The sequence below is a fragment of the Pseudomonas sp. Y24-6 genome (genome assembly GCF_020295325.1).
Lineage (GTDB): Bacteria > Pseudomonadota > Gammaproteobacteria > Pseudomonadales > Pseudomonadaceae > Aquipseudomonas > Aquipseudomonas gregormendelii.
The window spans coordinates 1-227,202 of sequence record NZ_JACBXG010000009.1 but is presented as its reverse complement, the minus strand read 5'-3'; the positions used below and the strand labels follow the sequence as shown (position 1 = coordinate 227,202).

Sequence of the window (227,202 nt, the reverse complement as noted above, 5' to 3'; positions counted from 1 at the left end):
CGTCGTAGATCTTGTTCCAGAACCAGCTCAGCACCACTTCGAGGAAACGGATCGCGGTATAGGTGTAGTCCGAGGCGATCTCGTTGCCATAGCGCAGGGCCTGGGCCTTGGCTTTTTCCGGGGAGATGTTCTCGCGCTCGGCCTCCTCGAGGATCGCCTGCTTGACCAGCGGCTGGTTGAGCAAGCCCTTGACCAGGTTGCGCCGGTGGGAAATGTCCGGCCCGATCACGGCGGCTTTCAGGTTGCGAAAGTGCACCCGCAGGATGCGCTGGGCCATGCGCACTGTGCGCTCATGGCCCTTGTTGTGATCGATGAGCTCACGCAGGTGGATCGGCGCGGAAAACTGTACCCGGGTCTTGCGGCCCAGGACGATGATGCTCAGCAACCGGCGCAAGCGGCCGGTGACCGCCCAGCTGTCGGCGAACAGCAGCTTCCACGGGCTCGATTCGCTGTCTGGCGACTGGCCCCAGAACACGCTGACGGGAATGATCTGCGCATCTTCGGCGGCATTCTGGCTCAGGGCACTGACCAGCCGGGTCAGGGTCGGCGGCGCGCCACGCTTGTCCTGGCGGCCGAGCCAGTCGGGGTCGGGTGTCAGGTAGAAAAACGCCGCTGGCTCCAGCAGGTTGCCCACCGACACCGGCAGGACCGGGCGCGGCAGGCCGGCCTTGGTGCATTCGGTATCGACCACGGCAAGGTCGGTCAGCGAAGGATTTTGCAGGACGTAGAACACCGGCCGGCTGCGGTCGAGGTTGAGGGTGAACGACGACTGGTTGATCGTCTCCGAGCGAACCCAGAGGTACAGCAGTCGGCGCAAGGTGCCAAACACTAGACGGCGGAACGGGGAGCGGGTCATACGGCTTCTGCGTGAGTGAATGAGACCGAGCATTTGCTCGGGCGGTCGATAGTGTGCCGGATTCATCGAAAATCGGCAAAAAAGCGGCTAAGTAAAGTTCAGTTGAGAGTTTTTCGGGCTGTCCTATACTCGCGCCTCAAAAATAAAAAGAAGAGGTGCGATTTATGGCAACGCGCGAGACCGGCAATGTGAAGTGGTTCAACGACGCCAAGGGATATGGCTTCATTCAGCGCGAGGACGGGGTGGACGTGTTCGTGCACTACCGCGCGATCCGCGGCGAGGGGCATCGTTCGCTGGCGGAAGGGCAGCAGGTCGAATACGCCGTGGTGACGGGCGAGAAGGGATTGCAGGCTGAGGATGTGGTGGGGTTGTAAATTTTAAGATCAAAAGATCGTCCGAACGCGGCCCGAGCCTTCGGACGATCTATTCGCTTTTACGCGGTCTTCCAGGTGATCTCTTCTTCACCATCAGCGCTGATGCGCATCCAGCGATCCGCGGTCTCTTCACCTTCTTCCTCGACCCACGTACCTGGCGCGCAGCGTACTTCGACGTTCAGTGCGGCAAATGCAGCGCGGGCGCAGGCGATGTCGTCTTCCCACGGGGTCTGGTCACTTTCCAGGTACAGGCTGTTCCATTTCCCTACAGCCTTCGGCAACCAGGTCACCGGGACATTGCCGGCCTTGCACTTGTAGGTCTGGCCCTTCTGGACCCAGTCGGTGCACGGCCCCAGGGCTTCGCCGAGCCAGGTGGCGACCGCCTTGTAGTCGACGTCAGCGTCTTTCAGGTAAATCTCGATATCGGGTTGGCGCATGGATGTCCTCACTGCGGGTCTGAAAAATCCATTCGCGGATTTAGCGGGCCTCAAGTTGTTAACTCGAGACCAAAATTATTGAAGTACGAAGTAATCGTAACGCATTGAAACGGTGACCTCGAACGGTTCAACTTGCTCGATCACCTCAGCCCGGCGTTCGGCACTGGCGCGCCAGCCATGGGGCGTCATGGCCAACAGGTTGGCACGGTCCAGGCCGCTTGCCAGGCTCAGGCGAAACTCCAGGGTTTCACTGTGCGCCAGCACCATGCCCTGCGGTACCAGGGCCAGATGCTTGTCGTCGGTGTATTCACGGACTTCATCGTACAGGCGCTCGCGTAATTCCATCAGGTGGCCGCTGGTCGGTCCGACCTTCATCAGGCCACCACCGGGGCTGAGCAGGCGCTTGGCTTCTTCCCAGTCCAGGGGACTGAACACGCTCGCCAGAAACTGGCAACTGCCAGAAGCCAGCGGCACCCGCGCCATACTGGCGATCAGCCAGGTCAGTTGCGGGTTGCGCTTGCAGGCGCGTTTGACCGCTTCCCGGGAAATATCCAGCGCGTAGCCGTCGGTATCGGGCAGTGCCTGGGCGATTTGTGCCGTGTAATAGCCTTCACCACAACCGATGTCCAGCCAGCGTTGCGGCGCGTACTGCGCCGCCAGTTCGGCCAGGCGCCGGGCCACCGGGGCATAATGCCCGGTGTTGAGGAAGTCACGGCGAGCCTCGACCATCGCCAGGTTATCCCCAGGGTCGCGACTGTTCTTGTGCTGTACCGGCAGCAGGTTGAGGTAACCCTGGCGTGCGCGGTCGAACCGGTGTCCCGCGGGGCAGGCCACGCCGTTGTCCACGTCGTTCAGCGGTTCGCTGCAGATCGGGCAGGCGAGCATCAGGCGAGCAACTTGATCAGGGTCTGGTAGTAGATTTCGGTCAGCACGTCGAGATCGGCGGCCAGCACTCGCTCGTTGACCTGGTGGATGGTCGCGTTGACCGGCCCCAGTTCGACGACCTGGGTGCCCATGGTGGCGATGAAACGTCCGTCAGAGGTGCCACCGCTGGTGGACGCCTTGGTGTCGCGACCGGTGATGTCCTTGATGCTCGATGCAACAGCATCCAGCAAAGCGCCTGGCTCGGTCAGGAACGGCAGGCCGGACAAAGCCCAGTCGATGTGCCAGTCCAGGCCATGCCGGTCGAGGATGTCGGCAACGCGTTTCTGCAGGCCTTCAACCGTGGACTCAGTAGAGAAACGGAAGTTGAACACCGCCACCAGGTCGCCCGGAATCACGTTGGTTGCGCCGGTGCCGGAATTCACGTTGGAAATCTGGAAGCTGGTAGGCGGGAAGAAGTCGTTGCCGTTGTCCCAATGCTCGGCGGCCAGTTCGGCCAGCGCCGGGGCAGCCAGGTGGATCGGGTTCTTGGCAAGGTGCGGGTAAGCAACGTGACCTTGCACGCCGCGCACGGTCAATTTGGCACCCAGGGAGCCACGGCGACCGTTCTTCACCACATCGCCCACCAGTGTGGTGCTCGACGGTTCGCCGACGATGCACCAGTCCAGGCGCTCCTTGCGTGCAGCCAGACGCTCGACCACGGCCTTGGTCCCGTGATGGGCGGGGCCTTCTTCGTCGCTGGTGATCAGGAATGCGACCTTGCCCTTGTGGTTCGGGTAGTCGGTGACGAAGCGCTCGGCGGCCACGGTCATCGACGCCAGGCTGCCTTTCATGTCCGCCGCGCCACGGCCGCAGAGCATGCCGTGTTCATCGATCAACGCGTTGAACGGGTCGATTTGCCAGGCGGCCACCGGGCCGGTTGGCACGACGTCGGTGTGGCCGGCGAAACACAGTACCGGGCCCGCGTCCTGGCCGTGGGTGGCCCAGAAGTTATCCACATCCTCGATGCGCATCGGTTCCAGCGTGAAACCGGCATCGCCCAGGCGCTGCATCATCTGCTTCTGGCAATCGGCGTCCAGCGGCGTCACGGATGGACGGCGGATGAGGTCGATGGCGAGTTGAAGGGTCGGCGAAAGGTCGGCGTGGGCCGTCATGTAGAAGCTCCGAGGTGCGCACGGTAAACCTGTGCAAAAGGGCGATCATTCTAAAGCAAAACGGCGACCCGAAGGCCGCCGTTTGACGTTATCCAATAACGGACTATGCGGTTGCCGGTTCGGTTTCCAACGAAGGTTTGGGCAACGAGGACAGGAAGGCCATGATCAATGCCGCCAGGTACGGCAGCGATTGCACCAGCAACATGGTGACCCAGAAGCGCATGTCATTGCTTGGCAAGCCGTTCACCAGGAAGATCCCCAATGCCGCGCCCCACAACAGCAGCATGATGAACACTTCTTCCCGCGCTTCCGAAATTGCCACCCAGAAGCCGTGGTTGTCGGCATTTTTCGGCGTACGGAAGAACGGAATGCTGCTGGTGAAGAACCCGTACAGCACCGCTTTGGCGATGGTGTGGGACAACGCCAGCCCTGCCAGTGCCGCGCAGAAGGCATCCTTGAGGTTCACCCCGACCGCACGGCGGTACAGGAAGATGATCTTGCCGACCTTGAACACGAACAGTGCCAGGGGCGGAATCGCGAAAATCAACAGCGGTGGATCGACCCGCTGCGGCACGATGATCATCGCCGCCGACCACAACAGGGCGCCGACCGTGAAGAAGATATTCATGCCGTCCGCCACCCACGGCAGCCAGCCCGCGAGGAAGTGGTAACGCTGGCCGCGGGTCAGTTCAGTGTCCTTGCCGCGCAACAGGCTTGCTGTGTGCCGCTTGATAATCTGTATCGCCCCATAGGCCCAGCGGAACCGCTGCTTCTTGAAGTCGATAAAGGTATCGGGCATCAGGCCCTTGCCGTAGCTGGTGTGGTAGTACGCAGCCGACAGGCCTTTTTCGAACACCCGTAGGCCCAGCTCGGCGTCTTCGCAGATGCACCAGTCAGCCCAGCCCAACTCCTCGAGCACCGAGCGACGGGTCATGGTCATGGTGCCGTGCTGGATGATCGCGTCACGGTCGTTGCGGGTCACCATGCCGATGTGGAAGAAGCCTTTGTATTCCGCATAGCAGAGCTTCTTGAAGGTGCTTTCGTTCTGGTCGCGATAATCCTGCGGCGACTGCACCACGGCGATTTTCGGGTCGGCGAAGTGCGGCACCATGTGCTTGAGCCAGTTCGGGTCAACGCAGTAGTCGGAGTCGATCACTGCAATGACTTCGGCATCCTTGGCGGTATGTGGGATCAGGTAGTTCAGCGCACCGCCCTTGAAGCCGGCCAGGGGGGCGACGTGGAAGAACTTGAAGCGTGGCCCCAGGGTTTCGCAGTACGCCTGCACCGGTTCCCAGACGGCCGGGTCTTTGGTGTTGTTGTCGATGATCAGGACTTCGAAGTCCGGATAGTCGAGGTTGGCGAGGGCGTTGAGGGTCTGTTTGACCATCTCCGGTGGCTCGTTATAGCAAGGCACGTGGATCGAGACTTTTGGCCGGTAGTTCGAGTCGCCCACCACCGGCAGGAATTCGCGCCGACGTTTGTGGGTCCATACCGCTTCGGCCAGTTCATGGGCCTCGGTCAGCAGCACGATGAACACGCCGAACGCACCGAGGGCGAGCAGGATGCCTACTGTCAGGCTGAACCAGGTGCTGTATTGCAGGCTGTAGTCATAGCCGATCCACACCAGCACCGAACCACAAAGGAATGCGATAAAGGTCAGGAAGGTACGACCACGCTGGCGCAGCGCCGAGCCGTCGATCATCAGCAGCGTCAGGGACAGCAGCGCCAGTACCACCGAGCCGACCGCCAGCACGCGCCACTGCGGGATTGCGACTACCGGGCCTTCAAAGTTGAATTTCTGCTGGCGTGCGGCATTGAATACACCCCAATAAGCACCCACCGAACCTTCGTCACTGGCCTTCCACGGCTGGTCGAAGGCTTCGATCACGAAGTAGTTGAAGCCCTGGCGGTTGAGCTTGTTGACCAGCGTGCGCAAATAGATCGCCTGATCTGCCGGCGATGCATCGGCGCCACCGCGCATGCGGCCGTTGCTCGGCCAGCCAACCTCCGAGAGCAGCAGGGGTTTCTTGGGGAACATTTTCTTCAGGTCACGGGCGCGGTCCAGGACAAATTGCCCGGCCTTGTCCACCGGGATGAACTCCCAGTAGGGCAATACGTGAGCGGCGATCAGGTCGACGTGCTTGGCCAGCTCCGGGTGTTCTTCCCAGACGTGCCATTGTTCGGACGTGGTCACGGGCACTTTCACCGCCGCGCGCACGCGATCGAGGATCATGCCCAGCTCCGCAGCGGTAATTTCCTTACGGAAAATTGCCTCGTTTCCTACAACCACCCGCACCACGCTGCGCGAGGTGTTGGCGATTTCAATGGCGCGCAGAATTTCCCGCTCATTGCGCTCCTCGTCCGGGCTGATCCAGATGCCCAGCGTCACACGCAAGCCGAACTCTTCCGCGAGCTTGGGAATATCTCCCAGCGTGCCGTCGACCGAGTAAGTGCGGATGTTGTCCGTCAGCTTGCTCATGATCTCCAGGTCACGGCGCATTTCATCGTCGTTTGGATATTGATCTTTTTGCGGGTACTGGCCTTGCTGGAACGGCGAATAGGAGAAGCCGGAGATCTGTTCAGGCCAGTTGGGAGCGGTGACAGGGCGATTGATCAGCGCCCAGAAGCCGGTAAACAAGGCTGCGATGGCGAGCACCACGACCAGGTTGAGTCCAAATTTACGCGATGACATAGCTTTTTCGGGTTCCAAAGGCTGTGGAACGAAGGAGCGGTTGGCGACTGACTGCCAGGGGCAGGGGCGCGCATCCTACACTGGAGGTTCTATGACCGTACAGCTAACAGGGAAATGTCTGACATTAGGCACTCCGGTTTCACATAAGTTCTTACACTTGTCGCCGAAGCTTAAAACTTGTCGCCCGATGGCCCTATAATGCGCGCCGGTTTTTGGGGTAATGGTCATGAGTACAGAAGATCCACGGTTTGCCGGCATCGCCCGCTTGTATGGCATCGAGGGCCTTGAGCGCCTGCGCGCGGCGCATGTGGCAATCGTCGGCGTCGGTGGCGTCGGTTCCTGGGCGGCTGAAGCGATCGCCCGTTGCGGCGTAGGCGAGATTTCGCTGTTCGACCTGGATGACGTCTGCGTCAGCAACGCCAACCGCCAGTTGCATGCGCTGGACAGCACCGTGGGCAAGCCCAAGGTCGAGGTGATGGCCGAGCGCTTGCGCGGGATCAACCCGGCTTGCACCGTGCACGCGGTAGCGGATTTCGTCACCCGCGAGACCATGGCCGACTACATCACGCCGAATATCGACTGCGTGATCGATTGCATCGACAGCGTCAACGCCAAGGCGGCACTGATTGCCTGGTGCAAACGCCGCAAGATCCAGATCATCACCACCGGCGGCGCGGGCGGGCAGATTGATCCGACGCTGATTCAGGTCTGTGACCTGAACCGTACGTTCAACGACCCGCTGGCTTCGAAAGTGCGTTCCACGCTACGCCGCGATTACAACTTCTCGCGCACCGTGACCCGGCATTACAGCGTGCCTTGCGTGTTCTCCACCGAACAACTGCGTTACCCGAAACCCGATGGCAGCATTTGCCTGCAGAAGAGTTTCGTGGGCGACGGGGTGAAGCTGGACTGCGCCGGCGGGTTTGGCGCGGTGATGATGGTGACGGCGACGTTCGGCATGGTCGCGGCGACCAAGGCTGTGGACAAGATTGTGGCGGGCGTGCGGCGCCCGGCGGATCGCATCAAACCCGAGGCATAGACACTTGTAGGAGCTGCCGAAGGCTGCGATCTTTTGATCTTTAGTGTCGAAGTGGGCGCCGAAGATCAAAAAATCGCAGCCTTCGGCAGCTCCTACCGGGCGAGTTCTTGCATGCGCTGCAGGACTGCATTGAGGCCATTGCTGCGCGAGGGGGAGAGCTGCCGGCTCAGGCCCAGTTGATTGAACCAGTGCGGCAAATCAACCTGCTTCAATTCGCTGGCCGACAGGCCATTGACCCGCGCCAGCAGCAACGCCACCAACCCGCGAATCAACCGCGCATCACTGCTCGCGGCAAACTGCCAGTGGCCGTCCTGCAGCGAGCCGACCAACCACACCTGGCTTTCACAGCCATGCACGCGGTTGGCGTCGACTTTGTCCTCATCACTGAGTGAAGGCAGGCGGTCGCCCCACTGCATCAACAGCCGCGCGCGTTGTTCCCAGCCTGCAGCTTCCTTGAAGGTGGCCAGCGCCGTGACGGCGTCCGCTGGCAGGGTCATCGCAGCAACTCCAGGGCCTGGTCCAGGGCTTCAAAGAAGCGCTCCAGATCATCGGAGTCGTTGTACAGCGCCAACGACACCCGGATCGCGCCGGCCAGTTCAAGATTCTTCAGCAACGGCATGGCGCAGTGATGACCCGCGCGCACGGCAATCCCCTGTTCGGTCAGCAGGTGCGCCAGATCCGAGTTATGCACACCCTCGACCACAAAGCTGGCCAGGGCCAGTTGCGGTTTGCCCAGCAGGCGAATGCCGTTGCGGGCTTGCAGGCCCTTGAGCAAATAATCGTGCAGGGCGGCTTCATGAGCCGACACGGCGTCCTGATCCAGCCCTGCCAGATAATCCAGGGTGGCGCCGAGCCCGATGACGCTGGCGATCGGCGGTGTGCCGGCTTCGAAACCCAGGGGTGCGGGACGAAAACGAGCGTCGTGATAATTGGCATCGAGCACCATCTCGCCGCCGTATTGCCAATGGCGCAGATGTAACAGTGCTTCATGCCGGCCAAACAGCACACCGAGGCCATCCGGACCGTACAGCTTGTGGCTGGAAAACACATAAAAGTCGCAACCCAGGGCCTGCACATCGTGGCGACCGTGAACGATCCCCTGAGCGCCATCGACTACGGTGATGGCGCCGTGGCTCCGTGCCAGGGCCAACAGGGCGGGTAACGGTTGCCAGGCGCCCAGCACGTTGGACAGCTGGCTGACGGCCAGCAGGCGAGTGCTCGGGCCGATAAGCAGGGCGGCGGCGTCCAGGTCGATGAGGCCGTCGTTGTCGAGTGGCAGGATCACCAGCTTCAGCTTGTGGCGATGGGCCAGTTGCTGCCATGGCAGCAGGTTAGCGTGATGCTCCAGGGCGCTGATAACGATTTCGTCGCCCGGCTGGAATGAGTGCTCCAGGCCATAGGCCAGGAGATTCAAAGCGGAGGTGGCGCCGTGGGTGAAGATGATCTGCCCGCTATCGCCGGCATTCAGCCATTGTCCGGCTTTGCGGCGGCTGTCCTCGAATGCCTGGGTCGCGTGGGCGCCGGGCAGGTGTTGTGCCCGATGCACGTTGGCGGCGCCGTTGGCGTAGTAGTGCGCCAGCGCATCCAGCAGGGCTTGGGGTTTTTGCGTGGTGGCGGCGTTGTCCAGATAGGTCTGGTCCTGCCGTTGCAGTGCGGCGATGGCCGGGAAGTCGGCGCGCCACGGGGAGGGGATCATCATGCAAATGGGCCCTGCAAAACATGGGCGGGAAAATGCCAAACCCGTTGTAGGAGCGAGCTTGCTCGCGATGGACGTCAACGATAACTCGGGCTACCTGAATAGCCGCGTTGCCCTAGCGTTGTTCGCGAGCGAGCTCGCTCCTGCAGAATTGACTGTGCACCTGTAGGAGCGAGCTTTCTCGCGATGGACGTCAACGATAACTCTGGCTACCTGAATAGCCGCGCTGTCCTAGCGTTGTTCGCGAGCGAGCTCGCTCCTACAGGTTAATGGCGCAGCTTAGTTGTGAGCGTGCAGCGCTTCGTTCAGTTCGATGGCCGATTTGTGGGTCTTGCATTCCACGGCACCGGTTTCCGAGTTGCGACGGAACAGCAGGTCGGATTGACCGGCCAGTTCACGGGCCTTGACCACTTTTACCAGCTGGTTTTTCTCGTCCAGCAGCGCAACCTTGGTGCCAGCGGTCACGTACAAGCCAGACTCGACGGTGTTGCGATCGCCCAGTGGAATGCCGATACCGGCGTTGGCGCCGATCAGGCAGCCCTCGCCTACCTTGATCACGATGTTGCCGCCGCCCGACAGGGTGCCCATGGTGGAGCAGCCGCCGCCCAGGTCCGAGCCCTTGCCAACGAATACGCCTGCCGAGACACGACCTTCGATCATGCCCGGGCCTTCGGTGCCGGCGTTGAAGTTGACAAAACCTTCGTGCATCACAGTGGTGCCTTCACCGACATAAGCGCCCAGGCGCAGACGGGCCGCATCGGCGATACGCACGCCAGCCGGTACGACGTAGTCGGTCATCTTCGGGAATTTGTCTACCGAGAACACTTCCAGCAGCTCGCCGCGCAGACGGGCTTCGAGTTGCAGCTCGGCCAGTTCACTCAGGTCGATTGCGCCCTGGCTGGTCCAGGCTACGTTCGGCAGCAGCGGGAAGATCCCGGCCAGATTCAGGCCATGGGGCTTGACCAGACGATGGGACAACAGGTGCAGCTTGAGGTACGCCTCTGGGGTAGAAGTCAGTTGCGCGTCTTCGGCCAGCAGGGTGGCGACCAGCGGCTTGTGGCTTTCGGCCAGGCGAGTCAGCAGCTTGCCTTGTACCGGGTCGATGCCCTTCACGGCTTCAGCCAGTTGCGCAGCCTGCGCGGTGGTGAAGGTGATGGCCTGGTTGCCTTCGCTGTAAGCGAGAATTGGCGCGACGGCAGCCACCAGTTCGGCCGACGGATTCAACAGCGGCTGAGGGTAAAACACTTCCAGCCATGCGCCTTGACGATTCTGGGTGCCGACGCCGAAAGCGATGCTGAACAGGGAATTGGACATGTAAATACCTCTAACAAAATTGAACGGGCTGGCTTACTTGAGCGCTGCCGCGTAAATATCTGGCTTGAAGCCAATCAGGGTTCGGTCACCGAGATCGAGCACAGGGCGCTTGATCATCGAGGGTTGCGCGAGCATCAATTCGATGGCTTTCGATTGGTCGAGATCGGCTTTGCGTTCGTCTTCGAGTTTGCGAAAGGTCGTGCCTGCGCGGTTCAACACCACTTGCCAGCCGTGCTCGTCACACCACTGGGTCAGGTGTTCACGGTCGATTCCGGCCGTTTTGTAATCGTGGAAGTCGTAGCTGACAGCGTGTTCATCAAGCCAGGTGCGCGCCTTTTTCATGGTGTCGCAAGCTTTGATGCCGAAAAGGTGCAAGGTTTTACTTGAAACGGTCAAGGAATTGCCCCCTTTACAGGTGCTGGAAAAAAAAGGTGAAGGATTATGCCATGACCTTACGGTTAGCGCGTAAACCTGTGGGGTGAGCCTGCTCGCGATGGCGTTGGGTCAGTCAGTCTTCATGTCGAATGTTACGCCGCGATCGCGAGCGGGGTCGCTCCCGCAGGATGTCAGGCATGCTGATGCCCGCGATGCGACATAGGTGTAACGGCCAGCCCGCAGTCTAAACCGCTAATATGGCACTTCAATGCTGTCGATTGCCTGGGAAAACGCTTTATGCAAACCGCCTACACCGTCCTGATCCTGCTCATGCTGGTCAGTGTCTCTCGTCTGGTGGGGCGGGTTATCCCGCTGCCATTGCCGCTGGTGCAAATTTGCGCCGGAGCCCTGCTGGCCTGGCCGACGCTGGGGTTGCATGTGGCACTGGACCCTGAATTGTTTCTATTTTTGTTTTTGCCGCCTTTGTTGTTTTCCGATGGCTGGCGGATGCCCAAGCGCGAGCTATGGCGCCTGCGGGGGCCGATCCTGACGCTGGCAGTGGGCCTGGTGTTGTTCACCGTGGTGGGCGCCGGTTATTTCATTCATTGGCTATTGCCAAGCATTCCCTTGCCGGTGGCGTTCGCGCTGGCGGCAGTCTTGTCGCCGACGGATGCCGTGGCAGTGTCGGCGATTTCGCAGAACAGGCTGCCGACGCCATTGATGCACATGTTGCAGGGCGAGGCACTGATGAACGACGCCTCAGGCCTGGTGACGTTCAAATTTGCCTTGGCTGCCGCCGTCACCGGCGTGTTCTCCCTGGCCAATGCGAGCCTGACATTCGTCCTGGTGGCGGTCGGCGGGCTGGCGGTCGGGGTTGCGCTGAGCTGGCTGGTCGGGCGCCTGCGCTCCTGGATGATCGCGCGCGGCTGGGATGACCCCGCGACCCACGTGGTGTTTATGCTGTTGCTGCCCTTCGCCGCCTACGTACTGGCCGAGCGCCTGGGAGCATCGGGCATCCTGTCGGCGGTGGCGGCAGGGATGATGCAGAGCTGGCTCGACCTGCTGCCGCGCCAGACCAGTACCCGGCTGCTCAATCGCAGCGTCTGGTCGCTGCTGGAGTTCGCTTTCAACGGTTTGATTTTCCTGCTGCTGGGCTTGCAGTTGCCGGACATCATCAAGGCAGTTGCCAGTCATGAAACCTCGTTGTGGCCGACCTTGCTCTACCGCTGCCTGGATGTGCTGGCAATCTTTCTGGTGCTGTTGGTGTTGCGCTTCGTGTGGGTGCAAAGCATCTGGCGCTTGTCGGGCCTGCTGCGCCGCTGGCGCGGCAAGGGTGAAATGACGCAGGTTCCGACTGCGCGCTCGTGCTGGTTACTGACCGTTGGCGGCGTACGTGGGGCGGTGACGCTGGCGGGTGTGTTGTCGGTGCCGATGCTGATGGGGGGCGTGGCATTCCCGGAACGTGACTTGCTGATATTCATCGCGGCCGGGGTGATCCTGCTGTCACTGATTGCGGCGTGTATTGCGCTGCCGTTGCTCCTGCGTGGCATCGAAAAAAGCCCCGACGACAAGCGGCGCAATGAAGTGCGTGAGGCCTGGCGCAAGACGGCCGAGGCGGCGATTCATGCGCTCGAAGCCGAAGAAGCCGAAGAAGCCAAGCCGCATGACGCGGCGCAGGCAGCACTCGCCGCCGAACTCAAGGCGCGGATCATGTCCGAATACCGGCATCAGCTGGAGGTGTTCAACGATTCGGCGGAAGCCCAGGCACTGGCGTTCCAGATGGACTTGCTGGAGCGGCGGATGCGCTTGAAAGCATTGCGGGCGCAGCGACTGGAACTGTACAGCCTCAGCCGTCAGCACCAGATTGGCGATGACGTACTGCGTGAGGTGTTGGCGGAGCTGGATTTGAGCGAGGCCAATTTGGGGCAGGTGAAGTAATGGTGACCCGCCCGGTAGGAGCTGCCGAAGGCTGCGATCCTGTGACTATCAGCGTCCTTGAAGACGCCAAAAGATCGCAGCTTTCGGCAGCTCCACCGGGGGGGGCGGCGCTTAGCGGCGGCTTTGGATGAACGCGCGGATACGTTCAGCGGCCTCGACGCACTCGGCCAGCGGCGCAACCAGTGCCAGGCGCACGCGGCCAGCACCAGGGTTGAACCCGTCCACTTCGCGGGACAGGTAGGAGCCCGGCACCACCGTCACATGTTCTTCCGCGTACAGGTCGCGGCAAAACGCCTCGTCATCACCTTCAACGTTCGGCCACAGGTAGAAACCGCCGTCCGGACGCTGCACGTCCAGCACCGGGCTGAGGATTGCCAGCACGGCGTCGTATTTCTCGCGGTACAGGTCGCGGTTGGCGCGCACGTGCACTTCGTCATTCCATGCGGCTACGCTGGCCAGCTGAGTCTGCACAGGCATCGCACAGCCGTGGTAGGTGCGATACAGCAAAAAGCCCTTGAGGATGTCGGCGTCACCGGCCACGAAGCCCGAGCGCAGGCCTGGCAGGTTGGAACGCTTGGACAGGCTGTGAAACACCACGCAGCGCTTGAAGTCCTGGCGACCCAGTTCCACGCAGGCGCTGAGCAAACCGGCGGGTGGGGTCTGTTCGTTGAAGTACAGCTCGCTGTAGCACTCGTCGGCGGCGATCACGAAGTCGTACTCGTCGGCCAGGGCGATCAGCTTTTTCAAGGTTTCGACTGGAATCAGTGCGCCAGTGGGGTTGCCAGGCGAGCACAGGAACAGGATCTGGCAGCGTTTCCAGATATCCGGCGAAACTGCGTCGAAGTCCGGATTGAAGCCGTTGGCATCCAGGCACGGCAGGTAGTGCGGCTTGGCGCCCGCCAGGAACGCCGCACCTTCGTAGATCTGGTAGAACGGGTTCGGGCTGACCACCAGCGCGTCATCGGCACGATTGACCACTGTCTGGGTGAAAGCGAACAGCGCTTCTCGAGTGCCGTTGACCGGCAGCACGTTGCGCGCCGGGTCGAGCCAGCCGTTCGGAACGCTGAAGCGTCGTTCGCACCAGGCAGCGATGGCTTCGCGCAATGCGGCAATGCCGAGGGTGGTCGGGTACACGGCCATCTGATCCAGATTGCTTGCCAGTGCTTCAGCAACAAAAGCGGGCGAGCGGTGTTTGGGCTCGCCGATGGACAGGGCGATAGCGCGCTTGTCCGGGTTTGGCGTGACGCTGCCGAGCAGGGCGCGGAGCTTCTCGAACGGGTAGGGCTGCAACTGGGTCAGGGCGTTGTTCATGGGGGCCTCATTCAATGTAGGAGTGAGCCTGCTCGCGATGGCGTTGTGTCAGTCATTGGCGATGTTGAATGGACGGACGCCATCGCGAGCAGGCTCGCTCCCACAGGGGGGATAATTCAGATAGTGAGTCGCGACAGTTTGATTTCGGATTCCTGGTTGACGGTCAGTTGCTCGACGATCGCATCCTGCAAGCGGCTGCACAGCAACGGGTCGGACAAAGGCTGATTGTTCGCATCGGTGATGAAGAACACGTCTTCCACGCGCTCGCCCAGGGTGGCGATTTTCGCGTTCTGCAATGACAGGTCGAACTCGAGGAAGATTGTCCCGATCCGTGCCAGCAGGCCCGGGCGGTCCGGGGCGCTGAGTTCCAGTACGGTCACCGGGCGCTGGGCGTCGTTGTGGATCGTCACCTGGGGCGCGAACGCGAAATGCTTGAGCTGGCGCGGTACCCGGCGCTGAATGATGGTCGGGTAGTCGTCCGGGTTGCGCAGCGCCTCGGTCAGGCCTTCGCGGATCTGCTTGACCCGGGTCGGGTTGTCGCCAATCGAGTCGCCATCTGTATCGAGCACAATGTAGGTGTCGAGGGTGAACTGGCTGCTCGAAGTGATGACCCTTGCGTCGTGGATGTTCAGGTTGAGCTGGTCCATTGCCGCCACGGTCACGGCAAAAAAGTCGTGCTGGTCGGGGGCATAGATGAAGATCTGGGTACCGCCCTCGAACTCGCGCTGTGTGGTTTCCTTAATCAGCACCAGGGGCCCGCCGTCAGCCGGCTGCTGGAGGATTGCGTCGCTGTGCCAGGCCACGTCGCCAGCGGTGTGGCGCAGGAAGTAGTCATCCCCCAGTTGCGCCCATAGCTGCTCGACGTCGTCCGGATCGGTCCCGCCGCGCACCAGGATGTCCAGGGCAGCACTTTGGGTCTGGCGAATCTGCTCCTCGCGGTCCACCGGGTTTTCCAGGCCGCGGCGCAGGGCCCGCTTGGTCTCGGTGTACAGCTGGCGCAGCAGGCTGGCGCGCCAGGAGTTCCAAAGCGTCGGGTTGGTGGCGTTGATGTCCGCCACGGTCAGTACGTATAGATAGTCGAGATGGGTTTCGTCACCGATGATCTGCGCGAAGTCATGGATCACTTGCGGGTCCGACAGGTCCTTGCGCTGGGCGGTGGTCGACATCACCAGGTGATTCTGCACCAGCCAGACGATCAGGCGGCTGTCCCACACCGGCAACTGGTGACGCTGGCAGAATGCCTCGGCGTCGACTGCGCCGATTTCCGAGTGGTCGCCGTGCCGGCCTTTGCCAATATCGTGATACAGGCCGGCCAGGTAGATCAATTCGGGTTTGGGCAGCTTGGCCATGAGCTTGCTGGCCAGCGGGAATTTTTCCGACACCTGGGTGTACTGCAGCTTACGCAGGTGCTTGATCAAATTCAGGGTATGGGCGTCGACCGTATAGATGTGGAACAGGTCGTGCTGCATTTGCCCGACGATAAAGCCGAACTCAGGCAGGTAGCGCCCGAGGATGCCGTATCGGTTCATTCGGCGCAGGTTGCGATGGATACCGATCTTGCACTTGAACAGCTCGATGAACAGGCTGGTGTTGCGAATGTCGTTGCGAAACTCATCGTCAATCAGGTGACGGTGTTCGCGCAGCAGGCGAATGGTATCGGCGCGCACGCCCTTGATTTCCGGCTGCTGGGCCATCAAAACAAAAATTTCCAGCATGGCGAACGGGGTGCGGCGGAACACGTTGTCGTTGCGCGCCTCGATGTAGCCGTCGTGCAGCTGGAACCGCGAGTTGATCGGCTGTGGCGGCGCTTCGTCTTCCGGGGCGAGGATGACTTCCTCGAAATGCTGGATGATCAGGTCGCTGAGCTGGGCGATGCTCATGACCACCCGGTAGTACTGCTGCATGAAGTTTTCGATGGCTTGCTTGGCGTCATCGCCTTCGAAACCCAGCAGCCCGGCAATCGAGCGCTGATGATCGAACAGCAGGCGGTCTTCGGAGCGGCCGGCGAGCATGTGCAGGGCGTAGCGCACCTTCCACAGGAACTCCTGGGACGAGGCCAGCAAGGCATTTTCGCTTTCAACCAGGAAGCCTTCGCCAGCCAGCGCCCGCAGGTTCAAGGTGCCGTACTCGCGCCGGGCCACCCACAGAATCGTCTGGATGTCCCGCAGGCCGCCGGGCGAGCCTTTGACGTTGGGTTCCAGGTTGTATTCGGTGTCGTTGTACTTGTGGTGGCGGGCCTTCTGTTCAGCTCGCTTGGCCAGGAAGAAGTCCTTGCTGGGCCACATGTGCGCGGTGCTGGTGACGTCGAGCATGCGCTGGCGAAGACGCTCGGGGCCACTGATGGTGCGGCTTTCCATCAGATTGGTGACAACCGTCAGATCGGCGCGGGCTTCAATGGCGCATTCGTCCACCGAGCGAACGCTTTGGCCAACTTCCAGGCCAATGTCCCACAGGAGCGTCAGAAAGCGCTCGATGGAATCGCGGAAAACTTCGTGATCGGCGTTGTCCAGCAGGATCAGCAGGTCGATGTCGGAATATGGGTGCAACTCGCCGCGACCGTAGCCGCCGACCGCCACCAGTGCGATGTCGGCGTCTTCGCTCCAGTCGAATTGTTCCCAGGCCTTTTGCAGGATGTTATCGACGAACCAGGCGCGATCCTCGATCAGGCGCCGAATGTCGCGGCCGCTGCGAAAACGCCCGTCGAGCACCTCGCGGGCCTGGCGGATGGCCTTCTTGAAGGCGGCAATGGGGCTTGCCTTCAGGGCCAGTTCAGCCTGGAACTGGCCGCGGTCGAAGAGTTCTGGATCCACCTGCGGCATCGATTGGCTTTCCTTTCTATGGGCGGGAAGTTGCGCGGGTTGAATCAGGCCGAAACGCGAGGGATGGTGTCATCGCTGCGCAGGGTGAAAATCTCGTAGCCAGTCTCGGTCACGACCAGGGTATGTTCCCATTGGGCGGAGAGCTTGCGGTCCTTGGTAATGGCAGTCCAGCCGTCGCCCAGCACCTTGGTGTCGGCCTTGCCCTGGTTGATCATCGGCTCAATGGTAAAGGTCATGCCCGCCTTGAGTTCCATGCCGGTGCCGGCACGGCCGTAGTGCAGGATCTGCGGCTCTTCGTGAAACACTTTGCCAATGCCGTGGCCGCAAAACTCGCGAACCACCGAGAAGCCGTTCTTTTCAGCGTGCTTCTGGATCACTTCGCCGATGTCGCCCAGGCGGCAGCCCGGCTTGACGATTTCAATAGCCTTGTACATGCATTCCTGGGTGACCTGGGACAAACGCTCGGCCCAGACCGGTACGGTGCCGACGTGGAACATGCGGCTGGTGTCGCCGTGGTAGCCGTCCTTGATCACGGTCACGTCGATGTTCAACGTGTCGCCATTCTTCAATGGTTTCTCGTTGGGAATGCCATGGCAGACCACGTGGTTGATCGAGGTGCAGATCGACTTCGGGTAGCCTTTGTAATTCAGCGGCGCAGGAATGGCCTGTTGCACATTGACGATGTAGTCATGGCAAATGCGGTCCAGTTCTTCGGTGGTGACGCCCGGTTTGACATGTTCTGCAATCATTTCCAGCACATCGGCGGCCAGTTTGCCGGCGACACGCATTTTTGCGATGTCCTCTGGTGTCTTGAGGTTGACGGTCATACAGGCTCTCTCTGCGCTCGATGGCGCTTCACTAAGTCAAAATGGGCGGTGCGCAAACAATCTTCGCCGCCCTGAAAAACGCGATTCTACCAGACGATCAGGGCAAACCTGAGGCTCTGTGCATCGCTTCTTCATCTAGATGGGCGCACTCCAGGGGGATTCCAAGGGCGCGGATAAAGGCGTGCGTCAGGAATTGAGAATCCGGGTTCCGTTTTTGCGAGTCTTATGGTATAAAATGCGCCGCTTTCCGGGGATACCCCGAAAGGCTTAAATCCACACACGTGTCGACACGATGACCTGGGTGCCTTCAGCTGATGCTGCTGGTTGGTCATTGGGATACGTGGAGGCCAAACCCGACTTATTAAGGAACTATCATGTCCCAAGTCAACATGCGCGATATGCTGAAGGCCGGTGTGCACTTCGGTCACCAGACCCGTTACTGGAACCCGAAAATGGGTAAGTACATTTTCGGCGCGCGTAACAAGATTCACATTATCAACCTTGAAAAAACCCTGCCAATGTTCAACGAAGCTCTGACTTTCGTAGAGCGCCTGGCCCAGGGCAAAAACAAGATTCTGTTCGTCGGCACCAAGCGTTCCGCTGGCAAGATCGTTGCTGAAGAAGCAGCACGTTGCGGTTCGCCGTACGTCGATCACCGCTGGTTGGGCGGCATGCTGACCAACTTCAAAACCATCCGTGCTTCCATCAAGCGTCTGCGTGACCTTGAAGTGCAAGCCGAAGACGGTACTTTCGCCAAGCTGACCAAGAAAGAAGCGCTGATGCGCACTCGCGATCTTGAGAAGCTCGATCGTTCCCTGGGTGGTATCAAGGACATGGGCGGTCTGCCAGACGCTCTGTTCGTTATCGACGTTGATCACGAGCGCATCGCGATCACCGAAGCCAACAAGCTGGGTATCCCGGTTATCGGCGTAGTCGATACCAACAGCAGCCCGGAAGGCGTTGACTACATCATCCCAGGCAACGATGACGCAATCCGCGCTATCCAGCTGTACATGGGTTCGATGGCTGACGCTGTAATCCGTGGCCGCAACCACGTTGCTGGTGGCACCGAGCAGTTCGTTGAAGAAGCTCCGGTAGCTGCAGCTGAGTAATTGACGCCTTGGCGTTGACTCAGTAAGCAAAAAGGGGGCTTGGCCCCCTTTTTGCCACCTCGAAAACCATTTGTGTGCAGCGCAGTTGCAGCCTTGTAATGTGCAGCCGCTATCAAATAAGGCTTCGGGAAGAATTGAACGCCCGTTTGCTCGGGTGGAATGGTTGAAAACCTATCCAAGAGGATTTTGAAATGGCAGAGATTACTGCAGCGTTGGTCAAAGAACTGCGCGAGCGCACCGGCGAAGGCATGATGGATTGCAAAAAGGCCTTGACCAAGGCCGGCGGCGACATCGAAAAAGCCATTGATGACATGCGTGCTTCGGGCGCCATCAAGGCTGCCAAGAAAGCAGGCAACGTAGCTGCTGAAGGCGCTATCGCTCTGAAAGAAGACGGTAAGTCCGCCGTTCTGCTGGAAGTGAACTCGCAGACCGACTTCCTGGCTCTGCAGGACGACTTCAAGGCATTTGTCGCATCCAGCGTTGAAAAAGCGTTCGCTGACAAACTGACTGACGTTGCTCCGCTGATCGAAGCTCAAGAAGCTGATCGCCTGGTACTGGTCGGCAAGGTTGGCGAAAACGTCAACATCCGTCGCCTGGCTCGCGTTGAAGGTGATGTTGTTGGTGGCTACCTGCACGGCAACAAAATCGGTGTTGCGGTTGTTCTGAAAGGCGGCGACGTTGAGCTGGCTAAAGACATCGCGATGCACGTAGCTGCGACCAACCCTGAATTCCTGCTGCCATCGGAAGTTTCCGCTGAAGCGGTAGAGCGTGAGAAGGGCGTGTTCCTGACCCTGAACGCTGACAAGATCGCCGGCAAGCCGGAGAACATTGTTGAAAACATGGTCAAAGGCCGTATCAGCAAGTTCCTGGCTGAAGCGAGCCTGGTTGAGCAGGCGTTCGTCAAGAACCCTGAAATCAAGGTTGGCGAACTGGCCAAGAAAGCCGGTGCTGAAATCGTTTCTTTCACCTACTTCAAAGTAGGCGAAGGCATCGAGAAGCCGGTCGACAACTTCGCTGAAGAAGTTGCTGCCCAGCTGGCCGCCGCCAAGCAATAAGACAGTTTTCAACTGTCGCCCTGAAGAGGCTGCCCGCTCACGCGCGCAGCCTCTTTTCAGATGGGGGGCCAAATTTTTAATTGGTTTCCCTTTGGAACTGGCTTACAAAGCCATGTTCCGATGGCGCTGAAGCAGCGCCAAGCTAGAGTGAACGCCAGCTGTAAACAGCTCGCAAAGAATTTTTAAAATACGCCGCAGGAGAGATTCGCAATGGCTCAGCAGGGCAGTGGTTATCAGGCTCGCTATAAACGCATTCTACTCAAGCTTAGCGGCGAGGCCCTGATGGGCTCGGAAGAGTTCGGGATCGATCCGAAAGTTCTGGATCGCATGGCACTGGAAGTCGGCCAGCTGGTTGGCATCGGTGTGCAGGTCGGTCTGGTGATCGGCGGTGGCAACCTGTTCCGCGGTGCAGCGCTGAGCGCAGCCGGCATGGACCGGGTAACGGGCGACCACATGGGCATGCTGGCCACTGTGATGAACGCCTTGGCCATGCGCGACGCGCTGGAACGTGCCAATATCTCGGCCATCGTGATGTCGGCTATTTCCATGGTAGGTGTGACTGATCATTACGATCGTCGCAAGGCCATGCGCCACCTGAACGCCAAGGAAGTGGTGATTTTCGCGGCCGGTACCGGCAATCCGTTCTTCACCACGGATTCGGCGGCATGCTTGCGTGCTATCGAAATCGATGCCGATGTCGTGCTCAAGGCGACCAAGGTCGATGGCGTCTACACTGCCGACCCATTCAAAGACCCGCATGCCGAGAAGTTCGATCATCTGACTTACGATGAAGTGCTGGATCGCAAGCTGGGTGTAATGGATCTGACGGCCATTTGCCTGTGCCGCGACCACAAGATGCCATTGCGCGTCTTTAACATGAACAAGCCCGGCGCCCTGCTGAATATCGTGCATGGTGGCGCTGAAGGGACCCTGATCGAGGAAGGCCAACAATGATCAACGAAATCAAGAAAGACGCTCAAGCGCGCATGCAGAAATCCCTGGAGTCTCTGTCCCACGCGTTTGGACAGATTCGTACCGGCAAGGCTCACCCGAGCATTCTGGGCAGCGTGATGGTGCCTTACTACGGTACCGACACCCCGTTGAGCGGCGTCGCCAACGTGACCGTCAAAGACTCCCGTACCCTGCAGGTCGTGGCGTTCGAGCGCAACATGCTCGCCGCAGTCGACAAGGCTATCCAGAGCGCCGGTTTGAACCTCAATCCGACCAACCTGGGCGAGCTGCTGCTGATCTCCATGCCGGCACTGACCGAGGAAACCCGCAAGGGCTTCACCAAGCAGGCTCGCAGTGCTGCGGAAGACGCTCGTGTTGCCGTGCGCAACATTCGTCGCGATGCGCTTGGCGACCTGAAAAAGCTGGTGAAGGACAAGGAAATCAGCGAAGACGAAGAGCGTCGTGCCGCTGCCGATATCCAGAAGCTCACCGACAAGGCTGAGGCGGATATCGACGCTGCGACCAAGCAGAAAGAAGCGGACCTGATGGCCGTATAAGGGTCGCGTTTTCATGGAAAAGACTAAGCAGACTGCGCCCTTCGCGGTGCCGCGCCATGTCGCGATTATCATGGATGGTAACAACCGCTGGGCGAAAAAGCGCTTTTTGCCCGGTGTCGCCGGTCATAAGGCCGGCGTCGATGCGGTGCGTGCAGTGATTGAGGTGTGTGCCGAGGCCGGGGTCGAGGTATTGACCCTGTTCGCGTTCTCCAGCGAAAACTGGCAGCGCCCGGCCGATGAGGTCAGTGCCTTGATGGAGTTGTTCTTCAAGGCGCTGCGTCGCGAGGCCAAGCGCCTGAACGACAACAACATCAGTTTGCGCATCATAGGCGACCGTTCGCGCTTCCATCCCGAACTCCAGGCCGCCATGCGCGAGGCTGAAGCCATGACGGTGGGCGCCAATCGCCTGGTCTTGCAGATCGCCGCCAATTACGGTGGTCAGTGGGACATCGCTCAAGCCGCGCAACGCCTGGCTCGTGAAGTCCAGGCCGGGCATCTGCGTCCGGAGGACATCACGCCGGAGCTGCTGCAGACGTGTCTGTCGACGGGCGACCTGCCTCTGCCGGACCTGTGCATCCGCACCGGTGGCGAGCACCGCATCAGCAACTTCCTGCTGTGGCAGCTGGCTTACGCCGAGTTGTACTTCTCCGACCTGTTCTGGCCGGACTTCAAACACGACGCCATGCGCAAAGCGCTGGCCGATTTCGCTTCGCGCCAGCGCCGCTTCGGTAAAACGAGCGAGCAGGTCGAAGCTGGAGCCCGGGCTTAATGCTTAAACAACGAATCATCACTGCACTGATCCTGCTGCCGATCGCCCTTTGCGGCTTTTTCCTGCTGGAAGGCTCCGGCTTTGCGCTGTTCATTGGCCTGGTCGTAACCCTGGGCGCATGGGAGTGGGCTCGCCTGGCGGGCTTTACCGCCCAGCCAGTTCGGGTCGGCTACGCGCTGGCCGTCGCGGTGATGCTGTTTTTCATGCATATATTGCCCGGGCTCGCGCCTTGGGTGCTGGGCGCTGCGGTACTGTGGTGGGGCGTTGCAACCTATCTGGTGCTGACGTACCCGCGTTCGAGCGGTCATTGGTCGAGCGCCGCCTGCAAGCTGGTGATCGGCCTGCTGGTGCTGCTTCCGGCGTGGCAAGGCCTGATCCTGATCAAGCAGGAGCCTCTGGGCAACTGGCTGATCATGGCGGTGATGGTGCTGGTGTGGGGCGCGGATATCGGGGCTTATTTCTCCGGTCGAGCCTTTGGCAAGCGCAAGTTGGCGCCGCAGGTCAGTCCTGGCAAGAGCTGGGAAGGGGTCTACGGCGGCCTGGCGCTGGCGCTGGTCATTACGTTTTTCGTCGGGCTGGTTCGCGACTGGACCGTTGCAGAACTGCTCAAGGGGTTGATCGGTGCGGCGGTGATCGTATTCATCTCGGTGGTGGGCGACCTCACTGAGAGCATGTTCAAGCGCCAGTCCGGGATCAAGGACAGCAGTAACCTGCTGCCAGGTCACGGTGGAGTGCTGGATCGGATCGACAGCCTGACCGCGGCCATCCCCGTGTTTGCAGTACTGTTGTGGATGGCGGCACCGTGAGTCGCCCACAGCAGATTACCGTGCTGGGGGCTACGGGCTCGATTGGCCTGAGCACCCTTGACGTCATTGCCCGGCACCCGGATCGCTTCCAGGTGTTTGCCCTCAGCGGGTTCACGCGTCTGAGCGAGCTGCTGGCCTTGTGTGTGCGCCATGCCCCACGGTTTGCCGTGGTGCCTGAAGTCAACGCCGGCCGACGCCTGCAGGAAGAGTTGCGCGCGGCCGGCCTGTCGACGCAGGTATTGGTGGGCGAAGAGGGCTTGTGCCAGGTCGCGGCCGATCCGCAAGTGGATGCAGTGATGGCGGCCATCGTCGGAGCGGCAGGCTTGCGCCCGACCCTGGCGGCGGTCGAGGCCGGTAAAAAGATCCTGCTGGCCAACAAGGAAGCGCTGGTAATGTCCGGCGCCTTGTTCATGCAGGCGGTGCGCAAGAGCGGCTCGGTACTGTTGCCAATCGACAGTGAGCACAATGCGATCTTCCAGTGCATGCCGCGGGATTTCGCCCAGGGCCTGGGTTCGGTCGGGGTTCGTCGTATTTTGCTCACGGCCTCCGGTGGCCCGTTCCGCCAGACGCCGCTGGCCGAGCTTCAACACGTGACGCCAGAGCAGGCCTGCGCTCATCCTAACTGGTCCATGGGGCGCAAGATTTCGGTCGATTCGGCCAGCATGATGAACAAGGGGCTTGAGCTGATCGAAGCCTGCTGGCTGTTCGACGCCAGGCCGTCCCAGGTCGAGGTGGTGATCCACTCGCAAAGTGTCATACATTCCCTGGTCGATTACATAGACGGTTCGGTGTTGGCGCAGTTGGGCAATCCCGATATGCGTACGCCGATCGCCAACGCCCTGGCCTGGCCGGAGCGCATTGACTCGGGTGTGGCGCCGCTGGACCTGTTCGCGATCGCTCGCCTGGACTTCCAGGCGCCTGACGAGGAGCGTTTCCCCTGCCTGCGCCTGGCGCGTCAGGCGGCCGAGGCCGGCAACAGTGCACCGGCCATGCTCAATGCAGCAAATGAGGTGGCGGTAGCCGCGTTTCTCGACGGAAGGATTCGTTATCTGGAAATCGCGAGTATTATCGAACAAGTGTTGAATCTTGAGCCGGTGGTAGCGGTGGAGGATCTCGATGCCGTATTTACGGCAGACGCCAAGGCTCGTGAACTGGCCGGGCAATGGCTGAGTCGCCACGGGCGCTGACACGTGTTGCAATGCGCAAGCCCATGCAGCACTGGATAGGATTGCGGAGAGAATAGATGAGCGCGCTTTACATGATTGTCGGCACCCTGATTGCGTTGGGCGTGCTGGTCACCTTCCACGAGTTCGGCCATTTCTGGGTCGCGCGTCGCTGTGGGGTTAAAGTGCTGCGTTTCTCCGTAGGCTTCGGCATGCCGTTGCTGCGTTGGCACGACAAGCAGGGTACCGAGTTCGTGGTCGCCGCCATTCCGTTGGGCGGCTACGTGAAGATGCTGGACGAGCGCGAAGGCGAAGTGCCGGTCGATCAGCTCGATCAGTCTTTCAATCGCAAGTCCGTGCGCCAGCGTATCGCCATCGTGTCCGCGGGCCCGATCGCCAACTTCCTGCTGGCGATGTTTTTCTTCTGGGTGCTCGCCATGCTGGGCAGCGACCAGGTGCGCCCGGTCATCGGTGGTGTCGAACCCGCCAGCATCGCGGCCAAGGCCGGGCTGACGGCGGGCCAGGAAATTGTTGCAATAGATGGCGAGCCGACTTCCGGCTGGGCCGCGGTTAACCTGCAGCTGGTTCGCAGATTGGGCGAAAGCGGAGCGTTGCAGCTGGTCGTACGGGATCCGGGTTCCACCAGCGATACCCCGCGCGAGCTGGTGCTGGATAAGTGGCTCAAAGGCGCAGATGAGCCCGATCCGATCCGTTCGCTGGGCATTCGGCCGTGGCGCCCGGCTCTGCCGCCGGTGTTGGCCGAACTCGACCCGAAGGGCCCGGCACAGGCTGCCGGCCTGAAGACGGGCGACCGTTTGCTGGCCCTCGATGGCAAGGCCCTCGACGACTGGCAACAAGTGGTGGATACGGTTCGCCTGCGACCTGACAGCAAGATCGTGTTGCGGGTCGAGCGTGATGGGGCTCAAATCGACGTTCCAGTGACCCTGGCAGCTCGCGGCGAGAGCAAGGCGCCCAGCGGATACCTGGGGGCCGGGGTAAAAGCAGTCGATTGGCCACCAGAGATGATTCGCGAGATCAGTTACGGTCCGGTCGCGGCAATCGGGGAAGGGGCTCGACGTACCTGGACCATGAGCATTCTGACCCTCGATTCGCTCAAGAAAATGTTGTTCGGCGAGCTCTCGGTAAAAAACTTGAGTGGACCGATAACCATTGCTAAAGTGGCGGGCGCTTCTGCCCAGTCGGGTGTCGCTGATTTCCTGAATTTCCTTGCTTATCTGAGTATTAGCCTGGGCGTTCTGAATTTGTTGCCCATTCCAGTACTGGATGGGGGGCATTTGTTGTTTTATCTGATCGAGTGGGTGCGTGGTCGCCCCTTGTCGGATCGGGTGCAGGGTTGGGGGATACAGATCGGTATCAGTTTGGTGGTCGGGGTGATGTTGCTTGCCCTGGTCAATGATTTGGGCCGTCTGTAACACTTCGCTGAATTGCGAATCTGCCGCATTTTGCGGCAGTTTGTTTATTGACAGTTGGAATAAGAAAGGACTTCATGAAACGTCTGCTGCTAACTGCGGTTCTCACCGTATTGATGATCGCCGAAGTTCACGCCGAGTCCTTCACTATCTCTGATATTCGCGTCAATGGCCTCCAGCGGGTCTCCGCGGGTAGTGTCTTTGGTGCCTTGCCGTTGAACGTCGGCGAGCAGGCTGACGATCGTCGCCTGGTGGAATCCACTCGTGCGTTGTTCAAAACCGGTTTCTTTCAAGATATCCAGCTGGGCCGCGATGGCAACGTCCTGGTCATCACGGTAGTCGAGCGTCCGTCGGTCGCCAGTATCGAAATCGAAGGTAACAAGGCGATTTCCACTGAAGACCTGATGAAGGGCCTTAAACAGTCCGGTCTGGCCGAAGGTGAAATCTTCCAGCGCGCCACCCTTGAGGGTGTCCGTAACGAACTGCAGCGCCAGTACGTCGCTCAGGGTCGCTACTCCGCAACCGTCGACACCGAAGTGGTGTCGCAGCCGCGCAACCGCGTCGCGCTGAAGGTCAACATCAACGAGGGCACCGTTGCCGCTATCCAGCACATCAACGTGGTGGGTAACACCGTCTTCCCTGACGAAGACCTGATCGACCTGTTCGAACTCAAGACCACCAACTGGTTGTCGTTCTTCAAGAACGATGACAAGTACGCCCGTGAAAAGCTGTCCGGTGACCTGGAGCGTCTGCGTTCCTACTACCTTGACCGTGGCTACATCAACATGGACATCGCTTCGACCCAGGTGTCGATCACCCCGGACAAGAAGCACGTCTACATCACCGTCAACGTCAACGAAGGCGAGAAATACACCGTTCGTGACGTCAAGCTGAGCGGCGACCTGAAAGTCCCTGAAGACCAGGTCAAATCCCTGCTGCTGGTGCAGAAAGGCCAGGTGTTCTCGCGCAAGCTGATGACCACTACGTCGGAACTGATCACTCGCCGCCTGGGTAACGAAGGCTACACATTCGCCAACGTCAACGGTGTTCCGCAGCCGCACGATGACGACCACACGGTCGACATCACCTTCGCCGTAGACCCGGGCAAGCGCGCCTATGTCAACCGCATCAACTTCCGTGGCAACACCAAGTCCGAAGACGAAGTGCTGCGTCGTGAAATGCGCCAGATGGAAGGTGGCTGGGCTTCGACCTACCTGATCGACCAGTCCAAGACCCGTCTTGAACGCCTGGGCTTCTTCAAGGAAGTCAACGTTGAAACGCCAGCAGTCCCGGGCGTCGACGATCAGGTGGACGTGAACTACAGCGTCGAAGAGCAGGCCTCCGGTTCCATCACCGCCAGTGTCGGTTTCGCCCAGAGTGCCGGTTTGATCCTCGGTGGCTCGATCACCCAGAACAACTTCCTGGGTACCGGCAACAAGGTCAGCATCGGCCTGACCCGCAGTGAATACCAGAGCCGCTATAACTTCGGTTATGTCGACCCGTACTGGACTGCTGATGGTGTGAGCCTGGGTTACAACGCTTTCTACCGCACCACCGACTATGACGATCTCGAAACTGACATCGCCAGCTATGCGGTAGACAGCCTGGGTGCCGGCGTGAGCGTGGGTTACCCGATCAGCGAGACGTCTCGCCTGACCTTCGGCCTGACCGCACAGCAGGACACGATCAAGACCGGTGTCTACACCGTTGATGAAATCTTCGACTTCGTGAACAAGGAAGGCGACAAGTACCTGAACTTCAAGGCGTCGGCCGGCTGGTCCGAGTCGACCCTGAACAAGGGCGTGCTGGCTACCCGTGGTCGTTCCCAGAGCCTGACCCTGGAAACCACTACGCCGGGCAGCGACCTGTCGTTCTTCAAGCTCGACTACCGTGGCCAGTTGTTCCAGCCGCTGAGCGAGAACTACACCATGCGCCTGCACACCGAATTGGGTTATGGCGACGGTTACGGTTCGACCGATGGCTTGCCATTCTATGAAAACTACTATGCTGGTGGTTTCAACTCGGTTCGTGGCTTCAAGGACAGCACCCTGGGTCCTCGCAGTACACCGAGTCGTGGTCGCAACCCCGGTACCGCGGAAGATCCGGACCAGGATCCACTGCCGTTCGGTGGTAACGTCCTGATCCAGGGCGGCGTGGAACTGCTGTTTCCGCTGCCGTTCGTCAAGGATCAGCGTTCCCTGCGGACTTCGGTCTTCTGGGACGTGGGTAACGTGTTCGACTCGCAGTGCAAGGACACCACCAATGCTGATGGCTCGCCGTCCAGCACCAAGTGCAACGACATCAGCCTGAGCAACATGGCCAGTTCCGTCGGTGTCGGTGTGACCTGGGTCACCGCACTGGGTCCGTTGAGCTTCGCCCTGGCCATGCCAGTGAAGAAACCGGATGACGCTGAGACTCAAGTGTTCCAATTCTCCCTCGGCCAGACGTTCTAAGCGTCTGACCCAAGATAACGACAATGGATTTTGTAGGAGTGCATCGTGCGTAAGTTGACTCAATTGGTTCTCCTGGCAACCGTACTGGTAGCAGGTCCGGCTTTTGCCGACATGAAAATCGCGGTCCTGAACTATCAGATGGCCTTGCTCGAATCCGACGCGGCCAAGAAGTACGCCGTGGATGCCGAGAAGAAGTTCGGTCCTCAGCTGTCCAAGCTCAAGACACTGGAAAGCAGTGCCAAGGGCATCCAGGACCGCCTGATGGCCGGTGGCGACAAGATGCAGCAAGGGGAGCGTGAGCGCCTGGAGCTTGAATTCAAGCAAAAGGCCCGTGATTTCCAGTTCCAGTCCAAGGAGCTGAACGAAGCCAAAGCCGTTGCTGACCGTGAAATGCTGAAGCAGCTCAAGCCAAAACTGGACAGCGCTGTGGAAGAAGTCATCAAGAAAGGTGCTTTTGACCTGGTCTTCGAGCGTGGCGCAGTGATCGATGTCAAACCTCAGTACGACATCACTCGCCAGGTTATCGAGCGCATGAATCAGCTGAAGTAATCCATGACAGCGACTATGAAGCTCGGCCAATTGGCCGAGTTCCTCGGCGCCACCCTGCGTGGCGACCCGGAGAAAGAAATTACTGGGCTAGCCACTTTGCAAGAGGCTGGCCCAGCTCAGTTGAGCTTTCTGGCAAACCCTCAGTATCGCAAGTACCTGGCTGATTGCCGGGCTGCAGCGTTGTTGCTCAAAGCCGCAGACGCGGACGGGTTTGCCGGTAACGTACTGGTGGTGCCGGATCCGTACCTGGCCTATGCGCGGATTTCCCATCTGTTCGATCCCAAGCCGAAGGCGCCTGCCGGCATTCATCCGACCGCCGTCATCGCTGCCGATGCAGTGGTTGATCCGGCAGCGAGCATCGGTGCATTCGCGGTGATCGAAAGTGCGGCGCGTATTGCCGCCGGCGTAACGGTTGGCGCACATTGCTTCATCGGCGCGCGCAGCGAAATCGGCGAAGGTGGCTGGTTGGCACCGCGAGTGACGCTGTACCACGACGTTCGCATTGGCAAACGGGTCGTGATTCAGTCGGGCGCTGTGCTGGGCGGCGAAGGTTTTGGTTTCGCCAACGAGAAAGGCGTTTGGCAGAAGATCGCCCAGATCGGCGGTGTGCTGGTCGGTGACGACGTCGAGATCGGGGTCAATACCGCGATCGACCGTGGTGCGCTCGCCGATACAGTACTTGGCAATGGCGTGAAGCTCGACAACCAGATTCAGATCGCCCACAACGTCCAGATTGGCGATCACACCGCCATGGCGGCATGCGTGGGGATCTCCGGCAGCACCAAGATCGGCAAGCATTGCATGCTCGCCGGTGGCGTGGGGCTGGTGGGGCATATCGAAATTTGCGACAACGTTTTCATCACCGGGATGACCATGGTGACCCATTCGATTACCGAAAAGGGTGCCTATTCTTCCGGTACGGCGATGCAGCCGGCAGCCGAGTGGCGCAAAAGCGCGGCACGCATCCGTCAGCTCGATGACATCGCGCGGCGTTTGCGTCAGCTGGAAAAGCGTGCAGGGGAAGTGACCCCTGACGGTAATGCTTCATCAGATGGCTGATACCATTTCCATATCAAGTGTGCACAGCCGCTAGACTGCCTCCTTGATTTGCTAGAGGGGTGCGCTTTTAGTCGCGCGCTCCCAATCTTTACATAGGCTTCCCCCCGAAATGATGGACATCAACGAGATTCGCGAATACCTGCCTCACCGTTACCCGTTCCTGCTGGTGGACCGGGTCGTGGATCTGGATGTGGAAGGCAAGCGCATTCGCGCCTACAAGAATGTCAGCATCAACGAACCGTTCTTCAACGGTCACTTCCCGGCGCACCCAATCATGCCGGGCGTACTGATCATTGAAGCAATGGCTCAGGCTGCCGGGATCCTTGGTTTCAAAATGCTCGACGTGAAACCAGCCGACGGCACCCTCTACTACTTCGTCGGTTCGGATAAACTGCGCTTCCGCCAGCCGGTGCTGCCGGGCGACCAGTTGATCCTTGAGGCCAAGTTCCTGAGCTGCAAGCGTCAGATCTGGAAGTTCGAGTGCCAGGCTTCGGTGGACGGTAAGCCAGTGTGCTCCGCTGAAATCATCTGCGCGGAACGCAAACTATGAGTTTGATTGACCCTCGCGCAATCATCGATCCGACGGCCGTACTGGCCGACGACGTCGAGGTCGGCCCTTGGTCGATCGTCGGCGCTGGTGTGGAAATCGGCGAGGGGACAGTGATCGGGCCGCATGTGATTCTCAAGGGCCCGACACGTATTGGTAAACACAATCGCATCTACCAGTTTTCCTCGGTAGGCGAAGACACGCCGGACCTGAAATACAAGGGCGAAGAAACTCGCCTGGTGATCGGCGACCACAACGTCATTCGCGAAGGCGTGACGATTCACCGTGGGACTGTTCAGGACCGTTCGGAAACGACCCTGGGTGATCACAACCTGATCATGGCCTATGCCCATATCGGCCACGACAGTGTCATCGGCAACCACTGCATCCTGGTCAACAACACCGCGCTGGCGGGGCATGTGCATGTGGAGGACTGGGCGATCCTGTCCGGCTTCACCCTGGTGCATCAGTATTGCCATATCGGCGCCCACAGCTTTTCCGGCATGGGCACCGCCATTGGCAAGGATGTCCCGGCGTACGTCACGGTGTTCGGCAACCCGGCCGAAGCCCGCAGCATGAACTTCGAAGGCATGCGCCGCCGCGGTTTCAGTGAAGAAGCCATTCATGCCCTGCGTCGCGCCTACAAGGTCGTGTACCGCCAGGGCCTGACGGTCGAGCAGGCACTGACCGAACTGGGCGAGGCCTCGGCGCAGTTCCCGGAAGTCGCAGTGTTCCGTGACTCGATCCAGTCTTCGACCCGCGGCATCACCCGTTAATCATGGCTAACTTGCGTATTGCGCTGGTAGCGGGTGAGGCTTCCGGTGACATTCTGGGCGCGGGTCTCATGCGCGCGCTCAAGGTTCAGCACCCGGCGGTAGAGTTCATTGGCGTCGGCGGGCCGTTGATGGAGGCCGAGGGCCTCGTTTCCTACTTCCCCATGGAACGCCTGTCGGTCATGGGCCTGGTGGAAGTGCTGGGCCGTCTGCGTGAGCTGCTGGCCCGGCGCAAGAAGCTGGTCGGCGATCTCATCGCCGAGAAACCGGATGTGTTCATCGGCATCGATGCCCCGGATTTCAACCTCAATATCGAACTCAAGCTGCGTCAGGCCGGGATCAAGACCGTGCACTACGTCAGCCCTTCGGTCTGGGCCTGGCGTCAGAAGCGCGTGCTGAAGATTCGCGAAGGCTGTGACCTGATGCTCACGCTGTTCCCGTTCGAAGCCAAATTCTATGAAGAGAAGGGCGTGCCGGTGCGTTTTGTCGGGCACTCCCTGGCCGATGCGATTCCGCTTGAGGCCGATCGCGCCGCCGCGCGGGCCGAGCTCGGCTTGCCGGACGGCCCTCTGGTTGCGCTGATGCCGGGCAGTCGTGGCGGTGAAGTCGGGCGTCTTGGCGAGCTGTTCCTCGATACTGCCCAGCGCCTGCGCGCCATGCGTCCGGGTGTGCGATTTGTCATGCCGTGCGCCAGCCCGCAGCGTCGGGCCCAGCTGGAAGCGATGCTGGCCGGGCGGGATCTGCCCCTGACGCTGCTCGATGGTCAATCCCATCTTGCACTGGCCGCCTGCAACGCGGTGTTGATCGCGTCCGGAACGGCTACGCTCGAAGCGTTGTTGTACAAACGGCCCATGGTGGTGGCCTATCGCCTGGCACCGCTGACGTTCTGGATTCTCAAGCGTATGGTCAAAAGCCCCTATGTGTCTTTGCCGAACTTGCTGGCCCAGCGCCTGCTGGTGCCGGAATTGCTCCAGGATGATGCGACGGTCGAAGCCCTGGCCCAGACCTTGTCCCCCCTGATCGAAGGCGGGGAAGAGCAAACCCGCGGCTTCGACGAAATCCACCGGACCTTGCGTCTGGACGCCTCCAACCAGGCGGCAGACGCCGTGCTGAAACTGATTGGCCACGTACAATGAGCAAGACAAGCATGCAGATGGGACTGGATTTCACCTTGGTCGCAGAAGTCGAAGAACTGGTTGCCGGCGTCGATGAAGTCGGTCGCGGGCCGCTCTGCGGCGCCGTGGTGACGGCTGCGGTAATCCTCGATCCGAACCGTCCGATCCTCGGCCTTAACGACTCGAAGAAGCTCACCGAGGCCCGTCGCGAAAAACTCTACGATGAAATCTGCGAAAAGGCCCTGAGCTGGTGCATTGCCCGGGCCGAAGTCGAGGAAATCGACGAGCTGAACATTCTTCACGCCACCATGCTGGCCATGCAGCGCGCCATCGAGGGCCTGCACATCCAGCCCAAGCTGGCGATGATCGATGGCAATCGCTGCCCGAAATTGTCCATGCGCGCCGAAGCAGTGGTGCAGGGCGACGGCAAGGTGCCTGCGATTGCAGCGGCATCGATCCTGGCCAAGGTCAGCCGCGACCGTGAAATGGCTGCTTTCGAATTGATTTACCCGGGTTACGGCATTGGCGGCCACAAAGGCTACCCGACCCCCGTTCATCTGGAAGCCCTGGCCCGCCTGGGACCCACGCCGATTCACCGGCGCTCGTTCGCCCCGGTACGCCTGGCGTATGAGGCTCGTGAGAGCCTGATCGAGAGTTAGTCGCAAGGCTGATGTTTTCGCCAAGGCCCGGTACAATCCGGGCCTTGTTGTTTTCGAGCTCACAGACAGGATCACCATGCCGGCTTCATTCGTTCATCTACGCCTGCACACTGAATACTCCCTGGTCGACGGTCTGGTGCGGATCAAACCGCTGGTCAAGACCCTGGTCGGCATGAACATGCCTGCCGTGGCGGTCACCGACCAGAACAACATGTGCTCTCTGGTCAAATTCTATAAAGCAGCCATGGGTGCAGGCATCAAGCCGATCTGCGGCGCCGACTTGTGGCTGTCCAACAAGGACCCGGACAATGCATTGAGCAGGATCAGCCTGCTGGCGATGAACGCCGTGGGTTATCGCAACCTGACTGAACTGATCTCCCGGGGCTTCATCGACGGCCAGCGCAATGGTTCGATCATCATCGAGCGCGAGTGGGTGGCCGAGGCCAGCGAAGGCCTGATTATGTTGTCGGCGGCCAAGGAAGGCGAAATCGGCCTGGCCATGCTCAGTGGCAATCCGGCGGAAGCGGAAACCCTGGCACGGGAATGGATGGCGGTGTTCCCGGACCGCTTCTATCTGGAAATCCAGCGCACCAACCGTCCCAACGACGAAGAGCAACTGCACGGCGCCGTCGCCCTGGCCGAGAAAATCGGTGCACCGCTGGTGGCGACCAACGATGTGCGGTTCATCAAGCAGGAAGATTTTGCCGCCCACGAAACCCGGGTCTGCATCGGTGAGGGCCGGGCCCTCGACGATCCCCGGCGCTCGAAGAACTACAGCGACCAGCAGTACCTCAAAAGTGCCGAGGAAATGGCCGAGCTGTTCAGCGACATTCCCGAAGCGCTGGAAAACACCGTCGAGATCGCCCGGCGTTGCAACATCGAAGTGAAGCTGGGCAAGCACTTCCTGCCCAACTTCCCGATTCCCGATGGCATGACCATCGACGAATATTTCCGCAAGGTGTCCTTTGACGGCCTGGAAGACCGCCTCACCGTCCTGCTGCCCAGGGATACCACCGAGGACTACGAAGCCAAGCGCCAGGTGTATGTCGACCGGTTGAATTTCGAGCTGGATATCATTATCCAGATGGGTTTTCCCGGTTACTTCCTGATCGTGATGGACTTCATCCAGTGGGCCAAGAGCAACGGTGTGCCGGTAGGTCCCGGCCGGGGCTCGGGTGCCGGCTCGCTGGTGGCCTATGTGCAGAAGATCACCGACCTTGATCCTCTGGAATACGACCTGCTGTTCGAACGTTTCCTCAACCCGGAACGGGTATCCATGCCCGACTTCGACGTCGACTTCTGCATGGACGGTCGTGACCGGGTCATCGAGTACGTGGCCGAGAAGTACGGACGTAACGCGGTAAGCCAGATCATCACCTTCGGCTCCATGGCCGCCAAGGCTGTGGTCCGGGACGTGGCGCGGGTGCAGGGCAAGTCCTACGGCCTGGCGGATCGTCTGTCGAAGATGATTCCGTTCGAAGTCGGCATGACCCTGGAAAAAGCCTACGAACAGGAAGAAATCCTGCGCGACTTCATCAAGGTCGATGAAGAAGCCGCAGAAATCTGGGAGATGGCGCGCAAGCTTGAAGGCGTGGTGCGTAACGTCGGCAAGCACGCCGGTGGTGTGGTTATCGCCCCGACCAAGCTCACTGACTTCTCGCCCATTTATTGCGACGAAGCCGGCGATGGCCTGGTCACTCAGTTCGACAAGGACGACGTCGAGGCCGCTGGCCTGGTGAAGTTCGACTTCCTGGGGCTACGGACCCTGACGGTCATCGACTGGGCGCTGAAAACCATCAACCGCGACCGTGCCAAGGTCGATGAAGCGCCCCTGGACATCGCCTTCATTCCGCTGGATGACAAACCGACCTACCAGTTGCTGCAAAAAGCCGAAACCACAGCGGTGTTCCAGCTTGAGTCGCGCGGCATGAAGGAGCTGATCAAGAAGCTCAAGCCCGACTGCCTCGAAGACTTGATCGCACTGGTGGCCCTGTTCCGTCCGGGGCCTTTGCAGTCAGGCATGGTTGACGACTTTATCAACCGTAAGCACGGTCGCGCGGAACTGGCGTACCCGCACTCGGACTACCAGTACGAGGGCCTCAAGCCGGTATTGGCACCGACTTACGGCATCATCCTGTATCAGGAACAGGTGATGCAGATTGCCCAAGTCATGGCTGGTTACACTTTGGGCGGGGCGGACATGCTCCGGCGCGCCATGGGCAAGAAAAAGCCCGAGGAAATGGCCAAGCAGCGCGGCGGTTTCATCGAAGGTTGCGCGACCAACAATATCGATGCTGACCTTGCGGGTAACATCTTCGACCTGGTGGAGAAATTCGCCGGTTACGGCTTCAACAAGTCTCACTCCGCAGCCTATGGCCTGGTGTCGTACCAGACCGCATGGCTGAAGACACATTACCCGGCGCCGTTCATGGCTGCGGTACTGTCGGCGGACATGCACAACACCGACAAGGTCGTGACCTTGATCGAAGAAATTCGCACCATGAAGCTGCGTCTCGACGCGCCGGATGTGAATACTTCGGAGTTCAAGTTCACGGTGAACGAAGAAGGCCGGATTATTTACGGCCTTGGTGCGATCAAGGGCGTGGGTGAGGGGCCGGTGGAAGCCATCACCGAGGCGCGCCAGGATGGGCCGTTCAAGGACCTGTTCGATTTCTGCGCTCGGGTCGATCTCAAGCGCATCAACAAACGTACCCTGGACGGTTTGATCCGCAGCGGTGCGCTGGATCGCCTGGGACCGTATTTCCACGACGAGCCCAAAGCCTATCAAGCGAGCATCGACCAGAATCGTGCCGTGTTGCTCAATGCGATGGAAGGGGCTATCAAGGCGGCGGAACAGACCGCGCGCACCCACGACAGTGGCCACGCCGACCTGTTTGGTGGCCTGTTCGTCGAAGAGGATGCGGATGTTTACGCCAACCATCGCAAGGCCAAGGAACTGACCCTCAAGGAACGCCTCAAGGGCGAGAAAGATACCTTGGGCCTGTACCTCACCGGCCACCCGATCGACGAGTACGAAGGCGAGATCCGCCGTTTCGCCCGCCAGCGCATTATTGACCTGAAGCCGGCACGCGATACCCAGACCGTGGCCGGTATGATCATTGCGCTGCGGGTGATGAAAAACAAAAAGGGCGACAAGATGGGGTTCATTACCCTGGACGACCGCTCCGGCCGCATTGAAGCCTCATTGTTTGCCGAGGCGTTCCATTCCGCGCAATCGTTGTTGCAGACCGACGCGATGGTGGTGGTCGAAGGCGAGGTCAGCAACGATGATTTTTCCGGCGGCCTGCGCCTGCGGGTCAAGCGGGTGATGAGCATGGAAGATGCGCGCACCAACCTGGCTGAAAGCCTGCGCCTGAAGTTGCAGACCAAGGACTTGAAGGGCGATCAGCTACGCTGGCTGGGTGAATTGTTCAAGCGCCATCGCGGCGCGTGTCCTATTACCATGGAATACACGAGCCCCGATGCCAAGGCCTTGCTGCAGTTTGGCGAGACCTGGCGAATCGACCCGGCGGATGCGTTGATTCAAGCCTTGCGTGACCAGTTCGGGCGAGACAACGTCTTCCTCCAATACCGTTGACGGCCAGGTGCCGCTCTTGCACAAGAGAGCAGCCCTGATCTCGACCCAATTTTTAATCTCGACCTGAACGCGCCTGTCCCTTATGGTAGGGCGCGAATAGACAACCGGCCGGCCCAAGCTCACTTGGACGTCGACCCAAGACGGACGCCTATGAACCCGAATTTTCTAGATTTCGAACAGCCGATCGCCGACCTTCAAGCCAAGATCGAAGAGTTGCGCTTGGTCGGTAATGACAATTCGCTGAATATCGGCGATGAGATCTCCCGCCTTCAGGACAAGAGCAGCACCTTGACCGAGGACATCTTCGGCAAGCTGACCAGTTGGCAGATTGCACGTCTGGCGCGTCACCCGAAACGTCCATACACCCTCGATTACATCGAGCACATCTTCACCGAGTTCGACGAACTGCACGGCGACCGTCACTTTTCCGACGACGCGGCCATCGTGGGCGGCATTGCCCGTCTGGACGACCAGCCGGTGATGATCATCGGTCACCAGAAAGGCCGTGAAGTGCGCGAGAAGGTTCGCCGCAACTTCGGCATGCCGCGCCCTGAGGGCTACCGCAAGGCGTGCCGCCTGATGGAAATGGCTGAACGCTTCAAGATGCCAATCCTGACGTTCATCGATACGCCAGGCGCTTACCCGGGCATCGATGCTGAAGAGCGCAACCAGAGCGAAGCGATTGCCTGGAACCTGCGAGTCATGGCACGCCTGAAAACCCCAATCATCGCCACCGTGATCGGTGAAGGTGGTTCCGGTGGTGCACTGGCGATCGGTGTTTGCGACCAGTTGAACATGCTGCAGTACTCGACCTATGCAGTGATTTCGCCGGAAGGCTGCGCGTCGATCCTGTGGAAAACCGCCGAAAAGGCGCCGGATGCTGCTGAAGCCATGGGCATCACCGCCGAGCGCCTCAAAGGCCTGGGTATCGTCGACAAGGTGATCGGCGAGCCTCTGGGTGGCGCTCACCGCGACCCGGCCGCAGCGGCCGCGTCCATCCGTGCAGAGCTGAGCTCGCAACTGGCGATGCTGAAGAAGTTCGATAACGAAGCGCTGCTGGCCCGTCGTTACGAGCGTCTGATGAGCTACGGTCTCTAACGACCACGCAGTGTCCCATGTGGGAGCGGGCTTGCCCGCGAAGGCGGTGTACCAGTCAACGTTGATGTTGAATGTGACGGCCTCTTCGCGGGCAAGCCCGCTCCCACAGTTGATTTGTGTGGTTTGAACGATATGAGTCAGCCCATGACTGATCTGCCTGCAAGGTTGCTCCTGAACCTTACGCCCTGGCGCAATGCCGCTCGTTGGCACATCGCCTTCTCCGGCGGACTCGACTCCACCGTCCTGCTGCACCTGCTCGCCCATCTCGCAAAAAAACACTCCCTGCCGGCGCTGAGCGCCATCCATGTCCATCACGGCCTCCAGGCTGCGGCTGACGCGTGGCCGCAGCATTGCCGGACAGTCTGCAACGAGCTGAGTGTGCCCCTGCAGGTCGTTCGCGTGCAGGTGGAGCCCGGCGCCAGCCTCGAGCGCGCCGCCCGGGAAGCTCGCTATAGGGCGTTCGTGGCGGCGACTGGGGCCGGCGAGTTACTGCTGACTGCGCAGCACCGCGACGATCAGGCCGAAACCCTGTTGTTTCGGTTGATGCGCGGGTCCGGGGTGCGCGGCCTGGCGGGAATGCCTTCACAGCGAACCCTGGGGCGCGGCCATCTGTTGCGTCCGTTGCTCGATGTCACTCGCGGCGAGCTCGAGTTCTACGCGGCCGAGCATCAGTTGCGCTGGATCGATGACCCTTCGAACCAGGACCGGCAGTTCTCGCGCAACTACCTGCGTCATCAGGTTTTGCCGGTCATGATCGAGCGCTGGCCGCAAGCGGTGACCACCATGGCCCGCAGCGCGGCACACCTGCGGGAAGCGCAGGACTTGCTTGATGAGCTGGCGCACATGGATCTGGCCAGCGCCCGCACGGCCAGTGATTTCGACTGGTTGGGCGTGCCCTCGCTGGAGTTGGCAGCGCTTGCGGGACTTTCCGCCGCGCGCCAGCGCAATGCGCTGAGTGGCTGGCTTGCGGCACTCACCCAGCTGCCCGACAGCGACCATTGGTCGGGTTGGGAGAACCTGCGCGATGCCGCCCCCGATGCCCGGCCGATCTGGCGCCTGGCCCAGGGCGAATTGCATCGCACGGGCGGGCGGATCTGGTGGTTGGCCGGCAGCTGGCTACGTCCGGCAACCGACGCCGTAGCCTGGAATGATCCCTCCCAGCCACTGGTGCTGACGGATAACGGCGTGCTCAATTTCAACGGCCGGATTCCCGATGGTCCGTTGCAAATCCGCTATCGTCAGGGGGGGGAGGTCATGGCTGTGGCCGACCGAGGTCATCGCGATCTCAAGCGCCTGCTCAACGAAAGGCATGTCCCGGGGTTTGTGCGTGGCAGATTGCCGCTGCTCTACCGAGGCGAGCAATTGCTTGGGGTGGCCAACTTGCGGGACTTGAGTGGCTGCGCGCGGGACGGCTGGCATTTGCATTGGGCTCCACTAAGCGAAGATCAAGGTTTGAGCTGAAAGGGGCTTTCCGGTAGACTACGCTCCCTTCTTGATACAACTTCTGTGGATTCGCCTGAATCGCAGGAGTTGCCGATTACCAAGCAGTCTTTGCTGGGCGATTCCAAAAAATGTGTAGCGAGCAACCTACCGGTGTTTCATCTACCGGTCTGTCCCAACGCGGCGGTTTTTTTGAAAGGTGCACTGTGATTAATGCAGGTGATCGGGGGCTTCGGCCTTCCTTCGCTTTCCCCGGCGGCTCGGACCGCTTTAACGCAGACTTCTAGGGTTTTTCATGACGCGCTACATATTCGTCACGGGCGGTGTTGTTTCTTCATTGGGGAAAGGCATTGCATCGGCTTCATTGGCGGCGATCCTGGAGGCGCGGGGACTTAAGGTCACCATGCTGAAGCTGGACCCGTACATCAACGTCGACCCGGGCACCATGAGCCCGTTCCAGCACGGTGAAGTGTTCGTCACCCACGACGGCGCCGAGACCGACCTGGACCTGGGCCACTACGAGCGGTTCATCCGCACGACCATGACCCAGAACAACAACTTCACGACCGGCCGTGTGTACGAGCACGTGCTGCGCAAAGAGCGTCGTGGTGACTACCTGGGTGCAACCATCCAGGTGATCCCGCACATCACCGACGAAATCAAGCGCCGCATCATCAAGGGCGCCGGCGATGCCGACGTGGCCATGGTCGAGATCGGTGGCACCGTGGGTGACATCGAGTCGCAACCGTTCCTCGAAGCCATCCGTCAATTGCGTTTCGAAGTCGGCGCCAAGCGCGCGATGCTGATGCACCTGACGCTGGTGCCCTACATCGCCACTGCTGGCGAGACCAAGACCAAGCCAACCCAGCATTCGGTCAAGGAGCTGCGCTCCATCGGCCTGCAGCCAGACGTGCTGGTATGCCGCTCCGATCACCCGATCGACATCTCGTCGCGTCGCAAGATCGCCCAGTTCACCAACGTTGAAGAACGTGCGGTGATCGCGCTGGAAGACGCCGACACCATCTACAAGATCCCGGGCATCCTGCATTCGCAAGGCCTGGATGATTTTGTCGTCGAGCGTTTCGGCCTGCAATGTGGCGGTGCCGACCTGTCCGAGTGGGAAGCCGTGGTCGACGCCAAGCTCAATCCTGAGCATGAAGTTACCATCGCCATGGTCGGCAAGTACATGGAACTGCTGGACGCCTACAAGTCGCTGATCGAAGCGATGAGTCACGCCGGCATCAGCAACCGCACCAAGGTCAACCTGCGCTACATCGATTCCGAAGACATCGAGAACCAGGGGACTGCACTGCTGGAAGGCGTCGATGCGATCCTCGTACCTGGCGGCTTCGGCCTGCGGGGCGTGGAAGGCAAGATTACTGCCGTTCAATTCGCTCGCGAAAACAAGGTTCCGTACCTGGGTATCTGCCTGGGCATGCAAGTGGCCGTGATCGAGTTCGCTCGTAACGTGCTGGGCTGGAAAGATGCCAACTCCACCGAGTTCGATCGTGCCAGCGGCCACCCGGTCGTGGGTCTGATCACCGAGTGGGAAGATGCCACCGGCGCCGTCGAAACCCGTACCGAAACCTCCGACCTGGGCGGCACCATGCGTCTTGGTGCGCAGGATTGCCTGCTTGAGCCGGGTTCCCTGGTGCACGATTGCTACGCCAAGGACGTGATCGTAGAGCGTCACCGTCATCGCTACGAAGTGAACAACAACCTGCTGCCGCAAATCATGGAAGCCGGTCTGAAAATCTCCGGTCGCTCCGGTGATGGCGCGTTGGTCGAAGTGGTCGAAGCTCCGGATCATCCATGGTTCGTCGCTTGCCAGTTCCACCCTGAGTTCACCTCGACGCCGCGCGACGGTCACCCGTTGTTCAGCGGTTTTGTCAAAGCTGCTTTGGCTCAACACCAGAAGAAGGCGTAAACCTGATGGCGCAGAAGATCATCCGCGTAGGCGATATCGAGATTGCCAACGACAAGCCAATGGTGCTGTTCGGTGGCATGAACGTGCTGGAAAGCCGCGACATGGCGATGCAGGTCTGCGAAGAATACGTAAAGGTTACCGAGAAACTCGGTATCCCTTACGTGTTCAAGGCCAGCTTCGACAAGGCCAACCGGTCTTCTGTGACCTCTTACCGTGGTCCGGGCCTGGAAGAGGGCATGCGCATCTTCCAGGACATCAAGCAAGCCTTTGGCGTGCCGATCATCACCGACGTCCACGAGCCTGATCAGGCTGCGGTCGTCGCTGAAGTCTGCGACATCATTCAGCTGCCGGCCTTCCTGTCGCGCCAGACCGATCTGGTCGTCGCGATGGCCAAGACCAATGCAGTGATCAACATCAAGAAAGCCCAGTTTCTCGCGCCTCAGGAAATGAAACACATCCTGAACAAGTGCGTGGAAGCGGGTAACGATCAACTGATCCTCTGCGAGCGTGGTTCGAGCTTCGGCTACAACAACCTCGTGGTCGACATGCTCGGCTTCGGCATCATGAAGCAGTTCGAATACCCGGTATTTTTCGACGTGACCCACGCGTTGCAAATGCCCGGTGGTCGTGCCGATTCCGCCGGCGGCCGCCGTGCACAGGTTCTGGATCTGGCCAAGGCGGGCATGAGCCAGTCGCTGGCGGGTCTGTTCCTCGAAGCTCACCCGGACCCGGACAACGCCAAGTGCGACGGCCCTTGCGCCTTGCGCCTGGACAAACTGGAGCCATTCCTGGCCCAGCTCAAAGCTTTGGACGAACTGGTGAAGAGTTTTCCGACGGTAGAAACCGCGTAATCCTCATTTCTCCGGTAAAGTACCGCACGATTTGTTGCTCAGGCCCTCGGGCCTGAGCCTTATCGTCCGCAAGTCTGCCCGCTGTACACCACTTGCCGACGGTAAAAGATTTCCTCTAGCTGCGTCGTTTTCGTCAACTTTGGAGTGTTTACAACAATGGCAAAAATCGTCGACATCAAAGGTCGTGAAGTTCTCGACTCCCGTGGCAATCCCACCGTGGAAGCGGATGTGCTTCTCGATAACGGCATCATCGGTAGCGCGTGCGCGCCGTCCGGTGCTTCCACTGGCTCGCGCGAAGCGCTCGAGCTGCGTGATGGCGACAAGAGCCGTTACCTGGGCAAAGGCGTTCTGAAAGCCGTCGCCAACATCAACGGTCCGATCCGCGACCTGTTGAAAGGTACAGACCCAAGCGACCAGAAAGCGCTGGATCACGCGATGATCAAGCTTGATGGCACTGAAAACAAAGGCTCCCTGGGCGCCAACGCGATCCTCGCCGTTTCCCTGGCAGCCGCCAAGGCCGCCGCACAGGACCAGGACCTGCCGCTGTACGCTCACATCGCCAACCTGAACGGTACCCCGGGTGTTTACTCCATGCCGGTTCCGATGATGAACATCATCAACGGCGGCGAGCACGCGGATAACAACGTCGACATCCAGGAATTCATGGTTCAGCCGGTCGGCGCCAAGTCTTTCTCGGAAGGCCTGCGCATGGGCACCGAAATCTTCCATCACCTCAAAGCTGTCCTGAAGGCCCGTGGCCTGAGCACTGCAGTGGGTGACGAAGGTGGTTTCGCACCGAACCTGGCTTCCAACGAAGACGCTTTGAAAGTGATCTCCGAGGCCGTGGCCAACGCCGGTTACACGTTGGGCACCGACGTGACCCTGGCTCTGGACTGCGCCGCCAGCGAGTTCTACGAAGATGGCAAGTACAACCTGTCCGGCGAAGGCCAGGTGTTCACCGCCGAAGGTTTTGCCGACTACCTCAAGGGCCTGACCGAGCGTTACCCGATCATCTCGATCGAAGACGGCCTGGACGAGTCCGACTGGGCTGGCTGGAAAATCCTCACCGACAAAATCGGCGAGAAGACCCAGCTGGTAGGTGACGACCTGTTCGTGACCAATACCAAGATCCTGAAAGAAGGCATCGATAAGAAGATTGCCAACTCGATCCTGATCAAGTTCAACCAGATCGGCACCCTGACCGAAACCCTGGAAGCCATCCAGATGGCCAAGGCCGCTGGTTACACTGCCGTGATCTCGCACCGCTCCGGCGAAACCGAAGATTCGACCATTGCCGACCTGGCCGTGGGCACTGCAGCGGGCCAGATCAAGACCGGCTCCCTGTGCCGTTCGGATCGGGTATCCAAGTACAACCAACTGCTGCGTATCGAAGAGCAGTTGAACGGCAAGGCCAAGTACAACGGTCGCAGCGAATTCCGCGGTTGATCATCTACTGATGTAAAGTCAGCGGATTGTGGTGAAAAAATCGCAACGGCGATGGATTTGCCACTAATCTGATGCCTTATCAGCACAAGCCTGGGTCTTCCAGGCTTCGTGCTATCAGATGCTTCAAGTTTTGGCATGGCTGTCTTTTTCACTGGAAACCCGATATTCGATGCGCAGTCCCAATTGGTTGTTTCTCGTCTTGCTCCTGTTGCTGGCTGGCCTGCAGTACCGCCTTTGGGTGGGTAATGGCAGCCTGGCGCAAGTGGCCGAGCTGACTCAGCAGATCGCCGATCAGCACGCTGAGAACGAAGGCTTGCTGGAACGCAATCGTGTCATGGACGCAGAAGTCAGTGAGTTGAAAAAAGGCATGGAGACCGTTGAAGAGCGGGCTCGCCATGAGTTGGGCATGGTCAAGGACGGTGAAACCCTTTACCAGTTGGCTCAATGAATTCCTCGGTACCGGCCTTCTGGGCCGTGATTCCTGCCGCGGGCGTCGGTGCCCGTATGGCTGCGGACCGTCCCAAGCAATACTTGCAACTGGGCGGGCGCACTATTCTCGAACACAGCCTTGGCTGTTTCCTTGACCATCCTGGCCTTAAGGGGTTGGTGGTCAGTATTGCTGTTGATGATCCTTATTGGCCAAACCTGGCGTGCGCATCTGACCCGCGAATTCAGCGCGTGGCCGGTGGTGGCGAACGCTCCGGCTCAGTGCTCAATGCCTTGCTGCATCTGCATGCATTGGGTGCTGATGATGAAGACTGGGTGTTGGTGCACGACGCCGCTCGACCGAACCTGGCCCGTGATGATCTCGATAAGTTGCTGAGTGAACTGGCGGATGATCCGGTCGGTGGGCTGCTGGCGGTGCCGGCGCGCGATACGTTGAAACGGGTCGACAAGCAGGGGCGTGTGGTTGAAACCGTAGATCGCAGTGTGATCTGGCAGGCGTATACGCCGCAGATGTTTCGCCTGGGTGCACTGCATCGTGCGCTGGCTGACAGCCTGGTGGCAGATGCAGTTATCACCGACGAAGCGTCGGCGATGGAGTGGGCGGGGTTGGCACCGCGTCTGATTGAAGGTCGCTCCGACAATCTAAAGGTTACCCGCCCCGAAGATTTGGAGTGGTTGCGTCAGCGTTGGGCTCACCGGCGCTAAAAGATCGTCTGAACGCGGCCCGAGCCTTCGGACGATCTTTGATCTTCAAACCATCAACCCCGATACTCCGGCCGCTTGGCCAACCCCTCCTTCAAATAATCCACCAGCTTGCGCACCTTCGGCGACAGATGACGCTGCTGCGGATAAAGCGCCCACACCGCCGTGTTCGGCGGCTGATGTGCATCCAGCAGGGAAATCAGCTCGCCGTTTTTCAAATGCTCCAGCACGTAATAATCCGGCAGCTGACACAACCCGACCCCCTGTAATGCTGCGTCCAGCACCGCTTGCCCACTGTTGCAGCGCCAGTTGCCCTGCACCCGCTGGGAAAACTCTCGCCCGTTCTGCTCCAGTTGCCACAGGTCGGAACTGCCGATCAGGCAATTATGCCGGCTCAGTTCAGACAGGCTGTGTGGGCGACCGTAGCGTTCGACGTAGGACGGGGAGGCGCACAGGTACATGCGCCGTGGCGCCAGGCGTGCCGCGACCAGCCGCGAATCCTGTAGACGGCCAAGACGAATGGCCAGGTCGAGGCCTTCATGCACCAAATCGAGTTGGCGGTTGCTCAGTTCGATATCAATGCGCAGTTGCGGGTAGAGCGCCATGAATCGTGTCACCAGCGGCACGATAAACCGTTCGCCGTAGGCCACCGCGCACGTCATGCGCAGCATGCCCTTGGGCTCGCTGGTCAGGTCGCCGACTGCACGCAGTGCTTCTTCGCGCCCATCCTGCAGGCGCTGGCAATGTTGCAGGAACGTCTGCCCGGCTTCAGTTAACGTTACCCGCCGGGTGCTGCGGTATAGCAGGCGGGTCTGCAGACGCTCTTCGAGGCGGACGATTTGTCGGCTGACGTGCGACGAAGAAACGCCAAGGCGTTCCGCAGCCGCTGTGAACTGACTGCATTCCGCCACAGCCACAAACTCGTCAATGCCTTCCCAGCGATTTTCCGACATGGATGATTATCCCTGTGTAGCAATAATGTTTTGCTTTTGTCCTGATTATTCACCGTAAATCGATGTATTACACTCCTTGTCTCGTTTATTCACTGGAGTATCTATCCCCATGATCAAGTCACGCGCCGCCGTTGCCTTCGAGGCCAGGAAACCTCTTGAGATCGTTGAAGTCGACGTCGCCATGCCCAAGGCCGGTGAAGTCCTGCTGCGCGTCGTGGCCTCCGGGGTTTGTCATACCGATGCCTACACGCTGTCCGGTGCAGACCCGGAAGGCATCTTTCCATCGATCCTGGGACACGAAGGTGGCGCAGTGGTTGAAGCCATCGGCGAAGGCGTGACGTCGGTCGCTGTCGGCGATCATGTGATTCCGCTGTATACCCCGGAATGCCGCCAGTGCAAGTTCTGCCTGTCGGGCAAAACCAACCTGTGCCAGGCCATTCGCGCCACCCAGGGCAAAGGCCTGATGCCCGACGGCACCACGCGCTTTTCCTACAAGGGCCAGGAAATTTTCCACTACATGGGGACTTCGACTTTTTCCGAGTACACCGTGCTGCCGGAAATCTCCGTCGCCAAGATCGCCAAGGAAGCGCCGCTGGAGAAAGTCTGCCTGCTGGGTTGCGGGGTCACCACCGGCATTGGTGCCGTGCTCAACACCGCCAAGGTAAAACCAGGCGATACCGTCGCTATCTTCGGCCTCGGCGGGATCGGTCTGTCTGCGATCATCGGTGCGGTCAAAGCCAAGGCCGGCCGGATCATTGCCATCGATATCAACCCGGCCAAGTTTGAAATCGCCAAGCAGCTGGGCGCCACGGACTGCGTCAATCCGAAAGACTTTGACCGTCCGATCCAGGAAGTCATCGTCGACATGACCGATGGCGGCGTCGACTTTTCCTTCGAATGCATCGGCAACGTGCAACTGATGCGCGCCGCGCTTGAGTGCTGCCACAAGGGCTGGGGCGAGTCGGTGATCATCGGCGTCGCCGGTGCAGGCCAGGAAATCGCCACCCGTCCATTCCAGCTGGTGACCGGTCGAGTCTGGCGCGGGTCGGCTTTCGGTGGGGTGCGTGGTCGTACCGAGCTGCCAAGCTACGTCGAAATGGCTGAAACCGGTGAAATCCCGCTGGATACTTTCATCACCCACACCATGGGCCTGGAAGATATCAACAAGGCCTTTGACCTGATGCACGAAGGCAAGAGCATCCGTAGCGTCATCCATTTCTGAGGTCGCTCATGAGCCTGGAAAATATCTCCTGCCAGAAAAGCTTCGGCGGCTGGCACAAACGCTACCGGCATCGTTCCGATGTGCTCGGCTGCGACATGGTGTTCGCCGTGTACCTGCCGCCGCAAGCGGAGCAGGGCGGCAAGCTGCCTGTGCTGTACTGGCTGTCCGGCCTGACCTGCACCGATGAGAACTTTATGCAAAAGGCCGGTGCCATGCGCGTGGCTGCGGAACTGGGGTTGATCATCGTCGCCCCGGACACCAGCCCTCGCGGTCCCGATGTGCCGGCCGATCCGGACGGCGCCTGGGATTTTGGCCTGGGTGCGGGTTTTTATCTGAATGCTACCCAGGCACCCTGGTCACGGCATTACCGGATGCATGACTATGTGGTGAAGGAACTGCCGGCGTTGGTCGAGGCGCATTTCCCGGCGTCGGACAAACGCGGCATCAGCGGTCACTCCATGGGCGGTCATGGTGCGCTGGTTTGCGCTTTGCGCAACCCGGGCCGCTATCAATCGGTGTCGGCGTTTTCACCGATCAACAATCCGATGGATTGCCCGTGGGGCCAAAAAGCCTTCTCCCGTTACCTGGGAGAGGATCGGTCTAAGTGGCGCGAGTGGGATGCCTGTGCACTGATTGCCGAGGCTGACGAAAAGCTGCCACTGCTGGTCGACCAAGGTGATCGCGACGACTTCCTCGCCACCCAGCTCAAGCCTGAAGCCCTGCAGCAGGCGGCCAAACTGGCCGGTCATCCGCTGACGTTGCGCTTGCAACCGGGCTACGACCACAGCTATTTCTTCATCGCCAGTTTCATTGATGACCACTTGCAGCATCACGGGCGTGCTCTAAACGCCTAATGTGCTGCAAAGCAGGTAGAATCACGCCCTGACAAAATTCGGGGCGTTTTTTTTATGCGTATTGGCCACGGCTATGATGTGCACCGTTTCGCTGAAGGCGATTTCATTACTCTGGGCGGCGTGCGTATTGCACACGGCTTCGGGCTGCTCGCTCACTCCGACGGTGACGTCCTGCTGCACGCCTTGAGCGATGCCTTGCTTGGCGCTGCTGCGCTGGGCGATATCGGCAAGCACTTTCCCGACACGGACCCTACATTCAAGGGCGCGGACAGCCGTGTGCTGTTGCGTCACGTCGTCGGCCTGATCCACGCCAAGGGGTGGAAAGTCGGCAACGTCGACAACACCATCGTCGCCCAGGCACCGAAAATGGCCCCGCATATCGAATCGATGCGCGCGCTTATTGCCGCCGATCTTCAAGTTGAGCCGGACCAGGTGAACGTAAAAGCCACCACTACCGAAAAGCTTGGCTTTGTAGGACGCGAAGAGGGTATCGCCGTGCATTCCGTTGCCTTGTTGTTGCGCGCATGAACGAACTGCAACTGCTTGGGCCGCGGGCCTATGGTGAGGCGCTTGGCACTGCGGTACTCAAAGCCACTGCCGAAGATTTTCAGGTCGATGAAGTGCTCGACATCCCCCTCAGTGGCGAGGGTGAACATTTATGGATCTGGGTCGAGAAGCGCGGCCTGAACACCGAGGAAGCGGCACGGCGAATCGCCAAGGCTGCGGGCGTTTCGTTACGTACCGTCAGTTACGCGGGGCTCAAGGACCGTCAGGCGCTGACTCGCCAATGGTTCAGCGTGCAATTGCCGGGCAAGGCCGATCCTGATTTGTCGGCAGCCGAAAACGACACGTTGAAAATCCTCAAGACCGGTCGCCACAAACGCAAGCTGCAACGCGGTGCTCATTCGGCCAATGGCTTCACCTTGCGCCTGACCCAGTTCTCTGGCGACAAGGCGGCGATCGAACAGCGGCTGCAGTTGATCGGCAAACAAGGTGTCCCCAATTATTTTGGTACCCAGCGTTTCGGCTTCGATGGCGGCAATGTGGTCGATGCCCGTGCCTGGGCTGCGCGCAAGGCTTTGCCGGAGCAGCGCAACGTGCGCTCGCGCCTGCTCTCAACCGCCCGCAGTTTCCTGTTCAACCAGGTGTTGGCGGCTCGAGTGGCCGACGGTACCTGGCAGCGTGCCCAGGTCGGCGACCTGCTGGCTTTCACTGACAGCCGCAGCTTCTTTCCGGCTGGCGAAGCTGAATGCAGCGACCCGCGCCTGGCGATTCTTGACCTGCATCCCACAGGTCCGCAGTGGGGTGAAGGTGACTCACCGGCCGCTGGGGTTGTCCATGAACTGGAGCAGGCAATCGCCACTCGCGAAGCAGACTTGCGCGATTGGCTGGTTAACGCCGGAATGAGCCACGAACGTCGCATCCTGCGACTGCCCATTGGTGGGTTGACGTGGCATTATCCCGAGCCTGACATTCTGCAACTGGAATTCGTCCTGCCGGCCGGATGCTTCGCCACTGTATTGGTGCGCGAACTTGTCGATCTGGTGCCGGTGGGGCAGACGGACAGCCCATGCGTATTCTGATTTCTAACGACGATGGGGTAACTGCGCCCGGACTCGCCGCGCTTTATGCTGCGCTGGCCGATTACACCGAGTGCGTGGTTATCGCCCCCGACCAGGACAAAAGCGGCGCCAGCAGCTCGCTGACGCTCGACCGTCCGTTGCACCCGCAAACCCTGGCCAATGGTTTTATCAGCCTCAACGGCACGCCTACCGATTGCGTGCACCTGGGCCTCAACGGCCTGCTGGAGCGCCAGCCGGACATGGTGGTTTCGGGGATCAACCTGGGCGCCAATCTTGGGGACGACGTGCTGTATTCCGGAACGGTTGCTGCGGCTCTGGAAGGACGATTCCTGGAGCGTCCTTCCTTCGCGTTCTCCCTGGTCTCACGGCAGACGGAGAACCTTCCCACAGCGGCTTACTTTGCGCGCAAACTGGTAGAAGCCCACGCTGACCTCGACCTGCCCCCGCGCACGGTGCTGAACGTGAACATTCCGAATTTGCCCCTCGATCACATTCGCGGCATTCAGCTGACCCGCCTCGGCCATCGCGCCCGGGCTGCGGCACCGCTGAAAGTGGTCGACCCGCGTGGCAAGTCCGGTTACTGGATTGCAGCTGCCGGGGACGCCGAAGACGGTGGCCCGGGTACGGATTTCCACGCAGTGGTGCAAGGCTATGTCTCGATCACTCCACTGCAACTGGACCGAACCTTCAATGACGCCTTCAGAAATCTTGATGGCTGGCTGGAGGGCCTGCGCTAATGGCTCGTGAGCACGACGACATTCTGCGGCGCGGCATCGGCATGACTTCCCAGCGTACCCGCGAGCGCCTGATCCAGCGTCTGTACGACGAGGGCCTCTCCAACGCCAAGGTGCTGGAGGTGATTCGCCGTACACCGCGTCATCTGTTTGTCGATGAAGCACTGGCTCACCGCGCTTATGAAGACACGGCGTTGCCGATCGGCCATAACCAGACCATCTCCCAGCCTTACATGGTCGCGCGCATGAGCGAGCTTCTGCTGGAAGCGGGGCCGCTGGACAAGGTCCTCGAGATTGGCACGGGTTCGGGTTATCAGACGGCGGTGCTGTCGCAGCTGGTCGAGCGAGTGTTCTCAGTGGAACGCATCAAGGTCCTGCAGGACCGGGCCAAGGAGCGCCTGGTCGAATTGAACCTGCGCAATGTGGTGTTTCGCTGGGGGGACGGCTGGGAAGGCTGGCCGGCGCTGGCGCCCTACAACGGAATAATCGTCACGGCGGTCGCGACAGATGTTCCCCAGGCGTTGCTCGACCAGTTGGCGCCGGGTGGACGCCTGGTGATCCCGGTCGGCTCGGGGGAGGTCCAGCAATTGATGCTGATCGTCCGCGAGGAACAGGGTTTTTCCAGGCATGTACTGGGTGCTGTCCGGTTCGTGCCGTTGTTGAACGGGCCGCTTGCCTGAGCATTTGTTTAAACGCGCTGAATTCTATTCGATTGCTCATGTCTTACAGCGGCAACATCGGGTTAAACAGATTCATCGTCAGTGAGCAAACGTGTGCGGTAGTTCACTAAGGTAAAGCCGGCACGGCCCGTTATACTTGCGTCATTTCCTGCCGATACTTGGCAATTCAAATTTTCAGCCACCACAAAGGGAGCGGCGGGTGAGTCTCAAAGTCATTGCGCAGCGAATCGGTATCACGAGCTTTCAGCGCCTGGTGACTGGCCTTGTCTTGAGCACCTTGCTGGTCGGATGCTCCAGCAACAAATCGAGCGACGTACGCGTCGTCGATCGCAACAACACCGTGGCTCAACGGCCGGCAGTCACGACGGGCCAGTACGTCGTACGACCCAAGGACACCCTGTTCTCCATCGCCTTCCGCTACGGCTGGGACTACAAGGCCCTGGCTGCGCGTAACAACATTCCGGCGCCATATACCATCCGTCCGGGTCAGACGATTCGCTTCGATGGGCGCACCGGTTCAACGGCTTCAACAGTTTCCAGTTCTTCGAGTTCAACGCCCTCATCGTCGAGTAAAACGACGGTTTTCAAGCGCCCGGTAAATGGCTCTGGGCCAACGACTGCAGTGGTTGTACCGTCCGTCGCGAATAAACCGGCAGCCGTCCCACTGCCTCCGGCAGGCCCAGCCCCGACCGGCTGGGGATGGCCATCTAATGGCATTCTTATTGGAAAATTCTCTTCAAACGGGAGTTTGAATAAAGGAATTGATATCGCCGGAGATTTGGGACAGCCTGTTTTAGCTGCGTCTGATGGGACGGTGGTATACGCCGGGAGTGGCTTAAGGGGCTACGGCGAATTAGTCATCATCAAACACAGCGATACCTACGTCAGTGCCTACGGACATAACCGCAGGCTGTTGGTTCGGGAGGGGCAGCAGGTCAAGGTCGGACAGACAATTGCCGAAATGGGGTCAACGGGTACAGACCGGGTGAAACTGCATTTTGAGATTCGCCGCCAAGGTAAACCTGTAGATCCGCTGCAGTTCCTGCCACGTCGTTGATTTGTTTCCAGCCTGTTCCGTCACGTAGAGGGAACAGGCTCCAGCGTTGCCAAGGATAAAGGCGTCGCTTGAGCTTGAGGTCGAACTCACCAAAGGACTATAACAATGGCTCTCAGTAAAGAAGTGCCGGAGTTTGACATCGACGATGAGGTTCTCCTGATGGAGACCGACGTCGTTGCGGATGCGATGTCGAATGATGAAGGGGCGGCTACACCTTCCGTTCGGACAAAATCCAAACACTCCACGTCGTTGAAGCAACACAAGTACATTGACTACACGCGTGCACTCGATGCCACGCAGCTGTACCTCAATGAAATCGGCTTTTCCCCTCTGTTATCCCCCGAAGAAGAAGTACATTTTGCGAGATTGTCGCAAAGTGGGGATCCGGCTGGGCGCAAGCGCATGATTGAGAGCAACCTGCGGCTGGTGGTGAAAATCGCCCGACGCTACGTCAATCGTGGCTTGTCACTGCTGGACCTGATCGAAGAGGGCAACCTCGGACTCATTCGGGCGGTAGAGAAGTTCGACCCTGAACGCGGCTTCCGCTTTTCGACCTACGCCACCTGGTGGATTCGTCAGACCATCGAACGCGCGATAATGAACCAGACCCGGACCATCCGGTTGCCGATTCATGTGGTCAAGGAGCTGAATGTTTACTTGCGGGCAGCCCGGGAACTGACTCAAAAACTTGATCATGAACCTTCACCCGAAGAAATCGCCAACCTGCTGGAAAAACCGGTGGGCGAGGTCAAGCGCATGCTGGGCTTGAACGAGCGGGTTTCTTCGGTCGACGTCTCGCTGGGTCCGGATTCGGATAAAACCCTGCTGGACACGCTTACCGATGACCGTCCAACCGATCCCTGTGAACTGCTGCAGGACGACGACCTTTCCCAGAGCATTGATCAGTGGCTGTCTGAGCTGACCGACAAGCAACGCGAGGTGGTGATTCGCCGCTTCGGCCTGCGCGGTCACGAGAGCAGCACGCTGGAAGATGTGGGCCTGGAAATTGGTCTCACCCGTGAGCGGGTCAGGCAGATACAGGTTGAAGGTCTCAAGCGTCTTCGGGAGATCCTGGAGAAGAACGGTTTGTCGAGCGAGTCGCTGTTCCAATAAGCGTGTTGCAGGCAGGCAGCGAAAAGCCCCGACTGGTTCGGGGTTTTTTGTTGGCTGGGATTTGAGTCGGCGGGGGCTCGGTTTTGCAGTCAGCGGGCGTAAGTATTTGCTTACTCTGTTGTAAGTGTTCGTTATTTTTACAAGTAGACAGTTGGCTGTGTTCAACCAATATTTTAACTAAGCCTTTGATTTTAGAGGAATAATTTTCATATTCAAAGCTGGCTATTTATCCGATTTGGCATTTTAGAGGCGTTGCCCGTGGCCGGGGAAAGTCTAGTATCGGGGTTGTGTCGACGGATAGACACGCCCCTCAGGATGAGGGGAAGGACATCGCAGGATGCGATTCATCAGGATGATGAAAAGGAAAACAGGGACTAGGGAAAAAATGTGGGCGGGTCAAACCGCCCCTTTTTTTTGCCTGTAGAAAAGCTGGATCTTTTGATCTAAAAAAAAGGCCCGTAACGGGCCTTTTCGGGAACGCGATCAGATCAGCGTTCGAGGTGTTCGAGCTTGCCTGTCTTGCCATCCCATGCCGCAGAATCCGGTAGTGGATCCTTGCGTTCGGTGATGTTTGGCCATACTTCGGCCAGCTCCATGTTCAGCTGGATGAAGTTTTCCATGCCGGCCGGGACTTCATCTTCGGAGAAGATGGCCACAGCAGGGCATTCTGGTTCACACAGCGCGCAGTCGATGCACTCATCCGGGTGAATCACCAGGAAGTTCGGGCCTTCGTAAAAGCAGTCCACCGGACAGACTTCTACGCAGTCGGTGTACTTGCACTTGATGCAGTTGTCGGTGACGACGAAGGTCATTTCTAATTTTCTCCTCAGGCGGCGGCAGCGGAGCCCCTTCACGTTGGGGTCGCCAGGTTTGGGAGCGATAGTCTGCAGGCCTGGCTGTAGCCTGCAGCATCCCAAACCGCGCGAGATTCTAACAGCTTGCAAGCAAGTGCGTTAGATCCGTGTCTTCAGTGCATAGAGCATTTCGAGCGCCTTGCGTGGCGTGAGGTCATCCAGGTCGAGTTTAGCCAGTTCATCCAGCACCGGGTGAGGGAGACTGGCGAACATGTCGCTCTGCTGCGGCGCGCGGTTTTTACCTTTGACCGGCTTGGGCGCCTCGTGCGGCAAGGCGGTGGCCTCCAGTCGGCCAAGGTGCTCGCGGGCACGCAGAATCACCTCGCCAGGTACGCCGGCCAACTGTGCCACGGCCAGGCCATAACTCTGGCTGGCAGGCCCCGGCAGGACGTGGTGCAGGAACACGATGCGTTCGTTATGTTCGGTGGCGTTGAGGTGCACGTTGGCGACCAGGGGCTGTGCCTCGGGCAATACCGTCAGTTCGAAGTAGTGTGTAGCGAACAGGGTGTAGGCGCGCAGGAACGCCAGGCGCTCCGCCGCTGCCCAGGCCAGGGACAAGCCATCGAACGTACTGGTGCCGCGTCCGACTTCGTCCATCAGTACCAGGCTGCGCTCGGTGGCGTTGTGCAGGATATTCGCCGTTTCGCTCATTTCAACCATGAAGGTCGAACGCCCGCCAGCCAAGTCATCGCTGGAGCCGATCCGCGTGAAGATGCGGTCGACCAGCGACAGCTCACAACTGGCTGCCGGAACAAAACTGCCAATATGCGCCAGCAGCACGATCAAGGCGGTCTGGCGCATGTAGGTGGATTTACCGCCCATGTTCGGACCGGTGATCACCAGCATGCGGGTGTTGTCGTCCAGGCTCAGGTCGTTGGCCACAAACGGGGTGGTCAGCACTTGCTCGACCACTGGATGGCGACCCTGGCTGATGCGCATGCACGGCTCTTCGACGAAGCGCGGGCAGTTCAGGTCCAGGTTCAGCGCACGTTCGGCGAGGTTACTCAGCACGTCCAGTTCGGCCAACGCCGCAGCGGTGTCCTGCAGTGGCGGCAGCTTTGATATCAGGTCTTCGAGCAATGCTTCGTACAGCATCTTCTCGCGGGCCAGCGCGCGGCTCTTGGCCGACAGCGCCTTGTCTTCGAAAGCCTTGAGTTCCGGAGTGATGAAGCGCTCGGCACCCTTGAGGGTCTGGCGCCGAATGTAATCCGCTGGCGCCGACTCAGCCTGCTTGCTCGGCAGTTCGATGAAATACCCATGAATGCGGTTGTAACCCACTTTCAAGTGCGACAGGCCGGTACGGGCTTTTTCCCGCGCTTCCAGATCGATCAGGAATTGCCCGGCGTTCTCGCTCAGGGATTGCAGGTCATCAAGTTCGCTGTCATAGCCGGTTTTCAACACGCCGCCGTCACGGATAACCGCCGGCGGGTTGTCGATGATGGCCTTTTCCAGCAACGCGGCCAGTTCCGGGTAGGTGCTGGTGGTCGCGGCCAGTTGAATGAGGTGTGGCGCTTCCAGTTCAGCCATCGCCACCTGCAGTTGCGGCAGCGCACCGAGCGCGTCACGCAGCCGGGCGAGGTCGCGGGGGCGGGCGTTGCGCAGGCCGATCCGCGCCAGAATCCGCTCGATGTCGCCAATCTCCTTGAGCTGCGGTTGCAGCTGTTCGAATCGATAGGCATCTAGCAGGCAGGTGATGGACATCTGGCGTGCCAACAGCACCTTGAGATCGCGAAGCGGACGGTTTAGCCAGCGCGTTAGCAGACGGCTGCCCATGGCGGTCTGGCAGCGGTCAACCACCGATTGCAGGGTATTGTCGCGGCCACCGGCAAGGTTGGTGTCCAGTTCCAGGTTGCGTCGGCTTGCACCATCCAGCACAACCGTGTCGTCGAGGCGCTCGTGTCGCAGGCTGCGCAAGTGCGGCAGGGCGGTGCGCTGGGTTTCCTTGGCGTAGCTCAACAGGCAGCCGGCAGCGCCGATCGCCAGGGTCAGGTTTTCGCAACCGAACCCTTTCAGGTCCTGGGTGGAGAACTGCTGGCACAGGCTTTTAAACGCCGAATCACGCTCGAAATCCCACGGCGCGCGACGACGAACCCCGCGGCGCTTCTCTGCGGGCAGGTCCTTTGGCCAGTCGTCCGGGATCATCAGCTCCACCGGATTGACGCGCTCCAGCTCCGCCAGCAGGTTTTCCCAGCCCTTGATTTCCAGCACGGTGAAGTTGCCGCTGGTGATATCCAGCACGGCCAGGCCAAACAGGCGCTCGTCTCCCAGCACCGCGGCAATCAGGTTGTCGCGGCGCTCATCCAGCAACGCTTCGTCGCTGACCGTACCCGGCGTGATGATCCGCACCACCTGGCGATCCACGGGCCCTTTGCTGGTGGCCGGGTCGCCGACCTGCTCACAGATCACCACCGACTCGCCAAGTTTTACCAGTTTCGCCAGGTAACCTTCCGCCGCGTGGTAAGGAATCCCGCACATGGGGATCGCTTGTCCTGCAGACTGCCCGCGCGCGGTCAGGGTGATGTCCAGCAACTTGGCGGCTTTCTTCGCATCTTCATAGAAGATCTCGTAGAAGTCGCCCATGCGGTAGAACATCAGCTGGTCGGGGTGCTGGTTTTTCAGGCGCCAGTACTGCTGCATCATTGGCGTGTGGGAGGACAGATCGGAAATTGCTTTATTCATCAGTTGGTTAGGTGCTATCTGTAAAATGGCTGGGGCAAAAATGGGGCTTTTGCAAAGCGCTCAAGCTCTCATTGGTTGCTGAGCAAATTTGTAGGTTGAGGGTAACATGGCCAGTGGTTTTCTGTTTAGCCCGGCCATAGGCTAGGATGGGCGAATTCTTATGTGGCACGCTCGCTAGGCATTCCGATGTAATTGATGGAGCAATTCATGAAGACGTTGTTTCCAAACCATTTTGCAAATGAACCGGAAAAAATCACAAAGCTATGGTCTGAATGTATTTTTGTTTTCGATACGAATGTTTTAACAGGATTGTATAAGTATTCGGATGAAACAAGAGATGCCCTTTATAGGGTGATTGAGTCTTTAGAGGATAGTCTTTGGATTCCGTATCAGGTTATGTTTGAATACTTGGATAATCGTGCAAAAATTGTTCATGATCAATCTAAGTTGTATGACTCTGCTATATCGAAGCTCGAAGACTTGAAGTCTGAAATAGATATTCCAAATCGAGCGCCATTTGTTTCGAAAGAAATTTATGAGGGGTTTTGTCAGTCGACGGAGCTTGTGCTCGCTGATTTGCGAGTTCGCCGTGATCTACATGTTGGCAGGATTACTGATGATGATGTCAAACGGCGACTTTCTGAATTGCTAGACGGTAAGGTTGGTCCCCCATACACGGCTTCTGAGTTGGCTGCACTGGCGATAGAAGGTGAGGTGAGGTACTCGCAAAAAATACCTCCTGGATTTGAGGACCGAGATAAGCACAAAGGTTCACAGTTACTAAGAGAGATCAATAAACGTTATGGTGATTTGATTTTCTGGAAACAGATCTTGGATAAAGCTAAGGACGCATCCTCATCTGTTATTTTGGTAACGGGAGAGAGAAAAGAGGACTGGTGGTCAGTCTGTGGTGGTAAGACCATTGGGCCTTTGCCTGAGTTGATGGAAGAGTTTTCATCGGTTACGGGTAAGGATTTTTATATTTACTCGACTCACAGCTTTCTTAAATTTGCTAATGACTATCGCCATCAAAATACATCGCCCGCGGCTGTAGATGAAGTTCGAGATGCTTTCGTAAACGAAGGGGAGCTTGCTGCAAGGGAGGCTGCGCAAGAAACATCATTGTTGGGTGATGTCACTGAGGATGGCGATATCGAACTCCCATCGTCGCGGCGTTATGATATTAAATATTATCAGCGTATAGAAGAATCTATTGATGCTACGATTCAGCAGCTAGATTCGATGATCTTGAATGTCCGCAAGAAGGTGGCGGAGGCGGAGGTGGTTTCATCTCCTGCCGTGGTAGAAGTACAGAAGGGGCATTTGGCGAATTTAAATTCCAGGCGGAAAACTTTGCGTATGAAGCAGCGCTATTGTTCCCGAAAAATATCTCAGATGCTGAATGACTCATTGATTTAGCAGTGCAGGGCGATGATCTCGCCCTGAGTGTTTGTTCAACTGTTATGTCGGGACATTATATTTTGCCAGATGTTGTTAAGTTCTGCCGGTGACTCGTCGTCCATCCACTTGGCATAGACTTCTACCAGCATTGAGAAGTCTTTATGGCCCATCTGTTTTGCAATGAACGCAAGGTTTCCACGAGCGGTCAGGCACCAGCAGGCGTAAGTGTGTCGGGTTTGGTATGGCCTGCGCGTACGAATACCCGAGCGTTTCTGGATAGCTGCCCATTTTGTGTTCCAAGCGGTGGGGACATACCAGAAGTTGATTATTTTCTTGCGTGCCTGAGTTGCCGGAGAGAGCAGTGGCGTGACGTTATTCTGCCTGCTTTCGTGCCTGTTTTGGAAAATTTCAATAGCCCTCTTGGGGTGACCTTCAACCAGTGATATTAGAACCCGGCAGGCTTCGACTGCAGGGGGCATTAAAAGCACTGAGCGCGGCTTCCCTGTCTTAGGGACCTTGAACGTTCCGTTAGCGGTTATGGCGCGGGTGATGTTGATCTGCCCTGCGTCCAGATCGATGTCTTCAACAGCCAGCGCACATAGCTCACCTGGTCGAAGCCCGGTATACACGGCCAAAGTAATCGCAGCAGAGTCCTGGGGGTGAAGGCATCCTTTATCGACCAGCAGCTTAAACTCATCACGAGTAAGCGGATCCGGCTCTTGACCTTGCATTGCGAACCGGTTGCACGCTTCTGATAATCCCTTGCGGCAGTATCCATTGGTCTCGCACCAGCCAAGGAAACCGGCGAACGTTGCCAGGTAATGATTGACGGTCGACGGCGCTCGATCTGCAATCAGCAACGTCCTCAGCAACTGAATGTCTTCGGGCAACAAAACTCCGGCGAGACGATCAATTCCAACCAAGGCAGTGCAGATGTCCAAGGCATAGCCGTACTTCTCCTCGGTCATCGGCGTGATGTCGACAGCCTTCAACGGCTTGTACCGCTCCAGCAATGCCCCAAGCCTTTCGTCCTTGGCACTGCTGTAATTGGTCGCGTGCTTTGAGTTAGGAAAGTGCCGCCCATACTCAAAGTTACCGGTTTTGATCTCGTGAAGAATTGCCGCCCTTAAGAGGGCGGCGTGTTTGATATTGGCTTTGGAGATCGGAAGGCCGAGGGATTCGCGGCAGCGCATACGCCGCCACATGAAGACGACGAGCAGGTTGCCGCCGTGTATCTCAATCCCCTTGTGCTTTGCCAGTTCGGTTTCTAGGCAGCTTCCTGAGGTGCGCTCTCGGCCCACTTGTCATACTCCGTCATGTTGATTGCAATGCGGCCGTCCGGCGTCTTGCGCCAGATGCGGCCTTGGGCCCAGGTGCCGTTTTTCACTTTGTGGCGAATGGCGTCTTCGCTGTAACCAGTAAGTTCTGAGGCGCGGCTGATCATTACCCAGCGAGGTAGGCTCATGCTGCTTCTCCCATAAGTTCGCGCTCATCTACGTCGTTGTTGGCACTGATCAGCGCCATCATCGGCCACGGCGACACCGAGTTACCCACCATAAGCACCTGCGTCTTATTGCTGAATTTCCGGCCATCATGTCCACGATCAATCACGTAGTTGTCGGGGAAGCCCTGGGCGCGGTACAGCTCGCGTGGAGTGAGCATCCGCATGCCGATATCGACGATCACGAAGGGCGTGCCCTGGATCGTCACAGTGACAAGGGCCAGGCGAACCCGTGTTGTGATGGTTGCGGCTGGGTCGCGCAGGTCGTAAGTGTTGTCGCTGCCGTAGTAGCCCATCAGGAATGCCGCAACACGCATGGCGCCGGCCTCGACCTCTGGCGCGAGCTTGTACTCGACCAGAGCATGGTGTTCAGCGCCGGCCGTAATGGTCGGTACCAGTTCGTCCATGGCCCGGCCGATGCAGTTCCTGCGAAGCGTCGACAGGTGCGCAGTGACGATCTGCTGCTGGCTGCCAGTGGTGGTGATCGCAGTAAGCGGTTTAACCGGGTGATGCCCAGGCGTCACGTTGTATCCGCCGTTGTACTGCGCGACATAGGCCACGGCCAAAGCGTAGTGCCCACCCTTAACGCCACTGCAGATGGTGCGTAGAGGATCATCCCCTGGCATGTTGCGCTGGCTGCTGCCGTTGGCGTGTTCGGTGATGAAGGGCGCGAGTTGCGGCGTGACAAGGGCGAACCCCTGCGCACCGATTATGGTCTTCGCCGGATCTTCCACGGACTGGCATCGCGCCAGGTCGTTGCCGGTGTGGTTGACGCTGACAATGAACGGGTTCTTGTGTTCGAGGACATAGCGCTTGGCACCCTTGCGCAGGCGCTCCATGGTGTTGCTCACCAGTGGTCGTTTCACACCTGCAGCGCGGCCTTCTTCCTTGGTGAGGAAAATGCTCGGGCATGGAAGAGACCAATCGATACAGCTGGCGGCGGTGCGATAGGCTGACTGTCCCTTGGCTGGACTTTTGAAGTGCGTCGGTTCCGGCCAGCGCAGTGGCTGACCGTCACGGCGAGCAATCAGGAACAAGCGCTGGCGGGTCGTGGCGGCGCCAAAGTCACAGGCTTTGAGTTTGCCGTACATCAGGTCGTAGCCCATGGACCGCAGGTTGTTTTCGAAGCGGCGCCAGGTTCGTCCTTTCCGTTTTGGATCGGGCACCAGGTACTGTTCTTGTACCGGTATCCGTCGCGCTTCCGAGCGCGCACTGGCATAGTGACATCGGTAACTCTTTCCGCTTGCCAGCGATGATATGGAAATGACATGACATTCACTGAGCTTTTGTCCTCCGCCGTAGTGTCGGCGATGGTGGCCGCCCTCGTGACCTTACGGTCTTCGGAAAGAAAGATTGAGATAGAGAACGTCACCCAAGAGCGGGCAAAGTGGCGGGACAAGATTCGACTCAATGCGCTAGAGGTACACAGGGCATCAGTAGCTAACAACGCTCCAAAGCTTTCCGAACTGCACCTAACGTTTGAACACATGCTCAATCCGCTCGACTCTGAAGATAATGGCATTCTTGCCAGTATTTGCAGACTGAATGGCCTTGCAGAGTCAAAGACTGAGCTTGCCGAGTTTTCAAAGCGTATTGCTTTGCTACTTAAGCATGACTGGGATCGAGCGAAGCTGGAAGCCAGTCCTTGGCCATGGCCCTTCAATAAGGCGAAGCGAACGAAGTACTCCTAATGAGTTTTGGGGAAAATACCCCGCTGCACTCAAGCCCGGCCCTGAAAAAACCGGGGCTGAGGACGTAGATACGCGCCTATTTCGCTCCCGCACAACCAAGGTAAGAAAATGACAATCAGTCCTGTAATCCCCGTATTTCAGTGCCCTCGCGATATCGCCTTGAAGCTATTCCGAGAAGCTGGCCGAGCCTGGAATGCAAGCACCTTGGAAGAGATGGGAGATCACCTTTTCAATTTCTGTGTAACCAATTCCTCGTTACGGGACTGGATCTTGCAATCGAAGGGCGAAAAAGGTGATGTGGCTTTTCATAGTGCTTGGAGGGCAAAGGCTGATGGTCTGTTTGGTGAATGTGCCGATATCGCTAACGCCTCGAAGCACCTGGTGGTGAAGTCAGTTTCGGTCGGTGTTGGCAATCAGAAATTGTCCGCGCTAGGTCCAAATGGTGTAATCAAAGGGCTAGAAAAAGAACGGCAAGCTTTTAGCATCGTACGTTCAAGCGGCGAGGACATCGACCTGCTCATGTTTTTCTTCAAGATTTGCCGGGCCTGGGAAGAGCTTTTCGAAAATGATCCAACCCTCGAGTCGCTCCCTTTCCATGGTGAGTTTTTACTCACAACTGCTTAAGAAATTCAGGCCAGCCTTTCGGGGCTGCACGGGAAAGCGTTCATTGCCCAATCAAGCTGGTCGGGGACTTATGAACGCTTTACCAATGCAGCAACGAGTCCGAGGAAAAAACTCCGCACGTCATCCATGCGAAGTCGTCGTGAAACGTCTAGAACTGTAGCAATGGTTCGATCTTCGTGGGATATGCAGAGGTTGAGATGAGAGGATTTCGAGTCTTCGGGGCCTTGGCCCCCCTAGGGTTTACATGCGCAGCATTTTCGGCCTTCGCCAACCCCGTCAGTGGATTCGATTGGTCCACAGGGCAAGGGCTTTTGGATACGTGTTCCGGAATCAACATCCCCCAGGAGAAAGCCACTGAAGGCGATCTCGCGCTTATGCTGATGTGCATAGTCCAGTTCAAAACCTGGCGTGACTCTTGGGGCTATATGGATGCCTACAAAACGCTGAGGACTGATAAGAATGGTCCAATCTGCATACCACATATGGTCACGCACAAAGCCGTGATAACGAGATTCCTCGACTGGTCGAAAACGAATATGGCCCGAGAGCTCAAAGCTCAACCGAGCACGCTTAGTGTTTTTAAGTTCATGCTCACCGCTTATCCGTGCCCAGTGGAGCCGGAAAAACAAAGATCCCTTGAGCGCGAAAGTTAAGCTTCCACTCAGTCCCGCAGCTTGGGTGTTGCCGCTTTGAGCACCACTAGCAGTCAAGTTTAGGGCTCCCGGGCAGCACTCGCATAATAGCTTGCCAAAGGTCACGGAAAAGTTAGTGAGAGGCTTATGAATACCATCCCGCTTACAGATACGATCGTCCATGCGTTGGCTCAGCTCATAGACGACTCTGGAAATAATGGCAATTATCGGGAGCCATCTCATGCCGATATCGAGTTTCAAGTGAACACCGCTGGTCTTTCTATGCATGATCCAAAGCAGCAAGGGCAGACCATTGGCAAAGCGAAGCGAGTTCGAGCGGTGCTCTACAGTGCGATGGAACTACATCCTGAGGCGGGTTCTCGCTTAGTTGGTGGGCTCCTAGCTAAAGTCCGGGCTTGTGGCGGTTTCCGCGAAACTTCTACGAACTACGTGGGCCGTGAGGCCGTCGATAACGCCAAGGACGCTTTCAACGCAGAGGGCTTCAATCTAGCGGATGATGGGACGGTATCTCCCCAAGTCTTGAGTGCGCTTGCCGGAGCGGAATTGACCGATGCTTTGTGGGCCTATACCCGTCGAGCCCAGAGAGGCGCTGAGGATGCGGCGCTCATAGCGGGTACTGGAAAAGATTTGTTAGAGGCCACCGCAGCCCACGTACTTATTACTCTTAAAGGAAGTTACCCAGAAAAAGCGAACTTTCAGGGCCTTTTGGGAATGGCCTTCATAGCACTTCAGTTAGCCGTGCCAGAGATTCCGGAGCAGCCTGGTGAACCTGCGATTAAGTCGATGGAGCGCGGCCTGTTCACCGCAGCTCTCGGCGTCAACCGAGTTCGCAACAAGCAGGGTTCGGGCCATGGGAGGCCTTGGGTGCCCACTCTTTCATCAGAGGAAGCTAAAGCCGCTATCGAGATCGTGGGAACTATCTCGGCGTATTTGCTCGGGAAGCTGTCGAAGCGTGAGCGTCGACTGGCTTAGCTGCCAAACGCAGGACTCCCCATGATCGAGGAAATGACATTATGAGAATTGCAGATCCAATGGATGCGTTGGTCAGCCTTCAACGAGAAGAGCGCCGAGGTATGCCGACCAACCCCACGGAATTGTGATCACGGATGGTACACGCAATGCATTCCGACGATATAGCCGAGCTCAACGCCAAACGCATCTGCCATGAATGTATTGGAGAAGCGTATTTATCCAATGTAGTAGCGACCAGCGGAATCTCGGGGAAATGCGACTACTGTGAGCAGACGGACGCCACTTGGACGCTTGAGCAATTGGCAGAAAGGATTGAGGACGTTTTCAACGATCACTTCACTGCAACCCCCAATCAGCCAGATTTTTTTCAAGAACACATGATGGCTGATCGGGAGTCCGACTATTGGTGGGAACGTGAGGGACTGCCCACTGTAGAAGCTTTTCAAGACGCGGCGGACATCGACGTAGAAATAGCAGAAAATCTACAGACAATACTGGACGACAAATATGCAGACCCTGATTCATTCGATAGTGACGGCGAGACTGAATTCTCAGCTGGTTGCCATTACGAAGAGAAAGGCGCTACGGATGAAGCGTGGCAAGAAGACTGGCGCAATTTTGAGCGTGCAATCCAGAACGAGGCGCGATTCTTCAGCCGAAATGCCGCTGCTCATCTCAGGGAAGTATTCGGCAATATCGACTCGCTTAAGACGTTTGAGAACCTGCCGCTTGTCGTCGATGCCGGTCCAATGTTCCCCCTAGATCATCTATATCGTGCTCGTGTCTTTCAGGCAGAGGCCCCGCTTCTGAATGCACTCTGCAAACCAGACCAAGAACTTGGGCCGCCACCCACGCGTATAGCTATGGCTGGGCGGATGAATGCCCTGGGAATTTCGGTGTTCTACGGTGCGACAAGCATAGAGGCGGCCATCGCCGAAGTTCGCCCACCTGTAGGAAGCCGTGTAGCGGTCGCTAAATTCAATTTGATTCGGCCCCTGCGTCTTCTGGATCTGACCAAACTTGAGCATGTGCACGACACGGGAAGCATTTTTGACCTTACTTTTAAAGGCAAACTAGAACGGGTTGCGTTTTTGCGCACCATTGGGAAGCGAATGACCCGAGCGGTTATGCCTGATGATCAAGCTTTGGATTATCTCGCTACTCAAGCAATTGCTGACTTCCTTGCCACAGAAAATGAGCCTGCCCTAGACGGTATTATTTTCCAATCTGCTCAGGCAGAGGAAGGGCGTAATGTCGTGCTATTCCACAAAGCATCAAAAGTCGAAAAACTTAAAATCACCGAAGGTGCCAAGATTTCAGCGGTGTCCGGATTCGACTGTGAAGAAGGGTTTGAATACGACTACACAGTTTTCGAGCAGACGGCGAACGAAGCGGAAGATAATTTAGCCCGTGATCATCACTTGGGGGGGTATATGGCGAATTCTGAGAGCTTTGGGCCTAGGGAAAATACTCTTCGCGTAGATGTTATGACTGTGCAGGTTCATTTAGTGGAATGGGTCAAAGTCAAATGTACGACTTTTTCAGTTTCTCGCTATGAGCCCACATCCGCCGAAGAATTCTAGGAAATTGTCCGTGGCGAACACTCCGAAAATTCATGCGCTCCGCAATGAGGTTTGCAACGGTACGTCGATAGCTGATGCTGAATCGCACCGTGCGCAAGCGCGACGTGGTTCACCGTGCCTCCGGCATGTGCGAGGTGTGCGTACAACCCGCACCCTTCACCAGAAAATCAAACGGCACGCCTTACCTGGAGGTCCACCACAGAGTTCGGCTGGCCGATGGCGGACTTGATACCGTGGAAAACGCTATTGCCCTATGCCCCAACTGTCATAGGGAATCTCATTACGGGTAGCTGAAAAGGCCAAGCTGGCAGAATCTGGATCGCCAAATACCACCAGGGTAGGGTGGTTTTTCAGCCGATTCAGCATTAAGCGAGACGACCACACTGATAGGTAGGAAAAAAGGAGCGAACCTTGGTAAGGACAGTCAAGTTAATAGCGATATCCATTTCATTGGCGTCTGCTGCGGGGTGTGGTAGCTCCCAGTCCCACAGCTACTCGAGAAAGTAAGTATCGAATAATTTAAGAAGCTATTGGGTCTGGCAAAAAAACAATTAAAAACTTAAACGATAGAGGTTGGTATGACTAACATGGCTTGGAGCGACGATCTTCTCGATCGTAAAGGACGTGCAGAGTTTCTATCAAACTACTTGGATCAGGACATCTGCCGAGTACTTAACATTGACTCTCCGTGGGGGTCTGGTAAAACGTATTTTTTGAAAAATTGGCGATTTCAGCTTCTGCAAGAGAATAGCCGACCTGTAGTGTACTTTAACGCGTGGGAAAATGATTTTTTAGGCGATCCCCTCCTATCGCTGGTGTCTGTAATTCGCGAACAGCTCGCAGAAAATCGAGGAGTCCAGCCACTAGTGGAGGAAAAAGTTAGAGAATTTACTAAGCGTGCAGGAGAGTTAGCTTTAGCTATTGCTCCGTCGATGATGAAAGCGGCAGCAAAAAAATATCTAGGAGAGGATTTTCTAGGTGTTCTAGATGGTGAAGCGACAGCTGAAACAGCAGAAAAATTTGTAGAAAAAATACTGGGGAAAAATCAGGAGGCATTAAGCGCCGTTGATCAGTTCCAAAAATCCTTGGCAGAGTTATTTAAAATTGTGAGTAGCAAAAATGGTGGAAAGCCAGTTTATATTTTTATCGATGAGTTAGACCGTTGTCGCCCAACATATGCAATAGAGCTTCTTGAGCGAGTGAAGCATTTTTTTGCAATCGAAGGTTGCAGATTTGTAATTGCGACTGATACAGAACAGCTCGCACACGCAATTTGTGCTGTTTACGGTTCAGGTTTCGCATCTAGACGCTACCTTAAAAGGTTTTTTGATTCAACGTTCAGGCTCGACAATACACAGTTGGATAACTGGATAATTACTCATCTTAAAGATGAAATATGTCCTGCATTTGGCGACTATAAAGTTCTCACAAAGCACATTGATAGCAGGTTTTCATTCGCATTCGATGATCAAGTTGAGCCAGCATTGACATCAATTTTCAGTGAAAAACTGAACGCGCATCAGATTATCTTCAAAGCACTGTCATTGGCTTTTAAATATCAGATACGAGATTTAGAAGCAATTCTTAAGAGGGTTTGCACATTCAACTCGTATTTCACGAATAATACATGGGATTTTTTCTTCTGTACGTATTTGGTATTCCTAGCTCACTCAGACATCGAATTTAATCAAGCATTTGAATCTTACTATGATAACTCGGAGTTCTGGAGTGAAATAAATCTGAAATATCCCGTGGGTCACACTTTATACACTGGACTTGCAAATATATCAGTTCACGACTTGGCGAAAATATATTTCAGAGCACTGTCTCTGAATCAAAGACAGCTCATGGACATGGCAAACGCAGGGGGAAGTGATGCTCCCGTTGCCCTTGGGGTGATGACTAAACGCAATAATTATATTCGCTCTGCAGAAATCGCTAGACTTTCAGCCCAGCTAACCTAAATGACAGGCCCCAAAAACAGACAGGCTCCTTCTGGCCGATTGGATTCAGTCCGGAGTCATCAAGACCGCAAGCGTCATCTTGATGAACTTTTCGTTTTTATCAATGGTGTGCAGGGCGCCGCGGAGATTACCGGCGACGTCTGCTGAGCAGCGCTGCTCAACCAATAGCGTCAGCTCCATGATGGATGCTTCCAGGGCGAGCTGGTTCTCGTTGATTTTATATTGAAGGGAAGGGAGCAGGTCTGAGTTTGGCAATCGCGAATCCTCCGTGAAGAGTTCAGCGTAGCTGTCGAATGATGAGTGGGTGACGTGCCGCAGGATCTTCCCGAGCAAGGGCGACGCTCTACGTGTAGTGGTCTAATGAGACCGGTAGTGCCCATGACAGGCCTGTCTTACCGCCTGCTTAAAAGTTGCTACAAGAAGGAGCGATAAACCGGGAAGGCCTAGGCGCGCCGGGGCTGAACTCGATGGCTACGCCCAATCCATCATCGGACTCGTCATCCTAGCCAACCTTGCGCGCTGCAGGACCAAGTGCATGCTTAGGATTAGGGCAAAATTAGGGCAGATATAGGACCGGTATAGACCGCGACAAGCCACCAGATGGCGACGCCCACCCCCCGCACGTTTGCGGGCCTATGGCGGCCTACGAACACGCAAGAAAGGGTTCGAATCCCTATCCTTCATGATGTTCACGATAGAAGCAGAACTGGCCAGCAACCCTGTGTAGAATCGGATTTCTACATAGGGAGTTGTACCATGCCTACCATATTTTTGAGCCACAACTATCAAGACAAACCGGTTGTGGAACCCGTCGCTGTTGAACTGATGAAGATTTTTGGCCAGGATTCGGTTTTTTATGATGATTGGTCTATTCAGCCAGGGGACAGCATCATCGGCAAAATGAATGATGGCCTTACATCCCCAGACTTCTTTTTATTTTTCATCACCGAAAACAGCCTGAAAAGCGGAATGGTCAATTTGGAATGGCAGAGTGCTCTATACCAGGCTGCTAAAGGCAATGTTACTTTCATCCCTGTACGAGTGGATGGCGTTGCGTTGCCAGCAATCGTGATGCACAAAGCCTATGTCGACATGCATAGGAACGGTATTGAAGCCACTATCCAGCAGATCAAAGACAGGATCGAAGGCAAAGCCGAATTCACACCTAAACATACCGCCTTCTCAAATCTGACTTATACAGTGACAGGAGATCCAGAAACGGAGCTAAAAATTACTGTCAAAGCGTCGCTCCTCCAGGAATCAAATCCAAAATTCATGTTTCTGGTAAGAAATGGACTTGACGAGGTATTTGCTTGGATAGAGGGGGCCCCTGGAATTCAAGCGTTACCACAGCAATCTCACGAAATAGGGGGCGTAGGTAAGTTTGTGAGGATCGTCATACATCCATTGAGCGGGAATATCAGACCTAATTTCCCAATGACATTCACCCTTAAACCACAATACAGCTGCAAGGCTGTGGAGCTAATCGAAGTACTCCACGAAACGAAGGCCAACTGGTTCGAGCCTATTCCCGGTGTGATTGGTATTTAATAAATAATCTCCGTCTGCGTCGAATTTAGTGAAGAGCCAGGGCTAGATGGCTGATCGGGTAACGTAAACATTCCTGGCGTGGTGGTGCATAAGTGGTACGCAGAAAATACGTTGGTTCTGCAAGCCTTTACTTGCCTGCTGTTCGCAGTTTGTATGTCCAATCCATGGTTAAGATACACGTTTTTTATAAAATACCCATTTTCAGCTGAGTGCGAACTGTTCTAAGCCAATCCTCGCTGAAATGGTGCTGTAGGTTTTGAAGTTGCCTGACTCCTACTCCAGCTGTATCGGCTAGGAGCTGAAGGGAGACTACTCGATCCACCAATTTGAGCACATGAGTTGCACGAACCGCTGCTCGATCTGCAGTCGAAATTGCACTGATTACTGCCTCAGCCGGATTTGCGTGCAGCCATGCCATCATGTGCAGTTCGCCTGCATCAATTGCAGGCAAATCGGGCTGCTCTATGGCAAGAGAGATAAGCATAATGTCGTCTACACTGTGCACCTTTGACAAACCTGCCAATAGTTCCTGTTGTGGTATAGGAACGCGACCAGGCTGCAGTGGGTCCCCAGCAGCACACTCATCAATGCAGCACTGTACAGTTTCGACTTCATAGTATTGACACAGAGCTTTCCAACAATTAATTCGGAATGCCTCAATGATAATACATGTATCGACGAGTACCCGCTGCTTAGCCATCGCTTAGCCTAAGGTCGCAAACGGAACGGACTTATCGTATTCACGCATTAGCGATGCTAGTTGTTCTAGCGTCATAGACAATGCTTTTGCCGCTTTGCGAGCAGACACATGGCCGCGAGCTATCCCATCATGTAGAAGCGTTACAAAAGTTTCAGAGAGCAGTTTTGGCTGTTCATTCTGAAATTTTGGAAGCTTTAGATTTCGCAATTTTTCGCAGGTAGGTTTATCAATCATTTTTGCATTGAAGAGGCGGAATGCCAGAGCTCCTGTCGAGACCTGCATCTTATGAGCTATCTCAACCAAATATTCTGCATCACCAAAGCGCGCAGGGTCGATAAGCTTCGTAAGACTCGATGTTGGCATCAGAACTGCCGCAGCGAAGTTGTCAGCTAGTTTCTCGATTCGTTTGTGACTGCGTGCTTTAGGATCGGAATTTGGGTCCTCCCTGTGCTCAGGAGGCAATGCATCCCAAGTTAATGCGTGAAACAACTCATGGGCAACATCAAAATGGCGCCGCCAGAGCGTTTCGCGGCGGTTGATTACGATTACGCCTAAATCGGGTAATCGACACATCGCGCCGGAAATACCTTCTGGGCTTGAGCCAATTTCATCGTCGATGAAGAGGATAGGTAAATCAAGTTTGCTTTCTATGTGCTCGACAAGATTCTGAGAAGGGATAAGCCCCAACTCAAGCTCCTGCGCTATAGCCTCACCCCAGTCCCACGCGTCTTCAAATGTCGGGTTGGCCGGCATTCGTAGGACCTTAGAGAGAGCTTTCGACGGACCTCGGACAGCCACCTTTAAAAATCGCAGAAGCCCAACAATCTGCCCAATACGCGATTCAAAATCGTTAAGAGACTCGTTTGAAACGGTTGGCGATACTCTCCACGAGAAGCTGGCTGCACCGGCAACAACAAAGGGATCGATGAACCAATCAACTGGTTTTTTGAGCTCTTGGCTGATGCGCACGAGCTCAGATGGTTGGACGCGACGCTCACCGGTCTCAATAGTCGAAAGAGTTTGTCGGTCTGCAAATCCGACTGAACTGGATAATTGCTTTTGCGTCAAGCACAGGGCTTCACGGGCGGCACGAATGCGTTCGCCAATTGCACGGGCGCTTGAGGAGGTCTGATCGAGTGATTTCATGGGCAAATTTTAATCTTGCAATTGCGCAAATGCAAGACAATGGGAAGGAATGTCTGATCCTAAATCGTTTTCCAGTGGTGGGGTGCTGATTTTTGTTTGGTACGTATGTGGTACGGATAAATGCCAAATGCGCTGAAAGAGCCGTGCTGCGTGACCCGTAGCATCAGTCGTTCGAATCTATCATCGGAGGACCCCCCTTCAACTAGGACTAAACCCCACCGAGGCTTCTTGGTCAAGGCGGTGCTAGGGCAACTCCGAGACCGCCACAGGCCGCGTCTCACCATAGATGAGAACGAAAAGCGATCTGGAGCGGTCCTCAGAAGTGCTAGAAGGGGGCGTATTCCTATCCACGTACCGAGCGAGCGGAGGGTGCGAATTGAAGTGCTGTGGGGCAAATATGGGGCAAATCGTTCGCCAACCAATGCCATTGAATGCCTAATGACCAATTAGCTTGAGAAGTCAAAAAAGCCCTACAGCCCCTTATACTAGGGGCTGTAGAGCATTCTATCGCTAGTACTCCAACACAATTGGCGTGTGGGAGGACAGATCGGTCAGCGCTTTATTCATCGGATATCAGGCAAATTCGTTGAAAGGTGTAGGGCAAAGGAGGGACGTCGGCCCGGCTTTTCCGCGATGGGCGCAAGATTAACATGGGCAGTCCGCCCGCCGCAGGAGTGAAAGTCCTGCGATGCATTTGCAGCCCCGCCCACACCGCGCATTTCCTCACATTTTTGATGGGGGGCGCGCCTTGCAAGCGTAATTGGCTCGTGTACGGTAGTGCTTATCCCGCCCGACAAGGAGATGACCGTGAAAGAAATCACCCAGCTCGCCGCTGAACTTGGCAGACGCCTGCAGGTGCTCAATGCTCATGTCACGACCGCCGAGTCGTGCACCGGCGGCGGGATCGCCGAGGCAATTACCCGGATTCCCGGTAGTTCGGCATGGTTCGAAGCCGGTTACGTGACTTACTCCAACCGGCAGAAAACCGAACAGCTGAATGTGCCTGGCGAGTTGTTCTCCACCGTAGGCGCGGTCAGTCGCGAGGTGGTCGAGGCCATGGTCAGGGGCGCCCAGGAGAAAAGTCGCGCGACTTTTGCCGTGGCGGTCAGCGGTGTCGCCGGGCCGGATGGCGGATCAGCGAGCAAGCCGGTTGGTACGGTCTGGCTGGCCTGGGGCGTCGGTGAGCAGCTGTTCAGCGAGGTCCAGCACTTCCCGGGCAATCGCGACGAGGTCCGCCGACAAACGGTGAAGGCCGCGCTAGAGGGGCTGCTACGGCATGCCGCTTCAGAAATCTCAAATCAGGGGTAGGCGATCCTGAAGCGCTGTGGAATAATACTGTCTACTTATACAGGTGTTGGCCGTCAGGCCTTATTGATTACGTGAGGACTTTAATGGACGACAACAAGAAGAAAGCCTTGGCTGCGGCCCTGGGTCAGATCGAACGTCAATTCGGCAAGGGTGCCGTAATGCGTATGGGCGATCAAGACCGTCAGGCGATCCCGGCTATCTCTACTGGCTCTCTGGGTCTGGACATCGCGCTCGGCATTGGCGGTCTGCCAAAAGGCCGTATCGTTGAAATCTACGGTCCTGAATCCTCAGGTAAAACCACTTTGACGCTGTCGGTCATCGCCCAGGCGCAAAAAGCCGGTGCCACCTGCGCATTCGTCGACGCCGAGCACGCACTCGACCCGGAGTACGCTGGCAAGTTGGGCGTCAATGTCGACGACCTGCTGGTTTCCCAGCCGGACACGGGCGAACAAGCCCTGGAAATCACCGACATGCTGGTGCGTTCCAACGCGGTTGACGTGATCATCGTCGACTCCGTGGCTGCATTGGTTCCAAAGGCCGAGATCGAAGGCGAAATGGGTGACATGCACGTTGGCCTGCAAGCCCGTCTGATGTCCCAGGCCCTGCGTAAAATCACCGGTAACATCAAGAACGCCAACTGCCTGGTTATCTTCATTAACCAGATCCGGATGAAAATCGGCGTCATGTTCGGCAGCCCGGAAACCACCACCGGTGGTAACGCGCTGAAGTTCTACGCTTCGGTTCGCCTGGACATCCGCCGTACTGGCGCGGTGAAAGAAGGTGATGAAGTCGTTGGTAGCGAAACCCGCGTCAAGGTTGTGAAGAACAAGGTGGCTTCGCCGTTCCGTCAGGCTGAATTCCAGATCCTTTACGGCAAGGGCATCTATCTCAACGGCGAGATGATCGAACTGGGCGTACTGCATGGTTTTGTCGAGAAGTCCGGTGCCTGGTATGCCTATGAAGGCACCAAGATCGGTCAGGGCAAGGCCAACTCGGCCAAGTTCCTGGCAGACAACCCGGAAATCGCGGCGAAACTTGAGAAGCAGCTGCGCGACAAGCTGCTGAGTCCGGCACCAGACGTTAAAGCGTTGGCCGATCGGGTGAAAGCAGATGACCTGGTTGATGTAGATGTTTGATTGATCCGATGACCGCCGTACTCGATACACTCGTCGCAGTGCGGCGAACCGCAATGGACCTGCTCGCGAGACGCGAGCATGGTCGAGTCGAGCTGACGCGTAAGCTGCGTCAGCGCGGCGCTCTCCCTGAAATGATCGACACTGCACTCGACCGTCTGACGGAAGAGGGTTTGTTGTCCGAATCCCGTTACCTTGAAAGCTTCGTGTCCTATCGTGCCCGCTCGGGTTACGGCCCGCTGCGTATCCGTGAAGAACTGAGCCAGCGTGGCCTGCAGCGTGCCGATATCGAGCTCGCTCTGCGTGAGAGCGGGATCAGTTGGCACGATCAGCTGGAAGAAACCTGGCGGCGCAAGTTTGCCGGGCATCTACCCATCGATGCCAGGGAGCGCGCCAAGCAGGGGCGTTTCCTGAGTTATCGCGGCTATTCGATGGAAATGATCAGTCGGCTGTTCAGCGGTCGAGGGATGGACGATTAAATGAAAAAGGCCCGCTAGTGATAGCGGGCCTTTTTTATTCGCTTCACGTCACCTTTGAAGGTTCCCGCGTGCGCTGTTGAGCCTGGGGTTTGGACTGTGCCCAGTTTTCCGGCAGGTTGATGTAATCCACCAGTTCGCGCAGGCGTCCGTGATCCCGCGCATTGAAGGTGAACGCCAGTCGTGCCAGGTGGCTGAACTGTTCGTCGTCGTGTTCTTCGCCGCTATAGGCGTGTTGATGGAAATGGTCGCTCAGGCACAGATCGGCGAACGCTTGCTGCATATGGTCGAGTGCCTGGTCGCTCAGCCTGTGGTTCATGCGAATGATGAACTGGTGCTTGAGCCAGCGACTGGAGTGGAAGTTGCTGTAGAACTGATTGATCTGCTCCACCGCTTCTTCGGCGCTGTAGACCAGGCTGACGAGCTTCATGTCGGTGGGCAGTATGTAGCGATTTTCTGCGAGCTGATGGTGGATGAAGTCCAGCGCGCCCTGCCAGAAAGTACCGCCTGGCGCATCCAGCAGTATCACCGGCACCAGAGGGCTCTTGCCGGTCTGGATCAATGTCAGTACTTCCAGCGCTTCATCCAGGGTGCCGAAACCTCCGGGGCAGAGCACCAGCGCATTGGCTTCCTTGACGAAGAACAGCTTGCGCGTGAAGAAGAAGTGAAATGACAGCAGGTTGGTCGTGCCCCGGACGGTCGGGTTGGCGTGCTGCTCGAAGGGCAGTGTGATATTGAAGCCAAGGCTGTGTTCAAGGCCGGCGCCTTCGTGGGCTGCCGCCATTATCCCGCCACCGGCGCCCGTGATCACCATCAGGTCTGAACGCGCCAGCGCAGCGCCCAGCTCGCGAGCCATTGCGTACAAGGGGTTTTCCACCGGTGTACGCGCAGAGCCGTAAACCGTGACTTTGCGTCGCCCCTTGAACTGTTCCAGCACACGAAAGGCGTGTTCCAGTTCGCGCAGGGCCTGCAGGGTGATCTTGGCATTCCAGCGATTGTGGTCTTCCTGCGCCATGCGTAGCACGGTGAGGATCATGTCTCGGTAGATCGGGGAGTTCGGGCTGGCAGGTGAAACCAGGTTAAGGAGTTCTTCGACCTTGCTGGTGAGGTCGTGGCCGCTTTCTGCAAAATGACGGCTAAGGAGGTCATTCGGTTGGTAAGGCATTAACTTCTCCTTGCGTGCGGGCTCTGGTTTTTTTCGGTGAATGAAAAAAACGTTCGCAACTTCAAAAATCCATGACGGGCGGCTCCTTCCCGGCCCAAAGATGTAGTGGTGATTACTCTAAATCTAGTCTCTGGCGAGGATTCGCGCTGACTTGATCATTGCGCCGCAACGTCTTTCCTGGCAATCGCTTATTAGCGATTCGAGAAGTGATTTCACCACTCGTCTGAACCTGATCCGAGAGTTCAGCGCTCTGATTTACTTACTTACAGGCGTGACGCGACCGTTTTGCGCAAGGGCAAGACGCACGGTACAGGTAACTCAAAGGATTTATCGCGCAGTTGGGGCGAAAGGGCAGGGAGGCGGGAACTATGACCAAGGTCATTCTGGAAATCGATACGCAGCTGTATCGATTGCTCAAGGTATCAGCCGAGACCAACCATTTGAGTCTTGAGGAAGAGTGCTGCCGGCGTCTTGCAGGTGGCGAGCGTCGCTCGCGTTACTTGCAGGCACTTGTAGCGGAATTGCGCGCCGATGACGAACAGCGACGCGCTAATTCCCGATGATCACTTTTTCTTTTGATTTACTTTCGGGCAATCCGATTCCTGGAAGCGCTCGCTGGCGACCGGACGGTTGGTCTTAACCTCGGTGAATTCGTAACGCATGATCGCGCCTTTGGCCATCAGCTTGCGAAAGCCCGGGTTGTTGCAGACGGTGGAGCCCAGCTGGAAATAAACAGCCTTCGGATCGGCGCGCATCTTGTCGGCGTGAGTGCTCTGCACGCTCAGGTGGTTGATCAGCTCTTTGCCTTCAACGGTGTAACCCTGATCGAGAATGTCTTCATTGATTGCCCGCGGAGTGCCGACGCTGCTTTGAGCGGCAACGTTTTGCAGCATTTTGCTCAGTTCCATGTCTTTCAAGGAAGCAGCCTGGGCGTTGAAGGACGACGCCAGCAAAATGGCAGCGGTAGGAACGATAAAGCGCAGCATGAAACTCTCCTGGTTCAGTGACTGGTGGTTCGACCCGTCACATGACTGTGCGTTCAGTGGCGGCGAATTATAGGGGACGAGGCCTGGACGGTACAGGCTTGCGCGGGCTGCTCTGATAAACTGCCACTACTTTATGCCCAGCCGAGTGTTGTTCGTGTCGATAATCCCTTCTGTCCCTCTCTTTGCGGCGAATGCCGTTGCCCTTTTGCGCGATCAGCGTGAGGAAGAGGGCATCAAGCCGATACAGGCCCGGGGTTGGAGGGCCACTCGCTGCCGCGCCTGTCGCGTGATCGAAAGCCATTGCCTGTGTGCCTGGCGCCCGCAGGTCGATGCGCGCTCCGGCGTGTGCCTGATCATGACCAATAAGGAAGTCTTCAAGCCCAGCAACACCGGGTGGCTGATTGCCGACGTGGTGCGCGACAACCATGCATTCATCTGGTCACGTACTGAAACCGACCCTAAGTTGCTGTCCTTGCTGCGCGACCCGCAATGGCAACCGTATCTGGTGTTTCCGGGCGAGTATGTCGAGCGTGAGCGGGTGACGAACACCGTCGAAGTCGATAGTGCCAAGCGCCCACTGTTCATTCTATTGGACGCGACCTGGACCGAGGCGCGGAAGATCTTCCGCAAAAGCCCGTACTTTGATGCGCTCCCGATCCTCAGCCTGCTGCCCGAGAAACTGTCACGCTATCGCCTGCGCCGGTCGACGCGTAGCGAGCACTTGTGTACGGCCGAAGTGGCGGCGCTGTGTCTGGATCTGGCCGGCGATGTGGCGGCCGCGTCGGCACTGGACGCTTATTTCGACGTGTTCAGCCAGCACTACCTCGATGCCAAGCACCAGCTGGACATGAATGTTTCTACCCCCGCGCATGCCGAGCTGATGCCCTTCGTGCACAGCGGTTATGCTGCCTTGGGCTGATTGTCGCCCATACTGTAAAGATCTGTACTGGCCATGCACCTTGACCACCCCGGTTCCGCTGGGCATGCTTGGCGCCGATTGGGGCGCGGCCAAGGTTTGAGACGCCGTTTTAGCTTGTGATTGGCGTTGAACGTGCCCTGTTGGTGCAGCTCCGTGGCTGTACCTCGAGTTGTTTGAAAAACAGGATCATTTAAAAAATGGCCACATACGAAATCCTGATTGCCGATGACCACCCACTGTTCCGTAGCGCATTGCATCAGGCGTTGACCCTGGGCCTGGGCCCCGAAGTCCGGCTGGTGGAGGTGGCGAGTATTGCCGAACTGGAGACCCGCCTGGACGAGAAGTCCGACTGGGACCTGGTTCTGCTCGACTTGAACATGCCAGGCGCTTACGGATTTTCCGGCCTGGTGCTGTTGCGCGGGCAATACCCGCAGATTCCGGTGGTGATGGTGTCGGCCCAGGAAGAGGCCTCGATCATGGTCAAGTCTCGCGAGTTCGGGGCCAGCGGCTTCATTCCCAAGTCCAGCGACCTGAGTGTTATTCAAAAGGCCGTCAGGGCGGTATTGGACGGCGATGTGTTCTGGCCCCCGCAGGCCTTTGAGGCGGTCAGTGTCTCCGCCGAAGCCAAGGCGGCAAGCGAAGGCCTGGCCAGCCTCACGCCCCAGCAGTTCCGGGTGTTGACCATGGTGTGTGAAGGTTTGCTGAACAAACAGATCGCTTATGAACTGAGCGTCTCGGAAGCCACCATCAAGGCCCATGTCACCGCCATCTTCCGCAAGCTGAACGTGCGCACTCGCACCCAGGCGGCGTTGCTCTTGCAACAACTTGAGTCAATTTCGAGCCATTGAACCCGGCTCGTTCACGCTTTTTTGACTTTCACTGGTCTAGCTTTCCCACTCCTTTTTGGTGCAGTTGCTTACTCTATGTCTCCTTTCAAAGGCCAGACCGGCCTCAAACGCATCCTCAACGCTTCGGGTTATTCACTGGATGGGCTGCGCGCGGCCTTCACCGGTGAGGCGGCATTCCGCCAGTTGGTGCTGCTTAACGTCATTCTGATACCGCTGTCGTTCTTTTTGAATGTCAGCCGGGTGGAACAGGCGTTGTTGATCGCCGTTTGCCTGCTGGCGCTGATCGTCGAACTGCTCAATTCCGCCGTGGAAGCGGCCATTGACCGCATCTCGCTTGAATTGCACCCGCTGTCCAAGAATGCCAAGGACATGGGCAGCGCCGCGCAGTTCGTGGCACTGACCATGATCGCGCTGGTCTGGGCAGTCATCCTGCTTTAAGCAATGGTGGGCAGGACGATCTCGTCGCTGCGCTGGACTCCGGCGGTGAAGGCGCGGCACAAGTCGAGGAACTCACGCATCGCCGAGGTCTGGTACTTCTGTTTGTGCCAGATGAAATAGAACTGTCGCGCCAGGTCCAGATCCGGGGTTTCCACCGCTACCAGGCTGCCGCGCCGGAATGCATCACGCAGTGCCAGCCTCGAGATGCAGCCAATTCCCAGGCCTGACTCGACCGCGCGCTTGATCGCTTCGGTGTGTTCCAGTTCCAGGCGGATATTCAGCGCACTGCGATGATGTCGCATGGCCTGGTCAAACGTCAGGCGCGTGCCGGAGCCCTGTTCCCGCAGGATCCAGGCCTCTTGCGACAGCTCGGCCATGCTCGCCGTACCGCGTATGGCCAAAGGATGCTGGGGCGCACAGAACACCACCAATTCATCCTCGACCCAGCTCTGCACTTCGATGTCCGGGTGGCTGCAGTCGCCTTCGATTAGACCCAGATCAATTTCATAGTGCGCGACCTGTTGCACGATGTTGGCAGTGTTCTGCACATGCAGCTTCACCTGGCTTTCTGGATGACGCTGCATGAAGCTGCCGATCAGCAGGGTGGCCAGGTAATTGCCGATGGTCAGGGTGGCGCCGACTGCCAGGGAGCCGAAACCCGACTTGCCGTTGAGCAGGTCTTCGATTTCCTTGGCCTGGTCGAGCAGGGCCACGGCCTGGGGCAACAGCTGTTTGCCCAGGGCGTTGAGGCTCAGCCGTTTACCCGCGCGGTCGAACAGCTGGCAGCTGGACTGGCGCTCCAGTTCGGTGATCGAAGTGCTTGCCGCCGATTGTGAGAGGTTGAGCAGTCCCGCAGCACGGGATACGCTTTCCTGCTGGGCGACAGCGACGAAGACTTGCAGTTGACGGAGAGTAAATCGCATATCTATATAACCGATAACCCTTATCTTAATAATCCATTTAACAGATATTGTCGCTGCCATTAGAATGCGATGCAATTGCGCACATCACCGGCGCAGGCAAAATCTCCAGGAGTCCCACGTACATGAGCAACATGAACCACGAGCGTGTCCTCAGTGTTCATCACTGGAACGACACTCTGTTCAGCTTCAAGTGCACCCGTGACCCGGGTCTGCGCTTCGAGAACGGTCAGTTCGTGATGATCGGCCTGCAACAGCCCAACGGCCGGCCGCTCATGCGCGCTTACTCGATCGCCAGCCCGAACTGGGAAGAGCATCTCGAGTTCTTCAGCATCAAGGTGCCTGATGGTCCGCTGACCTCCCAGTTGCAGCACCTGAAGGAAGGCGACGAGATCATCATCAGCAAGAAGCCTACCGGCACGCTGGTACTGGATGATCTGAAGCCGGGCAAGCACCTTTACCTGCTCAGCACCGGTACCGGTCTGGCGCCATTCATGAGCGTCATCCAGGACCCGGAAACCTACGAGCGTTTCGAGAAAGTGATCCTGTGCCACGGCGTACGTTACGTCAACGAAGTCGCTTACCGCGAATTCATCACCGAGCATTTGCCGCAGAACGAGTTCTTCGGCGATGCCCTGCGTGACAAGTTGATTTACTACCCGACCGTGACCCGCGAGCCATTCGAAAATGAAGGTCGCCTGACCGACTTGATGCGCAGCGGCAAGTTGTTCAGCGATATCGGCCTGCCGCCGATCAACCCGCAGGACGACCGCGCCATGCTGTGCGGCAGCCCGAGCATGCTCGACGAGACCAGCGAAGTGTTGAACAGCTTCGGCCTGAAGGTTTCGCCGCGGATGCGCGAGCCGGGTGATTACCTGATCGAGCGTGCGTTCGTCGAGAAGTAAGCCATTCGCATCACTAAAATGCCCCCATAGCCTGCTCAGGCAATGGGGGCATTTTTATGTCCGACAATTCCAGGTAGGAGCTGCCGAAGGCTGCGATCTTTTGCTCTTGAAATTCGGGAAAGAAGATCAAGGTCAAAAGATCGCAGCCTTCGGCAGCTCCTACAAGTTGGATGCGGGTATGACTTCGAGCACGCTGATCACGCCCGCCTCGGGGTAATGCCACCGCACATCCACATCCCAGAACTGCGCGCCATATTCCCTCTGTGGTGCAGGTGTCTGGTAAGCCGGGCGCGGGTCCTGTGCCAGACACTGTTCAATAAGCTCGACCAGGGGCTCCTCAAGCCGCTGAGCGTGGCCATGGGCCTGCTGCAGCGCCGAATCCATCCACTGCACGGCAATCAACGGCGGCGCAGCGCTGGCGATGCTGTTGGAGGCCGTGTCGATGATGTCGGCGTAAGGCACGTAAGGTTTTATGTCGAGAATCGGCGTGCCATCGAGCAAATCGATGCCGGATATCCACAGGCGATTGGCTTCGACCTTGTCCAGCTTGACCACTGACTGGCCAATGCCATTGGGTCGATGCGTCGCGCGCGTGGCGAAAACACCCATGGATTTGTTGCCGCCCAGACGAGGCGGGCGGACTTTCAGCCGTGGCTTGTCTTCCAGCGCCTGGTGGAACAGGAAAAGCAGCCACACGTGGCTCACCTGCTCCAGCCCCTGCACGGCTTCACCCTGATCGAATGGCGCCACCAACTCCAGTACGCCGCGTGCGGCAGGAGCCAGTTGCGGTTGGCGCGGGATGGCGAACTTCTCCTTGAAGCAGGAGCGCACGAAACCGATAGGGGAAACGCTGTAGGTCATGGGTTGGGGTCGAGGCGGGAATGGGTGGGCATGATAACCCGATCAACCGTTTAACCGGTGGCGCCTGGCAGTTCGTCATCGCGTGCAAGCCTTGCCCCCACAGAACCTGTGGGAGCGGGCAGGCAAGCTTTGCTCCCGCCTTGCAATTATTGCGGGCGCACGCGCAGGGTCAGGCCCTTGAGGAAGTTGCGCAGCAGCTGGTCGCCGCACGGGCGGTAGTTGGTGTGGCCGAACTTGCGGAACAGTGCGCTCAGCTCAGGCTTGGACACCGGGAACTCGGCAGCCTTGAGGATGGCGTGCATGTCATCTTCTTTCAGTTCGAAGGCCACGCGCAGTTTCTTCAGGATGATGTTGTTGGTGACCGGCGTTTCGATCGGCTGTGGCGGACGGCTTTCGTCTTTACCGCGCTTGAAAATCACCAGGCCATCGAGAAAATGCGCCATGACTTCATCCGGGCAACGAACGAAGCCTTCTTCGTCTTCCTCTTTCTTGTCCAGATAAGTCAGCAGATCTTCCAGGCTCACGTCCATGCCGCCGAGCTTGATGATCTCGATGACTTTTTTGTCGCTGATGTCGAGCATGTAGCGCACGCTGCGCAGTACGTCGTTGTGGATCATGGTGTGCAGTCCTGATATTCAGCAGTGGGCGCCGCTCAAATCGCGGCGCCGAAATGTAGGGCGGCGTGAAAAGCCTAGAACTTCTCTTTGCCGGACAGGTAGCGCCATTGCCCCAATGGCACTTTGCCAATGGACACTCCGCCGATGCGGATGCGACGGACGGCAACGACCTTCAGGCCAACGGCCTGGCAGAACAGGGCGATCACGCCTGGTTGTGGATTTTTCATCGCAAACCGCAGGCGATTCTCGTTCTGCCAGCTGGCCTTCACCGGCGGCAGCTCCTTACCTTTGTAGGTCAGGCCGTGGTTGAGGCGGTTAAGGCCGTGAGCAACCATGTCACCTTCAACCTCGACCACATACTCTTGCTCGATCTTGGCGGAGTCGGCCGTCAGCTTGCGCAGGATTTTCCAGTCCTGGGTGAACACCAGCAGGCCGCTGGCATTGGCCTGCAGGTCGGTGCTGGCGGTCAGGCGCAGGAAGTGGCCCTTGAGCGGGCGTTTGCTGAAGCGGTGTTCTTCGCTCAGGGTCTCGGCGCTGATGGTGCCCATGGCCGTTTCCGCGTCCATACCCGCCGGGACGTTGAACAGAATGGTCACCGGCTCCGGCGCAGTGGCCTGGGCTTGCGGGTCGAGCTCGACTTTCTGGGTGTCGACCTTGAATTGCGGCTCGTCGATGACTTCACCGTCCACGGTGACCCAGCCGCCCTCGATGAACAGCTCAGCCTCCCGACGGGAGCAGCCGACGAGTTCGATGAGGCGTTTGGAGAGACGAATCGGGTCAGTCATGACAGGGCCGTAACAAAAAAGGGGTGGGCATTGTACCTGCTGGGCGCCGGTTAATCGCGGGTCCATTTCAATACGGTTGAATTTCCCGTGGGAGCTGGCTTGTCAGCGATTGCATCACCTCGGTCCATCTGACAAATCGCAGCGCCTGCATCGCTGGCAAGCCAGCTCCCACAGGGATTTTATGGCGTCAGGCATGTTGTGAGCGTTGCTGGTCTTGGCGCAAGCGCATATGCAGTAGCGGGTAAGGCTGCCCCATCCCGTCATGCTCGGTGCGGCCGATGACCTCGAAGCCCTGCTTGAGATAGAACCCCAGCGCCTGCGGATTCTGTTCGTTGACGTCCAGTTCACAGGCGTTCAGGTGTTCCATGGCATAACGCAACAACTGCTTGCCCAGGCCCTGGCCGCGGTGAGCCGGGTCGATGAAGAGCATTTCGATCTTGCCTGCGGCGACCCCTGCAAACCCGGTGATGCGTTGCTGGGCGTCCTTGGTGCAGATCAGCATGACTGCATCCAGGTAGCGGGTCAGCACCAGGTTCTTCAGCAGTTCGATGTAACTTTGCGGCAGAAAGTCATGGGTGGCGCGCACCGAGTCTTCCCAGACCTTTGTGAGTTCTGTGTAGTCACTGAGTTTCGGTGTATGAATGACCGAATGATGGCGCATGGCCTGTTGCCTCTTGCGGAGTAGACGTAACGAATCCTTTCATCACAAACGATAGACGTAAAAAAGCCCCGCATCTCGGCACAAGAGCAGGGCTTTTACGTTTTTCGCTTTAGATCTGTTCAGCCCACAGGTCGTATTCGTCGGCGTCGGTCACTTTGCACCAGACCTTGTCGCCCGGCTTCAGGTTGCTGCCGTTGTCGATGAATACGTTGCCGTCGATTTCCGGGGCATCGAAGAAACAGCGACCGACGGCGCCTTGCTCGTCGACTTCATCGACCAGCACTTCGATTTCGCGGCCGACGCGCATTTGCAGGCGAGCCGAGCTGATGGCTTGCTGATGCGCCATGAAGCGGTCCCAACGATCCTGCTTGATGTCGTCAGGCACGATCTCCAGGTCCATGTCGTTGGCCGGGGCGCCGTCGACCGGGGAGTACTGGAAGCAGCCAACGCGATCGAGCTGGGCTTCTGTCAGCCAGTTCAGCAGGTACTGGAAGTCTTCTTCGGTTTCGCCAGGGAAGCCGACGATGAAGGTCGAGCGGATGATCAGGTCCGGGCAGATCTCGCGCCAGTTCTTGATACGCGCCAGGGTCTTGTCTTCGAAGGCCGGGCGTTTCATCGACTTCAGGACTTTCGGGCTGGCGTGCTGGAAGGGGATGTCCAGGTACGGCAGGATTTTCCCGGCGGCCATCAGCGGAATCAGCTCGTCGACGTGCGGGTACGGGTAAACGTAGTGCAGGCGGACCCACACGCCCATGGAGCCGAGGGCTTCGCACAGTTCGGTCATGCGGGTCTTGACCGGGGCGCCGTTCCAGAAACCGGTGCGGTACTTCACGTCGACGCCGTAGGCGCTGGTGTCTTGCGAGATCACCAGCAGCTCCTTGACGCCGGCCTTGACCAGCCGCTGGGCTTCGTCGAGCACATCACCTATGGGACGGCTGACCAGCTTGCCGCGCATCGACGGGATGATGCAGAAGCTGCAGCTGTGATTGCAGCCTTCGGAAATCTTCAGGTAGGCGTAGTGGCGCGGGGTCAGTTTGATCCCTTGTGGCGGCACCAGGTCGATCAGCGGGTTGTGGTCCTGGCGCGGCGGCACGGCGTCGTGCACGGCGTTGACCACTTGTTCGTACTGCTGTGGACCGGTCACCGACAGCACGCTTGGGTGAATACTGCGAATGTTGCCTTCTTCGACGCCCATGCAGCCGGTCACGATGACCTTGCCGTTTTCCTTGATGGCTTCGCCAATCACTTCCAGGGATTCGGCCTTGGCCGAGTCAATGAAGCCGCAGGTGTTGACCACCACCACGTCGGCGTCCTGATAAGTGGACACCACGTCATAACCTTCCATGCGCAGCTGGGTAAGGATGCGCTCGGAGTCGACCAATGCTTTGGGGCAACCCAGGGATACGAAGCCAACTTTTGGATTGGCCGGCGCAGGAGTGGTGGACATGTCTAACCTCGGTATTTGTGACGACTGCGCCCGGTAGGGCGAGGCGGCTGACGGACGCTTTGTGGCGTCTCTGATCAAAAAGTGCGCAATTCTAGCGATGGGACGCGCGCTTGACCAGCTTTATGCAGGGAAATGCGACGAGTGCTGCGCTATGCTTCGCGCCTTGATGCTTTACCGATTACTTACAGTCAAGAAAACGTCTGTAACGTGAAGTAAAACAGCGCATGCTCAGGGCAGAGCATAGTGCTTCTTATCAGTAGTCCAGGTCTGAGTAGCAGGAGTTTTGGATGGGGCAGGCAAGTAGTCAGGCGGCGGACGCTGAGCATTCGGCAGCAAAGCCGATCGGCATGCTGGTCGCGGCGGTCGGTGTGGTTTACGGCGATATCGGCACGAGTCCGCTGTACACCCTCAAAGAAGTGTTCTCCGGTGGCTATGGGGTGCCGGTCAACCACGATGGGGTGTTGGGCATTCTGGCGTTGATTTTCTGGTCGCTGATCTGGGTGGTCTCGATCAAATACATGATGTTCGTGCTGCGCGCCGACAACCAGGGCGAGGGCGGGATCATGGCGCTGACGGCCCTGGCCCGGCGCGCCGCAGCCGGGCATGCCAGGTTGCGCAGCCTGTTGGTGGTCTGTGGCCTGATCGGCGCGGCGCTGTTCTACGGCGACAGCATGATCACCCCGGCGATTTCCGTGCTGTCGGCGATCGAAGGCCTTGGGCTGGCTTTCGATGGCATCGACCATTGGGTGGTACCGCTGTCATTGGTGGTGCTGGTGGCGTTGTTCCTGATTCAGCGGCACGGTACGGCGCGCATCGGCATTCTGTTCGGGCCGATCATGGTCACCTGGTTCCTGGTGCTCGGCGCCCTGGGTGTCCACGGCATCTTGCAGCACCCCGAAGTGCTGCAGGCAATGAACCCGGTGTGGGGCGTGCGCTTCTTTATCGTGCATCCGGGCATGGGCGTGGCGATCCTCGGTGCCGTGGTACTGGCCTTGACCGGTGCCGAAGCCTTGTACGCCGACATGGGGCATTTTGGTCGCAAGCCTATCGCCCGCGCCTGGTTCATCCTGGTGTTGCCGGCTTTGGTGCTGAACTACTTCGGCCAGGGTGCCTTGCTGCTTGGCGATCCTGAAGCCGCTCGCAACCCTTTCTATCTGCTGGCGCCAAGCTGGGCGTTGATCCCGTTAGTGGGCTTGTCGACCCTGGCCACCGTGATCGCTTCCCAGGCAGTTATTTCCGGCGCGTTCTCCCTGACCCGCCAGGCGATCCAGCTGGGTTACATCCCGCGCATGCACATCCAGCACACCTCCAGCGCGGAACAGGGCCAGATCTACATCGGCGCGGTGAACTGGTCGTTGATGGTCGGCGTGATCCTGCTGGTGCTTGGCTTTGAATCCTCTGGTGCGCTCGCCTCGGCGTATGGTGTGGCCGTAACCGGCACCATGTTGATGACGACCATTCTGGTGGCGGCGGTGATTCTGCTGCTGTGGAAATGGCCGCCGGTGCTCGCCGTGCCGCTGTTGTTTGGCTTCCTCCTGGTGGATGGCCTGTACTTCGCGGCCAACGTGCCGAAGATCGTCCAGGGCGGGGCGTTCCCGGTCATTGCCGGTATCGCCCTGTTCGTGCTGATGACCACCTGGAAGCGCGGCAAGCAGTTGCTGGTGGAGCGCCTGGACGAGGGCGGCCTGCCGCTGCCGATCTTTATCAGCAGCATCAGCGTGCAGCCACCGCACCGGGTCCAGGGCACGGCCGTGTTCCTGACGGCCCGCCCGGACGCCGTACCCCATGCGCTGTTGCACAACCTGCTGCACAACCAGGTGCTGCATGAGCAAGTGGTGCTGCTGACCGTGGTCTACGAGGATATCCCGCGGGTGCCGCCGAGCAGACGCTTTGAGGTGGAATCCCACGGTGAGGGGTTCTTCCGGGTCATCCTGCACTTTGGCTTCGTCGACGAGCCGGACGTGCCACAAGCGCTGAAGCTGTGCCATCTCGATGACCTCGACTTCAGCCCGATGCGTACCACTTACTTCCTCAGCCGCGAGACGGTGATCGCCTCCAAACTCGAAGGCATGGCCCGCTGGCGCGAGGCGCTGTTCGCATTCATGTTGCAGAACGCCAATGGCAATTTGCGGTTTTTCAATCTGCCGCTGAATCGGGTGATTGAGTTGGGGACGCAGGTGGAGATGTAAGGGGCTGACAAGAATACTGTGGGATTGGGTGCAAATAAAAAAGCCCCCGCTACTGTGAAGTGGCGGGGGCTTTTTGTGGGGGAGAGGATTACTCCTCAGTCACCTTGTCCTTGCTCTGGCGCTTCTCGATCACGTCCACCAGCTGCTGAGCCAGTTTCGGATAGTTCTCGTCAAAGTGATGCCCGCCCGGCAATTTCAGCGCCTCACCCACGGCCGTCTTGTCGGTGCAGCCGCTTTCATCGGCCTCCTCTTCACCGTAGATGCAGACCACTTTCTGCGCTGGCAACCTAGCCATCTCCGGGCCCGTGGCGGCTTCCTTGCCGGCGTTGCCCAGCCACCCCTCGACTTCGATCTCGAAGCTACCGGTGCGGGCGAAGGCCAGCAGGATGATTGCGTCGACGCGTTGCTGCTCGGCGGGCTCCAGGCGGTTGTAGATCGCAGGCAGCACATCGGCGCCAAATGAGTAGCCGGTCAGGACGAAGCGCTTGGTGCCCCATTTCTGCCGGTAGTGCTGCATCAGCTCAGCCAGGTCCAGCGCGCTTTGCTCGGGGCTTTTGTGCTGCCAGTAGTAGCGCAGGGTGTCGATACCGACCACCGGGTAACCGATTTTTGCCATCTCGCCCGCAACGTCGCGGTCCAGGTCACGCCAGCCGCCATCACCGGAAAGGAACAGGGTGACGGTGTCGTTGGCCTGTCCTGCCGGCACTTCAACGACCGGTATCTGCAGGCCGCCGGCGGCCTTGTCGCCGCCGACCAGGATCTTGCGCAGCTCGTTGTTCAGGACTTGCGGCAGGTTGATGTCATAGTCGCTGATGCTGGTCTCGGCATTCGGCTGGTCACGTACGAAGCCGGCGCTGGTGTCGTCCGGGTTATCGTTCCAGGCTGCCAGCCAGCGACCGTGCGCTGCGCTTTTTGGCAGCAGGTGGGTGCAGCCGGGTTTTTCCAGGGCAAGGTCCACGGAGACGGCCTGCGCCTTGTCGTCTTTCTGTTCGGACAACCAGCGCCAGGCCAGCACCGCGCCGGGACCGATGCCGCTGACCAGCGTTGCCGGACCGTGGAGCTCGCGCAGGCCCGATTGCAACGCGCGGCTTTGCAGCAGGCAGTCTTTAGGCAGGATCACCTGGACGATCTGCGCCGAGCCGGTACGGCTCAGGGTCAGCAATTGCTTGTCACTGAGCTTTTGGTCCTCGTTCACTGCGACCAGCACCTGGGCGCGGGGCGTGGTGCCGGGAGTGACCCGGGTCATCGCCGTGCCGTCGGCGGGCTTGAACAATTCGAGGGTCGGTTCCGGGGCCGGGCGCTTGAGGTACCAGTAACCGCCACCGAGAATCAGGGCCAGCACTACCAGTGTGGCCAGTACATACCGCAGGGAGCGTTGAATCATCAGCGTTTCACCAATCCAGTCAAGCCGCCCGCAATCAGGGCGGCAGTGTCGGCCAGGGCTACCAGCGGATCGAGTCCGGCGGGCACGGCCATATAACGGGGTTCCCAGTCAGGCTGGAACTTGTCTTTGAAGCGGCGCAAGCCTTGGAAGTTGTAGAGCTGCTCACCACGGCGGAAAACCATCGAGCCCAGGCGCTGGGTCAGTGGTGCGCCGCGACGGGGTTGCAGCCCCGACAGCGGCACCATGCCCAGGCTGAAACGCGCGTATCCGTGACTTTTATAATGTTGAATCAGGCCGATCATCATGAATTCCATGGTCAGCTTTGGCGCTTCCGGGTGCGCGCGCATCAGGTCAAGGCTGGCCAGGTCGTGGCCGAATGTCTCGAGCAGATTGGCGAATGCCACCGGGCGGCCTTCGAAGCGGATCACCGCGATGCGGAAATGCTTGAGGTAGTCCTCGCTGAAACGGCCGAGGGAGAAGCCTTTCTCGCGAACGTTCTTGCCGGTCAGCCAGGCATCGGAGATCACCTTGAGCTCATCCATCGGCGCCTGTCCGGGTTCGAAGATCTCCAGCGACAGGCCGTCGCGGGTGCCGCGGTTCCAGGTGTAGCGCAGGTCCTTCATCTCCTTGCCCTTGGCTTCCAGGTCGAAGCGCTGCAGATCGACCCGGGCTTCCTCGCCCAGCTTGATCGCGGTCAGGCCGATGTCCATGTAATACGGCAGGTTCTCGGCGCGTACCTGATAGAACACAGGGCGGGCGTGGTGAATGTCGCACAGGTCGCGGAACTGCCAGATCATTTCGGCCCGTTGCTGAGGCGGTCCGATAGGGTCATACAAGGCCACCAGGCTGCGGCCACGGCGGGCGTACATCAAGAACGCCTGCTCGTCGGGGTGGAACAGCAGCGCCTTGTCACCCGTCAGGGCGAGGCCACCGTCCGGTTGAGCGGAAGCCATGAGGATCTTCACCGCCCGGTCCAGCTCGCCAGGCGTCGGCAGGTGGATCACCGGGCGTGCGGTGCGCAGCAGCCAGGTGAGCGACACCACCACCAGCAGTACGGCGGCGCCGAGCAGCGAGCGCAGGCCCCGGGGAGCGTCGGCATCGAGGGTGAACTGCCACCAGAGTTGATGGCTGTAAGGCACATCCTGGTAGGCAAACAGCAGCAGCCAGATGGATGCTCCCAGCACGCACAGGCTCGACACCAGGTACAGCGGCGAGAACGGCAGCTCGGTCAGGCGGCTCGGCCGGTAGAACGAGCGACGGAATACGCCCAGCAGGCTGGCGGTCAGGATCAACAGGCAGGCTTCTTCCCAGTCAAAACCCTTGAGCAGGGAGAGCAGGGCGCCTACCAGCAACAGAATGGTGGTCAGCATCCAGGCGGCCGAGAGGCGCCGGCGCAGGCCCTGGGCGAGCAGCAGGCAGAGCACGCCGATCAGGCTGGCGCCAAAGTGCGAAGCGTCGACCAGGCGATGGGGGATCAGAAAGCCGATGTGCTCAAGGCGGGTGTCGATTTCCGGCGTCACACCGGAAAACAGCAGTACCACGCCGGACAGGAACACCAGCACCGCCAGGATCGGCGCAGCCAGGCCGGACGCTGCGCGCAGGGACTGACGGGATTGAAACAGGCGCTGTCCTTCGTTGATCAGCAGGAACACGCAAGCCACCAGTAATGGCAGCACCACATAAATCAGCCGATACAGCAGCAGTGCGGCCGCCAGCGGTGCAGCGCCAAGTTTGTCGGCGAAGGCGGCCAGCAGGATTGCTTCGAATACGCCGACCCCGCCGGGCACATGGCTGAGCACCCCGGCAGCGAGTGCCAGCAGGTAGACCAACAGGAAGGCGCCGAAGGGTGGCGCTTCTGGCAACAGCAGGTACAGCACGGTAGCGGCTGCGGCCACATCCAGTGCGGTGATGATCAATTGCAGGAACGTCAGGCGCCGCCCCGGCAGACGCAAGGTGCGTCGCCCGGCCTTGACCAGCAGGTTGTCCGCATAAGGTTGTTCCGGCAGGCGGCGGCGGTAAATGCCGATGGCCAGGACGCTGAACAGCAGCAACACTGCCACGGACGCCGCGCCCAGCAAAGTCTCGGACAAGCCCAGGGCGGTCGAGGCAGCGGGCAGGTCGCTGAGGGTTGCCAGGGCCGCAAGGGGAGGCAGGGCGCAGCCCAGCGAGAGGCTGGCGAACAGGGTCATGCGCGCCACTTCCGTGGCACCGAGGCCATGCCGTGCATATAGACGGTAGCGCACCGAGCCGCCAGAGAGCATCGACAGGCCGATGGCATTGCCGATCGCAAATGCGGTGAAGCCACCCAGGGCGAGAATTCGCGGTGCCAGCGTCACGCCGGCATAACGGCTGGCCGACCATTCATAGCCCAACAGAATGATGAAGCCGACCACTGTCGCCGCCAGTGCACCCAGCAAGGCAGGTTTTGGTACTTGGAGAATCGAGTCGTGCAGAGCGTCCAGATCCAGTTCGCTCAACAGATGACGACAGGCAATCAGCGCGATGGCGAACAGCAACAAGGTCACTGCCAGGCCGATTGGCTGGCGGTACTTGCTGATCAGGTCCAGCAGGCGCAAACGCCCGGGCTTGATCGGTTGTGTCGCTGTGACGGAGTCTTGTGGATCAGACGAATTGGCGCGCATCAATCACCTCTTGGATTGTGCGCGACAGGATGGGGGTATCCAGCCAAGTTACCAATCCCTGTAGAAAAAAATAATCACAAATATTAATGCCACTCACCCTCAACGGGTGACGGCACGCCATGGGCCGGTGCGGTAAACGCCTCGGACCAGCATAGACCGAACTCAAGGCTGGAGTGATACCCATCGGCCTGCCACATGGTGGCAGATCATTGTTGCGAAAGGACTTTTTCGACAGATACAAAAAAGGCCACTCTTTCGAGTAGCCTTTTTTGATGTTTGGTTGCGGGAGCCGGATTTGAACCGACGACCTTCGGGTTATGAGCCCGACGAGCTACCAGACTGCTCCATCCCGCGTCTGTGTGTCGGCATTCTACAGAGGATGGCGGGGCTGTCAACCGCCACTTACGAAGAAAACTCTTCCTGTTCAATCGCTTAGCGCAAAACCTCGGCGGCTGGAATGGCTGCAGCGCAGGCGTGGCAAGGGTTGCAGCTCTATTGGTAGGAGGTTTTCGATTGAAAAAACAAATTCAACTTTTTTCCTACCCTTGAAAAAGAACATGCCTACTACTGGTGCTATATACAGGTGTCGATGAGATACTGTTGATCTGACTCGCTAAAATCCTTATTCGCACAGTGAACGTCGCTTCTCTATGACCCAGCGAAAGATCATCCACGTCGATTGTGACTGCTTCTACGCCGCCATCGAGATGCGTGACGACCCGCGCCTGGCCGGTAAACCTCTTGCCGTGGGCGGCTCAGCGGATCGGCGAGGGGTGATTGCGACCTGCAACTATGAGGCGCGCGCCTACGGTGTGCGCTCGGCCATGTCCTCGGGGCACGCGCTTAAGCTGTGCCCGGACCTGACGATCGTCAAGCCGCGCATGGACGCCTATAGAGAAGCCTCGAAGGAAATTCACACGATCTTTCGCGACTACACCGACCTGATCGAGCCATTGTCCCTGGATGAGGCCTATCTGGATGTGTCGGACAGCTCGCATTTTGGTGGTAGCGCGACCCGGGTCGCCCAGGAAATCCGCCGGCGGGTCTCCAACCAGCTGCACATCACGGTGTCGGCCGGCGTGGCGCCCAACAAGTTCCTGGCCAAGATCGCCAGTGACTGGAAGAAACCCAACGGGCTGTTTGTCATCACTCCGGATCAGGTCGAAGACTTTGTCAGTGGCTTGCCGGTAAGCAAATTGCACGGGGTCGGCAAGGTGACTGCGGACAAGCTGGGGCGACTTGGGATTGTCGATTGCTCGCATTTACGTGAGTGGGACAAGTTGGCGCTGGTCCGCGAATTCGGCAGTTTTGGTGAGCGATTGTGGACCCTGGCCCGTGGGATCGATGATCGCCTGGTGCACAACGACAGTCGGCGTCAGTCGATCAGTGTCGAAAACACCTACGACGTGGACTTGCCGGACCTGCTGAGCTGCCTCGACAAGCTCCCCGAATTGCTGGAGACCCTGGCCGGGCGCATGGCGCGGATCGACAGCAGCTACCGGCCGGGCAAGCCGTTCGTCAAAGTGAAATTCCACGATTTCACCCAGACCACGCTGGAGCAGGCCGGGGCAGGGCGGGATCTGGGGAGTTATCAGCTGCTGCTGACCCAGGCGTTCAATCGTGGTGGCAAGCCGGTACGGTTGTTGGGGGTCGGGGTGCGGCTTGAGGATTTGCGGGGTGGGTTTGAGCAGATGGAGTTGTTTGAGCGGTAGTTTTTCAAAGTCAAAAGATCGCAGCCTTCGGCAGCTCCTGCAGGAAGCGCGCCGCCCTGGTAGGAGCTGCCGAAGGCTGCGATCTTTGAAGAGACTTTAATTCGAATTCGGCCCCGGATCCGCCACCAGCCGCCCGGCATCCTTGGTCAAGGACTTGAGGAATTCGGTCTGTAGCTCCGGATCATTGCGAGTCAGTTCGATCAGGCTCTGTTCCAGTTCAGTGGCTTCTTCCTCCAGCCCCAGCTCCGACAGGCGCTTGACCCGGTGCACCCACTGGCTTACTTCGTCGTCTTCGAGGTCGTCGTAGATCAGTCCGTGAGCTTCGAGCAGTTTGCCGCGCAGTGAACTGCTGACGGCCAGGGACGTATTGACGTGTACCTCGTCCTGGCCGTCCGCGACGCTGATCAGCAAGCGGGTCAGATGATTGATGTCATGTTCAGCGAACGGGCTGTCCAGCAGGTTCAGGCGTAGCACGCCATTCTTGTCGGTAGTCAGCTCGAACGTCTCCTTGCCGGCCTTGACCTGCACCGGGCGCTCGCTCCATGGCAGGCTCGAGTACTCGGTGCGCTTGTCGAGCTGGACCTCGTCGATACCCGCCAGGTTCTGCTGAGCGCGACCATGGGATTGCACGTTCATGAACGGATTGAGCCCGGCGAAACCGTAGCTCAGCCAGTCCTGGGTCACGCTGTCCGGCAGATTGCCCAGGGCGAACACATTGACCACGTTCGCGCCGACGCCGGCCACCACAGCCACGGCGCCCAGCGGAATCTCGTAAGCCTCCCGCCAGGGTTGGTAGGGCGTGTAGCGGTCGTAATGGCGAGTGACCTCGAACTCGGTGACTTCGAAGGTCTTCTGCTCGTGGATTTTCACCCGGCGTTGCGGCAGCTCAAGCACCTTGGGCTCGCCGACATCGACCTGCAGGCTATGATCGAGCAATTTGCGCTCGACACGTTCCTCGTGCTCGCTGCGTTGCGACATTTGATTGGCACAGCCGCTGACCAGCAGGGTGCCGCACAGGGCGGCACCACCGAGGCCTAAGGTGTTTCGCTTGAACATGACTTCTCTATCTGGTGTCAGCGGCGGATACGGGCCTGGAGGAAGGACAGCACGTCAGCGACCGGCAATGCCTGCGCTTCAGGTTCGGTGCGGCTCTTGTATTCCAGGTTGCCATCGGCGAGGCCACGGTCGCTGACCACGATCCGGTGAGGAATACCGATCAGCTCCATGTCTGCAAACTTGATGCCCGGGCTGGTTTTCTTGTCGCGGTCGTCCAGCAACACTTCGAAACCGGCCGCCGTCAATTCTGCGTACAGCTTGTCGGTGGCTTCGCGGACCTGTTCGTTATCGTAGCGCAGCGGTACCAGCGCGATCTGGAATGGAGCGAGTGTGTCACTCCAGATGATCCCGTTGGCGTCGTTGTTCTGTTCGATGGCCGCAGCCACCACGCGGGACACGCCAATGCCGTAGCAGCCCATTTCCAGGGTGACCGGCTTGCCGTTCTCGCCCAGTACTTCGCACTTCATGGCTTTGCTGTACTTGTTGCCCAGCTGGAAGATGTGCCCGACTTCGATGCCGCGCTTGATTTCCAGGGTGCCTTTGCCGTCCGGGCTTGGGTCGCCGGTGACTACATTCCGCAGGTCGGCAACCGTCGGAACCGGCAAGTCGCGTTCCCAGTTCACGCCGAAGTAGTGCTTGTCGTCGATGTTGGCGCCAATGCCGAAGTCGCTCATCAGCTCCACCGAGCGGTCGATGATGATCGGCAGCGGCAGGTTCAGCGGGCCCAGCGAACCAGCGCCGGCGCCAATGGCGTCGCGCAGTTCGGAGTCGGTAGCCATGACCAACGGGCTTGCCACGCCAGGTTGCTGGGCAGCCTTGATCTCGTTGAGTTCGTGGTCGCCACGAATGACCAGGGCGATCAGCTTGCCTTCTTCCTCGGCGCGCACGATCAGGGTCTTGATGGTCTTCTCAATCGGCAGATTGAATTTTTCCACCAGGGCGGCAATTGTCTTGGTGTCCGGGGTGTCGACCAGGCGCAGCTCTTCAGTTGGCGCTGGGCGGGAGGTTTCCCGGGGCACGGCTTCGGCTTTTTCGATGTTCGCGGCGTAGTCGGAACCGTTGCTGAAGGCGATATCGTCTTCGCCGGATTCGGCCAGTACGTGGAACTCGTGGGAGCCGGCACCACCGATGGAGCCGTTGTCGGCTTCCACAGGGCGGAATTTCAGGCCCAGACGGGTAAACACGTTGCAGTAGGCCTGATGCATGCGGTCGTAAGTGACCTGCAGCGAAGCCTGGTCAGCGTGGAACGAGTACGCGTCCTTCATGATGAATTCGCGACCGCGCATCAAGCCGAAGCGTGGACGGATCTCGTCACGGAATTTGGTCTGGATCTGATACAGGTTGATCGGCAGCTGCTTGTAGCTGCTCAACTCGCTGCGCATCAGGTCGGTGATGACCTCTTCGTGGGTCGGGCCGGCGCAGAAATCACGACCATGGCGATCCTTGAAGCGCAGCAATTCAGGGCCGTATTCTTCCCAGCGCCCGGATTCCTGCCACAGCTCAGCCGGTTGCGTGCTCGGCATCAACACTTCGAGAGAGCCGGCGGCGTTCATTTCTTCGCGAACGACCGCTTCAACCTTGCGCATCACTCGCAGGCCCATGGGCAGCCAGGTGTAAAGGCCCGAGGCGAGTTTGCGGATCATGCCGGCGCGCAGCATCAGCTGATGGCTGATCACGACCGCGTCGGAAGGCGTTTCTTTCTGTGTGGCGAGCAAAAATTGACTGGTGCGCATGGTTGGCCGTTGTCGGTTGCTGATGACGAGAAATGACGGAGCATTGTACGGGCGAGATCTGCTGGCGTACAGGCGTGCGGTCGGTGGTGTCGCGGCAGGGCGGGAATTACCCCGCTCCAGCGCGTTTTCCAGCTAAAGGGGTTCTTCGGCCGCAGGTGCAGGAATCGGTTCCGGTGTCGGCGTCGGCCCTGCGCGGCGGCTTTCCTGATACCAGTGCAACATGATCAGGAGCAGGGTGGGGACGCCCAGCAACGCGGTGATCAGGAAGAAGTTGTGATAACCGAATTTCTCCACCATGACCCCTGAGTAGCCGCCAATCAGGCGTGGCAGCAGGAGCATGATCGAGCTCAGCAGGGCGTACTGGGTGGCGGAGAACTTGAGGTTGGTCAGGCTCGACAGGTAGGCGACGAACGCCGAAGTCGCCAGCCCGGAACTGAAGTTGTCCAGGGAAATGGTGACAATCAGCATGTTCAGGTTGGCGCCCATATCGGCGAGCATCAGGAACAGCAGGTTGGTGCCGGCTGAAGCAATGCCGCCAATCAACAGGATCGGCAGGATACCGAAGCGCACGATCAGCAAACCGCCCATGCCGGCGCCCACCAGCGTCATGATCAGGCCGAAGATCTTGCTGACGCTGGCGATCTGGTCCTTGGTAAAGCCCTGGTCGATGTAGAACACGTTGGCCATTACGCCCATGACCGTATCGGACATTCGATAGGTGGCGATCAGGCCCAGCAGCAGCAGCGCCTGCCAGCGGTAGCGCAGGATGAAGTCGTTGACCGGCGTCAGCACCGGTGCCAGGCCGCGGCGACCCATGGCCGACAGGCACATGAAGGTCAGTGTGGTATAGAGAATGGCCCGCAGGAACGCGCGGTCTTCCAGTAGCAGGTCGAGCACGCTGTGGCCTTCGAACAGCACGCTGGCGAAATCGGTGTTGTACAGCTGGGTGAACATGGCAGGCACAGACACCAGCAGCACGATCAGTACGAACACGGAAGCCAGTTGATGTGCGAAGGAGTACCGTCCGGCCTGCAGTTGCGTGCGCAGGGGCACCGGCGGTTCACGCATGAAGAAAGAGGTCAGCAGCGCCGGGATCATCAGGGCGCCGAACAGGATATAGGTGCCGGCCCAGGCTGAATGCTGGTAGTTGAAGCCCGTAGAGCCAAAGCCTTCGGCGAAGAACAGCGCGCCGGCCGTGGCCAGCAATGCGGCAATACGGTAACCCGACATGTAGCTGGCGGCGAGGGCAGCCTGGCGGCTGTCATCGGCAATTTCCAGGCGATAGGCGTCGACAGCGATGTCTTGTGTTGCCGAGGCGAAGGCCACGACCACGGCGATCGCGATCAACCAGGACAGGTGTTTTTGCGGGTCGCAGAAACCCATCCCGATCAGGCCGAGAATGACCAGTGCCTGGGAAAGGACCAGCCAGGAGCGTCGACGCCCCAGCTTGCCGAGCAATGGCAGGCGCCATTGGTCGAGCAGCGGCGACCACACCCATTTGAAGGCATAGGCCAAACCGATCAGGCTTGCGTAGCCAATGGTTTCGCGGGCGACACCGGCTTCACGCAGCCAGACCGAAAGTGTTGAAAACACCAGCATGTACGGCAGGCCGGCGGCGAAACCCAGCAGCAACAGCACGAGCGTTGAAGGGCTGGCATAGGCGGCGAGCGCGGCGCGCCAGGTTTTACGGGGCATGGGCTGGAGTCTGCCTCAAAATTACGGAAACAAAGCGCGCACTCTAACCGCTGTGCTCTACCGGGCGCCAGCCATGGCGCTGAATATCAACACGATTATTCAGGATACTGACGCCTTCCTCGCGCAATCGCGCGCGTTGTTCATCCCCGGAAGCGCTGCCTGCAGGCAGGCTCAGGCGCCCGCCCGCGCCGAGTACCCGGTGCCACGGTAATTTGCTGTCACCGGGAAGTTGGCTGAGGGTTCGGCCGACATAACGGGCGGCGCGCCCCAGTCCTGCCAGCTCGGCAAGCTGCCCATAACTGACGACCTTGCCCGGCGGCACCTGCGCCAGCGTCATGTAGAGCGCCGTGCGTCGGATTTGCGCAGTGCTGTCGGTTTCATTGAGCGGGTCTGTCACGTGCGCAATTCCTGCGGGTCGCGGTATTTACGGTCCCCAGAGTAAGTCGAGAATGGCCAATTGAGAAATGAACTCAATAGAAATAGTCGTGTCAGTGCTTGCTAGGGTCTTATTCGTAAGGATAATGCCGACTTTTTTTCGCAAACTTGAGCCTGTATTTGCTTATGGTGTCCAGATCCCTGCTGTGCCTCGCTGTCCTAAGTGCTTCCACACCCTTGCTCGCCGACACCGTCTGGTTGAAGAACGGTGACAAGCTGAGCGGCAAGATCACCCTGTTCGACGGCGGCAAGCTGTTGATCCAGACCGAGTACGCCGGCGCGATCCCGATCGACTGGAAACAGGTCAAGACGCTGGAAAGCGATCAGGAATTACTGGTCAAGCAGGATGCTTACACCGGGGAAAAGGCCAAGTCACTGCAGGCGGCAGACGATGGCAAGGTGACGCTGGCCAATGGCGATGCGCCGAAGACCGTGGAGCTTGCCAGTATCCAGCAGATCCTTAAGCCCAAGCCGGTGGTTGAGGACCTGGTATGGAAGGGCAATGTCGACATGGCGCTGGATTACCAGCGGGCCGAGAAAGACACCGATGACTACGACATCGACTTCAAGACCAGTGCGCGGCATGGCAAGTGGCGGCATACGGCGGAAGGCGAATACAACCGCGAATTCCAGGACGACGTGGTCACCACGGATAACTGGCGCGGTGAGTACTCCCTCGATCGGTTCCTGACCGAGAAATGGTTCTGGCAAGGTCGCGCCGTCTATAAGCGCGACAAGGTCGAAGACTTGTCCCGTCAGCGCACCGTCGGTACCGGTCCTGGTTATCAGTTCTGGGATGACGAGCTGGGCGCGTTCTCGCTGGGGTCGCTGGTCAACCGCACGGATTATGAATACGCGGACGGCGGCAAGGAAAACTTCTACTCCCTGGCCATGAAGTGGGACTACAACCGCTACCTGATTGGCAAGAAGGTCGAGTTCTTCACCAACGGCGAGGTGGGCAAGCCATTGTCAGGCGTTGCGGATTACGCGCTGGATGCCGAGGTGGGGTTGCGCTACAAGGTGACCGAGTGGGCTTCGCTTAACCTGAAGGCCGAGCGAGATGTCATCAGTGGTACTGATGATGCTGATTTGGAGAAGACCCGGTATACCGCTGGGTTTGGTGTGGCCTGGTAATAAGCGCTTAAGCTTAAGCTCAAGATCAAAAGATCGTCCGATCGCGGCCCGAGCCTTCGGCAGCTCCTACAGGATGAATGCAAAACTCTGTAGGAGCTGCCGAAGGCTCGGGCCGCGATCTTTTTTGCCCTGGCAAAAACACACAGGCACAAAAAAGCCCCGCTTTTGAGGGCGGGGCTTTTTACTAAAGCAAGTACAAGTTAGATAACTTGAACTTCTTCAGCTTGCATGCCTTTCTGACCGCGGGTAGCGATGAAAGAGACCTGTTGGCCTTCTTTCAGGCTTTTGAAGCCGTCGGATTGGATAGCTTTGAAGTGAACGAACAGGTCGTCACCGGATTGTGGAGTGATGAAGCCGAAGCCTTTTTCATCGTTGAACCACTTAACGGTACCGGTTTGGCGATTAGACATGGTGTAACTCCTTGAACAAAGATAACTGCGACGCAGGAAGAACCCTGGCCGAGACTGAGTGCAAAGAGCAGGAAAAATTCTTGTAGATGGTTGGATCGAAATTCAACATATCGTGTAGAGATTCTCAGTGACACAAGCAGCACAGTGGCGCCACCTTAACCCTTTTTCCGGAACGTGCCAATGCTTCTTGCGAAGGTTTCTCTTATTTCGTGACTGACGGTGCATCAAAATAGACTGAGGGCCCGGAAATTCGGGGGCGCGCTCGGGAGAATTTTATTGCGCTCTTTGAACCGGCGACCCGCCCCCGGTAAGATGCCGGACAGATTTTCTCCACCTCGCTATTCAGGACACCCGCCATGAGCATCAAATCGGACAAGTGGATTCGCCGCATGGCGCAAGAGCACGGCATGATCGACCCCTTCGTTGAGCGCCAGATGCGCGGTGAAGGTGCCGAGCGCCTGATTTCCTACGGTGTGTCGAGCTACGGCTACGACGTGCGCTGCGCCGATGAATTCAAAGTGTTCACCAACATCAACTCGGCAACCGTCGATCCGAAAAACTTCGATGAGAAGAGCTTTGTCGACGTCAAGAGCGATGTCTGCATCATTCCGCCCAACTCGTTCGCACTGGCCCGCACCGTGGAATTTTTCCGCATACCGCGCAACGTGCTAACCATATGCCTGGGTAAAAGCACCTACGCCCGTTGCGGCATCATCGTCAACGTGACGCCGCTCGAGCCGGAGTGGGAAGGCCATGTGACCCTGGAATTCTCCAACACCACCACGCTGCCGGCAAAAATCTACGCCAATGAAGGTGTCGCACAGATGCTTTTCTTCGAATCCGACGAAGAGTGCGAAGTGTCCTACAAAGACCGTGGCGGCAAGTATCAAGGCCAGCGCGGCGTTACCCTGCCGCGTACCTGAGTCATCCATCTGACGGGTCGTGGGAATTCTTCGGCGCGAAGACACTCTATTGGGTGTACTGCCCGGTTCGCGCACAGTGAACCGGGCCACCGCTCAGGAGTGCTCTATGAAGATCGATCCGCAAATAAGTGCCGAACTGGCAAGGCTTGAGCCCAATCAGGTTGGCGTTTTGGCCTGGTCACTGCTGGCGCACCCGCCACTCAGCATGGCTGGAGGAATCCCCGGCCAGCCTGATCCTGATACCCCCAACGAACAACCGACCGAACCTGGCGAGCCCACCTTGCCGGATGAGCCGCCTCCAGCGCCTGTTGCATGATCCTTCGGCCATTGCTGTGTGGGAGCGAGAGCTCCTACACCGGCCATATCTCGTTGTCGCCAATCACGAACAATCTGCAACTGTCATCCCGCTCGACCTGGTACCCGCCGGTAAATGCGCCGAAGGCGGGTAGCAGGCTGACAGCCTCTGCAAGCCTGAAGCACGCCAGGCGCAAGCTTTGTCGCCCGCGACCCTGAAGCCGATACACCGGATGGACGTGACCGGCCAGCACGTGCCGGTCGGGGTGCGGGTCAGGCTCATGTTGCAGCGCAAAGGGCCCGAGCAGCATTGGCTCAGGCACTACGCGAATGTTCAATGAGGTGGGCGGGTCGCCGGCGCGCTTGTCATGATTGCCGCGGATCAATGTCATCGGCAGGTCGATGTGCCGCGCACGCCACTGCGCCAGGGCGCTTAAAGTAGCCGGTGCGTGGGAGCCTGGGCCGTGCAGGAAGTCACCCAGGAAAATGAGTTGCCGACACGCCAGTCGCGCCAGCAGCGCGTCCAGCACACGGATGTTCTGCGCGGTAGTGCCCTGAGGCACGGGCTGACCCAGGCGCCGATACGCGGCAGCCTTGCCAAAGTGCACATCGGCCACCAGCAATGCCTCCTGCGCTGGCCAGTAGATGGCTTTTTCCGGTAACAGCCACAGCTCTTCACCCGCGAGCCGGACGGGGTAGGGTGTACTCATCAGGCTTTCCCTGTCTCTGCAGTCGTTTCCAGGTCGCTGACCATGCGGCGGATGCGGTCGGCAAGTTTTTCCGAGCTCATGCTTTCGCGCATGCGCTCTACCAGCAGTGGAAAGGCCAGCGGTGTAGGACGTTTGATCGGGTGCAGGTCGAGCCTGAGTCGGCCGATTCGCTCAAGTGTCTCTTCAAGGCGCCGTATATCCAGTTCCTCGCGCAACACCTCTTCCCCTGCCTGGGCCAGCAGCAAGTTGTCAGCATCGTATTGCTTGAAGACTTCGAAAAACAGGCCGCTGGAGGCCTGTACCTGCCGGGTACTTTTCGGCGCACCTGGATAACCGGCAAACACCAGGCCGGCGATGCGCGCAATCTCGCGAAAACGGCGCAAGGCCAGCTCGCCCGCATTCAGGCTGGCAAGCACATCAGCCATCAAGCGCTCAGGACTGAGCAGCGCCGGGTCGAGATGCTCAGCCCAGTCCACATGGGTGGCGCTCAGCAACTCCAGCCCGTAATCATTCACCGCAATGGAGAACGTAACGGCCAGGCGTTGACTGACCCGCCACGCCAGCAGGCTGGCCAGACCCAGGTGCACCTGGCGTCCAGCAAAAGGGTAGAGAAACAGGTGCCAGCCCTCGCGGGATTTCAGGGCCTCGGCCAGCAGGCTTTTATCCGTTGGCAGCCCGGACCATTGTTGCTGCACCTCCAGCAAGGGGCGCAACGCTTTCATTTCCGGCCCGATGAACTCGCCTGACGCGGCTGCGCTGAAACGCGCAACCACCGCCGTGGCCAGTTCATTGGAGAGCGGCATGCGTCCGCCATTCCAGCGCGGCACCGCGGCTTTCTTCGCTGTGCTGCGCTTGACGTAGGCGGTCATGTTTTCCACCCGCACCAGCTCCAGCAAGCGCCCGGCGAACAGGAAGCCGTCGCCGGGCTTGAGCCGGGCTATGAATCCCTCTTCGACACTGCCCAGTTGCTTGCCGCCACCGCCCTTGCTCCAGAACTTCAGCTGGATGCTCGCATCGCTGACGATGGTGCCAATGCTCATGCGATGGCGTCGCGCCAAGCGCGCGTCGGGTACCCGCCACACGCCATGCTCATCCGGTTCGACCCGGCGATAATCCGGATAGGCCGTCAGAGACAGCCCACCGTGGCGTACGAAAGCCAGCGCCCACACCCAGTCCGCCAGGCTGAGGTCGCGGTAGGCCCAGGCACCGCGTACTTCTTCGTACAGTTCTTCGGGTATGAAACCACCTCCCAACGCCATGCTGACCAGGTGTTGCACCAGCACATCCAGCGGCTTGTGCGGCGATTCCCGAGGCTCGATGCGCCGCTGCGCTACGGCGTCCTGCGCCGCAATCGCCTCGATCAATTCAAGGCTGTGAGTCGGAACCAGTGTCACTCGTGACACACGCCCCGGTGCGTGGCCGGAGCGGCCTGCCCGCTGCATCAGCCGCGCGACGCCTTTGGCCGAGCCGATTTGCAGCACCCGTTCCACCGGCAGGAAATCCACCCCCAGGTCGAGACTGGAGGTGCAGACCACGGCTTTGAGCTGCCCATCCTTGAGGGCCCGTTCAACCCAGTCCCGGGTATCGCGCGACAATGAACTGTGATGCAGCGCAATGATCCCGGCCCAGTCCGGCCGTGCCTCCAGCAGCGCCTGATACCAGATTTCCGATTGCGCGCGGGTATTGGTGAACACCAGGGTGCTGGGGCTGGACTCGAGTTCCGCGACCACCTGCGGCAGCATTTTCAGGCCAATGTGCCCGGCCCAGGGAAAGCGTTCGATGGCGGGAGGGCGCAGTGAATCGACTCGCAGGTCTTTGCCGCTCTGGCCCTGCACGCTAATGCCGCCGCCATGAGGGATCAGCACTTGCTCGGCGTGGGCCTGATTACCCAAGGTGGCGGACACGCCCCAGACCACCAGGTCGGGTTGCCAGCGGCGCAGGCGGGCGAGGGCCAGTTGTAACTGCACTCCGCGCTTGTTACCGAGCAATTCGTGCCATTCATCCACCACAATCATGCGCAAGGTCGACAAGGCGCTTTGCGCGTCGGCCCGGGCCAGCAGCAGAGTGAGGCTTTCCGGGGTGGTGATCAGCGTGGTGGGCAGGCGCCTGCTTTGCCTGGCCCGTTCGCTGCTGCTGGTGTCACCGGTTCGCAGGCCGACGCTCCAGGGTATCTGCAGGTCCTGCAGTGGCCCCTCCAATGCACGCGCGGTGTCCGCCGCCAATGCGCGCATCGGGGTAATCCACAGGACGGTCAAGGGTTCGGCTACAGGTTTGCGCTTGCGCGGGGTTTCGACCGGGGAGAGGGTGCTGGCGTAGCGGTTGAGTGCGCCAAACCAGACGGCGTAGGTTTTGCCGGCGCCGGTACTGGCGTGCAGCAGTCCTGACTGGCCTTGCTTGACGGCGGCCCAGACCTGCTTTTGAAAAGCGAACGGCTTCCAGCCGCGAGCGCTGAACCATTTTTTTGCAAAGTCTGGAGAGGATCCCATGCCGGCTGCTTGCGCCCTGTAGGAGCTGTCGAGTGAAACGAGGCTGCGATCTTTCGAGCTGGCGTTTGCTGAACTAGTTCAAAAGATCGCAGCCTCGTTTCACTCGACAGCTCCTACGCAGGCGCCAACGCAGAAATGATCTGGGGGCCAGGCAATCGAGCTCCCGTTATTTCAGGTTTCCGCTCAGGAACTGCTTCAACCTCTCGCTGCGCGGATTGCCCAATACATCCTCGGGCGCGCCTTCCTCCTCGACCAGACCCTGATGCAGAAACAGCACCTGGTTCGACACCTTGCGCGCGAAACTCATCTCGTGAGTCACCATGATCATCGTGCGGCCCTCTTCGGCCAGGCCCTGGATCACTTTCAGCACTTCGCCGACCAATTCCGGGTCCAGGGCTGAAGTCGGCTCGTCAAACAACATCACCTCCGGCTCCATCGCCAGCGCGCGGGCAATGGCGACGCGTTGCTGCTGACCGCCCGAGAGAAAGGCCGGGTACTGATCGGCCACCCGCGCCGCCAGGCCCACCTTGTCCAGATAACGCCGGGCGCGGTCCTCGGCTTCCTTTTTGTCGCAGCCCAGCACCCGGCGCGGTGCCATCGTGATGTTCTCCAGCACTGTCATGTGGCTCCACAGATTGAAGTGCTGGAACACCATCGCCAGGCGCGTGCGAATCCTTTGCAGTTCATCGGCATCGGCCACATGCATGCCGTGGCGATCCTTGATCATGCGGATACTCTGGCCGTCGAGGCTCATCGCACCGTCGTTGGGCTGTTCGAGAAAGTTGATGCAGCGCAGAAAGGTACTTTTGCCCGAGCCGCTGGCGCCGATCAGGCTGATGACGTCACCGGTTTTTGCCTTGAGCGAAACACCCTTGAGCACTTCATGATCGCCATAGCTTTTGTGCAGGCCTTCAATGGTCAGTTTGTACATGGGGCAATGCATCCTCAAGGCGAAAGTAGGTAGCCGCTGCGATAGGCTTCAGTGCCCGCAACGTGGGCGATCACCATGCCAGCCGTGGCCATGCGTCGCAGTGACCGGGCGTACATCAGCCCTGCGGTGGCGCAATGGACCGGGGTGACCTGGTCAAGCACCGGATCAATGATTTCAGCCACCAACTGCCCGGCTTCCAAGTATTCCCCAGGCAGCGCCGCGAACACCAGCAAGCCGCCAACCGGCGTCGTGACGGGCTCCACCGCGGCCAACGGGGTCGCGGGGTAGGGCAATTCGGGCAATGGCCCCGGCGTGCCGACGATAGCGCCGAAGTGGATCAGGTAGTCGAGCATTGCCTGGCAGTCGAGACTGGCCAGGGGGTGATTGACGTCACCCTGGCCGCGCAATTCGACGGTTACCGAGAAACTGCCCAAGGGGATGTCGAAGTGCTCGCCGAAGCGCTCTTTCAATTGCCACCAGAGTAGCGTGAAGCATTCGTCAAACGACTGGCCACCGGAATCGGTGGCCAGCAGGCTGGCTTCGGCGCCGATGTAGCGGGCCAGTGGCTCCACCTGAGGCCAGGCCTCGGGGGTGGTGTAAAGGTGCGCAACGGCTTCGAAATCGCAATGCAGGTCCAGCACCAGGTCGGCATCACAGGCCAGCCTTTGCAGGGTCAGGCGTTGGGATTGCAACTGGGTCGCCGCCGTGTGCCGCGCCAGGGCCTGGCGCAGGCTGCTGCGGATCACCTGCAGGTTGCGTTGTGGATCGTCGCCCAGTTGCCCTTCGATGTCGTTGCCGACTTCTTCACTCAGGTCGACGAACCAGCGGTTGAAATTCTGTCCGCTTTCCAGCTCGTAGCGCCCGAGGGGGACATCCATCAGAACCTGTTCGAGGCCAACCGGATTGGCCACGGGTACCAATACGATTTCGCTGCGCAGGCGGCCGGCGGCTTCCAGCTCTCTGAGGCGCTGCTTGAGATGCCAGGCCACCAGCATGCCGGGCATTTCATCGGCGTGCAGGGATGCCTGGATGTAGATCTTGCCGCTGGCCGACGAGGGGCCGAAGTGAAAGCTGTGAATCTGCCGTGCGGTCCCCGGCAGCGGGGCCAGCAAGTCATGGATCTGGTGGCGCATGGTGCAAAGTCCTAGTGGGTCGGCCCGAGGAAGGCCAGCCATCGGCGTTCGGCGAGGCGGAACAGGCCGACCAATGCAAAGGTAACGGTCAGGTAGATCAGGGCGGCGATGCCGAACGACTGAAAGGTCAGGAAGGTCGCCGAGTTGGCATCCCGCGCGACTTTCAGGACATCCGGGATAGTTGCGGTAAACGCCACGGTGGTCGAGTGCAGCATCAGGATCACTTCGTTGCTGTAATAGGGCAACGAGCGGCGCAGGGCCGAAGGCATGATCACGTAGGCGTACAGCTTCCAGCCCGTCAGGCCGTAGGCTTTGGCCGCTTCGACTTCGCCGTGGTTCATGCTGCGAATGGCCCCGGCGAAAATCTCCGTGGTGTAGGCGCAGGTGTTCAGGGCAAACGCCAGGATCGTGCAGTTCATGGCATCGCGAAAGAACGCATCCAGCAGCGGTTGTTCACGCACCGCCGCCAGGCTGTAGATGCCGGTGTAGCAAATCAGCAACTGGATATAGAGCGGCGTCCCGCGAAACAGGTAGGTATAGAACTGCACCGGCCAGCGCACGTAGACCTTGGGCGAGACCCGGGCAATCGACAGCGGGATCGACACCAGGAAGCCGATGAAGATCGATGCGCTGAGCAACCACAGGGTCATCGCCAGGCCCGTGATGTTGTAGCCGTCGGTATAAAGGAAGGGTTTCCAGTATTCCTGCAGGAGTTCGATCATCGTACGGCCTCCCGCGAGCCGGCGGCGTAGCGGCGTTCGAGCCAGCGCAGGACGAAGTTGGAGGCGCTGGTAATCAGCAGGTAGATCAGTGCCGCCAGCACCAGGAAATAGAACAGTTGGTAGGTACTCTTACCGGCGTCCTGTGCGGCCTTGACCAGGTCGGCGAGGCCGATGATCGACACCAGTGCGGTGGCCTTGAGCATTACCATCCAGTTGTTGCCGATGCCTGGCAGGGCAAAGCGCATCATTTGCGGGAACACCACGATACGAAAGCGTTGGCCGCGATTGAGCCCGTAGGCGGTGGCGGCTTCGACCTGGCCCCGGGGCACTGCGAGGATCGCGCCACGGAAGGTCTCGGTGAAGTACGCGCCATAAATGAAGCCCAGGGTAATGACCCCGGCACTGAACGGGTTGATCTCGATGTATTCCCATTCCATGAAATCGGTAAACGATGTCAGCCAGGTCTGCAGGCTGTAGAAAATCAGCAGCATCAGCACCAGGTCCGGCACCCCGCGGATCAGCGTGGTGTAGACCTGCGCCGGCACCCGCAGCATTTTGACTTTCGATAGCTTGGCCGTGGCGCCGAGCAGGCCGAGCAACACGGCCACCAGCAGCGACAATGCCGATAATTTGATGGTCATCCAGGTGCCTTCCAGCAACAACGGGCCAAAGCCCTGGAGGCTGAAGGCTGAGAGCCCCAGATTTTGCAGGAGGTTTTCGAACATAAATCAGCAACCTGATCGGATAAAAAGAGCGCCCATCCAGGGATGGGCGCCGGGCATTATTTGCCGCTGTACAGATTCAGATCGCCGAAGTGTTTCTTCTGGATGGTGGCGTAGGTGCCATCGTCGTGTAACGCTTTGATACCTTTATCCAAAAGCGCTTTCAGCTCGGTGTTACCTTTCTTAATGCCCACCGCTGTTTTGGCTGGCAGCAATTCGCTGTCGACCGGCTTGCTGATTTCGTAGCCTGCGCCTTTTGGCGACTTCAGGAAGCCCAGTTCGGCTTGCAGCATGTCCTGGATGGCGCCGTCGAGACGGCCGGAAGTAAGGTCGGAATACACCTGGTCCTGATTCTGGTAAGCCTGGGTTTTAACGCCAGCCTTGTCCAGCACGGCCTTGGCGTAGGCTTCCTGGATGGTGCCTTGCTCGTAGCCAATGGTTTTGCCTTTAAGCGACGCGACGTCTTCGCTCAGGCCCGAGCCTTGCTTGAATACGTAGGCGGTTGGGCCGGAGAACAGCTCGCTGGAGAAGTCGATCACCTTTTCACGGGCCGGGGTCACGGTCATCGACGAAATCACGCCGTCGAATTTGTTGGCCTTGAGGCCTGGAATCATGCCGTCAAAATCACTTTCGACCCACTTGCACTTGACCTTCAACTCGGCGCAAATCGCGTTACCCAGATCGATGTCGAAGCCCACGAGGTTGCCGTCAGCCGCTTTCGACTCGAACGGTGCGTAGGAAGGGTCAACGCCAAAACGCAATTCCTTGTATTCCTTCGCCACCGCGGAGCCGGCAGCCATGCACAACGCCAGTGCAGAAAGGGTCAGCAATGCTTTTTTCATTATTCAATCCCTAAAAACCAATTTGAGCGCTTGTGGCGCGTAAAATTTGTTACTGGAAAGCGTAAGACCTGAATAAAGTAGCAATTTCTGAACCATAGTCCCGAACAAGCGTTTTAAAAGGTGCCGTGAGGAACGGTGCGCAGGCGTTTGTGCACGCAAGCGGGCATCACCGCGTGCGCGCACCAGATTGGTTCATCTCAGCCCAGCAGGTCCTGCAACGTGGCCAGGTTGTCTGCCTCATCCACTGACTTGTCGCGACGCCAGCGCAGCATCCGAGGAAACCGCACCGCGATACCGCTCTTGTGGCGCTTGGACAGGGCGATGCCCTCAAAGCCCAGTTCGAACACCAGGCTCGGTTTCACGCTGCTGACCGGGCCGAATTTCTCCACTGTGGTCTTGCGTACGATGCTGTCGACCTGGCGCATTTCTTCGTCAGTCAAGCCGGAGTACGCCTTGGCGAAAGGCACCAGCGTGCGTTCGGTTGAATTCGCCGGGCCGTCCCACACGGCGAAGGTGTAATCGCTGTACAGGCTGGCGCGCCGACCGTGGCCGCGCTGGGCGTAGATCAGCACTGCATCGACGCTGTAAGGGTCGACTTTCCACTTCCACCACACGCCCATGTCCTTGGTCCGGCCGACGCCATACAGCGAGTCCCGCGCCTTGAGCATCATGCCCTCGACGCCGAGGCTGCGCGACGCTTCGCGCTGGCGTGCGAGGTCCAGCCAGTCTTCGCCGGTGAGTACCGGCGACTCCAGCAAAACCGGGTTGTTGCAGTCGGCGAGAACCTGCTCCAGCTGGGTCCGTCGCCGGGCCTGAGACTGGTTGCGCCAATCTTCGCCATTCCATTCCAGCAGGTCGTAGGCAAGTACCACCACCGGGACTTCGTCGAGGATTTTCTTGCCGAGGGTCTTGCGGCCGATGCGCTGTTGCAGCAAAGCGAAAGGCTGGACCGAGGGTGCCGAGGGCACTTGCGGGTCGAAGGCATCCTCGGTCCCGGCTGGCGCGGCTTTCCAGGCAACGATTTCACCGTCGATCACCGTGCCGTCGGGCAGGCCGTGCACCAGGCTCTCCAGCTCCGGAAAACGCTCGGTCACCAGTTCTTCGCCCCGAGACCAGATCCACAGCCGGCCCTCGCGTTTTACCACCTGGGCGCGAATACCATCCCACTTCCATTCGATTTGCCACTGGCTGGCAGGGCCAAGCAGGGCTTCAAACTGGTCTACCGGTTGCGACAGCGCATGGGCCAGGAAAAACGGATAGGGCTGCCCGCCGCGCTGCGCATGTTCGTCGGTTGATTCCGGCGCGATCAGTTTCAGGTAACTGGCGGCGCTCGGGCGGTTGGACAGGTCGGTATAACCCACCAGGCGCTGGGCCACCCGCTTGCTGTCCAGCCCCGCCATGGATGCCAAGGCGCGTGTCACCAGCAGTTTGGACACGCCTACGCGAAAACTGCCGGTAATCAGCTTGATGCATAACATCAGGCTGGAGCGATCAAGTTGCGACCAGAGGGCAGGCAAGGCCAGGGCAAGCGCTTCGGGTGTTTCCCCGCGCAGAGGTAGCAGCTTTTCCTCGATCCAGACCGCAAGGCCAGCATCGGAGCTGTGGCTGGATTCGGGCAGTACCAGGGAAATGGTTTCCGCCAGGTCACCCACCGCCTGGTAACTCTCCTCGAACAGCCAGGGCGACAGACCGGAGTACGCCACTGCCAACTCGCGCAGGACGCGTGCCGGGACCAGTTGCCGGGGTCGCCCGCCAGACAGGAAATACACAGCCCACGCAGCATCCTGCGGCGCTGCCTGGGCGAAGTAGTTTTGCATGGCCGCCAGCTTGGCGTTGCTGGAGGTCGTTGCATCGAGTTCGGCATAGAGTTCGGCGAAGGTTTTCATGCGCGAACCTCTGCGCTTTGTTGCTCGGCGCTCGTCGCTTCCTCTTCGTCGTCACCGTATTCAGTGCTGAAGCCCTGGGCATCAAGGCCTTGCTCGCGCAAATGGCGGACGAGGACGGCGACCGAGCCGTGAGTCACCATGACCCGTTCGGCGCCGGTCTGCCCAATGGCCCAAAGCAGGCCTGGCCAGTCAGCGTGGTCGGACAGGATAAAACCGCGATCGACGCCGCGCCGGCGCCGGGTCCCGCGCAGGCGCATCCAGCCGCTGGCGAAGCCGTCGCTGTAGTCACCGAACCGACGCATCCAGGTGCTGCCACCGGCTGAAGGCGGGGCGATCACCAGGGCCTTGCGCATGACCGGATCGCTTTTTTTTACATCGCCGGCGTAAATCGTCGGCGGGATGTACACGCCGCTTTCGCGGTAGACCCGGTTCAGTGGCTCCACCGCGCCGTGGGTCAGAATCGGACCGAGGCTCGCGTCGATGCCATGCAGAATGCGCTGGGCCTTGCCGAAGGAGTAGCAGAACAGCACGCTGGTTTTATCCACGGCAGCGTTGGCCTGCCACCACTGATTGATTTCGGCGAATATCTCCGCCTGTGGTTGCCAGCGATAGATCGGCAGGCCGAACGTCGATTCGGTGATGAAGGTATGGCAGCGCACTGGTTCAAACGGCGCGCAGGTGCCATCGGGTTCGATCTTGTAATCCCCTGAGGCCACCCAGACTTCGCCACCGTATTCCAGGCGCACCTGGGCCGAGCCGAGCACATGCCCGGCCGGGTGAAAGCTCAAGGTTACGCCGTGGTGCAGCAGCCGTTCGCCATACGCCAGGGTTTGCAGGTTGATGTCCTGGCCCAGGCGTGATCGCAGGATCCCTTCGCCAGGGGCGGCAGCCAGGTAATGTTGATTGCCGGTGCGAGCGTGGTCGCCATGGGCATGGGTAATGACCGAGCGCTCGACTGGACGCCAGGGGTCTATATAGAAATCCCCGGCGGGGCAGTACAGGCCCTCGGGGCGAGCGATAACAAGGTCCATGAGGATGACCAGGCAGGGGGACTTGTTAGCTATGAGGACGACGTGAGGTCAGAAGTTCTATCGATTTGTGTCGGTGACACAACATGCGCTGTGGGAGCAAAGCTTGCTCCCGCAGGGCATGATCAACTGGGGAAGACTACTTCCCGGGAGTCAGTGTCAGTCGGGCTTTGCCATACACCTTGTCGAAGTTTTGCGGCTGCATCGGCAGGCTCATGTATTGCCCCTTCAGCCACGGATCGATGCTGTTGAGGTAATTAGGGCTGGCCGGGTTGCCTGATTGTCCGGTGGCGTTCTGGCCCATCAACGGCTCGGCTTGGCCGAAGTCGACGATGAAACGCATGGACGGTGCCAGGGTAGTGTTGAAATCTTCGCCCCAGGCAAACGCGGCGGTATTCAACGTGGTGTGATCGCCACCGGCTGCAAGCGGACCGCGGACGCTCTGGCCGCTGGCGTTCTTCCACTCGTAGCGGTGCAGCTTGCCCCATTGCCAGGCCTTGTGATCGGCGCCCAACAAGCTGTCGCCCGCAGTGATTGCAGCTGCCAGGCTGCGGGCCAGGATCACTGCCTTGTCCTCTTTTTGCGGCGTGCGAGTGTCATCCCAGAAAGGGCTGTCCTCGCGTCCCAGCAGGTGATCGGCCTGGGCGGCGTAGGAAAGCTTGCCGTTGGCGATGAAGGTTTTCCACGCAGCACTGCCTTGCGGCCCCAACTCATCGAGGAAGATCTGCCGCGTGCTTTCTTGCAGGAACAGTTGGTAGATGGCCGCATCGGCGGAAGTCGTGCTGAGCTTGCCGTCGAACGCCATCAGGCGGGCATAGGCCTCGCGAGCCTTGACCGCGTCGGTCGTCGGCAACGCTTCGATGGCTTGCTTGAGCGGCTGGGCCATGCCCGGCGCCGTGAACATTTTCTTCAGCTTGGGGGCGAAGGTGGTGGTCTGGTCGTATTGCATGGCGATCACGCTGCGCGTGTCGTGCTTGCCGGTGCCGGCGAGTTCAGCCATGCGTTCGCCGCGCTCCGGTGCGGACCAGGAGTTGGACAGCTGCATGCCATAACCATGGGGGATGACCCGCTGGTTGGCGGTGCCGAGCCAGCCCTGGGCGGGGTCTTGATCGTATGGGTGCAGCATCGGGTCGGCGTAACCGTCCCAGTCGTAGCGACCTTCCCAGCCCGGCGAGGGCAACAGGCCTTCGCCTTCGCGCCGGTTCGGATAACGCCCGGTGACCTGCCAGCCGATGTTGCTCGCATCGGCGAACACCAGATTCAACGCAATTGCGCGGATTTCACGACTGGCATCCGAGGCCTTCTCGACATTCTGCGCCCGGGACAAGTCAAAAAACGCGTCCAGGGTCTTGTCGTCGGTGAAACTCGGCGCCTGCAGTGCCAGGCCAAAACCGTTGGCCAGGGCGGTTCCCTTGGCACTGTTGAGCAGGGGGCCATGGCGGGTTTCATACACCGCCTCGCGAGTCGGCCGCTGGCCTTTGACGAAGTAGGTCTCGTTACGAACCATGACCGGCTGCCATTTGCCGCCCGCCTCGTAAGTCAGGCCGTTACCCTGGCGCTTGATTTTTTCAAGGAACAGGTCCTGGTTGTCGCCCATGACCGTGGTCATGCTCCACGCCACTTTGCCGTTGAAGCCACCCAGCACCAGCGGCAGGCCGGCGATGGTCACGCCCGAAGCCTGGTATTTCGGCGCGCGAATCTGCACATAGCTGAACAGCGATGGCACGCCGAGCGGGCCATGGCTGTCGCTGGCCAGCAGGCTTTTACCGGTGCGGCTGCGCTGCGGTGCGATTGCCCAGTTATTGGAGGACGTGGCGCCAAGCAAATTCAGGTCGGACAATTGACTGGCGGCTTTGCTGATGTCGACCAGCCCCGGAATCTGCCCGTTGAGCGTGATGCCTTGGAGTTTCTCGGCCTCGGCCACTGGCAGTTTTTCGTCGGGGGCCGAAGGCGTCAGCCAGGGGAGTTTGTCGATGCTGACGGTCTGCGCCAGCATCAGCGAGGAAATTTCTTCCGGCAGGTTGGCTGACTGACTGAAGTTCAGCAGGCAGAAAATCAGCGCCGAATCTTCCGGCTGCCAGTATTCGGGCTTGTAGCCGGTTGCCATCAGGTCTGCCGGCAACTTGTCGCGGTAGCGGAACAGGTAGGCGTTGACGCCCCGGGCATAGACTTCAAAAAAACGCTTGAGCCGCGGGGAGGACGCCTTGTACAGCTCACCAGCACTTTTCTTCAGGTTGACCGCGCGCATGTAGCGGTCGGCGTCCAGCAAGTCGGCGCCGGACATTTCTGCCAGGCGGCCTTGAGCCAGCAGGCGCAGGGTGACCATTTGCGAGATGCGATCGCTGGCATGCACGTAGCCGAGGGCGAACAGCGCGTCGTGGAAGCTGTTGCTTTCGATCAGCGGCATGCCCATGGCGTTGCGCCGCACCGAGACGTTCTGCGCCAGGCCTTTGAGCGGCTGCACGCCGGTGGTGGGCGGGAGGGTGTCCTGGGTGTTCAGGGTCTGACAACCGGTCAGGCCCAGAACACCGGCCACTGCTGCGGCAACGCCGAACCGGGGAAGAAAATGAGTAAGGGCTGGCGAGGCCATGGCAAAGCTCCTGCGGGGGTAGTAACGCGATAAAGTCGCTACGTTAGTGAGCAGGAGAGGGGCGCGCAAGCGGGGTATTCGGTTATTTCTGGATTTGTCTGATTAAGGACGTTCACGGGACGCGGCGAATTCACCATGGTGGTGGCGACAGCGCAAATTCTGCAGGGGACGGCTTGCTGGCGATCGCCGCGACGCGGTGCGTCGGGTTCGACGCTGCCGCGCGCAGGCTCGCCCCCACAGGGTAGCGGTGAACGACCCGATCAGGCGCCGTGGCACTTCTTGAATTTCTTGCCATTGCCGCAAGGGCAAGGATCGTTGCGACCGACGTCCTTCAAGGCGTTGCGCACCGGCTCCTGGTGGGCGTGGCCGCAATTCGGGCCGTGGACATGGCCATGGTCGTGATCATGGTGATCGTGCTGATCATGATCGTGATTGCAGTCGGGGCCATGAACATGGGGTTGCTGGGTCATCAGGTTTACTCCGGAATTAAATCGGCGGGGATTATCACGCCATTGCGCGCTATGTGCACGTAGTGAGCGATGAATAAACCCGTTTCCATCTCTCCTTCCAGACGGTAAGGGATGGGCTGACCGGGTTTTTTCAGCAATTTCACCAGGTCGCGGATTTTTGGCCACAGATTCGTGCGGATCGGCACCTTGAAATAAGCGCTGCGCTTGGGCCCCACAGTAAACCAGTGTTCGTGTTCACCCTCGGTCAGTAGCATGTCACCCAGATGAATACGGTACTCGAGGCCGCGTACCGTCAGGTCGCTGTCGTTTGGGTTGTCCACTCGAAAGTGCAGGAGGAATTTCTGCTCCAGCAATTTGGCGCGGATCACTTCCACCTTCACCAGATGCAGTTGCGGTTCCGGCTCGTCGCTGCTGAACCAGGACGCGCAGCCGCCTAGCCCGAGAACGAGGCTCAAAGTCAGCAGGTGGAGGACGATGCGCCGGGCGATCATGATAATTTTTCCTTGGGCCTGCAGGTGATGCAGGTCATGCCTCAACTGCCGAAATAGCCCGCGCAGCACTTCTTGAATTTCTGGCCGCTGGCACAGGGACAGGCATCGTTGCGGCCGGCCTTGAGTTGCACGGTCGGATCGATGAAATACCACTGCCCGGCGTTTTGCACAAACGAGGAGCGCTCGCGATGGCTGTGCTCCCCGGTACTGTCATGCCAGCGTGCGGTAAAGGTCACGAAAGCATGTTCCGGTTGCCCGCCAAAGACTTCCGAGCTCTCCACTTCAAGACCCAGCCAGGTGCTGTTGGCGCTCCAGTCACTGATGGACTGGCGATCCAGGCCGGCCCGTTGTGCGGGCAGGGTGGTGGCCACCAGATAGTCGATCAGGCCCAGCACATAGGCGCTGTAGCGCGAACGCATCAATGCTGCGGCGCACGGGGCGGGGTGGCCTGCGTGATAATGACCGCAGCAGGCGTCCAGCAGGGTGCCGCTGCCGCAAGGGCAAATCGATGTACTCATTGCGTTACCACCAATATTTCCCGAAATTCTCCGGATTGGCCCAGAACCTCGAGTTGAGCCAGTCAGGTACCTGTTTGTAGTCAAGCAGATCATAGGTGAACAGCGTCACCACCTGATCGTCGCGCTGAAACCGCTCGCTGGCTTGCAGGGCCAGGGAGAAAAAGTCCGTTTCCTGCCAGCCGCTGGCGTGCAGGTCAGCCAGCACCGCGATACGACTGGCGTTGAGATTGCGGATGCCTCCAAGCAAATTCAGACCGTCGCGCTTGGGCAGGTGTTCCAGGCAATCGACCACCACCGCCAGGTCGAACCGGCGTGCCGCCAGCTCCGCAGGCAACAGCCCTGGTGCAGCGTGGGCCACGCAACTGTCGGGGTGCGCGAGCTTAAAGGCCTCGAGCGCGGGAAATTCACTGGCACCTATCAATAGCAGGCGTGCGGGGGCGTATCGATCAAGCAAGGCGGCCAGCGCCTGTTGCGGCGTGCGCGAAGAAATACCGGCAATCATCAAGGATCCTCAATCAGCGTCTGCCAAGACTAGCCTGCCCGAAGGTCCGGGCCTAGCGCTCTATAGAGGCAAATGCATCGATCCACGGAGAACGGGAGGCAAATCAGCGTTGGCCTATTGCTGGCGGAGATTAAAACTCCGGTCTTTACTCCCTGAATCGGTTCTAAGCCGATCCTTCAGGAGAAAACTAGATGAGCATAGTTCGGACAGCATTACCCTTGGTTCTGCTAACCAGTGTGTTGACTGGTTGCGCAGGTTTGCAGAAAACCGACTGGCCGACCTGTGCGGCGGTCGGTGGTGTCGTCGGTGCGGGTCTTGGTGCAACCGAGAGCTCGGCGTGGGCAGGCTATGGCGCGCTGTTGATCGGTGGTACGGCAGCGGCCTATTGCTGGGTTCACGGTGATGGCGACGAAGACGGTGATGGCGTGCCGGACAGTCGCGACAAGTGCCCGGGTACGCCTAGAGGCGTGCAGGTCGATGCTGACGGTTGCCCGCCACCGGTGCCAGCACCCGTGGTCGAAGAGGCGGTAGTCGTCAAGGAAGAAGTCATCGTCGTGCGTGATGTGCACTTCCAGTTCGACAAGGCGACGCTCACTCCTTCCGACAAACAAGTGCTCGACAAGATTGCTACTCGCTTGAAACAGGAATCCTCCAGCGCACAACTGACTGTGACGGGTCATACCGACAGTGTGGGCAGCGATGCCTACAACCAGAAACTGTCGGATAAACGCGCACATTCGGTGGTTGAGTACCTGATTTCCAGTGGCGTACCGCGCAGCAGCTTCGTATCTGTGGCCGGTGCCGGCGAGAGCCAGCCAGTGGCCGATAACAAAACGGCAGACGGACGCGCGATGAACCGTCGCACGGAAATCAAAATCAATCGTTGATGCCCCTCGCACTCCGCGGCTTGTGCAGTCGCGGATGCGGGTCTTTACTCCTGTGTAACCGGTATGGGCCGGTAACACAGGAGCTTTCAATATGAGTGTTCTCACAAGGACCGTCCTACCGGTTCTGCTGCTTGGCAGCCTGCTGACCGGTTGCGCGACCCACAGCGATGGCACTGCCCCCTTGAATCAACGTACCTGGCCAATTTGCAGCCTTATCGGCGGCCTGGTCGGCGGAGGCCTGGGCGCCATTGAAAGTGCCGGCTGGGCGGGAGGTGGCGCAGCGCTGGGCATCCTGACCGGTGGCCTGATCTGCTACTCCCAGGATGGCGATGAAGATGACGACGGTGTATTTGACCGCCGTGATCGTTGCCCGGATACGCCTGCCAATACCCCTGTCGAACACCATGGTTGCCCGCTGCCGCAATACCCGGCCAGCGTGAAACCCGCCGAACCTGCACCGACCCCGAGCGAAGTCGTGACGCTGAGTGATGCCAATGACGTTCTGTTCGCTTTCAACAAGTCCGACCTGACGCCAGCGGCCCGCAGCGAACTGGATTCGCTGATGAGTAAATTGCAGAACGCCGACGTGGTCAGCATCAAGGTCATCGGCCATACCGACAGCGTGGGGTCTGATGCCTATAACCAGGGACTCTCGGAACGTCGCGCCAGCAGCGTCGCCGATTATCTCCTGAGCCAGGGTCTGGCGCCGAACAAACTCACCAGTGAGGGGCGAGGTGAACGTGAGCCTGTCGCCGACAACGATACGGACGAAGGACGGGCGAAAAACCGCCGCGTGGAACTGCACATAAACCGCTAGTGCCCGAAACAGAGCCGTCCGCCGATGCCGTCGAGCGTCCGGGCGGCCCATTCGGCGGCCTTCATGAAGAAAGTTCGATTGCCCTCTGGCTTATCCCGCGCGGAAGCCGTTACTGTGCGCGCAAAGAATAATTCTCATCGGGAGAGCGTATGAAGGTGTTCTGGGGGCTATGGAAGCTGCTGACCCTGTTGTTCTGGGCAGTAGTGGCAGTCAACTGGCTCATGCCGTTCGTCTTCCCGCTGAATTTGCTGGTCCCCGTGACCGGTGGCCTGCTGGCCGTTCTGCATCTTCTGGAGGTGCTGCTGTGTAATCGCAGCCTCAAAGGTCGCGCCCATCCGTGGCGTGATCGCCTGAAGATTTTGTTTTTCGGCGTATATCACCTGCAAACCATTCCGGCTCCGACCGTATCGAAGGCTTCCCATGCGTAATCTCTGTCTGCTCGCCGCATTTATCAGTCCACTGGCTTGCGCCCAGGTAGTGAGCGTCGAAACCAACTCGCTGATGCGCTTGCCCAACACCGCGAGCACCTTGTCCCTGGAGCGACTGGAAGTAGCCGACTACGGCACCTTGCTGATTCCCTCGAACGTTACCGAAGTCACGGTGGGCGAACTGCATTTGGGGCGCGAAGCGCGGATCGCCATTGTGCCCAGCGAGCAGGCGCTCGACCTGAAGGTCAGTCGTGCCGAGTTGTCCGAGGGCAGCCAGATCACGGCCCGCGGTGCGCCGGGTACCTACCTCAAGGCGGCCCGGTCGGGGCGCAACCTCAACTTGCAGATCAAGGCGTTGAATGCCCCGCAGTTGGCGGTGGACGCCCGTGGTGGGGCGGGGGCACCAGGGTTCGTCGGACTTGATGGCGCCAACGGCCAGGCACCGGGGTGCACCTGGGGCCAGGCTGGTCGCGGCGCGGACGGCAGTAATGGCAGCGACGGCCAGGCTGGTGCGCCCGGTGCGCTGGTCAGGCTGGAAGTGCCGCGCGATTATCCGGTCGAGCAGATCAAGGTCGAGGTGGCCGGCGGTGCGGGTGGTCTCGCTGGCCCCGGTGGCAAGCCAGGTGCGGGCGGCAAATCCAAAGGCTGCATTGTTTATCGCGCCGATGGCGGCAAGGCCGGTCGTCCTGGTGTCGATGGTCAACCTGGGCCTGCAGGGGCAGCGGGTTCGGTGACTGTGCAGCGGTTGTAGGATGGTTGTGATCCTGTGACGGTCATTGCGAGCACGCTTTGCTCCCGCAGGGCGATGAAAACCTGTGGGAGCAAGGCTTGCCCGCGATCGCGCCCGCCCTGCCGACTCAGAACATCGGTCGAGCCGCCGCAATTGCAACCAGCAGCAACCCGACCAGCAGATTGATCCCCACCAGCCGGCGAATCCTTCCCAAAATCCCGGCGCCAGCCGGCCAGTCCTGCGCCGCCACGGCCGTGCGCAGCTCGGGCAACATCAGCGCCTGGATGCGAATAAACAGCGCCGTCATCACCACATACAACCCCATCATCACCTGCACATAACGCGGCGCGCTTTCAAAACCGGCATATTGCAGGTGAATCATGCCCACGCCGCTGATCGGCAACACCACCACAGCGACCCAGACCCAGCGGAAAAAACCGCTGAACACCTCGACCCACAGTTTCAGCCGGGCAGGGCCCTCCAGCGCCTTCATGGCCGCCGGGCGCAAGACCATCCAGGCGAAAAACATGCCGCCGACCCATACCAGGGCCGACAGGACATGCAGGCTGTAAACGATGGCAAAAAGTGTCATTTGGGTACTCCGTTCTGCGCGGGATTAATTAGCGGGGTATGATAGCGGCCGAACCGAACCACTGAAAATTTATCCAGCGTTTTTTGCGCCCGACAATCCATGATCAGCACCGAACTCAAAACCACGATCCAGGGCGCCTACTCGCGTTTTCTCGAGGCCAAGAGCCTCAAGCCGCGCTACGGCCAACGCCTGATGATCGCCGAAATTGCCAAAGTCCTCGGGGATATCGATACCGATGACGAGGGCCGGCGCAGTGGCGACCCCGCGATTGTCGCGGTGGAAGCCGGCACCGGTACCGGTAAAACCGTGGCCTACAGCCTGGCTGCGATACCGACGGCCAAGGCCGCCGGCAAGCGCCTGGTGATCGCCACGGCGACCGTGGCGCTGCAAGAACAGATCGTCTACAAGGACCTGCCCGACCTGATGCGCAACAGCGGGCTGAATTTCAGCTTCGCCCTGGCCAAGGGCCGGGGGCGCTATATGTGCCTGTCCAAGCTCGACATGCTGTTGCAGGAAGGCCACGCGCAAACGGCTACGGCGCAATTGTTCGAAGAGGAAGGCTTTCGCATCGAGGTCGACGAAGCCAGCCAGAAGCTGTTCACCAGCATGATCGAGAAGCTTGCCGGCAATAAGTGGGATGGCGATCGCGACAGCTGGTCCACCGCCCTGGAAGACGCCGACTGGGCTCGCCTCACGACCGATCACAGCCAGTGCACCAACCGCCATTGCCCCAACTTCGGCCAGTGCGCCTTCTACAAGGCCCGCGAAGGCATGGGCAAGGTCGACGTCATCGTCACCAACCACGACATGGTGCTGGCCGATCTGGCACTGGGGGGCGGCGCCGTCCTGCCGGACCCTCGCGACACCATCTACGTCTTCGACGAAGGTCATCACCTGCCAGACAAGGCGATTGGTCACTTCGCCCATTACACGCGTCTGCGCTCCACGGCCGACTGGCTGGAGACGACCGCCAAGAACCTCACCAAATTACTCGCCCAGCACCCGCTGCCAGGCGACCTGGGCAAGCTGATCGAGCAGGTGCCGGAACTCGCGCGGGAAATCAAGACCCAGCAGCAGTTCATGTTTACCGCCTGTGAACAGGTGGCCGATTTCAAGCCGGGCGAAGACGTCGAAGGTCGTGAGCGACCACGGCATCGCTTTGTCGGCGGGGTGATTCCCGAGCACATGCGGGAAATGGGCATCGAGCTGAAGAAAGGCTTCGCCCGCCTGAATGACGTGTTCAACCGTCTCACCGAATTGTTGAAGGAGGGCATGGACGGCGAGGTCAACATTGGCATCGCCAGCAATCAGGCCGAAGAGTGGTACCCGCTGTTCGGCAGTCTCCTGTCCCGCTGTACGGGCAACTGGGAGCTGTGGACCGCGTTCACCGCCGAGGACCCCGACGACAACCCGCCGATGGCGCGCTGGCTGACCCTGGCCGAAAGCGGCTCGCTGTTCGACATCGAGGTCAACGCGAGCCCGATCCTGGCGGCGGAAATGCTCCGACGTAACCTCTGGAATGTGGCTTACGGTGCCTTGGTGACCTCGGCGACCCTGACCGCCCTGGGCACGTTCGACCGTTTCCGCATGCGTGCCGGGCTGCCGAAAAAAGCCGTGACGGCGGTGGTCCCCAGTCCGTTCCACCATGCCGACGCGGGCGTGCTGCGGGTGCCGGACCTGAAGGCCGATCCACGGGACGCGCCAGCGCATACTGCGGCAATCATTCGCGACCTGCCGCAGTTGGTGGAAGGTTCGCGCGGCACCCTCGTCCTGTTTTCTTCACGCAAGCAAATGCAGGACGTGTTCGACGGGCTTGATCGCGACTGGCGCAAGCAGGTGTTTATCCAGGGCAACCTGTCCAAGCAGGAAACCCTGAACAAGCACAAGGCGCGGGTTGATGGCGGGGATTCGAGCGTGCTGTTCGGTCTCGCAAGTTTTGCCGAAGGCGTGGACTTGCCCGGTGCCTACTGCGAACACGTGGTGATCGCCAAGATTCCGTTCTCGGTGCCCGACGACCCGGTTGAAGCCGCCCTGGCGGAATGGATCGAGGCCCGGGGCGGTAATCCGTTCATGGAAATCTCGGTGCCGGACGCCTCGCTCAAACTGGTCCAGGCCTGCGGGCGGTTGCTGCGAACCGAAGAGGATCGCGGCACCATCACCTTGCTCGATCGACGTCTGGTTACCCAGCGTTACGGCAAGGCCATTCTCAATGCGTTGCCGCCATTCCGTCGTGAAATTTCCTGAGGCATCGGTGGGCAATTTCGCCCGCCGCGTTGTCTATCCCTCTGCCACCGATATTCCACTGGCCCATTTTGGTCGTTAGGGAGAACTTCGTTCCCATGATTCGCCGTTCGCTGCGCCATTCGTTACCTGCTGGGGTTTTTGCCCTGATGTTCACAGCTCCTTTGCTGGCAGCTCCTGCCGGTCAACAGACGCTGTTCAACTTTGTGCGCCCCGCTGACGTTGTTCAGGTAGCGACCCAGGACGCCAGCTTGCCGCAGTCCAACGCGGAGCAGACGGCCGAAGGTGAGGTACTGCGCCGGGTGACATTCAATCCGGTGGCACAACCGACGCTGCGCCTGACCCCGCAAAGCGGTGCATGGGACTGGTCTCAGTCGGGCGTCATGAGCTTGCGCGTCCAGAGTGCCATGAGCTGGGCACTGACGCTTTACGTGAAAATCCAGAGCAATGATGGAAAGACCCTGGTCAGCCGGGTCGACCTGCCGGCTGGCCCCGCGCAGACCTTGATGGTGCCGCTGCAACCGAGCTCGCCGCTGAGCCTGGGCATGAAAGCCGGGCCACCGATGCCGATCACCGTCGATGGTCAGCGAGTACTGCTGGCCAGTAGCGCCGGAGAGCTGGATCGCAGCCAGGTGGTGTCGGTGACCTTGTCGATGGATCAACCCAAAGTTGCCCAGAGCATTCTGCTGGAACGCTTCGGCGTTCAGGACGGCGAGGGTGTGGTGCAGGCGGCGTATGGCGGTCTGGTGGATGCCTACGGTCAGTCGACTCGTGCCAAATGGCCGGAAAAAGTCACTGGCGATGATCAGTTGAAAAGCGCCGCCGCCAAGGAACAGCAACTGCTGAAAACCTGGTTGGCAGAGCGCGAGAAATCTTCCCTGGACAAGTTTGGAGGCTGGACCAAGGGCCCGCAATTCAAGGCCAGCGGATTTTTCCGCAGCGAGAAGCACGAGGGGCGTTGGTACCTCGTCACTCCTGAAGGCCACCCGTTCTACTCCCTGGGCGTGAACACTGTGTCCCCGGAGGTCAATCAGACTTACATTGCCGGTCGCGAGTGGATGTTCGAGTCCCTGCCCAAGCCCGATGAGCCGCTGGCGAGCCATTATGGCGAAGGCGACAACCGCGGGGGCAACGGCGCGGATCAGGGGCGAGGTAACAACGCCGGACGCTGGTACGATTTTTACGGTGCCAACCTGCAGCGTCTGTATGGCCAGCCGTGCGTTGTGACGAGCGAAACCAAGGCCGGGGTTGCCGATGCCGCCAAAGCCGACGCCGAAGCGGCCGAGAAACCTGCCGCCGCCCCTTGCGCGCCGCAAGTCTTCGACGACAAACGCTGGACGGCCCACACCCTCGATCGCCTGCAAGCCTGGGGTTTCAACACCGTGGGCAACTGGAGCGCGCCGATGCTGGGTGATGCCGAACGAGTGCCCTACACCGTGCCCTTATCGATCGTCGGCGATTACGCGAGCATCAGTACGGGAACTGATTGGTGGGGCGGCATGCCCGATCCGTTTGACCCACGATTTGCCATGGCCACCGAACGCGCCGTGGCCATTGCTGCCCGCGATCATCGTGATGATCCATGGCTGATTGGCTATTTCGCCGATAACGAGCTGGCCTGGGCCGGCCCCGGCGATGACCCGAAAGCCCGCTATGCGCTGGCATACGGCACTCTGAAAATGACCACCGATGTCCCGGCCAAACGTGCGTTTCTCAAGCAGCTGCGTGACAAGTATCGCAACCAGGCAGGCCTGTCCAAAGCCTGGGGGATCGACCTGCCGGCCTGGGAACTGATGGAGGACCCGGGGTTCGTACCGCCGCAACCGAGCGCGGAGTACCCCGAGATTGAGGCGGACTTCAAATACTTCCAGAAAGTCTTCGCCGACACCTATTTCAAGACCATCTCCGACTCGCTGAAGTGGCACGCCCCCAACCAGCTGTTGCTGGGCGGCCGGTTTGCCGTCAGCACGCCAGAAGCGGTCGAATCCTGCGCCCAGTATTGCGATGTGTTGAGCTTCAACATGTACACACTGCAGCCGCAGGATGGTTATGACTTCGAGAAACTGCGCAGCCTGGACAAGCCCGTGCTGATTACCGAGTTCAACTTCGGTTCGGCTGATCGCGGGCCGTTCTGGGGAGGCGTGACACAGCTGGCGAGAGAAGAGGACCGCGGGCCGGCGTATGCGAACTTCCTCAAGCAGGCGCTGAAGGAACCCTCGATTGTCGGGGTGCATTGGTTCCAGTACCTGGATCAACCCGTTACCGGGCGCTTGCTGGACGGTGAGAATGGCCACTTCGGCTTGGTGGGCATCACCGATCTACCGTTCCAGGGATTTGTCGACAGCGTGCGCAAGAGTAACCTGGCGACTGTCGATCAACTGGCCAAAGAAGTTGAAAAGGCCCGGGTCGCGGCGCAGAAGGCCGGCCATGATGCCGAGGGTGGGCGTAAAGGCGAGGCCGGAAAGGCGGCCAAGTAATCGACCGCCCGGCCCGCACCTGTTCCCAAAACCGTCAATGGCTGGAACAATGCGGCCACTTTGTAGAACATGAGTCAGGGGAGTTGCGGGTGCAGATTCAGGGTCATTACGAACTCCGGTTCGAAGCCGTGCGCGAGGCATTCGCGGCATTGTTCGACGATCCCCAGGAACGTGGCGCAGCCTTGTGTATCCAGGTTGGCGGGGAAACGGTGGTCGATCTTTGGGCCGGCAGCGCCGACAAGGACGGCAGCGAGGCTTGGCATAGCGATACTATTGCCAACCTGTTTTCCTGCACCAAGACCTTCACCGCAGTCACTGCCCTGCAACTGGTTGCCGAAGGCAAGCTGCAACTGGATGCACCGGTGGCTCGCTATTGGCCGGAGTTCGCGGCGGCGGGCAAGGAATCGGTAACCCTGCGCCAACTGCTGTGCCATCAGGCAGGCTTGCCAGCCTTGCGCGAGGTGCTGGCCCCGCAGGCCCTCTACGACTGGCAAACCATGGTCGACGCCCTGGCCGCCGAAGCACCCTGGTGGACCCCGGGCACTGGTCACGGCTATGCCGCGATCACCTATGGCTGGCTGGTCGGTGAATTGCTGCGGCGGGCCGACGGTCGGGGCCCCGGAGAGTCGATTGTGGCGCGAGTGGCCAAGCCGCTGGGGCTGGATTTTCATGTCGGCCTGGCGGACGAAGAATTCCATCGGGTGGCGCATATCGCCCGCGGCAAGGGCAATGTCGGCGATGCCGCGGCCCAGCGCCTGCTGCAAGTGACGATGCGCGAACCCACGGCGATGACCACTCGCGCGTTCACCAATCCGCCGTCGGTCCTGACCAGCACCAATAAACCGGAGTGGCGCCGGATGCAGCAGCCGGCCGCCAATGGGCATGGCAATGCGCGCAGCCTGGCCGGGTTTTACGCCGGCCTGCTGGATGGCAGCCTGCTCGAAAGCGAAATGCTCGACGAGCTGACTCGCGAACACAGCGTCGGCGACGACAAGACTTTATTGACCCGGACCCGTTTCGGGCTGGGCTGCATGCTCGATCAACCGGACGTTCCCAATGCCACCTATGGCCTCGGCCCGCGCGCGTTCGGGCATCCGGGTGCCGGCGGTTCCATCGGTTTTGCTGACCCGGAACATGATGTTGCTTTCGGATTTGTGACAAATACACTGGGGCCGTACGTCTTGATGGATCCCCGCGCGCAAAACCTTGCGCGAGTACTGGCCACTTGTCTGTAAACCCGGTCGTCAGGCTTCCAGGGCGGAACCTGACAGCGTTTCTGGTTTCAAAGCGTGTCTTTATGCAGGCCATTCTGGTCTGATTTTTGTTAATTCATTTTGTGGATATCCAATGTCGTCCAATAAAACTTTCGCCCTGGCCCTGTGCTTCGCCATCACCGGTTGCGCACAGACTCCACAAAATGACGCAGATGGCAGTAGCTGGTGGCCATTCGGTTCCTCCGATAAAGTTGCCGCAAAAGAGCCAACCCCGGCGCCTGCCCCGCTCAAACCCGCAGCGACTGCACCGGTCGCCAAGGCCGAAAGCTCCAATCCCTGGTACTGGCCGTTCGGTTCGGAAGAAGTTCTGGACAAGAACCCTGACGTGAAAGCTGAAGCCAAGCCGGTCGAAGTGGCCAAGGCTGAAGCCGAAGCGGGTGGAAAATGGTGGTGGCCGTTTGGCGGCAAGGATCAGCCTGTCGCCAAGGCTGTACCGATGCCTGATCCGAAAGTCACCCAAGCCTGGCTCGATGACTACGAACCGCGCCTGCGCACCGCGATCAAGGACAGCAACCTGCAACTCGAGCGTCGTGAAAACGTGCTGGTGGTCACCGCCCCGGTCGAAGGCTCGTTCAACCCGGATCGCCCGGCCATGCTGCTACCAGTCACCCTGGGCCCGTTCACCCGCGTCGCTAAAATTCTCGAAGTCGATCCCAAGACTGCGGTCCTGGTGCTCGGCCATAGTGATACCTCCGGTGCTAATCCGGCCAACGTCAAGTTGAGCCAGGAGCGAGCCCAGGCCGTTGCAGCAATCTTCCGTCTAAGCGGCCTGCAACGTGATCGTCTGATGCTGCGCGGCATGGGCAGTGAAGCGCCGCGGGCAGCCAACGACAGCGTCGAAGGGCGCGCCTTGAACCGTCGTGTGGAACTGCTGGTAACTCCGCAGAACACCATGGTTGCCTTGTTGAGCAAGTACAACATGCCGGCTCCGGCACCCGTGCGCATGGTTGCGGCCCAGGACGTCAAGCCAGCGGTAGCGCCTGTCGCTCCGGCCCCTGCGGCGAAGAAAGCCGATGTCCCGGCTGCGAAAAAGGCCCCGGCCAAGAAAGCTGCCGCCAAGGCGCCCGCCAAGAAAGCCCCGGCTAAAACCGCTACGCCGGCCAAGAAGACTGCGCCGGCCAAAGCCAAGGCGGCAGCCACTGACAAGAAAGTCGCGGCTGCTGACGCTGCAAAAAAGTGATTCGTTAACCAAAAGGAATGCGCCATGACCCAGGGCCTGGCTGATATGCGTCGCGACTACACCCGGGACGGCCTGACCGAGGCGCAAGCCCCGGCCGAGCCGTTCGGGTTGTTCCATCAATGGTTCGCCGAGGCGGTGAAAACCGAACAGGCGCCGGTGGAGGCCAATGCCATGACCCTGGCCACCGTCGATCCTGACGGGCGCCCGCATTGCCGGATCCTGCTGCTCAAGGGGCTGGACGAGCAAGGCTTCACGTTTTTCACCAACTACGAAAGTGCCAAGGGGCAGCATCTGGCGGCGAATCCGTTCGCTGCCATGACCTTCTTCTGGCCGGCCCTGGAGCGTCAGGTGCGTATCGAGGGGCGGGTGGTCAAGGTGTCTCCCGAGGAGTCCGACGCCTACTATCAGGTCCGGCCGTTGGGCAGCCGTCTGGGCGCCTGGGCTTCGCCGCAAAGCCGGGTGATCGCCGACCGTGCCGAGCTGGAAGCGCTGCTCAAGAACACCGAGCAACGTTTCAGCGATACGCAGCCGCATTGCCCCGAGCACTGGGGGGGTTATCGCCTGTTGCCCGAGCGCATCGAATTCTGGCAGGGCCGTCCGAGCCGTCTGCACGATCGCCTCAACTACCGCCTGCAGGGCGCCGACTGGATTCTTGAACGTCTGGCACCCTGAGCAGTCTACCGAGCGGGATAGTTCGCCGCAGCGGCCTTGAGCCACTGCGGCAATTCCCGACGCTTGATCCCCTGCGCTTGAGCGTTCGCCAGTTGCTGGAGCATGAAGGCTTTTTTGCCTTCGTCGCCTTCGGCCAGGGCTAACGCCAGGTCACGGTCCATCCAGCGTTTGATCCGCACGTACAGCCACCAGTGGAAGTACAAACCGGCGACAGTGGTGACGACAATGATGAAGTAATCCATGAAAATCCTTGGGTCGGTGACGCAGATCTCGTAATTTGACGCTACTGTGTGGTGAATTCGAGGGGCGCCTGTACGTGCCCTGAATCAAACCACTTTTATCCGGGCGATGCCGTGACAGGCGTCATGCTGCGGAGTTTAATGAATACCTGTCCTTTGGAGTTGATGCTATGCGTAAGTCTGTTTTGTTGGTTGCTTCCTTTTCGACGATGGCGATGTTGCTCACTGGCTGCCAATCGAGCCTGACCGGTGACTCCTATTCCCGTGACGAAGCGCGTCGCGTGCAGACGATTCGCATGGGCACCATCGAAGCACTGCGCCCGGTAAAAATTGAAGGCACCAAGACCCCGATCGGCGGTGCCGCCGGTGCGGTCGTCGGTGGCGTCGGCGGTAGCGCCATTGGTGGCGGTCGCGGCAGCATTGTTGCAGCTGTGATCGGCGCAGTTGCCGGCGGCTTGCTGGGTTCGGCCACCGAAGAGGGCCTGACCCGTACCCAGGGCGTGGAAATCACCGTGCGCGAAGACGACGGCAGCATGCGCGCCTACGTGCAGCAGGTTCAGGAGAACGAAGTGTTCCGTGTCGGCGAGCGCGTGCGGATCGCTACCGTGGATGGTACGAGCCGCGTTTCGCACTAAGCGTAACCGCTCAAAAGAAAACCCCGACCAGGAGACTGGTCGGGGTTTTTTATTTTGCCGCAAACCTATGTCAGGCGTGGGCCAACGCAGCATTCTTGCGGCTTGCCGCTGCTGTCACTGCATAACCAATCAGCGCTGCCAGGATCGACCCGGTCAAAATACCCATGCGGTCCATGCCAGCGAATTCGCTGACGCCCGGTTCAAACGCCAGTGAGCCAACGAACAGGCTCATGGTGAAGCCGATGCCGCAGAGGATCGCCACGCCTAGCACCTGGCCCCAGTTGGCACCTTGGGGCAGAGCTGCGATACCGGTTCTAACCGCCAGCCAGGTGAGGCCGAACACTCCGACAGTCTTGCCCAGCAACAGTCCGATGGCGATGCCCATCGGTACGTGATGAGTGAAGCTTTCGACGGTCACGCCGCTCAGCGACAAGCCGGCGTTGGCGAAGGCGAACAGCGGCAGGATGCCGTAGGCTACCCAGGGATGCAGGGCGTGTTCCAGGGTCAGCAGCGGCGAAGGCTCGGCATTTTTCGTGCGCAGCGGGATGCAGAAGGCCAGGGTCACGCCGGCGAGCGTGGCGTGGACGCCACTTTTCAGCACGCAAACCCAGAGGATCAGGCCGATGATCATGTACGGCCCAAGCTTGACCACACCCAGCCGGTTCATCGCGAGGAGTGCCGCTATACAGGCCCCTGCCAGAGCCAGGGACAGGGTCGACAAGGTGCCGGAGTAAAAGATCGCGATGACGATGATTGCACCCAGGTCATCGATGATCGCCAGGGTCATCAGGAACAGTTTGAGCGACACCGGTACGCGTTTGCCCAGCAGGGCAAGCACGCCCAGGGCGAAAGCGATGTCGGTGGCCATCGGGATGGCCCAGCCATCAAGGGCTGCGCCGTTATCCCGGTTGAAGAACCAGTAGACCAGCGCGGGAATGACCATGCCACCAATCGCCGCGGCACCGGGCAGGACGACCTGGGAAGGTTTCGACAGCTGGCCGTCGAGGACTTCGCGCTTCACTTCCAGGCCGATCAGCAGGAAGAACAACGCCATCAGGCCATCGTTGATCCAGAGCAGCGCCGGCTTGGCGATTTGCAGCGCACCGATCTGCGCCACCACCGGAGTGTCGAGAAAGCTGGTGTACAGCCACGACAGCGGGGAGTTATTGATGATCAGGGCCAGGACTGCGGCGGCGATCAGTAATAGACCGCTGGCCGCTTCCAGCTGAAAGAAACGCGTGAAAGTGCTACGCAGTGGCAAGGTCACTCTCCATTGATGGGTTCGAAGGTGGCACACCCTAACCCGTGCCGTTAGTTGTTAAAACAAAATTTATATTCTTTTTTGTTATATAGCGTTGCAGCTATGGGTGCTGGACCCGAGGCTGAGCCTAGCAGTTGCCAAACGTATTGAACCTCAGCTGTACCTGTGCGTGATGTAGGTTTTTTCCTAAGCTTGCATGTTGGGCCTCAAAAAAAGGTCTGCCAAAACCCGATCCGACGAGAAAACCACCATGAGCGACAACCGACAGTGGGCCCGAGAAGCCATCCGGATCATTGAGGCGGACTTCCAGCGCAGTGCCGACACTCACCTGATCCCTTTGCCGTTGCCCGGGTTTACCGGCATCGAACTGTATTTCAAGGATGAGTCGAGCCACCCCACGGGCAGCCTCAAGCATCGACTGGCTCGCTCGTTGTTCCTGTATGCGTTGTGCAATGGCTGGCTCAAACCGGGGGCGCCGGTGATCGAGGCATCCAGCGGTTCGACGGCGATTTCCGAGGCTTATTTCGCTCGGATGCTCGGCCTGCCGTTCATTGCGGTGATGCCGGCGACTACGTCCAGGGAGAAGATCGCGCAGATCGCCTTCTACGGTGGCAAAAGTCACCTGGTGAATGATCCGACGCAGATCTACGCCGAGTCCGAGCGCCTGGCACGCGAGCACGATGGCCACTTCATCGATCAGTTCACCTATGCCGAGCGCGCGACCGACTGGCGCGCCAACAACAACATCGCCGAATCAATCTTCCATCAGATGCGCTTCGAAAAGCACCCGGAACCGAGCTGGCTGATTTCCAGCCCCGGCACGGGCGGTACCACGGCGACCCTGGGGCGTTATGTGCGTTATCGTCAGCACTGCACGCGCGTACTCTGCGCCGATGCCGAGCGTTCCGTGTTCTTCGATTTCTACCAGACTGGCAACGCGAGCCTGCGCCTGGATCACGGTTCGCGCATCGAAGGTATCGGTCGGCCCCGGGTCGAAGCGTCGTTCCTGCCAAAAGTTATTGATGCGATGGTCAAGGTGCCGGACGCGCTGTCTCTGGCGGCCATGCATTACCTGGCCGGACGCTTGGGAAGGCATGTCGGCGGATCGAGCGGGACTAACCTGATTGGCGCTTTGATGGCAGCCCAGCAGATGGCGGCGGCGGGGGAGTCGGGGTCGATCGTGGCGATTTTATGTGATGGTGGCGAACGCTATGCCGACACCTACTACGATCAGTCCTGGCTCAAGGCGCAGGGGTATGAGTTGAGTGGCCTGATCGATGCGGTCGCGGCGAGTGCCGAGCGTGGGGAGCCGTTGCCGGCGAGCGTGCTGCGCGCCAATATCTGAAGGCGCTGCGGCACTGAAGAGCCTATGTGGTAGACCCATGTGGAAGCGAGCCTGCTCGCAATTGCGGATTAACATTCACCAGATATGCTGGCTGATCGTATGCAATCGCGAGCAGGCTCGCTCCCACAGGTTTTTCCACAAGCTTTTGTAATGGCTTAGAGCATCAGGCCTCGAGGCCGAGGATGTCGCGAGCCACTGCTTCGGCGATCCGGATCCCGTCCACACCTGCCGAGAGAATCCCGCCCGCATAACCGGCGCCTTCACCCGCCGGGAACAGACCCTTGACGTTGAGGCTCTGCATCGACTCGTCGCGGGTAATGCGCAGCGGCGAGGACGTGCGGGTTTCGATCCCGGTCAGCACCGCGTCGTGCAGCGAGTAGCCGCGAATCTGTTTTTCGAAGGCAGGCAGTGCTTCACGAATCGCTTCGATGGCAAACGCCGGCAGCGCCAGGGCCAGGTCCCCCAAGGCGACTCCGGGTTTATAGGACGGCTCGACACTCCCCAGTGCGGTGGACGGCTTGCCGGCAATGAAGTCCCCGACCAGTTGCGCCGGGGCTTCGTAGTTGCTGCCCCCCAGCACGAAAGCGTGGGACTCCAGGCGTTCCTGCAGCTCGATCCCCGCCAGCGGGCCGCCCGGATAATCGACTTCCGGGGTAATACCCACGACGATGCCGGAGTTGGCGTTGCGTTCGTTACGCGAATACTGGCTCATGCCGTTGGTCACCACCCGGTTCGGCTCGGACGTCGCGGCTACGACGGTGCCGCCAGGGCACATGCAGAAGCTGTAGACCGAGCGGCCATTCTTGGCGTGGTGCACCAGTTTATAGTCGGCCGCGCCGAGTTTCGGGTGGCCGGCGTACTTGCCCAGGCGCGCGCGGTCGATCAGCGATTGCGGGTGTTCGATGCGGAAACCCACCGAGAACGGCTTGGCTTCCATGAACACACCACGGCCGTGCAACATGCGGAAGGTGTCACGGGCGCTGTGGCCGAGGGCCAGGATTACGTGCCTGGAATGTATCTGTTCGCCGCCATCGAGCTCGACGCCGGTCAGCTGTCCGTCTTCGATCAGCACGTCAGTGACGCGCTGCTGGAAGCGCACTTCGCCACCCAGGGCACGAATCTGCTCACGCATATTCTCCACGACCCCGGTCAACCGGAAGGTGCCGATGTGCGGTTTGCTGACGTACAGGATTTCATCCGGCGCGCCAGCCTTGACGAACTCGTGCAGGACCTTGCGCCCGATGAACTTCGGATCCTTGATCTGGCTGTAGAGCTTGCCGTCGGAGAACGTCCCTGCGCCGCCTTCACCGAACTGTACGTTGGACTCGGGATTGAGCACGCTTTTGCGCCACAGGCCCCAGGTGTCCTTGGTGCGCTGACGAACTTCAGTGCCGCGCTCCAGAATGATCGGCTTGAAACCCATCTGCGCGAGCAGCAGACCGGCGAAAATACCGCACGGACCAAAACCCACGACCACCGGGCGCTGTTCGAGATCCGCCGGCGCCTGGCCGACGACCTTGTAACTGACATCCGGCGCCACATTGACGTTACGGTCATCGACGAACCTGTTCAGCACCATCGCTTCATCGCGCACGTTGAGGTCGACGGTGTAGATGAAGCACAGTTCGGAAGACTTTTTACGCGCGTCGTAGCTGCGTTTGAACAAGGTGAAATCGAGCAGGTCATCGCTGGCAATGCCCAGGCGTTGCACGATGGCAGGGCGCAGGTCTTCTTCGGGATGGTCGATCGGCAGCTTGAGTTCGGTGATTCGTAACATGACAGGATCCGGTTCGCGGGGCGCTTGACTGCGCCAGGGCGGAATAGCACAAACCGGTGATTATAAGCCCCAAAGACCCGAATCAGTGAGGCTAAAACGATCAGTCGTCACGCGCTCCGCCGAAATACCCGCAACCACGCTGGACCTGGCCGTTGATGCGCAGTTCGGCGCTCATGTGCTGGACCGCGCCCGTGGTGGCATCTACGCACCGTTGCGGCGCGACCCACAGCTCTATGCGTTGGTCATTGGCTTCAGTGCTGAGATTGAAGCGGCCATCACCCAGCTGTTCCTCGACATAGGGCAGGGCCAGGGGTGGCTGGCCGGCGCGGTCAATGACCATGCCCTTGCCGCTGACCTTGACGCTCCACGGCGGCGTCTGGCCGGCGGCGCGCAGGATCAGCAATTTGAAGTTGGGATCATCACAGGCCGTGCCCGAGCGTTCGACGCGGTACAACTGCTGCAGGTCGAGGCGGTTGCCGTCGATGCGCCCGCGCACGTCGGCAAACAACTTGCCCTGATTGTCTGCCAGGGTCGCAGCCTCCTGCAGCACGCTGGTGCCACCGGTGTCGTTGACCACAAAACTGCTCGATTGATTGCACGGCTGGAACACCAGCTTGCCATCCGCCGCCGTCAACTGTCCCTGCATGCGGGTCTGGCCCACGTGGGAGGCGCTTTGCCGCGGACCATCGAACAACTGGCACGCGGCAAACAATGGAAGCAAGGCAACGAGGACAAGGGAACGGGCAACACGCATCTTTGGTTCTCCAGACAAGTGCTGCCACGTTACGCAGCCTGACCGCTCATCACAACCCCGGCGATGCAGTGGCCTCCCCCTGGCTCCCACTGCCTGAACCTGGATCAACCTGGCTCAACTGTGGGAGCAAAGCTTGCTGGCGATAGCGATCTCAAGGGCGCCATCGCGGGCAAGCCTTGCTCCCAAAGATCACCGGCAAGGCCCCACAGATCACTGGCAAGCCTCCCACAGACTGTCTCAGGCGCTCAGCCCACGTGAAAAGTCTGACCCGTCTGCAAGCCTTCTACGCTTTTGGCGTAAGCCAAAGCCACATCGGCCGCAGGAACCGGTTTGTACCCGCGGAAGTACGGCGCATAACTGCCCATCGCCTCCAACAGCACGGTCGGGCTGATGGAGTTCACGCGTAACCCGCGAGGCAATTCGATAGCCGCCGCGCGTACGAAGCTGTCCAGCGCACCGTTGACCAGGGCCGCCGAAGCGCCGCTGCGGATCGGGTCATGGCTCAGCACGCCAGTGGTGAAGGTGAACGAGGCGCCGTCATTGGCGAACTCGCGGCCGATCAACAGCAGGTTGACCTGCCCCATCAGTTTGTCCTTCAGCCCCAGTGCAAAACTCTCCTCGGACATCTCATCCAGCGGCGCGAATGTCACGTTGCCAGCGGCACAGACCAGGGCGTCAAATCTTCCGGTCTGCTCGAACAGTTTGCGAATCGAGGCGCTGTCGCTGATATCCACCTGCAGATCGCCACTGTTACGACCGATGCGAATGACTTCGTGACGTTGCGACAACTCCTTGTCGACCGCTGAACCGATGGTGCCGCCTGCGCCTATCAACAGAATTTTCATGCCTTGATCCCCGGGTGGTTTAAGCGAGGCTCCAGTCTAGGGGTGGTTTTTTTCACTGATAAGCGTGCTAATAGGCAACCTTTGGTTTTCAAAAGGAAACAATCCATGAGCGAAATGGATGACCTCGCGGCGTTCGCGGTATTGATCGAGGCGGGAAGTTTTACCCTGGCTGCGCAGCAACTGGGTTGCAGCAAGGGGCAATTGTCCAAGCGCATCAGCCTGCTGGAAAGCCGATTTTCCGTAGTCCTGCTGCAGCGCACCACCCGCCGCCTGAGTTTGACGGCGGCCGGCGCTGCGCTATTGCCCCAGGCCCAGGCACTGGTGGTGCAAGTGGAGAGGGCGCGTCAGGCATTGGCGCGATTGAAGGACGATATGGCCGGGCCAGTGCGCATGACTGTGCCGGTGTCGCTGGGCGAAACTTTTTTCGATGGGTTGTTGCTGGAATTCTCTCAACAGTACCCAGAGGTGCAAATCGAGCTGGACCTGAGTAACGAATTCCGCGATTTATCCCGAGAGGGTTTTGATCTTGCAGTGCGCTCCGAGGTCGGTAACGACGAGCGGCTGGTGGCCCGACCGCTGTTGGCCTGGCATGAGATGACCTGCGCCAGCCCTGTGTACCTTGAACACTATGGTGAGCCCGCAACACCACAGGCACTGGCAGAGCACCGCTGCCTGCTCAATAGCCATTACAGCGGTCGCGAAGAATGGCTCTATCACCAGCAGCACGAGTTGCTGCGGGTGCGAGTGATGGGACCGTTCGCCAGTAATCGTTACAGCCTGCTGAAGAAAGCGGCGCTGGCGGGTGCGGGGATTGCGCGGTTGCCGTCGTATTTATTGCAAACGGAGTTGGCCGACGGGCGCTTGCGCTGGTTGTTGCGTGACTATCAGACCCGCAGGATGCCCATGTATCTGGTGCATCCATACCAGGGCGGTTTGCCGAAACGCACGCAGGTGCTGGCGGACTATCTGATGGGGTGGTTCAAGCGCAGTGGTGAGGCGTTGGACAAGCTTTGAGGCATCGCATATAACCACGTAGGAGCTGCCTCCGGCAGCTCCTACAGGGTATTGTGCTTAGCCGCCCAGATACGCCTCGCGTACTTTCGGATCGGTCAGCAGTGCTTCACCAGTGCCTTGCATCACCACCCGACCGTTCTCCAGAACGTACGCTCGGTCAGCGATTTTCAGCGCCTGGTTGGCGTTCTGCTCCACCAGGAAAACCGTGACGCCATCCTTGCGCAGCTGTTCGATGATGTCGAAGATCTGCTGGATGATGATCGGTGCCAAACCCAGTGACGGCTCGTCCAGCAGCAGCAGCTTGGGCTTGCTCATCAGCGCGCGGCCGATGGCGAGCATCTGCTGTTCGCCGCCGGACATGGTGCCGCCACGTTGACTGAAGCGCTCCTTCAGGCGGGGGAAAAGTCCGAGGACCTTGTCCATCTGTTCCTGGTAATCGCCCTTGTCGGTGAAGAATCCGCCCATGGCGAGGTTTTCTTCCACGGTCAGGCGAGCAAACACTCGACGGCCTTCCGGTACCACTGCAATGCTCTTGCGCATGATCTGCGCTGAAGTCTGCCCGACCAGTTCCTCGCCCATGTAGCGAATACTGCCACTGTGAGCTTGAGGTGAACCGCACAACGTCATCAGCAAAGTGGACTTGCCGGCGCCGTTGGCACCAATCAGGGTGACGATTTCGCCCTGGCGGATTTCCACATTGACGCCGTGCAAGGCCTGGATTTTGCCGTAGAAGGTGGAAACGTTTTCGAACTGCAGCATTACGCTTCCCCCAGGTAGGCTTTGATCACTTCAGGATTATCGCGGATCTGTTCCGGCGTGCCGTCGGCCAGGGGAGTGCCCTGGTTGATGACGACAATGTGGTCGGAAATACTCATCACCAGCTTCATGTCGTGTTCGATCAACAGCACGGTGACGTTGTGCTCTTCACGCAACACGCCGATCAGCGCCTTTAGGTCTTCGGTTTCCTTGGGGTTCAGGCCTGCAGCCGGTTCGTCGAGCATGAGGATCCGCGGGCGGGTCATCATGCAGCGGGCGATTTCCAGGCGACGTTGCTGACCGTAGGCCAGCGTGCCAGCCGTTCGGTTGGCGAATTCCCTGAGGTTGACCTTGTCCAGCCAGTACTCGGCAAATTCCATCGCCTCGCGCTCGCTTTTGCGGAACGCCGGGGTCTTGAACAGACCGGCCAGGAAGTTGGTGTTCAGGTGACGATGCTGGGCGATCAGGAGGTTCTCGACCGCCGTCATGTCCTTGAACAACCGCACGTTCTGGAAGGTTCGCACCACGCCTTTACGGGCGATCTCATGCCCGGCCAGGCCTTCGATCGCCTGGCCGTCGAGCAGGATGCTGCCACCGCTCGGCTTGTAGAAGCCGGTCAGGCAGTTGAACACCGTGGTCTTGCCGGCGCCGTTAGGGCCGATCAAGGCGACGACCTGTTTTTCCTTGACGGTCAGGGCCACGCCGTTGACCGCCAGCAAGCCGCCGAAGCGCATGCTCAGATTTTCGACTTTCAGGATCTCGCGGCTCATTTGCGCAGCTCCATGTGAGGACGTTGCATGGGCAGCAGACCCTGAGGACGCCAGATCATCATCAGCACCATCAAGGCACCGAACATCAACATGCGGTATTCACTGAATTCGCGCATCATTTCCGGCAGCAGGATCATCACCACGGCAGCCAGGATCACCCCCAGCTGCGAGCCCATGCCACCCAGAACGACGATGGCGAGGATGATCGCCGACTCGATGAAGGTGAATGACTCGGGCGTGACCAGGCCCTGGCGGGCAGCAAAGAAACTGCCGGCAAAACCGGCGAAGCTGGCGCCCAGGGTGAAGGCCGACAACTTGATGACGGTCGGGTTGAGGCCGAGTGCACGGCAAGCGATCTCGTCTTCACGCAACGCTTCCCAGGCACGGCCGATTGGCATGCGCAACAGGCGATTGATGACGAACAGGGCCGCCAGGGCCAGCAACAGCGCAACCAGGTAGAGGAAAATTACCTTGTTGATCGAGTTGTATTGCAGCCCGAAGTACTCATGGAACGTCTGCATGCCTTCGGCCGCTTTGCGTTCGAAGGTCAGGCCGAAGAACGTGGGCTTCTCGATGTTGCTGATGCCGTTCGGGCCGCCAGTGATGTCCGTGAGGTTGCGCAGGAACAGACGGATGATCTCACCGAAGCCCAGGGTCACGATCGCCAGGTAATCACCCCGCAAGCGCAGAACCGGGAAGCCGAGCAGGAAGCCAAAGGTGGCTGCCATCAGGCCGGCGACCGGCAGGCAGACCCAGAAGCTCCAGCCCAGGTAGTGCGACAACAGCGCATAGCTGTAGGCACCGACGGCGTAGAAACCGACGTAACCCAGGTCGAGCAGGCCTGCGAGACCGACCACGATGTTCAGGCCCAGGCCCAGCATCACGTAGATCAGGATCAGGGTCGCAATGTCCACCGCGCCACGGGAGCCGAAGAACGGCCAGACCAGGGCACCGATGATCAAAGCGATGATGATCCAGCGCTGAGTGGTCGGCAGGGTCAGGAAGTTGCTGGCCTTGGCCGGAATCAAGGGCATGGACGGCGAGGATTTCCAGGCCTTGCTGATCGGGTCGTCGAACAGCACCCGCAGGAACATGAGTGCCGAGCAGATCGCGATGATTGCAAGGGTCATGTTGCTGGTGCCGTGGACTTCCAGGTTGATGCCGACGATGGTCAGTTTGAGGCCGAGCACCGGATAGGCAACTGCCCAGACCAGGAGCGCGCTGAAGAGCGCTTGCTTAAGATTCTTAGTCATACCTTTTCAACCTCCGGACGGCCCAGGATGCCGGTCGGCCGGAACAACAGAACCAGAACCAACAAGCCGAAAGCCACGACGTCCTTGTACTGGTCGCCGAAGATATCGGCACCAAAGGCTTCCGCCACCCCAAGCACCAGTCCGCCGAGCATGGCGCCGGGAATGCTGCCGATGCCGCCAAGTACCGCAGCGGTAAAGGCCTTGAGGCCAACGAGGAAGCCGGCGTTCGGGTTGATCACGCCGTATTGCATGCTCAACAACACGGCTGCAATGGCTGCCAGCGCCGCACCGATGACGAAGGTCAGGGCAATGATGTTGTTGGTGTTGATACCCAGCAGGTTGGCCATCTTGATGTCTTCGGCGCAGGCGCGGCAGGCGCGACCCAGTCGGGAACGGGAGATGAACATCGTCAGGCCGAGCATGGCGACCAGGGTCACCACGAACACGACGATCTGCATGTACGAAATCAGCACTTCATGTGCACCACCTGGCCCGAATGAGAGATTCCCGGGGATCAGGTTGGGGATGGATTTGTCCTTGGAGTCTTGCGACAGCAGAACGGTGTTCTGCAGGAAGATCGACATGCCGATGGCCGAGATCAGCGGAATCAGACGGTTGCTGCCACGCAATGGGCGATAGGCAATCCGTTCGATGCTGTAACCGTAGGCACTGCAGACGACGATGCTCGCGATGAAACCGGCAGTCATCAGCAGCGGGACGCTGTCGAGTCCCATCATGGCCAGGCCTGCGATGGCGATGAACGCCACGTAGGAGCCAATCATGTACACCTCGCCGTGGGCGAAGTTGATCATTCCAATGATGCCGTAAACCATCGTATAGCCGATGGCGATCAGGGCATACGTGCTGCCAACGGTGAGGCCGTTAACCAGCTGTTGGAAAAAGTGATAGATGTCAGGCATTACAGCGCTCCTAAAAACCTGATACGCATTTCACTGGTGGAGTCATTTTCCCGCCCGATCCCGCGGATCTGCATCCACTTCGAATTCGGGGTTTGCCAGCGAACCGCTGATGACGGTTTTGAGATTTTCAGGTGGGGAGACTTGCGGATCACGCAAGCGCGGCCCAGTACATTCGTAAAACAAAGCCCACGGCACGCCGTGGGCTTTGTGGGCAGTCAGTCAGGCAAGGCCTTACTGAGGCGAAGCTTCAGTTTTAGGTTTGCCGAAGTGCCACTCGTAAACCACAAATTTGAAGTCTTTCAGGTCGCCCTTGGCGTCGAAGCTCAGGTCGCCAGTCGGGGTTTTGAAAGTGCCAGCGTGAATGGCTTCAGCCACTTTTGCCGGGTCTTCGCTCTTGGCGGCAGTGATGCCACCGACAATGACTTCAACAGCCGAGTAGGAAGGGAACACGAACGGACCGCTCGGATCTTCTTTCTTGGCTTTGAACGCGTCAGCCAGGGCAATGTTGGCAGGGTCCTGGTCGAAGGATTTCGGCAGGGTGACTAGCAGGCCTTCGGACGCGTCCTTGGCGATCTGCGAAATGGAGTCGTTACCCACGCCTTCCGGACCCATGAACTTGGCTTTCAGGCCTTTTTCCGAGGCTTGACGCAGGATCAGGCCCAGCTCCGGGTGGTAGCCACCGTAGTAAACGAAGTCGACGTTGGCTTGCTTGAGCTTGGCGATCATCGAGGAGAAATCCTTGTCGCCGGCATTGATGCCTTCGAACACGGCCACCTTGGTGCCTTTCTTCTCGAGGGTTTGTTTCACGGCGGTAGCGATGCCTTCACCGTATTGCTGTTTGTCGTGCAGGACGGCAACGATTTTCGGCTTCACGTGATCGGCAATGTAGTTACCGGCTGCAGGGCCCTGGGCGCTGTCGAGACCGATGGTGCGGAACACCATCTTGTAACCACGGGAGGTGATGTCCGGGCTGGTGGCGGCCGGAGTGATCATGATCACGCCTTCGTCTTCGTAGATGTCCGAAGCCGGTTGAGTGGAGCTGGAGCACAGGTGGCCGACTACGAACTTGACGCCGTCGTTGACGACCTTGTTCGCTACCGCTACCGCTTGTTTTGGATCACAGGCGTCATCGTATTCAACGGCTTCGAGTTTCTTGCCGTCTACGCCGCCTTTGGCGTTGATCTGCTCGATGGCCATTTTGGCGCCACTGAACTGCATGTCGCCGTACTGGGCTACAGGACCGGTCTTAGGGCCGGCAATGCCGATCTTGATGGTGTCAGCTGCGAACGAATGGCTGGCAACCCCGGCCAGAACCATAGCGGCAAACAGTTTGGAAATCTGCTTAGTAGCCTTAGTCATAGTGCTCCACTCTTACTGTTGTAGTTTTTATAGTCCTGGCGCCGTAGCAGCAGAACCGGGTCAGATATCGTCGATACCCTCCGGAAATGCCCCCGACAACTGTACCGGTACAGTGTAGAGCGCCGATTGTCAGCCTGGGAAGGCAGCGCCGGGGGGCAAAACCAGAGGGTGTCGCTTAATTGAAAGAAAAATACAGAATCGCGGCGGGATGTTAGCTGGCTAATAGCTTGATTCACCTGCATTCCTTGGCTTTCCTGCGGTTTTCAATCGGTGAAGCAAATTGCATCCGGGTTTTGCTGCCAGACCATCGACGTTTATCATTCGCGTCGATTTCTTTTCCGGACAGAACCCATGAATCAAGAACCTAGCACCCTCTATGCCAAGCTGCTTGGTGAGACCGCATCTATTACCTGGAAAGAGCTTGAACCCTTCTTCGCCAAGGGTGCCCTGTTATGGGTCGACCCGGCTCTGGATTTGATCGCCGCGGCCGAGGCGGTGGCGGTTGACGAAGGTGAGAAAGTGGCTGCCTGGCTGGCCGCCGACAAACTCGCCAAGCTCTCTGAATCGCGGGCGCTGGATCTTTTCGAGCGAGATCCAGAGCTGTGGGCCGTGGTGGTTTCGCCGTGGATTCTGATCCAGGAAAGGGCGGGCGAATAAACCTCTGCGCTTTATTGGTGCATGAGCTGCTTGCTGGAAAGTGTGTAGGCCCGTAGCGTGATGGCATGTTGCCGTGGAGAAAGGCCACATCGAACGCGTGGAGAGGGTGACGCGCACGTAACGGGAACAGTTGGCTGACCCGCCATTGGTCGATTTAATTGTTTCCAGATGTTGGCCCGGTTCGAGCACACCAGGCTTTTTTACCCCTGTTCAATTGGAGGAACCACCCGTGGCAACTTTACCTTCCTTGGGATTTGCCGGTATCGGCCTGATGGGCTTGCCGATGTGCCGACGATTGATGGCGGCGGGCTTTGCGTTGACTGTGTGGAATCGCAATCCGGACAAGTGCTTGCCGCTGGTCGAGGCCGGGGCGCGACAGGTTTCGACGCCGGCCGAGCTGTGTGCGCACGCGGACGTGGTCATGCTTTGCCTGGCGGATACTGCAGTGGTGCGCGAAGTGGTGTTTGGCGCGGCAGGCATCGCCGAGGGTGCGAGAAACGGCCAGTTGCTGGTGGACTTTTCCAGCCTCGAGCCTGCGGCCACCAGGGAAATGGCCGCTGCGTTGAACGCATCAAGGGGCATGCAATGGCTGGACGCGCCAGTGTCTGGTGGCGTGGTGGGCGCCGAAGCGGGGTCGCTGGCGATCATGGTCGGCGGCGCGGCATCAGACCTTGAACGGGTCAGGACTGCATTGCTGAGCATCGGCCAGCGGGTGACCCACATGGGGGGCGTCGGCGCGGGGCAGGTGACCAAGGCCTGCAACCAGATGATCGTTGCCTGCAATGCATTGGTCATTGCCGAGGTGGTGGCCTTGGCCGAGCAATCCGGCGTTAATGCCAGCCTGATTGCCGAGGCGCTGGCAGGGGGGTTCGCCGATTCGAAGCCGTTGCAGATCCTTGCGCCGCAAATGGCCGACAACCGTTTCGAACCGGTGAAATGGCACGTTCGCACACTGCTCAAGGATCTCGACACCGCCGTGAAATTATCCCGCGAACAGGGGGCCGCGACACCCCTCAGCGCACTGGCCGCGCAATTGATGCGGTTGCACGGGAGTAAGGGCTTCCTGGAAAAGGATCCGTCGACGTTAGTGCAGATGTACCGCGAGCCTGGCCCGAGGGAATGACCGGGCTCGAATACTGGCGCTGGTTGATTTCGTTAAGGACGGGGCGCAGTTCAGCCAGCGGAACCGGGCGACTGAGCAAGTAGCCCTGGACGAAATCACAGCCGTAGCGCTCCAGGAATTCGTATTGCTCCAGCGTTTCGACGCCCTCGGTGACAACCTGCAAGTGCAGGGTATGGGCCATGATAATGATCGCCTGGACGATTTCCATGTCCTGGGTCGACTCGGGAATCTCCTGGATAAATGACCGATCTATCTTCAAGGTGTTGAGCGGCAGGCGTTTGAGATAGGCGAGGGAGGAATACCCGGTGCCGAAGTCGTCGATCGACAAGGATACCCCCAGCGCACGAATCTGGCGCAGCAACACCAGCGTGTTGGCGATGTTGCCCATCAGCGCATTTTCCGTGACTTCCAGTTCCAGCCGTTGCGGGGCTACACCGGCGACCCGCAACGCCTGTTCGATTTCATCGGCGAGTTCCTCGCGCGCCAGGTTCAGCGGTGAACAATTCACCGCGATCCTGAGTGCTTCGCAGCCCTGGCGGGACAATTCACTCAAGTCTTCGCAGGCTTTGCGCAGCACCCAGTTGTCCAGTTCCGCAATCAGGCCGTTGGCTTCGGCGATGGTGATAAACCGCTCTGGCGAGAGCAGGCCATGCACCGGATGCTGCCAGCGCACCAGGGCTTCGAGCTTGCTCACCAGCCCGGTCTTGAGGTCGAAGATCGGTTGGTAATACAGCATCAGTCCGGTGTTCTCGCGCAGGGCGTGACGCAGTTCTTCTTCCAGTTGCAGTTCCAGCGTTGCACGGGTCTTCAGGTTCGCGCTGAAGAAATTCAGGCCGTTGCGGCCATTGCCCTTGGACTGGTAGAGCGCCAGGTCGGCGTTTTTCAACAGTTCTTCGCAGGTGCTGCCATCTTCGGGAAACAGGCTGATGCCAATGCTGGTGGTCATCACCATGCGCCGTCCCGCCAGCTCGATGGGTTCCTTCATTTTCATCATGATGCGCTGGGCCATTTGCCGGGCTTCTTCACGGTCGTGCAACCCAATGAGAATGCAGAACTCATCACCGCCGAAGCGTGCCACCACATCTTCATGGCTGCGTACCGAACTCTTGATGTGACTGGCCAGGACCTTGAGCAATTCGTCGCCGGCGTCATGGCCGAGGCTGTCGTTGATACGTTTGAAGTGGTCGATGTCCAGGAACACTACCGCGAGCATGCCGCCTTCCTTGGTCTTTTCGCTGAGCTTCTCGGCGAACAATTGGTTGAACCCGCGGCGGTTGACCAGGTTGGTCAGCGCGTCGTAATGCGCCACCTGCTGCAACGACATCCGTGCCTGGTCGAGTTGGCTGAGCAAGGCGTTGACCCGTTGCAGGTCGTGCTCCTTGTGCTGCAGCTTTTTGTCGGCCAAGGCCGCGCTGATACTGCTGCCGATGATCAGCAGCGTCATGACGGCCACGGTGAGTCCCAGTTGCAGGTGATCGTTTTCTCCAGGCGGCGTCAGGGCACTGCCTGCAGGCAGCACCATATTGAACGCGGCCATGCCGGTGAAGTGCATGCTGAAGAGACCGGCGCCAAGCACCAGGCTGGCGGTGTATTTCTTCAGTTGATGGGGCAGGCCCATGCCGCCGCGCAACTGCCGGGCGATCAGCAGGGCGGCAAGGCCGGCCAGCATGGCGATTAGCACAGACAGTGTGAACAGCGTCGGCTCGAAGTAAGCGGCGGCTTCGGAGCGCATGGCACCCATGCCGACGTAATGCATGGCGGCGATGCCCAGGCCAATGCACACCGAGGCTCCTACGTAACGCCACAGGGTTTGTTGCGCCTGGCTGAGGGTGAGCATCACCAGCCATGAAGCGAGCAGGGCAATCAGCAGGGAGGCGAGGGTAATGGGCAGGGCGTAATGGATCTCGACAGGCGCTTGAAACGCGAGCATGCCAATGAAGTGCATGGCCCAGATTCCACCTGCCAGGCAGGCAGTTCCTGTCAGGCTCCACAGGCGCCGGGATTCCGCCTTCTGTGCATGATCCACCCGTTCGGCCATGTCCAGCATGGCAAAGCTGCCAACGCACGCAACCACGTATGCCAGCAGCACTAGAAACGGATTGTGGGTGCAACTCAGGATTACCTGTCCACTGTCTGGTAGGCCGGTAATGAAAGGCAAACCAAGCCATTCCATAGCATTTCCCGTTTGTCGTCATCCTGGCTGCCGCCACTGCTGCAGGCGGGTTGCCTTGGAGTATAGAGCGCACGGCGGAAGCGCAAGCCGTGGTGGCAGTTTGGCGTCAATCGATTTGGAATGAGTATTAGAGCGTTTGGCAATAATCAAATCGCGCGGGCATTGGGCTCTTCATGGCCGCCTATCAGCTTAACGAATAATTACAGACAGCTTGTGCAGGCGTGACTAGATTGCATGTTCCGGGGGCAGTTAAGCCCCATAACAATAAAAGAGACGGAAGCATGCAGAACTCGACCCAAGCGGCGAATGCGTGGCGCATTCTGTTCCTGTTGTTCCTGGCCAACCTGTTCAACTTTTTCGACCGCACCATCCCGGCCATCATCATCGAGCCCATTCGCATGGAATGGCACTTGAGTGATTTTCAGCTGGGGATCATCGGTACGGCATTTACCATCGTCTATGCAATCGCCGGCCTGCCCCTTGGGCGAATGGCCGATACCGGTTCACGGGCCAAGTTGATGGGGTGGGGGCTGGCGGCCTGGAGCGGGCTGACAGCGGTCAATGGCCTGGTCGGCAGTTTCTGGACGTTTTTGCTCGTGCGTATGGGTGTTGGTATTGGCGAAGCCAGTTATGCACCGGCGGCCAATTCGTTGATCGGCGACCTGTTCCCGGCGCACCGGCGTGCCCGGGCGATGGGTATCTTCATGCTGGGCCTGCCACTGGGTCTGTTGCTGGCTTTCTTCACCATCGGCTGGATGGTCAAGACCTTCGACAGCTGGCGTGCGCCGTTTTTCATTGCCGCAGTGCCGGGCCTGGTTCTGGCGGTGTTCATGTTTTTCATCAAGGAACCCAAGCGTGGTGCCGCGGAAAGCGTGCAGGTGTCCCAGGAGCGCGTCGAGCGGCCAATCCGTCGGGTATTGGCCGTGCCGACGTTCCTGTGGCTGGTGATGGCAGGGTTGTGCTTCAACTTCGCAACTTATGCCTGTAACTCATTCCTGGTGCCGATGCTGCAACGCTACTTCCTGATGCCACTGCATGACGCTGCGGTGGCGACCGGGGTGATTGTCGGTGTCACCGGGTTGTTCGGCCTGACCCTGGGCGGGTTGGTCGCTGACAAGATCCACCAGCGGGTCGCCAATGGGCGGCTGCTGTTTGCAGCCTTCAGCCTGATTGTCTCGACCGTATGCACTGCCTGGGCCCTGCACGCCGGGCGAATCGAGATCGGACTGTTTGTCGGGGTATTCAGCCTGGGCTGGCTGTTTGCCTACAACTTCTACACCTGCGTCTACACCGCTATCCAGGACGTGGTCGAGCCGCGCTTGCGGGCAACGGCCATGGCGCTGTTTTTTGCCGGCTTGTACCTGCTCGGCGGCGGATTGGGGCCGGTGGTGGTCGGTGGGCTGTCCGATCACTTCGCCCACACGGCGATGCTGGCGGCTGGCGCCGGGCAGATGACCGAAGCGTTCAAGGCGGTAGGCCTGCACGACGCGATGTACCTGATACCGGTGGCGCTGTTTTTCACCATGGTGTTTCTATTCATGGCTTCGCGGTGTTTTGTGCGGGATGCGAAGCGGATGAAGGATGGGTTGGTGGCTGTGGTCGAGCCTGGGGTTTCGGCGGCGACTGCGTAATTGCAATCACGAGCAGGGCATCACCGGCGCGAGCATCGACTTTTGCAGGAGCGAGCTTGCTCGCGAAAAAACTCAACGATAACGCGTGAAGCCTGGTAAACGCGGTGTCTATGAGTTCTTCGCGAGCAAGCTCGCTCCTACAAAAAAAGCGCCAGAGGGCTTACCCCGCCACCAGCACCCGAATCGCTTCCAGTCGCAACGCAGCCTTGTCGAGCATGGCCAGGCCTTGCTCGCGTTGTTTGCGCAGTGCGACCAGTTCGCTGTCGCGTACCGTCGGGTTGACCGCTTGCAGGGCGGTCAGGCGTGCCAGTTCCTCGTCGGTGTCGGCGGCCAGGCGGCGCTGGGCTTCGGCGACGCGCTCGGCATGGCGCGGGAAGATCTTTTCTTCACCGGCGTTGATCCGTGGCGTCAGCTGGTCACGCTGGGCCTGGATGAACTTGTTGGCGCTGGCCCGAGGAACGCTTTCGAGCTGGTCGTTGAGGGTTTCGAACGCTACGCGAGCCGACAGGTCGTTGCCGTTGGCATCGAGCAGGCAGCGCAGGGCGGCTGGCGGCAGATAGCGCCCCAGCTGCAGTGAGCGCGGCGCCACCACTTCGCTGACGTAGAGCAGTTCCAGCAACACGGTGCCAGGTTTGAGCGCCTTGTTCTTGATCAGCGCCACGGCGGTATTGCCCATCGAGCCGGACAGCACCAGGTCCATGCCACCCTGGACCATCGGGTGTTCCCAGGTGATGAATTGCATGTCTTCGCGAGACAGCGCCTGGTTGCGGTCGTAGGTGATGGTAACGCCTTCGTCGTCGCCCAGCGGGAAGCTGGCGTCGAGCATTTTTTCACTCGGCTTGAGGATCAGCGCGTTTTCCGAATGGTCTTCGCTGTCGATGCCGAAGGCGTCGAACAGGGTTTCCATGTAGATCGGCAGGGCGAACTGATCGTCTTGCTCAAGAATATCCTCGACCAGTGCATCACCTTCGCCGGCACCGCCGGAGTTGAGCTCCAGCAAGCGGTCGCGGCCGGTGTGCAGCTCGGCTTCCAGGCGCTCGCGCTCGGCGCGGGCTTCGTCGATCAACGCTTGCCACTCGCCGTCGTCGGCATTTTCCAGCAACGGCAGCAGGCGCGAGCCGAACTGATGCTGCAGCGCGTTGCCGGTCGGGCAGGTGTTGAGGAACGCGTTCAGGGCCTCGTGGTACCACTGGAACAGACGCTCCTGCGGACTGGTTTCCAGGTAGGGCACGTGCAGCTCGATAATGTGCTTCTGGCCGATCCGGTCGAGACGACCGATGCGTTGCTCCAGCAGGTCCGGGTGCGCAGGCAGGTCGAACAGCACCAGGTGATGCGAGAACTGGAAGTTGCGACCTTCACTGCCGATTTCCGAGCAGATCAGGACTTGGGCACCAAATTCCTCGTCGGCGAAATAGGCGGCGGCGCGGTCACGCTCAAGGATGTTCATGCCTTCGTGGAACACCGTCGCCGGGATGCCGGAACGCACGCGCAGGGCGTCCTCCAGATCCATCGCGGTTTCGGCGTGGGCACAGATCACCAGAACCTTGGTGCGCTTTAGCATCTTCAGTTGATCGATCAGCCACTCGACACGTGGGTCGAACTTCCACCAGCGCTCTTCTTCATTGGCATCCGGCTGGGCCTGGAAGCTCACTTCCGGGTACAGCTCGGCGTGATCGCCCAGGGGCAGCTCGAGGTATTCGTCCGGGCACGGCAGCGGATACGGGTGCAGTTTGCGTTCCGGGAACCCCTGCACGGCGGCGCGGGTGTTACGGAACAGCACGCGTCCGGTGCCATGGCGGTCCAGCAGTTCGCGAACCAGGCGCGCACTGGCTTCGGTGTCGCCATCGTTGACCGCAGCCAGCAGCGCTTCGCCTTCATTACCGAGGAAACCGTGGATGGTCTTGTGCGCTTCAGGCGACAGACGGCCCTGGTCCAGCAGCTCCTGAACGGCTTCGGCCACCGGGCGGTAGTTTTCGCTCTCGGCGCGGAAGGCGTGCAAGTCGTGGAAACGGTTCGGATCGAGCAGGCGCAGACGTGCGAAGTGGCTGTCCTGGCCGAGTTGTTCCGGGGTGGCGGTCAGCAACAGGACGCCGGGAATGACTTCGGCCAGTTGCTCGACCAGGGAATACTCAGGGCTGGCCTTTTCTTCGTGCCAGACCAGGTGGTGCGCTTCATCGACCACCAGCAGGTCCCAGCCGGCAGCAAACAGCGCGTCCTGGGCTTTTTCGTCGTCCACCAGCCACTCAAGCGCAACCAATGCCAGCTGGGTGTCTTCGAACGGGTTGGTCGCATCGCTTTCGATAAAGCGTTCTTCGTCGAACAGCGCGACCTGCAGGTTGAAACGGCGACGCATCTCTACCAGCCACTGGTGCTGCAGGTTTTCCGGAACCAGGATCAGCACGCGGCTGGCGCGACCCGAGAGCAATTGGCGATGGATCACCAGGCCGGCTTCGATGGTTTTACCCAGGCCTACTTCGTCCGCCAGCAGAACCCGAGGGGCGATGCGGTCAGCGACTTCGCGGGCAATGTGCAATTGGTGGGCGATTGGTTGCGCCCGAACGCCGCCCAGGCCCCACAAAGAGGACTGCAGCTGACGGCTGGTGTGTTCCAGCGTGTGGTAGCGCAGGGAGAACCAGGCCAGCGGGTCGATCTGCCCGGCGAACAGACGGTCGCTGGCCAGGCGGAACTGAATGAAGTTCGACAGCTGGGTTTCCGGCAGGGTGACGGTTTCGTTCTGCGCGTTGAGGCCGTGGTAGACCAGCAGGCCGTCGACATCGTCGACTTCCTGTACGGTCAGTTTCCAGCCTTCGAAGTGAGTGATCGAGTCACCCGGAGAAAACCTCACGCGGGTGAGGGGCGCATTCCGTAGCGCGTACTGGCGGGTATCGCCAGTGGCCGGATAGAGCACGGTCAACAAGCGGCCGTCCTGTGCCAGAACGGTGCCCAAACCCAGCTCGGCTTCGCTGTCACTAATCCAGCGTTGCCCCGGTTGATACTGCTGCGCCATGCTGCCTGACTCCCACCTTGAAAAAGCGGGCTATCTTAACGGAATGAGGGCTCCAGGCCAAAGGATAACGCGTGCAGGCGCTGACGGAAGCGGCGATCTTTTGATCCTGGTGGAACGTCTGGCTCAGGCGTTGTCCGATAAATGACAGTCCAATCGCCCAAGCCCGCCGCCACCGCGCAAGTGCCAACCGGGTCACAGTTTGCGTGAGCTGGCTCAAGTCGCGGTCCCCGCAGCCGACAGCCTGCTGACAGGAGAACAAAAATCATGCTGCCACCGATGCTCCCATTGAGTGCCGTGCCGATCACTTCACAGCAGGACCCGGTTCGCCAGCGCCCGGACATCGCGCCCGTGACCCCGGTACAGCAGACCTCCAGCGACAGCACGATCGACCTGCAGCAGCGCGACGCCGAGGAAGCAGCATTTCAGCTGCGCGAAGAACAGCGCCGTCAGCAGCAGCGAGAAAAGCGTCGGCGAGAAGCCGATGGCCAATCTGATCAGCATTTGCCGATTCCCGGCTATGAGTTGAACGCGGACAACACGGTGCCAGTGGCGCCGTTGATCGAAGACGAGCCGAGGCAGGGTTTGTGGGTCGATATCGAGATCTGATGCCAGTACTGGTCAGCGTCGTCGTCAGGCTCCATTATTGGCGCGAACATGCGTGCAAGCGCAGCACCTTTAAACGATGCGATGTATTGAAGACATGAGCCAGGACGACAAACTGATCGATCTCAACACTGAACGCGCCAAGCGGGTTCATGACCTCAACGAGAAGCGCCTGAATGAAGTGCGCCAGGCATTCGAGCAGGCTATGCCTTTGGGAAAACCCAAGAAGAAGCCGAAGAACAAACCGAAAAAGCGTTAAGCCCCCCTGCATTGTTTGATGCAGGTCAGTTTTGCCTCTCCTTTACGCCCAGTCTCGGGCGACATTGATCCCGGTCAATTTTCTCTCCTGCCCGATTGGTTAACTTAGCCCTATCGCAACAGGGCAAGTGCTGGAGGCCAGTCATGTTTTTCGACAACGTGGTGATCGCCGGAGTGCTGACAGTCGGCCTCATGGTTCTGTTTTTTGCAGGGTTTGGATTTTTCATCTGGAAAGACTCGCACAAACGGAAAAAACCGTAGGTCTTTCTGGAAAAAATGAGCACGCAAGGCATTTTGGGCAACTTCGGTTGCCCTTTTTTTTGCCCGCGAAACGGCCGGGGCTACGTAGGGTTGATGGTTGTTTGCAGGCATAAAAAAGGCGCGAACCTCACGGGACGCGCCTTTTTTGTGCCGCTGACTATCAGCTACCCAGCGCCTTCGACGCCAGCCAGAACAGGCCGGCCGACAAGCCTACCGTTGCCGGCAGGGTCAACACCCAGGCCAGCAGGATGGTTTTCACGGTGCCGCCTTGCAGGCCACTCTTGTTCGCGACCATGGTACCGGCCACGCCCGAGGACAGCACGTGAGTGGTGGAAACCGGCAGGCTGAAGATGTTTGCCATGCCGATCAGGCTCGCGGTGGTGATCTGCGCCGACATGCCCTGGGAATAGGTCATGCCCTGCTTGCCGATTTTCTCGCCGATGGTCAGTACCACGCGCTTCCAGCCAACCATGGTGCCCAGGCCCAGCGCCAGGGCGACCGCCAGGATGACCCAGAACGGGGCGTATTCGGTGGTGGTGGTCAAGTCCTTGCGCAGCTTGTCCAGGTCGGCCTTTTCACGGGCGGCCAGGCCAGGCAATTTGCTGACTTTCTTCGCCGTGTCATCCAGGCAGAGCAGGTAGCGACGTACTTCGATGCGACTGTCCGACGGCAGCGAGTGGTAGTCGGAAACACCTTTCAAAGTGCCGAGCAGGGCGGTGATGGTCGGTTCGGTCTGTTGCGGGTTGCACCGGAATTTCTCCGGCAGATCGCCTTCCACGCTCTTGCCCAGGGCCAGGAACTCGCCCAGGGTATCGGCATTGCGCTTGTAGAACTGGCTCAAATGCAGGGTCGCGTCGCGAGTCCGTTCGATCTGGTAAGTGGTGCTGCCCAGGTCGAGTACGAATTGCGCCGGGACGATACCGATCAGCACCAGCATGATCAGGCCGATACCTTTCTGGCCGTCGTTGGAACCGTGCACGAAGCTTACGGCCATGGCCGAAATAACCAGGACCAGGCGGTTCCAGAAAGGCGGGTGTTTTTTGTCGTCGATCTTGCGGCGCTGTTCCGGCGTCTTGTGCATTTTCGACAGCGGGCGCCACCATTTCAGGCCGATCAGAATCAGTGCGGCGATCAGGAAACCGGCCATTGGCGAGAAGACGAGGGAGGCGGCGATGTCGATCGCTTTCTGCCAGTTCACACCGTCTGCCAGCGGAATGTCGTTGATCAGGGCGTTGGCCAGGCCGACACCGAGGATCGAACCGATCAACGTGTGGGAGCTGGAGGCCGGGATGCCGAAGTACCAGGTGCCCAGGTTCCAGGTGATGGCTGCGGCAAGCAGCGAGAACACCATGGCCAGCCCGTGACCGGTGTTCACATTGATCAGCAGTTCTACCGGCAGCAGATGGACGATGGCATACGCCACGCCGACACCGCCCAGCAGCACGCCGAGAAAGTTGAACACACCGGAAAAGAACACCGCCAGATGGGGCGGCATGGCTTTGGTGTAAATAACGGTGGCCACCGCGTTAGCGGTGTCATGAAAGCCGTTGATGAACTCGAAGGCGAGGACAAAGGCCAGGGCGAGCAAGAGGCTCACGAGCACCCAAGCATCCAGTCCGCTGAATAAATCGATCATGAAGGTTTTCTGACCCGGTCGTAAGGGGGCGCGATTATGCCAGAAAAGGATGGAAATCGATGCACTAGCTGCTCATCGGTAACATTCTTCAACGATTTAGTTTGCGCTTAGCGGTGCCTCGGCGGGTTTTGCAGGTCGTTGAATCTTAAGGTAAAGGCTGCACACACAGGGTTTCTCCGAGCAACCGGAAAAATATGAACACCCGTAGGAAATTTCTGAAATAAGGGTCAGAAATGAACCTGTCACCTCATCCGGTGGACAAGGTAGCCGCTGCCCGCTCGTAGCGGGCGCGAAGGCATCATCGACTCAAGCCGCTTTTAGCAGGCCCGCATCCAGACCCCTGGAAAGATCAAAGCCCGGCGATTCATGGCTCTTCGGCTTTGAGTTCCTTTTCCATCTTTTGCAGTTCCTGGCTGAACGCCTGATCCTGAACGGTGGCGCGTTTACGCCAGGGTTTACGTTCCGGTTCGGGCTGTGCGGCGTAGGTGGTGACTTCCCCGCCGTAAACTTCCTTGTAACGTTGTTCCTGGCGCTCAAGTTCCGCGCGCAGTTCGTCTTTCGTCACAGTGCTACCTGTATGAGTTGAGATTGATTCTGGTGAAACGCACTGCACAGCGGTATCGAGTGCAGTCGGCGTCAACCCGGGAGGTTTTCGTTGGCGAGAGCATTCAATACGGGTTACAGGCGGCCACGGCACCAGAGATAAACAGCTGACGTAGCATCAGTCTCCAGTTTCAGCGAGCGCATTGGCGTTGAATCCAGTGATCAGCGGCAGGCGCTTGCTGCTGGGGGCGACAATGGAACATTGCGCCACCCAATGGTGGACTCGGCAGGTGAGTAGCCGAGTCGCCATTGAATTGTATTATAGCGGCCGTTTCGGAGAACACTATCTCTAAACCGTTAAAACAAGATATTGCGCAAAGTTTGTTTAATACCACATAAGTTTTACCCTGAACTAGGCCGTTCAGGGTATGTATTTTGTGACGCTGTCTTTCTGACGCCATTGTAGCCGGCAAGTTCGCAGGCAATTGCCCAGCCTTAGTTGTACGAGAGTTCCGTTCCAGGAAAACTCCCGGGGCTCGTCAGCTGTGTGACCGGCAGAGGTTTGCGATAATCGGTTGATGGTTCGATAATCGCCCGATGTTGACCGGTGTCTCTTGTGCACCGTACCGGAGCCGCTTGTAATGGCTCCCGAATCGTGTGGGAAAAGGACCTGATATGAACGACCAAATGCGCAACTCCTTCGCTTCAGTGGCGCCGCCCATAGTCGCGTCTCCCGCCAAACGCATCCAGGCGCTGACCGGTGACCCGGATTTCATGACGTCGCTGGCCCGCGGCCTGGCGGTTGTGCAGGCCTTCCAGGAGCGCAAGCGCCACCTGACCATTGCCCAAATCAGCCACCGCACGGAAATACCTCGCGCTGCAGTGCGACGTTGCCTGCACACGCTGATCAAGCTCGGCTACGCCACCACGGACGGGCGCACCTATTCACTGCTACCCAAAGTCCTGACGCTCGGCCATGCCTACCTGTCATCCACGCCGCTGGCGGTCTCCGCCCAGCCATATCTGGACCGCATGAGCGAGCAACTGCACGAGGCCTGCAACATGGCCACGCTGGAGGGCGATGACATTTTGTACATCGCGCGCTCGGCGACCACCCAACGGCTGATCTCGGTCGACCTCTCGGTGGGCGGGCGGCTTCCCGCCTATTGCACCTCGATGGGCAGAATCCTGTTGGCCGCACTGGACGACACTTCGCTGCGCGAGTACCTCGATCACGCCGAGTTACAGGCCAAGACCAGCCGCACCCTGCACACCCCCGAAGCCTTGCTCGAATGTTTGCAAGAGGTACGGCAACAGGGCTGGTGCATCGTCGACCAGGAACTCGAACAAGGCCTGCGCTCGATCGCCGTTCCCGTGTATGACGCCTCCGGGCAGGTGGTGGCGGCATTAAACGTCAGCACCCACGCTGGCCGGGTCAGTCGCAACGAACTCGAACAGCGATTCCTGCCTGGCCTGCTCAGTGCCAGCCGCGACCTCAGCAGTCAGCTCTTTGCCTAGCCCACAGCTGCGAAGTGTTCGATAAACGCACAGACTCGCGTTTATCGAATTGACGCTGTTTCCCCGGGATCATTAATGTCGCCGCAGCGCCAGCACAAGGCTGGCACCTGTTCGACTGCGTTCTTGCGTGGAATAAAAATAATGAACCAGCCCCAGTCTGTTGTAGGTAACTGCCTCGACGTGCAGTCCTTCATCAATGCCCAACCCATTTCACGCTACCAGTGGCGAGTGGTGATCCTGTGTTTCCTGATTGTCTTCCTCGATGGCCTTGACACGGCGGCCATGGGTTTCATCGCGCCGGCCCTGTCCCAGGACTGGGGGATCGATCGGGCCAGCCTCGGCCCGGTAATGAGTGCCGCGCTGATCGGCATGGTGTTTGGCGCATTGGGCTCCGGCCCGCTGGCTGACCGCTTCGGACGCAAAGTAGTGCTGGTCGGTGCGGTGGTGCTGTTCGGCGCATTCAGCCTCGCGTCGGCCTACAGCACCAACGTCGACCAACTGCTGGTATTGCGGTTTCTCACGGGCCTGGGCCTGGGTGCCGGGATGCCTAACGCGACCACACTGCTGTCGGAGTACACCCCGGAGCGCAAAAAATCCTTGCTGGTGACCAGTATGTTCTGCGGTTTCAACCTGGGCATGGCGGGCGGCGGGTTCATCTCGGCCAAGCTGATCCCCATGTTCGGCTGGCACAGCCTGTTGTTGATTGGCGGGGTCCTGCCGCTGATCCTCGCCGTTGTCTTGTTGTTCTGGTTACCGGAATCGGCGCGTTACCTGGTGGTACGCAATCGCGGCACCGATAAAGTGCGCAAGACCCTGGCGCCCATCGACCCGGTCGTTGTCGCCCAGGCTGCAAGCTTCAGTGTGCCGGAACAGAAAACCGTCAAAGCCCGCAACGTGTTTGCGGTGATCTTCAACGGTACCTACAGCACCGGCACGTTGCTGTTGTGGCTCACCTATTTCATGGGGCTGGTGATTGTCTACCTGCTGACCAGCTGGTTACCGACCTTGATGCGCGATAGCGGCGCCAGCATGGAACAGGCCGCCTTCATCGGCGCGTTGTTTCAGTTCGGCGGGGTATTGAGCGCCGTAGGAGTGGGCTGGGCGATGGATCGCTTCAATCCGCACAAGGTCATTGGCACTTTCTACCTGCTGGCCGGGGTGTTTGCCTACGCGGTGGGACAGAGCCTGGGCAACATCACTCTGTTGGCGACCTTGGTGCTGGTGGCCGGGATGTGCGTTAACGGTGCGCAGTCGGCCATGCCGTCGCTGGCGGCGCGGTTTTACCCGACACAGGGGCGGGCGACCGGCGTCTCGTGGATGCTGGGTATTGGTCGCTTCGGCGCGATTCTCGGCGCATGGATGGGTGCGACGTTGCTGGGCCTGGGCTGGAACTTCGAGCAGGTGCTGACGGCGCTGGTGATACCGGCGGCATTGGCGACGGCGGCGGTGGTGATCAAGGGCATGGTCAGTCATGCGGATGCGACCTGAACCGGGTTGCGGCCCGCTAAAGATCGCCGCCTGCGGCAGCTTCTACGTGTGCGCGAAGTCCGGCAGGAGCTGCCGCAGGCGGCGATCTTTAGCGGGCCGCGCAAACGATAGCCGAACAACAATCTGTTCGATAAACGAACACTCAGTCGATTATCGGATTGTTTGGCCCATTGCGCAGGCTTACTCTTCAGTGACTCCGGCGCTGCGCATCGCGCCCTTTTCATCCACTGTCGGTTCATTACAAAACGGGAGCCTGCCCCATGGCTGAAATCCTTTCGCTGCACGAAGCAGTGAAGCAATTCGTAAACGACGGCGATACCGTCGCACTCGAAGGCTTCACTCACCTGATCCCTACGGCGGCGGGTCACGAAATCATTCGCCAGGGCAAGAAAGACCTGACGCTGGTACGGATGACACCTGACCTGATCTACGACCAGTTGATCGGAGCCGGATGCGCGCGCAAGCTGATTTTCTCCTGGGGCGGCAACCCTGGTGTTGGCTCGCTGCACCGTTTGCGTGACGCGGTCGAGAAGCAGTGGCCACACCCGCTGGAAATCGAAGAACACAGCCATGCCGACCTGGCCAACGCCTACGTTGCCGGCGCCTCCGGGCTGCCTTTCGCAGTGCTGCGCGCCTACGCCGGCTCCGACTTGCCCAAGGTCAATCCGCTGATCAAGACGGTCACTTGCCCCTTCACTGGCGAAGTATTGGCCGCGGTGCCTTCGGTACGCCCGGACATCACCGTGATCCATGCACAGAAAGCCGATCGCAAGGGCAACGTATTGCTCTGGGGTATTCTTGGGGTGCAGAAAGAAGCCGCGCTGGCAGCCAAGCGTTGCATCGTCACCGTTGAAGAAATCGTCGACGACCTGAACGCGCCGATGAACTCCTGCGTGCTGCCCACCTGGGCGCTCAGCGCGGTCTGCCACGTACCGGGCGGTGCGCATCCGTCCTACGCCCATGGGTACAACGAGCGGGACAACCGCTTTTACCAGGCCTGGGATCCGATCGCCCGTGACCGTGAGACTTTCACCGCATGGATCAACGAATACATCCACGGTAGCGCTGACTTCAGCGAGTTCCAGGCCAAGCTGGCCGCTGCTTCGGAGGCCAAGTAATGACTTACACCACCAATGAAATGATGACCGTCGCTGCCGCCCGCCGCCTGAAAAACGGTTCGGTGTGTTTCGTCGGCATCGGCCTGCCTTCCAAAGCCGCCAACCTGGCACGCCTGACATCGTCGCCTGATGTCGTGCTGATCTACGAATCCGGCCCGATCGGTGCCAAGCCCAGTGTGCTGCCGCTGTCCATTGGTGACGGTGAGTTGGCGGAAACTGCTGACACTGTCGTCCCCACCGGTGAGATCTTTCGCTACTGGCTGCAGGGCGGGCGCATCGACGTCGGCTTCCTCGGCGCCGCGCAAGTCGATCGCTTCGGCAACATCAATACCACCGTGGTCGGCGACTACCATTCACCAAAGGTCCGTCTGCCGGGTGCCGGCGGTGCTCCGGAAATTGCCGGCTCGGCCAAGAGCGTACTGATTATCCTCAAACAGTCGTCACGCTCGTTCGTCGACAAGCTGGACTTCATCACCTCGGTGGGTCATGGCGAGGGCGGCGATTCGCGTAAACGCCTGGGCCTGCCGGGTGCCGGTCCTGTAGGAATCATTACCGACCTGTGCATCATGGAACCTGAAGAGGGCACTCACGAATTCGTGGTGACCGCATTGCACCCAGGCGTGACCCGCGAACAAGTGGTAGCGGCCACCGGCTGGGCCATTCGTTTCGCCGAAACCGTCGAGCACACCGCCGAGCCTACTGAAGTCGAACTCAAGGCGCTCAGGGATCTGGAAGCCCGCACCGCAGCGGCCCACGGCCAAGCCCCCGGAGAAGCCTGATGCGTGACGTTTATATCTGCGACGCGATTCGTACCCCTATCGGCCGCTTCGGTGGCGGACTGTCGGCGGTCCGCGCTGATGACTTGGCCGCCGTGCCGATCAAGGCGTTGATGGCGCGCAATCCATCAGTCGACTGGAGCGCAGTGGACGAGGTATTCCTCGGCTGTGCCAACCAGGCCGGCGAAGACAACCGCAACGTCGCACGCATGGCCTTGCTGTTGGCCGGGCTGCCGGAGTCCATTCCGGGCGTTACGCTCAACCGTCTCTGCGCTTCGGGTATGGACGCCATCGGCACCGCGTTTCGGGCGATTGCCAGTGGTGAAATGGAACTGGCCATCGCCGGCGGGGTGGAGTCGATGTCCCGGGCACCGTTCGTGATGGGCAAGGCCGATGCCGCGTTTTCTCGCAGCATGAAGCTGGAAGACACCACTATCGGCTGGCGTTTCATCAACCCGTTGATGAAAGCCCAGTACGGTGTGGATGCAATGCCGCAGACTGCTGACAACGTCGCCGACGATTATGAAGTCTCGCGCGAAGATCAGGACGCGTTCGCCCTGCGCAGCCAGCAACGGACCGCCGCTGCCCAGGCAGCCGGCTATTTCGCAGAAGAAATCATCGAAGTGCGCATTGCCCACAAAAAGGGTGAAACAGTGGTCAGCCAGGACGAGCATCCTCGCGGCGACACCACCCTGGAAACCCTGGCCAGGCTCAAACCGGTTAACGGTGCGGACAAAACGGTTACTGCCGGCAACGCTTCAGGCGTAAACGACGGCGCAGCGGCATTGATCCTGGCATCGGCCGACGCTGTAAGGAAACACGGCCTGACGGCTCGTGCGAAAGTGCTGGGGATGTCGAGTGCCGGTGTTGCACCTCGGGTCATGGGCATCGGCCCGGTGCCGGCGGTGCGCAAATTGACCGAACGCCTGGGCCTGGCCGTCAGCGACTTCGACGTGATCGAACTCAACGAAGCATTTGCCAGCCAGGGCCTCGCCGTCCTGCGCGAGCTGGGGTTGGCGGACGACGCACCTCAGGTCAACCCGAACGGCGGCGCCATTGCCCTGGGCCATCCGTTAGGCATGAGCGGTGCGCGCCTGGTACTCACGGCCTTGCATCAACTGGAAAAAACCGGCGGCAGCAAGGGCCTGGCGACCATGTGTGTCGGCGTCGGCCAAGGCCTGGCCCTGGCGATTGAACGCGTCAGCTAACAAGAACAGAGGAAAGCGTAATGACTGACAAGCCTGGTTACCGCCGCCCGCAGGAGGGCACTCAACCGGCCTACCTGCACCCGGCCTATCAATCCACCAACCTGCGCGCGCCGTCGCAGCCGTTGGTGTTTTTGCCGCACTCGTTGTCGGAAATCACCGGTCCGACCATCGGTGCCGAGCGTATCCAAGCCCAGGACAACGACCTGACCGCGCAACATTCGGGCGAACCCCAGGGTGAGCGCATCATTGTCCATGGTCGCGTGCTGGACGAAGACGGCCTGCCGGTGCCGGGTATCCTGGTGGAAATCTGGCAGGCCAACGCCGCCGGGCGCTATAACCATGCGCGTGACCTGCACGACGCGCCGCTGGACCCGAACTTCACCGGCACCGGTCGCACCGTGACCGATGCTGAAGGCTGGTACCAGTTCCAGACCATCAAGCCGGGTGCTTATCCGTGGGGCAACCACCACAATGCCTGGCGCCCTGCGCATATCCATTTCTCGCTGTTCGGGCCAAGCATCCTGACGCGTCTGGTCACCCAGATGTACTTCCCGGGCGACCCGCTGCTGGCGTATGACCCGATCTACAACTGCGTACCGGATACCAGCGCCAAAGAGCGCTTGATCGCCAGTTTCGATCTGGAGAAAACCATCCCTTCCTATGCCCTCGGTTACCGCTGGGACATCGTTTTGCGCGGCCGCGAAGCCACGCCGATGGAGAAATAAGATGACGCTCAACGCGACCACATCCCACACCGTCGGACCCTATTACCACATCGGCCTGACGTGGCTGAACCGCGAAGACCTGACCGTCGAACAGACCTTGGGCCAGCGCGTCGCGATCAGCGGGCAGGTGGTGGACGGCAACGGAGACTTCGTCAACGACGCCATGCTGGAAATCTGGCAGGCCAATGCCGCTGGCAAATACGATCACCCGGAAGATGACCAGGCCAAGGCGCTGGACCCGAACTTCGAAGGCTTTGGCCGGGTACCGGTGGATGCCCAGGGGCGCTTCCGCTTTACCACGATCAAGCCAGGTACCGTGCAAGGTCTGAAAGGCACGACCCAGGCGCCGCATCTGGTGGTGCTGGTGTTCGCCCGCGGGCTGGTGAAGCATCTGCTGACACGGATTTACTTCGATGGCGAGCCGGCGAACGTTGATGATTCGCTGCTGGAGTGCGTACCTGCGGAGCGCCGCAGCACCTTGCTGGCGAAGCAGGACGCGGCGGGCGTGTACCAGTGGAATGTAATTTTGCAGGGCACTGAAGCGGAGACGGTGTTCTTCGATTATTGAGCACCCCGCAAATGCTAATCCCGTGCGGGTTGCCCACACGGGATTGCCTTGCCTGATGCATCTGCGGAACGGGACTGTTGCAAAGTATGTCTAGACTGTCACTGTCCCCAAAGAGTGAAAAACAATGACAACCCCCACCGCTACTCCAGCGCACTACACCGGCGAAGAGCGTAAAAAACGAATCTTCGCAATTGTTGGCGCCTCGTCGGGCAACCTCGTTGAATGGTTCGACTTCTACGTCTACGCCTTCTGCGCCATCTACTTCGCCCCGGCGTTCTTCCCGTCCGACAACCCGACCGTGCAACTGGTCAACACCGCGGGCGTGTTCGCTGCCGGGTTCCTGATGCGGCCCATCGGCGGCTGGATCTTCGGTCGCGTCGCGGACAAGCACGGGCGCAAGAATTCGATGCTGATATCGATTCTGATGATGTGCTTCGGCTCCTTGCTCATTGCCTGCCTGCCGACCTACAAGGACATTGGCGTCTGGGCGCCGATCATGCTGCTGTTCGCCCGTTTGCTGCAGGGCCTGTCGGTTGGCGGCGAATACGGCACCACCGCTACCTACATGAGTGAAGTCGCTCTCAAGGGCCAGCGCGGATTCTTCGCCTCGTTCCAGTACGTGACGCTGATTGGCGGCCAGTTGCTCGCGGTGTCGCTGGTCGTGGTGCTGCAGCAATTTCTCACCGAGGATGACCTGCGTGCCTACGGCTGGCGGATCCCGTTCGTGGTGGGTGCGGTGGCGGCGCTGATTTCGCTTTTCCTGCGCCGTTCGTTGAAGGAAACCACCAGCAAGGAAATGCGCGAGAACAAGGACGCCGGCAGTATTCGTGCGCTGTTCCGTGATCATAAAGCGGCGTTTATCACCGTGCTGGGCTACACCGCCGGTGGTTCGCTGATTTTCTACACGTTTACCACGTACATGCAGAAATACCTGGTGAATACCGCCGGCATGCATGCCAAGACGGCCAGCTACATCATGACCGGCGCGCTGTTCCTGTACATGTGCATGCAGCCGCTGTTCGGCATGCTCGCGGACAAGATCGGCCGGCGCAACTCGATGCTCTGGTTCGGCGCCCTCGGGACCCTGTGCACCGTGCCGATCCTGCTCAGCCTGAAAAGTGTCAGCAGTCCTTTCCTGGCGTTTGTGTTGATTACCGTGGCACTGGCGATCGTGAGTTTCTACACCTCCATCAGTGGCTTGGTTAAAGCGGAGATGTTCCCGCCGGAAGTACGCGCATTAGGCGTGGGCCTGGCGTATGCGGTGGCGAATGCAATTTTCGGTGGTTCGGCCGAGTATGTGGCGTTGAGCCTCAAGGCCGTGGGCATGGAAAACTCTTTTTACTGGTACGTGACGGTGATGATGGCGGTGGCGTTCCTGTTCAGCCTGCGCCTGCCGAAACAGGCGAAATACCTGCACCACGACCTTTGATATTTACCCGTGGGCCTGAACGGCCCACGCTTGCAGGGAAAGTTTATGAACGAGCGACCGGGCAATCAGTTGTTCGATGCCTATTTCACTGCCCGCGATATGCGCGACGTGTTCTGCGATCAGGGGCGCGTCCAGGCAATGCTCGACTTCGAGGCGGCGCTGGCTCGGGCCGAGGCAACTGTCGGCCTGATCCCGCAGACCGCTGTGGCGCCGATCCAGGCGGCTTGCCGGGCCGGACTCTACGACTTTGCAACGCTCGGCGAGGCCATCGCCACGGCGGGTAACTCGGCGATCCCACTGGTTAAAGCCCTGGGCAAACAGATCGCGGCGACCGATGCCGACGCCGAACGTTATGTGCATCTTGGCGCAACCAGCCAGGACGTGATGGACACCGGCCTGGTGCTGCAACTGCGTCGGGCGTTGGAGCTGATCGAATGCGACCTGGCACAGCTGGGCGCGACCCTCTCGACTCAGGCCGAACGCTATGTTGCCACGCCGTTGGCTGGCCGGACCTGGCTGCAACACGCCACGCCCGTCACTCTGGGCATGAAAATCGCCGGTTGGCTGGGGGCGGTGACCCGCAGCCGTCAACGCCTGCAAGAACTCAAGCCGCGCCTGCTGGTGCTGCAATTTGGTGGTGCCTCCGGAACCCTGGCTGCTCTCGGCGACCAAGCGTTGCCGATTGCCCAGGCGCTGGCCAAGGAACTGCAACTGGGCTTGCCGGATCAACCCTGGCACACCCAGCGAGATCGCCTGGTGGAGTTCGGTTCCGTGCTGGGGTTGATCGCCGGCAGCCTGGGCAAGTTGGGGCGCGATGTCAGTCTGCTGATGCAGACTGAAGCCGGGGAGGTTTTCGAGCCCTCGGCACCCGGTAAAGGCGGCTCCTCGACCATGCCGCACAAGCGCAATCCGGTGGGCGCCGCAGTGCTCATCGGTGCGGCGACGCGGGTGCCCGGCCTGATCTCGACCCTGTTCAGTGCAATGCCGCAAGAGCACGAGCGCAGCCTGGGCTTGTGGCATGCCGAATGGGAAACCCTGCCAGAGATTTGTTGCCTGGTGTCCGGCAGCCTGAAGCAGGCGCTGCTGATGGCGGCCGGCCTTGAAGTGGACGCCGAACGCATGACCCGCAACCTCGACCTGACCCAGGGGCTGGTGCTCGCCGAAGCCGTGAGCATTGTCCTTGCCCAGCGGGTGGGACGTGATACCGCGCACCATGTGCTGGAGCAATGCTGCAAACGTGCTGTCGCCCAGCAACGGCACCTGCGCGCAGTACTCGGCGAAGAGCCGCAAGTCACTGCCCAGCTGTCTGGCGCTGAACTGGATCATCTGTTGGACCCTGCCCACTACCTCGGTCAGGCCCGAACCTGGGTCGAGCGAGCGGTGGCTGAACATTCTGCATTAACTGCCTGAAGGAGATTGCTGTGGCTTTTGTACAACTCGCCGAGGGCGAACTGCATTACCAACTCGACGGACCGCAGGATGCGCCGGTGCTGGTGCTCTCCAACTCGTTGGGCACCGACCTGCACATGTGGGACGCGCAGATGGCCGCGTTCACCGAGCACTTCCGGGTACTGCGGTTCGATACCCGAGGTCACGGGAAATCCCTGGTGACGCCGGGCCCGTACAGCATTGAGCAACTGGGGCACGACGTCCTGGCGCTGCTCGATGCCCTGAACATCGAGCGCGCGCATTTTTGTGGCCTGTCCATGGGCGGTTTGATCGGCCAGTGGTTAGGGATCAATGCCGGTGATCGCCTGCTCAAGCTGGTGGTGTGCAACACCGCAGCGAAAATCGGTGATCCGTCGGTGTGGAACCCGCGCATTGAAACCGTCCTGCGTGATGGTGCAGCGGCCATGGTCGCCCTGCGGGATGCGTCGATTGCGCGCTGGTTCACCCCGGACTTCGCCACGGCCAATCCTGCTGTCGCCAGCCGCATTACCGACATGCTCGCAGCCACTTCGCCTGAAGGTTATGCCGCCAATTGCGCAGCTGTGCGTGATGCCGATTTCCGTGATCAACTGGGCTCGATCAAGGTGCCGCTGCTGGTCATTGCAGGCTCTGGAGATGCGGTCACGCCGCCAGCGGGTAGTCACTTCATCCAGGAGCACGTGGCCGGTGCCGAATACGCCGAGTTCCATGCCGCCCACCTGTCAAACGTCCAGGCCGGCACAGCGTTCAGCGAGCGCGTCGTGGCGTTCCTGTCAGCTCGATAAGGGGAATTTCGTGGACGAACAACAACGTTACGATGAGGGGCTGAAAGTTCGCCGTGCGGTTCTCGGCGACGCCCATGTCGATCGCAGCCTGAACGCCCTGACCGAGTTCAACTCGGAGTTCCAGGAAATGATTACGCGCCATGCCTGGGGCGACATCTGGACCCGCCCAGGCCTGCCACGTCATACCCGCAGCCTGATTACCATCGCGATGCTGATCGGCATGAATCGCAATGAAGAACTCAAATTGCACCTGCGCGCAGCCGCCAATAACGGGGTGAGCCGTGGCGAGATCAAGGAAGTGATCATGCAGAGCGCGATCTACTGCGGCATCCCGGCCGCCAATGCGACTTTCCACCTGGCCGAGTCAGTGTGGGATGAGTTGGGCGTTGAGTCCCGGGAGTGATTTTTGTGATTTTTGTTGCCTGAACTGACGCCATCGCGGGCAAGCCCGCTCCCACAAGGTTTTGTGCCATTCCCCAAACATACGCAAGACATAAACCTGTGGGAGCGGGCTTGCCCGCGATGACGCTGGTGAGGCTTACAACAGGCTGATCGGGTAGCTGACGATCAGCCGGTTCTCATCGAACTCGTTATTGCTGTAGTCCCGGCGCATGGTCGAATTGCGCCATCTGACGTTCAAGTCCTTCAGCGCACCGCTCTGCACGGTGTAGCCCAGTTCGCTTTCGCGACCCCATTCCTTGCCATCAGTGATCGTGCCGGTGTGGACGTTGCTGCCGCTGATGTAGCGGTTCATCAAGGTCAACCCGGGCATACCGACGGCGACGAAGTTGTAGTCGTGGCGCAGTTGCCAGGATTTCTCCCGGGCATTGTCGTAACTCGAGTTGTAACTGTCGTTGGCCAGCGTACCGCCGCTGGTACCGTTGACCCGCATCCAGGCGCTATCGCCGGTGAGTTTCTGCAGGCCCAGGTAGAAAGTATGGCCGCCATACTTCGCCGAGAACAAGCCGGACCAGGTCTTGTTGTCCAGCTCGCCAGCGCGAGCGCTACCGTCGTCATTGCCGTAGAAAAATCCGAGGTTGGCGCCCAGTGTCCAGTCGCCCAGGGGCTGGCTGTGGATCACATTGACGAACTGCTGGCTGTAGATGTCCTTCAACTCGGCGTTCCACAGCGCAAGCTGGGTGCGTTTATCGTTAAACACATATTCGCCGCCCTGGAAGTTGAATCTGTCCGAGGTGAAAGACGGCTTCCCGGTCATCGACATGTCGATCATGCTGCTGTCGTCGCGCGGACTATTGGCGCGGAACTGCCCACCGTACAGCGTCAGCCCAGCCAACTCCCTGGAAGTGATCTGGCCGCCCCTGAAGGTTTGCGGCAGGGATCGGCCGTCGTCCGAACGCAGGACCGGCAGCACGGGCATCCATTCGCCGACTTTGACTTCGGTTTGCGACAGCTTCGCCTTGAACGCCACGTTCGTGCGACCGAAGTTATCAGCGGGGCGGCCGTCTTGATCCAGGGGTAGCAGCTGAGTCCCGCCGGTGCCCTTGCCGCCATCGAGCTTCACCGAGTACAGCCCCAGCACATCCATGCCAAACCCGACGGTGCCTTGGGTGAACCCGGATTTCGCATCCAGGATAAAGCTCTGCGTCCACTCTTCAGCCTTGCCCTGGGTCTTGGTCGGGTTGGTAAAATTACGGTTGATGTAGAAATTGCGCAGGTTCAGGTTGACCTTGGCGCCTTCGACGAAACCCGATTCCTCGGCGGACGCGGTGCCAGCTGCGGCGGCCAGGGCAACGGCGATCAGGCTGGGATATAAGTAGTGCGCAGTGGAAGGCGTCATGGGTAGGGGGTCTCTCTATTTATTGGGGATGCAACGGGGAATGCCGCAACCTGAGGCTGCAGTTGAAGATGCGTATCGGGGAGGTAGAGAAACGGTTTCAGCCGGACAGGGCAGGGCGCTGGGACATGGTCGAACCTGGAGGTTATTGGTTTTGTGGAGCGAATGGTGCGCGGAATGTACTAGATAGTTCAATCTGTGACTGAGAGTTTTGGGCGATTATCGAACGATAAAGAATCAAAAGATCGCAGCCTTCGGCAGCTCCTACAGGTGTGCGCGAATGCCTGTAGGAGCTGCCGAAGGCTGCGATCTGTTGATCTTGAAGCCCAACAAAAAGCCCACCTGTCAGGTGGGCTTCGATATTGCGACAAGCGCTATCAGAACAGCTTTAGCTTAGGCGCTTCTTCTTTGACCGGCTCGTTTTGCGCGGTTTGCGCATTCCAGCCACCACCCAGTGCCTTGTACAGATTAACTGCGCTGACCAGCTGGGCCAGACGATCGGTGATCAGTACCTGCTGGGCGCTGAACAACTGGCGCTGGGCATCGAGGAAGGTCAGGTTGCTGTCGACGCCAATACGATAACGACGCTTGGCCAGACGGTAGTAGTCCTGGTTGGCGGTGACGAAATCACGCTGTGCCTGCAGCTGCTGGGTGTAGGTCTGGCGCGCTGCCAGGCCGTCGGCGACTTCCTGGAACGCCGTTTGAATGGACTTCTCGTAGTTCGCCACGCCAATGTCTTTCTGGATTTTCGAGTAATCCAGGCTGGCACGCAGGCTGCCGGCGTTGAAGATCGGCAGGTTGATCTGCGGCTGGAACAACCAGGTGCCCGAGCCGCCCTTGAACAGGCCGGACAGGTCCGGGCTCAGGGAACCGGCATTGGCTGTCAGGCTGATACTCGGGAAGAACGCAGCCCGCGCGGCGCCGATGTTGGCGTTGGCGGCCTTGAGGTTGCGCTCGGCCTGGAGGATGTCCGGGCGCCGTTGCAGCAAGTCCGACGGCAGGCCTGGCGGTACATCGCTCAGCAAGTCGTCAGCCAGGGGCCGGGTGGGCTGCAGGTTCGCCGGCAGGCCGGTACCGAGCAGCAGCACCAGGCTGTTTTCATCCTGCGCGACCTGGCGGGTGTACTTGGCCAGTTGCGCCCGGGCGTTTTCAACCGAGGTGCGCGACTGCGCCAGGTCCAGTGCCGAGGCGACGCCCACCTCGTTGCTGCGCGAAGTGAGCTTGTAGCTCTCCTCGAACGCACCAAGGGTGTCCTGGGTCAGCTTGAGCAGTTCCTTGTCGGCTTGCCAGGTCAGGTAGGCGTTGGCCACGTTGGCCACCAGGCTGATCTGCGTGCTGCGACGGCCTTCTTCAGTGGCGAAGTACTGTTGCAGGGCTTCTTCGCTCAGGCTGCGAACACGACCGAACAGGTCGAGTTCGTAAGCGCTGATGCCGACCGTAGCCGAGTAGGAACTGGTGATCCCTGCCTCGCCGGTTTGCGAAGCGTTGGCCGGAACGCGCTGGCGGCTGCCAGTGCCATTGGCCGACACCGCCGGGAACAGGTCCGCACGCTGGATGCGGTACTGCGCGGCAAAGGCGTCGATGTTCAACGCGGCGACTCGCAGGTCACGGTTGTTTTCCAGAGCCACCTGGATCAGCTGTTGCAGGACCGGGTCATGGAAAAACTGCTTCCAGCCCTGTTCAGCAGCGGCCTGACCTGGCGCCTGGGCCGGCGAATAAGCCGGCCCTTGCGGGTACTGGCTCGCCACCGGTGCTTCAGGCTGCTGATAATCGGGTATCAGCGAGCAGCCACCAAGTACGAACGCGGCGACTGCCAGGGAGAGTAGCGACTTGCTCATTGGCCAGCCTCTTTAGGAGTTTCAGTAGTGTCATCCGGGTCGGTTTTTTTGCGCTGACCAATGGAGGACACGGTAACGAAGAACAGTGGTACCCAGAAAATCGCCAGGACCGTGGCCGTGATCATACCGCCAATAACGCCTGTACCGATGGCATGTTGGCTACCTGAGCCGGCACCAGTGGAAATCGCCAGGGGCACTACGCCCAGGACAAAGGCCAGCGAGGTCATGATGATCGGGCGCAAACGCATGCGGCACGCTTCGATCGCAGCCTCTCGCAGGCTCTTGCCCTGCTCGTGCAGTTCCTTGGCGAATTCAACGATCAGGATGGCGTTTTTCGCCGCCAGGCCGATAGTCGTCAACAGGCCCACCTGGAAGTAAACGTCGTTGGACAGCCCGCGCAGACTGGTCGCCAGCAGTGCCCCGATGATCCCCAAAGGTACTACCAGCATCACCGCAATCGGAATCGACCAGCTTTCGTACAGAGCCGCCAGGCACAGGAACACCATCAGCAGCGATAACGCGTACAGCGCCGGAGCCTGCGAGCCGGACAGGCGTTCCTCGTACGACAGGCCGGTCCAGGAAATCCCTACACCCGCCGGGAGTTTCTTCGCCAGCGCTTCGACTTCAGCCATGGCCTCACCGGTGGAATAACCCGGCGCCGGGGCTCCGAGAATTTCCATCGCCTCTACACCGTTATAACGCGACAGCTTAGGTGCGCCGTAGATCCACTGGCCCTTGGCAAAGGCCGAGAACGGCACCATGGTTCCTTCGGAGTTACGTACGTACCATTTCTTGATGTCTTCGGGGCTCATCCGCGAATCAGGCTGGCCTTGCACGTACACCTTCTTCACCCGACCGCGGTCGATGAAGTCGTTGACGTAGCTACTGCCCAAGGCAATCGACAGGGTGGTGTTGATGTCGCTGAGCGTGAGGCCCAAGGCACTGGCCTTCTCGTCATCGATTTCCAGCTGGTATTGCGGTTCGTCGTTCAGGCCGTTGGGACGTACCTGCGACAGCACCTTGCTCTGCGCGGCCATGCCGAGGAACTGGTTGCGCGCTTCCATCAGTTTTTCGTGGCCGATGCCGGCACGGTCCTGGAGGAATACGTCAAAGCCCGTGGCGTTACCCAGCTCCAGTACCGCAGGTGGCGCGAAGGCGAACACCATGGCGTCACGGAACGAGAAGAAATGCTTTTGGGCCCGGGCGGCCAGGTTGAATACGCTGTTATCGGCGTTTCGCTCGCCCCAGGGTTTGAGCATGATAAAGGCCAAGCCCGAACTCTGGCCGCGACCGGCGAAGTTGAAGCCGTTCACGGTAAACACCGAGGCCACCGCATCGCCTTCGCCGCCGTCCTTGGATGGCCGCAGCAGGAATTCGCGCATTTCGTCGATCACCACCTGGGTTCGCTGGGCGCTGGAGCCGGCCGGGGTCTGCACCTGGGCGAAGAGTACGCCCTGGTCTTCTTCCGGAAGGAACGCCGTCGGAATGCGGGTGAACAACCAGATCATGCCGACCACGATGATCACGTAGGCCAGCAGGTAAGGGGCCTTGTGCGTGAGCATGTTGCCAACGCCGCGCTCGTAGCTTTTGACGCCGCGGTCGAAACTGCGGTTGAACCAGCCAAAGAAGCCGCGTTTCGGGGTGCCATGTTCGCCTTTCGGAATCGCCTTGAGCATGGTTGCGCAAAGCGCCGGCGTGAAGATCAGGGCAACCAGTACCGACAGGGCCATGGCCGAGACGATGGTGATCGAGAATTGCTTGTAGATCACCCCGGTAGAACCGCTGAAGAACGCCATTGGCAGCAGTACTGCCGAGAGCACCAGGGCGATACCCACCAGTGCACCCTGGATCTGCCCCATGGATTTCTTGGTGGCCTCTTTGGGTGACAGGCCTTCTTCACTCATGACCCGTTCGACGTTTTCCACCACAACGATGGCATCGTCCACCAGCAAGCCGATGGCCAGCACCATGCCGAACATGGTCAGGGTGTTGATGCTGAAACCGAACGCCGCGAGAATCCCGAAGGTACCCAGCAGTACCACCGGCACCGTCATCGTGGTGATGACCGTGGCGCGGAAATTCTGCAGGAACAGGAACATCACCAGGAACACCAGCACGATCGCTTCGACCAGGGTTTCAACCACACCCTTGATCGATTCGGTCACCACTGGCGTGGTGTCGTACGGGAACACCACTTCCATTCCTTGCGGGAAGAAGGGCTTGAGCGTTTCGATGGTGTTACGCAGTGCCTTGGCGGTATCGAGGGCGTTGGCACCGTTGGCCAGTTTCACCGCCAGGCCGGAAGCCGGTGCGCCGTTGAACTGAGCGTTGATGCTGTAGTTCTCACCGCCCAGACCCACATCCGCGACATCGGACAGACGCACTTGCGAGCCGTCCTTGTTGACCTTGAGCAGGATCTTGTTGAACTGCTCGGCGGTCTGCAGGCGGGTTTTGCCGATGATGGTAGCGTTCAGCTGCTGGTCAGGTGCAGCAGGCAAGCCGCCCAGTTGGCCGGAGGACACCTGGATGTTCTGCGCCGCGATAGCCGCCTTGACGTCTACCGGGGTCAGGTTGAAGTTGTTCAACTTGGCCGGATCGAGCCAGACGCGCATGGCGTACTGGGAACCGAAGACCTGGAAGTCACCGACACCGGCGGTCCGCGAGATCGGATCCTGCATGTTGGACACGATGTAGTTGGACAGGTCGTCCTTGGTCATGCTGCCGTCACGCGACACCACACCGATGACCAACAGGAAGTTTTTCACCGCCTTGGTTACGCGGATCCCCTGTTGCTGCACTTCTTGCGGCAGCAGCGGGGTGGCCAGGTTCAGCTTGTTCTGCACCTGGACCTGGGCGGTATCGGAGTTGGTACCCTGCTCGAAGGTCGCGGTAATGGTCATGCTGCCGTCGGAGTTACTTTCCGAGGAGACATAACGCAGGTTATCGATACCGTTGAGCTGTTGCTCGATCACCTGGACCACGGTGTCCTGCACGGTTTGTGCGGACGCGCCTGGGTAGGTTACCTGGATCGCAATGGCCGGTGGCGCAATGCTCGGGTATTGGTTGATCGGGAGTTTGAGGATCGAGAGTGCCCCGACCAGCATGATCACCAGGGCAATTACCCAGGCGAAAATCGGACGGTCGATAAAAAATCTGGACATGGGTTACTCCCCTTTGCCGCTGGAGGCCTTGTCAGCTGCCTGTGCGGGGACCGGGTTCTTGGTGCCTACGTTAGTCGCTTCAGTGGCTTTGACTTCGACACCAGGTTTGACGTACTGCAGCCCTTCGGTGATCAGTCGATCGCCGGCTTTCAGGCCGTCTTCGATCAGCCACTGGCTGCCCACGGTGCGACTGGCCTTGAGCTGGCGCAGCTCGACCTTGTTGTCCGGGCCCACGACCAGTGCCGTTGGCGCGCCCTTGAGGTCGCGAGTCACGCCTTGCTGGGGGGCCAGGATCGCTGCGCTGTTCACACCGGCCTGCAGCTGGGCGTGAACGAACATGCCGGGCAGCAGGGTGTGGTCAGGGTTGGGGAACACGGCGCGCAAGGTCACCGAACCGGTGGTCTGGTCTACCGAGACTTCGGAGAACTCGAGTTTACCGTCCAGCTTGTACTGGCTGCCGTCTTCAAGGGTCAGCTTGACCGCCGCGGCGGTATCACCGGCCTTTTGCAGGCGCCCGCTTTCCAGTTCGCGGCGCAGTTCCAGCAGCTCCACGGACGACTGGGTCACGTCGACATAGATCGGATCGAGTTGCTGGATCACCGCCATGGCGTCGGTCTGGCCGCTGGTGACCAGGGCACCTTCGGTCACGTTGGAGCGACCGATGCGACCGCTGATAGGCGCGTAGACCTTGGTGTAGCGCACATTGATCTGGGCAGTCTGCACCGAAGCTTCCGCCTGCATGCGGTTGGCCAGCGCCGTGTCGTATTCCTGACGGCTCACGGCCTGCTCTTTCACCAGCAGCTTGTAGCGGTCGGAAATCGACTTGGTCTGCTGCAGGTTGGCTTCGGCGCTTTTCAGCGTGGCTTCATAGACGGCCGGATCGATCTGGTACAGCTGCTGGCCGGCCTTGACGTCGCCGCCTTCCTTGAACAGGCGCTTGAGAATGATGCCGTTGACCTGCGGGCGGACTTCGGCAATGCGGAACGCACTGGTACGACCCGGAAGCTCGGAAGTCAGGGTGAACGATTGTGGCTGCAGCGTCACGACGCCGACCTGAGGGGGTGGTGGGGCGGGGGCCGCCTCTTCCTTTTTACATCCGCTGAGCAGCGATGCAAGGGCGACGGCAGTGACCAGAGCGGTAACAGCTGGCTTGAATTGCATGAAAATCCTCGGGTCAGGCGCGCTAAGTGCGCACTAGAAAGTATGAAAGGTAAAAAATGTGCGCTGAGTGGATAAGTAGCTTGCTAAGGAATATACTTACGTTCATGGTTGTTTGTAAATACCTTTGGCGTTGTACTCATCCCGTTACAAATGCTCCGCGAAGGTTTGAATTGTAGGCCGCAGACGAGTCCCAAGAGCGCTCGCTGCAATTTTATTCAGTGGATGTTCAGACTGCTGAAGCATCCTGATCGAGGTTGTACTGCCATGGTCCGTCGTACCAAAGAGGAAGCCCAGGAAACCCGCAGCCAGATACTCGAAGCGGCAGAAAAAGCCTTCTACGAGCGGGGTGTGGCGCGCACGACACTGGCCGATATCGCGACCCTGGCCGGCGTCACTCGCGGGGCCATCTACTGGCATTTCAGCAACAAGGCCGATGTGGTGCAGGCGATGCTCGATAGCTTGCACGAACCACTGGATGACATGGCCAAGGCCAGCGAGAGCGAGGACGAACCCGACCCCCTGGGCTGCATGCGCAAGCTGCTGATTCATTTGTTTCATCAGATTGCCCTGGACCCGAAAACCCGGCGTCTCAATGAGATCCTGTTTCACAAGTGCGAATTCACCGATGAAATGTGCGACCTGCGCCAGCAGCGTCAGGCCGCCAGCCTGGACTGCAACGTGCGGATCGGCCTCGCCTTGCGTAACGCAGTCAACCGTGGGCAATTGCCGGCAGACCTCGACACCGTCCGTGCCGCCATCAGCCTGCATGCCTACATTGACGGCATTCTGTATCAGTGGCTGCTGGCACCGGACAGCTTTGAGCTGCACGCCGAGGCCGAGCGCTGGGCCGATACAGGGTTGGATATGCTGCGCTTCAGTCCCAGCTTGCGCAAATGAAACAAAATGCGTAAGCAGCAGCGATGTCAAGGGACGAGCGCCGCAGACTGCTTTATATACGTAGAGCCGCCAGGTGGACAGGTAGCGGGCTACGTATTTTGTAGGAGATTTGTGTCAATTGATCTAGCGGGTCTAGCCGTCAGCGCGCCAATACCCTCACTGCTTGAAGGTCAAGACACCAGTAATACAAAGCCCCGGCTCTTTCGAGACGAGGCTTTGTTGTAGTGCGTGTTGCTGTTCGGTTTTAGAGCACGGGATAGTCGATGTAGCCCACTGGACCCTTTGCGTAGAACAGTTCCGGACGCGGCTCGTTCAACGGCGCATCAGCCTTCAACCGGGCCGGCAGGTCCGGGTTGGCAATGAACGGCACCCCGAAGGCTACTGCGTCAGCCTTGCCAGCCGCCAGCCAGGCGTTGGCGCTGTCTTTGCTGAAACGTTCATTGGCGATATACGGACCGCCGAACGCTTCTTTCAGTTGCGGCCCGAGGCTGTCGGCGCCTTCTTTTTCCCGGGAACAGATGAACGCGATACCACGTTTGCCCAGCTCTCGGGCGACGTAGGTGAAAGTCTCCGCCAGGTTGTCATCGCCCATGTCGTGGGAGTCGGCGCGAGGCGCCAGGTGCACGCCAACTCGGCCGGCGCCCCAGACTTCAATGGCGGCGTCGGTCACTTCCAGCAACAGGCGGGCGCGGTTTTCCAGAGAGCCACCGTAGTGGTCGGTGCGCTGGTTGGTGCTGCTTTGCAGGAACTGGTCAAGCAGGTAGCCGTTGGCGCCGTGGATTTCCACGCCGTCGAAGCCGGCGGCCTTGGCGTTTTCGGCACCCGTGCGGTAGGCGTCGACGATGTCGGCGATTTCAGCGGTTTCCAGGGCGCGTGGGGTCGGGTAGTCGGCCAGAGGGCGCACCAGGCTGACGTGGCCTTTTGGTTGAATGGCGCTGGGTGCGACAGGCAGTTCACCGTTCAGGTACGACTCGTGAGAAACCCGGCCGACGTGCCACAGTTGCAGGAAGATCTTGCCGCCTGCGCCGTGGATGGCCTTGGTTACGTTGCTCCAGCCGCGTACCTGATCGTTGGACCAGATACCCGGGGTGTCCGGGTAGCCAACACCCATCGGCGTGACCGAGGTGGCCTCGCTGAGGATCAGGCCAGCCGAGGCCCGTTGTACGTAGTACTCGGCCATGAGCGCATTCGGCACCCGGCCTTCGTCGGCGCGGCAGCGGGTCAAAGGCGCCATGATGATGCGGTTGGCGAGTTCGACGTCGCCCAGTTTGATTGGATCGAAAATAGTCGTCATGAAATACAAGCCTCGTGGGAGATCAATGGGTAGCAGGGGCCAGTTCGGCATTGCCGCTCTGGCGGAAAGTAATCAGCGTCACCAACAGGGCAAGGACTGCCAGGGCAGCGGCCGCCAATGGCACGCGGGTCAGGCCGAAGCCGTGGGCGATAACGCTGCCGCCGACCCAGGCGCCCAGCGCGTTGCCGACGTTGAACGCGCCGATGTTCAGGGTCGACACCAGGTTCGGTGCCGCCTTGCCGAAAGTCACCACGTTGATCTGCAACGCCGGGACGGCGGCGAACGAGGCGGTGGCCCAGAGGAACAGGGTGATTTCGGTCGGGATCAGCGCCACGCTGGTCCAGGTCAGCACGGTGGAGACCACGGCCATCGAGATGAAAACGCCAATCAGGGTCGCTGCCAGTCGCTTGTCCGCCAGCTTGCCGCCGATGATGTTGCCCACGGTAAGGCCCAGGCCAATCAACAGCAGGGTCCAGGTAACGCCTTTGGGCGAGACGCCGGTAACGTCACCGAGCAGCGGCGCGACATAGGTGAACAAGGTGAACATCGAGGCGGCGAATAGCGCGGTCATGCTCAGGGACAACCAGATGCCGGCGCCCTTGAGTGCCCGCAATTCGGCGCGCATGTCGAGTTTCTCTTCATCGCGCTTGGCGGGCAGGAACCGAATCAGGCCGATCAGCGCAATCACGCCAATGACGGTCACTGCCCAGAAGGTCGAGCGCCAGCCGGCTTCCTGGCCGAGGGCAGTACCCAGTGGTACGCCGAGGACGTTGGCCAGGGTCAGGCCAGTGAACATCAGGGCCACCGCGGATGCGCGCTTGTTAGCCGGAACCAGGCCTGCCGCCACCACCGAGCCGATGCCGAAGAAGGCGCCGTGGCACAGCGCCGTCACTACACGGGCAAACATCAGTACGTTGTAGTCACTGGCCAGCGCGCAAAGCAGATTGCCGATGATGAAAATGCCCATCAACGCTACCAGGGCGGCCTTGCGCGGCAATTTGGCGGTGGCCAGTGCCATGAACGGCGCACCGATGGCCACGCCCAGTGCGTAACCCGTCACCAGCCAGCCGGCGCCAGGAATCGACACGCCGAGGTCGGCCGCCACATCGGGCAACAGGCCCATGATGACGAACTCGGTGGTGCCGATGGCGAAGGCGCTCAAGGCCAGGATGAGGAGCGAGAGTGGCATGTTGATTCCTTGTGGGCTGGCTGACTGGAAGGGTCAGAGCTCTTGACTGAAGGTGCTGAGGAATTCCTGGATGGTTTCCTCGTTGCGTTTGAAAAAATGCCATTGCCCGACTTTGCGGCTGCTGATCAGGCCGGCGCGTTGCAGGGTGGCCAGGTGCGCGGAAACTGTGGATTGCGACAGGCCGCAGCGTTGATCGATCTGTCCGGCGCAGACTCCGTGTTCGTTGCTGTGGGTCTGGTCGGGGAATTCGACGGTCGGGTCTTTCAACCAGTGCAGGATTTCTCGCCGGACTGGGTGTGCCAGGGCTTTTATTATTTCGTCGAGATTGATAGGCATGGTATGGGCTCGTGATGAGTAAAACGCTATATCGCGATGAGGCGAACTTTAAATCGCTATTTCGCGATACACAAATATGATTTTGGTCTGATGACCGCATAATTCGCTATATCGAGTTATAACGATACGTTGACTGTAACGGTTCGGGTGCGCAGTGCTAAGCTGGGCGACATGAATTATCTCGCACATCTGCACCTCGGTGGCCAGCGCCCCGGTCAACTGCTCGGCAGCCTGTATGGCGATTTCGTCAAAGGGCGGCTGCAGGGGCAGTTTGATCCGGAGGTCGAGGCGGCCATCCAGTTGCATCGCAGTATTGACGTGTTTACCGACCGGCATCCGTTGGTCGATGTTTCGTTGTCGCGTTTTTCCCTGACTCGCCGGCGTTACGCCGGGATCGTCCTCGATGTGTTTTTCGATCACTGCCTGGCGCGGGACTGGGGCCTGTATGCCGAGCAGCCGCTGGAACTGTTCACTTCGGATGTGTACCGGGTGCTGGCCAGTGAGCGGCAACTGCCGGAACGCCTGGCGAGGATTGCGCCGCACATGATGGCCAATGACTGGTTGGGGTCTTATCGCCAGTTCGATGTGCTGGAGCAGGTACTGCGCGGGATTTCACGGCGGCTGACCCGGCCAGAGGAGCTGGCCGGGGCGATGCAGGAATTGCGGGTGCTGTATGAGCCGCTTAGCGAGGATTTCCGGTTGTTCTACCCTCAGCTTCAGCGCTTTGTGCAGAACCATCCAGCAAAATAGACCTTGGGGAGACCCTGCTCGCGATTGCGGTCTGTCATCCAACAGAGTTGTCGACTGATACACCGCTATCGCGAGCAGCGCTCGCTCCCACAGGAGATTTGTTGTTTCGGTGAATGGTGTCAGGCAGCTATAGCAGGGCGCATCGGCCTTTGCTGCTGTTCCGGAATCGCCCCAAACAATGCCTTCTGCACCGCCTGCTGCGCATCGAACGCCAGCGCCGCGCGTTCCCGGCCTTCACAAGCGATTGGCTTGAGCAGATGAATTTCCACATCACCGCGCTCATTGCCGAACAGGCGCATCAGGTGCGACAGCAAGTCATCGTCGCCAACAAAAGGCGCCAGCGAATCCAGCTCACCCCCGCGCAGATAACGAATCGCCACCGGTTGCAGCTTCACCTGGGAATCAATCGCCGCGGATAGCAGGCGACCATGGAAGGTGCGCAGCGAGCGGCCATCGGTGGTGGTGCCTTCCGGGAACATCAACAGGGGATGGGCCTGCTGCAGATGACGGGCCATCTGCTTGCGGATCAACTGGCTGTCGCCCGAACCACGGCGAATGAACAGGCTGCCGGCCTTGGCCGCCAGCCAGCCCGCCACCGGCCAGGTGCGCACCTCGGCCTTGGACAGGAACGACAGCGGGGTGAGCATGCCCAGCAGCGGAATGTCGGTCCAGGACACGTGATTGCTGACCCAGAGCATCGGCTGCTGCGGCAGTTCGCCGTGGACGGTCACACGAAAGGGCAGGGCATTGGCCAGGCGTGCCATGAAGAAACGCGACCAGCGCTGGCGGCGCGCCATGGAGTGCGCGATCCCCAGGCGCTCGAACAACCCGAACACGCCAGCCATGCTCAACCCCAGCGTTACCACCACCAGCACTCGTGCGATTCGCGCGTACACCCGCAACCGGCTCATCACATGGCCGCCTTGAAGTGCTTGGCGTAACGCGGGCAGAGTTCATCGCGCTTGAGCAGGATAAATACGTCGGCCACCTGGAAGTCTTCATCCCAGCATGGCTCGCCGCAAATCTTCGCGCCCAGGCGCATGTACGCCTTGAGCAGCGGTGGCATTTCGGCGATGACGTTGGACGGAATGGCCAGTGCCGGCAGCGGTTTTTTCGGCTCGGCACGCAGGTGTTCGGTGCACAGGTAGCGCTCGCGCAGGCGCTGCATGATCGCATGGGCCTGGATTCCGCCATCCTGCATCGGGATGCTGGCACAGCCCATCAGGTAGCTGTAGCCGCCCTGGTTCAACACTTCGGCCAGCTCACCCCAGAGCACGGCGATGGTGCCGCCGTTGCGATAGGCGGGGTCGACGCAGGTGCGCCCGATTTCCAGAATCGGGCCCTGCAAGTGGACCAGGCCATGCAGGCTGAACTCCTCTTCGCTGTAGAACCTGCCCAGGCTGCTCGCGGCCTGGTGGTCAAGCAGGCGGGTAGTCGCCACCAGGCGGCCGGTGTTCAGGTCGCGCACCCCGATGTGGGCGCAGTGAACGTCGTAGTCATCCATGTCCAGACCCCACTCCGCGCCCTTCAGCTTGGCGTTGAATTCGCCGCTGAACACGTTGAAGCGCAGAGCCTGGGCTTCCTGCAGCGCGTCGGCACCTACCAGGCGTTCGGCTTGCAGGCGACGTTCATTGCCGGTGTCGCGGATGTGGGCGATCTGGGTCATGGCGAATCTCCGTGCGGGCTGGTCACCCGTCTTGGGTGGCAGTCGATCGACTTTCTTTATGCAGCCGTGTTGTGCAAAGTCAGGCTATGTAGCCCCGGTGTCATCGCCATGAAGCTTTGGTGATGCTTGTATGACAGCCCTTGAGGAGCCTTCAATGCCTTGGCAGAACCTGTTGAAACGTTGTGATCGAGTGCCGGCCAGTGCAGACCTGGCGGAAGGCTTTGCCAATCTTTTGCAGCAACTGGGGAGTGTCACGCCCTTCGAGCTGGCAGTGGCGGGCGGGCGATTGATGGCGACGCCGGGGCTGGCATTTCTGGTGGGGTATCAGGCTGCGTTACGCATGCTCTGGCCAAGCGCGCCGCTGAGCCTGGGCGCCATGTGTGCGACCGAGCAGCGCAGCCTGCGGGTGGCGGACATGCAGACTCGCCTGGGCGATCTACGCCTGAGTGGCCGCAAGGATTTCGTCACTGCGGGCAATGCCGCTGACTGGCTGCTGGTCGCCGCGCGTAGCGAGCAGCCCGGCGAAGCGCCTCGCCTGAGCCTGGCGGTGGTGTATCCAGGCGAGCCCGGAGTACGCCTGGAGCACCTGCCGTCGATCCCGTTGATGCCGGATATCAGCCACTGTCGGCTGTATCTGGAGAACGCCCAATGCGAATTGCTGGCCGGAGACGGTTGGGACGCCTACGTCAAACCGTTCCGCACCCTGGAAGATATCTATGTGCTGAGCGCAATGACCGCCTGGCTTTACGGTATAGGGCAGGACATTGACTGGCCACGGTCCCTGCAACTGCGCTTGCTGGCGTTGCTCGCCGGATGTGCGGAAGTCAGCCGCCAGGCGCCGAACAATCCGGCAGGGCATGTGCTGCTGGGCGGTTTGTTCGCCCAGTTCGATGGGCTCAAGGTCGAGATCGGCCTGGCGCTGGCGGATGGGCCGCCGCACTGGGCGGCGATGTGGCAGCGCGATCAGGCGGTGATGGATCTGGCAGCGGTGGCGCGGGGCAAGCGGTTGGCCAAGGCATTGGCGTGAGCTGCGCTGGATTGAATGGCGCCATCGCGGGCAAGCCTTGCTCCTACAGGGATTTGCAGTGCACACGCGACTCTTGCGCGACGTAGGAGCTGCCAAGTGAAACGAGGCTGCGATCTTTTGATCTTGCTGGTGGCTAAACCAGGTCAAAAGATCGCAGCCTCGTTTCACTCGTCAGCTCCTACCGTCTGGTCTGCCCCCCAAAAGTGATAATTGATGTCTAACATTTTGAGGCAGACCAGTCAGCGGTGTGGCCACTGACCTGTGGGAGCAAGGCTTGCCGCGATGGCGTCTCCAAGGTCCCACCCAACTTAAAACTGTAATTAGCTTCAACTAGGCTCAACAGGTTCAACAGGTTCAACCTCCCGAGCCCTCACCATGTCCAAAGGTTTGTCCCTGTGTTTCCTGGTGATGCTCAGTGTCTGCGCCCGTGCCGAAACCTGGCCCGGGGAGCAGTGGTCCAGCGGCCCGAGCCTGAGCGGGCCAACGCTGCAAGCCCTGGAGGCCTACGCATTCGCGCCCCGTAATGACAACACCCGGGCAGGTATACGCACCGATGCCTTGCTGGTGATCCGCGACGGCCAATTGCTTTACGAACGCTACTGCGCACCGACCACTGCCGACACGCCGCACCTGACCTGGTCGATCAGCAAAAGCCTCATGGCCACGGTCCTCGGCGTGGCCTATGGCGAAGGCCTGTTCAAGCTTTCGGACCCGGTGCTGAAGTTCTATCCGGCGCTGGGAAAGCATCCGGCCATCAGCATGGCTGACCTGCTGCACTGGGCCTCCGGCCTGGACTGGCAGGAAGACTACGAGTACGCCCCGTTGAAGTCCTCGGTGGTGGCGATGCTGTATACCCGCGGTCATTCGAATATGGCCGCGTTCACCGCCTCCCATGACGCGTACGCCGAGCCCGGCCAGGTGTTTCGCTATTCCAGTGGCGACAGTAATCTGCTGTCCGCCGCGCTGAAAACCATCGTCGGGCCGGCGCGTTATCCGGACTATCCATGGACCGCCTTGTTCGAGCCGCTGGGCATCCGCGACGCGACCTGGGAGGCCGACGCCAGTGGCACTTTCGTCGCATCCTCCTATGCCTACCTCACCGCCCGCGATCTGGCACGTATCGGTTTGCTGATGGAACGCGGCGGGCGCTGGGGCGAGCGGCAATTGCTGCCCAAAGACTGGGTTGCCTTCAATCGCGAGCCCTTCACGCGGTACAAGGCCCACCAGGACGCCACGGTGCCGGGCGGACAATGGTGGCTTAACCGCTCCGTCGAGGGTGCCGCGCGACCCTGGCCCGATGCACCTGCCGATACTTTCGCAGCACTCGGCCATTGGGGGCAGGCGCTGTACGTGATCCCCAGCGAAAACCTCGTGATCGTGCGCTATGGTGATGATCGCGATGGCAGCTATAACCACAACACATTACTCAGGCTGGTGCGCCGGGCAGTCGCCGGACAGGTGCAGCCGTGATTCGCCGCAGCTTTGTACGCCGCCGTCCTCTCACCACGCTGTGGTTGATTGTGCTTTTCGCCCTGCTTGGCTGGGTGTGGCAGGAGCGGGTGGCGCTGTGGGCGTTTCCTGACATCATCAGCGCCTACACGGCGAAGGAATATTGCTCGTGCCGTTACGTGATGAACAACCCCGCCGAGTATTGCCACCGCTATGTGAAGCAGTGGCTGCCGACCAGCGGTTTCGCGGATGACTCCGCCAGCAAGACCGTCTCCGTCAGTGGCTTGGGTCGTAGCAGCAGCGCGCAGTGGCTCGGCGCGCGTCAGGGCTGTCGCCTGATGCCCTGAAACCGGTAGCAACTGGAGAAACCCTGCAGGAGTGAGCCTGCTCGCGATTGCGATCTGGCATCCACTGCCAATGCTGGATGTGAAACCGCCATCGCGAGCAGGCTCGCTCCCACAGGATTTCGACTACGATGTTTCGACGCCACAGTTTGCAATGCGCTCAGGGGCGGTTAAGGTTCGCTCAGGTTTATCTGCCCCACGAGTCTTTATGTTCAAGCGGTCCCTTTGCAAAACTCTCGCCTTTCTGTTGCTGGCCGGCGCTACTGCGTCGGCGCAGGCCAACTGGTACCTCGATGGCGAGTCGTCGCGGCTGTCGTTTATCAGCACCAAGAACGCCAACATTTCCGAAGTGCAGCGCTTCCTCGTGCTGCACGGCAAGGTCAGCCCCAAAGGCCTGGCGGAGGTCGAAGTCGAGCTGGACTCGGTGAACAGTGGTATTCCATTGCGCGACGAACGCATGCGCAAGGAGCTGTTCGACACCAAGACCTTCCCCGAAGCCCTGATCACTACGCAAATTGACCTGGGCCCGATCAATGATCTCGCCTCCGGTGCCCAGCTCGAGTTGCGCCTGCCGGTGACCGTTAACCTGCATGGCAAGACCCACGAATACAACGCCGAGCTGTTGGCGACTCGTCTTGATGACCGGCGATTTCAGGTAGTGACGCTGGAGCCGCTGGTGATCAACGCGGCGGACTTCGACCTGGCGCCGGGGCTGGAAAGCTTGCGCAAGGTCGCCGGCCTATCGGCGATCAGCCTGTCGGTACCGGTGGGTGCGGTACTGATCTTCACGGCGCGCTGACTGCCATGGCCGGTGCGATCTTCCCCTGGCGTGAAGGCAACAGCTTTGAGCTGTTGATCGATGGTCCGCAGTTCTTCCCGCGAATGCTAGTGGCGATCGCACGCGCCGAGGAACAGGTCGAACTGGAGCTGTATCTGGTGGAGGCGGGCGCCTGCGCCGAAGCCATGGTGCAGGCGTTGACCCAGGCCGCCGAGCGCGGAGTGCGTGTGCGCTGCCTGTTCGATGACTATGGCAGCCTCGCATTTACCCAGGCCCTGCGTCAGCGCCTGATAGCCGCTGGCGTGGAGTTGCGCTTCTACAATCGCTTGAGCTGGCGGCGCTGGGTGGGCAACTTCTATCGTGACCACCGCAAACTGCTGTTGGTCGATCAGAGCCTGGCGGTGGTCGGCGGCACTGGCGTCACCGATGAGTTCTGGAACCCGGGGGAGGACGTCAGCGAGTGGCACGAGGTCATGGTGGAAATTTCCGGTCCTCTGGTGATCGACTGGCAGTTACTGTTTGACCGCCAATGGATCGCCAACCGCCATCGCCGCGCCTGGAGGCCTGCGGCGCATTTCGGTTTGCCGCGCCTGCCCAAGGTGCCTTCCACGGGCGAGGGCATGGGGCGGGTGGCGTACGCTGATGCGCGCCAGCACCGCGATATCCTGCAGTCGCTGATCCGTGCGCTGAACAGCGGGCAGAAACGTATCTGGCTCGCCACGCCCTATTTCCTGCCGACCTGGAAGGTCCGTCGCTCGTTGCGCCGCGCTGCGTCGCGGGGGATCGATGTGCGGCTGCTGCTCACTGGGCCGCGCACCGATCACCCGTCGGTCCGCTACGCCGGGCATCGTTATTACCCCCGGTTGCTGAAGTCTGGCGTGAAGATCTTCGAGTACCAGCCCTGTTTCCTGCACTTGAAAATGGTCCTGGTCGATGACTGGGTCAGCATCGGCTCGTGCAATTTCGATCACTGGAATTTGCGTTTCAACCTGGAAGCCAACCTTGAAGCCCTTGACCCGGGGTTGACCCGAGCGGTGGTGGCCAGTTTCGAGAAGGATTTTGTCCAGAGCCAGGAAGTCAGCCTGGAGGCCTGGCGGCGCAGGCCGCTGTGGCGGCGGGTGAAGCAGCGGGTGTGGGGATGGGTGGATCGGCTGGTGGTGAATTTGCTGGATCGGCGGGGGTAGTCGTAAATTATTGTGGGAGCGGGCTTGCCCGCGATGACGGCCTGACAGTCAACGTAGATGTTGGATGTTATGGCCTCATCGCGGGCAAGCCCGCTCCCACAGTGATTCGCAGTGTCCGAGGGGTTACAGCAACTCAAAACTTTGCTGAGTCACGTCCTGCGAGTCCAGGCCGATCTGCACGTTGAACTTGCCAGGCTCTGCCGCGTACTTGAGCCGGGTGTTGAAGAACTTCAGGTCATCCTCGGTGATGGTGAAGTGCACGACTTTCTGTTCGCCGGCCTTGAGCATGATTTTCTGGAAGTTCTTCAGCTCCTTCACTGGCCGGATCATCGAACCGGTGACGTCCTGGATGTACAACTGCACCACGGTCTCGCCATCACGCTTGCCAGTGTTCTTCAGCATGACGCTGGCATCAAGCTTGCCGGTCTTGTTAAGAGTGGTCGATGACAACGCCATGTCGCTCAGGCTGAAATCGGTGTAGCTCAGGCCAAAACCGAATGGAAACAGCGGGCCGGTTGTGTCATCGAAGTACTGCGAGGTGTAGTTGCCCGGCTTGCCCGGCGTGAACGGCCGGCCAATGCTCAGGTGGTTGTAGTAGGTCGGAATCTGGCCTACCGAACGCGGGAAGGTCAGGGGCAGTTTGCCCGAGGGGTTGTAGTCGCCGAAGAGCACGTCAGCGATGGCATTGCCCCCTTCGGTGCCGCTGAACCAGGTTTCCAGAATGGCATCTGCCTGGTCCTTTTCTTCAAGGATCGACAGTGGACGCCCGTTCATCAACACCAGGACCAATGGCTTGCCGGTGGCCTTGAGGGCCTTGATCAGTTCGCGCTGGCTGGCGGGGATGTTCAGGTCGGTGCGGCTTGAGGACTCGTGGGACATGCCACGGGATTCGCCCACCGCTGCCACTACCACATCGGCGTCCTTGGCCGCTTTCACGGCTTCGTCGATCAGCACTTGGGCCGAGCGCGGATCATCCACCACTTCCGGTGCGTCAAAGTTCAGGAAGTTAAGGTAATCCAGGACCTTCCTGTCGCTGGTGATGTTGGCGCCGCGGGCGTAGATCAACGTTGCCTTGTCGGCCATGGCCGCGTTCATGCCGTCGAACAGGGTCACTGATTGCGCGGGTCTGCCGGCAGCGGCCCAACTGCCCATCATATCGATTGGCGCCTTGGCCAACGGACCGACCAGGGCGATCTTCGCGGTTTTCTTCAACGGCAGGGTCTCGCCCTGGTTCTTCAGCAGCACCAGGCTGCGACGTGCTACGTCACGGGCCTCGGCACGGTGCAGGCGGCTTTCGGCGTAGGTGTCGGCCGGGTCATCCTCGGCCTTGCCGATGCGCAGGTACGGGTCCTTGAACAGCCCCATGTCGTACTTGGCGCCGAGCACAGCCCGCACGGCATTGTCGATGTCGCTCTGCTCGATCTCCCCAGCCTTCAGCAACCCTGGCAGTTCCTTGCCATAAAGGGTGTCGTTCATGCTCATGTGGATGCCGGCCTTGATCGCCAGCTTCGCCGCTTCACGGCCATCGCGAGCAACGCCGTGCTTGATCAGCTCGAAAATCGCCCCGTGGTCGCTGACAGCCAGGCCTTTGAAGCCCCAGTCCTTGCGCAACAGGTCATTCATCAGCCAGGTGTCGGCGGTCGCCGGTACGCCGTTGATCGAGTTCAGTGCCACCATGACTCCGCCGGCGCCAGCATCAATCGCGGCGCGGTACGGCGGCAGATAGTCCTGGTACATCTTGACCGGGCTCATGTCGACCACGTTGTAGTCGCGACCGCCCTCTACCGCGCCATACAAGGCAAAGTGCTTGACGCTGGCCATGATGCTGTCAGCCGCATTCGCGCCGGCACCCTGGAACGCCTTGACCATCACCCCGGCGATGCGCGACACCAGGTAGGTGTCCTCGCCGAAGCCTTCGGAAGTGCGGCCCCAGCGCGGGTCGCGGGAGATGTCGACCATCGGTGCGAAGGTGATGTCGAGACTGTCGGCGGCGGCCTCTTTGGCAGCAATGCGCCCGGACAGGCCGATGGCGTCCATGTCCCAGCTCGACGCCAGGGCCAGCGGAATCGGGAAAATCGTCCGGTGGCCGTGGATCACGTCATAGGCGAAGAACATCGGGATCTTCAACCGGCTACGCATCGCTGCGTCTTGCATCGGACGGTTTTCCGGGCGGGTGATCGAGTTGAACGTGCCGCCGATATTGCCGGCGGCAATTTCCTTGCGGATCATCTCGCGCGGCATTTCCGGGCCGATGCTGATCAGGCGCAGCTGGCCGATTTTTTCATCGAGGGTCATCTGCTTCATCAGGTTACTGACGAAGGCATCCTTGTTTTCCAGAGGTGCGGGCGTCGCGGCGGCCAGTACGTTATGACTGGCCAGGCTGACGAACAGGCCCAGCAAACACAGCTTCTTCATGAATTGTCTTCTCGAAAGCCTAAGCGGCGATGACTTCGCGCCGGTCAGCCAAAATTGAGGGAGCGACTATTGTTGTTCAGGTAAATGCAGCAAACTTCTGAACTGTTTTAATCCTGGAGCATCTTTTAGCCCATCGGCAGGATGCAATCCAGTGGCGGCGCCGATTATGCCCCAAGAGCCGCGTTCAAAGTTCGCAGGTTGTTTTTTCAACGGAATGTGCAAGGGAGCGTCAACCAGATGAATGTACGACACCACTATCGGTCGAGCCTGCAGGTGGCCGCCCTGATGTTGCTGACCACGCTGTTGGCCGGCTGTGGCATCAACAATATTCCAACCCTGGACGAACAGGCCAAGGCCGCCTGGGGTCAGGTGCAGAACCAGTACCAACGCCGTGCCGACCTGATCCCCAACCTGGTGGAAACGGTCAAGGGCTACGCCAAACATGAAGAAGAAACCCTGACTGCGGTCATTGAAGCCCGGGCCAAGGCGACTTCGATCCAGGTAGATGCCAGCACCCTCGACAACCCGGAAAAGCTCAAGCAGTTCCAGCAGGCCCAGGATCAGCTGACCGGAGCCCTGAGTCGACTGATGGTGGTGTCCGAGCGTTATCCGGACCTCAAGGCCAACCAGAACTTCCTGGCGTTGCAGTCGCAACTCGAAGGTACCGAGAACCGTATCGCGGTCGCACGACGGGATTTCATCCTGGCAGTGCAAAAATACAATACCGAGATCCGTACTTTCCCTGGGCGCCTCTGGCACAGTGTGATGTACAGCGATCTGCCTGTGCGTGAAACCTTCGAGGCGACCAGCCCCGATGCCGATAAAGCACCTCAAGTGAAGTTCTGATCGGGCTGCATTACCACGGATGAGGTTGCCAATGCGCGTGTTGAAAGTTGGCCTGGTGCTGCTGCTTTGGGTGTTTGCCCTGGCGGCCCAGGCCGAGTTGAAGTTTCCCCAGCTGACCGGGCGGGTGGTTGATAACGCCCAGATGATCGAGCCCGCGGTTCGCGAGCAACTGGCCCAGCAACTCCAGGCTCACGAAAAAGCCACCGGTGAACAGTTGGTGGTGGTCACAGTGGCGGATTTGCAGGGCACAGACATTGCCGACTTCGGCTATCAACTGGGTCGGTACTGGGGCATTGGCCAGAAGGACAAGAACAACGGCGCACTGCTGATTGTGGCCCGGGATGATCGACGGTTGCGTATCGAGGTCGGTTACGGGCTGGAAGATCGCCTGACCGATGCGCAGAGTTCGGTGATCATCAATCAGGTGATCACTCCATCGTTCAAGACCGGTAACTTCAGCAAGGGCATCAGCGACGGCGTTGCGGCCATGCTGGTCGTGCTGGGCGGCAATCCGCTGGACGAACCTTCCACGGTCTACGAACCCCGCGGGGATCAGGACAGCGATTTCCTGTCACGGCATCCCGGGGTATTGGTGTTCCTCGTCATGCTGTTCATCCTCACTGTGTTCGTCTGCCAGATGCTCGGCATCCTGCCCAGTGGTGGCGGTGGGCGGGGCGGTTCGGGCGGTTTTGGCGGTGGTGGATTCGGTGGCGGCGGTGGCGGTGGCTTCAGTGGTGGTGGGGGCAGTTTCGGGGGCGGTGGTTCGTCGGGCGGCTGGTGATGACAATAAGTGAGCGAGCGTTTCTGATATGGCATTACTGAATGAACACGAACAGCGCAAGGTCGCCGAAGCGATCGCGCGGGTGGAGCGCGAGACCGACGCCGAACTGGTCACCGTGCTCGCCGCTCGTGCGGACGACTATGCCTACATTCCACTGCTGTGGGCCAGCCTGCTGGCCCTGGTGGTGCCGGGTGTCATGCATTACCTGACCGGCTGGCTGACCCTGCACAGCCTGCTGCTGGTGCAATGGGCGAGCTTTATCGTGTTGTGCCTGCTGTTCCGCATCCCGCGCATCACCACCCACCTTATCCCTCGGTCGGTGCGGCATTGGCGTGCATCGAACCTGGCGCGCCGACAGTTCCTGGAGCAGAACCTGCACCACACGGTGGGCAGCACCGGGATGCTGATTTTTGTCTGCGAAGCCGAGCGTTATGTGGAAATCCTGGTGGATGAAGGGATCTCCAGTCGCCTGGATAACAAGACCTGGGACGCGATTGTCTCGACCTTTACCCACCAGGTGAAACAGGGTCAGACCTTGCAGGGGTTCGTGACCTGCGTCGAGGCCTGTGGCGAGTTGCTGAAGGTGCATGTGCCGGTTACCCATGCCAGGAACGAGTTGCCCAACCGTCTGGTGGTATTGGGTTAGGTTTCAGGACCTGTGGCAAATAACCCCGTGCCCAAAGCGCCCATCCCCCTTAAAATAGCGGCATTCCCTGTTTGCTCCGCCTGAGGCTGTTTCTGTCATGTCCATTGTCGCCACCCCCGCCAGCCTCGCGCCGGATCACCACGCGCAGTTCATCGACTTGCTGCGTTCAAGCCTGGAGCAGCATGCGTTTATCAAGTTGGTACTGGCCAAGTACGTCGGTGACGAGCCGGATTTGCAGCGCGTGATCATCAAGCAGCTGACGGTGAAGGATCAGCCGTGCCTGTCTTTTGTCTACCGTTACAAGACCCGCGATATCACCAGGAACCTGGCGCTGGGCGAGGGCGTGGCCAGCATTGGCGCGTTGCTGCCGGCCTCGTTCAAGAATGCCCACTTGCTGTCGGTGACTGACGAAGCCCAGCTCGAATACAGTAAAAAGGGCAAGAGTTCGCTGTTCAAGAGTAAACCCCAGCAACTGCGCGAAGTGCCGTCCGCCGAGCACAACCGCGAGAAGAATCGTTTTCTGGACCTCAGCCGGCCGTTCCTTGCCGACCTCGGTGTGACCAACGGGAAACACGAACTCATCCCGGCGATGTCGCGTAAATGGAAGCAGATCAACAAGTTCATCGAGGTCTTCAGCCACGCCCTCACCACCTCGCCACTTGCGCTGGACAAGCCGGTTCGGGTCGCCGATTTTGGCTCAGGCAAGGGCTACCTGACGTTCGCGATTCACGATTACTTGCGCAACACGCTGCACGCCGAGGGCGAAGTGACTGGAGTCGAGCTGCGCGAAGACATGGTGGCCCTGTGCAATGCCGCTGCTGCCAAGCTCGAGCATCCTGGGCTGGTGTTCAAATGCGGTGACGTGCGTAGCGTGGCGCCGAGCGAACTGGATGTGATGATCGCCTTGCATGCGTGTGACATTGCCACTGACTACGCGATCCATACCGGCATTCGGTCGGGCGCCTCGATCATCATGTGTTCGCCGTGCTGCCACAAACAGATCCGCCTGCAGATCCAGAGCCCGGCTTTACTCAAGCCGATGTTGCAATACGGCCTGCATTTGGGGCAGCAGGCGGAAATGGTCACCGACAGCCTGCGTGCGCTGTTCCTGGAAGCCTGCGGTTATGAAACCAAGGTGTTCGAGTTCATCTCGCTGGACCACACCAACAAAAACAAGATGATCCTGGCAGTCAAGCGCGCCGAGCCCGTGGACCCGGCGCAGTTGCTGGTAAAGATCCAGGAGCTGAAGGACTTCTACCGTATCAGCGAGCACTGCCTGGAAACCTTGCTGCGGGCTGATGGTTACCTCTGACGGGTGACCATGCCTGTAGGAGCAAAGCTTGCTCGCGATGGCGATCTCGATATCGTGAGCAAGCGTTGCGCCTGCTCCGGGCGGCGAGGCCTCATGAGGTCGCGATGCGGGCAGGTTTGACCGCAGTCTTGCGTCCCAGCATGACCGTCACAATCACCCCGCCAGCAAACACCCAGGTGATCGGCTCAACGTGTTCGCCGAAGAACAACGCAGAAAAGGCAATGGTGAAAAAGATCTGCAGCAACTGGATCTGACTGACCCGGGCGATCCCGCCCATGGCCAGCCCGGCGTACCAGGCGAAAAAACCGATGAACTGCGAAAACAGTGAAACGTAGCCGAACGCCCACCAGGTCCTGGCGGAGATCTCGCCCTGATGTTGCAGCGCCAGGTAAAGCACTGGTCCGATCAACAGCGGCGTCGACAGCACCAGCGCCCAGCAGATCACTTGCCAGCCGCCCATTTCCTTGGCCAGCCGGCCGCCCTCGGCATACCCCAGGCCGCCCACGGCAATCGCACCCAACATCAGCAAGTCACCGGCCTGGATGCTACCCGCGCCGCTGATCAATGCATAACCGAGCACCAGCGCGCTGCCCAGCGCGGCGCAGGCCCAGAAGGCTTTTGACGGCCGCTCGTGGGACAACCAGGCGGCGTATAGCGCCACGCACAAGGGTTGCAGCCCGTTTACCAGCGCCCCGTGGGATGCTGGCAACGTTTGCATCGCCCAGGCAGAAAGCACCGGAAAGCCCAGAATCACCCCGGCGATCACCAGTGTCAGGCCTTTGATCTGTTTCCAGGTGGGCCATTTCTCTCGCTGCCACAGCAGAAGCAGCGCCGCCGGTACTGCCGCAAACAGGGCTCGCCCCAGGCCGTTGAGCAAAGGATGGATTTCCTGCACGACGATCCGTGTGAAGGGCAGGGTGAGGCTGAAGATCACTACGCCTAGCAGGCCGAGGGCCATGCCGGTATTTTCGCGCGAGGACATGATGGGGACCAGGATCAGGGATGATGGAGCGTGGCTTCATCTAGCCACAATCCACCGCGCCTGGACGGTTACAGATAGGCACAGAGTTGGGTGTACAGTTCGGGTAATCCCCGAACGTAGGAGCTGCCGAAGGCTGCGATCTCTTGATCTCGATCTTGATCTTGAGTCCCCCCAACACCGCCAAAAGATCGCAGGCTACGCCAGCTCCTACGCCGTCCGCATACAACCGCAGCCGCAGCCGCAACCCCCATTACGCCCCGAACCAACCCAACCCATCCCAACGCCAGGCCGTAGTAGCAGGTTATTACCCACCCCCACAGATAAAGACTACCTTCAATACTCCCCTGTACCCCCAAGGAGTGCCCCTCATGGCTGCCAAGAAAATTCTGCTGCTGGTCGGCGATTACGTCGAAGACTACGAAGTGATGGTGCCGTTCCAGGCATTACTCATGGTCGGTCACACGGTGCATGCGGTGTGCCCGGACAAGACCGCCGGCCAGACCGTGCGCACGGCGATTCATGACTTCGAAGGCGACCAGACCTACAGTGAAAAACCCGGCCACCTGTTCGCCCTGAACTTCGACTTCGCCCAGGTCAAGGCACAGGACTACGACGCGCTGGTCATTCCCGGCGGCCGCGCTCCGGAATACCTGCGCCTCAATGAACAGGTCCTGGATCTGGTGAGAGCGTTCGACCAGGCCGGCAAGCCGATCGCTGCCGTGTGCCACGGTGCGCAACTGCTGGCCGCCGCCGGGGTGCTTGAAGGCCGCGAGTGTAGCGCCTACCCGGCCTGTGCTCCGGAGGTGCGTCTTGCCGGAGGTACGTTCATCGATATCCCGGTGACGCAGGGCCACGTTCAAGGCAATCTGGCCACTGCGCCCGCCTGGCCGGCGCACCCGAGCTGGCTCGCGGGTTTTCTCGGATTGCTGGGCACCAAAATCACGCTGTAACGAGGGACATTGCGATGTGCGAGCTCTACGTCAAAGCCGATCCGATCCTCTACGAATCGCGCTCCCGCTCGCTACGCATTTGCGGAGTGGTGACCACGCTGCGCCTGGAAAACCAGTTTTGGGACATCCTGGGCGAAATCGCCGAAGTCGACGGCATGACCACCAACCAGTTGATCGCCAAGCTGTATGAAGAGGTGATGGACTACCGCGGCGAGGTGGTGAATTTTGCTTCGTTTCTACGGGTGAGTTGCACGCGGTATCTGAGTCAGAGGCGGGGGCAGGCGCCGGAGTTATCGGTGGTGCGTGCGGCGGTGAAGTAGCGTTAACCGCGTCGCCGCCATCGCGGACAGGCGACAAAAAACCTCGGCTGGTCTTTACTCTGAAGCGCGAAACCTCTCAATTGCCCAGGAGCACCAGCATGTCCGGATGGTACGAAGTGAGCAAAAGCAGCAGTGGTCAGTACAGATTTGTCCTGAAGGCCGCGAATGCCGAAACCATTCTGACCAGCGAGCTGTACACCACCCGTGTCGCTGCCGACAAAGGCATTGCGGCAGTGCAGAGCAACAGCCCGCTGGAAGAACGCTACGAAAGGAAGACCACCAAAGACGGCCATCCTTACTTCAATCTAAAGGCCGGCAATCACGAGGTCATCGGCAGCAGCGAATCCTACGCCAACGCTTCGGCACTGGAAAAAGGCATCGCCAGCGTCAAGGCCAATGGCCCGAGCACGGTGATCAAGGACAAGACTCTGCCGGTGCTCTGATCACCCTCCCTCAAACCCGATACTCATCCCCCGGTGGGAGTGAGCCTGCTCGCGATGAGGCCATAACATCCAACATCGATGTTGACTGTCAGGCCCCATCGCGAGCCGGCTCACTCCCACGGGGTAGGTGTGGACTGTCCGGATCAGCTCAATTCTTTCAATAACGCCGTCAACTGACCGACACCCGCTTCAGCCAGCGCAAACACTGGCAACCGTGGATCACCCACTTCCAGCCCGGTCGCACGCAATCCTGCCTTGATAGTCGCCGGCAACCCACCCTTGAGAATGAAGTCCAGCAGCGGCAACTGGCGGTAGAACAGCTCGCGCGCCTTGTCCAGATCATTGGTCAGAACAGCCTCGTACAAATCCAGATTAAGCTGCGCAATAAGGTTCGGCGCTGCCGTACACCAGCCTTTGGCACCTGCCGCGAAAGCTTCGAGGGCCAGCGGATTGCATCCGTTGTAGAACGGCACCTGCCCCTCGCCGAGCATTTGCAGGCGGTGCATGCGCTGGATGTCGCCAGTGCTCTCCTTGACCATGGTCACGTTTTCCACGGAGTTGAAGATTCGCAGGATCAGGTCCACCGACATGTCGGTGCCACTGGTGGCCGGGTTGTTGTACAGCATGATCGGTACGCCAATGCTTTCGCCGATCGCGCGATAGTGGGAGAGAATTTCCGCTTCGCTGAGTTTCCAGTAGGACGCCGGCAATACCATCACCACGTCCGCACCCTGGGCTTCGGCAAACCGCGCACGGCGCACTGCTTTGGCGGTGGTCAGGTCGGATACGCTGACCACAGTGGGCACGCGCCTGGCAACATGCTTGATGCTGAACTCACTGACCTGATCCCATTCGGCATCACTCAGGTAGGCGCCTTCGCCGGTGCTGCCCAGAGGTGCTATCGCGTGGACGCCAGCGTCAATCAGGCGGTCGATGGAGCGCCCCAGTGAGTCGAGATCAACGCCTTCGCCGTTGGCGCCGAAAGGTGTGATGGTGTAGCCGATGATGCCGTGAATGGTTGGGGTCGACATGCTGTTTCTCCGTATCGAATTGAGCAGGTTCAGTTCAGGCAATCGGCGTGTTGGCGCAGGTTCTGCCGGGCGTAATAGTTGAATGCTGCCGCGTGGCGTTTGGGCCTGGAGATCCAGTCGTGGGCTTCACGGCCTAGATGCGGCAGGATCGGTTTGATGGTCCCGGCACTCATCGCCAGCAATTGCAGCTTCGCCGCGCGCTCGATCAGTTGGGCGATCACGCAGGCCTCCTCGATGGTCGTTCCGGTGGATAACTGGCCATGGTGGGAAAGCAGGATCGCGCGTTTGTCGCCCAGGGCTCCGGCAATCAGTTCGCCTTCTTCGTTACCGACCGGCACGCCCGGCCAGCCCTCGAGAAATGCACAGTCGTCGTAGAGCGGGCAAAGGTCCATGTGCGAGATCTGCAGCGGCACCTCCAGCATCGACAGCGCCGCGACGTGGGTCGGGTGTGTGTGGATGATGCAGTTCACGTCAGGCCGCGCGCGGTACACCCAGCTGTGGAAACGGTTCGCCGGGTTGGGCATGCCATGGCCTTCCAGCACCTCAAGGTCCTCGTTGACCAGCAACAGGTTGCTCGCGGTGATTTCGTCGAAGCCAAGGCCCAGCTGTTGAGTGTAGTAAGTGCCTGGGGTTGGGCCACGCGAGGTGATTTGCCCGGCAAGACCTGAGTCGTGACCGTTCTCGAACAGAATTCGGCAGGTGATGGCCAGCTTTTGCCGGTCGGTCCACGTATTATCGGCCAGGGTATTTTGCATCTGGGTCAGCGCCTGCTCGACCAGTTGCTCTTTGGGTAATGCTAATGTCTTGGCCATGAGCGTGTCCTCGGTCAGTTCATTAAAATGACACTAAAGATGCTATATGACACATTGTGTCATTGGCAAGGGTAAATCGTCGCCTCCTTGATGGATTAATCGCTGCGCATGTCTATCCGATTGAAATTGTTGAGAAAGAAACTTGGGGTGACCCTGGAGTCGCTGGCGGAAAAATCCGGCATGACCAAGAGTTATCTGTCGAAAGTCGAGCGCGGATTGAACACGCCCTCGATCGCGGCCGCGTTGAAACTGGCCAAGGCGCTGAACGTGAAAGTCGAGGAGCTGTTCTCGGAAGACAATGTCAGCCTCGACAGCTACAGCCTGGTACGCAGCAACGAGCGCCAATCCCTGGCCGCCAATGACCAGAGTCCGCGTTATGCGGTGCTGGCCCGTCAGGTCAGTGAGCGTAGCCTGCTGCCGTTCATCATCTATCCACCGCCCGAGTTCGTTGACAAGGCGTTCAAGGAACATACGGGGGAGGAATTTCTATTCGTCCATGAAGGGCAGGTAGAAGTGGATTTCATGAACGAGCGCGTGTTGCTGGATCGCGGTGATGCGCTGCACTTCAACTCGCAGAAACCGCACCGTATTCGCTCGGTTGGCGAGGTTCAGGCGCAGTTGCTGGTGGTGGTGCACAGCAACGAAGAATGAGTCAGCCGCGCTGACGCCATCGTCAGCAGGCTCGCTTCCACACGGGGATACGCTCACCTTGTGGGAGTGTGCCCTGCTCGCGATGGCGTCGGCCGCCCCAGCGCTAAACCTCCACCGGTACGGTGAGCTTGGGGCTGCCCAACGCATGTGTTTTGGCATCAAAGAACCGCAACGCTGACCCCGTCCCCTCGAACACCTTCGCGTAATGCCGCTTCTGGTGCTGGATAAAAGCCTTGCTGCGCGGATAAATCGAAATCGCCACCACCTGGGGTTGCGCCTGGCGCAGCGCCTGGATGATGTGGTTGTCCTGCTCGCCCAACGCATGCCCGAAAATGCACAAACCCTCGCCATGCCCCAGTAGCTGGTCATAGCAGAACGACAGGTAGTCCGAGCTGCGGATGGTCCTGAGCTTGTCCTGGGACTGTCCCTCATTCACGAACAGTGGCACGTCGTCCAGGGTCTTGATCGTGTTGTTGATGGCAAAACTGCCCAGCAACGTGCCCTCGGTCGTCATCAGTTTGCGCGCCGTGCCGTCCTGGTTGCGTACCAGGTGCAGGCCGCCGTGCAGGTACAGCAAGCGGGTTTTGTCCGTGGCCGCGCTACTCAGGTCAAAGCGTGGCTCGGTGCCCTGGAACAGGTCGCTGATCGCATCTGGCTGGTGCTGGATCGCCCAGTGGTTGAGCAGATCATAGTTGGTGGTGAACACCGTCCGGTATCGGCCCAGCTCCTGACTGATGGCAGCCAGTGTGGCAGGCACGATCAGGCGCCAGGGAATATGCACCGCATGCACGGTGTTGATCAGCGCTTCCTTGATTGCGTAGTAGCGATTGCGCGGGGCGGCGGAGCTCACCGCCAGGGCCTTGTTCACCCGGCTGGTGGTTTTCAGCGCGCTGAGGACCTGTTCGAAACTGCGGGTCTGCAACGCGTCGAATACGCTCAGCTCGGATTGGCTCAAGGGCTTTTCTTCAACCGTGCGGGCGTTTTCAAACAGCGAGTCATAGCCAAAATCATCCCACACGGCGCGACTGGCGCCATTGCCCACCAGCAGGCCATCAAGCGTGGCGGTGGCGCGCAAGGCATTCCAGTCTTCAAGTTGGGCATCAACATCCTGGAAATCGGTCATTGCGGTGAGAGTCTCGAAGCAAAAGGTCTGATGGGCGGTGACTTTATCACGACCCGACGTTGAGCCAGATCAAGTTAGCGCATCACCGATGGGTCGATCCTGTGGGTACCCGCTGGGTCGGTATCACCGGCTCGGCCCCTGTCAGGAGATTGGCTCATGAGCAGCACATTTTTTATCCCCGCCGTGAACATCATGGGCATCGGCTGCCTTGACGAAGCCATGGTTGCCATTGGCAAGTACGGGTTTCGCAAGGCCCTGATCGTCACCGATACCGGGTTGGCCAAGGCCGGCGTTGCCGGCATGATCGCCGGGAGGCTGGCGCAGTTGGACATCGAGTCGGTGATCTTTGACGGCGCCAAGCCGAACCCGAGCATCGCCAACGTCGAACTGGGCCTTGGCCTGCTCAAGGAAAGCCGGTGTGATTTCGTGGTGTCGCTGGGCGGCGGTTCGCCCCATGACTGCGCCAAGGGCATCGCCCTGTGCGCCACCAACGGCGGGCAGATCCGCGACTATGAAGGCGTTGATCAATCCAGCCAGCCGCAACTGCCGCTGATCGCCATCAATACCACTGCCGGCACCGCCAGCGAGATGACCCGCTTCTGCATTATCACCGACGAATCCCGTCACGTAAAAATGGCCATCGTCGACCGCAACGTTACACCGCTGCTGTCGGTCAACGACCCGGCGCTGATGGTCGCGATGCCCAAGAGCCTCACGGCAGCCACCGGCATGGACGCATTGACCCACGCCATCGAAGCCTACGTGTCGACCGCTGCCAACCCGATCACCGATGCCTGCGCGCTCAAAGCGGTCACCCTGATCAGCAACAACCTGCGTCTGGCCGTACGCGACGGCAGCGACCTGGCGGCCCGGGAAAACATGGCGTACGCGCAGTTCCTCGCGGGCATGGCGTTCAACAATGCGTCCTTGGGATTCGTCCACGCCATGGCCCACCAGTTGGGCGGTTTTTACGACCTGCCCCATGGCGTCTGCAATGCCGTACTGCTGCCTCACGTGCAGAGCTTCAACGCGCTGGTCTGCGCCGACCGGCTGACCGACGTGGCCCACGCCATGGGCGCCGATATCCGCGGCTTCAGTCCGGAGGAGGGCGCCCAGGCCGCCATCGCCGCGATCCGCACCCTGGCGCGTGACGTCGAGATCCCCGCCGGCCTGCGCGACTTGGGTGCCAAACTCAGCGACATCCCGATCCTGGCTACCAACGCCCTCAAAGACGCCTGCGGCCTGACCAACCCGCGCCCAGCGGATCAGCGCCAGATCGAGGAGATTTTCCGCAGCGCGTTTTAAGTTGTTTTTTCGGCCGGGTGCAGGGGCTCGCAGAGCCCCCACAGGAGAGCGTATCGACGAAGAATACACTGGCTGCCCCGAGACCTGAGATAGACTGGCGTGCAGTCACCCCGTCGTCTAAAGGATTTACCGATGACCCCATCGTTGCTCATGGCCGTTCTCGCCTCGGGTTTTATCTACGGCATTACACCAGGGCCCGGTGTTTTGGCGGTGTTTGGCATCGGTGCAGCGCGAGGGCGGCGGGCCGGGGCAGGTTTTTTGTGTGGGCATTTGCTCGGGGATGTGGTCTGGTGCAGTACAGCACTGATCGCCATAGTGGGTGCCCGGGAGATCGGCAGCACCGCGTTCGACGTGCTGGGCGTGCTCAGCGGGCTGTATCTGTTCTGGCTCGGATGGCGCGCAGTGCGGGCCAGGCGTGGCAGTGGCGAGGCGCCCCAGGGCGCGGCGCGGCAGCCGTTCTGGCACGGCATCATGTTCGGGCTGACCAATCCCAAGGCGTATCCGGTGGCGGTGGCAACATTCACCGCGCTGTTGTCCAGCCGGGCAGAGTTGCTCAACTGGTCGATGCTGCCCTGGTTGATCGTGCTGAGTTTTCTCGGCGGCCTGGTAGCCTACGCTATCCTCATTGGCATCGTCGGTGCCCGTCAGGTGCGGACCTTGTACCAACGCCATGAGTTATTGATCACCCGGTTGTGTGGCGTGATGTTTATCGGTTTCGCCATCAATGCCCTGGCGCATGCATTGCCCGGGCTGGTGACTGACAGGACTTGAGGCGAATCGCCGGAGCATCATGGCAAGCAGAAATTCCGCGCCCCTGGCGAGTTACATCGATCTGCTGCTGGACGCGGTTTGTGCCGTCGACAAGCAAGGCACCTTCGTATTCATCAGCGCGGCCTGCGAACAGGTCTTTGGCTATACCGCCGACGAGCTGATCGGCCAGCGGATGATCGACCTGGTACACCCGGCCGATCGGCAGCGCACCCTCGACGCCGCGCGGGAAATCATGGGCGGCGAGCCCAAACTCAACTTCGAAAATCGCTACGTGCGCAAGGATGGCCGCGTCGTGCACCTTCTCTGGTCGGCGCGCTGGTCTGAAGTCGATCAGCTGCGCATCGCCGTGGCCCGCGACATTACCGGGCGCAAGCAGGCCGAGTCCCGACAAGCCGCGCTTTACGCGATTTCCGAGGCCGCCCACGCGGCTGAAGATTTGCTGGCATTGTTCAAGCGCATCCACTCGATCATTGGTGAATGGCTGCCGGCGCTGAATTTCACCGTGGCCCTGTGCGACGAGCATGGCGCACCGTTGCAATTTCCTTATCACGTCGATGAAGCAGGGTGTTCGCCCGATCTGCCGGGAGCGGTGACCGAGCGTCTGTGCACTGAGGTCATTCGCAGCGGCCAGCCGCTGTTGCTGACACCCGGGCAACACACTGCGGCGGCAGGCTTTGAAGCGCTGGTGTCGAGCCAGGATTCGCCGTGCTGGCTGGGTGTGCCGTTGAGCTCGCAGAACGGCACCATCGGCGCCGTACTGGTCAAAAGCGGCCCGGATGGCCTGCGTTATACCGAACAGGACCAGGAACTGCTGCATTTCGTCTGCGCCCAGGTCGCAACAGCAATTGAACGCAAGCAACTGCACGCGCGTTTGCATCACATGGCCCGGCATGACGCCCTGACCCAGTTGCCCAACCGCACCCTGTTACGCGAGCGCCTGAAGACCGCGCTGACAGCGGCGCATCTCAATGACGGCCGAATGGCCTTGCTGTATGTCGATCTGGATCGCTTCAAGGAAGTCAACGATACCCATGGTCACGCCATTGGTGATCTGCTGTTGCAGGCGGTCGCCCATCGACTCAAGAGTTGCGTAACCCGTTCGGACACAGTGGCCCGCATGGGCGGAGACGAGTTCGTCGTGCTGCTGCACCGTATTGATGCCGGGCAAGACCCCGAGCGGGTCGCGGCCAAGATCCGCCAGGTGCTGGCTCAGCCGCTCCACCTTGGCGGGCATGGTATGAGCATCCAGACCAGCATCGGCATCGCGCGTTACCCCGAGCATGGCAGCGAAGAGTCGCAGCTGCTGCGCCATGCTGACGAAGCGATGTACGGCGCCAAGCGTAGAGATCGCCGTCGCCTGGATGTCTGAGCCTGGGCGCTTAGTATTGGCCACCGTTCGTCGCACTGGCGTCAGCTTTACTAAACCTTTCAAGCTCTTGAACTTCCTATGTGATGCGGGCTGCTGTCTGCCGCAGTCATCATCCAGAGGCGGGAGCGAAAGCTCGCGCTTGAATTCTTCAAGAGGAGGGCGCGACCATGAGCCGGATGGCCACCCGTTTACGCACTATCAGTTTTGCCACGTTACTGGGGTTGTTTGCCACCCATGCCTTCGCCCAGTCACCCGCCGAATTCATCAACGATGCGTCGGCCAAAGGCATGGCCGACATCGAAGCCAGCCGCCTGGCGCACCAGAAAACCGAATCCAAGGAGGTGAAGGACTACACCATCGTCGTCATCAACGACCGCACCACCGCTAACCAGCATCTGGCCAAGATAGCCAAGCAGCTGGACTTGCCGGTGGCGCCACGGGAAGTGGTGGTGGATAAAGCCAAGGCCCTGATGCCCGAGGTGCAGGACGGCGCTTCGTTCGACCAGGCCTATGCGGCCAGTCAGGTGAAAACTACTGAAGAAGCCATCCAGCAACTGCAGCAACAGGCGCAGTCCACGCAGGTGCCGGAAATCAAGGCGTTTGCCGAAGAGACTCTGCCCAAGTTGCAGAATCACTTACAGATGGCCAGGGCCCTGCAAGCCAGTCGATAACTTCCAGTAACGCAAAACGGCGCCCATCACAGGCGCCGTTTTTTTTGCTCAGCATTCGTTCAGGTCTTGTTTGCGCTTGCTCGCCGCAGCCAGCCCTTGGAGGGCGTGGACGTCTTTTTCGCCCATGGCCCGATAGTGTTTGCGCAAGGCTTCCAGTTGTTTCAGGTCGAGTAATTCGAGGCCCAACATGGCGTTTTGCGCTTCCTTGTTGACCCGCAGCAACTCGTCGATTTTCAGGTGCAGAATGTCGGTGTCACGGTTTTGCGTGTTCTGGATCAGGAACACCATGAGGAAGGTGATAATCGTGGTGGACGTATTGATGACCAGCTGCCAGGTATCGTTGTAGCCAAATATCGGACCGCTCAAGCCCCAGAGGAATATCAGGATCAAGGCCGCCATGAACGTCTTGGGGCTGCCGGCCCACAGAGCGAGCTTCTGCGAGATTTTTGCGAATTTCATTGCCGGATTCCTTATTGGGGTGCACTTGAATTTGTGACAGCACCGGCACGTGGAAAATTCTGCTTACATTTTACTCGAGTCAAAAAAAGCCACGCTCGACGTTGATCGTGACAGTCGCAACCTTTGCCCGCTCTGGAGAGTCACTAGTTAAACCCATTAGAGTTGGAGCACCCCCATGAACATCCTGCGCACCCTCTGCCTTTCCTGCTGCCTGTTCGCCCTGCAAGGCTGCTTTGATAATTCCGATAACGAAACCCGGGACAACACTGATGGCACCAAGTCTTCGGTGCAGATGCAGGACAAGGAGGCTGCGGACAAATAGGTTCGTGCTATTTTTGTGGGTGCGAATTTGCCGTGAAGCTTGTGCCTGGCCCTTTCGCACCTACAGGAGAACGCAATGAGTTGGTCTGCCAGACAATACGTCGCTTTTGAAGATGAGCGCACGCGTCCCGCCCGCGACCTGTTGGCCGCGCTACCGCCAGGGGATGTGCATTCGGCCATCGATATCGGCTGCGGTCCGGGCAACTCCACGGAGCTGCTGGTGGAGCGCTTTCCCCACGCCACATTGCGCGGGCTGGACAGTTCCAGCGACATGATCGAAGCCGCACGCAAGCGCTTGCCCCAAGTGCGGTTCGATGTTTCCGACATCGATCAGTGGAGCGAGACCGGTCCGTTCGATGTGATTTTCGCCAATGCAGTGTTGCAGTGGTTGCCCGATCACGCCTCATTGTTGCCCGCGTTGGTGGACAAACTGGCGCCGGGTGGCAGCCTGGCGGTGCAGATGCCCGACACGCTCAACCAGCCATCTCACCGCTTGATGCGAGAGGTGGCTGCGACGGGGCCGTGGACAAAAAAGCTGGCCGGGGCTGCCGCGCAACGCACCGAGGTCGCCAGCGCCAGCGATTATTACGCCGTGCTGCGCCCGCACTGTTCAAGGGTCGACGTCTGGCTGACCACTTATCATCACCCCCTGGCTGCAGGGCCTTCGGGGATCGTCGAGTGGTTCAAGGGCAGTGGTTTGCGACCCTTTCTCGAGCCTCTGAACGAGAAAGAACGCGAAGCTTTTCTGCAGGAGTATCTGGCGGGCGTCGAGCAGGCTTATCCGGCGCTGGAAGATGGATCAGTACTGCTGCCGTTTCCGCGGTTGTTTATTGTCGCGACCCGGTAGTGCGCCAGGTTCTCCGGACCTGTTCCACTGTGAGCAAATCTGGATCTGAATCTTGTGGGAGCAAAGCTTGCTCGCGATTGCGTTGTGTCAGCCGACATCAATGATGGCTGTCAGTGCGCAATCGCGAGCAAGCTTTGCTCCTACAGGGGGAGTCGTGATTCGGCGCGCTCGTCAGCGCTCCACAGCCACCAGCATCATCATCGGTCTCTCTCGTTCTTCCGCGAGCGCCGGCAGCGCCACCACATCGGCGTCGCTCGGGCCCCATTCATTGACGTGGCTGATGCCGAATCCCGCTGCGATCAGCGTGTTCAGCAACGTGCCGATGGTTCGATGCTGCTTGATCACGCCATCGGCCAGCCAGTTGGTGACCCGTTCGCCTTCGCGTTGATAACTGTCCACCGGCCAGCGCTTGTGGCCTTCGCTGTCGGTCAGCCAGCCAGGGTTGCGCGGCGCCATGAAGATCGGGTGTTCAATCGAGAAGACGAAACGCGAGCCGGGTTTCAGCGCTGCGTGAATCGTGGCGAATAGTGCTGGCAGATCCTTGATGTAGTGCAGCGCCAGCGAGCTGTAGGCCAGGTCGAATTGCGCGGCTGGCAGGTCAAGGTGTTCCAGGTCGGCGCGGGCGTATTGCACGGTGGCGCCGCTGGTAGTCTGACGGGCCCGTTCGAGCATTTTTTCCGAGACATCGAGCCCCAGCACACGGGCTGCGCCTTGTTCACTGGCCCAGCGGCAGAACCAGCCATAACCGCACCCCAGGTCCACCACGTTCAGACCTGTCATGGGTGGCAGCAGCGCTTTGAGGGCAGGCCACTCCGGTGCGGCATCCAGGCCACCGACCGAGCGGCCCAACTGGCTGTAGGCCTGGAAAAATTCGAGATCGTCGTAGATGTTTTGAGTCATGTTCGAGCTGCTCTGTCGCGTTGGTGAGCACGGGCGGCTGGTGCATCCGTCGGCGAGATGGCAATATGCTACATCTGCCGGCGCAGACCCTTTCGATCAGGGTTTGACGCCTGTATTTCTGACAAGGATCAGTTGGATGTCTGCCGTACCCGTGGTTTTCAATGCCTTCCGTTTACTCCGCCACCCTACGTTAAACGCTCTGTTTCCGAACAGCGCGGCGCAGTCATTTCGCCTGAAAAAAATTCCGTCCCCCAGTGAACCTGAAAGAAAGGGAGCTTCACCGTGCGTAAAAAGTTTGTCGTCGCCGTCCTCGCAGTGTCCATCGCCGCCGCCTCCGGTTGTGCACAATTGGGCATAAACAAACAGCAGGCCGGTACTGCAGTTGGCATGGTAGCCGGCGCAGTCGTTGGCTCCTTTATCGGCAACGGCAATGGCAAGGTTGTCGCTGTCCTGCTGACCAGCGCCATCGGCGGTTTCATCGGCAACAAGATCGGTTCGATGCTCGACGACCAGGACAAACAGGCCCTGGCATTGCGTACCCAGGAAGCCTTGAGCCTGCCGGCCAATGATTCGGCTAAAGCGGTGTCCTGGACGTCCGGCCATTCCGGCGCGACCGCGCAGATCGTGCAGGGCAAGGAGTACACCGAAACCAAGACGGTTGAAGTAAAGCGCGCGCCAAAGATCGCCGCAGTTCCTTCGATGAAACTCATCAACGAGCAATACCTGACCAAGAGCAGTTCCAACGTGCGGGCCGCGCCCAACAAGACGGCGGAGAAGGTCGGCGGGCTCAAGGCGGGTACCGAGTTCACTGCAGTGGGTTCTACCGGTGACTGGATTCTGGTCGGGCGCAAGGGCGTGACCGTGGGCTACATCAGCAAAGATCTGGTCTCGCCCAAATCTGCAGCCGTGGTCCGCAGCGTGAAACCGGCGGCCAATCTCGACGAGATGGACGTGACCGCCGACACCGAGACCAAGGCCTTCGATCTTGACGCTATTGCTGCCCTGCCGACCCAGCAGGTCGCCGCAGAAACTGCCTGCCGGCCGGTCACCGTCAGCCTCAAGGCGGCAGACGGCAAGAGCGAGCAGGAACAGAACACGTTCTGCAAACAAGCCAACGGCACCTGGGAACTCATTTAAGGATCTCCATGAAAAACCGCGCACTCGCACTCGCTGTGATGAGTGCTTGCGGCCTCGCGCCGCAAGCATTTGCACACGAGATTGCCTTCTCGAAAACCGAGCAGATCCACGTTGTCGTCAACGGCGAAGCCACCACCTGGTGCCAGCCGGAAATCGCCATCACCATGCAGCGTCCCACCTGGGATGATCAGAAGCCATTGAATGGGTTATTGAGCAAGTTGCCATTCATTCTCGGCCAGGAATGTCCCCAGGCTAAAGTCAGCTGGAAAGCTGTCGATGCCAAGGGTGTGGTTTACGCCTCTGGCGCGGGCAATGCGAGCAATCTGGGCATAGCGACGCTGGCGGTTGCGCCTGCTCCGGTGGTTGCGGCTGTTGCTGCACCGGCGGCTCCTGCCGCTCCCGCTCCTGCCGCAGTGCCTGCACCAGCGCCGGTCACACCCGCGCCTACTGCGGTTTCACCGGTCGTTGAAGCGCCAGTGGTGGCCGCACCACCAGCGCCAGCCGTAGCACCTGTTGCGCCGGCCCCTGTTGCCCCAGCTGCAGTGGTTGTTGCACCAGCTCCTGCTCCTGCTCCTGCTCCTGTTGCTACTCCTAGTGCTGCCCCAGCCCCAGCCCCGGCTGAACCTGTCGCTGTTGCACCGGTTCCCGCACCGGCCCCACCCCCACAAGCAGCCCCACAAGCAGTCCCGCCAACACCCGCAGCCCCCGTCGCACCGCCTGCAGCAGTCGCTGCCGTGCAGTCCGCAGACCTTGGCCGTGCGCTGGTCCTGGCCAACAAGAATCTCGTCGGCATCACAGATGCCAGCGGCTGCAAATGGCTGATCAGCAAAAGCGCTATCGACGAAAACGACTCCAGCTTTGCCTTCGCCTCCACTCCAGCGATGCCCTGTGGCATCTCCGGTTATGCCGAAGGTGCTTTCGACAAGTTGCGCTGGTCGATCCCCAACACCTATCGCGGGGACACCTGGTCGCGCACCTACGTGCACCCGAGCGGGTTGATGTTCAATCAGTCCATCAGTGCCGCCGTCAAAGGCAAGTCGCTGTCATTCCTCAGCAACAACGCCGACCAGGCGCTGTTCCAGCTTGGCGAAATCCCGGCGCGTGGCATGAAGGTGTACCTGGCTTACCAGCGCTCCACCTATCGCATCCTGTCGCCGTTCAGCAGCGACCCGTACTACGTGGCGATCACGGCGGACGAAAGCTTCGCCCTCGATCCGGCGGAGTACAAGCGTGCGGTGCTGGAGGTGTATCAACTGGTGAAAGCGACCTCGCCCACCACGGTCGACCTGTCGAACCTGTTCATCGCCAAGAACCTGGAAACCCTCTACCCGGCGTCCGGCTACTCCAACGACGACAAGGACAAGATCGTGCGCAATCGCATGGGTGAGAACCGTGGCGAGTTCTACTTCGATGCGCGTGAAGGCACCAACTACGCCCAGCGTCGCGAGGAGACTCGCCTGCGTGAGGCTCGTCGCCAGCAGCAGCAGATGGCTGAATTGCACAACCGCGTACTCGCCCGTTACGAGCAGCTCAAGGACGGCATGACCGCGTTCAAGGGGCGCGAGACCGAGGCGCTGGCGCAGATGGCCGGGATCAAGGTGGCGTTCGCCGCACCCATGACCATGCTCGATCCGTCGTCCTCGACCTCGGCGGTGCCGATGATGATTCACGTCACCGGCAAACGCGGCGACTTCTATGAAATCGACTTCCCGCGCAAGGGCCGGGTCCAGGCCGATGTAGAGCTGGAGGATCAGTGGTACGTGATCCATGCCGCGAACATGACGCCTTACCTGCCCCTGGAAGACGGTCGTGCGATTCCGACGTTCCGCGTATACGCCGTTGGCGATCCAGAGGCTTGCAAGCAGGATCACTGCGCCGACCGCGTGTCGTTTGGTGCCGTGCTGGCCAAGGAATTTCCAAACGCCGGCATCGACTTCAGCTGGACGCCTGAAGTCTCCGAGCGCTACGTGACGGCTTGGCAGCAAGCTTCCGCCCAAATTCAGTAAGGCACCGCCACTATGAAATCGATGAACAAGAAACAAATCATCATCGCCGCCGCGGTCGCCGGCGTGGTGATCCTCGGCATTGTCGGCTCGATGCTGTCCAGCGCCGGAAAAAAGGAAACCCTGGGTTATTACGACGAACTCAAGGAACAGTTTTTCCTTGAGAACGTGCTGAACGAAGGGGACGTGTCCTATTCGTTCTGGTCCGGCAACCTCACTGTGGACGCCCCGGAGATCCGCCTGGTCGCCGCCAATACCAATGGCGCTGACAAATTCCTCAAGAGCATGATGGGCATGCTCGCCGGTCTCAACGCCAATACGGCGGAAAGCGGCCTGGCCGCCTGGTCCCGCTACCTGATCACCTCCACCACCGGTGGCGGCAAAGCGGGTGGCGTGTACCTCAAGGCCGATGCCCTGAAGGTCAGTCGCTCCGGCGACAGCAAGGACGGCGAGATCCACGTCCAGTTGCTGGGCCTGGACCTGAGCAATCCCTACCTCTCGCAGAAAGGTGGTGACGTAGTACTGGTGTCGGAGGTGGCTGACGAAATCCAGCCGCGGGCCGAGGTCGATCAGTACGGTCGCGTCGTCAGCTCAAACTTCTCATGGGGCAGCAACATGGTCGCCCGCCTGCCGTTTACCGGTGCGTTCATCAGCGCTGCTACCGGCGATATCGGCACCAAGGTCGACCTGGATTTCACCCTCAAGCGTTCCGATGACGGTGAAGGTTCGATGACATTCGTGGTAGTACACCGCAACGACGGCAGCGAAGTCGGGCGCATCGTACGCGAGGCTTCATTCGCCTCGATACCGCCGCTGGACGACGTCCAGGAACAGCTCAAGGCGGCGTTCAGCGGCTTCATCGTCGGCGCCTACAGTACCTCTACCGGGCAAACCGTCATCGCCGAAGCCGTGGGTAACTTCGCGCGCAAAGCCAAGGTGGCCAGCTACTCGCTGACCTACAAGGGCTTTGATGAGCTCAAGGATGGCTTCGACGAATACCAGGCCGCGACCAAGCAGAAAGAGTTCGCCGGTTACTGCGCAGCGGCCGGCCTGTCAACGTTCCAGAACGACTTCGGCGCCAAGGCCAAGCAGCACAGCGACTCGGAATGCGCGATTGCGCAGAAGCTGGTTGCCGATGGCAAGTTCAAGGAGGCGTACAGCTTCAAGGAAGACAAGTCGTTGTTCGCGGGGTTGTTTGTGAGCAAGAGCTATACGCTTGAGACGGACTGATTGAGGTGGGTGCTGCGCTTGGGCGCCTGGTGATCCAGGTGTCCGGGTGTGGTGCCGGGGAGTTTGTGCAAATAAAAACCGGCTGGGAAGGGCCGGTTTTTTATGTGTGAGCGAACGTGAAGCCTCGCCATTCAGCGAGTCTTGAGTCCTTACTCAGACAACACCTGCGAGCAAGCTCTCGTAGGGAATATGCAAGCCATCGTGCAAACGCTTGATCATGGAAAGACTCAGCTTGCGTTTGCGATTGAGCACTTCGGACACTCGCCCGCTTGTACCGATGTAAGGTTCCAGATCCCGCGCAGTGAGACCCTGCTGATCCATGCGAAATTTGATCGCCTCGATGGGGTCTGATGCAGGCATTGGAAAATGTTCGGCCTCATATTTTTCGATAAGAAGCGCAAGGATTTCCAGCTCATCGCCTTCAGGCGAACCCATTTCAGCTCCCCATAGCTGCTCCATACGCTCGAACGCTGCGGTAAGGTCTTCTGGGCTGCGAATAGGTTTGATGTTCATTACACGGTCTCCGCGTTGATCTGGTCGTACTGGGCATGCGTGCCAACAAACCTTATGAAACAAAGCTGGCGCTGATAATCGATAGCCATGATCACCCTGTATTTATTGCCTCCTATGTTAAATACCACCCTCCCGCCCTTGAGGATGCTGGCCGTTCTCAACTCCGCTTTTACTTCCTGCGGTGTGCGATAGAAAGCCTTTTCCATGTGGCGATACCATTCAACCAGCGGTGTCTCGGATTCGGCGTAAGCCGGACTGCTCTCCCAAAACTCCCGCAAAGTAGCTCTCGCGATCACCCGCACCTGTAGTTCTCCCGTTTTGGGAGATACTAGTCCACGCGTTGTTGCGACGCAATGTCAGATCACGAGACAGGGGAGCGGAGCTCGATTGATTGTCCAAACGTTGAAAACGAAAAAACCGGCCATAAAGGCCGGTTTTTCCTGTACCTGCATCCCCCGTCAGAAACCAACGTGAGAGCGAAATCCGAGTGGAGCGGGTGAAGGGAATCGAACCCTTATGGGACTAAAACGGAGGGGAAGTGTGTAAGTGTGTAAGTGTGATGGGCTCGATGCCCCCGTCGCAGCGGGGAGTTTTGGCGACGAGCCGTCCATCTGCCGTTCACTAACCTGGTTAGTAAAGCGGCTTGCGGTGGTCTGCTGATTGCTAATCGTTTGCCAAGCGTAAGCGTCCAGCCAACACGCATTCCGAACTCGCACATTCGAGACCGATGGCGTCCGCATAGGCACCTAACGGGCGATATGGCCAAGCAACGTTTCTGTTATCGATCAGGCTGCCATTGTGAGTACCTTGGGAGATCTTCCCCATCCAGCCACGCTACGTCCTGCTCCGTCCAGATGTGATACTTGGGCCTAGAGCCAGGCTCCTCGTCTAACGTCGCAACGCGCACGATCATTGCAGCTGAGCCGTTACGCTCAGCTGCAAGGTGCGATCCGCAGTGGGAGCAGAAGTGCCGGATCTTGCCAGGAGATGACTCGAAAGCCCTCAATGCGCCCAAGCCTTGAGTCCATTTAAAATGCTCTCTCAGCACCCCAGCTGTTGAGACATAAGCAGCAGCATGGGTCTTCCGGCAGGTACTACAATGACAATGGCTAATTGGCGTATCAATGCTATCGATCTCATAACCTACAGCCCCACAAGCGCAGCTTCCTTTCATTTCATCCTCCGATTTCGACACAGTGCGAAGATTATGGTCACCATCGTAAATCGAACCAACAAGCAGTGAATAGAATGCTACGCGGAACGCATGCCTCCGGGATCACGCCCCGCGCAACCAAACCGGTTGCCAGTTGTGCGGCAGCAACTGATCGATTTCACTAGCCCGCTGTGTCGGCAGGCGCGTAAGAACATCCTTCAGATAGGCATACGGATCATGGCCATTCAGCCGTGCAGACTGGATCAAACTCATGATCGCTGCCGCCCGTTTTCCGCTGCGTAGAGATCCTGCGAAGAGCCAGTTCTTGCGCCCAAGAGCCCACGGCCGAATCTGGTTCTCTGCCCAATTATTATCAATGGGGACGGCCCCGTCATCGAGGTAGCGCGACAGCGCTGCCCAACGTTTCAGGCTGTAATCCAGTGCTCTGCTGATAGCTGAACCTTCGGGCACAAGATCACGCTGGGCGGTCATCCAGGCATGCAGCATATTCATCACCGGTACGGCTTTTTCTTGCCGTATTCGATGACGTAAATCCGGCTCCAGGTCGCGGACTTCACTTTCGATTTCGTACAGCAGATAGATATAGCGCAAGGCTTGCTGGGCGAGCATGCTCTTGTTGGTGGCGTGCAGTTCGAAGAACTTGCGCCTTGCATGGGCCATGCAGCCGATCTCGGTCACGCCGAGTTCGAAGCTGGCCTTGTAACCGCCAAAATCATCGCAGACCAGCTTGCCCCTCCAGTCTTGCAGGAAGTTGCGAGCATGTTCACCGGCGCGGCTGGGGCTGAAATCGTAAACGACAGCCGCTGTTTCGCAGAACTGGCTGGTGGCGTAGGCCCAAACATAGGAACGGTGGGTTTTCTTCGAGCCTGGAGCGAGCATCTGAACCGGTGTTTCATCGGCGTGGATGACTCGCTGCTCAAGCACCACGTCGCGCAGCGCGTCGACCAGAGGCTGCAACTGCACGCCCGTCATGCCAACCCACTGAGCCAACGTTGAGCGTGGAATCGTCAAGCCAGCTCGACCGAAAATCGACTCCTGGCGGTAAAGCGGAAGATGGTCGGCAAACTTGGCGATCATGACGTGGGCAAGCAGCCCAGCGGTGGGGATGCCCTTATCAATGACCTGCGCCGGAACCGGGGCCTGGATCAGTGTTTCGCAGCCATCACAGACCCACTTGCCACGGACATGGCGTTCGACGGTAAATACGCCGGGCGTGTAGTCCAGCTTTTCACTAACGTCCTCACCGATGCGCTTGAGTGCACAGCTGCATTGGCAGTGAGTATTGTCCAGTTCGTGATGGATCAATGTGCGTGGAAACTCTGCGGGTAATGCAGTGCGCTTGGGCTTCTGCTTTTTCTCGGTCGGCGACGGAGCGGATTGCAAGGCTTGAAGCTCAGCTTCAATCGCCGCGATATCGGTATCGATCAGGTCATCGAGCAAGCTGGCCTGCTGCGGATTCAACTGCTCGCTACGTTTGGAAAACTTCATGCGTTTGAGCTGCGCAATCTCGTGAGTCAGCTTCTCGATAAGCGTCTGGTGGCGGTAGATCTTCTTGCCCATGGTGTCGACTTGCGACAGCAACTGCGCTGCCAAGGCACGTAGTTGGTCGGGGGACATTTGGTCGAGATTGGGCGAAGAAGTCATGCCTCGGATTTTGCCAGAGCGGGCAGTTCGCGGCGATAGACCGATAGGCTAATAGCAGCCGTTAAAGCAGTGTGATCGCGCCGCCAGCCCCCATGCGTTGCCATGGTAGGCCCAGCATCAGGGCCTGAAGTTGCTCGGTATCCAACTGCATTTCACTGCCATGGCGAGTGCCTGGCCAGTGGAACTTACCTTGGTTCAACCGGCGAGCAGCCAGCCAGATGCCGAAGCCGTCATGCACCAGAACTTTCATGCGTGTGGCGCGGCGGTTGGCGAATAGATAAGCACAGTGCGGCTTCGCCGCACCGAACACCGCGATTACTCTGGCCAACGCGGTTTCGGTGCCTGCACGCATGTCCATCCGCTCGGTGGCGAGCCAGATGGAATCGATGCGAATCATCGCAGCAGATCTCGAAGAAAGGTCGCGCAAGCAGCAGCACTTTCAGTTGGCCAGTTCACTTTGACGGTGCCGCGCGGGTGCTGAATCTCAACGCAGATATTCGATGATGCCGCTTGCGAATTTGCTCCGGCCAGCTGCATGGGTAACGGAATAAATGCAGGTTGCAGCGCCATGCTTTTCTGCGTTTGTACCCGAATCCATTTGTGGACGAGGTTTGCGTTGAGGCTATGGCTGAGTGCGATGCTGGCAATTGAAGCGCCGGGCTGGGCACACTCTTGAATGACCTGAGTCTTGAAGGACTTGGAATAGGAACGGCGTTGTGGCTGCATGAAATACCCGCTTAAAAGGCTAGAACTGGTGCCCACTTAAATTCAAGTGCACACCATGTCTTGGCTTTGCGGGGCTGGGTAGATGACTTTGCCGGACGGATACTGTAGTCGCTGCAAATGGCTCTTACAATTGGAGGCGAGTCATCAATAACCTATCGTCAAGATCTGACGTAGGCGATAAGACCTGAGATGAATTAAGCCAGAATTACGTGTCCAAAATAGAGACCTAACTCGTCCCTTCAACCATATCGCTCCATGCCCTGTGCGCCTCAATCAACGGGGATTTTGTCCCCGGAGTTGGCTGTATTTCCCCAATGCTCGTGTCTGGCTATCTAAGCTGTTGGAACGGTCGCGGATTTAATTTGCCTGTTTCAAACGCAGCGCAGTTCAGATACTGGCTACGCGCACCATCATTGATTGGCAGCGGATATTTGGCATAGAGAATGCTGTATGTCACCTAGGCTTCATTGAGAAATTCAAGCTGAAGGTTTAATTAGGAAATATTCTATAGGACGCTACCATGCCTGCAATATCAGCATTGTTTAGGCGCCTACATCGGGAAGCGGCTGACTCAGTTGTGCCGACGAGACAACCCAATCTCCTGCGCTGGTTTTCAATCATCAGCTTCATCCTGATCAGCGCGATAGCTTTTGGGCTGGGTTCAGTATCGACTCGCTTCCTGGTCATCGAAAGCCTGGAGCGCGACGCGCTGCTTTCGGCGCAATTTATTCAGACCATCGCTGTGGGTGAAATCCGTCACCACGGGTTGTCCGGGATGCGGATGGGTGACGTTTTGGCAGCCACCCCATATGGAATGCTGTCGGAAGAAATGGCGCTGAATCGGCACCGTGCCCGCTCCGAGTTCCTCGACCACCTTTCACACCTCCCGGATTCACTCCTGATTAGCATCTACTCGCCACTTAGGACGGTGATGTGGTCAACCAATCCGCAACTGATTGGACAGAAAATCCTCAACGACGAAGCACTTGAAGCGGCATTCAGCTCGAAAGACAGGGTTTCCACCAAGTACAGCAATGCTGATGAACGCCGTCCCGAACAGCAGTTTTTGCTCGCACCGAAAATGTTCTTCATCGAGAGCTACATCCCCCTTGTAGATGATCTGGGGAATACCCTGGCTGTGGTGGAAATTTATAAGGAACCAGCCGATTTGATCGAACGCCTTAACCGGGGCCACTGGATCATATGGCTGTCTACCGCCCTGGGCGGTCTACTGCTTTATTTCGGGCTGTATTGGATCGTTCGACGGGCATCGATTCAGTTGGCCTCACAAGAGGCGCAACTCGTCGCCAACAAGACTTACGTGGGCTTGGTCGAGATGTCCACGGCAGTCGCCCATAGTTTGCGTAACCCCCTGGCCTGGATCCGCTCCAGCGCAGAACTGGCGAACGAAGCGGAGGGCCAGCCCGCCAAGAAGAACATCGACGATATTGTCTGCCAAGTGGATCGGATGTCGCAGTGGGTGCATGAACTGTTGCTGTGCTTGCGACCGATTCGTGGAGAAGCGGAACTGGTGGAGCCGATGAATGTTATACAGGCCACGTTGGCCGGCTACAGCGCGCAACTGGCTCAATCAAGAATCCAGGTCGAGTTCAACAATGAGCCGACACCCCGGATCATCAGCAATCCACTGTTGCTTTCTCAAATTCTCAATAGCGTCATTGCCAATGCAATAGAGGCAATGCCGGGAGGCGGGAAGCTAACCATCCAGGCGAACGTGGATGACACCCATCAGTGGCTGCATCTCATCATTGGTGACACCGGGGATGGAACGTCACGACAACAGGAAATGATGGCTTTCAAGACCTTCTACACCACCAAGCAAGGCAAGCTCGGTATAGGGCTGATCATGGTGAAGCAGATCATGGAAAATTTTGGTGGAGAAGCCAGTCTGACCCACCACGAAGACCAGGGAACATCCGTGCACCTGAGTTTCAGGGTTGTGGAAAGAAGAGCCAGTGGGGTGCGCTAGTCTTCGCGCAACAGTTCCTCTAGATCGGCAGAAAGCGGCATGGCGGCAAAAGCACTGACGCTCGCTCTTCCCGTGTTGCCGACAGGCACCCAGATTTTAGAAAACAACAACGCGGCAATGATCCGAGGAAGCTGACCTGCAACCTCCCGCCAATCCTTCGTCAGCAACCCCAGGTTCAACATAAGCCAATGAGATTTCGCGTGAGCCAGCGGCATACGTTGGGTAAGGATGTGCGCACGCTCAATCCAGCGGTAGGCAGCCTGAAAGTCATGGGCCCTCATAGCGAGCCCAGCCTCATGGAATGCTTCGGTTATGGCGTTACGCAAAACCTCTTTCATGTCGACCTACAACGCTACTTTTTCAGCAATCGAAGCCCGTTGAGCACCACCAGTAAGCTGACTCCCACATCGGCAAAGACAGCCATCCACATGGTGGCTAAGCCCATCAAGGTGAAAACCAGGAACACGGCTTTGACACCAAGGGCGAAGCCGATGTTTTGTTTGAGGATCGATGCGGTTTGCCGTGAAAGGCGGACAAAAGCCGGAATCTTGCGCAGGTCATCATCCATTAACGCAACGTCAGCTGTTTCAATGGCTGTTCCCGTGCCAGCGGCGGCCATGGCGAATCCGATTTGAGATTTGGCCAGCGCTGGTGCATCGTTTATTCCATCTCCGACCATCCCTACCACGTGGTTACGTCTCTGCAACTCGCCAATGGCCGCCAGTTTGTCGGCAGGCAACAAGTTTCCTCGCGGCTCATCAATGCCAACACGTTGAGCAATGGCCTCAGCCGTGTGCGCGTTATCACCTGTCAGCATCATGGTCTTGATGCCCAGCTCGTGCAGTTCCTTGATCGCGGTCTGACTTGAGTCCTTTACGGTATCGGCCACGGCAAACAGAGCGATGACCTGAGTAGAGCTGGTCAACGCTACAACTGTTTTTCCCTGAAGCTCTAGTTGACTCAGCGAAGCTTCCAGCTGCAGTGTTCCGAGCCCCAGTTCTTCGATCAGGCGATGATTTCCAAGGTGAAAAAGTTGTCCTTCGATGACGCCCTTCACCCCGCGTCCGGGAAGGGCTTCAAAGTTCGCCACCTGTTTGAACGTTGAGGTGTCTAGTCCCTCGTGTTTGGCGATTGCCTGCGATACCGGGTGATCCGAGCGAGCACCCAGGCTTGCGGCAATAATCTGAGGGTCAACCGCTGAAGGCTCCATCAGTGGCATGTAATCGGTTTGAACCGGCTTGCCATGGGTGATGGTGCCGGTTTTATCCAGCGCGACAAAGCTCAGCTTGGCGCCGATTTCCAAGTAGACGCCGCCCTTGACCAAAATTCCTTTACGGGCAGCTGCTGCCAGACCGCTGACGATGGAGACCGGCGTGGAAATGACCAATGCACAGGGGCAGGCTACGACCAGAAGCACCAAGGCGCGATAGATCCAGTCTGTCCAGACCCCACCCATAAACAAGGGTGGGAACACAGCAATGGCTAAAGCGAAGAAGAACACACCAGGCGTATAAACCTTGGCGAATTTGTCGACAAATCGCTGGGTAGGTGCTCGCGAACTTTGGGCTTCTTCCACCGCGTGAATGATCCGAGCCAACGTCGTATTGTTGGCCTCAGCCGTCACGCGGTACTCAAATGATCCTGACTCATTAATGGTGCCGGCATACACAGGATCATCGACCGCCTTCTCAATGGGCAGGCTCTCCCCCGTGATAGGTGCCTGATTGACGGTAGACGAGCCGGAAGCGACATCACCATCCAGCCCGATACGTTCACCGGGACGCACCCGAACCAGGGCCCCGATCCCGACCGACTTCACATCGACTTCCAGCCACGAGCCGTCGACCTGACGGACAGTTGCGCGTTCCGGAGTCAAATCCAGCAAGCCTTTGATGGCGTTACGCACACGATCCAGCGACTTCGCCTCGACCATCTCGGCAATGGTAAACAGCACCATGACCATCGCCGCTTCTGGCCACTGTCCGATCAATACGGCGCCAGTCACCGCGATGCTCATCAAGGCATTGATGTTCAGGTTCAGGTGTTTGAGCGCAATCCAGCCTTTCTTATAAGTCGTCGGCCCGCAGAGCGCGATGGCGAACAACGCGACGACGGCAATCACCCATTCCGGGGCCGACTGGGTGAAGTGCAAGACTTCTGCAATCACCGCAGCGATACCGGACAGCGCTAATGGCCACCAACTGCTTTTATGTGCGGATGGAGCTTGCGACTTGGCTTGCGCTGAATTGGCGACAGGTGCGTTGCTTTCAGGCGTTTGTGGATCTGCATGCATGCCCAGCGATAGCACTGCTGCTTCGATACCCAAGGTATCCGGCAGTACATGCCAGACACCCAGTGTGCGGTTCATCATGTTGAATTCGAGCTTTTGAATCCCGCTCATTCGAGCGAGCTTGCCCTCGATCATGGTCTGCTCGGAAGGACAGCACATTTGCCCAATTCGGAAACTGCTGAAGCGAGTTGCGTCCCCGCTATCAGTCTGAAGCTCCTCTGCGCCACGAGACTTTGAATCAGATGGCGGGCAGCACACTTCAGTAAATAGATCGTTGCCGACCGGAGGGGCAGGTTTGCTCGGCTCCGCCAAGGCATACAGGGTGGACGGAGCAGCTTTGGCCGCACAGCATGATTTGCCGGCATCCGGCGCAGGCGCGCAACAACCTTCGCCTTCTGGTCGGGAGGGGGCTGGACTCACGTCTGCAGCTTTCGGAGCACAACAACTGCTTGCGGACTGAATTTTGGCTGCTGGATCGCAAGCCGTGGCGGCAGGTGCACAGCAGCCCGAGCCTGCGGACGGATCAAAAACTTCGACACCGGCCTGAGTTTCCGGTGTGGGCTTGTCACCGCAACAGCTTTTCATAAGGGCACTCTCGGCAATTCATGGCGAAGAGTGAACACCCTATAGCCACTATAAGGTCAAGCACTTCGTGAAGCGCTTTGACCCGTTCTTAGCGTCACTAAATTTGCTTATCGCGACTGATTGATCTCACTCCAGATCAAGTCATAGAGCTGCTGGGCACCGAAGTTAGTCAACGGTTTACCGTTGACGAAGAATGTCGGCGTGCCGCTTACACCAACCTTTTTCGCATCGGCGGCGTCTCGTTCAATTGTTGCCGTGATCTCGGGAGACATCATGTCCTCGCGTGCCTTGGCCACATCCAGGCCTGCCTGGCCGGCAGCGTCCCATGCCGCCATAGCCTTGGCGTCATCATGCCATTGCGGCTGAGCCTCAAGGACAGCTTCCAGTACCGGTACAAACACGCCTTGTTTCCGTGCGGTTTCTAGAATCCGGATGGCCTCTTCAGACCCGACGTGCAGTCGAACATAGCGCAGCACTAGACGAACATCGCCCGGATGCTGGGACATCATCTTTTTGACAATGGGATAGAAGGCGCGGCAGCTCTCACACGATGGGTCAAAGAACTCGACAATAGTGACCGATGCCTTGGCGGGGCCAAAGCTTGGCGAATTGAATCGCACCAGCGCCCCAGCTTCCTCCACGGGAGCAGTCGCCTGGGGCACTGTCGATGCGCGGTCATAAAAGAATGCAGCAACCGCAAAGCCGATCACGGCCAGGACACTGATGGCGAGGATGATGATGCGACGACTCATTGGGTAAATCTCCGGCGGATAAGAACAAGAAGAACGATCAGAAGACTGAATACGCCTAGCGATAACAATGGCAATGGCACGCCACTGAGGATGGTCATGTCGGCACCGGAGCATGACGGGCCGGCACCACAAGGTTGAATGCTTTCGGAAATTAGTCCGAAATAAAGCATGTTGTGATACAGGGCGATCAACCACCCCATAACAGCTAACGGCAATGCGTAACGCCAGACGCCTGTGTCCGATATGCAGCAAGCCACGCCCAGCACAAGCACCAGAGGAAACATGAAGGCACGCTGAAACCAGCAAAGAATGCATGGCACCTGTCCCATGACTTCGCCCACGAACAGCACAGCGAGAGTGGAAACAAGTGTAAGCAGCCAGGCACATAACAGGAGCGCCCAACCTTTGGATTTAGGCTGTTGGTGTGTGGTTTGCATTGAGTTAAAGCCCTTTCTTATAGAAGTGGTAAGGGCGCGCGCGGATTTGCTTATCGCCTGAAGCAGGTAGAATGAAGGTTCTAGCGACTATAAGGTCAAGCGAAATGAGTTCGACCACTTACACAGTTGGTGCCTTGGCGAAGGCGACTGATACCAAGGCAGTGACCATCCGCTATTACGAACAGGTCGGCCTGCTGCCTTCGGCAGGACGATCAACAGCGGGCTATCGCTTCTACACGAACGAAGAGCGCGACCGTCTATTGTTCATTCGCCGTAGCCGCGCACTAGGCTTCAGTCTTGACGATGTTCGAGAATTGTTGGGTTTTGCTGATAAACGCGACGCCTCCTGCGCCGGTGTGGATTCAAAAGTCGAAGGACAGTTAGAGCAGGTGAGGATGCGGATCCGAGACCTGCAAGGCTTGGAGGCTGAGCTGGTGCAGTTGATTGCTTGTTGCGAGGGAGGCGTGATCAAGCAATGCCGCATTATCGAGTCGATGTCTAATCGTCGTAAGGCTGGCTAAATTTGCGGGGCAAACTGCCGCGCTATGTCCGCTATACGTATAGGCCTATCCAGCCATGGAAGCCCACGTAGAGACCAACACCAATGATCAACACGCTGGATAGGTACGGTGCACGACGAGCCACGGTGCCCAGCCACGGCCAGCGATTGGAGGCCTGTTTAGCACCGATGGCTGCCGCAGCACCGACCGTCACTAAGGTAAGGGCCAAGCCGATGCTGAAGCACAGGACGAGCATGCCACCCAGCGCCACTTCTTTAACCTGAAGACACAGCAACAGAACGGTGATGGCAGCCGGACAAGGAATCAAACCGCCCGTCAAACCGAACACGACGATCTGGCCCGTGGTGACCTCGCGGTTGGTGAAGCGCTTACGGATATCATTTGCATGTGCGCGCTCGTGCGCATCCTGATAGCCGTCAATCGACAAATCTAGACCTTCCAGTTCGGAATGCGCATGCCCGTGATCATGCTCCTGGTAGTCCAGATCATAATCATGGGAGTGGCCCGCATGCCCAAGACTCAGGCGAGCACTGAACTCATGAGGTTCCGGGATATCGACTGCCGACTCCAAGAAGCCTTCGCGCTCGACGAAAGAGAACGATTGGGTGCTGCCGTCTGGACGGGTAGTCCTTAGGCGAACATCTGAGGCGGGCCACACATGTCCTGTCAGTGTCTTCAGGCGCCAATGCGGTGGCATGCCTTCTTCGAAGATCGACAGTTCGATGCGCCCGTGGCCAGTATCGATTCGGTGGGTCTCATCATGATGACCATGGTCATGCTCGTCGTGGTGATGATCATCACCTTGCTCGAACTTGAACATCTGCTCACCGCGCCAGGTACGCCACAGCATCCACAGCGCAATCACGATGATCAGTGCAGAGGACGCAAGCTGGAAGTACGGCTCAGTGGTTTGAGCATCCAGTCCTTTGCCCAGGTACATGCCGCCGATGGCGACCAACCACACCACAGCGGTGTGCGACAGCGTCGCGGCCAAACCCAACAAAACAGCCTGTTTTACCGAGCCACGGATGGCCACGATGAAGGCCGCCATCATGGTTTTTGAATGGCCCGGTTCAAGCCCATGCAAGGCTCCGAGCAGAATAGCGCTCGGGAAATACAGCCAGGCGTGATTCCCGCCTTGTTGTAGCAGTTCAGCGAAGTTGGGCATGTCAGACCTAGAGGTACTTGGTGATTTGCTTGAAGGCTTCCAGTGGTGCGCGCTCGCCATTGTTCAACGCCGAGACGGTATCCTCCAGGCAGTGATCAATGTGATCCTGAATGAGCGTGCGCTTGGCTTGGCACACCGCTTTTTCAACAGCATGCAGCTGCTGGGCGATGTCCACGCACTGACGGCCCTCTTCGATCATGGTGATGATGCCGCGTAAATGACCGTCCGCCCGTTTGAGGCGTTTAATGATCGCCTCGTGACTTTGGTGGGTGTGGCTGTGTTCGTGTTCGTGCTCACTCATGACTTGAGCCTCAGGCCTCAATGAATTACGCTGGCATCCTATCCCCCCTAGGAGGATGGGTCAAACGCATCAAAGCCCTACAAAACGAGTTGAAACCCGAACGCTATGTTCAGCAGAACACTGACAACGACGGTGGTAATCGCGCTTTCTCTCGCCATGTTTGTGGCCTGGGCTGGGCATACCTATACGTTGTCGGTAACGACGAAACCGCCTGCCTGGGAGATCGCGCAAGACGCCTATCACTCCCATGAGGAGCAGGCAGAGATGTCGTGCGCGAGTTGCTCCGATCACTACCACTCGCCTTTGACCCCCGACCACCAGCACGAAACGCCACAGCTCACGTCCGCGTTGACTTTGGCAGCACAGCCGAAGCTGTCCATACGAGTCGATGCCCGCCGATATTCCGTTCCTCGTCCGCCGATTTTCTTGATCGAGCGTCCACCCCGTCCTTCGTTCGCATCCTGACCATGGCCGCACTGCGGCCTTTGATCCCTGCAACGTAGGATTGATCTATGCATTCGCACTCGATGAGCGGCGTTGACGCATTTACTGCGCCTTCGCGTCGCCTGCTACTGCTGTTGTTTTTATTTGTCGCGGCACTTTTCCTTGGGATGCCCGAGGCCATGGCTCACGCCGTCGCGGAAGGTGACAAGGGCTTCATCCAGGAAAGTTCCGGCGTCATGTTGCTGCCCTTCATCTATATGGGCGCCAAGCACATGATGACGGGCTACGATCACCTGCTGTTTCTGTTCGGGGTGATCTTCTTCCTCTACCGCCTGAAAGACGTGGGGCTCTACGTCACGCTATTCGCTGTAGGCCACTCGGTCACGCTGCTGCTTGGCGTGCTGACTGAGATCAGCATCAGCTCCTACATCATCGACGCCATCATCGGTTTTTCGGTGGTGTACAAGGCGCTCGACAATCTGGGCGCATTCCAGCGCTGGTTCGGTTTCCAACCCAACACCAAGGTGGCCACGCTGATCTTCGGCCTGCTCCATGGTTTCGGTCTGGCCACCAAGATCCAGGAGTACGAGATCTCGCCCGACGGCCTGATTCCGAACCTCATCGCCTTTAACATCGGTGTCGAGATCGGCCAATTGCTGGCCCTCAGCGCGATTCTCATTCTGATGGGGTATTGGCGGCGCACCGGCAGTTTCTGGCGCCACGCCTATACCGCCAACGTCGCCATGATGAGTGCCGGCTTCCTCCTGATGGGTTACCAGATCACCGGCCTGTTTGTCTCCGCGTAAGGAATTCTGACCATGTTCAATACTCCGCTTCCAACTGTTAATGAATTGCCTAGCACTCGCAAACTGGTGCGTTCGACTGTCATTGCACTGCTGACTGCGGTCGGCCTGCTGGTGACAGTGGTCATGCCTTCGGAATATGCCATTGATCCTACGGGTGTGGGCCGCGCACTGGGTCTGACCCAGATGGGCGAACTGAAGATCATCCTTGCCCAAGAGGCGTTAGCGGATGCCGCGCCACCGCAACCAGCAGCTCCAGCTCCAGCTCCAGCTCCGCAGGTTGCGCAAGTCCAACCTACTGCGAAACCTGCTGCTCAGCCGGTGGCGACACCTGACCCTACTTTGAAGACGGATCAAATGACTGTCACTCTCAAGCCAGGTGAAGGGACAGAAATCAAGCTGGAAATGTTGAAGAACAAAACCGTCAGCTATGAATGGACAGCGGCTGGTGGGCCTGTGAACCACGACACCCATGGCGAGCCCTACAACGGTGAAAAGGGCTACTTCCACAGCTATACCAAGAGCAAGCAAGTCAAAAGTGACAAAGGTGAATTCACCGCCATTTTTGACGGCACCCACGGTTGGTTTTGGCGTAATCGCAGCAACAACGACGTGACCATCTCACTGAAAACGACCGGTGATTACTTGAGCGTCAAACAGTAATCCGAAGCAGCGATGGCTGTTCTACTGGCAAAAAAAAGCAGAGTTCAGCCTGACCATAGACCATCTATTTCATCCATTGTTGAAGAGCCTTCCAATGAAAACCCCAACAACTTTGATCCCGTTCGATGCTCCTGATCTGCTTCCTTGGCCTGATGACGGCATGCGGTGGTGAAAAAGGCACTACCTCCGAAAGCGCTAAGCACGGGCACTCGCACGAGTAGGTCGCTGGATGAAACAGGGCCGCATTTGCGGTCTTGTTTGCTTTCTTATCTCAACTTTTACCGAGTTCGATCACACGGTTCAGCGGCAAATTTGAGGTTTTCTAGTCGCTTACAGAGCAGGCGCCACATCTTGTTGTCATAGGGTAAGGCACGCAATCGTTCTCTTTGCTTCACTCGTGGTCAGCAGGCCACTCGGGAAGGCTGATCATAAAGGTCGTATGACCATCTCTGGAGACACATCCGACGGTGCCGTCATGGGCTTCGACCAATGACTTGACTATTGCCAAACCTAACCCCGCATGGTTCGTAGCGCCCTCTCTCCGTGCTGGATCAACTCTATAAAAACGGTCAAACAATCGGGCCAGATGCTCTCCCGCGATCTCCTCACCGGGATTTTCTACCGACAAGCTAATCGTCTTGCCAAGCCGCTCGATTTTCACGGAAATTGTAGAGTCAGGAGGGGTATACCTGAGCGCATTGGATAGCAAATTAGAGATCATCCTATCCAACATCATCACGTCACCGTAAACCGCACCGTGCCCCGAGACTTGTAGCTTTAGTCCTGTGTCGTCTGCCAGCAACTGGTAATACTCGAAGAGTTTCTCCACGACCGAACGCAGCTCGACTTTCGCTTTGGCAGGTAGTACTAGACCATTGTCCGACTTTGCCAAGAAAAGCATGCCATCAATAATGTTGGAAAGCCGGTTCAGATCCTCCAGGTTGGAATAGAGGTTCTCTTCATAATCCTCGGGCGCCCGTTTTTTTGTAAGGATGACCTCGGTATGCGTGCGCAGATTGCTGATAGGAGTACGTAGCTCGTGCGCGATATCGGCTGAAAAGTTAGATAACCGAGCAAATGACTCTTCAAGGCGAGCCAGCATAGCGTTGAACGAAGTGACGAGGAGCTCCAGCTCGCGAGGCACAGAGTCCATAGGGATACGCTCTTTTAGCGATCCGGCAGACATCGAGGCGGCGACTTGTGTCACCTGTGCGACCGGCTTCAGCCCGCTGCGCGCCACTAACCAGCCTAACCCTGCGCTGATCAAGGCACTAATCACCAGCCCGATCACCAACCACCAGCGCAGAGTTTCAACGAAATGCATATGGCTTGTGATGTCTAGATTCAGCCACGCAGTCATTGGCTCAGCTTCATTCGCCAAATGGACTTGGGCTTTCATGCCTCGATAAACATGGCCTCCAGCTGTCCACTCCCACATATCATCGCCGAGGTCGCCGGAGGAGGTAGCTGGATGCCCCACTGCATTTGGAGTCGCGAAGAATGTCTTTCCTCCCATCGTGGTGATAGAGGCTGAGAGTTCCTGGTGTGCACCAAGCAAAGCCTGTAGTTGCAACACAACTTCTGATGGCGCTGCGGAGCCAGCTTCGCCATCCATTATCTGCCGAATGGATTCGAGCTTTTCTGCCATCGTTTGACGGTCGAGGGATTTGAAGTGATGTTGGCTGAACCCATCAAAGGTAAACCCCGCAACTACCAGCACGGCGACCACAGCACAGACAAACATCATGCTTAAACGTAGGGTAAGAGACGCGCGCTTCATTCTTTATCCGGAGCATCTAGCATGTATCCCATTCCCCTCGTGGTTTGAATCAGCTTCGTGTCGAAATCATCATCGATTTTGGCCCGGAGGCGACGAATCGCGACTTCGATCACGTTGGTATCACTGTCGAAGTTCATGTCCCAAACCTGCGATGCGATCAGTGATTTCGGCAAGACTTCTCCCCGACGGCGCATCAGCAGCTCTAGCAGAGAAAATTCCTTGGCGGTAAGGTCAATGCGTCGACCTGAGCGTGAAGCCCGTCGCTTCAGAAGATCGACCTCCAGATCCCCGATTTTAATAGATGTCTGGTTGGGTACGGCGGCACCACGGCGAAGCAAGCTTCTGACGCGAGCAAGCAACTCGGAAAATGCGAAGGGTTTGACTAGATAGTCGTCCGCACCTAACTCCAGCCCTTTTACCCGGTCATCAACTCCGTCCCTGGCCGTCAGAAACAGCACAGGAACAGAGTTCCCGGCTGTGCGGACATTTCGGATAACTTCCCAGCCATCAATGCCCGGCATCATTACGTCCAGAATTAAGAGATCGTAGGTCTCGTTCAACGCCTGATGCAACGCCTCCGTCCCGGTCACAACCCTGTCGACACTGAAGCCCGCTTCCACCAAGCCTTGCTGGAGGTAAATTCCGGTTTTAGGTTCGTCTTCTGCTACCAAGAGTTTCATGCTTGGGCTCCGGTTTTGCGGTGCTCTAGTGTGCTACCAATCTGACGACTGTGCGGAAGCTTACTCAAATGTAATTCCCCCAACAGCAAACGAAAAATTCCCAGGCAAGACAGAGTCGGAGTGCGCTGGATTTAGGGTGTGCAGCTAGCCGGCAGCTTACAAAAACGTAATCGGCAATCTGAGCTTTTAGCGCTTATCAGCCCCCAGAGGACTGGTCTACCATGCCACAACGGCTGGGTTTTACGCAGTGACCGCCCTTAACTCGAAAAGGAGCAGCATCGATGACGATCACCCTGGACGACACCACCCGCGACGCCCTGGACAAACTGCTGGTGGTGGCCGGCACCGACACCGGCCAGGCGCGCCTGGTCGCGAACTTCCTGTTGGCCTGGCACAACGCCGGGGAAAATGGCGGCTTCGACCTGACCGACCTGTGGGGGCTGGATGACGCCCTGGTCAGTGCCTGTGCCGTGGTGTTCCTGTGGGTGGCCGGGAATAAGGCCTACCCCGAGGATCTGGGCCTGGGTTATGAAGGTCAGTTCCACGACATCTGGCGCGCCTGGAGAGCTCCGCGATGAGCGGCTGCGACCCGTTGGTCGCGCTGAAGCTGCCGCACGCGGCGCAGGCCCAGGCGCTGACCTAGGCGCTGACCCCGGCGAGTCTTGAGGGGCTGTAGGTGACTTCGCCGGACGGTTACGGGGGACATTGTTCCATCTGATGAAATCAAGAAGCTGAGTGGTCGTTCAGACCTCGCAGGAATTGCAGTGCCAGGCATGCCCGCCGGCTCTCCACGTATGGAGTACGGCCAGAATAATCGTAAGCGTCCGGCAAAAGCATCTGGACAACTTCGTAAGCCAGATTCAACTTGCCTTCGAACCTATGCCAGACGCTTACCTTGCCAGCGCTATTCGTCCACGCTGATGCCCGATCCTCCTGATTCCCTGGGGCATCCTTCAGCTTCGGAAATCCATCCTTGATGCGCAGCACGGTCTCCTGATAGTGAGTCGCCTTTCTATGCGGTAATCCGCCATGGCTTGCAAGACTTGCAACCCGCATCGTCAATAGCGTCTAAAGTTCAGAGCAATATCCCGCGACCCTGAAGGAACGACTCATGCACAGATCACGCTCATTGGTTGCCGCGTTTACATGTCTTGCGCTGGTCTGCGGCTCAGCGACAGCATGGGCCGATCCTGGTAATGGAAAGGGCCAGGGAAACGGCAAGGGAAACTCGCAAAACAGCCAAGTCCATGGCAATCAGGCCGGTCAGGGAAGCAAAGGCAAAAACTCCGGGGGCGGCGATTGGGATCATGGCCCAAGTATCAATCGGGGAAGCATTCTTGGGATTGTTGGCGGATATCGGGACTACTGGAGTCCCGGCCCTGCTTTGCCACCCGGCATTCAGAAAAACCTCGCTCGCGGCAAGCCTCTTCCACCAGGCATCGCGAAAAAGCTGGATGGTCGATTGATCGGCAGGCTGCCGCATTATGATGGATACGAATGGCAGCAGGCGGGCACCGACTTGATACTCGTCGCGCTAGCAACCGGGCTCATCTACGAAGTGCTCAACGGGGCTTTTGATTAATGCCTGAATGGCGACTGCGGTTTTTTCTGGCGGTGTGCTAATTGGGTCTGTGCGCACCGCATTCCGTCTGTCGCAAGACTTGAACTGTCTGGGGGAAAACGCGTCTTAACGTATGTGATATTAACCCTACGGAAGCAATCATGCTTTTAAAGAACAAAAGTCTTGTTGCTGTCATGTCATGCGCCCTGATGCTTGCAGCGGCCCCATTACTCCCTGCTGACTTCTCTATCATGAACTCCGCCTATGCGAAGGACGGTGGTGGTGGTGGTGGTGGTGGTGGTGGTGGTGGTGGTAACGGCGGCGGTAATGGCGGTGGTAACGGAGGCGGTAATGGCGGCGGCCACGGCGGCGGTACAGGTGGTGGTCACAGCGGTTCAGATCACGGCAGCGCTAACAGTAACGGCCGCGGTAATGGACTGAACAGCGATCATGCCGGGAAGGCTGTTCGCGACCGTGGCGAAAGCGGAAACCACTACGGCAATGATCGCACTGGTGAGCGCGGTCATGGCGCAACGACGTCAGGCATCGCCCACTCCAAAGATACTCGCGGCGTGTCCAAAGCCACTGCAATCTCGGCCTCGACACCAGGGGAACACAACTCCAAAGGGTTGAGCAATGCAGGGACAGCGGTATCAAAGAAATCGCACTGATCAGCTTAACTCGCAGCACGTAAGCCTAGACTAAACGGGCGCCTATTAAGGCGCCCGTTTTCATTTACGCCTACATCACTTTTACCGTCGTGATGTTGATGGAGTGCGAACTCTTAAGTTGCACGTGTGCATCACTGGCCATGAGCAGATTGCGCGAATGCTGCGCTTTCGCGAGCTTTCGAGGAACGACAGCAGCATCCAGCAGCAATACCAGGATTTAAGGCTGCGGCTCGAAGCGAACAATCGGGGAGGTATCGGTGAATATCTCGCAAACAAGGCTCCCTACATTGATGCTGTGATGGATACGCATCCAGAGAAGTAGGCACTTGACCAATAGTTTTCCGTAGTTAAACAGATGTAAGGGGCCGGGGAACACGCCTTCCGAGCCCGAGCAATAAGGGCGATTGTGTCCGCGTAATTTAGGTGGACACCATCGCCTTAAGCGATGGCGTCAGGAAGGTGTGTTGCCCGGACGGTTACGAATAATCAACCTTACCAAGTCCTGGGGCTCACCAACGCAGGTGGCAAGAAGTGCTCTCTGACTACCCCATCAGCCGATAGTAGTTGCTCAGATCTGAGCGTCCTTGGGGCCGCTCGGATCTAGCTCCCGTATCATCCCTGGGCCATCTCGATTGAGGGGCTCAATGTTCCTAGCCAAGCGACTAGGCAAACGATGACAACAGCACAGGTCGATTCGAGCATCACACTTTTTCTCAAGGCAGTTGCTGCCAGAGAATAATCACCAGCCTTCAAAGAGCGTTCCAGTGAGGGACTCAGGTAGAAACGATTGAGGGTAGCAAGCCCAATCATGCCGGCGAAAAGCAGGACTTTCATCAGCAGGAGAATGCCGTAGGTGCTAGTTACGAGCTCGATTACTGTCGGCCCGACAATGAAGAGATAATTAGCGACGCCAGTAATTATGATTGTGCCACCAATGAATCCACCCGCTGTTTCGAATCCCTTAAGCGCTCGCGACAGCACTCTTACGAGTTGCTCCGGATTAGCCCCTTTAATCCTCAACATCAGACCAAACGCCGCGAGAGCTCCGATCCAGCCGCCAGCGGCGAGGAGGTGCAGAATATCAGCTGCAAAGTGCCAGAATCGCAGGGTACCTTCGTCCATCGCCCCATGACCTGTCCACGCGAGCGTTGACAAGGCGATGCTGCCTGCCAAGGTAGCAATCCAGAGACTCCCTGTTGGCCATCGCTTGCTCTGGCTTGCGACAAAAATCACCACTGCCAGCGAGATCATGCGCGTCACCCAGCTATAGCCGATCTCAGTCTCGTACAGCATCATTTCTATGTGAGGTCGCAGCTCGTCCCAGTCGGCGGCGCCGCTCATATTGCGCGTCATAACGACAAAAAATGCTATGGACAAAAGCATGCCTAAAGCAGCGGTGCCGGGCAGTATCCACCCAAAATGCAGCACTGCCCCGGAAGCGCGCTCTTTTCCCCGAAAGCTGTAAAGTCCAAAGACGGCCAGGCCGAACAGGAGCATCAAATCCAGATAAAGCGCTATGCGCAGCACCACATTCAGCGGGTCGCTCATGCTTACTTCACTTTGAAAGTTACGGCGCCAGTAATTGGATGGGTATCGGAGGAGACCGCTCGCCATTCAACTTTGTAGGTGCCAGCGGTGAGAGGCGCTGCCGGAGTCACGATCATGGTTTTAGGATCGCTACTGCCGGCGACGCTGGCTTTCACAGCCATTGGGGCGTGTGACATACCAGACATTTCCGTCATGACCAACTTGGCTCCGGAAAACTTGGTCACCAGGTTTTCGGAAAAGTGCAGCTCAATCTTCGCAGGAGCTAGCCCGCTCTCGCCTTCAGCCGGAGTTGAAGACAGCAGCTTCGGGTGAGCTTGGGCAACTGCACTGAGCAGTAGGCCGGATGAAAGAGCGACGGCCACAACACAGGATTTGAAAACAGACATGCAAGGCTCCTCACAGCGCGTAGCTGTTGTAATGAGGTTAGGTAATTATTTGGTGCCGCTAACTTCGATTTAGAACCACACTCGGACGCCGAGCACTAGGCGTGCTTCGTTGTTGTCTTCGCCTTCCTCGCGGGCATAGTCTGCGGTCTTTCCATAAGCCCGATTCCAAGTCACACCTACGTAAGGTGCGAATTGCGGGCGGATTTCGTACCGAAGCCGCAAACCAACCTCACTTTCAGACAGCCCTGAACCAACCCCGCGTTGAGGATCGTTTTTGCCATAGAAATTGAATTCTGCCGTCGGTTGCAGAATCAGCTTATTAGTTAAGAGAATGTCGTAATTCCCTTCTAAACGCGCTGCGGTCTGGCCACTTTCACCCAAATAAGCAGTAGCTTGGGCCTCGAAATTGTAGAGCGCCAAGCCCTGGATACCGAAAGCCGCCCACGTTTGAGGGTCGCCTGGTTTGAAGTCTTGACGAACGCCGCCGACTAGATCCCACCAAGGGCTAATGGCGTGTCCCCATAAAGCTTGAACTTCAGCCTTTTCAGTCTTCCCATTAGTGCGCTCGCCTTCGGAGCGCAACCATAGACGATCAACATCTCCCCCTATCCAACCTTGGGCTTCCCAGTTCAGTGCGCTTCCATCGTCAGCATCCTGCCATTCCAACTTCTCAAATATAAAAAATGAGTTGAGGGCTGTGTCATGAACCGCGTGGCCACCAGGGGACTTATAGACAGCGGCTCTGTCGGCATCAGTCAATTGCGGTATCGGCGTCCGGCTTTGGGTCTGCGGTTGTTGCTTGGCGGGCTGCATACCCTCCATTTTGCTGTGATCCATACCTTGCATCTGGCTGTGATCCATACCCTGCATCTGGCTATGATCCATGCCTTCCATCTTGCCGTGATCCATGCCCTGCATCTGGCTGTGATCCATGGTCTGCATCTGCCCGTCTTCGGTACCCTGGCTTGTTTCAGCGGCTGCCGGCAAGACAAAACCAGCGGCTAGAGCGACGGTAAATACAACTGAGTGCATGCGAGTCCCGCAAAAATAATTGCTCATAGTCGACTCCTTATTCCTCTACACGCACTTCGCGGAACATCCCCATTTCCATGTGGTAAAGGAGATGGCAGTGGTAGGCCCAGCGCCCCAGCGCATCGGCTGTCACTCGGTAGCTGCGCTTCGACCCTGGCGGCATATCAATGGTGTGTTTGCGTACAAGGAATTGCCCGTTTTCATCTTCAAGGTCGCTCCACATGCCATGCAAGTGGATGGGATGAGTCATCATGGTGTCGTTGACGAGAACGATCCGGACTCGCTCGCCGTATTTCAGTTTTAATGGCTCAGCGTCCGAAAACTTCACCCCGTCGAAAGACCAGGAAAATTTCTCCATATGCCCGGTCAAGTGCAGTTCAATAGTTCGACTTGGCTCACGGCCATCCGGATCCTCAAACGTGCTCTTTAGGTCAGAATACGTCAGCACTTTTCGACCATTCTCGCGAAGGCCCATGCCAGGATCATCAAGCTTTGGTGACGTTGACATTGCCTGCATATCGACGAGAGGATTGTTGGATTCTGTGGCTGGGTGCGACTGCATTTCTCCCATACCACTCGTGCCGCCCATAGACATTTTGCTGTGATCCATCCCAGCCATGCTGTCCATGCCGGACATGTCTTGCGTAGCGCCATGGTTCATACCTTTCATGGCACCGCCGTCCATGCCTGACATGCCCTCCATTGAGCTGTCGCCCATGCCGGCCATCTTGCTGTGATCCATCCCAGCCATATCCCCCATACCAGCCATCGCGCCATGATCCATACCCGCCATGCCCATGTCGGCCATGGTGACGAGAGGACGAGGGTCAAGCTCAGGTACTGGAGCGGCCAAGCCAGACCGGATGGCCAAGGTGCCTCTTGCGTACCCTGACCGATCCATCGACTGCGCAAACAGTGTGTAGGCGTCCTGAATTGGTTCGACGATCACATCGAAAGTCTCGGCAGTGGCGATCCTGAACTCTTCCACGCTTACGGGCTTAACATACTGGCCATCGGCAGCCACGACAGTCATCTTCAAACCCGGAATACGGACATCAAAGTAGCTCATGGCCGAACCATTGATGAACCTCAACCTAAGCTTTTCGCCAGGTTTGAAGGTGCCCGTCCAGTTGGAGTTTGGCGCGTGGCCGTTCATCAAGTAGGTGTATGTCGCGCCACTGACGTCTGCAATGTCAGTGGGATTCATCTTCATTTCTGCCCACATCTTGCGGTCAGCGACGGTAGCTGACCAACCTTTGTCAGCTACGTCATGTATGAAATCACTGACTGTGCGTTTGTGGGTGTTGTAGTAGTCAGACTGCTTCTTCAATGTTTTCATCAGCGAAGCAGGATCTTCATCCGTCCAGTCAGTAAGCATCACCACGTAGTCACGGTCATACTCAAATGGCTCGGGCTCTTTCGCGTCGATTACCAATGGGCCGTATACACCTACCTGCTCTTGGAAGCCGGAGTGACTGTGATACCAGTACGTTCCGTTCTGCTTGACCTTGAATTGATAGACATACGTGCCGTTAGGCTCGATCCCATGGAAGCTAAGGCCCGGCACGCCGTCCATATTCGCGGGGAGGATAATCCCGTGCCAGTGGATTGATGTCATATCCTTGAGGCGGTTCTTGACCCGCAAGGTCACGGTATCGCCCTCACGCCAGCGCAGCTGAGGCCCCGGAATCCCACCATTGATTGTCATGGCAGTCCGGGCATTCCCAGTGATATTTACCGGTGTCTCTCCAATAAAGAGGTCGAACTCTGTACCTGACAGGACATTAGTCTCGCCCAAGCTACGGGCCGCCCAAATAGGGGTATGCCAGAGGCCTAAGCCACCGAGAATCCCGCCTGCGGTGAGACCTTTCACAAAGGTGCGCCGAGAAGTTTTGGAATGCATACCGATTCATGTCCCGTCAGTCGGATGTCAGGTGCACGCACGTTGGCGTGTTCCCGAGGGTTCACGCTTTGGATAGCTAGTGCGCTTGATACATCGGAAGATGCCACAAGCCAGCAAACGGGGTGATTACATTTCCGTAAGCTGGGCGGCTCAGCATTGATGCTTCTGCTCTTCAGCCGTGGGCTTTTCCTGTGCAATATCCTCTTGCGCTTTCGCTTGTGGGACGGGCTTGGTGGTGACCATTGCCGTCTCGCGAGCTCGTTCCATGCGCTCAACCGCACGGTCGCCACCACCTTCGGCAAAGGCCAGCGACGATATAGCCAGACTGAGTGTAAGAATCACAACGTTGGTTGCTTTCATAATGCATCTCCTTCAAGGAATTGACTCTCGTTGAAACCAGAGAGTTTGAGCGTCAGCTCGATGAGGATGATG

Annotated in this window: 215 protein-coding genes, 1 tRNA gene and 3 pseudogenes (1 of these 219 only partly in view); 117 read left to right on the top strand and 102 right to left on the bottom strand. The window is 59.1% G+C overall.

The genetic code is table 11. The annotated features are described in order from the left end of the window. On the bottom strand, window positions 1-856 hold the 5' end (the start) of the coding sequence (plsB, locus tag HYI44_RS18855) for a glycerol-3-phosphate 1-O-acyltransferase PlsB (RefSeq protein WP_225570176.1). 1,649 nt of this gene lie to the left of the window's left edge; only the first 856 of its 2,505 coding nucleotides appear in the window; its start codon is at window positions 854-856; its stop codon lies beyond the left edge, outside the window. 164 nt (window positions 857-1,020) lie between these two features. Here plsB and HYI44_RS18850 point away from each other — a divergent pair, with 164 nt between their 5' ends. Then, window positions 1,021-1,230, top strand: a complete 210-nt coding sequence (locus HYI44_RS18850) for a cold-shock protein (protein WP_010462862.1) — start codon at window positions 1,021-1,023, stop codon at window positions 1,228-1,230. A 59-nt stretch (window positions 1,231-1,289) separates the two neighbouring features. On the opposite strand, the gene HYI44_RS18845 is transcribed toward HYI44_RS18850, so the two are convergent. The 4 genes from HYI44_RS18845 to HYI44_RS18830 all read right to left on the bottom strand — a co-directional run bounded on the left by HYI44_RS18845 (window position 1,290) and on the right by HYI44_RS18830 (window position 6,395). Continuing rightward, window positions 1,290-1,667: a hypothetical protein gene (locus tag HYI44_RS18845; RefSeq protein ID WP_045060117.1), complete on the bottom strand. Its 378-nt coding sequence runs from the start codon at window positions 1,665-1,667 to the stop codon at window positions 1,290-1,292. Between the two features lie 75 nt (window positions 1,668-1,742). Further along, entirely contained in the window at window positions 1,743-2,552 is an 810-nt protein-coding gene (locus tag HYI44_RS18840; protein WP_225570175.1) for a putative RNA methyltransferase, read from the bottom strand. After that, window positions 2,552-3,703 carry a succinyl-diaminopimelate desuccinylase gene (dapE, locus tag HYI44_RS18835; RefSeq protein ID WP_225570174.1) on the bottom strand — a complete coding sequence of 384 codons (1,152 nt, stop codon included), beginning with the start codon at window positions 3,701-3,703 and terminating at the stop codon, window positions 2,552-2,554. Before dapE ends, HYI44_RS18840 begins: the two co-directional genes overlap by 1 nt. Before the next feature lie 103 nt (window positions 3,704-3,806). Then, window positions 3,807-6,395, bottom strand: coding sequence for a glycosyltransferase (locus tag HYI44_RS18830; RefSeq protein ID WP_122837684.1), 2,589 nt, complete (start codon window positions 6,393-6,395; stop codon window positions 3,807-3,809). 226 nt (window positions 6,396-6,621) lie between these two features. On the opposite strand from HYI44_RS18830, the gene tcdA reads away from it, so the two are divergent. Then, window positions 6,622-7,434 (top strand): tRNA cyclic N6-threonylcarbamoyladenosine(37) synthase TcdA, encoded by an 813-nt coding sequence (gene tcdA / locus HYI44_RS18825; RefSeq protein ID WP_163019356.1) that lies wholly within the window; start codon window positions 6,622-6,624, stop codon window positions 7,432-7,434. Window positions 7,435-7,526: 92 nt separating this feature from the next. Here the strand turns inward: tcdA and HYI44_RS18820 are convergent, their stop codons facing one another. The 4 genes from HYI44_RS18820 to HYI44_RS18805 all read right to left on the bottom strand — a co-directional run bounded on the left by HYI44_RS18820 (window position 7,527) and on the right by HYI44_RS18805 (window position 10,840). After that, window positions 7,527-7,931 (bottom strand): SufE family protein, encoded by a 405-nt coding sequence (locus tag HYI44_RS18820; RefSeq protein ID WP_225570173.1) that lies wholly within the window; start codon window positions 7,929-7,931, stop codon window positions 7,527-7,529. Continuing rightward, a complete protein-coding gene (locus tag HYI44_RS18815; RefSeq protein ID WP_225570172.1) occupies window positions 7,928-9,133 on the bottom strand; it encodes an aminotransferase class V-fold PLP-dependent enzyme in 1,206 nt (401 codons plus the stop codon). The genes HYI44_RS18820 and HYI44_RS18815 overlap by 4 nt, the downstream gene beginning before the upstream one ends. 276 nt (window positions 9,134-9,409) lie before the next feature. Then, complete coding sequence (gene dapD / locus HYI44_RS18810) at window positions 9,410-10,444, bottom strand: 2,3,4,5-tetrahydropyridine-2,6-dicarboxylate N-succinyltransferase (protein WP_122837688.1); 1,035 nt, start codon at window positions 10,442-10,444, stop codon at window positions 9,410-9,412. 33 nt (window positions 10,445-10,477) lie between these two features. Further along, window positions 10,478-10,840 (bottom strand): ArsC family reductase, encoded by a 363-nt coding sequence (locus HYI44_RS18805; RefSeq protein ID WP_225570171.1) that lies wholly within the window; start codon window positions 10,838-10,840, stop codon window positions 10,478-10,480. Window positions 10,841-11,116: 276 nt separating this feature from the next. On the opposite strand from HYI44_RS18805, the gene HYI44_RS18800 reads away from it, so the two are divergent. After that, the gene (locus HYI44_RS18800) at window positions 11,117-12,757 is read left to right on the top strand and encodes a Na+/H+ antiporter (RefSeq protein WP_122837690.1); all 1,641 of its coding nucleotides are present in this window, start codon (window positions 11,117-11,119) and stop codon (window positions 12,755-12,757) included. Between the two features lie 111 nt (window positions 12,758-12,868). Here HYI44_RS18800 and dapC read toward each other — a convergent pair whose 3' ends face one another. The 3 genes from dapC to map all read right to left on the bottom strand — a co-directional run bounded on the left by dapC (window position 12,869) and on the right by map (window position 17,714). Next, a complete protein-coding gene (dapC, locus tag HYI44_RS18795; protein WP_122837691.1) occupies window positions 12,869-14,068 on the bottom strand; it encodes a succinyldiaminopimelate transaminase in 1,200 nt (399 codons plus the stop codon). Window positions 14,069-14,184: 116 nt separating this feature from the next. Further along, window positions 14,185-16,887, bottom strand: a complete 2,703-nt coding sequence (locus HYI44_RS18790; protein ID WP_122837692.1) for a [protein-PII] uridylyltransferase — start codon at window positions 16,885-16,887, stop codon at window positions 14,185-14,187. Window positions 16,888-16,931: 44 nt separating this feature from the next. Further along, window positions 16,932-17,714, bottom strand: a complete 783-nt coding sequence (gene map / locus HYI44_RS18785) for a type I methionyl aminopeptidase (protein ID WP_122837693.1) — start codon at window positions 17,712-17,714, stop codon at window positions 16,932-16,934. Window positions 17,715-18,088: 374 nt separating this feature from the next. On the opposite strand from map, the gene rpsB reads away from it, so the two are divergent. The 23 genes from rpsB to ispD all read left to right on the top strand — a co-directional run bounded on the left by rpsB (window position 18,089) and on the right by ispD (window position 44,224). Next, window positions 18,089-18,826 carry a 30S ribosomal protein S2 gene (gene rpsB / locus HYI44_RS18780; protein ID WP_003219330.1) on the top strand — a complete coding sequence of 246 codons (738 nt, stop codon included), beginning with the start codon at window positions 18,089-18,091 and terminating at the stop codon, window positions 18,824-18,826. Between the two features lie 191 nt (window positions 18,827-19,017). Next, window positions 19,018-19,881, top strand: a complete 864-nt coding sequence (gene tsf, locus HYI44_RS18775) for a translation elongation factor Ts (RefSeq protein ID WP_028622556.1) — start codon at window positions 19,018-19,020, stop codon at window positions 19,879-19,881. A gap of 210 nt (window positions 19,882-20,091) precedes the next feature. After that, complete coding sequence (pyrH, locus tag HYI44_RS18770) at window positions 20,092-20,835, top strand: UMP kinase (RefSeq protein ID WP_003172271.1); 744 nt, start codon at window positions 20,092-20,094, stop codon at window positions 20,833-20,835. Further along, window positions 20,832-21,389, top strand: coding sequence for a ribosome recycling factor (frr, locus tag HYI44_RS18765; protein WP_045060130.1), 558 nt, complete (start codon window positions 20,832-20,834; stop codon window positions 21,387-21,389). Before pyrH ends, frr begins: the two co-directional genes overlap by 4 nt. Before the next feature lie 13 nt (window positions 21,390-21,402). After that, a complete protein-coding gene (gene uppS / locus HYI44_RS18760) occupies window positions 21,403-22,158 on the top strand; it encodes a polyprenyl diphosphate synthase (protein WP_045060131.1) in 756 nt (251 codons plus the stop codon). After that, window positions 22,158-22,964: a phosphatidate cytidylyltransferase gene (locus tag HYI44_RS18755; RefSeq protein ID WP_045060132.1), complete on the top strand. Its 807-nt coding sequence runs from the start codon at window positions 22,158-22,160 to the stop codon at window positions 22,962-22,964. The genes uppS and HYI44_RS18755 overlap by 1 nt, the downstream gene beginning before the upstream one ends. Continuing rightward, on the top strand, window positions 22,961-24,151 hold the full coding sequence (gene ispC / locus HYI44_RS18750) for a 1-deoxy-D-xylulose-5-phosphate reductoisomerase (RefSeq protein WP_225570170.1): 1,191 nt from the start codon (window positions 22,961-22,963) through the stop codon (window positions 24,149-24,151). The genes HYI44_RS18755 and ispC overlap by 4 nt, the downstream gene beginning before the upstream one ends. Before the next feature lie 56 nt (window positions 24,152-24,207). Then, the gene (gene rseP / locus HYI44_RS18745; RefSeq protein ID WP_225570169.1) at window positions 24,208-25,560 is read left to right on the top strand and encodes a sigma E protease regulator RseP; all 1,353 of its coding nucleotides are present in this window, start codon (window positions 24,208-24,210) and stop codon (window positions 25,558-25,560) included. Window positions 25,561-25,634: 74 nt separating this feature from the next. Then, window positions 25,635-28,010 carry an outer membrane protein assembly factor BamA gene (gene bamA / locus HYI44_RS18740; RefSeq protein ID WP_122837695.1) on the top strand — a complete coding sequence of 792 codons (2,376 nt, stop codon included), beginning with the start codon at window positions 25,635-25,637 and terminating at the stop codon, window positions 28,008-28,010. A gap of 45 nt (window positions 28,011-28,055) precedes the next feature. Further along, the gene (locus tag HYI44_RS18735) at window positions 28,056-28,559 is read left to right on the top strand and encodes an OmpH family outer membrane protein (protein WP_010462812.1); all 504 of its coding nucleotides are present in this window, start codon (window positions 28,056-28,058) and stop codon (window positions 28,557-28,559) included. Window positions 28,560-28,562: 3 nt separating this feature from the next. Beyond that, complete coding sequence (gene lpxD, locus HYI44_RS18730; protein ID WP_122837696.1) at window positions 28,563-29,618, top strand: UDP-3-O-(3-hydroxymyristoyl)glucosamine N-acyltransferase; 1,056 nt, start codon at window positions 28,563-28,565, stop codon at window positions 29,616-29,618. Window positions 29,619-29,727: 109 nt separating this feature from the next. Continuing rightward, a complete protein-coding gene (gene fabZ, locus HYI44_RS18725; protein ID WP_007907157.1) occupies window positions 29,728-30,168 on the top strand; it encodes a 3-hydroxyacyl-ACP dehydratase FabZ in 441 nt (146 codons plus the stop codon). Then, window positions 30,165-30,941: an acyl-ACP--UDP-N-acetylglucosamine O-acyltransferase gene (lpxA, locus tag HYI44_RS18720; RefSeq protein WP_045060136.1), complete on the top strand. Its 777-nt coding sequence runs from the start codon at window positions 30,165-30,167 to the stop codon at window positions 30,939-30,941. The genes fabZ and lpxA overlap by 4 nt, the downstream gene beginning before the upstream one ends. Before the next feature lie 2 nt (window positions 30,942-30,943). Next, window positions 30,944-32,074 carry a lipid-A-disaccharide synthase gene (lpxB, locus tag HYI44_RS18715; protein ID WP_122837697.1) on the top strand — a complete coding sequence of 377 codons (1,131 nt, stop codon included), beginning with the start codon at window positions 30,944-30,946 and terminating at the stop codon, window positions 32,072-32,074. Between the two features lie 11 nt (window positions 32,075-32,085). Next, the gene (rnhB, locus tag HYI44_RS18710) at window positions 32,086-32,712 is read left to right on the top strand and encodes a ribonuclease HII (RefSeq protein ID WP_045060138.1); all 627 of its coding nucleotides are present in this window, start codon (window positions 32,086-32,088) and stop codon (window positions 32,710-32,712) included. A gap of 76 nt (window positions 32,713-32,788) precedes the next feature. After that, window positions 32,789-36,310 (top strand): DNA polymerase III subunit alpha, encoded by a 3,522-nt coding sequence (gene dnaE, locus HYI44_RS18705; protein ID WP_045060139.1) that lies wholly within the window; start codon window positions 32,789-32,791, stop codon window positions 36,308-36,310. Window positions 36,311-36,460: 150 nt separating this feature from the next. After that, window positions 36,461-37,408, top strand: a complete 948-nt coding sequence (locus HYI44_RS18700; RefSeq protein ID WP_010462799.1) for an acetyl-CoA carboxylase carboxyltransferase subunit alpha — start codon at window positions 36,461-36,463, stop codon at window positions 37,406-37,408. Window positions 37,409-37,540: 132 nt separating this feature from the next. Continuing rightward, complete coding sequence (tilS, locus tag HYI44_RS18695; protein ID WP_225570168.1) at window positions 37,541-38,869, top strand: tRNA lysidine(34) synthetase TilS; 1,329 nt, start codon at window positions 37,541-37,543, stop codon at window positions 38,867-38,869. Window positions 38,870-39,143: 274 nt separating this feature from the next. Further along, complete coding sequence (locus HYI44_RS18690; protein ID WP_028622541.1) at window positions 39,144-40,775, top strand: CTP synthase; 1,632 nt, start codon at window positions 39,144-39,146, stop codon at window positions 40,773-40,775. Window positions 40,776-40,780: 5 nt separating this feature from the next. Continuing rightward, window positions 40,781-41,626, top strand: coding sequence for a 3-deoxy-8-phosphooctulonate synthase (gene kdsA / locus HYI44_RS18685; RefSeq protein ID WP_016985082.1), 846 nt, complete (start codon window positions 40,781-40,783; stop codon window positions 41,624-41,626). 156 nt (window positions 41,627-41,782) lie between these two features. Then, window positions 41,783-43,072, top strand: coding sequence for a phosphopyruvate hydratase (eno, locus tag HYI44_RS18680; protein ID WP_045060142.1), 1,290 nt, complete (start codon window positions 41,783-41,785; stop codon window positions 43,070-43,072). A gap of 169 nt (window positions 43,073-43,241) precedes the next feature. Beyond that, window positions 43,242-43,520: a cell division protein FtsB gene (ftsB, locus tag HYI44_RS18675; RefSeq protein ID WP_008028992.1), complete on the top strand. Its 279-nt coding sequence runs from the start codon at window positions 43,242-43,244 to the stop codon at window positions 43,518-43,520. Further along, complete coding sequence (gene ispD / locus HYI44_RS18670; RefSeq protein ID WP_122837699.1) at window positions 43,517-44,224, top strand: 2-C-methyl-D-erythritol 4-phosphate cytidylyltransferase; 708 nt, start codon at window positions 43,517-43,519, stop codon at window positions 44,222-44,224. The genes ftsB and ispD overlap by 4 nt, the downstream gene beginning before the upstream one ends. A 53-nt stretch (window positions 44,225-44,277) precedes the next feature. Here ispD and HYI44_RS18665 read toward each other — a convergent pair whose 3' ends face one another. Beyond that, window positions 44,278-45,174, bottom strand: coding sequence for a LysR substrate-binding domain-containing protein (locus HYI44_RS18665; protein ID WP_122837700.1), 897 nt, complete (start codon window positions 45,172-45,174; stop codon window positions 44,278-44,280). Between the two features lie 109 nt (window positions 45,175-45,283). Between HYI44_RS18665 and HYI44_RS18660 the strand changes: the two genes are divergently transcribed. The 8 genes from HYI44_RS18660 to rpoS all read left to right on the top strand — a co-directional run bounded on the left by HYI44_RS18660 (window position 45,284) and on the right by rpoS (window position 52,417). Then, window positions 45,284-46,396, top strand: coding sequence for an S-(hydroxymethyl)glutathione dehydrogenase/class III alcohol dehydrogenase (locus HYI44_RS18660; protein ID WP_045060145.1), 1,113 nt, complete (start codon window positions 45,284-45,286; stop codon window positions 46,394-46,396). 8 nt (window positions 46,397-46,404) lie between these two features. After that, complete coding sequence (fghA, locus tag HYI44_RS18655) at window positions 46,405-47,250, top strand: S-formylglutathione hydrolase (protein WP_225570167.1); 846 nt, start codon at window positions 46,405-46,407, stop codon at window positions 47,248-47,250. A 54-nt stretch (window positions 47,251-47,304) separates the two neighbouring features. Then, window positions 47,305-47,778 carry a 2-C-methyl-D-erythritol 2,4-cyclodiphosphate synthase gene (gene ispF / locus HYI44_RS18650; protein WP_045060147.1) on the top strand — a complete coding sequence of 158 codons (474 nt, stop codon included), beginning with the start codon at window positions 47,305-47,307 and terminating at the stop codon, window positions 47,776-47,778. Beyond that, window positions 47,775-48,833 carry a tRNA pseudouridine(13) synthase TruD gene (gene truD / locus HYI44_RS18645; protein WP_122837702.1) on the top strand — a complete coding sequence of 353 codons (1,059 nt, stop codon included), beginning with the start codon at window positions 47,775-47,777 and terminating at the stop codon, window positions 48,831-48,833. The genes ispF and truD overlap by 4 nt, the downstream gene beginning before the upstream one ends. After that, window positions 48,821-49,570, top strand: coding sequence for a 5'/3'-nucleotidase SurE (gene surE / locus HYI44_RS18640; protein ID WP_122837703.1), 750 nt, complete (start codon window positions 48,821-48,823; stop codon window positions 49,568-49,570). Before truD ends, surE begins: the two co-directional genes overlap by 13 nt. A 41-nt stretch (window positions 49,571-49,611) precedes the next feature. Beyond that, window positions 49,612-50,247: a protein-L-isoaspartate(D-aspartate) O-methyltransferase gene (locus HYI44_RS18635; protein ID WP_205940048.1), complete on the top strand. Its 636-nt coding sequence runs from the start codon at window positions 49,612-49,614 to the stop codon at window positions 50,245-50,247. A 199-nt stretch (window positions 50,248-50,446) separates the two neighbouring features. Then, the gene (locus HYI44_RS18630; RefSeq protein ID WP_225570166.1) at window positions 50,447-51,304 is read left to right on the top strand and encodes a peptidoglycan DD-metalloendopeptidase family protein; all 858 of its coding nucleotides are present in this window, start codon (window positions 50,447-50,449) and stop codon (window positions 51,302-51,304) included. Window positions 51,305-51,409: 105 nt separating this feature from the next. Continuing rightward, window positions 51,410-52,417 (top strand): RNA polymerase sigma factor RpoS, encoded by a 1,008-nt coding sequence (rpoS, locus tag HYI44_RS18625; protein ID WP_045060152.1) that lies wholly within the window; start codon window positions 51,410-51,412, stop codon window positions 52,415-52,417. 488 nt (window positions 52,418-52,905) lie between these two features. Here the strand turns inward: rpoS and fdxA are convergent, their stop codons facing one another. Next, a complete protein-coding gene (gene fdxA, locus HYI44_RS18620; protein WP_045057548.1) occupies window positions 52,906-53,229 on the bottom strand; it encodes a ferredoxin FdxA in 324 nt (107 codons plus the stop codon). 141 nt (window positions 53,230-53,370) lie between these two features. Then, window positions 53,371-55,938, bottom strand: a complete 2,568-nt coding sequence (gene mutS / locus HYI44_RS18615; RefSeq protein WP_225570199.1) for a DNA mismatch repair protein MutS — start codon at window positions 55,936-55,938, stop codon at window positions 53,371-53,373. Between the two features lie 219 nt (window positions 55,939-56,157). Here mutS and HYI44_RS18610 point away from each other — a divergent pair, with 219 nt between their 5' ends. Continuing rightward, a complete protein-coding gene (locus HYI44_RS18610) occupies window positions 56,158-57,369 on the top strand; it encodes a PIN-like domain-containing protein (RefSeq protein ID WP_225570165.1) in 1,212 nt (403 codons plus the stop codon). A 35-nt stretch (window positions 57,370-57,404) separates the two neighbouring features. Here HYI44_RS18610 and HYI44_RS18605 read toward each other — a convergent pair whose 3' ends face one another. Genes HYI44_RS18605 through HYI44_RS18595 form a run of 3 tightly spaced genes read right to left on the bottom strand, consistent with a single transcriptional unit; the run spans window position 57,405 to window position 60,018 of the window. Then, on the bottom strand, window positions 57,405-58,652 hold the full coding sequence (locus HYI44_RS18605; RefSeq protein ID WP_225570163.1) for an Arm DNA-binding domain-containing protein: 1,248 nt from the start codon (window positions 58,650-58,652) through the stop codon (window positions 57,405-57,407). After that, window positions 58,619-58,816, bottom strand: coding sequence for a hypothetical protein (locus tag HYI44_RS18600; RefSeq protein WP_042944248.1), 198 nt, complete (start codon window positions 58,814-58,816; stop codon window positions 58,619-58,621). Before HYI44_RS18600 ends, HYI44_RS18605 begins: the two co-directional genes overlap by 34 nt. Then, a complete protein-coding gene (locus HYI44_RS18595) occupies window positions 58,813-60,018 on the bottom strand; it encodes a DNA cytosine methyltransferase (RefSeq protein WP_225570162.1) in 1,206 nt (401 codons plus the stop codon). The genes HYI44_RS18600 and HYI44_RS18595 overlap by 4 nt, the downstream gene beginning before the upstream one ends. 102 nt (window positions 60,019-60,120) lie before the next feature. Here HYI44_RS18595 and HYI44_RS18590 point away from each other — a divergent pair, with 102 nt between their 5' ends. The 6 genes from HYI44_RS18590 to HYI44_RS18560 all read left to right on the top strand — a co-directional run bounded on the left by HYI44_RS18590 (window position 60,121) and on the right by HYI44_RS18560 (window position 66,339). Then, window positions 60,121-60,543 carry a hypothetical protein gene (locus HYI44_RS18590; RefSeq protein WP_225570161.1) on the top strand — a complete coding sequence of 141 codons (423 nt, stop codon included), beginning with the start codon at window positions 60,121-60,123 and terminating at the stop codon, window positions 60,541-60,543. A 108-nt stretch (window positions 60,544-60,651) separates the two neighbouring features. Further along, window positions 60,652-61,167: a hypothetical protein gene (locus tag HYI44_RS18585; RefSeq protein WP_225570160.1), complete on the top strand. Its 516-nt coding sequence runs from the start codon at window positions 60,652-60,654 to the stop codon at window positions 61,165-61,167. Window positions 61,168-61,946: 779 nt separating this feature from the next. Then, complete coding sequence (locus tag HYI44_RS18575; protein WP_225570158.1) at window positions 61,947-62,792, top strand: abortive infection family protein; 846 nt, start codon at window positions 61,947-61,949, stop codon at window positions 62,790-62,792. A gap of 146 nt (window positions 62,793-62,938) precedes the next feature. After that, window positions 62,939-64,375, top strand: a complete 1,437-nt coding sequence (locus HYI44_RS18570) for an RES domain-containing protein (RefSeq protein ID WP_225570157.1) — start codon at window positions 62,939-62,941, stop codon at window positions 64,373-64,375. 74 nt (window positions 64,376-64,449) lie between these two features. Continuing rightward, entirely contained in the window at window positions 64,450-64,665 is a 216-nt protein-coding gene (locus HYI44_RS18565) for an HNH endonuclease signature motif containing protein (RefSeq protein ID WP_318653935.1), read from the top strand. Between the two features lie 288 nt (window positions 64,666-64,953). Further along, window positions 64,954-66,339 carry a P-loop NTPase fold protein gene (locus HYI44_RS18560; protein ID WP_225570156.1) on the top strand — a complete coding sequence of 462 codons (1,386 nt, stop codon included), beginning with the start codon at window positions 64,954-64,956 and terminating at the stop codon, window positions 66,337-66,339. Window positions 66,340-66,384: 45 nt separating this feature from the next. On the opposite strand, the gene HYI44_RS18555 is transcribed toward HYI44_RS18560, so the two are convergent. Further along, window positions 66,385-66,594: a hypothetical protein gene (locus tag HYI44_RS18555; protein WP_225570198.1), complete on the bottom strand. Its 210-nt coding sequence runs from the start codon at window positions 66,592-66,594 to the stop codon at window positions 66,385-66,387. Window positions 66,595-67,095: 501 nt separating this feature from the next. Here HYI44_RS18555 and HYI44_RS18550 point away from each other — a divergent pair. Then, window positions 67,096-67,890, top strand: a complete 795-nt coding sequence (locus HYI44_RS18550) for a toll/interleukin-1 receptor domain-containing protein (RefSeq protein WP_225570155.1) — start codon at window positions 67,096-67,098, stop codon at window positions 67,888-67,890. Window positions 67,891-68,074: 184 nt separating this feature from the next. On the opposite strand, the gene HYI44_RS18545 is transcribed toward HYI44_RS18550, so the two are convergent. After that, window positions 68,075-68,374, bottom strand: a complete 300-nt coding sequence (locus HYI44_RS18545; RefSeq protein WP_225570154.1) for a hypothetical protein — start codon at window positions 68,372-68,374, stop codon at window positions 68,075-68,077. A gap of 219 nt (window positions 68,375-68,593) precedes the next feature. Next, complete coding sequence (locus tag HYI44_RS18540; protein ID WP_225570153.1) at window positions 68,594-69,736, bottom strand: helix-turn-helix domain-containing protein; 1,143 nt, start codon at window positions 69,734-69,736, stop codon at window positions 68,594-68,596. Between the two features lie 807 nt (window positions 69,737-70,543). On the opposite strand from HYI44_RS18540, the gene HYI44_RS18535 reads away from it, so the two are divergent. The 3 genes from HYI44_RS18535 (at window position 70,544) to recX (ending at window position 72,656) form a co-directional block, all read left to right on the top strand. Continuing rightward, window positions 70,544-71,044, top strand: coding sequence for a CinA family protein (locus HYI44_RS18535; RefSeq protein WP_122838610.1), 501 nt, complete (start codon window positions 70,544-70,546; stop codon window positions 71,042-71,044). Window positions 71,045-71,127: 83 nt separating this feature from the next. Then, window positions 71,128-72,180, top strand: coding sequence for a recombinase RecA (gene recA, locus HYI44_RS18530; RefSeq protein WP_225570151.1), 1,053 nt, complete (start codon window positions 71,128-71,130; stop codon window positions 72,178-72,180). Between the two features lie 8 nt (window positions 72,181-72,188). Further along, the gene (gene recX / locus HYI44_RS18525; protein WP_045057551.1) at window positions 72,189-72,656 is read left to right on the top strand and encodes a recombination regulator RecX; all 468 of its coding nucleotides are present in this window, start codon (window positions 72,189-72,191) and stop codon (window positions 72,654-72,656) included. A gap of 43 nt (window positions 72,657-72,699) precedes the next feature. Here recX and HYI44_RS18520 read toward each other — a convergent pair whose 3' ends face one another. Next, the gene (locus tag HYI44_RS18520) at window positions 72,700-73,818 is read right to left on the bottom strand and encodes a TIGR00730 family Rossman fold protein (protein ID WP_225570150.1); all 1,119 of its coding nucleotides are present in this window, start codon (window positions 73,816-73,818) and stop codon (window positions 72,700-72,702) included. Between the two features lie 368 nt (window positions 73,819-74,186). Between HYI44_RS18520 and HYI44_RS18515 the strand changes: the two genes are divergently transcribed. Beyond that, entirely contained in the window at window positions 74,187-74,381 is a 195-nt protein-coding gene (locus tag HYI44_RS18515) for a hypothetical protein (protein WP_122837708.1), read from the top strand. On the opposite strand, the gene HYI44_RS18510 is transcribed toward HYI44_RS18515, so the two are convergent. After that, window positions 74,382-74,804: a quorum-sensing-regulated virulence factor family protein gene (locus HYI44_RS18510; protein ID WP_045057554.1), complete on the bottom strand. Its 423-nt coding sequence runs from the start codon at window positions 74,802-74,804 to the stop codon at window positions 74,382-74,384. It abuts the gene before it with no gap. A gap of 133 nt (window positions 74,805-74,937) precedes the next feature. On the opposite strand from HYI44_RS18510, the gene HYI44_RS18505 reads away from it, so the two are divergent. From HYI44_RS18505 to HYI44_RS18495, 3 genes are all read left to right on the top strand, one after another. Next, window positions 74,938-75,723 (top strand): tRNA-uridine aminocarboxypropyltransferase, encoded by a 786-nt coding sequence (locus tag HYI44_RS18505; RefSeq protein ID WP_225570148.1) that lies wholly within the window; start codon window positions 74,938-74,940, stop codon window positions 75,721-75,723. Window positions 75,724-75,920: 197 nt separating this feature from the next. After that, on the top strand, window positions 75,921-76,571 hold the full coding sequence (gene erdR / locus HYI44_RS18500; protein ID WP_045057556.1) for a response regulator transcription factor ErdR: 651 nt from the start codon (window positions 75,921-75,923) through the stop codon (window positions 76,569-76,571). A 75-nt stretch (window positions 76,572-76,646) separates the two neighbouring features. Further along, window positions 76,647-77,009, top strand: coding sequence for a diacylglycerol kinase (locus tag HYI44_RS18495; RefSeq protein WP_034149863.1), 363 nt, complete (start codon window positions 76,647-76,649; stop codon window positions 77,007-77,009). Here the strand turns inward: HYI44_RS18495 and HYI44_RS18490 are convergent. Then, window positions 77,006-77,932: a LysR family transcriptional regulator gene (locus tag HYI44_RS18490; protein ID WP_122837711.1), complete on the bottom strand. Its 927-nt coding sequence runs from the start codon at window positions 77,930-77,932 to the stop codon at window positions 77,006-77,008. The two genes, HYI44_RS18495 and HYI44_RS18490, sit on opposite strands and share 4 nt — an antisense overlap. 122 nt (window positions 77,933-78,054) lie before the next feature. On the opposite strand from HYI44_RS18490, the gene fpr reads away from it, so the two are divergent. After that, window positions 78,055-78,834, top strand: coding sequence for a ferredoxin-NADP reductase (gene fpr / locus HYI44_RS18485; RefSeq protein ID WP_008054100.1), 780 nt, complete (start codon window positions 78,055-78,057; stop codon window positions 78,832-78,834). Between the two features lie 159 nt (window positions 78,835-78,993). Here the strand turns inward: fpr and tsaA are convergent, their stop codons facing one another. The 5 genes from tsaA to rimO form a co-directional block, all read right to left on the bottom strand. Further along, window positions 78,994-79,695 (bottom strand): tRNA (N6-threonylcarbamoyladenosine(37)-N6)-methyltransferase TrmO, encoded by a 702-nt coding sequence (gene tsaA / locus HYI44_RS18480; protein ID WP_225570147.1) that lies wholly within the window; start codon window positions 79,693-79,695, stop codon window positions 78,994-78,996. Between the two features lie 146 nt (window positions 79,696-79,841). Beyond that, the gene (locus HYI44_RS18475) at window positions 79,842-80,312 is read right to left on the bottom strand and encodes a DUF1456 family protein (RefSeq protein ID WP_122837713.1); all 471 of its coding nucleotides are present in this window, start codon (window positions 80,310-80,312) and stop codon (window positions 79,842-79,844) included. Between the two features lie 74 nt (window positions 80,313-80,386). Continuing rightward, entirely contained in the window at window positions 80,387-81,097 is a 711-nt protein-coding gene (locus tag HYI44_RS18470; protein ID WP_122837714.1) for an rRNA pseudouridine synthase, read from the bottom strand. A 187-nt stretch (window positions 81,098-81,284) separates the two neighbouring features. Further along, window positions 81,285-81,758: a GNAT family N-acetyltransferase gene (locus tag HYI44_RS18465; RefSeq protein WP_225570146.1), complete on the bottom strand. Its 474-nt coding sequence runs from the start codon at window positions 81,756-81,758 to the stop codon at window positions 81,285-81,287. A gap of 109 nt (window positions 81,759-81,867) precedes the next feature. After that, on the bottom strand, window positions 81,868-83,205 hold the full coding sequence (rimO, locus tag HYI44_RS18460) for a 30S ribosomal protein S12 methylthiotransferase RimO (protein WP_045061501.1): 1,338 nt from the start codon (window positions 83,203-83,205) through the stop codon (window positions 81,868-81,870). Window positions 83,206-83,492: 287 nt separating this feature from the next. On the opposite strand from rimO, the gene HYI44_RS18455 reads away from it, so the two are divergent. Continuing rightward, a complete protein-coding gene (locus HYI44_RS18455; protein WP_122837716.1) occupies window positions 83,493-85,394 on the top strand; it encodes a potassium transporter Kup in 1,902 nt (633 codons plus the stop codon). Between the two features lie 88 nt (window positions 85,395-85,482). Here the strand turns inward: HYI44_RS18455 and HYI44_RS18450 are convergent, their stop codons facing one another. From HYI44_RS18450 to HYI44_RS18440, 3 genes are all read right to left on the bottom strand, one after another. Continuing rightward, complete coding sequence (locus tag HYI44_RS18450) at window positions 85,483-86,778, bottom strand: virulence factor family protein (protein WP_225570145.1); 1,296 nt, start codon at window positions 86,776-86,778, stop codon at window positions 85,483-85,485. Further along, window positions 86,778-89,420 (bottom strand): bifunctional lysylphosphatidylglycerol flippase/synthetase MprF, encoded by a 2,643-nt coding sequence (gene mprF, locus HYI44_RS18445; RefSeq protein WP_122837718.1) that lies wholly within the window; start codon window positions 89,418-89,420, stop codon window positions 86,778-86,780. The genes HYI44_RS18450 and mprF overlap by 1 nt, the downstream gene beginning before the upstream one ends. Window positions 89,421-89,697: 277 nt before the next feature. Continuing rightward, a tRNA-Met gene (locus HYI44_RS18440) sits at window positions 89,698-89,774 on the bottom strand. 296 nt (window positions 89,775-90,070) lie between these two features. Between HYI44_RS18440 and dinB the strand changes: the two genes are divergently transcribed. Beyond that, window positions 90,071-91,132 carry a DNA polymerase IV gene (gene dinB, locus HYI44_RS18435; RefSeq protein WP_225570144.1) on the top strand — a complete coding sequence of 354 codons (1,062 nt, stop codon included), beginning with the start codon at window positions 90,071-90,073 and terminating at the stop codon, window positions 91,130-91,132. 96 nt (window positions 91,133-91,228) lie between these two features. Here dinB and HYI44_RS18430 read toward each other — a convergent pair whose 3' ends face one another. The 4 genes from HYI44_RS18430 to HYI44_RS18415 all read right to left on the bottom strand — a co-directional run bounded on the left by HYI44_RS18430 (window position 91,229) and on the right by HYI44_RS18415 (window position 95,953). Beyond that, window positions 91,229-92,188, bottom strand: coding sequence for a hypothetical protein (locus HYI44_RS18430; protein ID WP_122837720.1), 960 nt, complete (start codon window positions 92,186-92,188; stop codon window positions 91,229-91,231). A gap of 17 nt (window positions 92,189-92,205) precedes the next feature. Beyond that, window positions 92,206-93,921 (bottom strand): proline--tRNA ligase, encoded by a 1,716-nt coding sequence (locus HYI44_RS18425; protein WP_122837721.1) that lies wholly within the window; start codon window positions 93,919-93,921, stop codon window positions 92,206-92,208. 132 nt (window positions 93,922-94,053) lie between these two features. Further along, on the bottom strand, window positions 94,054-95,616 hold the full coding sequence (locus tag HYI44_RS18420; RefSeq protein ID WP_122837722.1) for an AmpG family muropeptide MFS transporter: 1,563 nt from the start codon (window positions 95,614-95,616) through the stop codon (window positions 94,054-94,056). 43 nt (window positions 95,617-95,659) lie between these two features. Next, a complete protein-coding gene (locus tag HYI44_RS18415; RefSeq protein ID WP_225570197.1) occupies window positions 95,660-95,953 on the bottom strand; it encodes an MGMT family protein in 294 nt (97 codons plus the stop codon). Between the two features lie 224 nt (window positions 95,954-96,177). Between HYI44_RS18415 and HYI44_RS18410 the strand changes: the two genes are divergently transcribed. Next, window positions 96,178-97,185, top strand: coding sequence for a DUF481 domain-containing protein (locus HYI44_RS18410; protein ID WP_122838611.1), 1,008 nt, complete (start codon window positions 96,178-96,180; stop codon window positions 97,183-97,185). A gap of 200 nt (window positions 97,186-97,385) precedes the next feature. On the opposite strand, the gene HYI44_RS18405 is transcribed toward HYI44_RS18410, so the two are convergent. Further along, complete coding sequence (locus HYI44_RS18405) at window positions 97,386-97,595, bottom strand: cold-shock protein (RefSeq protein ID WP_002554837.1); 210 nt, start codon at window positions 97,593-97,595, stop codon at window positions 97,386-97,388. A gap of 356 nt (window positions 97,596-97,951) precedes the next feature. Between HYI44_RS18405 and dcd the strand changes: the two genes are divergently transcribed. Continuing rightward, the gene (dcd, locus tag HYI44_RS18400) at window positions 97,952-98,518 is read left to right on the top strand and encodes a dCTP deaminase (protein WP_122837724.1); all 567 of its coding nucleotides are present in this window, start codon (window positions 97,952-97,954) and stop codon (window positions 98,516-98,518) included. 106 nt (window positions 98,519-98,624) lie between these two features. Then, window positions 98,625-98,834 (top strand): hypothetical protein, encoded by a 210-nt coding sequence (locus HYI44_RS18395; RefSeq protein ID WP_045061094.1) that lies wholly within the window; start codon window positions 98,625-98,627, stop codon window positions 98,832-98,834. A gap of 34 nt (window positions 98,835-98,868) precedes the next feature. Here the strand turns inward: HYI44_RS18395 and pdeM are convergent, their stop codons facing one another. From pdeM to HYI44_RS18325, 14 genes are all read right to left on the bottom strand, one after another. Next, window positions 98,869-99,522, bottom strand: a complete 654-nt coding sequence (gene pdeM, locus HYI44_RS18390; protein WP_225570143.1) for a ligase-associated DNA damage response endonuclease PdeM — start codon at window positions 99,520-99,522, stop codon at window positions 98,869-98,871. Next, window positions 99,522-102,008 carry a ligase-associated DNA damage response DEXH box helicase gene (locus HYI44_RS18385; RefSeq protein ID WP_225570142.1) on the bottom strand — a complete coding sequence of 829 codons (2,487 nt, stop codon included), beginning with the start codon at window positions 102,006-102,008 and terminating at the stop codon, window positions 99,522-99,524. Before HYI44_RS18385 ends, pdeM begins: the two co-directional genes overlap by 1 nt. 166 nt (window positions 102,009-102,174) lie before the next feature. Continuing rightward, window positions 102,175-102,939, bottom strand: a complete 765-nt coding sequence (locus HYI44_RS18380) for an ABC transporter ATP-binding protein (protein WP_122837727.1) — start codon at window positions 102,937-102,939, stop codon at window positions 102,175-102,177. A gap of 14 nt (window positions 102,940-102,953) precedes the next feature. Further along, window positions 102,954-104,072, bottom strand: a complete 1,119-nt coding sequence (locus tag HYI44_RS18375; RefSeq protein ID WP_225570141.1) for a succinylglutamate desuccinylase/aspartoacylase family protein — start codon at window positions 104,070-104,072, stop codon at window positions 102,954-102,956. An 11-nt stretch (window positions 104,073-104,083) separates the two neighbouring features. Further along, window positions 104,084-104,794, bottom strand: coding sequence for an ABC transporter permease (locus HYI44_RS18370; RefSeq protein WP_225570140.1), 711 nt, complete (start codon window positions 104,792-104,794; stop codon window positions 104,084-104,086). Continuing rightward, window positions 104,791-105,519 (bottom strand): ABC transporter permease, encoded by a 729-nt coding sequence (locus tag HYI44_RS18365; protein ID WP_045061088.1) that lies wholly within the window; start codon window positions 105,517-105,519, stop codon window positions 104,791-104,793. The genes HYI44_RS18370 and HYI44_RS18365 overlap by 4 nt, the downstream gene beginning before the upstream one ends. Before the next feature lie 56 nt (window positions 105,520-105,575). Next, window positions 105,576-106,358 (bottom strand): transporter substrate-binding domain-containing protein, encoded by a 783-nt coding sequence (locus tag HYI44_RS18360; RefSeq protein ID WP_045061087.1) that lies wholly within the window; start codon window positions 106,356-106,358, stop codon window positions 105,576-105,578. Between the two features lie 197 nt (window positions 106,359-106,555). Further along, complete coding sequence (locus tag HYI44_RS18355) at window positions 106,556-108,244, bottom strand: ATP-dependent DNA ligase (RefSeq protein ID WP_225570139.1); 1,689 nt, start codon at window positions 108,242-108,244, stop codon at window positions 106,556-106,558. Continuing rightward, window positions 108,241-109,275, bottom strand: a complete 1,035-nt coding sequence (locus tag HYI44_RS18350) for a ligase-associated DNA damage response exonuclease (protein ID WP_122837730.1) — start codon at window positions 109,273-109,275, stop codon at window positions 108,241-108,243. Before HYI44_RS18350 ends, HYI44_RS18355 begins: the two co-directional genes overlap by 4 nt. Before the next feature lie 136 nt (window positions 109,276-109,411). Beyond that, the gene (locus HYI44_RS18345; RefSeq protein ID WP_225570138.1) at window positions 109,412-111,862 is read right to left on the bottom strand and encodes a penicillin acylase family protein; all 2,451 of its coding nucleotides are present in this window, start codon (window positions 111,860-111,862) and stop codon (window positions 109,412-109,414) included. Between the two features lie 260 nt (window positions 111,863-112,122). Then, complete coding sequence (locus HYI44_RS18340) at window positions 112,123-112,332, bottom strand: SEC-C metal-binding domain-containing protein (protein WP_122837732.1); 210 nt, start codon at window positions 112,330-112,332, stop codon at window positions 112,123-112,125. A 5-nt stretch (window positions 112,333-112,337) separates the two neighbouring features. Then, entirely contained in the window at window positions 112,338-112,823 is a 486-nt protein-coding gene (locus tag HYI44_RS18335; protein ID WP_225570137.1) for an LEA type 2 family protein, read from the bottom strand. A gap of 41 nt (window positions 112,824-112,864) precedes the next feature. Next, window positions 112,865-113,341, bottom strand: coding sequence for a YchJ family protein (locus HYI44_RS18330; protein ID WP_122837734.1), 477 nt, complete (start codon window positions 113,339-113,341; stop codon window positions 112,865-112,867). Between the two features lie 4 nt (window positions 113,342-113,345). Continuing rightward, window positions 113,346-113,843, bottom strand: coding sequence for a DUF6231 family protein (locus HYI44_RS18325; RefSeq protein WP_225570136.1), 498 nt, complete (start codon window positions 113,841-113,843; stop codon window positions 113,346-113,348). A gap of 191 nt (window positions 113,844-114,034) precedes the next feature. Between HYI44_RS18325 and HYI44_RS18320 the strand changes: the two genes are divergently transcribed. The 4 genes from HYI44_RS18320 (at window position 114,035) to HYI44_RS18305 (ending at window position 116,726) form a co-directional block, all read left to right on the top strand. After that, the gene (locus tag HYI44_RS18320; protein ID WP_122837735.1) at window positions 114,035-114,730 is read left to right on the top strand and encodes an OmpA family protein; all 696 of its coding nucleotides are present in this window, start codon (window positions 114,035-114,037) and stop codon (window positions 114,728-114,730) included. Window positions 114,731-114,821: 91 nt separating this feature from the next. Beyond that, window positions 114,822-115,547, top strand: a complete 726-nt coding sequence (locus HYI44_RS18315) for an OmpA family protein (RefSeq protein WP_122837736.1) — start codon at window positions 114,822-114,824, stop codon at window positions 115,545-115,547. 149 nt (window positions 115,548-115,696) lie between these two features. Further along, a complete protein-coding gene (locus HYI44_RS18310; protein ID WP_225570135.1) occupies window positions 115,697-115,975 on the top strand; it encodes a DUF1145 domain-containing protein in 279 nt (92 codons plus the stop codon). Next, window positions 115,968-116,726 carry a collagen-like triple helix repeat-containing protein gene (locus HYI44_RS18305; protein ID WP_045061076.1) on the top strand — a complete coding sequence of 253 codons (759 nt, stop codon included), beginning with the start codon at window positions 115,968-115,970 and terminating at the stop codon, window positions 116,724-116,726. The genes HYI44_RS18310 and HYI44_RS18305 overlap by 8 nt, the downstream gene beginning before the upstream one ends. 106 nt (window positions 116,727-116,832) lie before the next feature. Here HYI44_RS18305 and HYI44_RS18300 read toward each other — a convergent pair whose 3' ends face one another. After that, entirely contained in the window at window positions 116,833-117,297 is a 465-nt protein-coding gene (locus HYI44_RS18300; protein WP_045061075.1) for a CopD family protein, read from the bottom strand. Between the two features lie 99 nt (window positions 117,298-117,396). On the opposite strand from HYI44_RS18300, the gene dinG reads away from it, so the two are divergent. The 5 genes from dinG to pdxH all read left to right on the top strand — a co-directional run bounded on the left by dinG (window position 117,397) and on the right by pdxH (window position 125,141). Beyond that, entirely contained in the window at window positions 117,397-119,541 is a 2,145-nt protein-coding gene (dinG, locus tag HYI44_RS18295; RefSeq protein WP_225570134.1) for an ATP-dependent DNA helicase DinG, read from the top strand. A 95-nt stretch (window positions 119,542-119,636) separates the two neighbouring features. Continuing rightward, complete coding sequence (locus HYI44_RS18290; protein ID WP_122837739.1) at window positions 119,637-122,015, top strand: beta-galactosidase; 2,379 nt, start codon at window positions 119,637-119,639, stop codon at window positions 122,013-122,015. Between the two features lie 89 nt (window positions 122,016-122,104). Continuing rightward, entirely contained in the window at window positions 122,105-123,250 is a 1,146-nt protein-coding gene (locus HYI44_RS18285) for a serine hydrolase domain-containing protein (RefSeq protein WP_225570133.1), read from the top strand. A 112-nt stretch (window positions 123,251-123,362) separates the two neighbouring features. Beyond that, window positions 123,363-124,469: an OmpA family protein gene (locus tag HYI44_RS18280; RefSeq protein WP_225570132.1), complete on the top strand. Its 1,107-nt coding sequence runs from the start codon at window positions 123,363-123,365 to the stop codon at window positions 124,467-124,469. Between the two features lie 24 nt (window positions 124,470-124,493). Then, window positions 124,494-125,141: a pyridoxamine 5'-phosphate oxidase gene (gene pdxH / locus HYI44_RS18275; protein ID WP_122837741.1), complete on the top strand. Its 648-nt coding sequence runs from the start codon at window positions 124,494-124,496 to the stop codon at window positions 125,139-125,141. Between the two features lie 5 nt (window positions 125,142-125,146). On the opposite strand, the gene HYI44_RS18270 is transcribed toward pdxH, so the two are convergent. Further along, window positions 125,147-125,383 carry a hypothetical protein gene (locus HYI44_RS18270; protein WP_122837742.1) on the bottom strand — a complete coding sequence of 79 codons (237 nt, stop codon included), beginning with the start codon at window positions 125,381-125,383 and terminating at the stop codon, window positions 125,147-125,149. Window positions 125,384-125,550: 167 nt separating this feature from the next. Here HYI44_RS18270 and HYI44_RS18265 point away from each other — a divergent pair, with 167 nt between their 5' ends. Next, window positions 125,551-126,015: a glycine zipper 2TM domain-containing protein gene (locus HYI44_RS18265; RefSeq protein ID WP_020798113.1), complete on the top strand. Its 465-nt coding sequence runs from the start codon at window positions 125,551-125,553 to the stop codon at window positions 126,013-126,015. Window positions 126,016-126,085: 70 nt separating this feature from the next. Here the strand turns inward: HYI44_RS18265 and nhaA are convergent, their stop codons facing one another. Continuing rightward, window positions 126,086-127,276 carry a Na+/H+ antiporter NhaA gene (gene nhaA, locus HYI44_RS18260; protein ID WP_225570131.1) on the bottom strand — a complete coding sequence of 397 codons (1,191 nt, stop codon included), beginning with the start codon at window positions 127,274-127,276 and terminating at the stop codon, window positions 126,086-126,088. 250 nt (window positions 127,277-127,526) lie between these two features. Between nhaA and HYI44_RS18255 the strand changes: the two genes are divergently transcribed. Next, window positions 127,527-128,621 (top strand): PLP-dependent cysteine synthase family protein, encoded by a 1,095-nt coding sequence (locus HYI44_RS18255; protein ID WP_225570130.1) that lies wholly within the window; start codon window positions 127,527-127,529, stop codon window positions 128,619-128,621. 163 nt (window positions 128,622-128,784) lie between these two features. Here HYI44_RS18255 and HYI44_RS18250 read toward each other — a convergent pair whose 3' ends face one another. From HYI44_RS18250 to HYI44_RS18240, 3 genes are all read right to left on the bottom strand, one after another. Beyond that, a complete protein-coding gene (locus HYI44_RS18250; protein WP_122837745.1) occupies window positions 128,785-130,398 on the bottom strand; it encodes an NAD(P)/FAD-dependent oxidoreductase in 1,614 nt (537 codons plus the stop codon). A 100-nt stretch (window positions 130,399-130,498) separates the two neighbouring features. Continuing rightward, window positions 130,499-131,152 (bottom strand): COG3650 family protein, encoded by a 654-nt coding sequence (locus HYI44_RS18245; RefSeq protein ID WP_045061065.1) that lies wholly within the window; start codon window positions 131,150-131,152, stop codon window positions 130,499-130,501. A 245-nt stretch (window positions 131,153-131,397) separates the two neighbouring features. Then, window positions 131,398-131,997, bottom strand: coding sequence for a short chain dehydrogenase (locus HYI44_RS18240; protein WP_225570129.1), 600 nt, complete (start codon window positions 131,995-131,997; stop codon window positions 131,398-131,400). Between the two features lie 105 nt (window positions 131,998-132,102). Here HYI44_RS18240 and HYI44_RS18235 point away from each other — a divergent pair, with 105 nt between their 5' ends. Further along, window positions 132,103-133,011 (top strand): LysR family transcriptional regulator, encoded by a 909-nt coding sequence (locus tag HYI44_RS18235; RefSeq protein ID WP_225570128.1) that lies wholly within the window; start codon window positions 132,103-132,105, stop codon window positions 133,009-133,011. Window positions 133,012-133,068: 57 nt separating this feature from the next. Here HYI44_RS18235 and HYI44_RS18230 read toward each other — a convergent pair whose 3' ends face one another. The 5 genes from HYI44_RS18230 to HYI44_RS18210 form a co-directional block, all read right to left on the bottom strand. Beyond that, window positions 133,069-133,770 (bottom strand): ABC transporter ATP-binding protein, encoded by a 702-nt coding sequence (locus HYI44_RS18230; protein ID WP_122837748.1) that lies wholly within the window; start codon window positions 133,768-133,770, stop codon window positions 133,069-133,071. Continuing rightward, window positions 133,770-134,537 carry a high-affinity branched-chain amino acid ABC transporter ATP-binding protein LivG gene (livG, locus tag HYI44_RS18225; protein WP_045061061.1) on the bottom strand — a complete coding sequence of 256 codons (768 nt, stop codon included), beginning with the start codon at window positions 134,535-134,537 and terminating at the stop codon, window positions 133,770-133,772. The genes HYI44_RS18230 and livG overlap by 1 nt, the downstream gene beginning before the upstream one ends. Then, the gene (locus HYI44_RS18220; RefSeq protein ID WP_045061060.1) at window positions 134,534-135,790 is read right to left on the bottom strand and encodes a high-affinity branched-chain amino acid ABC transporter permease LivM; all 1,257 of its coding nucleotides are present in this window, start codon (window positions 135,788-135,790) and stop codon (window positions 134,534-134,536) included. The genes livG and HYI44_RS18220 overlap by 4 nt, the downstream gene beginning before the upstream one ends. After that, window positions 135,787-136,710, bottom strand: coding sequence for a high-affinity branched-chain amino acid ABC transporter permease LivH (gene livH / locus HYI44_RS18215; RefSeq protein WP_045061059.1), 924 nt, complete (start codon window positions 136,708-136,710; stop codon window positions 135,787-135,789). The genes HYI44_RS18220 and livH overlap by 4 nt, the downstream gene beginning before the upstream one ends. Window positions 136,711-136,941: 231 nt before the next feature. Beyond that, window positions 136,942-138,069 (bottom strand): branched-chain amino acid ABC transporter substrate-binding protein, encoded by a 1,128-nt coding sequence (locus HYI44_RS18210; RefSeq protein WP_045061058.1) that lies wholly within the window; start codon window positions 138,067-138,069, stop codon window positions 136,942-136,944. Between the two features lie 351 nt (window positions 138,070-138,420). Between HYI44_RS18210 and HYI44_RS18205 the strand changes: the two genes are divergently transcribed. Then, window positions 138,421-138,726, top strand: coding sequence for a DUF2288 domain-containing protein (locus tag HYI44_RS18205; RefSeq protein WP_225570127.1), 306 nt, complete (start codon window positions 138,421-138,423; stop codon window positions 138,724-138,726). Between the two features lie 229 nt (window positions 138,727-138,955). Next, window positions 138,956-139,849, top strand: a complete 894-nt coding sequence (locus HYI44_RS18200) for an NAD(P)-dependent oxidoreductase (RefSeq protein WP_225570126.1) — start codon at window positions 138,956-138,958, stop codon at window positions 139,847-139,849. Here HYI44_RS18200 and HYI44_RS18195 read toward each other — a convergent pair. After that, on the bottom strand, window positions 139,740-142,022 hold the full coding sequence (locus HYI44_RS18195) for a putative bifunctional diguanylate cyclase/phosphodiesterase (protein WP_225570125.1): 2,283 nt from the start codon (window positions 142,020-142,022) through the stop codon (window positions 139,740-139,742). The genes HYI44_RS18200 and HYI44_RS18195 overlap by 110 nt on opposite strands. 281 nt (window positions 142,023-142,303) lie before the next feature. Here HYI44_RS18195 and HYI44_RS18190 point away from each other — a divergent pair, with 281 nt between their 5' ends. Further along, window positions 142,304-143,653, top strand: coding sequence for a spinster family MFS transporter (locus HYI44_RS18190; RefSeq protein ID WP_122837752.1), 1,350 nt, complete (start codon window positions 142,304-142,306; stop codon window positions 143,651-143,653). Between the two features lie 160 nt (window positions 143,654-143,813). On the opposite strand, the gene rapA is transcribed toward HYI44_RS18190, so the two are convergent. Next, complete coding sequence (rapA, locus tag HYI44_RS18185; protein ID WP_045061052.1) at window positions 143,814-146,660, bottom strand: RNA polymerase-associated protein RapA; 2,847 nt, start codon at window positions 146,658-146,660, stop codon at window positions 143,814-143,816. 264 nt (window positions 146,661-146,924) lie between these two features. Between rapA and HYI44_RS18180 the strand changes: the two genes are divergently transcribed. The 3 genes from HYI44_RS18180 to ccoM all read left to right on the top strand — a co-directional run bounded on the left by HYI44_RS18180 (window position 146,925) and on the right by ccoM (window position 147,782). Then, window positions 146,925-147,266 (top strand): aspartate-semialdehyde dehydrogenase, encoded by a 342-nt coding sequence (locus tag HYI44_RS18180; protein ID WP_122837753.1) that lies wholly within the window; start codon window positions 146,925-146,927, stop codon window positions 147,264-147,266. 94 nt (window positions 147,267-147,360) lie between these two features. After that, on the top strand, window positions 147,361-147,522 hold the full coding sequence (locus HYI44_RS18175) for a hypothetical protein (protein WP_007959203.1): 162 nt from the start codon (window positions 147,361-147,363) through the stop codon (window positions 147,520-147,522). Between the two features lie 143 nt (window positions 147,523-147,665). Continuing rightward, a complete protein-coding gene (gene ccoM / locus HYI44_RS29405) occupies window positions 147,666-147,782 on the top strand; it encodes a cytochrome c oxidase subunit CcoM (RefSeq protein ID WP_007906619.1) in 117 nt (38 codons plus the stop codon). Between the two features lie 160 nt (window positions 147,783-147,942). Here ccoM and HYI44_RS18170 read toward each other — a convergent pair whose 3' ends face one another. Beyond that, window positions 147,943-149,418 carry an inorganic phosphate transporter gene (locus HYI44_RS18170; protein WP_205893099.1) on the bottom strand — a complete coding sequence of 492 codons (1,476 nt, stop codon included), beginning with the start codon at window positions 149,416-149,418 and terminating at the stop codon, window positions 147,943-147,945. A 364-nt stretch (window positions 149,419-149,782) separates the two neighbouring features. Next, entirely contained in the window at window positions 149,783-149,983 is a 201-nt protein-coding gene (locus HYI44_RS18165) for a hypothetical protein (protein ID WP_007903846.1), read from the bottom strand. 653 nt (window positions 149,984-150,636) lie between these two features. Between HYI44_RS18165 and pcaR the strand changes: the two genes are divergently transcribed. The 11 genes from pcaR to pcaC all read left to right on the top strand — a co-directional run bounded on the left by pcaR (window position 150,637) and on the right by pcaC (window position 161,407). After that, window positions 150,637-151,479, top strand: coding sequence for a pca regulon transcriptional regulator PcaR (gene pcaR, locus HYI44_RS18160; RefSeq protein WP_122837755.1), 843 nt, complete (start codon window positions 150,637-150,639; stop codon window positions 151,477-151,479). 141 nt (window positions 151,480-151,620) lie between these two features. Beyond that, the gene (locus HYI44_RS18155; RefSeq protein ID WP_122837756.1) at window positions 151,621-152,967 is read left to right on the top strand and encodes an MFS transporter; all 1,347 of its coding nucleotides are present in this window, start codon (window positions 151,621-151,623) and stop codon (window positions 152,965-152,967) included. Window positions 152,968-153,227: 260 nt separating this feature from the next. After that, window positions 153,228-154,085, top strand: a complete 858-nt coding sequence (locus HYI44_RS18150) for a CoA transferase subunit A (RefSeq protein ID WP_045061045.1) — start codon at window positions 153,228-153,230, stop codon at window positions 154,083-154,085. Beyond that, complete coding sequence (locus HYI44_RS18145; protein ID WP_045061044.1) at window positions 154,085-154,864, top strand: CoA-transferase subunit beta; 780 nt, start codon at window positions 154,085-154,087, stop codon at window positions 154,862-154,864. The genes HYI44_RS18150 and HYI44_RS18145 overlap by 1 nt, the downstream gene beginning before the upstream one ends. Further along, a complete protein-coding gene (pcaF, locus tag HYI44_RS18140) occupies window positions 154,861-156,069 on the top strand; it encodes a 3-oxoadipyl-CoA thiolase (protein WP_225570196.1) in 1,209 nt (402 codons plus the stop codon). The genes HYI44_RS18145 and pcaF overlap by 4 nt, the downstream gene beginning before the upstream one ends. Window positions 156,070-156,089: 20 nt before the next feature. Next, the gene (gene pcaH, locus HYI44_RS18135) at window positions 156,090-156,794 is read left to right on the top strand and encodes a protocatechuate 3,4-dioxygenase subunit beta (protein ID WP_045061042.1); all 705 of its coding nucleotides are present in this window, start codon (window positions 156,090-156,092) and stop codon (window positions 156,792-156,794) included. A 1-nt stretch (window position 156,795) separates the two neighbouring features. Further along, complete coding sequence (gene pcaG, locus HYI44_RS18130; protein ID WP_122837760.1) at window positions 156,796-157,362, top strand: protocatechuate 3,4-dioxygenase subunit alpha; 567 nt, start codon at window positions 156,796-156,798, stop codon at window positions 157,360-157,362. Window positions 157,363-157,486: 124 nt separating this feature from the next. Continuing rightward, window positions 157,487-158,791 (top strand): MFS family transporter, encoded by a 1,305-nt coding sequence (locus tag HYI44_RS18125; protein ID WP_122837761.1) that lies wholly within the window; start codon window positions 157,487-157,489, stop codon window positions 158,789-158,791. A gap of 45 nt (window positions 158,792-158,836) precedes the next feature. Beyond that, window positions 158,837-160,201, top strand: a complete 1,365-nt coding sequence (locus HYI44_RS18120) for a 3-carboxy-cis,cis-muconate cycloisomerase (RefSeq protein ID WP_225570124.1) — start codon at window positions 158,837-158,839, stop codon at window positions 160,199-160,201. Window positions 160,202-160,212: 11 nt separating this feature from the next. After that, the gene (gene pcaD, locus HYI44_RS18115; RefSeq protein ID WP_225570123.1) at window positions 160,213-161,004 is read left to right on the top strand and encodes a 3-oxoadipate enol-lactonase; all 792 of its coding nucleotides are present in this window, start codon (window positions 160,213-160,215) and stop codon (window positions 161,002-161,004) included. A gap of 10 nt (window positions 161,005-161,014) precedes the next feature. Further along, on the top strand, window positions 161,015-161,407 hold the full coding sequence (gene pcaC, locus HYI44_RS18110; RefSeq protein WP_045061037.1) for a 4-carboxymuconolactone decarboxylase: 393 nt from the start codon (window positions 161,015-161,017) through the stop codon (window positions 161,405-161,407). A gap of 135 nt (window positions 161,408-161,542) precedes the next feature. On the opposite strand, the gene HYI44_RS18105 is transcribed toward pcaC, so the two are convergent. From HYI44_RS18105 to HYI44_RS18090, 4 genes are all read right to left on the bottom strand, one after another. Beyond that, on the bottom strand, window positions 161,543-162,802 hold the full coding sequence (locus HYI44_RS18105; protein WP_122837764.1) for an OprD family porin: 1,260 nt from the start codon (window positions 162,800-162,802) through the stop codon (window positions 161,543-161,545). Window positions 162,803-163,176: 374 nt separating this feature from the next. Continuing rightward, window positions 163,177-164,637 carry an efflux RND transporter outer membrane subunit EmhC gene (emhC, locus tag HYI44_RS18100; RefSeq protein WP_225570122.1) on the bottom strand — a complete coding sequence of 487 codons (1,461 nt, stop codon included), beginning with the start codon at window positions 164,635-164,637 and terminating at the stop codon, window positions 163,177-163,179. Then, window positions 164,634-167,798, bottom strand: coding sequence for an efflux RND transporter permease subunit EmhB (gene emhB / locus HYI44_RS18095; RefSeq protein WP_122837766.1), 3,165 nt, complete (start codon window positions 167,796-167,798; stop codon window positions 164,634-164,636). The genes emhC and emhB overlap by 4 nt, the downstream gene beginning before the upstream one ends. A 3-nt stretch (window positions 167,799-167,801) precedes the next feature. After that, complete coding sequence (locus HYI44_RS18090; protein WP_122837767.1) at window positions 167,802-168,959, bottom strand: efflux RND transporter periplasmic adaptor subunit; 1,158 nt, start codon at window positions 168,957-168,959, stop codon at window positions 167,802-167,804. Window positions 168,960-169,223: 264 nt separating this feature from the next. Here HYI44_RS18090 and emhR point away from each other — a divergent pair, with 264 nt between their 5' ends. Continuing rightward, entirely contained in the window at window positions 169,224-169,856 is a 633-nt protein-coding gene (gene emhR, locus HYI44_RS18085; protein ID WP_122837768.1) for an efflux system transcriptional repressor EmhR, read from the top strand. 244 nt (window positions 169,857-170,100) lie between these two features. Here emhR and HYI44_RS18080 read toward each other — a convergent pair whose 3' ends face one another. Genes HYI44_RS18080 through HYI44_RS18070 form a run of 3 tightly spaced genes read right to left on the bottom strand, consistent with a single transcriptional unit; the run spans window position 170,101 to window position 172,675 of the window. Beyond that, window positions 170,101-171,150, bottom strand: a complete 1,050-nt coding sequence (locus HYI44_RS18080) for an alkene reductase (RefSeq protein WP_122837769.1) — start codon at window positions 171,148-171,150, stop codon at window positions 170,101-170,103. Window positions 171,151-171,172: 22 nt separating this feature from the next. Then, the gene (locus HYI44_RS18075) at window positions 171,173-172,339 is read right to left on the bottom strand and encodes an MFS transporter (protein ID WP_045061032.1); all 1,167 of its coding nucleotides are present in this window, start codon (window positions 172,337-172,339) and stop codon (window positions 171,173-171,175) included. Window positions 172,340-172,372: 33 nt separating this feature from the next. After that, on the bottom strand, window positions 172,373-172,675 hold the full coding sequence (locus HYI44_RS18070; protein ID WP_225570121.1) for an ArsR/SmtB family transcription factor: 303 nt from the start codon (window positions 172,673-172,675) through the stop codon (window positions 172,373-172,375). A gap of 171 nt (window positions 172,676-172,846) precedes the next feature. Between HYI44_RS18070 and HYI44_RS18065 the strand changes: the two genes are divergently transcribed. Then, entirely contained in the window at window positions 172,847-173,425 is a 579-nt protein-coding gene (locus tag HYI44_RS18065; protein WP_122838613.1) for an ACP phosphodiesterase, read from the top strand. Between the two features lie 119 nt (window positions 173,426-173,544). On the opposite strand, the gene HYI44_RS18060 is transcribed toward HYI44_RS18065, so the two are convergent. Together HYI44_RS18060 and olsB are read right to left on the bottom strand one after the other, a co-directional pair. After that, a complete protein-coding gene (locus tag HYI44_RS18060; protein ID WP_122837771.1) occupies window positions 173,545-174,336 on the bottom strand; it encodes a lysophospholipid acyltransferase family protein in 792 nt (263 codons plus the stop codon). Then, window positions 174,336-175,091, bottom strand: a complete 756-nt coding sequence (gene olsB / locus HYI44_RS18055; protein WP_045061028.1) for an L-ornithine N(alpha)-acyltransferase — start codon at window positions 175,089-175,091, stop codon at window positions 174,336-174,338. The genes HYI44_RS18060 and olsB overlap by 1 nt, the downstream gene beginning before the upstream one ends. Before the next feature lie 154 nt (window positions 175,092-175,245). On the opposite strand from olsB, the gene HYI44_RS18050 reads away from it, so the two are divergent. The 5 genes from HYI44_RS18050 (at window position 175,246) to HYI44_RS18030 (ending at window position 179,873) form a co-directional block, all read left to right on the top strand. Then, on the top strand, window positions 175,246-176,118 hold the full coding sequence (locus HYI44_RS18050; protein WP_225570120.1) for an acyl-CoA dehydrogenase family protein: 873 nt from the start codon (window positions 175,246-175,248) through the stop codon (window positions 176,116-176,118). 375 nt (window positions 176,119-176,493) lie between these two features. Beyond that, window positions 176,494-177,588, top strand: coding sequence for a serine hydrolase domain-containing protein (locus tag HYI44_RS18045; protein WP_225570119.1), 1,095 nt, complete (start codon window positions 176,494-176,496; stop codon window positions 177,586-177,588). Then, complete coding sequence (locus HYI44_RS18040) at window positions 177,585-177,914, top strand: amidase (protein ID WP_225570118.1); 330 nt, start codon at window positions 177,585-177,587, stop codon at window positions 177,912-177,914. The genes HYI44_RS18045 and HYI44_RS18040 overlap by 4 nt, the downstream gene beginning before the upstream one ends. A 205-nt stretch (window positions 177,915-178,119) precedes the next feature. Further along, a complete protein-coding gene (locus HYI44_RS18035) occupies window positions 178,120-178,710 on the top strand; it encodes a YceI family protein (protein WP_122837775.1) in 591 nt (196 codons plus the stop codon). Window positions 178,711-178,715: 5 nt separating this feature from the next. Then, on the top strand, window positions 178,716-179,873 hold the full coding sequence (locus tag HYI44_RS18030; protein ID WP_225570117.1) for a phospholipase D-like domain-containing protein: 1,158 nt from the start codon (window positions 178,716-178,718) through the stop codon (window positions 179,871-179,873). Window positions 179,874-179,996: 123 nt separating this feature from the next. Here the strand turns inward: HYI44_RS18030 and bglX are convergent, their stop codons facing one another. Next, a complete protein-coding gene (bglX, locus tag HYI44_RS18025) occupies window positions 179,997-182,288 on the bottom strand; it encodes a beta-glucosidase BglX (RefSeq protein WP_122837777.1) in 2,292 nt (763 codons plus the stop codon). Window positions 182,289-182,525: 237 nt separating this feature from the next. Between bglX and HYI44_RS18020 the strand changes: the two genes are divergently transcribed. The 4 genes from HYI44_RS18020 (at window position 182,526) to HYI44_RS18005 (ending at window position 185,873) form a co-directional block, all read left to right on the top strand. Next, window positions 182,526-183,134, top strand: coding sequence for a LemA family protein (locus HYI44_RS18020; RefSeq protein WP_045061101.1), 609 nt, complete (start codon window positions 182,526-182,528; stop codon window positions 183,132-183,134). A 31-nt stretch (window positions 183,135-183,165) separates the two neighbouring features. Beyond that, window positions 183,166-183,915: a TPM domain-containing protein gene (locus HYI44_RS18015; RefSeq protein WP_122837778.1), complete on the top strand. Its 750-nt coding sequence runs from the start codon at window positions 183,166-183,168 to the stop codon at window positions 183,913-183,915. Window positions 183,916-183,943: 28 nt separating this feature from the next. Continuing rightward, on the top strand, window positions 183,944-184,561 hold the full coding sequence (locus HYI44_RS18010) for a TPM domain-containing protein (protein ID WP_122837779.1): 618 nt from the start codon (window positions 183,944-183,946) through the stop codon (window positions 184,559-184,561). Window positions 184,562-184,658: 97 nt separating this feature from the next. Further along, entirely contained in the window at window positions 184,659-185,873 is a 1,215-nt protein-coding gene (locus HYI44_RS18005; RefSeq protein ID WP_225570116.1) for a class I SAM-dependent methyltransferase, read from the top strand. Window positions 185,874-185,964: 91 nt separating this feature from the next. Here the strand turns inward: HYI44_RS18005 and HYI44_RS18000 are convergent, their stop codons facing one another. Beyond that, on the bottom strand, window positions 185,965-186,855 hold the full coding sequence (locus HYI44_RS18000; protein ID WP_045060260.1) for a DMT family transporter: 891 nt from the start codon (window positions 186,853-186,855) through the stop codon (window positions 185,965-185,967). A 368-nt stretch (window positions 186,856-187,223) separates the two neighbouring features. Between HYI44_RS18000 and HYI44_RS17995 the strand changes: the two genes are divergently transcribed. The 3 genes from HYI44_RS17995 to HYI44_RS17985 all read left to right on the top strand — a co-directional run bounded on the left by HYI44_RS17995 (window position 187,224) and on the right by HYI44_RS17985 (window position 188,568). Continuing rightward, complete coding sequence (locus tag HYI44_RS17995) at window positions 187,224-187,805, top strand: DJ-1/PfpI family protein (protein ID WP_225570115.1); 582 nt, start codon at window positions 187,224-187,226, stop codon at window positions 187,803-187,805. A gap of 14 nt (window positions 187,806-187,819) precedes the next feature. Next, window positions 187,820-188,125, top strand: coding sequence for a ribbon-helix-helix domain-containing protein (locus HYI44_RS17990; protein ID WP_045060258.1), 306 nt, complete (start codon window positions 187,820-187,822; stop codon window positions 188,123-188,125). A gap of 98 nt (window positions 188,126-188,223) precedes the next feature. Next, on the top strand, window positions 188,224-188,568 hold the full coding sequence (locus HYI44_RS17985) for a YegP family protein (protein WP_122837784.1): 345 nt from the start codon (window positions 188,224-188,226) through the stop codon (window positions 188,566-188,568). Between the two features lie 143 nt (window positions 188,569-188,711). On the opposite strand, the gene HYI44_RS17980 is transcribed toward HYI44_RS17985, so the two are convergent. Together HYI44_RS17980 and HYI44_RS17975 are read right to left on the bottom strand one after the other, a co-directional pair. Beyond that, window positions 188,712-189,599: a dihydrodipicolinate synthase family protein gene (locus HYI44_RS17980; RefSeq protein WP_225570114.1), complete on the bottom strand. Its 888-nt coding sequence runs from the start codon at window positions 189,597-189,599 to the stop codon at window positions 188,712-188,714. Window positions 189,600-189,628: 29 nt separating this feature from the next. Continuing rightward, the gene (locus tag HYI44_RS17975; protein ID WP_122837786.1) at window positions 189,629-190,411 is read right to left on the bottom strand and encodes an aldolase; all 783 of its coding nucleotides are present in this window, start codon (window positions 190,409-190,411) and stop codon (window positions 189,629-189,631) included. A gap of 108 nt (window positions 190,412-190,519) precedes the next feature. On the opposite strand from HYI44_RS17975, the gene HYI44_RS17970 reads away from it, so the two are divergent. After that, entirely contained in the window at window positions 190,520-191,062 is a 543-nt protein-coding gene (locus HYI44_RS17970; protein WP_122837787.1) for a helix-turn-helix domain-containing protein, read from the top strand. A 103-nt stretch (window positions 191,063-191,165) separates the two neighbouring features. On the opposite strand, the gene HYI44_RS17965 is transcribed toward HYI44_RS17970, so the two are convergent. Then, window positions 191,166-192,185 (bottom strand): DUF4917 family protein, encoded by a 1,020-nt coding sequence (locus HYI44_RS17965; RefSeq protein ID WP_225570113.1) that lies wholly within the window; start codon window positions 192,183-192,185, stop codon window positions 191,166-191,168. Between the two features lie 156 nt (window positions 192,186-192,341). Between HYI44_RS17965 and yiaY the strand changes: the two genes are divergently transcribed. The 4 genes from yiaY to HYI44_RS17945 all read left to right on the top strand — a co-directional run bounded on the left by yiaY (window position 192,342) and on the right by HYI44_RS17945 (window position 196,301). Next, window positions 192,342-193,490, top strand: a complete 1,149-nt coding sequence (gene yiaY / locus HYI44_RS17960; RefSeq protein WP_225570112.1) for an L-threonine dehydrogenase — start codon at window positions 192,342-192,344, stop codon at window positions 193,488-193,490. Window positions 193,491-193,622: 132 nt separating this feature from the next. Continuing rightward, entirely contained in the window at window positions 193,623-194,261 is a 639-nt protein-coding gene (locus HYI44_RS17955) for a LysE family translocator (RefSeq protein WP_201149715.1), read from the top strand. Between the two features lie 19 nt (window positions 194,262-194,280). After that, window positions 194,281-195,630: a GGDEF domain-containing protein gene (locus tag HYI44_RS17950; RefSeq protein WP_225570111.1), complete on the top strand. Its 1,350-nt coding sequence runs from the start codon at window positions 194,281-194,283 to the stop codon at window positions 195,628-195,630. Window positions 195,631-195,797: 167 nt separating this feature from the next. Beyond that, window positions 195,798-196,301: a DUF4142 domain-containing protein gene (locus HYI44_RS17945; RefSeq protein ID WP_122837792.1), complete on the top strand. Its 504-nt coding sequence runs from the start codon at window positions 195,798-195,800 to the stop codon at window positions 196,299-196,301. Window positions 196,302-196,349: 48 nt separating this feature from the next. On the opposite strand, the gene HYI44_RS17940 is transcribed toward HYI44_RS17945, so the two are convergent. Next, on the bottom strand, window positions 196,350-196,760 hold the full coding sequence (locus HYI44_RS17940; RefSeq protein WP_122837793.1) for a low affinity iron permease family protein: 411 nt from the start codon (window positions 196,758-196,760) through the stop codon (window positions 196,350-196,352). A 175-nt stretch (window positions 196,761-196,935) separates the two neighbouring features. On the opposite strand from HYI44_RS17940, the gene HYI44_RS17935 reads away from it, so the two are divergent. Both HYI44_RS17935 and tam read left to right on the top strand, forming a co-directional pair. Then, window positions 196,936-197,082 carry a hypothetical protein gene (locus HYI44_RS17935; protein ID WP_163019358.1) on the top strand — a complete coding sequence of 49 codons (147 nt, stop codon included), beginning with the start codon at window positions 196,936-196,938 and terminating at the stop codon, window positions 197,080-197,082. A gap of 75 nt (window positions 197,083-197,157) precedes the next feature. Next, the gene (gene tam, locus HYI44_RS17930) at window positions 197,158-197,928 is read left to right on the top strand and encodes a trans-aconitate 2-methyltransferase (protein WP_201149730.1); all 771 of its coding nucleotides are present in this window, start codon (window positions 197,158-197,160) and stop codon (window positions 197,926-197,928) included. A gap of 171 nt (window positions 197,929-198,099) precedes the next feature. Here the strand turns inward: tam and HYI44_RS17925 are convergent, their stop codons facing one another. After that, window positions 198,100-198,828, bottom strand: a complete 729-nt coding sequence (locus HYI44_RS17925) for a class I SAM-dependent methyltransferase (RefSeq protein ID WP_225570110.1) — start codon at window positions 198,826-198,828, stop codon at window positions 198,100-198,102. Between the two features lie 282 nt (window positions 198,829-199,110). On the opposite strand from HYI44_RS17925, the gene HYI44_RS17920 reads away from it, so the two are divergent. The 3 genes from HYI44_RS17920 to HYI44_RS17910 are packed head-to-tail and all read left to right on the top strand — an operon-like array spanning window position 199,111 to window position 203,198. Further along, entirely contained in the window at window positions 199,111-199,965 is an 855-nt protein-coding gene (locus HYI44_RS17920) for an SH3 domain-containing protein (RefSeq protein ID WP_225570109.1), read from the top strand. 8 nt (window positions 199,966-199,973) lie between these two features. Then, on the top strand, window positions 199,974-201,971 hold the full coding sequence (locus HYI44_RS17915; RefSeq protein ID WP_225570108.1) for a hypothetical protein: 1,998 nt from the start codon (window positions 199,974-199,976) through the stop codon (window positions 201,969-201,971). A 12-nt stretch (window positions 201,972-201,983) separates the two neighbouring features. After that, on the top strand, window positions 201,984-203,198 hold the full coding sequence (locus HYI44_RS17910; protein WP_318653934.1) for a hypothetical protein: 1,215 nt from the start codon (window positions 201,984-201,986) through the stop codon (window positions 203,196-203,198). Window positions 203,199-203,351: 153 nt separating this feature from the next. Here the strand turns inward: HYI44_RS17910 and HYI44_RS17905 are convergent, their stop codons facing one another. The 6 genes from HYI44_RS17905 to tnpA all read right to left on the bottom strand — a co-directional run bounded on the left by HYI44_RS17905 (window position 203,352) and on the right by tnpA (window position 207,255). Continuing rightward, on the bottom strand, window positions 203,352-203,711 hold the full coding sequence (locus HYI44_RS17905; protein ID WP_225570106.1) for a helix-turn-helix domain-containing protein: 360 nt from the start codon (window positions 203,709-203,711) through the stop codon (window positions 203,352-203,354). Further along, window positions 203,711-204,013 (bottom strand): type II toxin-antitoxin system HigB family toxin, encoded by a 303-nt coding sequence (locus HYI44_RS17900; RefSeq protein ID WP_225570105.1) that lies wholly within the window; start codon window positions 204,011-204,013, stop codon window positions 203,711-203,713. The genes HYI44_RS17905 and HYI44_RS17900 overlap by 1 nt, the downstream gene beginning before the upstream one ends. A gap of 476 nt (window positions 204,014-204,489) precedes the next feature. Further along, window positions 204,490-204,885, bottom strand: coding sequence for a GFA family protein (locus tag HYI44_RS17895; protein ID WP_225570104.1), 396 nt, complete (start codon window positions 204,883-204,885; stop codon window positions 204,490-204,492). A 102-nt stretch (window positions 204,886-204,987) separates the two neighbouring features. Then, a complete protein-coding gene (gene tnpC, locus HYI44_RS17890) occupies window positions 204,988-206,529 on the bottom strand; it encodes an IS66 family transposase (protein ID WP_225570103.1) in 1,542 nt (513 codons plus the stop codon). A gap of 61 nt (window positions 206,530-206,590) precedes the next feature. Continuing rightward, on the bottom strand, window positions 206,591-206,926 hold the full coding sequence (gene tnpB / locus HYI44_RS17885; RefSeq protein ID WP_225570102.1) for an IS66 family insertion sequence element accessory protein TnpB: 336 nt from the start codon (window positions 206,924-206,926) through the stop codon (window positions 206,591-206,593). Beyond that, entirely contained in the window at window positions 206,923-207,255 is a 333-nt protein-coding gene (tnpA, locus tag HYI44_RS17880; RefSeq protein ID WP_224788099.1) for an IS66-like element accessory protein TnpA, read from the bottom strand. The genes tnpB and tnpA overlap by 4 nt, the downstream gene beginning before the upstream one ends. 520 nt (window positions 207,256-207,775) lie before the next feature. On the opposite strand from tnpA, the gene HYI44_RS17875 reads away from it, so the two are divergent. Continuing rightward, a complete protein-coding gene (locus HYI44_RS17875; protein WP_225570101.1) occupies window positions 207,776-209,245 on the top strand; it encodes a sensor histidine kinase in 1,470 nt (489 codons plus the stop codon). Here HYI44_RS17875 and HYI44_RS17870 read toward each other — a convergent pair. From HYI44_RS17870 to HYI44_RS17855, 4 genes are all read right to left on the bottom strand, one after another. Continuing rightward, complete coding sequence (locus HYI44_RS17870; protein WP_225570100.1) at window positions 209,242-209,583, bottom strand: DUF3703 domain-containing protein; 342 nt, start codon at window positions 209,581-209,583, stop codon at window positions 209,242-209,244. The genes HYI44_RS17875 and HYI44_RS17870 overlap by 4 nt on opposite strands. A gap of 14 nt (window positions 209,584-209,597) precedes the next feature. Beyond that, on the bottom strand, window positions 209,598-211,694 hold the full coding sequence (locus HYI44_RS17865) for a heavy metal translocating P-type ATPase (protein WP_225570195.1): 2,097 nt from the start codon (window positions 211,692-211,694) through the stop codon (window positions 209,598-209,600). A gap of 533 nt (window positions 211,695-212,227) precedes the next feature. Continuing rightward, entirely contained in the window at window positions 212,228-212,872 is a 645-nt protein-coding gene (locus HYI44_RS17860) for a DsbA family protein (RefSeq protein WP_225570099.1), read from the bottom strand. Next, window positions 212,869-213,309, bottom strand: coding sequence for a disulfide bond formation protein B (locus HYI44_RS17855; RefSeq protein ID WP_225570098.1), 441 nt, complete (start codon window positions 213,307-213,309; stop codon window positions 212,869-212,871). The genes HYI44_RS17860 and HYI44_RS17855 overlap by 4 nt, the downstream gene beginning before the upstream one ends. 104 nt (window positions 213,310-213,413) lie before the next feature. On the opposite strand from HYI44_RS17855, the gene HYI44_RS17850 reads away from it, so the two are divergent. Next, window positions 213,414-213,830, top strand: a complete 417-nt coding sequence (locus HYI44_RS17850; protein ID WP_225570097.1) for a MerR family transcriptional regulator — start codon at window positions 213,414-213,416, stop codon at window positions 213,828-213,830. A 31-nt stretch (window positions 213,831-213,861) separates the two neighbouring features. Here HYI44_RS17850 and HYI44_RS17845 read toward each other — a convergent pair whose 3' ends face one another. After that, the gene (locus HYI44_RS17845; RefSeq protein WP_225570096.1) at window positions 213,862-214,998 is read right to left on the bottom strand and encodes a nickel/cobalt efflux protein RcnA; all 1,137 of its coding nucleotides are present in this window, start codon (window positions 214,996-214,998) and stop codon (window positions 213,862-213,864) included. A 7-nt stretch (window positions 214,999-215,005) separates the two neighbouring features. Continuing rightward, on the bottom strand, window positions 215,006-215,299 hold the full coding sequence (locus HYI44_RS17840) for a metal-sensing transcriptional repressor (RefSeq protein ID WP_225570095.1): 294 nt from the start codon (window positions 215,297-215,299) through the stop codon (window positions 215,006-215,008). Between the two features lie 512 nt (window positions 215,300-215,811). Between HYI44_RS17840 and HYI44_RS17835 the strand changes: the two genes are divergently transcribed. Then, window positions 215,812-216,549, top strand: coding sequence for a HupE/UreJ family protein (locus HYI44_RS17835; protein ID WP_225570094.1), 738 nt, complete (start codon window positions 215,812-215,814; stop codon window positions 216,547-216,549). A 12-nt stretch (window positions 216,550-216,561) separates the two neighbouring features. After that, window positions 216,562-217,209: a transmembrane anchor protein gene (locus tag HYI44_RS17830; protein WP_225570093.1), complete on the top strand. Its 648-nt coding sequence runs from the start codon at window positions 216,562-216,564 to the stop codon at window positions 217,207-217,209. Between the two features lie 391 nt (window positions 217,210-217,600). On the opposite strand, the gene HYI44_RS17825 is transcribed toward HYI44_RS17830, so the two are convergent. Then, window positions 217,601-218,989 carry a heavy metal sensor histidine kinase gene (locus tag HYI44_RS17825; RefSeq protein ID WP_225570092.1) on the bottom strand — a complete coding sequence of 463 codons (1,389 nt, stop codon included), beginning with the start codon at window positions 218,987-218,989 and terminating at the stop codon, window positions 217,601-217,603. Continuing rightward, a complete protein-coding gene (locus HYI44_RS17820; protein ID WP_225570091.1) occupies window positions 218,986-219,669 on the bottom strand; it encodes a heavy metal response regulator transcription factor in 684 nt (227 codons plus the stop codon). Before HYI44_RS17820 ends, HYI44_RS17825 begins: the two co-directional genes overlap by 4 nt. Window positions 219,670-219,950: 281 nt before the next feature. On the opposite strand from HYI44_RS17820, the gene HYI44_RS17815 reads away from it, so the two are divergent. After that, window positions 219,951-220,247, top strand: a complete 297-nt coding sequence (locus HYI44_RS17815; protein WP_225570090.1) for a hypothetical protein — start codon at window positions 219,951-219,953, stop codon at window positions 220,245-220,247. A gap of 129 nt (window positions 220,248-220,376) precedes the next feature. After that, window positions 220,377-220,487, top strand: a pseudogene (locus tag HYI44_RS17810) (DUF411 domain-containing protein); the annotation flags it as partial. An 86-nt stretch (window positions 220,488-220,573) separates the two neighbouring features. Here the strand turns inward: HYI44_RS17810 and HYI44_RS29400 are convergent. After that, a pseudogene (locus HYI44_RS29400) lies at window positions 220,574-220,671 on the bottom strand (GFA family protein); the annotation flags it as partial. A gap of 109 nt (window positions 220,672-220,780) precedes the next feature. On the opposite strand from HYI44_RS29400, the gene HYI44_RS17805 reads away from it, so the two are divergent. The 3 genes and pseudogenes from HYI44_RS17805 to HYI44_RS17795 all read left to right on the top strand — a co-directional run. After that, the gene (locus tag HYI44_RS17805; protein ID WP_225570089.1) at window positions 220,781-221,251 is read left to right on the top strand and encodes an anti-virulence regulator CigR family protein; all 471 of its coding nucleotides are present in this window, start codon (window positions 220,781-220,783) and stop codon (window positions 221,249-221,251) included. Window positions 221,252-221,391: 140 nt separating this feature from the next. Beyond that, a complete protein-coding gene (locus HYI44_RS17800) occupies window positions 221,392-221,901 on the top strand; it encodes a hypothetical protein (protein WP_225570088.1) in 510 nt (169 codons plus the stop codon). Window positions 221,902-221,983: 82 nt separating this feature from the next. Beyond that, a pseudogene (locus HYI44_RS17795) lies at window positions 221,984-222,223 on the top strand (GrpB family protein); the annotation flags it as partial. Window positions 222,224-222,513: 290 nt separating this feature from the next. Here the strand turns inward: HYI44_RS17795 and copD are convergent. The 5 genes from copD to HYI44_RS17770 form a co-directional block, all read right to left on the bottom strand. Then, window positions 222,514-223,449: a copper homeostasis membrane protein CopD gene (copD, locus tag HYI44_RS17790; protein WP_225570086.1), complete on the bottom strand. Its 936-nt coding sequence runs from the start codon at window positions 223,447-223,449 to the stop codon at window positions 222,514-222,516. Window positions 223,450-223,451: 2 nt separating this feature from the next. Continuing rightward, on the bottom strand, window positions 223,452-223,835 hold the full coding sequence (gene copC, locus HYI44_RS17785) for a copper homeostasis periplasmic binding protein CopC (protein WP_225570085.1): 384 nt from the start codon (window positions 223,833-223,835) through the stop codon (window positions 223,452-223,454). 69 nt (window positions 223,836-223,904) lie between these two features. After that, window positions 223,905-224,894: a copper resistance protein B gene (locus tag HYI44_RS17780; protein ID WP_412548499.1), complete on the bottom strand. Its 990-nt coding sequence runs from the start codon at window positions 224,892-224,894 to the stop codon at window positions 223,905-223,907. 10 nt (window positions 224,895-224,904) lie between these two features. Next, on the bottom strand, window positions 224,905-226,770 hold the full coding sequence (locus HYI44_RS17775; protein WP_225570084.1) for a copper resistance system multicopper oxidase: 1,866 nt from the start codon (window positions 226,768-226,770) through the stop codon (window positions 224,905-224,907). A gap of 150 nt (window positions 226,771-226,920) precedes the next feature. Next, window positions 226,921-227,130: a co-regulatory protein PtrA N-terminal domain-containing protein gene (locus tag HYI44_RS17770; protein ID WP_205476285.1), complete on the bottom strand. Its 210-nt coding sequence runs from the start codon at window positions 227,128-227,130 to the stop codon at window positions 226,921-226,923. Between the last annotated feature and the right edge of the window lie 72 nt (window positions 227,131-227,202).

Coding starts and splice junctions, on each gene's coding strand:
- HYI44_RS18850 (WP_010462862.1), top strand. CDS start 1,021: ATGGCAACGCGCGAGACCGGCAATGTGAAGTGGTTCAACGACGCCAAG.
- HYI44_RS18845 (WP_045060117.1), bottom strand. CDS start 1,667: ATGCGCCAACCCGATATCGAGATTTACCTGAAAGACGCTGACGTCGAC.
- HYI44_RS18840 (WP_225570175.1), bottom strand. CDS start 2,552: ATGCTCGCCTGCCCGATCTGCAGCGAACCGCTGAACGACGTGGACAAC.
- dapE (WP_225570174.1), bottom strand. CDS start 3,703: ATGACGGCCCACGCCGACCTTTCGCCGACCCTTCAACTCGCCATCGAC.
- HYI44_RS18830 (WP_122837684.1), bottom strand. CDS start 6,395: ATGTCATCGCGTAAATTTGGACTCAACCTGGTCGTGGTGCTCGCCATC.
- tcdA (WP_163019356.1), top strand. CDS start 6,622: ATGAGTACAGAAGATCCACGGTTTGCCGGCATCGCCCGCTTGTATGGC.
- HYI44_RS18820 (WP_225570173.1), bottom strand. CDS start 7,931: ATGACCCTGCCAGCGGACGCCGTCACGGCGCTGGCCACCTTCAAGGAA.
- HYI44_RS18815 (WP_225570172.1), bottom strand. CDS start 9,133: ATGATGATCCCCTCCCCGTGGCGCGCCGACTTCCCGGCCATCGCCGCA.
- dapD (WP_122837688.1), bottom strand. CDS start 10,444: ATGTCCAATTCCCTGTTCAGCATCGCTTTCGGCGTCGGCACCCAGAAT.
- HYI44_RS18800 (WP_122837690.1), top strand. CDS start 11,117: ATGCAAACCGCCTACACCGTCCTGATCCTGCTCATGCTGGTCAGTGTC.
- dapC (WP_122837691.1), bottom strand. CDS start 14,068: ATGAACAACGCCCTGACCCAGTTGCAGCCCTACCCGTTCGAGAAGCTC.
- HYI44_RS18790 (WP_122837692.1), bottom strand. CDS start 16,887: ATGCCGCAGGTGGATCCAGAACTCTTCGACCGCGGCCAGTTCCAGGCT.
- map (WP_122837693.1), bottom strand. CDS start 17,714: ATGACCGTCAACCTCAAGACACCAGAGGACATCGCAAAAATGCGTGTC.
- rpsB (WP_003219330.1), top strand. CDS start 18,089: ATGTCCCAAGTCAACATGCGCGATATGCTGAAGGCCGGTGTGCACTTC.
- tsf (WP_028622556.1), top strand. CDS start 19,018: ATGGCAGAGATTACTGCAGCGTTGGTCAAAGAACTGCGCGAGCGCACC.
- pyrH (WP_003172271.1), top strand. CDS start 20,092: ATGGCTCAGCAGGGCAGTGGTTATCAGGCTCGCTATAAACGCATTCTA.
- frr (WP_045060130.1), top strand. CDS start 20,832: ATGATCAACGAAATCAAGAAAGACGCTCAAGCGCGCATGCAGAAATCC.
- uppS (WP_045060131.1), top strand. CDS start 21,403: ATGGAAAAGACTAAGCAGACTGCGCCCTTCGCGGTGCCGCGCCATGTC.
- HYI44_RS18755 (WP_045060132.1), top strand. CDS start 22,158: ATGCTTAAACAACGAATCATCACTGCACTGATCCTGCTGCCGATCGCC.
- rseP (WP_225570169.1), top strand. CDS start 24,208: ATGAGCGCGCTTTACATGATTGTCGGCACCCTGATTGCGTTGGGCGTG.
- bamA (WP_122837695.1), top strand. CDS start 25,635: ATGAAACGTCTGCTGCTAACTGCGGTTCTCACCGTATTGATGATCGCC.
- lpxD (WP_122837696.1), top strand. CDS start 28,563: ATGACAGCGACTATGAAGCTCGGCCAATTGGCCGAGTTCCTCGGCGCC.
- fabZ (WP_007907157.1), top strand. CDS start 29,728: ATGATGGACATCAACGAGATTCGCGAATACCTGCCTCACCGTTACCCG.
- lpxA (WP_045060136.1), top strand. CDS start 30,165: ATGAGTTTGATTGACCCTCGCGCAATCATCGATCCGACGGCCGTACTG.
- lpxB (WP_122837697.1), top strand. CDS start 30,944: ATGGCTAACTTGCGTATTGCGCTGGTAGCGGGTGAGGCTTCCGGTGAC.
- rnhB (WP_045060138.1), top strand. CDS start 32,086: ATGCAGATGGGACTGGATTTCACCTTGGTCGCAGAAGTCGAAGAACTG.
- dnaE (WP_045060139.1), top strand. CDS start 32,789: ATGCCGGCTTCATTCGTTCATCTACGCCTGCACACTGAATACTCCCTG.
- HYI44_RS18700 (WP_010462799.1), top strand. CDS start 36,461: ATGAACCCGAATTTTCTAGATTTCGAACAGCCGATCGCCGACCTTCAA.
- tilS (WP_225570168.1), top strand. CDS start 37,541: ATGAGTCAGCCCATGACTGATCTGCCTGCAAGGTTGCTCCTGAACCTT.
- HYI44_RS18690 (WP_028622541.1), top strand. CDS start 39,144: ATGACGCGCTACATATTCGTCACGGGCGGTGTTGTTTCTTCATTGGGG.
- kdsA (WP_016985082.1), top strand. CDS start 40,781: ATGGCGCAGAAGATCATCCGCGTAGGCGATATCGAGATTGCCAACGAC.
- eno (WP_045060142.1), top strand. CDS start 41,783: ATGGCAAAAATCGTCGACATCAAAGGTCGTGAAGTTCTCGACTCCCGT.
- ftsB (WP_008028992.1), top strand. CDS start 43,242: ATGCGCAGTCCCAATTGGTTGTTTCTCGTCTTGCTCCTGTTGCTGGCT.
- ispD (WP_122837699.1), top strand. CDS start 43,517: ATGAATTCCTCGGTACCGGCCTTCTGGGCCGTGATTCCTGCCGCGGGC.
- HYI44_RS18665 (WP_122837700.1), bottom strand. CDS start 45,174: ATGTCGGAAAATCGCTGGGAAGGCATTGACGAGTTTGTGGCTGTGGCG.
- HYI44_RS18660 (WP_045060145.1), top strand. CDS start 45,284: ATGATCAAGTCACGCGCCGCCGTTGCCTTCGAGGCCAGGAAACCTCTT.
- fghA (WP_225570167.1), top strand. CDS start 46,405: ATGAGCCTGGAAAATATCTCCTGCCAGAAAAGCTTCGGCGGCTGGCAC.
- ispF (WP_045060147.1), top strand. CDS start 47,305: ATGCGTATTGGCCACGGCTATGATGTGCACCGTTTCGCTGAAGGCGAT.
- truD (WP_122837702.1), top strand. CDS start 47,775: ATGAACGAACTGCAACTGCTTGGGCCGCGGGCCTATGGTGAGGCGCTT.
- surE (WP_122837703.1), top strand. CDS start 48,821: ATGCGTATTCTGATTTCTAACGACGATGGGGTAACTGCGCCCGGACTC.
- HYI44_RS18635 (WP_205940048.1), top strand. CDS start 49,612: ATGACTTCCCAGCGTACCCGCGAGCGCCTGATCCAGCGTCTGTACGAC.
- rpoS (WP_045060152.1), top strand. CDS start 51,410: ATGGCTCTCAGTAAAGAAGTGCCGGAGTTTGACATCGACGATGAGGTT.
- fdxA (WP_045057548.1), bottom strand. CDS start 53,229: ATGACCTTCGTCGTCACCGACAACTGCATCAAGTGCAAGTACACCGAC.
- HYI44_RS18610 (WP_225570165.1), top strand. CDS start 56,158: ATGAAGACGTTGTTTCCAAACCATTTTGCAAATGAACCGGAAAAAATC.
- HYI44_RS18600 (WP_042944248.1), bottom strand. CDS start 58,816: ATGAGCCTACCTCGCTGGGTAATGATCAGCCGCGCCTCAGAACTTACT.
- HYI44_RS18590 (WP_225570161.1), top strand. CDS start 60,121: ATGACATTCACTGAGCTTTTGTCCTCCGCCGTAGTGTCGGCGATGGTG.
- HYI44_RS18585 (WP_225570160.1), top strand. CDS start 60,652: ATGACAATCAGTCCTGTAATCCCCGTATTTCAGTGCCCTCGCGATATC.
- HYI44_RS18575 (WP_225570158.1), top strand. CDS start 61,947: ATGAATACCATCCCGCTTACAGATACGATCGTCCATGCGTTGGCTCAG.
- HYI44_RS18570 (WP_225570157.1), top strand. CDS start 62,939: ATGCATTCCGACGATATAGCCGAGCTCAACGCCAAACGCATCTGCCAT.
- HYI44_RS18565 (WP_318653935.1), top strand. CDS start 64,450: ATGCTGAATCGCACCGTGCGCAAGCGCGACGTGGTTCACCGTGCCTCC.
- HYI44_RS18560 (WP_225570156.1), top strand. CDS start 64,954: ATGACTAACATGGCTTGGAGCGACGATCTTCTCGATCGTAAAGGACGT.
- HYI44_RS18550 (WP_225570155.1), top strand. CDS start 67,096: ATGCCTACCATATTTTTGAGCCACAACTATCAAGACAAACCGGTTGTG.
- HYI44_RS18545 (WP_225570154.1), bottom strand. CDS start 68,374: ATGCTTATCTCTCTTGCCATAGAGCAGCCCGATTTGCCTGCAATTGAT.
- HYI44_RS18540 (WP_225570153.1), bottom strand. CDS start 69,736: ATGAAATCACTCGATCAGACCTCCTCAAGCGCCCGTGCAATTGGCGAA.
- recA (WP_225570151.1), top strand. CDS start 71,128: ATGGACGACAACAAGAAGAAAGCCTTGGCTGCGGCCCTGGGTCAGATC.
- recX (WP_045057551.1), top strand. CDS start 72,189: ATGACCGCCGTACTCGATACACTCGTCGCAGTGCGGCGAACCGCAATG.
- HYI44_RS18520 (WP_225570150.1), bottom strand. CDS start 73,818: ATGCCTTACCAACCGAATGACCTCCTTAGCCGTCATTTTGCAGAAAGC.
- HYI44_RS18515 (WP_122837708.1), top strand. CDS start 74,187: ATGACCAAGGTCATTCTGGAAATCGATACGCAGCTGTATCGATTGCTC.
- HYI44_RS18510 (WP_045057554.1), bottom strand. CDS start 74,804: ATGCTGCGCTTTATCGTTCCTACCGCTGCCATTTTGCTGGCGTCGTCC.
- HYI44_RS18505 (WP_225570148.1), top strand. CDS start 74,938: ATGCCCAGCCGAGTGTTGTTCGTGTCGATAATCCCTTCTGTCCCTCTC.
- erdR (WP_045057556.1), top strand. CDS start 75,921: ATGGCCACATACGAAATCCTGATTGCCGATGACCACCCACTGTTCCGT.
- HYI44_RS18495 (WP_034149863.1), top strand. CDS start 76,647: ATGTCTCCTTTCAAAGGCCAGACCGGCCTCAAACGCATCCTCAACGCT.
- HYI44_RS18490 (WP_122837711.1), bottom strand. CDS start 77,932: ATGCGATTTACTCTCCGTCAACTGCAAGTCTTCGTCGCTGTCGCCCAG.
- fpr (WP_008054100.1), top strand. CDS start 78,055: ATGAGCAACATGAACCACGAGCGTGTCCTCAGTGTTCATCACTGGAAC.
- tsaA (WP_225570147.1), bottom strand. CDS start 79,695: ATGACCTACAGCGTTTCCCCTATCGGTTTCGTGCGCTCCTGCTTCAAG.
- HYI44_RS18475 (WP_122837713.1), bottom strand. CDS start 80,312: ATGATCCACAACGACGTACTGCGCAGCGTGCGCTACATGCTCGACATC.
- HYI44_RS18470 (WP_122837714.1), bottom strand. CDS start 81,097: ATGACTGACCCGATTCGTCTCTCCAAACGCCTCATCGAACTCGTCGGC.
- HYI44_RS18465 (WP_225570146.1), bottom strand. CDS start 81,758: ATGCGCCATCATTCGGTCATTCATACACCGAAACTCAGTGACTACACA.
- rimO (WP_045061501.1), bottom strand. CDS start 83,205: ATGTCCACCACTCCTGCGCCGGCCAATCCAAAAGTTGGCTTCGTATCC.
- HYI44_RS18455 (WP_122837716.1), top strand. CDS start 83,493: ATGGGGCAGGCAAGTAGTCAGGCGGCGGACGCTGAGCATTCGGCAGCA.
- HYI44_RS18450 (WP_225570145.1), bottom strand. CDS start 86,778: ATGATTCAACGCTCCCTGCGGTATGTACTGGCCACACTGGTAGTGCTG.
- mprF (WP_122837718.1), bottom strand. CDS start 89,420: ATGCGCGCCAATTCGTCTGATCCACAAGACTCCGTCACAGCGACACAA.
- dinB (WP_225570144.1), top strand. CDS start 90,071: ATGACCCAGCGAAAGATCATCCACGTCGATTGTGACTGCTTCTACGCC.
- HYI44_RS18430 (WP_122837720.1), bottom strand. CDS start 92,188: ATGTTCAAGCGAAACACCTTAGGCCTCGGTGGTGCCGCCCTGTGCGGC.
- HYI44_RS18425 (WP_122837721.1), bottom strand. CDS start 93,921: ATGCGCACCAGTCAATTTTTGCTCGCCACACAGAAAGAAACGCCTTCC.
- HYI44_RS18420 (WP_122837722.1), bottom strand. CDS start 95,616: ATGCCCCGTAAAACCTGGCGCGCCGCGCTCGCCGCCTATGCCAGCCCT.
- HYI44_RS18415 (WP_225570197.1), bottom strand. CDS start 95,953: ATGACGCTGGCGCAGGTGCCGCCGGGCAAGGTCGTCAGTTATGGGCAG.
- HYI44_RS18410 (WP_122838611.1), top strand. CDS start 96,178: ATGGTGTCCAGATCCCTGCTGTGCCTCGCTGTCCTAAGTGCTTCCACA.
- HYI44_RS18405 (WP_002554837.1), bottom strand. CDS start 97,595: ATGTCTAATCGCCAAACCGGTACCGTTAAGTGGTTCAACGATGAAAAA.
- dcd (WP_122837724.1), top strand. CDS start 97,952: ATGAGCATCAAATCGGACAAGTGGATTCGCCGCATGGCGCAAGAGCAC.
- HYI44_RS18395 (WP_045061094.1), top strand. CDS start 98,625: ATGAAGATCGATCCGCAAATAAGTGCCGAACTGGCAAGGCTTGAGCCC.
- pdeM (WP_225570143.1), bottom strand. CDS start 99,522: ATGAGTACACCCTACCCCGTCCGGCTCGCGGGTGAAGAGCTGTGGCTG.
- HYI44_RS18385 (WP_225570142.1), bottom strand. CDS start 102,008: ATGGGATCCTCTCCAGACTTTGCAAAAAAATGGTTCAGCGCTCGCGGC.
- HYI44_RS18380 (WP_122837727.1), bottom strand. CDS start 102,939: ATGTACAAACTGACCATTGAAGGCCTGCACAAAAGCTATGGCGATCAT.
- HYI44_RS18375 (WP_225570141.1), bottom strand. CDS start 104,072: ATGCGCCACCAGATCCATGACTTGCTGGCCCCGCTGCCGGGGACCGCA.
- HYI44_RS18370 (WP_225570140.1), bottom strand. CDS start 104,794: ATGATCGAACTCCTGCAGGAATACTGGAAACCCTTCCTTTATACCGAC.
- HYI44_RS18365 (WP_045061088.1), bottom strand. CDS start 105,519: ATGTTCGAAAACCTCCTGCAAAATCTGGGGCTCTCAGCCTTCAGCCTC.
- HYI44_RS18360 (WP_045061087.1), bottom strand. CDS start 106,358: ATGAAAAAAGCATTGCTGACCCTTTCTGCACTGGCGTTGTGCATGGCT.
- HYI44_RS18355 (WP_225570139.1), bottom strand. CDS start 108,244: ATGAAAACCTTCGCCGAACTCTATGCCGAACTCGATGCAACGACCTCC.
- HYI44_RS18350 (WP_122837730.1), bottom strand. CDS start 109,275: ATGGACCTTGTTATCGCTCGCCCCGAGGGCCTGTACTGCCCCGCCGGG.
- HYI44_RS18345 (WP_225570138.1), bottom strand. CDS start 111,862: ATGGCCTCGCCAGCCCTTACTCATTTTCTTCCCCGGTTCGGCGTTGCC.
- HYI44_RS18340 (WP_122837732.1), bottom strand. CDS start 112,332: ATGACCCAGCAACCCCATGTTCATGGCCCCGACTGCAATCACGATCAT.
- HYI44_RS18335 (WP_225570137.1), bottom strand. CDS start 112,823: ATGATCGCCCGGCGCATCGTCCTCCACCTGCTGACTTTGAGCCTCGTT.
- HYI44_RS18330 (WP_122837734.1), bottom strand. CDS start 113,341: ATGAGTACATCGATTTGCCCTTGCGGCAGCGGCACCCTGCTGGACGCC.
- HYI44_RS18325 (WP_225570136.1), bottom strand. CDS start 113,843: ATGATTGCCGGTATTTCTTCGCGCACGCCGCAACAGGCGCTGGCCGCC.
- HYI44_RS18320 (WP_122837735.1), top strand. CDS start 114,035: ATGAGCATAGTTCGGACAGCATTACCCTTGGTTCTGCTAACCAGTGTG.
- HYI44_RS18315 (WP_122837736.1), top strand. CDS start 114,822: ATGAGTGTTCTCACAAGGACCGTCCTACCGGTTCTGCTGCTTGGCAGC.
- HYI44_RS18310 (WP_225570135.1), top strand. CDS start 115,697: ATGAAGGTGTTCTGGGGGCTATGGAAGCTGCTGACCCTGTTGTTCTGG.
- HYI44_RS18305 (WP_045061076.1), top strand. CDS start 115,968: ATGCGTAATCTCTGTCTGCTCGCCGCATTTATCAGTCCACTGGCTTGC.
- HYI44_RS18300 (WP_045061075.1), bottom strand. CDS start 117,297: ATGACACTTTTTGCCATCGTTTACAGCCTGCATGTCCTGTCGGCCCTG.
- dinG (WP_225570134.1), top strand. CDS start 117,397: ATGATCAGCACCGAACTCAAAACCACGATCCAGGGCGCCTACTCGCGT.
- HYI44_RS18290 (WP_122837739.1), top strand. CDS start 119,637: ATGATTCGCCGTTCGCTGCGCCATTCGTTACCTGCTGGGGTTTTTGCC.
- HYI44_RS18280 (WP_225570132.1), top strand. CDS start 123,363: ATGTCGTCCAATAAAACTTTCGCCCTGGCCCTGTGCTTCGCCATCACC.
- pdxH (WP_122837741.1), top strand. CDS start 124,494: ATGACCCAGGGCCTGGCTGATATGCGTCGCGACTACACCCGGGACGGC.
- HYI44_RS18270 (WP_122837742.1), bottom strand. CDS start 125,383: ATGGATTACTTCATCATTGTCGTCACCACTGTCGCCGGTTTGTACTTC.
- HYI44_RS18265 (WP_020798113.1), top strand. CDS start 125,551: ATGCGTAAGTCTGTTTTGTTGGTTGCTTCCTTTTCGACGATGGCGATG.
- HYI44_RS18255 (WP_225570130.1), top strand. CDS start 127,527: ATGAGCGACAACCGACAGTGGGCCCGAGAAGCCATCCGGATCATTGAG.
- HYI44_RS18250 (WP_122837745.1), bottom strand. CDS start 130,398: ATGTTACGAATCACCGAACTCAAGCTGCCGATCGACCATCCCGAAGAA.
- HYI44_RS18245 (WP_045061065.1), bottom strand. CDS start 131,152: ATGCGTGTTGCCCGTTCCCTTGTCCTCGTTGCCTTGCTTCCATTGTTT.
- HYI44_RS18240 (WP_225570129.1), bottom strand. CDS start 131,997: ATGAAAATTCTGTTGATAGGCGCAGGCGGCACCATCGGTTCAGCGGTC.
- HYI44_RS18235 (WP_225570128.1), top strand. CDS start 132,103: ATGAGCGAAATGGATGACCTCGCGGCGTTCGCGGTATTGATCGAGGCG.
- HYI44_RS18230 (WP_122837748.1), bottom strand. CDS start 133,770: ATGCTGCAGTTCGAAAACGTTTCCACCTTCTACGGCAAAATCCAGGCC.
- livG (WP_045061061.1), bottom strand. CDS start 134,537: ATGAGCCGCGAGATCCTGAAAGTCGAAAATCTGAGCATGCGCTTCGGC.
- HYI44_RS18220 (WP_045061060.1), bottom strand. CDS start 135,790: ATGACTAAGAATCTTAAGCAAGCGCTCTTCAGCGCGCTCCTGGTCTGG.
- livH (WP_045061059.1), bottom strand. CDS start 136,710: ATGCCTGACATCTATCACTTTTTCCAACAGCTGGTTAACGGCCTCACC.
- HYI44_RS18210 (WP_045061058.1), bottom strand. CDS start 138,069: ATGACTAAGGCTACTAAGCAGATTTCCAAACTGTTTGCCGCTATGGTT.
- HYI44_RS18205 (WP_225570127.1), top strand. CDS start 138,421: ATGAATCAAGAACCTAGCACCCTCTATGCCAAGCTGCTTGGTGAGACC.
- HYI44_RS18195 (WP_225570125.1), bottom strand. CDS start 142,022: ATGGAATGGCTTGGTTTGCCTTTCATTACCGGCCTACCAGACAGTGGA.
- HYI44_RS18190 (WP_122837752.1), top strand. CDS start 142,304: ATGCAGAACTCGACCCAAGCGGCGAATGCGTGGCGCATTCTGTTCCTG.
- rapA (WP_045061052.1), bottom strand. CDS start 146,660: ATGGCGCAGCAGTATCAACCGGGGCAACGCTGGATTAGTGACAGCGAA.
- HYI44_RS18180 (WP_122837753.1), top strand. CDS start 146,925: ATGCTGCCACCGATGCTCCCATTGAGTGCCGTGCCGATCACTTCACAG.
- HYI44_RS18175 (WP_007959203.1), top strand. CDS start 147,361: ATGAGCCAGGACGACAAACTGATCGATCTCAACACTGAACGCGCCAAG.
- ccoM (WP_007906619.1), top strand. CDS start 147,666: ATGTTTTTCGACAACGTGGTGATCGCCGGAGTGCTGACAGTCGGCCTC.
- HYI44_RS18170 (WP_205893099.1), bottom strand. CDS start 149,418: ATGATCGATTTATTCAGCGGACTGGATGCTTGGGTGCTCGTGAGCCTC.
- pcaR (WP_122837755.1), top strand. CDS start 150,637: ATGAACGACCAAATGCGCAACTCCTTCGCTTCAGTGGCGCCGCCCATA.
- HYI44_RS18155 (WP_122837756.1), top strand. CDS start 151,621: ATGAACCAGCCCCAGTCTGTTGTAGGTAACTGCCTCGACGTGCAGTCC.
- HYI44_RS18150 (WP_045061045.1), top strand. CDS start 153,228: ATGGCTGAAATCCTTTCGCTGCACGAAGCAGTGAAGCAATTCGTAAAC.
- HYI44_RS18145 (WP_045061044.1), top strand. CDS start 154,085: ATGACTTACACCACCAATGAAATGATGACCGTCGCTGCCGCCCGCCGC.
- pcaH (WP_045061042.1), top strand. CDS start 156,090: ATGACTGACAAGCCTGGTTACCGCCGCCCGCAGGAGGGCACTCAACCG.
- pcaG (WP_122837760.1), top strand. CDS start 156,796: ATGACGCTCAACGCGACCACATCCCACACCGTCGGACCCTATTACCAC.
- HYI44_RS18125 (WP_122837761.1), top strand. CDS start 157,487: ATGACAACCCCCACCGCTACTCCAGCGCACTACACCGGCGAAGAGCGT.
- HYI44_RS18120 (WP_225570124.1), top strand. CDS start 158,837: ATGAACGAGCGACCGGGCAATCAGTTGTTCGATGCCTATTTCACTGCC.
- HYI44_RS18105 (WP_122837764.1), bottom strand. CDS start 162,802: ATGACGCCTTCCACTGCGCACTACTTATATCCCAGCCTGATCGCCGTT.
- emhC (WP_225570122.1), bottom strand. CDS start 164,637: ATGAGCAAGTCGCTACTCTCCCTGGCAGTCGCCGCGTTCGTACTTGGT.
- emhB (WP_122837766.1), bottom strand. CDS start 167,798: ATGTCCAGATTTTTTATCGACCGTCCGATTTTCGCCTGGGTAATTGCC.
- HYI44_RS18090 (WP_122837767.1), bottom strand. CDS start 168,959: ATGCAATTCAAGCCAGCTGTTACCGCTCTGGTCACTGCCGTCGCCCTT.
- emhR (WP_122837768.1), top strand. CDS start 169,224: ATGGTCCGTCGTACCAAAGAGGAAGCCCAGGAAACCCGCAGCCAGATA.
- HYI44_RS18080 (WP_122837769.1), bottom strand. CDS start 171,150: ATGACGACTATTTTCGATCCAATCAAACTGGGCGACGTCGAACTCGCC.
- HYI44_RS18075 (WP_045061032.1), bottom strand. CDS start 172,339: ATGCCACTCTCGCTCCTCATCCTGGCCTTGAGCGCCTTCGCCATCGGC.
- HYI44_RS18070 (WP_225570121.1), bottom strand. CDS start 172,675: ATGCCTATCAATCTCGACGAAATAATAAAAGCCCTGGCACACCCAGTC.
- HYI44_RS18065 (WP_122838613.1), top strand. CDS start 172,847: ATGAATTATCTCGCACATCTGCACCTCGGTGGCCAGCGCCCCGGTCAA.
- HYI44_RS18060 (WP_122837771.1), bottom strand. CDS start 174,336: ATGAGCCGGTTGCGGGTGTACGCGCGAATCGCACGAGTGCTGGTGGTG.
- olsB (WP_045061028.1), bottom strand. CDS start 175,091: ATGACCCAGATCGCCCACATCCGCGACACCGGCAATGAACGTCGCCTG.
- HYI44_RS18050 (WP_225570120.1), top strand. CDS start 175,246: ATGCCTTGGCAGAACCTGTTGAAACGTTGTGATCGAGTGCCGGCCAGT.
- HYI44_RS18045 (WP_225570119.1), top strand. CDS start 176,494: ATGTCCAAAGGTTTGTCCCTGTGTTTCCTGGTGATGCTCAGTGTCTGC.
- HYI44_RS18035 (WP_122837775.1), top strand. CDS start 178,120: ATGTTCAAGCGGTCCCTTTGCAAAACTCTCGCCTTTCTGTTGCTGGCC.
- HYI44_RS18030 (WP_225570117.1), top strand. CDS start 178,716: ATGGCCGGTGCGATCTTCCCCTGGCGTGAAGGCAACAGCTTTGAGCTG.
- bglX (WP_122837777.1), bottom strand. CDS start 182,288: ATGAAGAAGCTGTGTTTGCTGGGCCTGTTCGTCAGCCTGGCCAGTCAT.
- HYI44_RS18020 (WP_045061101.1), top strand. CDS start 182,526: ATGAATGTACGACACCACTATCGGTCGAGCCTGCAGGTGGCCGCCCTG.
- HYI44_RS18015 (WP_122837778.1), top strand. CDS start 183,166: ATGCGCGTGTTGAAAGTTGGCCTGGTGCTGCTGCTTTGGGTGTTTGCC.
- HYI44_RS18010 (WP_122837779.1), top strand. CDS start 183,944: ATGGCATTACTGAATGAACACGAACAGCGCAAGGTCGCCGAAGCGATC.
- HYI44_RS18005 (WP_225570116.1), top strand. CDS start 184,659: ATGTCCATTGTCGCCACCCCCGCCAGCCTCGCGCCGGATCACCACGCG.
- HYI44_RS18000 (WP_045060260.1), bottom strand. CDS start 186,855: ATGTCCTCGCGCGAAAATACCGGCATGGCCCTCGGCCTGCTAGGCGTA.
- HYI44_RS17995 (WP_225570115.1), top strand. CDS start 187,224: ATGGCTGCCAAGAAAATTCTGCTGCTGGTCGGCGATTACGTCGAAGAC.
- HYI44_RS17990 (WP_045060258.1), top strand. CDS start 187,820: ATGTGCGAGCTCTACGTCAAAGCCGATCCGATCCTCTACGAATCGCGC.
- HYI44_RS17985 (WP_122837784.1), top strand. CDS start 188,224: ATGTCCGGATGGTACGAAGTGAGCAAAAGCAGCAGTGGTCAGTACAGA.
- HYI44_RS17980 (WP_225570114.1), bottom strand. CDS start 189,599: ATGTCGACCCCAACCATTCACGGCATCATCGGCTACACCATCACACCT.
- HYI44_RS17975 (WP_122837786.1), bottom strand. CDS start 190,411: ATGGCCAAGACATTAGCATTACCCAAAGAGCAACTGGTCGAGCAGGCG.
- HYI44_RS17970 (WP_122837787.1), top strand. CDS start 190,520: ATGTCTATCCGATTGAAATTGTTGAGAAAGAAACTTGGGGTGACCCTG.
- HYI44_RS17965 (WP_225570113.1), bottom strand. CDS start 192,185: ATGACCGATTTCCAGGATGTTGATGCCCAACTTGAAGACTGGAATGCC.
- yiaY (WP_225570112.1), top strand. CDS start 192,342: ATGAGCAGCACATTTTTTATCCCCGCCGTGAACATCATGGGCATCGGC.
- HYI44_RS17955 (WP_201149715.1), top strand. CDS start 193,623: ATGACCCCATCGTTGCTCATGGCCGTTCTCGCCTCGGGTTTTATCTAC.
- HYI44_RS17950 (WP_225570111.1), top strand. CDS start 194,281: ATGGCAAGCAGAAATTCCGCGCCCCTGGCGAGTTACATCGATCTGCTG.
- HYI44_RS17945 (WP_122837792.1), top strand. CDS start 195,798: ATGAGCCGGATGGCCACCCGTTTACGCACTATCAGTTTTGCCACGTTA.
- HYI44_RS17940 (WP_122837793.1), bottom strand. CDS start 196,760: ATGAAATTCGCAAAAATCTCGCAGAAGCTCGCTCTGTGGGCCGGCAGC.
- HYI44_RS17935 (WP_163019358.1), top strand. CDS start 196,936: ATGAACATCCTGCGCACCCTCTGCCTTTCCTGCTGCCTGTTCGCCCTG.
- tam (WP_201149730.1), top strand. CDS start 197,158: ATGAGTTGGTCTGCCAGACAATACGTCGCTTTTGAAGATGAGCGCACG.
- HYI44_RS17925 (WP_225570110.1), bottom strand. CDS start 198,828: ATGACTCAAAACATCTACGACGATCTCGAATTTTTCCAGGCCTACAGC.
- HYI44_RS17915 (WP_225570108.1), top strand. CDS start 199,974: ATGAAAAACCGCGCACTCGCACTCGCTGTGATGAGTGCTTGCGGCCTC.
- HYI44_RS17910 (WP_318653934.1), top strand. CDS start 201,984: ATGAAATCGATGAACAAGAAACAAATCATCATCGCCGCCGCGGTCGCC.
- HYI44_RS17905 (WP_225570106.1), bottom strand. CDS start 203,711: ATGAACATCAAACCTATTCGCAGCCCAGAAGACCTTACCGCAGCGTTC.
- HYI44_RS17895 (WP_225570104.1), bottom strand. CDS start 204,885: ATGAAAGGAAGCTGCGCTTGTGGGGCTGTAGGTTATGAGATCGATAGC.
- tnpC (WP_225570103.1), bottom strand. CDS start 206,529: ATGACTTCTTCGCCCAATCTCGACCAAATGTCCCCCGACCAACTACGT.
- tnpB (WP_225570102.1), bottom strand. CDS start 206,926: ATGATTCGCATCGATTCCATCTGGCTCGCCACCGAGCGGATGGACATG.
- tnpA (WP_224788099.1), bottom strand. CDS start 207,255: ATGCAGCCACAACGCCGTTCCTATTCCAAGTCCTTCAAGACTCAGGTC.
- HYI44_RS17875 (WP_225570101.1), top strand. CDS start 207,776: ATGCCTGCAATATCAGCATTGTTTAGGCGCCTACATCGGGAAGCGGCT.
- HYI44_RS17870 (WP_225570100.1), bottom strand. CDS start 209,583: ATGAAAGAGGTTTTGCGTAACGCCATAACCGAAGCATTCCATGAGGCT.
- HYI44_RS17865 (WP_225570195.1), bottom strand. CDS start 211,694: ATGTGCTGTCCTTCCGAGCAGACCATGATCGAGGGCAAGCTCGCTCGA.
- HYI44_RS17860 (WP_225570099.1), bottom strand. CDS start 212,872: ATGAGTCGTCGCATCATCATCCTCGCCATCAGTGTCCTGGCCGTGATC.
- HYI44_RS17855 (WP_225570098.1), bottom strand. CDS start 213,309: ATGCAAACCACACACCAACAGCCTAAATCCAAAGGTTGGGCGCTCCTG.
- HYI44_RS17850 (WP_225570097.1), top strand. CDS start 213,414: ATGAGTTCGACCACTTACACAGTTGGTGCCTTGGCGAAGGCGACTGAT.
- HYI44_RS17845 (WP_225570096.1), bottom strand. CDS start 214,998: ATGCCCAACTTCGCTGAACTGCTACAACAAGGCGGGAATCACGCCTGG.
- HYI44_RS17840 (WP_225570095.1), bottom strand. CDS start 215,299: ATGAGTGAGCACGAACACGAACACAGCCACACCCACCAAAGTCACGAG.
- HYI44_RS17835 (WP_225570094.1), top strand. CDS start 215,812: ATGCATTCGCACTCGATGAGCGGCGTTGACGCATTTACTGCGCCTTCG.
- HYI44_RS17830 (WP_225570093.1), top strand. CDS start 216,562: ATGTTCAATACTCCGCTTCCAACTGTTAATGAATTGCCTAGCACTCGC.
- HYI44_RS17825 (WP_225570092.1), bottom strand. CDS start 218,989: ATGAAGCGCGCGTCTCTTACCCTACGTTTAAGCATGATGTTTGTCTGT.
- HYI44_RS17820 (WP_225570091.1), bottom strand. CDS start 219,669: ATGAAACTCTTGGTAGCAGAAGACGAACCTAAAACCGGAATTTACCTC.
- HYI44_RS17815 (WP_225570090.1), top strand. CDS start 219,951: ATGACGATCACCCTGGACGACACCACCCGCGACGCCCTGGACAAACTG.
- HYI44_RS17805 (WP_225570089.1), top strand. CDS start 220,781: ATGCACAGATCACGCTCATTGGTTGCCGCGTTTACATGTCTTGCGCTG.
- HYI44_RS17800 (WP_225570088.1), top strand. CDS start 221,392: ATGCTTTTAAAGAACAAAAGTCTTGTTGCTGTCATGTCATGCGCCCTG.
- copD (WP_225570086.1), bottom strand. CDS start 223,449: ATGAGCGACCCGCTGAATGTGGTGCTGCGCATAGCGCTTTATCTGGAT.
- copC (WP_225570085.1), bottom strand. CDS start 223,835: ATGTCTGTTTTCAAATCCTGTGTTGTGGCCGTCGCTCTTTCATCCGGC.
- HYI44_RS17780 (WP_412548499.1), bottom strand. CDS start 224,894: ATGAGCAATTATTTTTGCGGGACTCGCATGCACTCAGTTGTATTTACC.
- HYI44_RS17775 (WP_225570084.1), bottom strand. CDS start 226,770: ATGCATTCCAAAACTTCTCGGCGCACCTTTGTGAAAGGTCTCACCGCA.
- HYI44_RS17770 (WP_205476285.1), bottom strand. CDS start 227,130: ATGAAAGCAACCAACGTTGTGATTCTTACACTCAGTCTGGCTATATCG.